This is a genomic window from Pollutibacter soli (genome assembly GCA_029269725.1).
Classification (GTDB): domain Bacteria; phylum Bacteroidota; class Bacteroidia; order Chitinophagales; family Chitinophagaceae; genus Pollutibacter; species Pollutibacter soli.
In genome coordinates this window covers 1-230,686 of record JARJHS010000004.1, presented here as the reverse complement: position 1 = coordinate 230,686, position 230,686 = coordinate 1, and the positions used below count along the sequence as shown (strand labels likewise).

Annotated in this window: 191 protein-coding genes, 1 tRNA gene and 1 riboswitch (1 of these 193 cut by a window edge); of the genes, 85 read left to right on the top strand and 107 right to left on the bottom strand. The window is 41.3% G+C overall.

The window, feature by feature from the left end; translation table 11 throughout:
* Together P2W82_RS11975 and P2W82_RS11970 are read left to right on the top strand one after the other, a co-directional pair.
* Nucleotides 1-10, top strand: the 3' end of a protein-coding gene (locus P2W82_RS11975; RefSeq protein ID WP_336516124.1) for a peptide MFS transporter. The gene continues 1,640 nt to the left of window position 1, outside the view; the window shows 10 of its 1,650 coding nt (coding positions 1,641-1,650); the start codon falls outside the window, past its left edge; it ends in the stop codon at nt 8-10.
* A gap of 219 nt (nt 11-229) precedes the next feature.
* The gene (locus P2W82_RS11970; RefSeq protein WP_336516123.1) at nt 230-2,272 is read left to right on the top strand and encodes an OPT family oligopeptide transporter; all 2,043 of its coding nucleotides are present in this window, start codon (nt 230-232) and stop codon (nt 2,270-2,272) included.
* Here P2W82_RS11970 and P2W82_RS11965 read toward each other — a convergent pair whose 3' ends face one another.
* The 3 genes from P2W82_RS11965 to serS all read right to left on the bottom strand — a co-directional run bounded on the left by P2W82_RS11965 (nt 2,273) and on the right by serS (nt 6,722).
* Nucleotides 2,273-3,466 (bottom strand): DUF1501 domain-containing protein, encoded by a 1,194-nt coding sequence (locus tag P2W82_RS11965; protein ID WP_336516122.1) that lies wholly within the window; start codon nt 3,464-3,466, stop codon nt 2,273-2,275.
* Nucleotides 3,467-3,494: 28 nt separating this feature from the next.
* A complete protein-coding gene (locus P2W82_RS11960) occupies nt 3,495-4,937 on the bottom strand; it encodes a DUF1800 domain-containing protein (protein ID WP_336516121.1) in 1,443 nt (480 codons plus the stop codon).
* A gap of 513 nt (nt 4,938-5,450) precedes the next feature.
* On the bottom strand, nt 5,451-6,722 hold the full coding sequence (gene serS, locus P2W82_RS11955; protein ID WP_336516120.1) for a serine--tRNA ligase: 1,272 nt from the start codon (nt 6,720-6,722) through the stop codon (nt 5,451-5,453).
* An 82-nt stretch (nt 6,723-6,804) separates the two neighbouring features.
* Here serS and P2W82_RS11950 point away from each other — a divergent pair, with 82 nt between their 5' ends.
* From P2W82_RS11950 to P2W82_RS11930, 5 genes are all read left to right on the top strand, one after another.
* Nucleotides 6,805-7,152, top strand: a complete 348-nt coding sequence (locus tag P2W82_RS11950; RefSeq protein WP_336516119.1) for a hypothetical protein — start codon at nt 6,805-6,807, stop codon at nt 7,150-7,152.
* A 3-nt stretch (nt 7,153-7,155) separates the two neighbouring features.
* On the top strand, nt 7,156-7,881 hold the full coding sequence (locus P2W82_RS11945; RefSeq protein ID WP_336516118.1) for a peptidylprolyl isomerase: 726 nt from the start codon (nt 7,156-7,158) through the stop codon (nt 7,879-7,881).
* 81 nt (nt 7,882-7,962) lie between these two features.
* Entirely contained in the window at nt 7,963-8,343 is a 381-nt protein-coding gene (gene gcvH / locus P2W82_RS11940) for a glycine cleavage system protein GcvH (RefSeq protein ID WP_336516117.1), read from the top strand.
* Nucleotides 8,336-8,737 carry a VanZ family protein gene (locus P2W82_RS11935; protein ID WP_336516116.1) on the top strand — a complete coding sequence of 134 codons (402 nt, stop codon included), beginning with the start codon at nt 8,336-8,338 and terminating at the stop codon, nt 8,735-8,737. Before gcvH ends, P2W82_RS11935 begins: the two co-directional genes overlap by 8 nt.
* Before the next feature lie 341 nt (nt 8,738-9,078).
* Nucleotides 9,079-9,738 carry a porin family protein gene (locus tag P2W82_RS11930; protein ID WP_336516115.1) on the top strand — a complete coding sequence of 220 codons (660 nt, stop codon included), beginning with the start codon at nt 9,079-9,081 and terminating at the stop codon, nt 9,736-9,738.
* A 22-nt stretch (nt 9,739-9,760) separates the two neighbouring features.
* On the opposite strand, the gene P2W82_RS11925 is transcribed toward P2W82_RS11930, so the two are convergent.
* The gene (locus P2W82_RS11925) at nt 9,761-10,360 is read right to left on the bottom strand and encodes a hypothetical protein (protein WP_336516114.1); all 600 of its coding nucleotides are present in this window, start codon (nt 10,358-10,360) and stop codon (nt 9,761-9,763) included.
* Between the two features lie 296 nt (nt 10,361-10,656).
* Nucleotides 10,657-11,721, bottom strand: a complete 1,065-nt coding sequence (gene prfA / locus P2W82_RS11920) for a peptide chain release factor 1 (protein WP_336516113.1) — start codon at nt 11,719-11,721, stop codon at nt 10,657-10,659.
* A 76-nt stretch (nt 11,722-11,797) separates the two neighbouring features.
* On the opposite strand from prfA, the gene P2W82_RS11915 reads away from it, so the two are divergent.
* Nucleotides 11,798-12,976, top strand: coding sequence for an amidohydrolase family protein (locus P2W82_RS11915; protein WP_336516112.1), 1,179 nt, complete (start codon nt 11,798-11,800; stop codon nt 12,974-12,976).
* A gap of 116 nt (nt 12,977-13,092) precedes the next feature.
* Here the strand turns inward: P2W82_RS11915 and recO are convergent, their stop codons facing one another.
* A complete protein-coding gene (gene recO, locus P2W82_RS11910; protein WP_336516111.1) occupies nt 13,093-13,830 on the bottom strand; it encodes a DNA repair protein RecO in 738 nt (245 codons plus the stop codon).
* A 169-nt stretch (nt 13,831-13,999) separates the two neighbouring features.
* Here recO and P2W82_RS11905 point away from each other — a divergent pair, with 169 nt between their 5' ends.
* From P2W82_RS11905 to P2W82_RS11890, 4 genes are all read left to right on the top strand, one after another.
* Nucleotides 14,000-16,348 (top strand): efflux RND transporter permease subunit, encoded by a 2,349-nt coding sequence (locus tag P2W82_RS11905; protein WP_336516110.1) that lies wholly within the window; start codon nt 14,000-14,002, stop codon nt 16,346-16,348.
* A 343-nt stretch (nt 16,349-16,691) separates the two neighbouring features.
* The gene (locus tag P2W82_RS11900; RefSeq protein ID WP_336516109.1) at nt 16,692-19,826 is read left to right on the top strand and encodes a SusC/RagA family TonB-linked outer membrane protein; all 3,135 of its coding nucleotides are present in this window, start codon (nt 16,692-16,694) and stop codon (nt 19,824-19,826) included.
* A gap of 21 nt (nt 19,827-19,847) precedes the next feature.
* Entirely contained in the window at nt 19,848-21,290 is a 1,443-nt protein-coding gene (locus tag P2W82_RS11895; RefSeq protein WP_336516108.1) for a RagB/SusD family nutrient uptake outer membrane protein, read from the top strand.
* A gap of 146 nt (nt 21,291-21,436) precedes the next feature.
* Nucleotides 21,437-22,135 (top strand): hypothetical protein, encoded by a 699-nt coding sequence (locus P2W82_RS11890; protein ID WP_336516107.1) that lies wholly within the window; start codon nt 21,437-21,439, stop codon nt 22,133-22,135.
* Nucleotides 22,136-22,493: 358 nt separating this feature from the next.
* On the opposite strand, the gene P2W82_RS11885 is transcribed toward P2W82_RS11890, so the two are convergent.
* The 3 genes from P2W82_RS11885 to P2W82_RS11875 form a co-directional block, all read right to left on the bottom strand.
* Nucleotides 22,494-23,672, bottom strand: coding sequence for a TlpA disulfide reductase family protein (locus P2W82_RS11885; RefSeq protein ID WP_336516106.1), 1,179 nt, complete (start codon nt 23,670-23,672; stop codon nt 22,494-22,496).
* Nucleotides 23,673-23,681: 9 nt separating this feature from the next.
* Nucleotides 23,682-25,136, bottom strand: a complete 1,455-nt coding sequence (gene gatB, locus P2W82_RS11880) for an Asp-tRNA(Asn)/Glu-tRNA(Gln) amidotransferase subunit GatB (protein ID WP_336516105.1) — start codon at nt 25,134-25,136, stop codon at nt 23,682-23,684.
* Between the two features lie 135 nt (nt 25,137-25,271).
* Nucleotides 25,272-26,306, bottom strand: a complete 1,035-nt coding sequence (locus P2W82_RS11875; protein WP_336516104.1) for a PDZ domain-containing protein — start codon at nt 26,304-26,306, stop codon at nt 25,272-25,274.
* A 603-nt stretch (nt 26,307-26,909) separates the two neighbouring features.
* Between P2W82_RS11875 and P2W82_RS24815 the strand changes: the two genes are divergently transcribed.
* The gene (locus P2W82_RS24815; RefSeq protein ID WP_419555717.1) at nt 26,910-27,191 is read left to right on the top strand and encodes a GxxExxY protein; all 282 of its coding nucleotides are present in this window, start codon (nt 26,910-26,912) and stop codon (nt 27,189-27,191) included.
* Nucleotides 27,192-27,262: 71 nt separating this feature from the next.
* Here the strand turns inward: P2W82_RS24815 and alaS are convergent, their stop codons facing one another.
* The gene (gene alaS, locus P2W82_RS11870) at nt 27,263-29,899 is read right to left on the bottom strand and encodes an alanine--tRNA ligase (protein WP_336516103.1); all 2,637 of its coding nucleotides are present in this window, start codon (nt 29,897-29,899) and stop codon (nt 27,263-27,265) included.
* A gap of 129 nt (nt 29,900-30,028) precedes the next feature.
* Between alaS and P2W82_RS11865 the strand changes: the two genes are divergently transcribed.
* On the top strand, nt 30,029-31,000 hold the full coding sequence (locus tag P2W82_RS11865) for a M23 family metallopeptidase (protein ID WP_336516102.1): 972 nt from the start codon (nt 30,029-30,031) through the stop codon (nt 30,998-31,000).
* Between the two features lie 260 nt (nt 31,001-31,260).
* Nucleotides 31,261-32,022, top strand: coding sequence for a MerR family transcriptional regulator (locus P2W82_RS11860; protein ID WP_336516101.1), 762 nt, complete (start codon nt 31,261-31,263; stop codon nt 32,020-32,022).
* 209 nt (nt 32,023-32,231) lie between these two features.
* On the opposite strand, the gene P2W82_RS11855 is transcribed toward P2W82_RS11860, so the two are convergent.
* From P2W82_RS11855 to rsfS, 7 genes are all read right to left on the bottom strand, one after another.
* Nucleotides 32,232-33,317, bottom strand: a complete 1,086-nt coding sequence (locus tag P2W82_RS11855; protein ID WP_336516100.1) for a mechanosensitive ion channel family protein — start codon at nt 33,315-33,317, stop codon at nt 32,232-32,234.
* 30 nt (nt 33,318-33,347) lie between these two features.
* Complete coding sequence (locus tag P2W82_RS11850; RefSeq protein ID WP_336516099.1) at nt 33,348-34,154, bottom strand: hypothetical protein; 807 nt, start codon at nt 34,152-34,154, stop codon at nt 33,348-33,350.
* Nucleotides 34,151-34,909, bottom strand: a complete 759-nt coding sequence (locus tag P2W82_RS11845; protein WP_336516098.1) for a UDP-2,3-diacylglucosamine diphosphatase — start codon at nt 34,907-34,909, stop codon at nt 34,151-34,153. Before P2W82_RS11845 ends, P2W82_RS11850 begins: the two co-directional genes overlap by 4 nt.
* A gap of 61 nt (nt 34,910-34,970) precedes the next feature.
* Entirely contained in the window at nt 34,971-35,432 is a 462-nt protein-coding gene (locus tag P2W82_RS11840; RefSeq protein ID WP_336516097.1) for a pyridoxamine 5'-phosphate oxidase family protein, read from the bottom strand.
* Nucleotides 35,433-35,442: 10 nt separating this feature from the next.
* Complete coding sequence (locus tag P2W82_RS11835; RefSeq protein ID WP_336516096.1) at nt 35,443-36,084, bottom strand: LutC/YkgG family protein; 642 nt, start codon at nt 36,082-36,084, stop codon at nt 35,443-35,445.
* Nucleotides 36,084-38,171, bottom strand: a complete 2,088-nt coding sequence (gene ftsH / locus P2W82_RS11830; RefSeq protein ID WP_336516095.1) for an ATP-dependent zinc metalloprotease FtsH — start codon at nt 38,169-38,171, stop codon at nt 36,084-36,086. Before ftsH ends, P2W82_RS11835 begins: the two co-directional genes overlap by 1 nt.
* Nucleotides 38,172-38,220: 49 nt before the next feature.
* A complete protein-coding gene (rsfS, locus tag P2W82_RS11825; protein ID WP_336516094.1) occupies nt 38,221-38,652 on the bottom strand; it encodes a ribosome silencing factor in 432 nt (143 codons plus the stop codon).
* A gap of 161 nt (nt 38,653-38,813) precedes the next feature.
* Between rsfS and P2W82_RS11820 the strand changes: the two genes are divergently transcribed.
* On the top strand, nt 38,814-39,557 hold the full coding sequence (locus P2W82_RS11820; protein WP_336516093.1) for a biotin--[acetyl-CoA-carboxylase] ligase: 744 nt from the start codon (nt 38,814-38,816) through the stop codon (nt 39,555-39,557).
* Between the two features lie 18 nt (nt 39,558-39,575).
* Nucleotides 39,576-40,094, top strand: coding sequence for a hypothetical protein (locus tag P2W82_RS11815; RefSeq protein ID WP_336516092.1), 519 nt, complete (start codon nt 39,576-39,578; stop codon nt 40,092-40,094).
* An 86-nt stretch (nt 40,095-40,180) separates the two neighbouring features.
* Here the strand turns inward: P2W82_RS11815 and P2W82_RS11810 are convergent, their stop codons facing one another.
* From P2W82_RS11810 to P2W82_RS11795, 4 genes are all read right to left on the bottom strand, one after another.
* Nucleotides 40,181-40,981: a DUF2490 domain-containing protein gene (locus P2W82_RS11810; RefSeq protein ID WP_336516091.1), complete on the bottom strand. Its 801-nt coding sequence runs from the start codon at nt 40,979-40,981 to the stop codon at nt 40,181-40,183.
* Between the two features lie 75 nt (nt 40,982-41,056).
* Entirely contained in the window at nt 41,057-42,253 is a 1,197-nt protein-coding gene (locus P2W82_RS11805) for a BamA/TamA family outer membrane protein (protein WP_336516090.1), read from the bottom strand.
* A gap of 60 nt (nt 42,254-42,313) precedes the next feature.
* Nucleotides 42,314-42,898, bottom strand: coding sequence for a DUF502 domain-containing protein (locus tag P2W82_RS11800; protein ID WP_336516089.1), 585 nt, complete (start codon nt 42,896-42,898; stop codon nt 42,314-42,316).
* A 901-nt stretch (nt 42,899-43,799) separates the two neighbouring features.
* Nucleotides 43,800-44,102: an eCIS core domain-containing protein gene (locus P2W82_RS11795; RefSeq protein ID WP_336516088.1), complete on the bottom strand. Its 303-nt coding sequence runs from the start codon at nt 44,100-44,102 to the stop codon at nt 43,800-43,802.
* A gap of 205 nt (nt 44,103-44,307) precedes the next feature.
* Between P2W82_RS11795 and P2W82_RS11790 the strand changes: the two genes are divergently transcribed.
* Nucleotides 44,308-45,495, top strand: a complete 1,188-nt coding sequence (locus P2W82_RS11790) for a BamA/TamA family outer membrane protein (RefSeq protein WP_336516087.1) — start codon at nt 44,308-44,310, stop codon at nt 45,493-45,495.
* Here the strand turns inward: P2W82_RS11790 and bcp are convergent.
* Complete coding sequence (bcp, locus tag P2W82_RS11785) at nt 45,492-45,968, bottom strand: thioredoxin-dependent thiol peroxidase (RefSeq protein ID WP_336516086.1); 477 nt, start codon at nt 45,966-45,968, stop codon at nt 45,492-45,494. The two genes, P2W82_RS11790 and bcp, sit on opposite strands and share 4 nt — an antisense overlap.
* A gap of 26 nt (nt 45,969-45,994) precedes the next feature.
* On the bottom strand, nt 45,995-47,677 hold the full coding sequence (locus tag P2W82_RS11780; RefSeq protein ID WP_336516085.1) for a M23 family metallopeptidase: 1,683 nt from the start codon (nt 47,675-47,677) through the stop codon (nt 45,995-45,997).
* A gap of 63 nt (nt 47,678-47,740) precedes the next feature.
* On the opposite strand from P2W82_RS11780, the gene P2W82_RS11775 reads away from it, so the two are divergent.
* From P2W82_RS11775 to P2W82_RS11755, 5 genes are all read left to right on the top strand, one after another.
* Entirely contained in the window at nt 47,741-48,037 is a 297-nt protein-coding gene (locus P2W82_RS11775; protein ID WP_336516084.1) for a hypothetical protein, read from the top strand.
* A 221-nt stretch (nt 48,038-48,258) separates the two neighbouring features.
* Nucleotides 48,259-48,429 (top strand): hypothetical protein, encoded by a 171-nt coding sequence (locus P2W82_RS11770; protein WP_336516083.1) that lies wholly within the window; start codon nt 48,259-48,261, stop codon nt 48,427-48,429.
* Between the two features lie 216 nt (nt 48,430-48,645).
* Nucleotides 48,646-51,468 (top strand): carbamoyl-phosphate synthase large subunit, encoded by a 2,823-nt coding sequence (carB, locus tag P2W82_RS11765; protein WP_336516082.1) that lies wholly within the window; start codon nt 48,646-48,648, stop codon nt 51,466-51,468.
* Between the two features lie 135 nt (nt 51,469-51,603).
* Nucleotides 51,604-54,099 (top strand): DUF5686 family protein, encoded by a 2,496-nt coding sequence (locus tag P2W82_RS11760; protein WP_336516081.1) that lies wholly within the window; start codon nt 51,604-51,606, stop codon nt 54,097-54,099.
* An 18-nt stretch (nt 54,100-54,117) separates the two neighbouring features.
* The gene (locus tag P2W82_RS11755; protein ID WP_336516080.1) at nt 54,118-55,131 is read left to right on the top strand and encodes a phosphotriesterase family protein; all 1,014 of its coding nucleotides are present in this window, start codon (nt 54,118-54,120) and stop codon (nt 55,129-55,131) included.
* A 4-nt stretch (nt 55,132-55,135) separates the two neighbouring features.
* Here P2W82_RS11755 and P2W82_RS11750 read toward each other — a convergent pair whose 3' ends face one another.
* A complete protein-coding gene (locus P2W82_RS11750) occupies nt 55,136-56,332 on the bottom strand; it encodes an aspartate aminotransferase family protein (RefSeq protein WP_336516079.1) in 1,197 nt (398 codons plus the stop codon).
* Between the two features lie 478 nt (nt 56,333-56,810).
* Between P2W82_RS11750 and P2W82_RS11745 the strand changes: the two genes are divergently transcribed.
* The 3 genes from P2W82_RS11745 (at nt 56,811) to P2W82_RS11735 (ending at nt 57,936) form a co-directional block, all read left to right on the top strand.
* On the top strand, nt 56,811-57,332 hold the full coding sequence (locus P2W82_RS11745) for a gamma carbonic anhydrase family protein (protein WP_336516078.1): 522 nt from the start codon (nt 56,811-56,813) through the stop codon (nt 57,330-57,332).
* A 123-nt stretch (nt 57,333-57,455) separates the two neighbouring features.
* Nucleotides 57,456-57,614, top strand: a complete 159-nt coding sequence (locus tag P2W82_RS11740) for a hypothetical protein (protein ID WP_336516077.1) — start codon at nt 57,456-57,458, stop codon at nt 57,612-57,614.
* A gap of 19 nt (nt 57,615-57,633) precedes the next feature.
* Nucleotides 57,634-57,936, top strand: coding sequence for a DUF3630 family protein (locus tag P2W82_RS11735; protein WP_336516076.1), 303 nt, complete (start codon nt 57,634-57,636; stop codon nt 57,934-57,936).
* On the opposite strand, the gene rsgA is transcribed toward P2W82_RS11735, so the two are convergent.
* From rsgA to P2W82_RS11705, 6 genes are all read right to left on the bottom strand, one after another.
* On the bottom strand, nt 57,933-58,865 hold the full coding sequence (gene rsgA / locus P2W82_RS11730; RefSeq protein WP_336516075.1) for a ribosome small subunit-dependent GTPase A: 933 nt from the start codon (nt 58,863-58,865) through the stop codon (nt 57,933-57,935). The genes P2W82_RS11735 and rsgA overlap by 4 nt on opposite strands.
* Nucleotides 58,866-58,908: 43 nt before the next feature.
* Nucleotides 58,909-59,916, bottom strand: a complete 1,008-nt coding sequence (locus tag P2W82_RS11725) for a vWA domain-containing protein (RefSeq protein WP_336516074.1) — start codon at nt 59,914-59,916, stop codon at nt 58,909-58,911.
* Nucleotides 59,917-59,919: 3 nt separating this feature from the next.
* Nucleotides 59,920-60,849: a BatD family protein gene (locus P2W82_RS11720; protein ID WP_336516073.1), complete on the bottom strand. Its 930-nt coding sequence runs from the start codon at nt 60,847-60,849 to the stop codon at nt 59,920-59,922.
* 14 nt (nt 60,850-60,863) lie between these two features.
* Nucleotides 60,864-61,733, bottom strand: coding sequence for a DUF58 domain-containing protein (locus P2W82_RS11715; protein WP_336516072.1), 870 nt, complete (start codon nt 61,731-61,733; stop codon nt 60,864-60,866).
* A 35-nt stretch (nt 61,734-61,768) separates the two neighbouring features.
* Nucleotides 61,769-62,770, bottom strand: a complete 1,002-nt coding sequence (locus P2W82_RS11710; protein WP_336516071.1) for an AAA family ATPase — start codon at nt 62,768-62,770, stop codon at nt 61,769-61,771.
* 299 nt (nt 62,771-63,069) lie between these two features.
* A complete protein-coding gene (locus P2W82_RS11705) occupies nt 63,070-64,815 on the bottom strand; it encodes an NAD+ synthase (protein WP_336516070.1) in 1,746 nt (581 codons plus the stop codon).
* 178 nt (nt 64,816-64,993) lie between these two features.
* On the opposite strand from P2W82_RS11705, the gene gldB reads away from it, so the two are divergent.
* Nucleotides 64,994-66,031, top strand: coding sequence for a gliding motility lipoprotein GldB (gene gldB / locus P2W82_RS11700; protein WP_336516069.1), 1,038 nt, complete (start codon nt 64,994-64,996; stop codon nt 66,029-66,031).
* An 8-nt stretch (nt 66,032-66,039) separates the two neighbouring features.
* Here the strand turns inward: gldB and P2W82_RS11695 are convergent, their stop codons facing one another.
* Both P2W82_RS11695 and apaG read right to left on the bottom strand, forming a co-directional pair.
* Entirely contained in the window at nt 66,040-67,131 is a 1,092-nt protein-coding gene (locus tag P2W82_RS11695) for a fatty acid desaturase family protein (RefSeq protein WP_336516068.1), read from the bottom strand.
* A gap of 110 nt (nt 67,132-67,241) precedes the next feature.
* Nucleotides 67,242-67,628 carry a Co2+/Mg2+ efflux protein ApaG gene (gene apaG, locus P2W82_RS11690; protein ID WP_336516067.1) on the bottom strand — a complete coding sequence of 129 codons (387 nt, stop codon included), beginning with the start codon at nt 67,626-67,628 and terminating at the stop codon, nt 67,242-67,244.
* A gap of 175 nt (nt 67,629-67,803) precedes the next feature.
* Between apaG and P2W82_RS11685 the strand changes: the two genes are divergently transcribed.
* A complete protein-coding gene (locus P2W82_RS11685) occupies nt 67,804-69,255 on the top strand; it encodes an isocitrate/isopropylmalate family dehydrogenase (protein ID WP_336516066.1) in 1,452 nt (483 codons plus the stop codon).
* 205 nt (nt 69,256-69,460) lie between these two features.
* Here the strand turns inward: P2W82_RS11685 and P2W82_RS11680 are convergent, their stop codons facing one another.
* The 3 genes from P2W82_RS11680 to P2W82_RS11670 all read right to left on the bottom strand — a co-directional run bounded on the left by P2W82_RS11680 (nt 69,461) and on the right by P2W82_RS11670 (nt 71,216).
* Entirely contained in the window at nt 69,461-69,796 is a 336-nt protein-coding gene (locus P2W82_RS11680; protein ID WP_336516065.1) for a translation initiation factor, read from the bottom strand.
* 76 nt (nt 69,797-69,872) lie between these two features.
* A complete protein-coding gene (nadC, locus tag P2W82_RS11675; protein ID WP_336516064.1) occupies nt 69,873-70,730 on the bottom strand; it encodes a carboxylating nicotinate-nucleotide diphosphorylase in 858 nt (285 codons plus the stop codon).
* 93 nt (nt 70,731-70,823) lie between these two features.
* On the bottom strand, nt 70,824-71,216 hold the full coding sequence (locus P2W82_RS11670; RefSeq protein WP_336516063.1) for a DUF4783 domain-containing protein: 393 nt from the start codon (nt 71,214-71,216) through the stop codon (nt 70,824-70,826).
* A gap of 362 nt (nt 71,217-71,578) precedes the next feature.
* On the opposite strand from P2W82_RS11670, the gene gpmI reads away from it, so the two are divergent.
* The 5 genes from gpmI (at nt 71,579) to uvrC (ending at nt 78,243) form a co-directional block, all read left to right on the top strand.
* Nucleotides 71,579-73,105 carry a 2,3-bisphosphoglycerate-independent phosphoglycerate mutase gene (gpmI, locus tag P2W82_RS11665; protein WP_336516062.1) on the top strand — a complete coding sequence of 509 codons (1,527 nt, stop codon included), beginning with the start codon at nt 71,579-71,581 and terminating at the stop codon, nt 73,103-73,105.
* Between the two features lie 227 nt (nt 73,106-73,332).
* A complete protein-coding gene (locus P2W82_RS11660; RefSeq protein ID WP_336516061.1) occupies nt 73,333-73,914 on the top strand; it encodes an RNA polymerase sigma factor in 582 nt (193 codons plus the stop codon).
* A gap of 41 nt (nt 73,915-73,955) precedes the next feature.
* Nucleotides 73,956-75,371, top strand: coding sequence for a hypothetical protein (locus P2W82_RS11655; protein ID WP_336516060.1), 1,416 nt, complete (start codon nt 73,956-73,958; stop codon nt 75,369-75,371).
* 190 nt (nt 75,372-75,561) lie between these two features.
* Entirely contained in the window at nt 75,562-76,128 is a 567-nt protein-coding gene (locus tag P2W82_RS11650) for a hypothetical protein (protein ID WP_336516059.1), read from the top strand.
* Nucleotides 76,129-76,395: 267 nt separating this feature from the next.
* The gene (gene uvrC / locus P2W82_RS11645; protein WP_336516058.1) at nt 76,396-78,243 is read left to right on the top strand and encodes an excinuclease ABC subunit UvrC; all 1,848 of its coding nucleotides are present in this window, start codon (nt 76,396-76,398) and stop codon (nt 78,241-78,243) included.
* Between the two features lie 274 nt (nt 78,244-78,517).
* On the opposite strand, the gene porN is transcribed toward uvrC, so the two are convergent.
* The 8 genes from porN to P2W82_RS11605 all read right to left on the bottom strand — a co-directional run bounded on the left by porN (nt 78,518) and on the right by P2W82_RS11605 (nt 89,506).
* Nucleotides 78,518-79,564 carry a type IX secretion system ring subunit PorN/GldN gene (porN, locus tag P2W82_RS11640; protein WP_336516057.1) on the bottom strand — a complete coding sequence of 349 codons (1,047 nt, stop codon included), beginning with the start codon at nt 79,562-79,564 and terminating at the stop codon, nt 78,518-78,520.
* A 59-nt stretch (nt 79,565-79,623) separates the two neighbouring features.
* Nucleotides 79,624-81,177, bottom strand: a complete 1,554-nt coding sequence (porM, locus tag P2W82_RS11635) for a type IX secretion system motor protein PorM/GldM (RefSeq protein WP_336516056.1) — start codon at nt 81,175-81,177, stop codon at nt 79,624-79,626.
* A 54-nt stretch (nt 81,178-81,231) separates the two neighbouring features.
* Complete coding sequence (gene porL, locus P2W82_RS11630) at nt 81,232-81,996, bottom strand: type IX secretion system motor protein PorL/GldL (RefSeq protein ID WP_336516055.1); 765 nt, start codon at nt 81,994-81,996, stop codon at nt 81,232-81,234.
* A 122-nt stretch (nt 81,997-82,118) separates the two neighbouring features.
* A complete protein-coding gene (gene porK, locus P2W82_RS11625) occupies nt 82,119-83,420 on the bottom strand; it encodes a T9SS ring complex lipoprotein PorK/GldK (protein WP_336516054.1) in 1,302 nt (433 codons plus the stop codon).
* 157 nt (nt 83,421-83,577) lie between these two features.
* A complete protein-coding gene (locus tag P2W82_RS11620) occupies nt 83,578-85,647 on the bottom strand; it encodes a thioredoxin domain-containing protein (RefSeq protein ID WP_336516053.1) in 2,070 nt (689 codons plus the stop codon).
* An 80-nt stretch (nt 85,648-85,727) separates the two neighbouring features.
* Nucleotides 85,728-86,525 (bottom strand): uroporphyrinogen-III synthase, encoded by a 798-nt coding sequence (locus P2W82_RS11615; protein ID WP_336516052.1) that lies wholly within the window; start codon nt 86,523-86,525, stop codon nt 85,728-85,730.
* A gap of 41 nt (nt 86,526-86,566) precedes the next feature.
* Complete coding sequence (locus tag P2W82_RS11610) at nt 86,567-87,616, bottom strand: DUF4271 domain-containing protein (RefSeq protein ID WP_336516051.1); 1,050 nt, start codon at nt 87,614-87,616, stop codon at nt 86,567-86,569.
* A gap of 42 nt (nt 87,617-87,658) precedes the next feature.
* Entirely contained in the window at nt 87,659-89,506 is a 1,848-nt protein-coding gene (locus P2W82_RS11605; protein WP_336516050.1) for a BamA/TamA family outer membrane protein, read from the bottom strand.
* Here P2W82_RS11605 and hemW point away from each other — a divergent pair.
* On the top strand, nt 89,496-90,623 hold the full coding sequence (gene hemW / locus P2W82_RS11600) for a radical SAM family heme chaperone HemW (protein ID WP_336516049.1): 1,128 nt from the start codon (nt 89,496-89,498) through the stop codon (nt 90,621-90,623). The genes P2W82_RS11605 and hemW overlap by 11 nt on opposite strands.
* On the opposite strand, the gene P2W82_RS11595 is transcribed toward hemW, so the two are convergent.
* The 5 genes from P2W82_RS11595 to P2W82_RS11575 all read right to left on the bottom strand — a co-directional run bounded on the left by P2W82_RS11595 (nt 90,624) and on the right by P2W82_RS11575 (nt 97,275).
* Nucleotides 90,624-91,661: an NAD(P)H-dependent glycerol-3-phosphate dehydrogenase gene (locus tag P2W82_RS11595; protein ID WP_336516048.1), complete on the bottom strand. Its 1,038-nt coding sequence runs from the start codon at nt 91,659-91,661 to the stop codon at nt 90,624-90,626. It abuts the gene before it with no gap.
* A gap of 69 nt (nt 91,662-91,730) precedes the next feature.
* Nucleotides 91,731-93,131 (bottom strand): efflux RND transporter periplasmic adaptor subunit, encoded by a 1,401-nt coding sequence (locus P2W82_RS11590; protein ID WP_336516047.1) that lies wholly within the window; start codon nt 93,129-93,131, stop codon nt 91,731-91,733.
* Between the two features lie 37 nt (nt 93,132-93,168).
* The gene (locus P2W82_RS11585; protein WP_336516046.1) at nt 93,169-94,629 is read right to left on the bottom strand and encodes a TolC family protein; all 1,461 of its coding nucleotides are present in this window, start codon (nt 94,627-94,629) and stop codon (nt 93,169-93,171) included.
* Between the two features lie 112 nt (nt 94,630-94,741).
* Complete coding sequence (locus P2W82_RS11580) at nt 94,742-95,908, bottom strand: trans-sulfuration enzyme family protein (RefSeq protein WP_336516045.1); 1,167 nt, start codon at nt 95,906-95,908, stop codon at nt 94,742-94,744.
* 5 nt (nt 95,909-95,913) lie between these two features.
* On the bottom strand, nt 95,914-97,275 hold the full coding sequence (locus tag P2W82_RS11575) for an APC family permease (protein ID WP_336516044.1): 1,362 nt from the start codon (nt 97,273-97,275) through the stop codon (nt 95,914-95,916).
* A 251-nt stretch (nt 97,276-97,526) separates the two neighbouring features.
* Nucleotides 97,527-97,733, top strand: a riboswitch (cobalamin riboswitch).
* A gap of 105 nt (nt 97,734-97,838) precedes the next feature.
* Between P2W82_RS11575 and P2W82_RS11570 the strand changes: the two genes are divergently transcribed.
* The 4 genes from P2W82_RS11570 (at nt 97,839) to P2W82_RS11555 (ending at nt 101,824) form a co-directional block, all read left to right on the top strand.
* Nucleotides 97,839-99,812 (top strand): TonB-dependent receptor plug domain-containing protein, encoded by a 1,974-nt coding sequence (locus P2W82_RS11570; RefSeq protein ID WP_336516043.1) that lies wholly within the window; start codon nt 97,839-97,841, stop codon nt 99,810-99,812.
* A 198-nt stretch (nt 99,813-100,010) separates the two neighbouring features.
* Nucleotides 100,011-100,589, top strand: coding sequence for a MarC family protein (locus tag P2W82_RS11565; RefSeq protein ID WP_336516042.1), 579 nt, complete (start codon nt 100,011-100,013; stop codon nt 100,587-100,589).
* Nucleotides 100,590-100,738: 149 nt separating this feature from the next.
* Nucleotides 100,739-100,810 (top strand) — tRNA-Arg (locus P2W82_RS11560).
* Between the two features lie 99 nt (nt 100,811-100,909).
* On the top strand, nt 100,910-101,824 hold the full coding sequence (locus P2W82_RS11555) for an RNA-binding domain-containing protein (protein ID WP_336516041.1): 915 nt from the start codon (nt 100,910-100,912) through the stop codon (nt 101,822-101,824).
* Between the two features lie 33 nt (nt 101,825-101,857).
* Here the strand turns inward: P2W82_RS11555 and P2W82_RS11550 are convergent, their stop codons facing one another.
* The 9 genes from P2W82_RS11550 to P2W82_RS11510 form a co-directional block, all read right to left on the bottom strand.
* Nucleotides 101,858-102,757: a hypothetical protein gene (locus P2W82_RS11550; protein WP_336516040.1), complete on the bottom strand. Its 900-nt coding sequence runs from the start codon at nt 102,755-102,757 to the stop codon at nt 101,858-101,860.
* Nucleotides 102,757-102,972 carry a hypothetical protein gene (locus P2W82_RS11545; RefSeq protein WP_336516039.1) on the bottom strand — a complete coding sequence of 72 codons (216 nt, stop codon included), beginning with the start codon at nt 102,970-102,972 and terminating at the stop codon, nt 102,757-102,759. The genes P2W82_RS11550 and P2W82_RS11545 overlap by 1 nt, the downstream gene beginning before the upstream one ends.
* Nucleotides 102,973-103,336: 364 nt before the next feature.
* A complete protein-coding gene (locus P2W82_RS11540; protein WP_336516038.1) occupies nt 103,337-104,524 on the bottom strand; it encodes a terminase large subunit domain-containing protein in 1,188 nt (395 codons plus the stop codon).
* Complete coding sequence (locus tag P2W82_RS11535; RefSeq protein ID WP_336516037.1) at nt 104,521-104,928, bottom strand: terminase small subunit; 408 nt, start codon at nt 104,926-104,928, stop codon at nt 104,521-104,523. The genes P2W82_RS11540 and P2W82_RS11535 overlap by 4 nt, the downstream gene beginning before the upstream one ends.
* A gap of 264 nt (nt 104,929-105,192) precedes the next feature.
* Nucleotides 105,193-105,693, bottom strand: a complete 501-nt coding sequence (locus tag P2W82_RS11530) for a hypothetical protein (RefSeq protein ID WP_336516036.1) — start codon at nt 105,691-105,693, stop codon at nt 105,193-105,195.
* A 220-nt stretch (nt 105,694-105,913) separates the two neighbouring features.
* On the bottom strand, nt 105,914-106,078 hold the full coding sequence (locus tag P2W82_RS11525; protein ID WP_336516035.1) for a hypothetical protein: 165 nt from the start codon (nt 106,076-106,078) through the stop codon (nt 105,914-105,916).
* Nucleotides 106,079-106,546: 468 nt separating this feature from the next.
* Nucleotides 106,547-108,574, bottom strand: a complete 2,028-nt coding sequence (locus tag P2W82_RS11520; RefSeq protein ID WP_336516034.1) for a VapE domain-containing protein — start codon at nt 108,572-108,574, stop codon at nt 106,547-106,549.
* 49 nt (nt 108,575-108,623) lie between these two features.
* The gene (locus tag P2W82_RS11515) at nt 108,624-108,941 is read right to left on the bottom strand and encodes an excisionase family DNA-binding protein (protein ID WP_336516033.1); all 318 of its coding nucleotides are present in this window, start codon (nt 108,939-108,941) and stop codon (nt 108,624-108,626) included.
* A 153-nt stretch (nt 108,942-109,094) separates the two neighbouring features.
* Entirely contained in the window at nt 109,095-110,336 is a 1,242-nt protein-coding gene (locus P2W82_RS11510; RefSeq protein ID WP_336516032.1) for a hypothetical protein, read from the bottom strand.
* 152 nt (nt 110,337-110,488) lie between these two features.
* On the opposite strand from P2W82_RS11510, the gene P2W82_RS11505 reads away from it, so the two are divergent.
* The gene (locus P2W82_RS11505) at nt 110,489-111,667 is read left to right on the top strand and encodes a DUF4062 domain-containing protein (protein ID WP_336516031.1); all 1,179 of its coding nucleotides are present in this window, start codon (nt 110,489-110,491) and stop codon (nt 111,665-111,667) included.
* A gap of 234 nt (nt 111,668-111,901) precedes the next feature.
* On the opposite strand, the gene P2W82_RS11500 is transcribed toward P2W82_RS11505, so the two are convergent.
* Nucleotides 111,902-112,738 (bottom strand): hypothetical protein, encoded by an 837-nt coding sequence (locus P2W82_RS11500; RefSeq protein ID WP_336516030.1) that lies wholly within the window; start codon nt 112,736-112,738, stop codon nt 111,902-111,904.
* Between the two features lie 89 nt (nt 112,739-112,827).
* Between P2W82_RS11500 and P2W82_RS11495 the strand changes: the two genes are divergently transcribed.
* A complete protein-coding gene (locus P2W82_RS11495) occupies nt 112,828-113,022 on the top strand; it encodes a hypothetical protein (protein ID WP_336516029.1) in 195 nt (64 codons plus the stop codon).
* Here the strand turns inward: P2W82_RS11495 and P2W82_RS11490 are convergent.
* The 5 genes from P2W82_RS11490 to P2W82_RS11470 all read right to left on the bottom strand — a co-directional run bounded on the left by P2W82_RS11490 (nt 113,014) and on the right by P2W82_RS11470 (nt 117,241).
* Nucleotides 113,014-113,313: a hypothetical protein gene (locus P2W82_RS11490; RefSeq protein ID WP_336516028.1), complete on the bottom strand. Its 300-nt coding sequence runs from the start codon at nt 113,311-113,313 to the stop codon at nt 113,014-113,016. The genes P2W82_RS11495 and P2W82_RS11490 overlap by 9 nt on opposite strands.
* Complete coding sequence (locus P2W82_RS11485; RefSeq protein ID WP_336516027.1) at nt 113,310-113,807, bottom strand: hypothetical protein; 498 nt, start codon at nt 113,805-113,807, stop codon at nt 113,310-113,312. The genes P2W82_RS11490 and P2W82_RS11485 overlap by 4 nt, the downstream gene beginning before the upstream one ends.
* A 56-nt stretch (nt 113,808-113,863) precedes the next feature.
* Nucleotides 113,864-114,337 (bottom strand): hypothetical protein, encoded by a 474-nt coding sequence (locus tag P2W82_RS11480; protein ID WP_336516026.1) that lies wholly within the window; start codon nt 114,335-114,337, stop codon nt 113,864-113,866.
* Nucleotides 114,334-115,527: a site-specific integrase gene (locus P2W82_RS11475; RefSeq protein WP_336516025.1), complete on the bottom strand. Its 1,194-nt coding sequence runs from the start codon at nt 115,525-115,527 to the stop codon at nt 114,334-114,336. The genes P2W82_RS11480 and P2W82_RS11475 overlap by 4 nt, the downstream gene beginning before the upstream one ends.
* A gap of 385 nt (nt 115,528-115,912) precedes the next feature.
* Complete coding sequence (locus tag P2W82_RS11470; protein ID WP_336516024.1) at nt 115,913-117,241, bottom strand: Xaa-Pro peptidase family protein; 1,329 nt, start codon at nt 117,239-117,241, stop codon at nt 115,913-115,915.
* 129 nt (nt 117,242-117,370) lie between these two features.
* On the opposite strand from P2W82_RS11470, the gene P2W82_RS11465 reads away from it, so the two are divergent.
* From P2W82_RS11465 to P2W82_RS11440, 6 genes are all read left to right on the top strand, one after another.
* Nucleotides 117,371-118,783, top strand: coding sequence for a T9SS type B sorting domain-containing protein (locus P2W82_RS11465; protein ID WP_336516023.1), 1,413 nt, complete (start codon nt 117,371-117,373; stop codon nt 118,781-118,783).
* 97 nt (nt 118,784-118,880) lie between these two features.
* On the top strand, nt 118,881-119,432 hold the full coding sequence (locus P2W82_RS11460) for a PAS domain-containing protein (RefSeq protein ID WP_336516022.1): 552 nt from the start codon (nt 118,881-118,883) through the stop codon (nt 119,430-119,432).
* A gap of 147 nt (nt 119,433-119,579) precedes the next feature.
* On the top strand, nt 119,580-120,125 hold the full coding sequence (locus P2W82_RS11455; RefSeq protein WP_336516021.1) for a hypothetical protein: 546 nt from the start codon (nt 119,580-119,582) through the stop codon (nt 120,123-120,125).
* A 134-nt stretch (nt 120,126-120,259) separates the two neighbouring features.
* Nucleotides 120,260-120,727, top strand: a complete 468-nt coding sequence (locus P2W82_RS11450) for a GNAT family N-acetyltransferase (protein WP_336516427.1) — start codon at nt 120,260-120,262, stop codon at nt 120,725-120,727.
* Between the two features lie 14 nt (nt 120,728-120,741).
* The gene (locus P2W82_RS11445) at nt 120,742-121,371 is read left to right on the top strand and encodes a LysE family translocator (protein WP_336516020.1); all 630 of its coding nucleotides are present in this window, start codon (nt 120,742-120,744) and stop codon (nt 121,369-121,371) included.
* A 244-nt stretch (nt 121,372-121,615) separates the two neighbouring features.
* Nucleotides 121,616-123,970, top strand: a complete 2,355-nt coding sequence (locus P2W82_RS11440) for a S9 family peptidase (RefSeq protein ID WP_336516019.1) — start codon at nt 121,616-121,618, stop codon at nt 123,968-123,970.
* 265 nt (nt 123,971-124,235) lie between these two features.
* Here P2W82_RS11440 and P2W82_RS11435 read toward each other — a convergent pair whose 3' ends face one another.
* The gene (locus P2W82_RS11435; protein ID WP_336516018.1) at nt 124,236-125,858 is read right to left on the bottom strand and encodes a sulfatase family protein; all 1,623 of its coding nucleotides are present in this window, start codon (nt 125,856-125,858) and stop codon (nt 124,236-124,238) included.
* A 7-nt stretch (nt 125,859-125,865) separates the two neighbouring features.
* Entirely contained in the window at nt 125,866-126,294 is a 429-nt protein-coding gene (locus P2W82_RS11430) for a VOC family protein (RefSeq protein ID WP_336516017.1), read from the bottom strand.
* Nucleotides 126,295-126,504: 210 nt separating this feature from the next.
* Here P2W82_RS11430 and P2W82_RS11425 point away from each other — a divergent pair, with 210 nt between their 5' ends.
* From P2W82_RS11425 to P2W82_RS11415, 3 genes are all read left to right on the top strand, one after another.
* Nucleotides 126,505-127,179, top strand: a complete 675-nt coding sequence (locus P2W82_RS11425) for a porin family protein (protein ID WP_336516016.1) — start codon at nt 126,505-126,507, stop codon at nt 127,177-127,179.
* A gap of 43 nt (nt 127,180-127,222) precedes the next feature.
* Nucleotides 127,223-127,846 carry a DUF4142 domain-containing protein gene (locus P2W82_RS11420; protein WP_336516015.1) on the top strand — a complete coding sequence of 208 codons (624 nt, stop codon included), beginning with the start codon at nt 127,223-127,225 and terminating at the stop codon, nt 127,844-127,846.
* Nucleotides 127,847-127,941: 95 nt separating this feature from the next.
* On the top strand, nt 127,942-128,133 hold the full coding sequence (locus P2W82_RS11415) for a hypothetical protein (protein WP_336516014.1): 192 nt from the start codon (nt 127,942-127,944) through the stop codon (nt 128,131-128,133).
* Between the two features lie 193 nt (nt 128,134-128,326).
* Here P2W82_RS11415 and P2W82_RS11410 read toward each other — a convergent pair whose 3' ends face one another.
* The 3 genes from P2W82_RS11410 to P2W82_RS11400 form a co-directional block, all read right to left on the bottom strand.
* Nucleotides 128,327-128,644 (bottom strand): hypothetical protein, encoded by a 318-nt coding sequence (locus P2W82_RS11410; RefSeq protein WP_336516013.1) that lies wholly within the window; start codon nt 128,642-128,644, stop codon nt 128,327-128,329.
* A gap of 105 nt (nt 128,645-128,749) precedes the next feature.
* Nucleotides 128,750-129,145 carry a hypothetical protein gene (locus tag P2W82_RS11405; protein ID WP_336516012.1) on the bottom strand — a complete coding sequence of 132 codons (396 nt, stop codon included), beginning with the start codon at nt 129,143-129,145 and terminating at the stop codon, nt 128,750-128,752.
* A 9-nt stretch (nt 129,146-129,154) separates the two neighbouring features.
* Entirely contained in the window at nt 129,155-129,661 is a 507-nt protein-coding gene (locus tag P2W82_RS11400; RefSeq protein ID WP_336516011.1) for a pyridoxamine 5'-phosphate oxidase family protein, read from the bottom strand.
* A 313-nt stretch (nt 129,662-129,974) separates the two neighbouring features.
* Here P2W82_RS11400 and P2W82_RS11395 point away from each other — a divergent pair, with 313 nt between their 5' ends.
* The 6 genes from P2W82_RS11395 (at nt 129,975) to P2W82_RS11370 (ending at nt 135,691) form a co-directional block, all read left to right on the top strand.
* A complete protein-coding gene (locus P2W82_RS11395; protein ID WP_336516010.1) occupies nt 129,975-130,466 on the top strand; it encodes a low affinity iron permease family protein in 492 nt (163 codons plus the stop codon).
* Between the two features lie 176 nt (nt 130,467-130,642).
* On the top strand, nt 130,643-130,786 hold the full coding sequence (locus P2W82_RS11390; RefSeq protein ID WP_336516009.1) for a hypothetical protein: 144 nt from the start codon (nt 130,643-130,645) through the stop codon (nt 130,784-130,786).
* 244 nt (nt 130,787-131,030) lie between these two features.
* Complete coding sequence (locus P2W82_RS11385; RefSeq protein ID WP_336516008.1) at nt 131,031-131,633, top strand: DUF4142 domain-containing protein; 603 nt, start codon at nt 131,031-131,033, stop codon at nt 131,631-131,633.
* A gap of 20 nt (nt 131,634-131,653) precedes the next feature.
* Nucleotides 131,654-132,721: a YihY/virulence factor BrkB family protein gene (locus tag P2W82_RS11380; RefSeq protein WP_336516007.1), complete on the top strand. Its 1,068-nt coding sequence runs from the start codon at nt 131,654-131,656 to the stop codon at nt 132,719-132,721.
* Nucleotides 132,722-132,850: 129 nt separating this feature from the next.
* A complete protein-coding gene (locus P2W82_RS11375) occupies nt 132,851-134,560 on the top strand; it encodes a hypothetical protein (RefSeq protein ID WP_336516006.1) in 1,710 nt (569 codons plus the stop codon).
* 141 nt (nt 134,561-134,701) lie between these two features.
* Nucleotides 134,702-135,691: a Gfo/Idh/MocA family protein gene (locus P2W82_RS11370; protein ID WP_336516005.1), complete on the top strand. Its 990-nt coding sequence runs from the start codon at nt 134,702-134,704 to the stop codon at nt 135,689-135,691.
* Between the two features lie 103 nt (nt 135,692-135,794).
* Here P2W82_RS11370 and P2W82_RS11365 read toward each other — a convergent pair whose 3' ends face one another.
* Nucleotides 135,795-136,094 carry a hypothetical protein gene (locus P2W82_RS11365; protein WP_336516004.1) on the bottom strand — a complete coding sequence of 100 codons (300 nt, stop codon included), beginning with the start codon at nt 136,092-136,094 and terminating at the stop codon, nt 135,795-135,797.
* A 278-nt stretch (nt 136,095-136,372) separates the two neighbouring features.
* On the opposite strand from P2W82_RS11365, the gene ligD reads away from it, so the two are divergent.
* Nucleotides 136,373-139,060, top strand: a complete 2,688-nt coding sequence (ligD, locus tag P2W82_RS11360; protein WP_336516003.1) for a DNA ligase D — start codon at nt 136,373-136,375, stop codon at nt 139,058-139,060.
* Between the two features lie 157 nt (nt 139,061-139,217).
* On the opposite strand, the gene P2W82_RS11355 is transcribed toward ligD, so the two are convergent.
* Together P2W82_RS11355 and P2W82_RS11350 are read right to left on the bottom strand one after the other, a co-directional pair.
* Nucleotides 139,218-139,604: a hypothetical protein gene (locus tag P2W82_RS11355; protein ID WP_336516002.1), complete on the bottom strand. Its 387-nt coding sequence runs from the start codon at nt 139,602-139,604 to the stop codon at nt 139,218-139,220.
* A 214-nt stretch (nt 139,605-139,818) separates the two neighbouring features.
* Entirely contained in the window at nt 139,819-140,562 is a 744-nt protein-coding gene (locus P2W82_RS11350) for an LOG family protein (protein ID WP_336516001.1), read from the bottom strand.
* A gap of 135 nt (nt 140,563-140,697) precedes the next feature.
* Between P2W82_RS11350 and P2W82_RS11345 the strand changes: the two genes are divergently transcribed.
* Both P2W82_RS11345 and P2W82_RS11340 read left to right on the top strand, forming a co-directional pair.
* The gene (locus P2W82_RS11345; RefSeq protein ID WP_336516000.1) at nt 140,698-141,177 is read left to right on the top strand and encodes a sterol desaturase family protein; all 480 of its coding nucleotides are present in this window, start codon (nt 140,698-140,700) and stop codon (nt 141,175-141,177) included.
* Complete coding sequence (locus P2W82_RS11340; RefSeq protein WP_336516426.1) at nt 141,174-142,379, top strand: lycopene cyclase family protein; 1,206 nt, start codon at nt 141,174-141,176, stop codon at nt 142,377-142,379. The genes P2W82_RS11345 and P2W82_RS11340 overlap by 4 nt, the downstream gene beginning before the upstream one ends.
* A gap of 55 nt (nt 142,380-142,434) precedes the next feature.
* Here the strand turns inward: P2W82_RS11340 and P2W82_RS11335 are convergent, their stop codons facing one another.
* Nucleotides 142,435-142,887, bottom strand: coding sequence for a Crp/Fnr family transcriptional regulator (locus P2W82_RS11335; RefSeq protein WP_336515999.1), 453 nt, complete (start codon nt 142,885-142,887; stop codon nt 142,435-142,437).
* On the bottom strand, nt 142,856-145,639 hold the full coding sequence (locus P2W82_RS11330) for a hypothetical protein (protein ID WP_336515998.1): 2,784 nt from the start codon (nt 145,637-145,639) through the stop codon (nt 142,856-142,858). Before P2W82_RS11330 ends, P2W82_RS11335 begins: the two co-directional genes overlap by 32 nt.
* A gap of 338 nt (nt 145,640-145,977) precedes the next feature.
* Here P2W82_RS11330 and P2W82_RS11325 point away from each other — a divergent pair, with 338 nt between their 5' ends.
* The 3 genes from P2W82_RS11325 to P2W82_RS11315 all read left to right on the top strand — a co-directional run bounded on the left by P2W82_RS11325 (nt 145,978) and on the right by P2W82_RS11315 (nt 154,536).
* Nucleotides 145,978-151,710 (top strand): S8 family serine peptidase, encoded by a 5,733-nt coding sequence (locus P2W82_RS11325; protein WP_336515997.1) that lies wholly within the window; start codon nt 145,978-145,980, stop codon nt 151,708-151,710.
* Between the two features lie 93 nt (nt 151,711-151,803).
* Nucleotides 151,804-153,822, top strand: a complete 2,019-nt coding sequence (locus P2W82_RS11320) for an adenylate/guanylate cyclase domain-containing protein (protein ID WP_336515996.1) — start codon at nt 151,804-151,806, stop codon at nt 153,820-153,822.
* A 165-nt stretch (nt 153,823-153,987) separates the two neighbouring features.
* Entirely contained in the window at nt 153,988-154,536 is a 549-nt protein-coding gene (locus P2W82_RS11315; RefSeq protein ID WP_336515995.1) for an HD domain-containing protein, read from the top strand.
* 325 nt (nt 154,537-154,861) lie between these two features.
* Here the strand turns inward: P2W82_RS11315 and P2W82_RS11310 are convergent, their stop codons facing one another.
* The 3 genes from P2W82_RS11310 to P2W82_RS11300 are packed head-to-tail and all read right to left on the bottom strand — an operon-like array spanning nt 154,862 to nt 157,846.
* Nucleotides 154,862-155,572 carry a carotenoid biosynthesis protein gene (locus P2W82_RS11310; protein WP_336515994.1) on the bottom strand — a complete coding sequence of 237 codons (711 nt, stop codon included), beginning with the start codon at nt 155,570-155,572 and terminating at the stop codon, nt 154,862-154,864.
* A 19-nt stretch (nt 155,573-155,591) separates the two neighbouring features.
* Nucleotides 155,592-156,632: an SO2930 family diheme c-type cytochrome gene (locus P2W82_RS11305; RefSeq protein WP_336515993.1), complete on the bottom strand. Its 1,041-nt coding sequence runs from the start codon at nt 156,630-156,632 to the stop codon at nt 155,592-155,594.
* 8 nt (nt 156,633-156,640) lie between these two features.
* Entirely contained in the window at nt 156,641-157,846 is a 1,206-nt protein-coding gene (locus P2W82_RS11300) for a parallel beta-helix domain-containing protein (protein WP_336515992.1), read from the bottom strand.
* Nucleotides 157,847-158,101: 255 nt separating this feature from the next.
* Here P2W82_RS11300 and P2W82_RS11295 point away from each other — a divergent pair, with 255 nt between their 5' ends.
* Nucleotides 158,102-160,102 (top strand): Ig-like domain-containing protein, encoded by a 2,001-nt coding sequence (locus P2W82_RS11295; RefSeq protein ID WP_336515991.1) that lies wholly within the window; start codon nt 158,102-158,104, stop codon nt 160,100-160,102.
* Between the two features lie 164 nt (nt 160,103-160,266).
* Here P2W82_RS11295 and crtD read toward each other — a convergent pair whose 3' ends face one another.
* From crtD to P2W82_RS11265, 6 genes are all read right to left on the bottom strand, one after another.
* Entirely contained in the window at nt 160,267-161,745 is a 1,479-nt protein-coding gene (crtD, locus tag P2W82_RS11290; RefSeq protein WP_336515990.1) for a 1-hydroxycarotenoid 3,4-desaturase CrtD, read from the bottom strand.
* Between the two features lie 27 nt (nt 161,746-161,772).
* Nucleotides 161,773-162,312, bottom strand: a complete 540-nt coding sequence (gene idi, locus P2W82_RS11285) for an isopentenyl-diphosphate Delta-isomerase (RefSeq protein WP_336515989.1) — start codon at nt 162,310-162,312, stop codon at nt 161,773-161,775.
* A gap of 329 nt (nt 162,313-162,641) precedes the next feature.
* Nucleotides 162,642-163,448, bottom strand: coding sequence for a M57 family metalloprotease (locus P2W82_RS11280; protein ID WP_336515988.1), 807 nt, complete (start codon nt 163,446-163,448; stop codon nt 162,642-162,644).
* 137 nt (nt 163,449-163,585) lie between these two features.
* Nucleotides 163,586-165,985, bottom strand: a complete 2,400-nt coding sequence (locus P2W82_RS11275; RefSeq protein WP_336515987.1) for a S8 family serine peptidase — start codon at nt 165,983-165,985, stop codon at nt 163,586-163,588.
* Nucleotides 165,986-166,228: 243 nt separating this feature from the next.
* Entirely contained in the window at nt 166,229-166,825 is a 597-nt protein-coding gene (locus tag P2W82_RS11270) for a glutathione peroxidase (RefSeq protein WP_336515986.1), read from the bottom strand.
* 56 nt (nt 166,826-166,881) lie between these two features.
* Nucleotides 166,882-168,315: an aldehyde dehydrogenase gene (locus tag P2W82_RS11265; protein ID WP_336515985.1), complete on the bottom strand. Its 1,434-nt coding sequence runs from the start codon at nt 168,313-168,315 to the stop codon at nt 166,882-166,884.
* A 346-nt stretch (nt 168,316-168,661) separates the two neighbouring features.
* On the opposite strand from P2W82_RS11265, the gene P2W82_RS11260 reads away from it, so the two are divergent.
* Both P2W82_RS11260 and P2W82_RS11255 read left to right on the top strand, forming a co-directional pair.
* Nucleotides 168,662-169,822, top strand: a complete 1,161-nt coding sequence (locus P2W82_RS11260; protein ID WP_336515984.1) for a metallophosphoesterase — start codon at nt 168,662-168,664, stop codon at nt 169,820-169,822.
* A 30-nt stretch (nt 169,823-169,852) separates the two neighbouring features.
* Nucleotides 169,853-170,092: a hypothetical protein gene (locus P2W82_RS11255; RefSeq protein WP_336515983.1), complete on the top strand. Its 240-nt coding sequence runs from the start codon at nt 169,853-169,855 to the stop codon at nt 170,090-170,092.
* Between the two features lie 313 nt (nt 170,093-170,405).
* On the opposite strand, the gene P2W82_RS11250 is transcribed toward P2W82_RS11255, so the two are convergent.
* From P2W82_RS11250 to P2W82_RS11235, 4 genes are all read right to left on the bottom strand, one after another.
* Complete coding sequence (locus P2W82_RS11250; RefSeq protein WP_336515982.1) at nt 170,406-171,854, bottom strand: S41 family peptidase; 1,449 nt, start codon at nt 171,852-171,854, stop codon at nt 170,406-170,408.
* Between the two features lie 283 nt (nt 171,855-172,137).
* Entirely contained in the window at nt 172,138-172,797 is a 660-nt protein-coding gene (locus tag P2W82_RS11245; protein ID WP_336515981.1) for a DUF6624 domain-containing protein, read from the bottom strand.
* Entirely contained in the window at nt 172,797-173,429 is a 633-nt protein-coding gene (locus tag P2W82_RS11240; protein ID WP_336515980.1) for an L-2-amino-thiazoline-4-carboxylic acid hydrolase, read from the bottom strand. Before P2W82_RS11240 ends, P2W82_RS11245 begins: the two co-directional genes overlap by 1 nt.
* Before the next feature lie 37 nt (nt 173,430-173,466).
* Nucleotides 173,467-175,269: a TPR end-of-group domain-containing protein gene (locus P2W82_RS11235; RefSeq protein ID WP_336515979.1), complete on the bottom strand. Its 1,803-nt coding sequence runs from the start codon at nt 175,267-175,269 to the stop codon at nt 173,467-173,469.
* A gap of 107 nt (nt 175,270-175,376) precedes the next feature.
* Here P2W82_RS11235 and P2W82_RS11230 point away from each other — a divergent pair, with 107 nt between their 5' ends.
* Nucleotides 175,377-176,288: an RraA family protein gene (locus P2W82_RS11230; protein WP_336515978.1), complete on the top strand. Its 912-nt coding sequence runs from the start codon at nt 175,377-175,379 to the stop codon at nt 176,286-176,288.
* Nucleotides 176,289-176,339: 51 nt separating this feature from the next.
* On the opposite strand, the gene P2W82_RS11225 is transcribed toward P2W82_RS11230, so the two are convergent.
* The 11 genes from P2W82_RS11225 to P2W82_RS11175 form a co-directional block, all read right to left on the bottom strand.
* The gene (locus P2W82_RS11225) at nt 176,340-179,729 is read right to left on the bottom strand and encodes a methylmalonyl-CoA mutase family protein (protein WP_336515977.1); all 3,390 of its coding nucleotides are present in this window, start codon (nt 179,727-179,729) and stop codon (nt 176,340-176,342) included.
* Nucleotides 179,730-180,102: 373 nt separating this feature from the next.
* A complete protein-coding gene (locus P2W82_RS11220; RefSeq protein ID WP_336515976.1) occupies nt 180,103-180,954 on the bottom strand; it encodes a hypothetical protein in 852 nt (283 codons plus the stop codon).
* Between the two features lie 974 nt (nt 180,955-181,928).
* Entirely contained in the window at nt 181,929-183,572 is a 1,644-nt protein-coding gene (gene treA, locus P2W82_RS11215) for an alpha,alpha-trehalase TreA (RefSeq protein WP_336515975.1), read from the bottom strand.
* A 58-nt stretch (nt 183,573-183,630) separates the two neighbouring features.
* Nucleotides 183,631-184,770: a DUF3179 domain-containing (seleno)protein gene (locus P2W82_RS11210; RefSeq protein WP_336515974.1), complete on the bottom strand. Its 1,140-nt coding sequence runs from the start codon at nt 184,768-184,770 to the stop codon at nt 183,631-183,633.
* A gap of 72 nt (nt 184,771-184,842) precedes the next feature.
* Nucleotides 184,843-187,053 (bottom strand): TonB-dependent receptor family protein, encoded by a 2,211-nt coding sequence (locus tag P2W82_RS11205; RefSeq protein WP_336515973.1) that lies wholly within the window; start codon nt 187,051-187,053, stop codon nt 184,843-184,845.
* A 213-nt stretch (nt 187,054-187,266) separates the two neighbouring features.
* Complete coding sequence (locus P2W82_RS11200) at nt 187,267-188,814, bottom strand: vanadium-dependent haloperoxidase (protein WP_336515972.1); 1,548 nt, start codon at nt 188,812-188,814, stop codon at nt 187,267-187,269.
* A gap of 20 nt (nt 188,815-188,834) precedes the next feature.
* Entirely contained in the window at nt 188,835-189,761 is a 927-nt protein-coding gene (locus P2W82_RS11195) for a transporter (RefSeq protein ID WP_336515971.1), read from the bottom strand.
* Nucleotides 189,762-189,797: 36 nt separating this feature from the next.
* Complete coding sequence (locus P2W82_RS11190) at nt 189,798-190,898, bottom strand: transporter (protein ID WP_336515970.1); 1,101 nt, start codon at nt 190,896-190,898, stop codon at nt 189,798-189,800.
* Nucleotides 190,899-190,919: 21 nt separating this feature from the next.
* The gene (locus P2W82_RS11185; protein ID WP_336515969.1) at nt 190,920-192,272 is read right to left on the bottom strand and encodes a vanadium-dependent haloperoxidase; all 1,353 of its coding nucleotides are present in this window, start codon (nt 192,270-192,272) and stop codon (nt 190,920-190,922) included.
* 45 nt (nt 192,273-192,317) lie between these two features.
* A complete protein-coding gene (locus tag P2W82_RS11180; protein WP_336515968.1) occupies nt 192,318-192,848 on the bottom strand; it encodes a hypothetical protein in 531 nt (176 codons plus the stop codon).
* Nucleotides 192,849-193,025: 177 nt separating this feature from the next.
* Nucleotides 193,026-193,406 (bottom strand): RidA family protein, encoded by a 381-nt coding sequence (locus tag P2W82_RS11175; RefSeq protein WP_336515967.1) that lies wholly within the window; start codon nt 193,404-193,406, stop codon nt 193,026-193,028.
* A gap of 65 nt (nt 193,407-193,471) precedes the next feature.
* Between P2W82_RS11175 and P2W82_RS11170 the strand changes: the two genes are divergently transcribed.
* The 4 genes from P2W82_RS11170 (at nt 193,472) to P2W82_RS11155 (ending at nt 196,755) form a co-directional block, all read left to right on the top strand.
* Complete coding sequence (locus P2W82_RS11170; RefSeq protein ID WP_336515966.1) at nt 193,472-194,110, top strand: 3-hydroxyacyl-CoA dehydrogenase family protein; 639 nt, start codon at nt 193,472-193,474, stop codon at nt 194,108-194,110.
* Nucleotides 194,110-194,790 carry a tRNA (adenosine(37)-N6)-threonylcarbamoyltransferase complex dimerization subunit type 1 TsaB gene (gene tsaB, locus P2W82_RS11165; RefSeq protein WP_336515965.1) on the top strand — a complete coding sequence of 227 codons (681 nt, stop codon included), beginning with the start codon at nt 194,110-194,112 and terminating at the stop codon, nt 194,788-194,790. Before P2W82_RS11170 ends, tsaB begins: the two co-directional genes overlap by 1 nt.
* 126 nt (nt 194,791-194,916) lie before the next feature.
* Complete coding sequence (locus P2W82_RS11160) at nt 194,917-195,273, top strand: ArsR/SmtB family transcription factor (protein ID WP_336515964.1); 357 nt, start codon at nt 194,917-194,919, stop codon at nt 195,271-195,273.
* 72 nt (nt 195,274-195,345) lie between these two features.
* A complete protein-coding gene (locus tag P2W82_RS11155) occupies nt 195,346-196,755 on the top strand; it encodes an MBL fold metallo-hydrolase (protein WP_336515963.1) in 1,410 nt (469 codons plus the stop codon).
* A gap of 85 nt (nt 196,756-196,840) precedes the next feature.
* Here the strand turns inward: P2W82_RS11155 and P2W82_RS11150 are convergent, their stop codons facing one another.
* Nucleotides 196,841-197,740 carry a lysophospholipid acyltransferase family protein gene (locus tag P2W82_RS11150; protein ID WP_336515962.1) on the bottom strand — a complete coding sequence of 300 codons (900 nt, stop codon included), beginning with the start codon at nt 197,738-197,740 and terminating at the stop codon, nt 196,841-196,843.
* 21 nt (nt 197,741-197,761) lie between these two features.
* Nucleotides 197,762-199,360, bottom strand: a complete 1,599-nt coding sequence (gene nadB, locus P2W82_RS11145; RefSeq protein WP_336515961.1) for an L-aspartate oxidase — start codon at nt 199,358-199,360, stop codon at nt 197,762-197,764.
* A 95-nt stretch (nt 199,361-199,455) separates the two neighbouring features.
* Between nadB and P2W82_RS11140 the strand changes: the two genes are divergently transcribed.
* Complete coding sequence (locus tag P2W82_RS11140; protein ID WP_336515960.1) at nt 199,456-200,442, top strand: IS1595 family transposase; 987 nt, start codon at nt 199,456-199,458, stop codon at nt 200,440-200,442.
* Here the strand turns inward: P2W82_RS11140 and meaB are convergent.
* Nucleotides 200,407-201,321, bottom strand: coding sequence for a methylmalonyl Co-A mutase-associated GTPase MeaB (gene meaB, locus P2W82_RS11135; protein ID WP_336515959.1), 915 nt, complete (start codon nt 201,319-201,321; stop codon nt 200,407-200,409). The genes P2W82_RS11140 and meaB overlap by 36 nt on opposite strands.
* A 38-nt stretch (nt 201,322-201,359) precedes the next feature.
* The gene (locus P2W82_RS11130; RefSeq protein ID WP_336515958.1) at nt 201,360-202,154 is read right to left on the bottom strand and encodes a glycosyltransferase family 2 protein; all 795 of its coding nucleotides are present in this window, start codon (nt 202,152-202,154) and stop codon (nt 201,360-201,362) included.
* A gap of 35 nt (nt 202,155-202,189) precedes the next feature.
* Between P2W82_RS11130 and P2W82_RS11125 the strand changes: the two genes are divergently transcribed.
* From P2W82_RS11125 to P2W82_RS11090, 8 genes are all read left to right on the top strand, one after another.
* Nucleotides 202,190-202,906, top strand: coding sequence for an LON peptidase substrate-binding domain-containing protein (locus tag P2W82_RS11125; protein WP_336515957.1), 717 nt, complete (start codon nt 202,190-202,192; stop codon nt 202,904-202,906).
* Nucleotides 202,907-202,962: 56 nt separating this feature from the next.
* A complete protein-coding gene (locus P2W82_RS11120) occupies nt 202,963-203,694 on the top strand; it encodes a type III pantothenate kinase (RefSeq protein WP_336515956.1) in 732 nt (243 codons plus the stop codon).
* Nucleotides 203,695-203,728: 34 nt separating this feature from the next.
* The gene (locus P2W82_RS11115; RefSeq protein ID WP_336515955.1) at nt 203,729-204,964 is read left to right on the top strand and encodes a BamG family beta-barrel-assembly machinery protein; all 1,236 of its coding nucleotides are present in this window, start codon (nt 203,729-203,731) and stop codon (nt 204,962-204,964) included.
* The gene (gene lptC / locus P2W82_RS11110; RefSeq protein ID WP_336515954.1) at nt 204,964-205,542 is read left to right on the top strand and encodes an LPS export ABC transporter periplasmic protein LptC; all 579 of its coding nucleotides are present in this window, start codon (nt 204,964-204,966) and stop codon (nt 205,540-205,542) included. Before P2W82_RS11115 ends, lptC begins: the two co-directional genes overlap by 1 nt.
* Nucleotides 205,543-205,860: 318 nt before the next feature.
* Complete coding sequence (locus P2W82_RS11105) at nt 205,861-206,850, top strand: aldo/keto reductase (protein ID WP_336515953.1); 990 nt, start codon at nt 205,861-205,863, stop codon at nt 206,848-206,850.
* A 92-nt stretch (nt 206,851-206,942) separates the two neighbouring features.
* Complete coding sequence (locus tag P2W82_RS11100; protein WP_336515952.1) at nt 206,943-207,803, top strand: hypothetical protein; 861 nt, start codon at nt 206,943-206,945, stop codon at nt 207,801-207,803.
* A 78-nt stretch (nt 207,804-207,881) separates the two neighbouring features.
* The gene (locus P2W82_RS11095) at nt 207,882-208,700 is read left to right on the top strand and encodes an SDR family oxidoreductase (RefSeq protein WP_336515951.1); all 819 of its coding nucleotides are present in this window, start codon (nt 207,882-207,884) and stop codon (nt 208,698-208,700) included.
* 54 nt (nt 208,701-208,754) lie between these two features.
* Nucleotides 208,755-210,206 (top strand): amidohydrolase, encoded by a 1,452-nt coding sequence (locus P2W82_RS11090; RefSeq protein ID WP_336515950.1) that lies wholly within the window; start codon nt 208,755-208,757, stop codon nt 210,204-210,206.
* 214 nt (nt 210,207-210,420) lie between these two features.
* Here the strand turns inward: P2W82_RS11090 and P2W82_RS11085 are convergent, their stop codons facing one another.
* Nucleotides 210,421-212,574 (bottom strand): S9 family peptidase, encoded by a 2,154-nt coding sequence (locus P2W82_RS11085; protein WP_336515949.1) that lies wholly within the window; start codon nt 212,572-212,574, stop codon nt 210,421-210,423.
* A 282-nt stretch (nt 212,575-212,856) separates the two neighbouring features.
* On the opposite strand from P2W82_RS11085, the gene P2W82_RS11080 reads away from it, so the two are divergent.
* Nucleotides 212,857-214,584 carry an AMP-dependent synthetase/ligase gene (locus P2W82_RS11080; RefSeq protein WP_336515948.1) on the top strand — a complete coding sequence of 576 codons (1,728 nt, stop codon included), beginning with the start codon at nt 212,857-212,859 and terminating at the stop codon, nt 214,582-214,584.
* Between the two features lie 78 nt (nt 214,585-214,662).
* Here the strand turns inward: P2W82_RS11080 and P2W82_RS11075 are convergent, their stop codons facing one another.
* The 5 genes from P2W82_RS11075 to P2W82_RS11055 are packed head-to-tail and all read right to left on the bottom strand — an operon-like array spanning nt 214,663 to nt 219,719.
* Nucleotides 214,663-215,679, bottom strand: a complete 1,017-nt coding sequence (locus P2W82_RS11075; protein ID WP_336515947.1) for a tetratricopeptide repeat protein — start codon at nt 215,677-215,679, stop codon at nt 214,663-214,665.
* A 10-nt stretch (nt 215,680-215,689) separates the two neighbouring features.
* Nucleotides 215,690-216,907, bottom strand: coding sequence for a DUF1015 domain-containing protein (locus P2W82_RS11070; RefSeq protein ID WP_336515946.1), 1,218 nt, complete (start codon nt 216,905-216,907; stop codon nt 215,690-215,692).
* Between the two features lie 50 nt (nt 216,908-216,957).
* On the bottom strand, nt 216,958-218,049 hold the full coding sequence (gene serC / locus P2W82_RS11065; protein WP_336515945.1) for a 3-phosphoserine/phosphohydroxythreonine transaminase: 1,092 nt from the start codon (nt 218,047-218,049) through the stop codon (nt 216,958-216,960).
* Between the two features lie 45 nt (nt 218,050-218,094).
* Complete coding sequence (locus P2W82_RS11060; protein ID WP_336515944.1) at nt 218,095-219,063, bottom strand: zinc dependent phospholipase C family protein; 969 nt, start codon at nt 219,061-219,063, stop codon at nt 218,095-218,097.
* A complete protein-coding gene (locus P2W82_RS11055; RefSeq protein ID WP_336515943.1) occupies nt 219,060-219,719 on the bottom strand; it encodes a DUF502 domain-containing protein in 660 nt (219 codons plus the stop codon). Before P2W82_RS11055 ends, P2W82_RS11060 begins: the two co-directional genes overlap by 4 nt.
* 450 nt (nt 219,720-220,169) lie before the next feature.
* Here P2W82_RS11055 and P2W82_RS11050 point away from each other — a divergent pair, with 450 nt between their 5' ends.
* From P2W82_RS11050 to P2W82_RS11025, 6 genes are all read left to right on the top strand, one after another.
* Nucleotides 220,170-220,796: a TetR/AcrR family transcriptional regulator gene (locus tag P2W82_RS11050; RefSeq protein ID WP_336515942.1), complete on the top strand. Its 627-nt coding sequence runs from the start codon at nt 220,170-220,172 to the stop codon at nt 220,794-220,796.
* An 11-nt stretch (nt 220,797-220,807) separates the two neighbouring features.
* Entirely contained in the window at nt 220,808-222,205 is a 1,398-nt protein-coding gene (locus P2W82_RS11045; protein ID WP_336515941.1) for a TolC family protein, read from the top strand.
* A 39-nt stretch (nt 222,206-222,244) separates the two neighbouring features.
* Nucleotides 222,245-223,396, top strand: a complete 1,152-nt coding sequence (locus tag P2W82_RS11040; protein WP_336515940.1) for an efflux RND transporter periplasmic adaptor subunit — start codon at nt 222,245-222,247, stop codon at nt 223,394-223,396.
* Between the two features lie 42 nt (nt 223,397-223,438).
* Complete coding sequence (locus P2W82_RS11035) at nt 223,439-227,038, top strand: efflux RND transporter permease subunit (RefSeq protein ID WP_336515939.1); 3,600 nt, start codon at nt 223,439-223,441, stop codon at nt 227,036-227,038.
* 407 nt (nt 227,039-227,445) lie between these two features.
* The gene (locus tag P2W82_RS11030; RefSeq protein ID WP_336515938.1) at nt 227,446-228,837 is read left to right on the top strand and encodes an FAD-binding oxidoreductase; all 1,392 of its coding nucleotides are present in this window, start codon (nt 227,446-227,448) and stop codon (nt 228,835-228,837) included.
* Between the two features lie 214 nt (nt 228,838-229,051).
* A complete protein-coding gene (locus tag P2W82_RS11025; RefSeq protein WP_336515937.1) occupies nt 229,052-229,858 on the top strand; it encodes a TIGR00266 family protein in 807 nt (268 codons plus the stop codon).
* Nucleotides 229,859-230,686 lie beyond the last annotated feature (828 nt).

Here is a 230,686-nt window from a genome sequence, read left to right as displayed (position 1 = left end):
CATGAGGTGATACAGGCAGGAGTAAAGAGGCAGAAGGCAGGAGGAAACGGCCGGGCAAGAGGTTTTTCTGCAGGGAGAAGGCATACCCTTTTCCTGCAAAGAAAATATAGTTCCGTCATCTGAATTTATGTTGATCATGTGGCTGGGCTTTCGGCGTTTGTCGTTATTCAACTCCTGACTATCAACTACAGACTTTTTCCTATCTTTCTTTTACAACCAAAACAGCGCTATGTCAGACAAAACCTTCAGGCCCTTTGTTGCTCCGGAAGTAAACATGAAAGAATTCACGCTGAAAGCCGTGCTCGTGGGTTCAGCATTTGGAATCATCTTCGGTGCATCTACAGTATATCTTGCTTTGAAAGCGGGTCTTACAGTTTCAGCATCCATACCTATCGCCGTAATCGCCATCGCTTTAAGTAAGCTGTTCTTACGTACTACCATACTCGAAAACAATATTATACAAACGACAGGATCTGCAGGAGAAAGTATTGCAGCGGGAGTTGTGTTTACATTGCCCGGGTTTTTATTTCTCAGCGAAAAAAGCAGTGGTGAATACTTTAATTATGTGACGATACTAACACTTGCTGTATTTGGTGGTGTACTCGGTACATTAATGATGATCCCTTTGCGAAGAGCATTGATAGTGAAAGAACATGAAGCTTTGCCTTATCCCGAAGGAACGGCCTGCGCTTCTGTACTGAAAGCGGGGGAAAAAGGAGGAGATTTTGCGAAGACAGCATTCTTAGGATTGGGATTCGCGTTCATTTATGCATTTCTTCAAAAAATAGTTCATCTCATCGCTGAAACCCCTTTCTATATTACAAAACAAACAAATAAATATTTTCCATCAGCAAAAATCAGCGGTGAAATAACGCCGGAATACCTTGGCGTAGGATATATCATCGGTCCAAAAATAGCAGGTATACTTGTAGCCGGCAGTGTACTGACATGGTTTGTATTTAATCCGTTATTGGCATCTGTTGTTCCCGCAGATACTATCGCACTTCAGTTGATCAAACTCGGTTATCTCAAAGATATTAATACGCCTGGCGGCCAGGGTGGCTGGGATCCCTTAACACATACGTTTAATGATTATTCAGTAGCTATATATCGGGCATATGTCAGGCAGATTGGCGCGGGAGCAGTAGCAGCAGGCGGGTTTATCACATTATTCAAAACAATACCGACGATTATAGCATCTTTCAAAGGAAGTGTAGGTTCATTAAAAGACCGAAACAATACTGTTGCAGTTGAAACCAAAAGAACAGAAAGAGATCTTTCCATAAAAATTGTAGGTATCGGAAGTATCGTGCTGGTTTTATTGATGACAATACTTCCGCAGGTGCCGGGGGATACCATTTTCAGCAAACTTCTGCTCGGTGTACTGGTTGTAATTTTCGGTGCATTCTTCGTTACAGTTTCGTCACGAATAGTCGGTCTGATCGGATCTTCAAATAATCCGATCTCAGGAATGACCATCGCTACGATTATGGGTACATGTCTTGTATTTATTGCGATTGGATGGACTGGTAAAGTTTATGAACCCATGGCGCTGGTTGTTGGTGGAATGATTTGTATTGCTGCTGCAAATGCCGGTACTACATCACAGGATCTGAAAACAGGATTTCTGGTTGGAGCGACACCAAAGTATCAGCAGATGGCATTGTTCATTGGTGCGATCGTATCGTCCATCGCGATAGGGTTTACTGTAAAAATCCTGGACACACCAACTGCTGAAATGCTGAAGCAGGGCATTCAGCATGCCATTGGTACTGACAAATATTCTGCGCCACAGGCAACACTTATGGCAACCTTGATCAAGGGGATATTATCGTTTAACCTTGACTGGCAGTTTGTACTTGTGGGTGTGGCTATCGCGATAACCATGGAGCTTTGTGGTATTAAAGCGTTAAGTTTTGCTATTGGTATTTATCTGCCATTGGCAACAACACTTCCCATATTTGTGGGTGGAGCGATCCGTGGCGTTGTCGATCGCAGATTTAAAAAGATCCATGCCGCTGAAGAGGAAGAAGAAGATCTACGTAAAGGAAATCTTTTCGCTACCGGGCTTGTTGCAGGCGGTGCATTGGCAGGTGTTATTATTGCATTTTTATTTGCAAAAGATTCCGTGAATAAATCTCTGCAAAAAATCAGTGTCGAACACCAATTAACGGAATCGCTGGGAATAAACGGATATTTTGCCCTCGGCACACTTGCATTTGCAATAATGGCATTTACTTTATATCGTGTTGCTTTAAAAAGAAATACCTGATCAGATAAACCGAAGATAATTTGATGAACGATTGAGAATTCCTTTATCGTCTGCACTCAACCATTGTCTTAATACAATTGCATAAACATCACGGAAGTCCACGTTGTATTTCAGATCGCCATCCTGGAGGTTCTGTAAGTCTGGCATTGCATTGATAAAGCCCTTTTGTTTCAATCCGCCTCCAATGAAAAACATATTATTTGCTGTACCATGATCTGTACCATTACTGGCATTTTGTGCAACCCTTCTCCCGAATTCGGAAAAGGTAAATAGCAATACATTATCAAACCTGTTTTGCTTTTTTAAATCGGATGTAAATGCTGCTACAGCATCATTCAAATCTTTAAACAATCTCTGTTGCAAACTTGCCTGTCCGGCATGAGAATCGAAGCTTCCTATTTCTGCGTAATAAACTTTTGTATTGATATCACTGTTGATCAGTCCGGAAATATGTTTAAGACTCTGACCCAGTTTTGTTTGTGGATATGTATGAGATGAAGGTCGGAGTTTGCTTTGTTCAAAAATATATCCTGCGGTTGAAACTGTTGATGCCATCGTCTTGTAGAGATATGCAGCAGCTGATTCCAGTTGAGGAACATTGGCAGTGGTTGCAAGTTCTTCATAAAACCTGTCACGCGCAGTATTGAACAAACGCTTTGGATCCCTCAATGCGATTCCCTTATTCCATTTGCCTTTTAACGCGAGTCCAAGTGTATCATCAAGTTCGAGTATCTGAGAGGGGTGATCACATCCACTACACATCGCATCGAGATAGCGACCCAGCCATCCTGTTGTTAAATACTCATTACTTGCACTCGCACTATGCCATATATCCATACTACGGAAATGCGATCGATCAGGGTTCGGGTATCCGACATTGCTAAGAATAGCAAGGCTGCCTTCGTTGTACAATTCCCTGAATGCGGGTAAAGATGAATGTATGGAAGCTTCGTCATTCAACGACAGAGCATCGGCAGGTTTAATTCCAATACCGGGTCTTGATTTATAATAGATATCATTGCGCACCGGGATCACGGTGTTCAGGCCATCGTTTCCGCCAGATAACTGAATGATCACCAAAACCTTTTGTCCGTCCTTTTCTATTCCTGGTTGTTCCCAGGCTTTCAAAAACCGGGGTACCAGTATAGAGCCGGTAAACAACGCCGATCCTTCTAAAAACTTTCTTCTTTTCATTGCCGTTGCGTTTTTAAATCGTTTGAACTCAACAAAGCTGGTAATCCGGAGTACTCATCAGTTTAATAGTCAGCGAACGAATATATTCTTCGCGTGAACTTCTGTTTACATGCTTTTCAAGTACGGCCTGGTCTAAATGATCTTTGATTAGTATTGATGATCTGACAGCATTCATCAGTTTGTCCCTTGAAATCATTTCGAAGTGCTTCGTGTATGCAACCCAGTCAGCATGAAGAGAGAGTTTATTACTTATGCCATTACTGCCCGATTTTATTTTTTCGACATTAGCAGGTCTTCCCATTTCCAGGTCATCATCGTTTTTAGGATTTCCCAGATCAACAGTATTTCCATTCAACAGAATGGGAAACCGTAAGCGATACATCAAAGTTGAACTATCAATCCAGTTAGTACCTCCCGGCCATCCTGCAACATTGGGAGGGAAAAAGATTACCTGTCCCAAAAGTTTTTGCATGATCAACTGCCAGTCTTTCTGACTTTCATCCAGATTTATCGTCCTGCGTATTCCGATAATCCATTCGACAGGTGACTTAATTTTATTTCCCGAAATCTTTTCTTCATAAAACCAGGTGGAAGTAAAAATGGATGCCAGTAATACCGGTATTGAGTAAGATGATGAATAAAAATCATCACTGATTTTTTGAACTATTTTTTCAGAAGGTATTGAGCCTGCAAAAAAGCCGATTGCCTTTTCTGTAATGAATCTTGCCGTTTGTTTTTGTTTCAAAATAATTGCAATGATATCCTCACCGGAAAAGTTCCCACTTTCACCGAGAAATGTTTTTTGGTCGCCATCATGCAGTGCAGCCCTGAAAACAAATTCACCACCCGGTTTAAAACCCCAGCCCGTAAATGCGCGCGCACTTTCCTTCACATCCTGTTCAGTATAATTTCCGTGACCGAGAGTAAAAAGTTCCATTAATTCACGCGCGAAATTTTCGTTGGGCTTTTTCTTCCTGTTTTGCTGATTATTCAGAAAAGAAAGCATCGCTGCACTTTTGGAAACTTCAATGAGTAGTGTTTTAAAATCCCCTAATGCATGTGTACGAATAATATGAAGTAGTTCCTGTTGGTGAAGAATATTATTCACCCTGCACGCAAAATGCCCATGCCAGAAAAGTGCAACTTTCTCTCTTAATTGTGCCGGACTGTTGGTCATTTCATCCAACCACAGGAGATTTAATTTTTTGAATCCTTCCCGATTCAGTTTTCTCAGTTTTGCTTTTTGTTCATTGGTCAATGTGTTTATTCCAGACCGCATCATTTCGCCCTTTTCAATTCCAAGTGAAGTAGCAGTGACAACAATGAGCTGTTGTAACTCCCCTTGTGATTTTTGAAATAAATCTTTATAAATGTCCTGAGGTGATTTATTACCTGGGTAATGGAGATCTTGGAAAGAGGGGCCAAAGCCTGCGCGCCACAACAGATGCTGCTGATTCTTTTGGGAATTCATTTGACGGAATTGCATTCAGAAGTTTCGACGAATTGCGATGCGTTTGGTTTAATCCGAGCCAGCAACAAACCTGGCAGGTCTAAGACCTGCCAGGTTCTTCGCGACTACAAGAGTTGTAAACGCTTACTTTAAAACCAAACTTATAGGTTCATAGTACTTTATGCCCTTTTTAACACCTCAATCGTAAATTCGGCGAAGTGGGTCATTTAGAAGATTTCACTCCGATTTTTAATCAAACGCTTACCCCAACCTGGGAGGTCTTAGACCTCCCAGGTTGGGTAGATTAAATCCCATATTTCGCTGCGAACAAGGGGCTCTAGTGGCCTGAATGATAGAATCAATTGGAATTATGTTTGAATAAGCTCAGTCATTAAGTTGGAGAAAGAGATGATTTTCAGCACCTTATAGTCAATTTATGTAACCCTCGACACAAATACCTTCAAGTTTAAGACCCGGGAGGTCTTATAAACCTGGGAGGTCTTATAAACCTGGGAGGTCTTAAACCTGCCAGGTTTAGTTGATGATCGTTGTACCGAAATAGTTATACAATACTTCAGGCAACCGTATCCCTTCGGCTGTTTGATTGTTTTCAAGCAGCGCTGCAACAATACGGGGAAGAGCCATGGAACTGCCATTCAGTGAATGGACCAAATGGATTTTACCCTGACCATCGCGGAAACGGATCTTCATCCTGTTTGTTTGAAATGTTTCGAAATTTGAAACCGAACTTACCTCCAGCCATTTTTGTTGTGCCGCGCTGTATACTTCAAAATCATATGTCAGAGCAGAAGTAAATCCCATATCGCCACCACAAAGTTTTAAAATCCGATAGGGTAATTCTAGACTTTGCAAAAGCTTTTCGATATGCTGAACCATTGTTTCCAGCACCTCGTAACTTTTATCAGGATGTACAAGCTCAACAATTTCCACTTTATCAAACTGGTGAAGACGATTTAACCCACGTACATCTTTTCCATAACTGCCGGCCTCGCGACGAAAACATGGAGTATATGCAGTCATCTTTATCGGTAACAAAGATTCGTTCACAATTTCATCACGATAAATATTAGTCAGCGGTACTTCAGCAGTCGGTATCAAATAGAAATTATCAGCTACCGCATGATACATCTGTCCTTCTTTATCGGGCAACTGACCGGTACCGTAAGCAGAATCTTCATTGACCATAAATGGCGGCTCGTATTCAATATATCCTGCAGCCGTATTGTAATCGAGGAAATACTGAATCAACGCGCGCTGAAGTTTTGCTCCTTTATTTTTATAAACAGGAAAACCGCTTCCGGTTATTTTATTTCCAAGTTCAAAATCGATAAGACTGTATTTTGTTGTGAGCTCCCAATGAGGAACAGCATCCGGAGCCAAAATCGGCTTTGATCCACCTTCTTTAATATTGACATTGTCTTCAGGCGTTTTTCCCGCTGGCACTTTATCGGAAGGAAGATTGGGAATTCTTACCAGAAGATTTTGTAATTCAGCGCCGGTTTCGATCAGTTGCTTTTCAGCTTTCTCAATATCAGTCTTCAAATCGGCTACCAGTTTCTTCTTTTCCTCTGCTTCCTCTTTAAGACCTTTTGCCATTGATGCACCAATCTCTTTGGATAAAGAGTTTCTTTTTGCAAGTAATTCGTCAACAGTGGTCTGCAATTTTTTACGTTTATCATCAGCTGATATTACCTGGTCAACCAGGTCGATATCTTTAAAGTTCCGGATACTCAATTTCTGTATAGCCAAATCCCTGTTCTGTCGTAAAAAATTAACCTGCAGCATTTATTCAAGATTTTTGCAAATATAAGCTGTAGGGACGCCATGCATGGCGTCCCTACAGCTTATAATGATTAATTTTGCGCCCATGCAAATACAGGATGATTTACAGGCGCGTTGGTGGAAACTGGAAGAAAAACTCATGGAACGTTTTACCAAAAAGCCGGATATGGAAGCCATTCTTTTCCTGATTGGTATCCAGGAGCTTGGCGGTGATTCAAGAAAATTTACGAAGGAGCAAAAACAGGATCTGATGCACGTCGCCGTATGTACGGTTTTGTCTTCAGGGGGATATTATGAGCTTGAAGGAGTGGATCGCGACGGATGGCCACACTATAAACAATTGAAAGAAATCCCATCGATGCCTTTGTACCAACAGGAAAATTTCATGAAGGACTTTATTTTACTTTATTTCCAGAACAACCAATTTCTTTGAACAATGAGATGTTACCAGTCAAGTAAATCTGCACTTCTTTTTCTCACATTTTTCTTCTGCCTCGGCTTTGTTGTTAATGCACAACAGAATATTAAAGTGAAGAAGAAAGATCGCAAAAAAGATGTGGAAATGGTGACGACAAAAGGCGTTATTATCATAAGGCTTTCTGATAGTACACCACTGCATCGGGATAATTTCATCCGGCTTGTTAAATCTCATTTTTATGACAGTATTATTTTTCATCGGGTGATCCAGAATTTTATGATACAGGCTGGTGATCCTACTACTAAAAGGATGACGCCGGAAACAAAAGCCGGCGAAGGAGATCCTGGCTACACGGTGCCTGCTGAGTTCCGCCTGGGATTATATCATAAAAAAGGCGTCATTGCCGCAGCGCGAACAAGCGATGATGTAAATCCGCTAAAGGCGAGCAGTGGAAGCCAGTTTTATCTCGTACAGGGTAAGGTGTTTACAGATGCAGGACTTGACTCTGTGGAGACTTACAGGTTAAAAGGAAAAAAAATTCCGGAGACGCAAAGGCAGGTATACAAGACTGTTGGCGGAACGCCCCATCTTGACCAGAATTACACCGTTTTCGGGGAAATTATTTCCGGCTATGAAGTGGTGGAAACTATCGCTGCAGTACCTACATCCGGTCCTTCTACTAATTATAAACCGATCGACGATGTTCGGATCGTTACCATAAAACTCGTAAAAAGAAAAAAATAATGTCTTTGCTAAAGCTTTAGCAATAGATTTCGGTTCTCATTCGCGAGAAATTATTATTCTTGCATTCCTAAAATTGATGAAATGAATTTCCCCGCCAATTTGCGTTATACAAAAGATCATGAATGGATTTCCCTCGAAGGAGATATAGCAACAATCGGCATTACTGATTTTGCACAGGGTGAGCTCGGAGATATTGTGTATGTTGATATTGACACTATCGGTCAGCATCTTGCTGCCGAATCAGTATTTGGTACCGTGGAAGCAGTGAAAACGGTGAGCGATCTTTATCTACCATTGACTGGCACCATCACAGAAAAAAATTCTTCACTTGATAATGCGCCTGAAAAAGTAAACCAGGACCCGTATGGGGACGGCTGGATGATAAAAATGAAGGTAGACGACCCGGCAGATTTTGCGAACCTCCTCGATTCTGCTGCTTATCAGTCGCTTACGGGTGCATAATCTGATTGTCATATTCAAAAAACTGAGTCAGTCTGTTTGGATCGCGATAGCGTGGACAATCATCATTTTTATCTTACTGGTGATTCCACAGGAAAGCATTCCGGAAGAGCAGCTTTTTGATATCAGTGATTTCGACAAGATTGTTCACTGCATCCTTTTTGGCTTTTTCTTATGGTTTTGGGCCTGTTGGTATGCTGCCAAAAAAGCACCTGCACGGACAGGATTTCAAACTGTTCTTGTCATTCTTGTCATTACGATAATTTATGGACTGGGGATGGAATATTATCAGAAGTACTTCACCAGCAGGGACTTTGACTTCGGAGACGTCATTGCTGACTCTTTAGGAGCAGTAATCGCAGCCATTGTATTTTGGTTGACCTATAGAAAAAAATAAGCCCCTATGGAAATAGGGGCCGTAACCAAAACTAACTGCTTATGAGAAAAAGTTTATATTCTGTTTTTATATAAAACGCAAATCAGGTGCCAAGGTTCCGGGGTGCTTTGTTAATGAATTGATAAAGGCTCTTCTTCACTTAAAACGTCATCACCCCTCATTTCTTTTATCTCCATCTCCTCTTTTCTTATCACATTCGCGTTACTATCTATAAGTGTATATTGGACGCTTTTCCGTTGTATCAGCTTTCTTAAGGAAATGCTAAAGCCTTTTTCAATAGAAATTGAAATTCTGCGTTATTGGTACTGGCGTCAGCCACATCCAAAAAAAATCCAATAGCTATGAAAAAGAAAGTTTACCTTTTTTTACTTATCCTTTTACCCGTTTTCGCTCTGGCTCAACAGGTTAAGTTCGGCGTTCAGGGTGGTTTCTCACTTGCACGTACCCAGTCCAACAGCAATATCAAATTTATTTCACAGGACTACCGGCTTGGCCCGATCATCGGCGGCATGGCTGGTGTGAACCTGGTTGACAAACTCAGTATTATGGCTGAGCTGAATTACATTGCCAAAGGTTTCAAATTCACAGGCACTGATCAGTCTTCGGCTATCCCTGTGAGTGTTAAGGGTACACATACAACACATTATGTTGAATTGCCTTTAAGTCTGCTATTCTACTTCAATCTCGGCAACGGCCATTTCTTCGTAGGTGGCGGACCATATGCAGCCATGGGTATCAAAGCGAAGAACAAAATCACTTACCAGGTTGACCCAAGTCCTGAAGTTGAAGAAACCATTATTAAATTCGGAAAGGATGTAAATGACATCAAACCGTTTGATTATGGTGTTCAAGCTTCGCTTGGGTATAAACTTGGATATGGCTCTTACCTCAAAGCTTCATATTCTTACGGGCTGGCCAACCTTTCAAACATTCCTGAAACCAAATACAGTAACAAATATTTCGGACTGACCTTTGGGTATTTTTTCAATTCAGGAAGATAAAAGATTGATCAGCTTATCCGATTTATCTAAGTAAACCACCAATCATATCCATGATATTATTGCCAGAGTTTTGCTCTTTTTGAGCAGCTCCTGAAACCGAAGCAATGATATCCTGTAAATCCACATCGCCGTCACCATCAACATCACCGCTTGCTCCTCCTAACCTGGATGCCAGCTGATTGAAATCTGTGCCGCTGACATTTCCACCGGTGAGAGAACCGATAACAGCATTCATGTCAATGGTGGAATCGTTAGGGTCGCTCACACGCTGGGCAAAATTGCTTAGTACCTGGGGTATCAATGAAGCACCCACATTCTGTGCTACTGCAGGGCTGAGATTGTACTGATTGGTCAACTTTCCTGCGAAAGATTGTATGATCTGCTGTACGACAGGATTGTTTAATAAACCACCAATTCCGCCACCGGAGCCTGCACCAGAGCCGCCGAGTAACCTTAGTATTTGTGAAAGGCCGCCATTGGCAAGCATGCCTTGCAGCCCGTTGAAAATCGAACTACCTGCTTCACCGATGATTTCGTTATTGTACTGATTGGGGATTGAAGAGTTCTGAACAATGTCGCTCTGACCCTGACGGGTCACCATTTTTATAAGTTCTTCCAGCATAAAGCAATTGTTGAGGGTCCTGAAAATTAGATCTACAGGAAGATAACAATTAAAGCATTACGAAAAAAGGAAATGCGAGGGATAACGGTAAAATAATAAGGGAGCAAAAGGTTGAATGCTAAAAGTTTAAAGTTGAAAGTTGAAGGGTGATAGGTGTTAAGTTATAAGTTAGCCTCAGCATGTGCCAAGTTCATCTTTGACTGTGTCAGCAGGTTCGTTCATGCTCCGGAAAAAGCGTACTGTTTAACATAAGCCGTGCTGGTTCGGCTTACACTCAGCGAGGCACATTCAAGAAATCAATTCTGCTCCGCGAGCTTACCTGCGTTTTCAGCGAACTGCAATGCTTCGATAAGTTCGCCGACATCTCCATTCAGCACATCATGGATATTGTATAATGTAAGCCCGATGCGATGATCGGTTACCCTACCCTGTGGAAAATTATAGGTCCTGATTTTTGCAGAGCGATCACCAGTGCTTACAAGACTCTTTCTGTGCCTGGAGATTTCATCTTCCTGTTTGCGAACCTGTTCTTCGTAAAGTTTTGTACGAAGCATCTGCATGGCCTTCTCACGATTACCCAGCTGTGTTCTTTCAGTCTGGCAGATGATCACCGTGCCCGTGGGAAGATGGGTCAGCATTACTTTGGTCTCCACTTTATTTACGTTCTGACCACCTGCACCACCGCTTCGCGCTGTTTCCATTTTTACATCGCTTTCCCGTAACTCTACATCCACCTCTTCTGCTTCCGGCATCACAGCCACTGTCGCAGCACTTGTGTGTACACGGCCGCTGGCTTCTGTATCCGGCACACGCTGTACGCGATGCACACCACTTTCAAATTTGAGCGTCCCATACACGTCGTCGCCTGTAACTTCAAGTTGTACTTCCTTATAACCACCAACTGTCCCTTCATTTTCTGAAAGAATTGCTGTTTTCCAACCTTTGCGCTCACAGTACCTCAGGTACATACGCAGAAGATCACCGGCAAATAATGAAGCTTCATCTCCACCGGTACCAGCCCGGATTTCAATGATGGCATTTTTTTCATCCTGCGGATCTTTAGGAATAAGCATATTTCTGATCTGCTTTTCCAGCTCATCCTTTCGCTCCTGGAGTTCCGCTGTTTCCGATTTGGCAAGTTCCCTGAGTTCTTCATCATCACCCATCAGCGCCTCACGGTTAAAGTCAACATCACTCAACAAACGTTTATAATCCTGGTAAGCCTGAACTATTTTTTCAAGGCTACGATACTCCTTACTGGTCTGGGTGAATCGTTTATTATCATTAACGATTTCCGGATTGGTAAGGGCAACTCCCAGGTCGTCAAACTTTGCTTTTATCGCTTCTAATTTATCGAGCATATATCTTTAATAAAAAACAACTGCTTACAATGGCAGTGATGTATTTTCGGCTGGCAAAGTTAAGCAAACTCAAAGAATGTACAGGAAGTTCAGTGCTAACCGGATTTTTGATGGGTTTCAATGGTTAAGGGAAAACCAGGTGCTGATTACTGATAATAATGGAAAAATCGAAGCCCTTACGTCCATTGAAAAAGCTGGCGACGATATTGAATTTCTTGATGGAATAATTCTCCCGGGTCTTGTCAATGCACATGTTCACCTGGAATTGAGTCACATGAAAAATGTGATTTCTCCAAATACGGGGCTTGTGCAATTCCTGATGCAGGTAGTATCAAAACGTGGAAGTTTTTCTAAAGACATCGTCCAGGAAGCCATACGCGAAGCGGACAAAGAAATGTGGGCGCAAGGCATAATGGCCGCGGGCGACATCTGCAATACTGCAGACACACTTGCAATCAAAGAAAAATCCAGTAGGATTATCTGGAGAAATTTTATTGAAGTCATCAGCCTTCGGGATGAAAATCTGAATACAGTTTTTAATAATGCAAATGCATTGCTCAGGCAATTTGAATCAGCTGACTACCAATCAGCCATAACCGCAGGAAATTCAATCGTTCCACATGCGCCTTATAGTGTGAGCAAAAACGGTTTTTTGAGATTGAACCAGTTGACAACCGGGAACACAATCAGCATACACAACCAGGAATGCGAAGCAGAAAATGATCTCTTCGAATACGGCACCGGAGATTTTCTTCATTTATACAAAATGCTTGGATACAACAAGCTGCCTGTTGAAATAACGCACAAAACATCGCTTCAATCTTACCTGCCAGATTTCGATGGAAATCAAAATATTATTCTTGTACACAACACTGCAACCGGTAAAAAGGACGTCGAATTTCTTATTCAATATAGAAAAGAAAAGAACATTACTCCCTGGCTCTGTCTCTGCCCGAATGCAAATCTATATATCGAAAACAAACTGCCGGATATTGCCCTGATGAATTCTTTTTCATTGCCATTTGTTATCGGTACTGACAGCTACGCGAGTAACTATCGCTTAAGCATAGGCGATGAAATTGCAACCTTAGCTAAGCACTTTCCGGAGATCGATTTATCGATTTTTCTTAAAGCGGCCACCAGTAATGGCGCAAATGCCATGGGAGTTGAAGATAGACTTGGCCAATTCAAAGCTGGTTATACTCCAGGAATTGTATTGATGAAAAAAGATTTTTCGACACAGCGTATACTATAACCGGGTCTGTCATTAATGATCATAATTTCATTTTTGTGTGCCTGTTTTCACTGAGGGTGGCTGTTTTACTTTCGACTTTTAACTTTGAACTTTGAACTGTAATCACATTCGCCTGGTCACTCCATTACTGACTGCAAAACCGGTACAGATTTCAGCACTCCAAAATCAGGATAATGAAGAGAATAATAAAGTAAACACGCTTCCAGTAATTTTCGCCGCTGATCCCTGTTCAGATGAATGTTCTCTGTATCTGAAGGATGTTGCGCTTTCAAAAAATAAGAAATCAATTCGCTGAATGGAGCTGCCAGCCAATACTGATGGTCCGGAGCTGAAGAAACAAAATTTCCTTCCTTCAGATCAAGAATATTCTTTTTTTCCGAGTATTCATCTTCCATCCTGAAGCCAAAAAAGTGAGAAAGATGGAGGGTGAAAAACAGTGGGAAATTAGCCGTGGCAGTTACTGATGATTTGTCAAGTGTAATCAATGCATCTTCTGAAAAATAGAAAAGTTCAGGTTGTGGCTCGGGCTGTCTAAGGCATTTCTGCAAAAGTTCAATTATAAATAGAGAAACCGCATTTTTTGCGAGACTGGTAAATATCTCTGTGTATAAAATTGACCATTTGCACTCCTTGATTCTTTGCAGGTTTTTACCCTCCTGTTCATATACTACGAGTTCCAGCAATGCGCCCGGTTGAAACATTGCGGGTTTAAATGCCGATTTCAATTTCGAAGTCCTTACGCCATTAACAATATAGCTTCTCAGACCGAAAAGCTCTGTGAAAACGGTGACAACCAAGCTGCTTTCGCCGTAACGAACAGAGCGTGTAACCAATCCTTTTGTTGAAAATAACATGTGCTATAAGGCGGGATTCTATTTGGGCGTGCGGCAAATGCGACCCAAAATTAAGATAACCATTTCAAGGATGGTATAAATATTGAAACATTGCGCGTTATACGTTGAACGTTTGACGTTATACGTTGAACGGCTGAAATTTCTTTCCTTTGCACCTTAACCAGAAAATATGTGGCATCGCCTCGGTGAATGGGTCCTCAGAAATAGATTGATTTTATTGATCATATTAGGTATTTCAACAATTGTGATGGGGTATTATGCCTCCAGGGTTGAGATGAGTTACGAATTTACCCGTGCAATACCTATCGATAACCCTAAATACCAGGCTTATCTTTCCTTTAAGCAAAAGTTTGGTGAGGATGGTAATCTCATTGCAGTCGGATTTCAGACCGACAGCATGTTTACACCAAAACTTTTTAACGCCCTTTCTGCATTACATGATGACATGAAAACCGTCGATGGCGTTGAAGAAGTTTTGAGTTTGAGTTCAGCGGTTGCCCTGATAAAAAATGACAGCACTGAAAAACTGATTCCTAAACTGATTTTTCCAAAGTCAGTGCAATCACAGGCAGAGATGGACTCCTGTCGGGATGTTTTTCTCAATTTACCTTTTTACAAGGGGCTTTTGTATAACCCTGATACCAAAACGTACCTGATGGGTGTACGTGTGAGTACACGGGTGATCAATTCAAAATTGCGGGAAAAGACTGTTGGTGGTGTAGAAACAAAAGCGCTTGCGTTTGGCACCGCCAATCATCTGGATATCAAATTAAGCGGATTGCCACTGATCCGAAACAATATGGCTACGCGAATTGCCAGGGAAATGAAATGGTTTTTGGCTGGCTCGATAGTTTTTTCGGCAATCATCCTGCTCATATTCTTCCGGTCATTCAGTACGATGATCCTGTCCCTTTCAGTCGTAATCATCGGGGTTATTTTCTCCATGGCCACCATCTATCTCTGCGGTTTTAAGATTTCCCTGTTGAATGCATTGATACCTCCGTTAGTGGTGGTAATTGGAGTTCCGAATTGTATCTACTTCCTGAATAAGTACCATACTTCCTATATTAAGAAAACGGATAAGAGAACTGCACTTGTTGACATGGTAAGCAAAATGGGAATTGTAACACTCTTTTGTAACATCAGTGCCGCGATCGGGTTTGCAGTATTTTCATTTACAAAAAGTGCAGTTCTGAAGGAATTTGGTATCGTGGCAGGTATAAATATCATGGCCTTATTTTTTATTTCCCTGATATTATTACCGGCAGCATTAAGTTATTTACCGCAACCAAAATCCAGGCATTTAAACTACCTCGAAAATAAATGGCTCACTACCGTTCTCACCAGGATCGAGATCTGGGTTTTTAATCATAGAAAAATAGTGTATGCCTTTACGGTAGTCATCATGCTGGTTTCGGTAACCGGTATGCTGAAACTGCGTTCGGAGGGGTATATTGTTGATGATCTGCCGAAGACAGATAAAATCTATGCTGATCTTAAATTTTTTGAATCGAATTTCAAAGGGATCATGCCACTGGAAATCATTGTGGATACCAAACGCAAAAACGGACTTACCGGTATGCGTGCTTTGAATACTTATGCAAAGATTGATTCCTTCAGTCAGTCCATAGCCGGATTTCCGGAATTTGCACGCCCACTGTCTCTGGCAGAAGGACTAAAGTTTGCCAAGCAATCGTTTTATGATGGAGACTCTGCGAATTATCTAATGCCCAACGCTTTTGACGGAGCATTCGTCGGTGATTACCTTAAGGCAAGAAGAGACAGCAGCAACCAGGGTACTGTTTTTCAGAAACTGATTTCTTCTTTTATCGATACTAACCGGCAGACAACCAGGTTAAGCCTGAACATGGCGGATGTTGGAAGTAAAAAACTTCCAATCCTGTTGGACACATTACAAATGCGCGCTTCACAATATTTTGATACCTCAGCCTATAAGGTTGAATTTACTGGTACTACCATCACTTTTCTTGAAGGCAGCCGTTTTATCATCAGCGGTTTAAAAGACAGCATCATCTGGGCGTTTGCGCTGATTTCGCTTTGTATGCTTTATCTTTTTAAATCCTTCAGAATTCTGATATGCTCACTTATTCCTAATATTATTCCTTTGCTTCTGACAGCCGGAATTATGGGTTGGGTCGGAATTGCTTTGAAGCCTTCAACTGTACTTGTATTCAGTGTTGCATTGGGGATTGCAATTGATGTTACGATTCGCTTCCTGGTAAATTACAAACAGGAATTGCCGACATACAATTATGATGTCGAACAAACGGTAATGCATACCATCAGGCAGACAGGTATCAGTATTATTTATACTTCACTGGTTTTGATTGCTGGTTTTATCATTTTTGTTTTCAGCGGATTTGGCGGAACGAAAGCTTTGGGATGGTTGACATCGCTGACACTATTATCTGCGACGCTTACCAATCTGATTTTACTTCCGGTTTTGCTGATCTCGTTCAACAAGAAAAATGTAAGGCCAGATCAGAATAAAAAATAATAGCAAAACATTTCTTCCTGACAGTCACCAACGCCTGAAGGATTAAAACAAAATTAAAATGGGCTGTCTATACATTTTTTTCATAATATCAAATATTTATTTCTAATTCTTCGAAGAATGCTGGTGATTTTTTAGCATTTGTCTACACATATTTTTAATCTGCCGAAAGAATTTCAAAATACTATTCGCATCCTTAGTGCCTGTTAAGTAAGCAAGATTACATATCCATCTATAGATGACTGAAACCAGTCGTGGCCGTTATTTTCCGTGCATCAAAATTTAACAATTTCTTGTCCTACCATATTTTTACCGCCTTGAATTTTTAAACTAAAAAATCAGAAACATGAGAAAACTGTTTTTTTTAGTGCTGGGGCTTGTTCTATTAATGGGACAGGTTTTTGCACAAACCAGAACTGTTACCGGTAGGGTTACAGATGCAAACGGAAGTCCTGTTCCGAATGTGTCAGTAACAGTAAAAGGATCGTCTACCGGAACTACCACTGCATCTGATGGTGCTTTTTCATTATCGCTTCCTGCTGATGCAAAAACACTTGTATTCACAGGAATTGGATTCGCTTCACTTGAAGTAGCGATTAACAACAGAACTTCTTTTGATGTAACTCTTGGTCAGGAAGACCGGAACATGCAGGAAGTTGTAGTTGTAGGTTATGGTACACAACGTAAAAAGGACCTTACCGGAAACGTTGCCAGTGTAAAAGGTTCTGTTATCCGTGACCTTCCCGTACAGAGTTTTGACCAGGCATTAGCTGGTCGTGCAGCGGGTGTTAATGCAACCATGCCGAACGGAGTACTCAACAACCCGCCGGTTATCCGTGTACGTGGTATCAACTCCATCAGCTTGAGTTCTTTCCCATTAATTGTAATTGATGGTGTTCCCACTTTTACAGGAAATTTCGGTGGTACTGCATCCAATAACGTTTTGGGTGATTTAAACCCTAACGATGTGGAAAGTATCGAGATTTTGAAAGATGCAGCAGCATCAGCCATCTACGGTTCAAGAGCTGCAGCAGGTGTTTTGCTTATCACTACAAAAAAAGGCCGCCAGGGCCGTCCACGTGTAAATTACGACGGATGGGTAGGATGGACTTCGGCTTTCAAACTCATCGAAACATTGAATGCACAGGAATATACAGATCTTAAAAACGAAGGTCTTACCAATGCTGGTACTCCGCCAGACGGAACCAGCAGAGGTTTTTATACCATGAACGGACCTGATGGAAAAATGATCGATACACGCTGGTATGATTATATTTATCAGACCGGGATGTCGCAGAATCATTCAGTGAATGTTTCAGGTGCAACAGATCGTACCCAGTATTATATCTCCGGTGGTTTTACAGACCAGGATGGTATGATTGTAAAGAACTCCTTTAAAAGGTTTACAACCAGGCTTACACTTGAGCAGAAAGTAAACAGCTGGTTCACACTTGGTGGATCGTTGAATTACTCTAACTCTAAAAATGCTGCTCCGAACACAGGATCACTACCAGGTCAGGCATTCAGCATTGCAGGTCTTGGTCGTCAGCCATTGGTAATGCCACCAAACGTCAGCCCGTATAATGCCGATGGAAGTTATAATGTTAATGGAAATGCAATAGGTCAGGGTGCTAACAAAACCGCTGTGCCCGGTTATTACAATCCGGTTTACATAATAGACCTGAATAAATTCTCTTCTGAGAATGACAGGATTCTGTCAAACGTTTACGCAAATATCCGTTTCATGCAGGGTCTTAATTTCAGAACGACTTTTGGAATAGATAACCTGAACGTTGTAAACAAGGAGTACCGCAACGCACTGCATGGTGATGGTGTTAGCTTAGGCGGAGCAACTCAGAACACTTACAGTTCCAACAAAAGATGGAACTGGTCCAATGTACTCCAATACGATAAAACATTCGGAACCAATCATAATCTTAATGTTTTGGTAGGTAACGAGCAGCAATACACGTTTGCTGAATCCTGGGGGGCTGATCGTAGAAATCAGTCGGATCCGTTTTACGATGAATACCAGGGTGGTTACCTGACAATTGTTCCTGCTGGTAATGGCTATGGTGAAAACTATCTCGTTTCATTTTTCGGCCGTATAAACTATGACTTTAAGAAAAGGTACTTCCTTTCACTAAATGGTCGTCGTGATGGCTATTCTGCATTTTCACCTGAAAATAAATATGGAAACTTTGGTGGCGCTTCAGTTGGTTGGGGAATTTCTGAAGAAAGTTTCTGGCAGAATTCTTCACTTGCCCGCGTGATCAACAACTTCAAGATCCGTGGAAGTTATGGTGTTGTAGGAAACAACCAGGGAATCGACAACTATGCATTCTACAGTTTCTTCAACAGTGGATTGTATGGCACACAGGGTACACTGTTTTACAGCCAGGCTGGTAACAGAAACCTGAAATGGGAAAGCAGCACTAAACTTGATCTGGGTTTTGAAATGGGATTGTTTAATAACAGGATCAATCTTGATTTTGCTTATTACAACAATGACATCAACAATCTTATTCTTAATAACCCACAGGCTCCTTCTGTTGGTATTCCAGGAAACAGCATCCTTACCAACATCGGCCGCATGGTTAATAGTGGTATCGAGGTTTCTGTTAACGCAAATATTATCAGGACAAAGGATTTCTCATGGAACTCTAACTTCAATATCACAACTGTTAAAAATGAAGTAAAGGCCCTGGCAGAAGGAAACTCAGACATATTTGTTCAGACTTCAGGTTTGGAGACTCCAAGTATTATTCGCGTTGGAGAATCTATCGGAAGTTTCCTGGCTATTATGGATGGTGGTGTTAATCCGGACAACGGACAACGTATTCTTTACTATGGTGATGGAACAGCTGTACAATACAACCATGCACTTACCACCAATCGTTGGACTTATCTGGATGGAACTGCAGCTCCTCGTTCGCCAAATCAGGTTACAGACGGAAAAATTATCGGTCCTGCCCTTCCAAAATTCTTTGGCGGATGGGATAACACTTTTCGTTACAAAGGCATCGATTTTAACATCATGCTCTTCTTCTCTGGTGGCAACTATGTTTACAATGGAACTAAAGCAGGTTTAAGAGATAACCGTAACTGGAATAATGCCAAAGAATCGCTTACGCGCTGGCAGAAACCTGGAGACATCACCAACATTCCGCGTATCGTTTACAACGATAACGTTTCCAATGGTTCTTCAATGCCACTGTCGCAGAACGTCGAAAAAGGTGATTTTATCAAGGGAAGAAATATTGCTCTCGGTTATACTTTACCAAGAAATATTGTAGAAAAAATCAGTCTGTCCAACATCCGTTTTTATGCGGCTGTGCAGAATGCATTTACTATTACAAAATACACTGGTTTCGATCCGGAGACTTCAACAAATGGAAATGCAAATGGCTCACCCAGTGTTGATCGTAACTCGGTTCCTCAGGCAAGAACAATTTTGTTTGGGTTAAACGTTGGATTCTAAAACCAAAAACAAGTTATTATCATGAAACGAATCATATATAGTTTATTCGCGGGGTCGGTTTTGATCAGTTCCTGTAAGAAGGACGAACTGGATCCTATTCCTCAAACACAGTTATCTGATGCAGTTGCATTCAGTACACCTGCACGTGTTTTACAGCAGGTGAATGGAATGTATGCTGCCGTCAAAACGGGTGCATTTTATGCAGGTCGCTACCAGAATTACCAGGACATCAGGGGTGAAGAATTTATTAATCAGACAAACAACGGTGTAACGAACTTCCAGACCTGGAACTTTACTGTAACGCCAACGACGAATGAAGTACAGAACTTCTGGTCAGCAGCTTATGCAGCGATCAACAGGGCAAATGTGGTTATGGAAGGTATAGCGGGTTCGCCAATTGACGACGCTTTAAAAGCAAACTATATTGCTGAAGGTAAATTCTTGAGAGCTTTGTCTTATTACTCCTTGTTACAGTTGTATGCGAAACCATATACAGATGGTAACGGAAATAATCCAGGTGTTCCACTTCGATTGAAAGCTGAAACTTCCAGTGGAAGTAATAACCTGGCTCGTTCATCTGTCGCTGAGATTTATGATCAGATTCTGAAGGATCTGAATGAAGCAGAAACTGCTATCCCTGCTAACTACAGCAGTGCAGACTTAAACACAACCAGAGCACATAAAAATTCTGTGATCGCTCTGAAAACGCGTGTTTACTTATCAATGGGGAGATATGCAGATGTGATCACTGAAGGAAACAAACTGGTACCAAATTCAGCACCGTACAATGCCCCTTCAGGTGTAGCAAATGGACTGAATGCTACTATTGCCAGCGTATTTGCTTCACCCTACAATTCCAAAGAATCCATTTTCTCCTTTCCTTATCAGCCTCTCGACGTTCCGGGAACACAGAATAGCTTAAATAGCTACTACAATCCTGATCCGTTTGGAATTGGCGATTATACATTGAATGAAACAGGGCAGGGAATCGTTGCTTCAACAGAATGGGGAGCTAATGATGACCGCAGGAAGTTCAATATCGTTACCAATGGAAAATTGTACCTGAGAAAATGGCCCAACAATGCAGGTACGAATCCTGACTGGGTTCCGGTAATCAGGTATTCTGAAGTAATGCTGAATCTTGCTGAAGGTCTGGCTCGCCAGGCAGCTGATGTTGATGCACGTGCTCTCGCATTATTAAATGCAGTTCGTCAGCGTTCTGATGCTACCGCTACCATCACAGCAGCTTCTAAACAGGAGTTGATCGATAAAATTCTTCTTGAGAGAAGGATCGAATTGCTTGGTGAAGGTTTCCGTACCAGTGATGTGACCCGTACGGGAGCATCTTTCGGTGCGAAGAGCACCATCAGTGCTGTGCCACCGTCAAATACAATTTATATCTGGCCAATTTCAAATGCTGAGATGGTTACAAATAAAGAAATGGCCCAGAATCCAGGCTACTAATTCTTTTGTTTTTAGAATTTGATTAGGCCGGCGAATATTCGCCGGCTTTTTTTATTTTATTAAGACCGATTTGCGTACGGATAAATGCTGTTTGCTTACAGACAATCAGCATTTATCTGTACATTCATTTTCCATTGAAGAAGAATATGAAAACAATTTCTGCTGCGCTGCTATTTACATGTATTTTGAATCTGAATAGTGTTAATGCACAACAAAAACTGGATGTTAACCAGGCGATCAATGTTACCGGACAGAACATGTACTACTCGGTAAATGGCGAACCTTTTTCTTCTGCAAAATTTTCAAAAGTTGTTGATGGAACACCTTTTTTCAGGGATGAATTTATGAAGGCCTCTGTTATTTTATCCGATGGGAAAACATACAATAACCTATCCGTAAAAGTAAACTTAATGGACGGCACTATAGTTTATCTCAACGACAAAAACGAAGAACTGGAAGCAACCTCCAATAATATCAAAGCGGTTGAAGTCATTGATGTCATGACGAATGCAAAAGCAAAATTTCTTCATTCTAGCATGACTTGTATAAGGACCGGTAATAAATGGTTTAAAGTTCTTGACTCGGGTAAAGTGCAATTGTTACGTTATGAAAAGAAAGTATTGAAAGAAACAAAGCCGTATGCATCAGCAACTGCTGAGCAGCATATTCTTGACGATCCCGAATATTATTTGTTGACTGACACTGACTGCATCAGAATCAAAAATGCATCTGATTTAACAAAGCAACTTGCATTGCTTAATTCTTCTTTCAAAGCGGAAGGCGGATCGAAGAAAAAAGCCGAGCCGCAAATGGTGGAAATGGTGAAAGAATTTAATAGACAATAGACGGCAGACAGGAAGTGAGTTAAAGGTTATCAGTTGTCAGCGGGAGTGCAGTGAGTAGATTAAATTCAACAGTCTTTCTGTTATGTAACCGATCTGATTCTCAGAATGACTTCTTCAGTTTCAGGCAATAAAAGTTAAAGCACAGAATAAACAGCCGATGTAACGGCACACAGAGAAAAGTACAGAGATATTAAATGAAAAAGAATTTCTCAGAGAACAAGATCCGGTTAAACTTTTTTATCTCCTGTTTGCCGTTTTAGAAAAAATATAAATACCGGAATCTGATGCACTCATGTCTTGTGTATTTCATCATCAACAGCCGGCTGTTCTCTCCTGCCTGCTTACTCCTGCCACCTGCCTAGTTCAACACTTGCTGCAAGGTCCTCTGCAACGCCGGTCCCCGTAAGTTGCTGGCAACGATTTTCCCTTCGGGATCAACCAGCACATTGAACGGAATTCCCTCGATATTATACACAGGTACTACTTCGCTGCTCCAGAATTTAAGATCACTAACCTGTGACCAGTTCAAACCATCGTCCTTGATTGCTTTCACCCAATTTGCTTTTTCACGATCCAGAGATACTCCGAAGACAGTGAAGTTTTTGTCTTTGAATTGCTGATATGCTGCAACTACATTTGGGTTTTCATCGCGGCATGGCCTGCACCAGCTGGCCCAGAAATCAACGAGCACATATTTTCCCCGAAGTGAACTTAAGCTGATCATTTTTCCATCCGGATCCGGAAGATTTATTTCCGGTGCTGCTTTTCCGCTTAGGTCACCCTGTTTTGATTTTTGCAGATAGCTGAAAAATTCTGTGGTGATGCTTATTACTTCGGGTACTTCTGCAAAACGACGTGCAAGATTTGTCATCACAGGTTCCATTTTTTCAGCAGGTATCTGACCGCGTCCAAGTCCTAACGCATACAACGCTACTGTATGACTCTTTGCAGTATCAGCATACTTCAAAAGGAAATCTTCAATTCCACTAATAGCATCGTTAAATAATTTTTCTCCAGCGATAAGTGCACTATCACCATCCTTCAATGTCGACTTCATTGTGAGAACTGGCTGACGAAGTGAATCAATTGCTACAATCTTTGCATTGAAAGTATTCAACAGGTTATGAAGGGAATTGGAAGCAGGGGAATTTGTTGTGTAATCGCGCAACTTCAGCATGTCGGCAGAAACCGTCATGTCCCTGATATCATCAACCAGTAAAATGTACTCTTCAGTATTACTGAATTTTAAACGGTAAAGATTTTCAGAAGTGCCGGATAACCCTTTCAAAAAGAATTTCGATACGCCTTTTTCGATTAATGCCGTATCAATTGTCCTTGGTGAGGGCTTATCGGCTTCCACCACTTCGAGTAATACGGATTGAGCAACCGGATTGTTTTTTATTTCACCATCCAGTTTCATGCCCTCGTTATTCTCATTTTTGCAGGAAACAAAAATGAAGATCGCCATCAAAGCAACAGCAAAATAATGTGCATGATAAAATCTTTCAACAATTACTCGAAACACGTTCCTGTTCATAAATAATTTTTATGGTTGATTCAGTTTTTCAAGGAGCAGATCGTTGGTAATTTTCGGATCCGCCTTGCCTTTGGATATTTTTTTTACTTCACCCATGAACATTCCCAACAGACCCTTTTTACCTTTTTTGAATTCTGATACTTTTTCCGGCATCCTGTTTAATACTTCTTCCACCCAGTTCTGTATATCTGATGCATTTGCATCCTGAAAAAGATTCATTGCTTTGGCCAGCTGAACAGGGTCAGCATGATTTTGTTCAATCAATTGTGGAACCAGTTTCTGAGCAGCAAGCGAAAAGCTTAGTTTGCCCGAATCAATAAGTTCCACCAGCTTTGGCCACACTGCGGGATCAACCTGTAATTCCGACCAGTCCTTTGTTGAATCATTCAGCCAGGATTTTACAGGACCCAACAGCAGGTTGGCAACACCTTTATAATATTTAGTACCGCGCACCGCTTTTTCAAAATAGTCACTCAACGTTTTATCATCACTTAGAATACCTGCATCATACTCGGGTAATCCATACTCAGCTGTATATTTCTGAAATAACTCTTCAGGTAAAGCAGGTAGCCCTGCACGTAATTCGTTTATATATTCTTGAGTGAAGCTGAATGGACTTAAATCCGGTTCCGGAAAATACCGATAGTCATCGGCATCTTCTTTTGTTCTTATACTGAATGTGGTATCGTCATCAGCATTAAAACTCCTTGTTTCCTGGTCAACTTTACCATCATTCTTCAGTATATCAATCAATCTTGCAGATTCAAACTCGATCGCTTTCCTGAGATTTCTTATAGAGTTCAGGTTTTTAACTTCAACCTTTGTTCCGAGTTTTGCCTCACCTTTTTTTCGAACAGAAATATTTGCATCGCATCTCAGGCTTCCTTCTTCCATATTTCCGTCGCAGGCACCGATCCATCGTACCAGTTTTCTGATCTCGGTTAAGAACGCAGAAGCTTCTTCCGCTGTATTCATCACGGGTTCAGTGACAATTTCAATTAGCGGTGTACCGGCCCTGTTGTAATCCAGTAATGTCACATCTCCACCTTCATCATGCATACTTTTCCCGGCATCCTCTTCCATGTGTATTCTTGTGAGACTGACTTTTTTCTCTTTGCCAGCTGCCTTTATTTTTACAAAGCCATTGTTGCAGATTGGGGTGGTATGCTGAGAAACCTGGTAACCTTTGGGAAGGTCGGGATAAAAATAGTTTTTGCGGGCGAAATAATTGTAATGCGAGATGTCGCAATGACAAACCAGCCCCATCCGGATGGCATGTTCTACTGCTTTGCTGTTCATCCTCGGCAGAGTTCCCGGATGACCGAGCGTTATCGGACTGATGGCTGTATTAGGTGGTGTACCATAAGACGTGCCATCGCCACAGAATAATTTGCTCCTGGTCTGTAACTGTGCATGTACTTCAAGACCTATTACTACTTCATATCCGGAAGTCTGCTCCAACATATACTGCTCTCCCATTTAGTGAGAGCAAAATTACTAAAGTTCTACGTTGAACGTTTAACGTATCACGTTTAACGTAAAAAGTTCAGGATGAGATCATCCCGAACTAAAACACCATGAGAAAACGAAAATCAGTTATTAGAGATCAGTTTTTTGCAGTGTCTTTGGAATTTTAATATCCAGTGTCACAGGTGAACCACCTCTTTTTACGATCATTGGAAAGTTCTTTTTTTCTCCAGCTTCCATAAGTGCATTTCTCGCCCTATTGGTGTCCTTTATATCCACGCTGTCAATTGAGGTAATTATATCATTTTCTTTGATTCCTGATTTTTCAGCTATTGATCCTTCTTCCACATATAATACCCTTACGCCATCACCTGCTTCTGTGTCTTCGATCCGGATTCCCAGTTTGGGAGTGCCACTATAGAACCTGAAACTTTCACCTCTACGTGGCGAAGCAATCGCAACATCTCCATTGTAAGAGAATGCCTGAGGTGTTCTGAAATAGCTGGAACGGGAAGTGGTAGCTACCTTCGTTTCACCCAATTTAACTTTCTGCTTCATCGTCTTTTTATCGCGCAGGTATTCGATTTCGACTTCAGAGCCTGGTTTCTTCTCAGAAATTTTCTCATACAGATCTTCGGCATCATCCATCTTTTCACCATCCACTTTAGTTATGATATCTCCATCCTTTAAGCCTGATTTGGACGCAGCGCTTTCATCAAGTACTTTGGTAATTTTCAAACCCTTTGCGTCTTCTGTAGTAGTTACACCTAATTGACCACGGCTTTTGCCGGTTCCATAAACATGTACGTCATTGTCCCAACTATAGTTATAATCATAATCCCATTTCGCCGGAGGCATGGGGGGCATAGCTGGCATCGCGACTCTTGGCGCTACATGAACTCTCGGTGTAACATAAACATATGGTTCCACTGCACGCGACTCTTTTCTTCTTCCGATTACGATTCTGTCACCGTCGTACTCTGTTACGGGTTTACCATTAATAGTAATCTTGTCTCCGTCAATAATGATCGTTGTTTTCTGGTCAGCAGCCGGCACTTCGGTACCGGTTGTTTTCTGTTTACTTTTCGTCTTTGTCTGAGCAAATGAATCAGATACAGCAAGCGAGCTGATTAACATGACAAAGGCGGCTCCCATCTTATAGTTCATGGTTAAAAATTTAATTGTACGAAATGTTTAGTAGATCAAATATAGGGAAGTCTTTCGAAATACGAAATGTTTCGCAAATGTTAATTTGAATAAATTGATAAACGGGTTTGATGTAGGATTTTTTGCTTAAAGCGAGTGATAAACGCGCATTAGGTTCAAACCGTCGCCACAAAGGCTCGGAGACTGGAAGGGTGTTCAAAGTGAGTTTCAACTTCGAGCAAACCTTAGAGCCTTTGAGTCTTCGTGGCATCAAATAAGAATTTCTCCGTTTTTGAAAGAAAATCTCACCTTATAATGAGGAAACAAACATTTTCAGAAATGGTGATAGTGAGTGATAAACACAATCAGACTTAATCGTTGTCCGCTAAGACTCGAAGCCGCAAAGAATGAATTCATCTTTGAGCAACCATCCAGTCTTGAGCCTTCCCGGCAACCAAATGAGCGTTTTCCCAATTTTTGCCAGAAAAATCTCTTTTCTGGTTGGGAAAATGCACATTTTCAGAAATGACAGCTTGGGTAGATTGCATCATGTACAATCCAACACAACACGAAGAGTTTTTATGTAAGCAAATTGCAGACTCCGCATAAACGGTTCATAAAAGGCTGGGACCAGGCTTATTAGAAAAAGTCTACGAATCGTGCTTTTGCTATGAGCTTAAGAAAAGAAATATTTCTTTTCGTCGCCAATTGACTATCCCAGTGATTTACGATGAAATGGAGTTGGAAGATGCTCTTCGAATGGATGTTTTCGTTGATAAATTAATCATTTGCGAATTAAAAGCGATGGATCAAATAAATCCCGTATGGCAGGCGCAAGTATTAAGTCATCTTCGCTTATCAAAAAGGCACATCGGTTTCCTGTTGAATTTCAATGCGCCCTTTTAAAGATGGAATTCGAAGATTTAGCATGTAATAATAATCTGAACACCCGAATCGAAAAATCAAAATACCGAGTATTATTTTTCTAAAGTTGCTCGTATCTCTGCAATCACCTCCTGCAACCTGCTGATATCCTGCCCGCCAGCTGTCGCCAGATTCTTCTGACCGCCGCCGCCGCCTTTTATTAAAGGAGCAACGATTTCCTTTATCATTTTACCAGCATCAAGTTGTCTCGCCTGTACAACCGTATCAGCGATACCGATGGCTACCGAAGGTTTGCCTCCGATATTGGTGCACAATACGGCAACGTAATCGTGGAGATTATTTTTAAGATCATTGCAAAGTTTTCTCAACGCTTCTGCATTGGACACATTTACGATATCACCGATAAATGTCACTCCATTGATGATTTCATCTTTCTGCAATAACTCATTCCTGATACCAACAAGCATACGCGCCTCGAGTTGATCGGCATGCTTTTTCAGCCGTTCATTTTCCTCCTGGAGATTCTGCAATGCCTTCAGTACATCAGGCGGATTTTTCAATTTAGATCTGAATTCACTGATCAGATCCTCTTTTTCCTTCAGATAAGATTCAAATGCAAGACCAGAAACTGCTTCTATACGACGCACCCCCGCTGCCGTCGCTGCTTCGGAAGTGATCTTAAAATAACCCAGTTCACCCGTTGCGCCAACATGTGTTCCACCACAAAGCTCAACTGAATAATCAGGATCGATCGTTACCACCCGCACCATATCACCATATTTTTCACCAAATAATGCCATTGCCCCCAGCGCAAGCGCTTCTTCTTTGGGTAATACCCTGACCACAACCGGAATATTCTTTCTTATTTCTGCATTTACCATCGCTTCGACATCTGCAATTTCTTCATCAGTCATTTTTGCGAAATGCGAGAAATCAAAACGCAGGTAACCTGGCCCCACCATGGAACCTTTCTGAGCTACATGCGTACCTAATACTTTTCGCAATGCTGCATGAAGAAGATGGGTCGCGGAATGGTGTACTGCAATTTTTTTTCTTCTGCCTGCATCCACCCAGGCTTTAACATTTTCGGTTACGCTTTCCGGTAATTCTTCAATAATATGGATGATGAGGTCATTTTCTTTTTTTGTATCAGTAACCACAGCATTTACATCTCCGAAACTGATCCAACCTGTGTCTCCTACCTGCCCGCCGCTTTCAGCATAAAAAGGTGTTCTGTCGAGCACGAGCTGCCAGGAAGTTTTACCCTTTGCTTTAACTTTTCTGTACCTGAGTAATGATGCATCAGTTTCAAGGAGATCGTAACCAATAAAACTACAGGGTAGTGATTGATCTTTTGCAAGCCAGATCCAATCTTCAGTATCCAGTTGCGTTGCGGCACGACTACGATCTTTCTGCGCCTGCATTTCTGTATTAAAGCCAGCCTCGTCAACCGTAAAGCCTCTCTCCTGCGCGATCAGTCGCGTAAGGTCTAATGGAAATCCATAGGTATCGTACAGCTCAAAAACTGAAGATCCTTTTAGCGTTCCTCCGGCGGGGGTCGTTTCGAAAAGCTCATCGATTTTTTTAAGGCCTTTTCCTAATGTCCTTAAAAACGCGTCCTCCTCTTCCTTCACGACTTTGCTGATAAAGTCCAGTTGCTGAATGAGCTCAGGAAATACAGTTCTGAACTGTTCCGCAATAACTGGCAACAGTTGATAGATCAGCGGATCTGAATAGTTAAGGTAACTATAATAATACCTTACAGCTCTGCGTAATATTCGTCTTATAACATATCCTGCACCTGTATTCGACGGCAACTGCCCGTCCGCGATAGTAAAAGCGATAGCCCTGATATGATCTGCAATCACGCGGAACGCAACATCTTCTTTCGCATCGGTATTATGATATTTTTTCCTGGTAATTTTTTCAGTTGCTTCAATAGTTCCGGTGAAAATATCGGTATCGTAATTGGATTGTTTTCCCTGGAGTACGCGAACGAGACGTTCAAAACCCATTCCGGTGTCTACATTTGTAGACGCCAATGGAACAAGACTACCATCCTTTAACCGGTTGAACTGGATGAACACATTATTCCATATCTCGATTACCTGCGGATGGTCTTTATTAACGAGAAGATGACCGGGAAGCAAAGCCCTTTCTTCATCAGTCCTGCAATCCACGTGTATTTCAGAGCAAGGCCCGCATGGCCCGGTTTCACCCATCTCCCAGAAATTATCCTTTTTTGAACCGAAAACGATCTGCTCATCGGGCAGATATTCCTTCCATTTTTTAAGCGCTATCACGGAAGCTGGTAATTTTTCAGCCGGGTCACCTTCAAAAACGGTGGCGTATAACCGGTCTTTCGGAATTTTATATCCATCAGTCAGCAGTTCCCAGCTCCAGTCAATCGCTTCTTCTTTGAAATAATCACCAAAACTCCAGTTGCCCAGCATTTCGAACATGGTGTGGTGATAAGTATCTACTCCAACCTCTTCGAGATCGTTATGTTTTCCGCTTACCCTCAGGCATTTCTGTGTATCTGCAATGCGTTTAAAAGGTGCTGGTTTATTTCCTAAAAAATAATCTTTGAATTGATTCATACCCGCGTTGGTGAATAACAACGTAGGATCATTTTTCACAACAATTGGTGCCGAAGGCACGATATGATGACCTTTGGAAGCAAAAAAATCAAGAAACTTCTGTCTGATCTCAGCGGATGTCATTACCATTAATCTTTTAAATTGGGTCAATTTTTGCAGCAATCGGTTATATTTGTCCTCCTTATTCAGTAGGGCGCACAAAAGTACATTATTTGATAACAGCGTTCTACCCATCCGTTTCTTCCTGCTATGGAGCGAATGAAAAAAGTAAAGTATTACTATAATACGAATACTCTCAGGTATGAAAAACTGGTTGTCCCGCTCCGGGTCAAGCTATTACGTATTCTGGGTTTTATTGCTGCAACTATAGTAACGGGTCTGATAATCGTCGCTTTTGCATTCAGATTTCTTGACTCCCCGAAAGAAAAAATGCTGCGTATGCAGTATGAACGCAGCCAGCAGGATCTGTCTACCCTGAGCGTCAAAGTAAAAGAAATTGAAACCAGGATGAAGAACCTGGAGGTGCGCGATAATGAGGTATATCGTACCATTTTTGAAGCCAATCCGATACCAGATAGCGCAAGGGCGAAACAAATCGCCAGGCAGGAAGAAATCAACCTTGTTTCATCTATGGATGAGAATGAGCTCGCGTATTCACTTTCCAGAACACTTTCGATCATTAATAACCGCGTTCAGGCACAGGAGAATTCCTACGTGTCAATCCTGGGGATGATCAAGGATAAAGAAAAAATGCTTGCTTCTACTCCCGCTATTCAGCCTGTTAACAACAAAGACCTTAAACGTGTTGCCTCTGGCTATGGTTATCGTGTTGACCCGGTGTATAAGACAGTTAAATTTCATGCTGGTCTCGACTTTTCTGCGCCTCAGGGCACGCCTATTTATGCTACTGCCGATGGTCGCGTTACAACTGCAGGTAATAAAGGCAATGGTTACGGTAACCACGTTGAAATAAATCACGGCTTTGGTTACGAAACTCTTTACGGACATATGGTGCGGGTAAAAGTAAGAACTGGTCAGACCGTAAAACGTGGTGAAGTTATCGGCTGGGTAGGCAGCACCGGAAAATCAACCGGGCCTCACCTTCATTACGAAGTTCATAAGGGTGCTCGTCCAATCGATCCTGTTTATTTCTTCTATAATGATCTTTCACCTGATCAGTATCAGCAGATACTTAAGCTGGCGGCTTCGGGCAATCAATCGTTTGATTAGGCAGGAGGCAGGAGTGAGCAGGCAGGAGATGCAGAAGCAAGTTTTTCAGTCACAAGCATTCTCCATTTACTGCATCTAAAAATATTTTTTCGATTATAGCATTATTTAATTTCAAATGATGAGTTGAAATTTGAGGCTCGCTGTTATCTACTTTTTAACTAATTCTCCTGCCTCCATTCTCCTGCTTCGCAACTACTTTTTAACTATCTGTGTATAATTTTCTAGCCTGATCTTTGTGGTATCGTACTAAATTCGTGACCATGCTTGAACAACTGGATCTTTTTTCCTCTGTTGTGAGTGAGGAGAAAACAAAACCAACAGACTACAACAAACTGTTGAAAGAACGAAAACTGGTACCGCCTTCAATTATTGAAATTGAAGTTAGTGAACCTACTCCTGAGGCCATACTTCCAAAAGAAAATATTACTGCAGCTATCGTTGAAACAATTGTAGAGATTGAACCTGCTGTCGTGGAAAATAACGAAGTAGTCGAGTCAGTTGCTGATTCTTCTGAAGAAATAAAAGATGAAATTCCGGTTGCAGAAAATCTTCAAGCAATAGATCCGGTTTCCGATTCAACGGACGAAATAGCTGGTGAATCTTCAGAATCTAAAAATGTTGCGATTAAAAAAGCGCAGCGAGGTCGTAAATCGCAGAGAGAAATGAGTCTCGAAGCGGGAAGAATTGATGTGCCGGAAGACAGCGTTTTATATAGCAAGCAATACTATAGTATCGGTGAGGTAGCCATTATGTTTTCAGTGAATGCATCACTGCTTCGTTATTGGGAATCTGAGTTCGATATATTGAAACCGAGAAAAAATAAAAAAGGCGATCGTTTCTTCAGACCCGATGATATTAAAAATCTCCAGCTCATACACCATCTCCTCCGTGAAAGAAAATACACCATCGATGGCGCCCGCGATTTTCTGAAAAAAGGAAAAAAAGCAAATGAATACTTTGAAGCTATTACTAAACTGAAAGCAATAAAGGCGTTTCTGATGGAGATGAAAGCAGCACTTTGAGCAGTCGGGAGTCTGTAGTAAAAAACTTTAAGCCTTTAGTCAGAAGCCAAAACAAAAGTACCTGAATCACTGATTGAAGTTTTACCTGACAAAAAATAACAGTTCCGGAAACTACATTCCCAACAACTGATAGCATTTAAAACCGACTCCATCACAATCTGGGTCAGGCTGTTTCTCCTGCCTTCTTACTCCTGCCTCCCGTCTGTCTATCAGGCTTTCACAATTTTAATCTCCTTACCAGCGCCAGCGATTTCAATTTCGTGCTGATGAAGAAGACGAATAATTTCAAGATTCACTTTTTGTTTCAGCGCATTGAATTCAGCTTGCGCAATGGCCATGGTGAAATATTCGCAGGTTACAAGAAAAGCTTCAGGTAAAATATCTCCGAGAAAAACATTCTTTTGAATAATCAATGGTTGATCCAAAATTTTATCAATACCGATAAGCGCCATCTGCAACTGATCTGGTGGTGTGTTCAATGCGATTTCCAGTTTTAGCTCAACTCGTCGTTGTGTACGTTGACTCTGATTATCCACGACACTATCCACCATCTGTTTATTAGGTACAGTTACAAAAGTTTTATCGGTAGTTCTGATTCGCGTAGACCGAAGACCAATACGCTCGACCGTGCCTGTGATATTATTTACTTTCAAAGTATCTCCGGTAGAAAATGGTTTATCGAAAAAGATGATAAAAGAAGCAATCAGGTTCTCAAGACTTTCACGTGCTGCAAGTGCAACGGCCACACCTACTATACTTAATCCTGCAAGAATCTTCGTGATGTTCTGATCGAATGCAAAGCGGAGCATAAAAAGAAATGACAATATGACCAGCAAGGCCTTCAACAGGTCTTTGAAGAATAGTACCAGTTGATTATCGCTGATGCCCGGAGACAGATCAGCTTTCTTCTCTATCACGTGCGCCAGGTAATCAACCACTCTAAGTAACATTCTGAAAAATGCTATAATGAGTATCACGATACCAATACTCTCAACAATCGATCTGCTGTTTGTCTTCAGAAATTTGAAGTAAAGGACTTCCGGAAAATTCAAGCTGGAGAGGGCCAGAAACGAGATCAGTATAAAAAGAAAAATCTCAATCGGACGAAGAACCAGATCTGTAAATTCTTTCTGATCGATTTTACGACCGAAGCGACGCACCAAGAAAAGGAAAATCCCTGACACATATCGCCCGACATATTTTTTGAAAAGATATGCCAGGAGTATGATTCCCCCGACAATGAAATACTGCCCGACTGTATTGCTGAAAAATACCTGGTCAAAAAATTCCTTCATTTCTATACGGCCTTCTTACGTTTTTGAACCTTATTTCTGAATGTACAAACGCAATTCTCCGGGTGATAGTACATATATACCCAGGGGAGAAATCTGGATCGTATCCGCTGATGAAATGAAGGGAGGCAGATCGGTTTCCTTCAGCTGCAAAGTGCCCGTTTCATATACCAGTAACTTACCATCTTTCATCCCGAAAATAGTGCTGCCGACCACCTGTACATCGGTCCAGTTAAGTAAGGGAAGTTTATTTTTTAACGCGCCGTAGTAGTCAAAAATGAACATTCCTTTTGCAGGATCATAAAGCCACACAAAACGGTTCTGATCGAACATCCGTACGGGTATGATGGCTTCTCCGAATACAAGCCGGAGATCTGCGGTCTCACTGATCAGTTTACCTTCTTCATCAAGTCTTTTTAGCTTACTTTCCTGTTCATCGAAAACCCAGAAATTATTATCGTAAGCAAGGGCAACTGCTCTTACCTGGAAAATGCCCCTCTTTCTCAAGTCAATGATATTCACCACACTCATCAGCCTGTCAAGCGCCAGGATCGTTCTGAAGTCACGATAAAACAAAACGGTTTTCAGCGGGTTGGTGGCATCAATCGAATACAATTTTCCGTATTTCTTTACATCATTAAAAACCCCCATGGAGTCGCCTTTAGGGTTCAGTTTTTTTAGTTGATTCTGTACAGAAATCAAATAAAGATTTCCAAGATTATCGGCAGTAAATGAAACGAAATCGCCAACAACTTTACGGGATACACGAAAAGAAGAATCCTGTTGCGCATTGGCAACTGTAAATAGAAAGCATCCCGCAAATATGAAAATGATTTTCACTCTTTATAATATTTTAGCTCCAACAATTGTCCATCGAAAACTGCGTAACTGTCGTATTGAATCCAATCACCAAGATTGACATATCGACTCTTTTCAGTCACCTGAAAATCAATCGGCAGATGCCTGTGCCCAAAAATGAAATAATCATAGAAATCAGTTTTCAAAACTTCTTTCGAGTACTGAATTAACCATTCATTTTCCTCACCAAGAAAGCGATCATCTTTAACACCTGTCGCTGCACGACTTTTCACACTGGAACTTCTCGCAATACTCATTCCGATCACCGGTGGGAGTATTCCGAATAAAGTCTGACAAACCGGATTTCTGAAAATCTTTTTCAAAAATTTATATCCATGATCACCCGGACCTAGTCCATCGCCATGACCTACGAGAAACTTTTTCGAATTGAATTCATAAGATTGTGGTTCATGGAAGACAGGAATATTCATTTCCTGTTCAAAATATCCATTCATCCACATATCATGATTGCCTACAAAAAAATGAATTGGAATTCCAGCATCTGAAATTTCTGCCATTTTCCCAAGTATGCGTACAAATCCCTTGGGTACAACTTTTCTGTACTCGTACCAGAAATCAAATAGATCACCAACGATAAAGATCATCGCAGCATCAGCACTGGCCATATTGAGGAAGCGAACTATCTTTTTTTCCCGCGCAAGACTGGTCCCATGATCGGGAAGACCAAGGTGAAAATCAGAAAGGAAATAAACTTTTTTCCCTGGCGGAATATGCATAGACAAATATACTCAGTAGTTACTGTTCTAATCTATAGAGAATCAAACGACTATATGAAACTCAAATTGCTTTGATGCCGTATGTTTTATAGGCGGCTTCAATCTGATTTTCTTCTGATGTTGTATCCGGAAAAAGAAAGTAGCTTGGTGCCACAATCCTGTCTGCTTTGTTTACGGTGATTTCAATTATTGCTTTCACCGGAAATTTTTCAGAATAGATATCGGTTAGTTTTTTCAACATCGCAATAAACTCGTCATTGTTTTTCTTAACCAACCTTGCAACACCCATTAACTTGAATCCCTTCTGCACAAACACATCAACGAAGCTCACACAAACTTTCGGATTCTCTCTGATATTCCGAACGGTGTTTGGAGATGCGATGTGCGCGATGATCAGTTTATTTTCATCTAAGTAAGTAAACATTTCTTTTGGAGAGACATTGGGAATTCCCTTGCTGTCACATGTAGCCAGCCAACACAATACGCTTGATTCAATATATTCTTTTACTTCATCGTTGATCATGAAGTTGTGTTTATTGAAGATCTTCAATCAATATACAAAACACTTCTTTCGGACCATGAACGCCGACAACAAGTGTTTTTTCAATATCAGCTGTGCGGCTCGGACCTGTTGCAAAACTGATCAATGATGGCAAATCATTACCATATTTTTTTTGCAAGAACCGGATGGCATCTTTTATATCAAAGACCAGTTGAGAAGTATATGCGATGCAAATATGTACAGGTGAGTAAACACTGGCTGTTCTTCCTTCAGTAAGTGCAGCGCTTAACACCATTGATCCGGTTCTGGCGACCAGTGTTTCACAGGTTGTTATTGACGCATCAGACTCAGCGATCGATTTTTCAGAAAATGAATTGAATCCATTTTTTTCAAATATCGATTTTAAATTTTCTTCAACTGAATACACCTCTTTCCATTCTCTTTGTCTGATCAGTTCAACTATAGATCTCATACCTTCTGCTTCATCGGGGCAGTAGATGAATCTTCCTGTGAGTTTGGTAAACTGTTCTCCAAAGATCACCGCCAGATCATCTTTTGGTGCAGGAAAAGCATGTAACTCTCCGTCTGCTTCCGGAAAAGGCAAAGGCACCGACTGTTGCAGTGCCTTGCGTATTTTCTTTAAAATATTCTCTCTAGATTTCTGCGAATCCACTAGCTGTTATTTGGAACTGCAGGGTTCGGACCACTCAATTCGGAAGGTGTATTTACTTCTCCATTGCCACCCGGTGCAAGATTCAGATCATCATCAGCAAAAATTTTCTTTTCACCGAAAGGACGTTTGCCAATCAGATCTTCAACATCCTGTTGGTGCAATACTTCGCGATCGAGTAAAGCAAGCGCAATCTTCTCTACCTTATCTTTTTTCGAAAGAAGCAATTCCCTGGTTTTGTTGAATGCTTCATCTACCAGTTTTCTTACTTCATTATCGATGAGCTTACCTGTTTCTTCACTGTATGGTTTGGTAAACATGGTTTCCTGCTGAGGATCATAAAAACTCACATTACCCACTTTACTGTTCATACCATAAACAGTAACCATTGCATAAGAAAGTTTCGTTACCTGCTGCAAATCATTCTGTGCGCCGGTAGAAATCTTTCCGAAGAAAATGTCTTCACTTGCACGACCACCAAGCGTCATACACATCTGGTCCATCAACTGCTCTGTATCGTACAGGTATTGTTCTTTGGGAGTATACTGAGCATATCCAAGAGCAGCAACACCACGTGGAACAATAGTTACCTTCAATAACGGATAAGCATGCTCAAGATACCATCCGCATACTGCGTGACCGGCTTCGTGATATGCAATGATTTTTTTCTCTTCAGGTGAAATGATCTTGTTCTTTTTTTCCAAACCTCCGATCACACGATCAATCGCATCCTGGAAATCATCCATCTCCACCATGTTCTTTTCCTTACGGGCCGCGATCAGTGCTGCTTCGTTGCACACATTCGCAATGTCAGCTCCAGCAAAACCCGGAGTCTGTTCCGCAAGCTTATGGATATTCAGTTTATCGGAAGTCTTGATGGCTTTCAGATGTACATAGAATATAGCTTCTCTTCCTTTGAGATCCGGTTTGTCGATACTGATCTGGCGATCGAAACGACCCGGACGAAGAAGCGCGCTGTCTAGAACATCTGGCCGGTTGGTAGCAGCAAGAATGATAATTCCGCTATCACCACCAAAACCATCCATCTCAACGAGAAGCTGGTTCAATGTGTTCTCTCTTTCATCATTACTCACCATCATGTTCTTACCACGGGCACGGCCGATAGCATCAATTTCATCGATGAAAATAATACAAGGTGCTTTTTCGCGTGCTTGTTTGAACAAGTCGCGAACGCGGCTCGCACCCACACCTACGAACAATTCCACGAAATCGGAGCCAGACATAGAGAAAAAAGGTACCTGTGCTTCACCTGCCATTGCTTTAGCAAGGAGAGTTTTACCGGTGCCCGGAGGACCCACAAGCAATGCTCCTTTTGGAATCTTACCTCCAAGAGCAGTATATTTCTTCGGATTTTTCAGGAAATCCACGATTTCCATCACTTCCTGTTTGGCTTCATCGAGTCCGGCAACATCGGCGAAAGTGATATTGACTTTTGTGCCTTTATCAAAAAGCTGAGCTTTGGATTTACCAATATTGAAAATTCCCCCAGGACCGCCGCCGCCACCCGGGCCGCCCACCTTACGCATCATTAAAACAAACAGCAATGCGAACATCAATAGCGGGAAAAGGAAATTGATGATTGGCGAGAAAAATTCCGGATCAGTAATCGGATCAACAGCAACCGGAGTAATATTTGGATTATCCTGGAAGTATTTATTAAGAATCTGCTGATACTCGTCTACTTTAGAATACCTGAACTGGAAGTGCGGACCTTTTGAATTATATACATAATTCCATTTGTCGCCCAACAGGTCACGATACACCGGCTTTTCCAGGGCTTGCTTGTTAATGTATACCCTAACGAGATCCTTATTTTTTACAGGTTCAATTTTGACAACATCGTTCTGGGACAGCATATCCTGCCTGAACTTCAGCTCTGTAATATTTGTGGCATCAGGTGTAACGCCACGCAAAACCTGGTAACCGATCAGAAAAATGGCAACTAATGCATAAATCCAATAGATACTAAATCTTGGCCCTTTCTTTTGATTTTTTTCATCGCCGTTTCCCTGGTTCCGGTTCATTCCCGGGAACCTGGATGGATTCTTTTTATATTCTTCCTGTGACATTCTGATTCACGCTTGATTTACAATGTAATGATTAATTCTGTGTGTTTGTTCAGTGAACTCTTTTTTTAATAGGGGCTGGTTTCTCCTCCAGATCTTCAATTGCAGCATCACTCCACATTTCCTCCAGCTGATAAAATTTCCTTGTCTCAGATTGAAAAACGTGTACTACAACATTAACATAATCTACGAGTACCCACTGCAGCGCATTATGACCTTCATGATGAAATGCCGTCTCGCCGCATTCATTCTTTACCTCCACTTCCACATTATCCGCAATTGCCTTTACCTGTGTTGTAGAACTCGCCTCGCAGATAATAAAAAAATCTGCTACCGCTTCGGGGATTTTTCGAAGATCAAGGGACACGACATGTTCACCTTTTTTATCGAGAATGGCTTTGGTAATGACTTTCAGAATTTTGCTACTCCGGGTAAGGCGGCTACCGCTTTTTGCCCGGGTAGCCAATGCTGGTAATGATGTCAAATGGTTTCTGTTTAAATTTTCGATATTGAAAGTCGTAGTAAAGTTTTTATTTATCGGGTGTAGTAATCTCTTAATAGACGCCTGAATCGTCATTTTGCTTTAATTCAGGAATTATTCTTAATAAATTGCTCAAAAATAAGAATTTATTCCCGTACGGCGGCATGAACATCATTGGCAAACCTTTTATTGAACTACCCAGGGTCGACAGTACCAACATTTATGCCATGCAACAGGCCCATGCCCGATTGGCAACACCAGGAACGGTCTATTTTGCCCATGAGCAGACCTCCGGAAAAGGTCAACGCAATCGGAAATGGACTTCAGAGCCCGGCAAGAATCTGATGATGAGTGCGGTAATCAATGCTCCATTCTCTGATCCGGGTAAACAATTCCTTCTGAGTTGTGCTACCGCTCTGGCTTGTTATGATTTCTTCAAAATTTTTGCTGGTGACGAAACGGCCATCAAATGGCCTAATGATATTTATTGGCGTGACAGAAAGGCAGGGGGTATTTTGATTGAAAATATCATTAGAAACAGCCTTTGGGATATGGCTGTGATCGGTATCGGTATTAACATTAACCAGGCTTCTTTTGATCCGGAATTGCGAAACCCTGTTTCTCTTCTCCAGATCACAGGAAAAATTTTTAATACTGTTGAATTGGCCCATTCCCTATGTAGTGAACTATCAAACCGGGTGAATCAATTGAACATGGGAAATACTGATGAATTGAACGCCGAATACAACCAGATACTTTTTAAAAGGGGTCAACAAATAAAATTCAGAAAAGATGGACTGGTCATTAAAGGAATATTTGACCGGGTGGACAATGCAGGAAACCTCGTGCTCGTTGGCGAACGGGAAGAAATTATCCAGTTTGGAACTGCAGAATGGATTTTGAGTTAGCTAAGCAAAAAATTCAACATGGAAAATGTAAATAAAAGTATGGGCAGGTTACTCTTTTTGATTTGTGCGTTGCTTGGAGGAAATCCGGCCACTGCGCAATGTAATGTAGTGGAAAAAGTACTGCCGGATGGAACCATGTATTATCATGCGGAAACTTTACTATTCTATAAAACAAAGGATTTTCAGCTATCCGGAAATCTTGTAACCGATAAAGAACACTATTTTCTTAGTTTGAAACCCCTTCCATTTCCAGAAAAATCAAAAAATATAAAAATCAAATCTGACCTTGTCATAACCTTAACTAACAACACCGCGTATACGCTGAAGTTATTTGATACATATTATTATGATAAGGATTCTTCATTTGCTGCTGTATACATGTTCGATGCGAAGAATCTTCCGGACTTCAGAACTCACGAAGTAAAAGAAGTTAAACTGGACCTGGGAGAGGGATTTAATAATTACATATTTCGTTTGCATAAAGAAGCACTCCGCGAGCAACTTGATTGCTTTAAGAACACAAAGAATAAATTTTGAATGCAGTTTTACTCAAACGGGTTTACTGGACTTTCTAACAAGCGACTATCAATTATTTTTTCTTTGTTCCCCCGATTTCTCAAAGACTACTCGTGATCCAAAGGTTCATTTCTGTTAAACAATTTCTTTTTTATGTTGGGGAAAAAATTATTAATTGAAACATTTACCTGGAAGGCGTGATACATTTCATCGGTGCCATCGCGGGGCAGGTATTCATTAACGTAAGTAACTTCCAGCTGGATATCATCATTAAATGCATATCCGGCACCCGCCGTCAAGCGGTTGCGGTCGAAAAACTGAGTTCCCGAAATAAATGCGCCGGTTTTGAAATAAAGCTCATCTGATGCGATGGCATAGACGACACCTTTTCTGATTGCCTTGCCGTTGATAGGTTTTACAAATTTTATCTGTGTCCTGAAACGATATAAAGCCTCCCAGATATTTTCTTCGGTACGGAGCTTTCTGTCTTCAATTCTTAACCTGCCAAGGAGGGTATATCCAACTTTATGAAAGTAATATGTTGCCTGGTAAGCCATCCTTAATTCAGGTAAGCGCTTCTGGCTTAATTCCGGAACCGCACGATTATAATAATAGCTGAAAAATGCAGAAAATTTCCATCTTGACGTGGCGTAAAAGTGGATCCAGGAGCGCACATAGAGCTGGGAATTCACATAAAATGGATTGCTATTTTCAGGTGTACTACTCCATGTTTGTCCAAGATCCAGTTCGCCTACCCATTTGCCTTTAAAGGCCCGTGTAAAAGCAAATTCATTCCAGAACTGAGAATATGAATTCGTTTGTGCTGTGCCGTAAATGGACAATATCAGGAAAAAGACAACAATGCCAATTCCTGGGCATAATATCCGGGTTAATCTTTTAAGTCTCATCGAAGATCAGGTAACATATGCAAATTCAGGAATATCGGAAATTCTATTTGCCGAATAAATTCCAGTAATAATAATTTAGAAAAATTCACCAAGACTTAAGTATACTCCCATGTAATCTTTGCTCATTCCAAAATCCACTGCAATATTGGATCGGGAGATTTTATTGAATTTTATGCGAACTCCCGCGCCCCCGGCAGGATGCCAATAGGTGAAATGACCACCATAATATTCAGAAACAGCGTTAAGATTCGCGAACAACACAAATCCCCATAAACCGTTTTTAGTAATATCCCTTCTGTACTCAATTTCCCCATTGACCAGATGCCTGCTCTTATACCTGTTTTGCTGAAACCCGCGGCCGGATTTATTGGATGGATCCCAACCAATACTGGGAAGATCGAGGTATGGAGCATTACCACTTACTACCGACCAGTAATAAGCCCAGAGTGCAAGCAGATTTTGTCGTTTTTTTTCGAAAGGAATATATTTTCTTACATCAATATAAATTGATTGCCAATCTGTAGTACTTCCTAGTGATTTAATATTAAAACGATAATCAGCCTGGAAATAAAACCCATCCGACGGATTGATGGAGTTTTTTCTTGTATCAATCATTATGTTGAATTGCGGACCTGTCGAAACCGATTGCTTTTTGAGTTCATAATCGAAAATAGGGATGTCAGTAATATCGGTTGAGTCTCCGTCCAGTCTGACATTAAAATGATAGTCGACATTATAGCCAGCACCCAGGAAAAAGAAGCGTCCTACTTTCTTAAGAAGGCTGTGATTAAACCGCAGGTAATTATAATTCAATAATGCCTTATTTTCTTTGTCGTTTCTTCCCCCTAAACCCCAGGTGTATTGTGGATACACCATAAAGCGTGTGTCTCCTCTCCAGAATAAAAAATCATTCGGTAACCAGATCATGTTTCGGAATGGAAGCACAAACTTCCCATCAAAAGTGAACCAGGGTGTAAATGTGACTGCAGAAAGTGAAGTGGTACTCTGGTCTCCCAGGAAAAATGCAGCATTGAATGCAGTTACTATCGCCCGGCCACCTCCAGGCGCAGTGGCAGCAGAAGGAACAAATGAAAACTGGACCTTTCTATTCAAGCGGGTGGAATCAAATTTCTTTTTATCCAGGTTGAAGATATTCCTGAGAATATCGATAACGTCCTTCTGAGTTCGGAAGGTGATGCTGTCCCGCTCCTGGGCGTCTGTAGAAAAGGTCTGGACCAGGCATAAAATAAGAATGAAAAGAAGTTTATTCATTGCAGCTCCTTTCCGGATAGGATCATAGTTTATTTTTCATGAGCAGCACATTAGGCAGTCTCAGGATTTCAGCCATTTGGAAGACCCATATCCGTATGCCCTGAGACTTTTCGTTAAATCACTACTCGGAACATCTGGTTTGACGATGGTTTCAGTTTTGACAATTCTTACTTCACCGGAGTCAAACCGTGGGGCCTCAGGTACAAAAATTGTTGACCATCCCTGGGCATCCTCATCTACAAGGAAGGCGATAGTAAATGAATCTTCCTCTTTCACAAACACCGGTTTCATCGATCTTTTTGCATCGGCATGCAATATATCCGCCGCAACAGATTTCAATAAGGAATAGCCTGGAAGATATACCAGTACCTTTTCTTCAAGCTGCGAGACAATTCGTTGAAAAAAAGCCGCCCGGAAAATCAGCCCGGCAATAAAACAAAAAATAATTAAAATGATTACTCCCAGCAATGTCCTGCCCGATAAACCAAAAATAATATTTGCGGGCAATCGGTCATCGAATGGATCTGCTATTTTTCCAAGAAAATCAACAGCTTTTTTGAGAAGCACAATGATTAAAATCAAGGGTAGTAAAAACAGAATTCCACCAGTAAACGTATTTCTTAAAAACTGCAGGAAATATTTCATAAACACAGTTTTAGTTAATAATTTTTTTGTTCCAGGCCTGGAAACTGATTACGGTTTATCAGGTACCCGTTATCGTTATCAGCAATGTATCTGTACAGGAATATGAAAATAAATTGTCCAATTTCGCCGGGCTGCCGTTTTGAATTATTCAAATTATCTCAGCTACTATGGGCAATAATATAATGAAATCATCAGCCGGCTGTCGGTGGACGCCGGTTTAACTGATTTTACGGTGAAATTTTTACCAATAGAATCAGTTCTAAAAGATGATGTGGCGTTATAATAAGAGAAGGAAAATTGAAATAATGGATTTGACTCTATTGGGGCAGAAAAGCAGATCCAACAAATCCGTGAGAAAAGGAAGGTGTTAACACTAAGTAGAGATTACCAAAAAGGAAAAGAGGATCAGGGGGTTTACATGGATAGTGGTTTGGTAAGCCTTCGGTTTTTTAGAATATCAGATGTAACAATGATATTTCCGGTATTGGCTACTATGACATAGAAAGGTAGGATCAGGGGGTTTACATGGATAGTGGTTTGGTAAGCCTTCGGTTTTTTAGAATATCAGATGTAACAAGGTTATTTCAGGTATTGGCTACTATGGGATAGAAAGGTAGGATCAGGGGGTTTAAATGGATAGTGGTTTGGTAAGCGTTGGTTTTTTAAAATATCAGATGTAACAAAGGTTATTTCAGGTATTGGCTACTATGGAATAGAAAGGTAGGATCAGGGGGTTTAAATGGATAGTGGTTTGGTAAGCGTTGGTTTTTAGGAAATTGGATCTACGGGATCAATAGCTATTGGATATCTGAAAATAGGATTGGGAGTTTAAACGGGTATTGGTCGGTAGGTGTAGGTTATTAAAGGAATTGGAACTTAGATTGCAAATCAAAAATCAACGTCAGCAACGGACAAGCTCAGCTTCCCTTGCTTCGACTTCGAACCTGTTATTTTCGTACCCCTTCCGGAGACTCTCCATAACATATAAAAAAATGAACTTGAAATAACCGTATTTGATGAATTGCTCTACATGTTTGAGTTCATGGCGAACCCAGCGCTCATCATTAATCAACACTTCGGCACTGGCCTTATGCAGATGTATGGTAGTACCCAAAGTAAGTGCGACGTTGTCTACACCCAGTTTCCAGGCAGCCAGCTTAGCCAGCCAGGAATTTTCTTTTATGTTTACCTGCAGAGCCTCCATGGCTTTTCTAGGTCACAATGACTATGCCATAAATGAAAAAATTCCTCAAGGTGAGCCGATTTAGCCATAAAATTTACCTTTTTAGCCAAAATTGTAGAGAAACGCCCACAGCTTTTTTCAAAGCCTACCATTTCATCGCTTGCTTCTCTAACTATATGGAGGCCCGGCTTTTATATCTAATTAGAAAATTAGTTTATCATTGTTTATGCATAAATGGTGGATCGCTGTTTTTTTATTTCTGTACCCAGTTTCTAAGATTACAGCTCAGGACAGCACTCCTTCAAAAGATACAGTTGATGTTTTAACGATTCTGCGGCACATTTTCGGAAAACCTGAAAAGAAGAACCCGCCCCGTTTTGCTATTCTTCCCGCAGTGGGCTTTAATCCGACTTTCGGATTCACGGTAGGAGTTAATGTAACCGGCGTTTTTCATGCCATGCGAGATACAAACAATCGAACCAGCAGCGTTTTCTTCAATTCATTTTATTCCACCAAAAAAAATATCAATTTGCAATTGAGGCAGAATATTTTCTTTGGTAAAAACAAATATTACTGGCTTGGCAATACGCAAATTGCCCAATTGATCACGGAAACATTTAAACCCCTCAACGAAGATGATATTTACCCCGTTAAATACGGCGCACTGAAATTCAATCACCGGGTGTACCGCCAGATTGCAGGTCATTTTTATGGCGGCGCTGGTGTAGCTTTTGAACTTTATAGAAAAATTGATGATGAAAAACTCAATGTTCCGGAAAATCAATTAACCCCCCACTATAATTACAGTGTTACAAAAGGATTCGATACTTCGAAATATGCGACCAGTGGGTTCATGTTGGCTTTACTTTATCACACACAGGAGCATCCACTTCGCGCCTACTCCGGGTGGTTCATCGATTTATGGGTGAGGTTTAATACAACCTGGCTCGGCAGCGCAAAGAACCAATCTATGTTCTTTACGGACATCCGGAAATATATCAGTCTTTCGAATAGAAATCCCGAACACGTCCTTGCTTTCTGGAATCTCACTGCTTTAAATATTTCCGGGGACCTGCCTTTCCTGGCTCTCCCGGCAACAGGCCTTGATCTTTATAATCGTAGCGGAAGAGCATATGCTATGGGCCGGTTCAGGGGAAACGACTATTTCTACCTGGAATCTGAATACCGTTTTCCCATTACGAGACGAAAGCTCCTGAGTGGAGTAGCGTTTATCAACATGCAAACTGTAAGCCTTGAAGGTCAATATTCGCTTTTTGATCGCATTTCACCTTCCGCCGGAGCAGGACTTCGTTTACTTATTAATAAAAGGACCCGATCCAACCTCTGCTTTGATTACGGAATAGGACTTGACGGTAAAAGCGGTATATTTTTCGGGCTGAACGAAGTATTCTAATTTTTAACTGCCTGGATTCCGAGCTTTAGAATTTCTTCTGCATGCTGACGAACTTTGGGGCGGAGAAAGATTTTCCTGATGATGCCCTTCTCATCTATTATAAAGGTCCTCCTGTGTACTCCCATGAACTTGTGTCCAAACATCTGCTTTTCGCCCCAAACTCCATATTTTTTCATGATTTTCTTATCCGTATCTGCAATCATCGGAAAAGGAAGATGGAATTTGGATTGAAACTTTTTGTGGCTTTCTGAATCATCAGGACTCACGCCAATGACAATGAAATTGTGATCTTTCAATGTACCAAAATTATCACGCAGATTGCAAGCCTGTTCCGTACAGGTAGGGGTATCATTTTCGGGATAAAAATAGAGGATAACTTTTTTACCTCTGAGCTCTTTCAGATCAATTTCGTTTCCCAGGTGATCTGTTGAAACAAATAAGGGTGCCTTATCTCCGGGCTTTAGTGAAACCATGTTTTTGTAATTGAAAAGGTGCTGAATCACCTGGTAAAATGAATAATTTTTTCAGAAAGATTTCCTGCTTCATCACGCACACTGATTTTAAGTTCATGCGATCCGGACCCGCAATACTCATCAAACTTATAAGTAAATGTATTACCCCGCTGGGAGAACATCAACCATTTGCCATCAAGTTCGGCTCTGAAACTATTGATCATATTGTAGTTATCCTTAACACCCACGACTATTCGTGTCGCTTTAGAAAGATTAGCCCCTTCGACCAAACCTGGTGTGGTGATCAACGGCGGAAGATCATCAGCAACCAATTGAAAATTACCAAAGTCACGGAATTTCGACCTGTACCATCCCAGTTCCCAGAATGCTTTTGCCACAGATTGAGAAGAGCCATATTGTCGAAGGACAATCAATTTATCCCTGAGATGATAGGGTATGCTTTTGTCGGCCTTTAGTCTTAAAGTAAAATATTCCTGGTTGGGTGTCGATGGCTGATGCAATTGCTGAGTTACCGAATAAGCCAGCTGTGCTGTTGAAGGCGAAGTCCCATACCTGAAATAGATAGAATCGTACAAACCTTTTTCCGGAATTACAAGTTGTACCTGGTCATTCTCGAAAATATTCATCTCATTAGCCTTCATTAACTGCCCGGTTTTTGGAAGCACATTTTTTGGAATCGAACTTCTTTTGATCCGGAACATGGCTTCAGAAAGATTTCCATAGGCATCCCTCACCTCTAACCGAAATTGATGTACAAGCGTATCTGTCAACAAAATTTCGTGCTGATCATTATAATATATACCCAATTTATCGCCAGGTAACGGGAAAGTCTGCTGAAGATAAGGTCCGCCCGCAGTTTTTATCCGATAGTCTATATGTGCATTCAGATATCTTGTTTCCTCATATCCAACTTTCTCGATTGCAAAACCACCCCTTTCGACTTCGTTTTCAAAAACCTTTATACTATAAATTCCATTTGCATTGGGAACTCCGCTCATCCGGTCTGTGGCCTGGAGTGCAATAAAGAACCTGTCGGAGGAAACTGTAATTACACCTGAGGGCTGATAAAAGCCTGCAACCTTTTTTAAACTGAATTGCTGTGGATATTGTTCATATATACTCTGATTTCTGTCATACACGGCGAGTAAACGAAGATCCGGAGCTACATTGTCCGGAATATTAAAACCAAACAACAGGGGATTTACACATTTTTCATTATTTGTTTCCCTTATCTCAAAGTGAACATGCGGACCCTGTGACCCGCCGGTGTTACCACTGTATCCGATAAACTGACCTTTTTTGACCGGGAACCTGGTTGAAATAAATGTAGTATCGGTATCCCAGCTTTCCCTCGCGTATTGAATTTGTTTTAAAAATGCCTGTAGCTCAGGCATAAAATCATTCATGTGTGCATATAATGTGGTAAATCCATTGGGATGGTTGATATAAATCGCATTTCCAAAGCCGCCAGGTTCAATTTTTATTCTGGCGATATAACCATCAGCAGCGGAGTAAATCGGAAGATTCTCCCGGCGCTCCGTACTGAGATCAAGCCCCATATGAAAATGATTCGGTCTCATTTCGCCAAAATTGGCGTTGAGCTTTGGAGCAATGTCAAGCGGATAACGGAAATAGCCTTTGGGATAAACTGTCTGGGATCGGGAAACAAAAAATGAAAAAGAAAAAAATAGCAGGGTTGCCAACCTCATCGTATGGTTTTTGTGACTTAACTACAAAACTACCCGCCGAAACGGGTATAAAAAATTCATTTTATGAGCGTAGGAGCAAAACACATCGCAACATTTCTTCTGGGAGCCGCTGCAGCACTTGCCGCACATAAGTATTATACAATGACGGACGAAGAAAAAGAAAAACTGATCGCGGATCTCAAAGCAAAAGCAAAATCATTCAAAGACGAAGCAGAGTCAACTGCCGATAAAGCAAAAGATTATTTCGAAGAATTGAAAACCAAAGGAAGCAAAGCATTCAAAGAAAATTTCGGCGACGTCGAATCAATGTTCAATGACCTTTTCGGAAAAAAATCGCAGGGTGGAGAGAAGACAGTCTGATCGCTCGCGATTAAAAGGCTGGCATAATATATTTTGTGGCCGAGTTTGAAATTTCTATTCAAAAAGCGGAATATTTTCACCCCATTTTTATGGCTTCATTTTTTCTTAACATCCCTTTATAAAATACCCACTTAGTAGTATCAATTATTTTGAAATCTGGTACAACATTTGGCATGTTCTGATTGTCTCAGAAATATGTAGAATGAATAAATCGGAAGGTTATGAAGAAATTGGTGCACAAATTGGCGATTTTATGGATGACACTGCTAAGCGTTACTGGTTTTGCGAAAGCAAAATCTAACAAGGTCGTACCCGATCAGAAAAACAAAGAAGCACGTCAAAGGGTAATATTGCTTGATGAATTTGAAATTTCAGCGTATCACAGCAATTAGACACGACTAAAAATACAGGTCCAACCAGCTGGGTTAACGCCCGGCTTTCGTTGTTTATACAAATATGTCCCCTACCCCATTTTACCGATTCTTCTGACCGTCTCGTTCAAATATATTATGGAGAAATCCGCTTGATCTACTACCTTTGCCCCCCGGGAAAAATCCCGGTTTTTTTATGCCCGGATTTCTCATTTCACCGGTCAATTACAAATAAATATGCCCCAGGACAAATCGATCAAAACGGTACTCATTATTGGATCAGGCCCTATCATTGTCGGACAAGCTTGCGAATTTGACTATTCGGGATCACAAGCAGCAAGAAGTCTCAGGGAAGAGGGTGTTAGCGTAATCCTGATCAATAGCAACCCTGCTACGATCATGACAGATCCTATGATGGCCGACAGGGTTTATCTCCTGCCTCTGACAGTAGAAAGCATTGAGAAAATTCTGGAAGAAAATAATATTGATGCAGTTCTTCCAACAATGGGTGGACAGACAGCCCTCAATCTTGCAAAGGAGGCTGAAGAACTTGGCATTTGGGAGAAATATAATGTGAGGTTGATTGGTGTGGATATTAAAGCAATTGAAAAAGCGGAGGATCGCGAAAAGTTCAGGCAGTGGATGATCCAGATGAATATACCTGTTGCACCGGCTAAAACTGCCAACTCGTTCCTGGAAGGGAAAGAGTTCGCCCAGGATATCGGATTTCCGCTGGTAATCAGGCCTTCGTTTACACTTGGCGGAACCGGCGGTGGCTTTGTACACAGTAAAGATCAGCTGGACGAAGCGCTGAACCGTGGTTTATCTGCTTCACCGATACATGAGGTTCTTGTTGAAAAAGCAGTTTTGGGTTGGAAGGAATTCGAACTTGAACTCCTGCGTGATTCGAATGATAATGTAGCTATCATCTGTACGGTGGAGAATTTTGATCCGATGGGCATTCATACTGGTGATTCAATCACTGTGGCCCCGGCGATGACTTTGAGTGATACCGCCTTCCAGTTGATGCGCAACACTGCGATCAGCATGATGCGTAACCTTGGGAATTTTGCAGGTGGCTGTAATGTACAGTTCGCACTTAATCCGGAAACGGAAGGAATCATCGCGATCGAAATCAATCCACGCGTCAGCCGTTCTTCTGCCCTTGCGTCAAAAGCGACTGGTTACCCTATTGCGAAAATTGCGGCGAAACTCGCTCTCGGATTCACTCTTGATGAATTAAAAAATCAGATCACAAAAACAACATCAGCCTATTTTGAACCTGCACTTGACTATGTTATCGTAAAAATCCCGCGCTGGAACTTTGATAAGTTCAAAGGCGCCAACGATACGCTGGGTTTGCAGATGAAATCAGTTGGTGAAGTGATGGCGATCGGCAGAAGCTTTACCGAAGCAGTTCAGAAAGCATGTCAGAGCCTGGAGAATAATGCAGTAGGGTTGGGTTACTACGGCAAAAGTCTGATGCATGCTGACGAAATCGTTGAATATCTTAAAACACCCAAGTGGGACAGGATATTCAGGATCAAGGATGCGCTGATGATGGGAATCAGTGTTAAGACTATTGTACAGGCTACCCTGATTGACCGCTGGTTTATTTATGAAATAAAGAAGATTGTTGATACCGAAAAAGAAATAGCAAAATACAAACTAGCCACACTTCCTCTTGATCTCCTCCGGAAGGCAAAGACCATGGGATTCAGTGATGAGCAGATCTGTCGCATCATGCAGAATGGTGATGAAGAAGATCTCTATCAGAAAAGAAAAGCAGCAGGAATCAGGCGAGTTTATAAAATGGTGGATACCTGCTCAGCAGAATTTGAAGCAAAGACTCCTTATTTCTACAGCAGCTTTGAATCCAGCGGATACAACGAAAGCAAGGTCAGCGATAAGAAAAAAATCATTGTTCTCGGCTCGGGACCAAACAGGATCGGCCAGGGTATTGAATTCGATTATTGTTGTGTGCATGGATTGCTGGCCATTCGTGAGGAAGGATATGAAGCAATCATGGTAAACTGTAATCCAGAGACCGTTTCAACTGATTTTGATATCGCCGATAAACTATACTTCGAGCCGGTATTCTGGGAACATCTTCGTGAGATCATTGATCTCGAAAAACCGGATGGTATCATTGTTCAGTTGGGTGGTCAGACAGCATTAAAACTTTCAGCAAAAATTCATGAACTGGGTATTCCGATTATCGGAACATCCTACGATAATATGGATATTGCCGAAGACCGCGGACGATTTAGCGATATGCTGAAAGATCTCGGTATACCCTACCCGAAATATGGTACCGCATATAATGTGGACGACGCTGTAGAAGTTGCAAAAGAAGTTCAGTATCCCGTGCTTGTTCGTCCTTCATACGTACTTGGAGGTCAGCGCATGCGCATCGTGATCAATGATGACGAACTGGAAAAAGCCGTAGTGAGTTTGTTAAAGCACCTTCCTGGAAATAAAATCCTGATTGATCACTTCCTGGATCGTTGCCAGGAAGCTGAAATCGATGCCATTTTTGATGGAGAGAATTTCCATGTGATGGGGGTGATGGAACACATTGAACCTGCGGGTATCCATAGTGGCGACAGTAATGCAGTTTTACCTGCTTTCAATCTTACTCCTTTGGAAGTTACGACGATGGAATATTATGCTGAGAAGATCGCACGTTCATTAAATATTCGCGGTCTGATCAATATCCAGTTTGCTGTAAAGAACGGCCAGGTTTTCGTAATCGAAGCGAATCCGCGTGCGTCACGCACAACGCCATTTATTGCGAAGGCATATCAGATACCGTATCTGAATATTGCCACCAAAATAATGATGGGTACGCATAAGATCACCGATTTCACTTTCGAGAAAAAACTTGAGGGGTTTGCGATAAAAGAACCTGTATTCAGTTTTGATAAATTTCCTGGAGTAAGTAAAGAACTCGGACCAGAAATGAAGTCGACAGGAGAAGCCATCAGGTTTATCAAAGACCTGCGGGATCCATATTTCAGAACTCTTTATAAGGAGCGTAGCATGCACCTTAGCAAATAAAGATTAACATATTTTTTGAAAGAGCCCGATACTATTTCACGGTTCTGAGATACAACAGATCAATCATACACCGGAACACCAATTTTATCAAATAGCAGGTGGAAAGGGCTGGATTGATTTGTATTTTTGCAGACTATGCGAAAGGCCATTTCAGCCAGGCTATTTTTATTATTCGTTCTTACGCTCTTCAGCGGCCTTTCATACGGACAAGTCCGCCTGCATGGATTTATAAAGGATACCCATAGCGACGAGGCTATTCCCTTTGCATCAATTCAATTTAAAAATTCAGGGATTGGTAAGCTTAGTGATTCATCTGGAAATTTTCAGTTTGTACTTACACACTGGCCTTCAGATACATTAATCGTTACTTACGCGGGGTTTCAGGACAAGTTGGTTTTCCTGGATACCAGCCAGAAGGAGTTGACTCTTTTGATTGCAATGGAAAGAGGCAAGGCAACGACCGAAGTAATAGTCCGTGGGAAAATTAATCGGGGTCTTTTGCTTTGGAGACGAATTGTAAAAAACAAACCATTTAATGACAGAAGAAGTTTTGACAATTTCTCCTATGAACTTTATAACAAGCTGGAAATTGATCTCAATAAGGTCAAAAAAGAAAAACTACAAAAAGGGATCTTCCCACCCAAATCTTTCAAATTTATTTTGAATAATATCGACTCTGTTTCAGAAGATCATCCGTTTCTTCCCGTATACCTCACAGAATCGATCTCAGATTATTATTTCCAGTCAAATCCGAAAAAAACGCATGAAGACGTTCATGGCACAAAAACAATCGGTGTAAAGAATGAAAGTTTTTCGAGATTACTGGGAGGGATGTACCAGAATGTAAACGTTTACAAAAATTTCATTCCGGTTTTCGATCTCAATTTTGTCAGTCCGATCAGTGACAACGGCGACGCGTACTATACTTACAAAGTTCCCGATACACAGTTTGTTGCAGGCAAAAGATATTTCCATTTTGTGTTCTATCCAAAAAGAAAGGGAGGAAATACATTCCAGGGTGATGCGTGGATTGCGGACTCGACATATGCAGTACAAAAAATGAATCTGCAGGTTTCACCGGGCGCGAATGTCAATTTCATTGAAAAACTCAGTCTTGTTCAGGAATATTCCCTTGTAAATGATTCCATCTGGTTTCTTTCAAAAGATAAGTTCGTAGTGGATCTTGCAGTGAAGGCTTTGCCACCGATGTACTTCATTGGCCGTAAGACAACAACGTACAAGAATATAAAAATCAATGACTCTGCAGTAACCGGGATATTAGCCAATGAAAAGTATCGGGAATCGATAACACTTGCGAAAGATGCGATGGAACGACCGGATAGTTTCTGGTCGGAAAACAGGCATGATACTTTGAGCAAAAATGAAGTTAATTTTTACAAAACAGCGGATACGTTACTAAAAATGCCGGCGTTTGAGCGTTTCCGTGAGACGATTAACTTTATCGCTACCGGCTATAAAAACATTGGCAATTACCAGATAGGTCCGTGGTATAATTGGGTGAGCGGGAACGTTTATGAAGGTACGCGCGTTCGTTTTGATCTCGGCACTAACCGCAACTTTAGCCGCAAATGGTATTTTGCAGGTTACCTGGCTTATGGCTTTAAAGACAAGGTTCTCAAAGGCAAGTTCGAAACTCTTTACATGCTCAACAAAAACCCCAGAAGCCATATTCATTTTCTATATAAAAACGATATGGACTATGGGCAGACTTATTATGATGAAGTAGGTTACGACAACATTTTTGCAGTGACCTTCAGAAAAGGCGAGGTTCCCATCAAGCTTATTAAAATCAAACAACTTCAGCTTGAATATTTCAAAGAATGGAAGAGTGGGTTTTCTGTTACATTAGGTGCAAACAGGAGACTATTTAATCCTGTTCATAATCTTCCTGGGAAGGCCTCATATCCTTCACCCGAAAATGGCGGCGACATCTTTAATAGTTTTGAAGCATCAGTCAAATTCAGGTTTGCATACCTTGAGCAATATCTTGAAAATGCATTTTTCAGAACAAGCCTTGGAAGTGATTTCCCGATTACTGAGATACGGATTGTGCAGGGGATTCCTGGTATATTAAACAGTGGGTACAAATACACGAAGGTAAATATCAATATCAGCGATTATCAAAAACTGCCGCCGTTTGGAAACATTTACTACAATCTCTATGCGGGAAAAGTATATGGAACATTACCATACATGTTACTATCCATCGCACCAGGTAACGAAATTTACTATTACAACAAGTATGCATTCAACCTGATGAACAGGTATGAATATATAATGGACAGATATGCAGGAATAAATGTCGAGCACAATTTTGGTAGTGGTATATTTCGTTTATTTCCTGTAAACAGGTACCTGAAATGGCGACAGTTCTGGAATGCTAAATTGCTCTGGGGCGATCTCAGTGCTGAAAATAAGGCGCTGAATATCCAGAACGGCAATCCTTTCGTTAGTCTTGATGGCAAACCATATCTTGAAATTGGAACAGGTGTAGATAATATCCTTCGTTTCCTGCGACTTGATCTGGTTTGGCGGGTTCTTCCTCAACCTTTGCCCGAGGAAAAATATAAGCGCTTCGGAGTTTTTGGCAGCTTCCGTTTGTCATTCTAGTTAATAAAATTCTGTTGTATGCACAGGCGACAATTCATTTTGCAGGGCTCAATGGCGGCTCTGGCAACTGGCTTGGATCTTTCTGCGGTTGCTCTTAACTCACAAGGAAGAATCTTTACAGTGAATGGTCCGATTGAACCATCGCAAATGGGAATGACGCTGGTTCATGAACATGTTATGGTTGATTTTGCAGGAGCAAATGTAAGTACCGGAAAAGCATACAATCCGGATGAAGTGTTTGATATTGCTCTTCCTTACCTGAATGAAATAAAAAATGCAGGTTGTAAAACTTTCATCGATTGTACACCGTCCTTGCTTGGTCGTGATGTACGAATTCTTCAACGTCTTTCCAATGCAACCGGTTTGAATATTATTACCAATACAGGTTTCTATGGTGCGGCCTCAGAAAAATTTCTTCCGGATAGCATAAAGAAAATGACAGCCAAAGAAGTTGCTGCGGCCTGGATTAAGGAAAGCCAATCCGGAATCGATGGCACGAATATTCGTCCGGGATTTATGAAACTGGGATTGGACGGGTTGCCATTTACTGAGTCCATAGAAAAAATAATCAACGCTGCAGCCTTTACATACAAAGCAACAGGTTTAACGATTGGTATTCATACCGGGAAAGGTGGTGAGCCGGCGTTGAAAGAACTGGAAATACTTGAGAAAAACGGAGTACCTCCAAAAAAGTGGATCTGGATACATGCACAGAATGAAACTGACTTAACATATCATATTCAATTAGCGAAACGTGGAGCATGGATTTCTTTTGACGGGATCAGCAGCAAAAATGTAGATGAATATATAACCAGGTTAAAAAAGATGAAATCTGAAAATCTACTTCATCGTGTACTCGTTTCACAGGATGCAGGCTGGTATAATGTCGGCCAGGAAAAAGGAGGGAAATTCAGAAATTATATGGATTTCTTTACGCATTTTCTGCCCGCATTGAGAAAGGATGGATTTACAGATCTGGATATCAAAACCCTTACAGAAAGAAATCCAGCAGAAGCATTTCGTGTATCCTAAGCAGTTAGTTTAATTCATTCTGAACTTTATCGCAGCAGGTCCTGATAATCTGACACGCGTTTTCAATTTCAGATGATGAAATGGTGAGTGGCGGCGCAATTCGCAAACAGTGAGGAGCGAATAAAAACCAATCGGTCAGCACGCCATGCCTGATACACTCTGATATTACTTCCTGGCAGATTTTTGCTTTTTGAAATTCCGCGGCCATAAGCAGTCCCGCCGTTCTTAATGCAACAATTGATGGATGTTGTAAATACTTTCTGAAGAGTTCTGCCTTCGCTTTCACTGTTGAAATCAGGTCTGATTCTACAAGAACATTAAGACCTGCAAGGCCCGCCGCGCACGACACCGGATGACCACCAAATGTTGTAATATGCCCGAGCACTGGATTTGAAATTAGTGATTGCATCTTCTCGAAAGAACTCACAAAAGCTCCTAACGGCATTCCTGCACCCAGTGCTTTTCCAAGCAGCAATATATCCGGCACTACATCAAATTGTTCAAAAGCCCACAAGGATCCAGTGCGTCCAAACCCAGCCTGTATTTCATCAAATATCAGCAGTGCACCTGTCTCTGAACACCTGGCCCTTAAAGCCTGTAACCATTCTTTATCAGGAATGTTTACGCCCTGCTCCGCCTGGACAGTCTCAGCAATGACACATGCTATGTCTGTATTGATTTCCTCGATCATACCGAAATCATTATAACGGTATCGGCTAATGCCTGGAAGTAATGGCCTGAAAGCATTTCTCCAATACTCATCACCCATTATACTTAAAGCTCCCTGGGTAGATCCGTGATAAGAGTTTTTGAAGGAAATCATCTGGGTTCGACCGGTAACGCGTTTGGCAAGTTTCATCGCGCCTTCTACAGCCTCAGCACCTGAGTTAGTAAAATAAACAGAGCGGAGATTTTCGGGTAATAAATCAGCAATACGTTTTGCATACCTCACCTGCGGCGACTGAATAATCTCACCGTAAACGAGAAGATGAAGATATTTATCTGCCTGCTCTTTTATAGCATTGACAACTTCCGGATGACGATGGCCGATATTACAAACACTGATTCCACCGATGAGATCTATGTATTCTTTTCCGTCGGCATCCCAAAGTGTACAGCCTTCTCCTTTAACTATTTCAATACCGATCGGTGCCGGAGATGTTTGTGCAACATGCTGTAAAAAAATTTGCCTTAGATGCATGAAGTAAAGGTAAGTAAGTAGTAAGAAGTAAGCAGTGAGCAGGAGTTTAAAGTTGAAAGTTGAAGGCTTTAAGTGCCAGGTATTAGTTAGCCTTCGCCTGAGCCAAATTTATCGTTAATTGTAAAAGCAGGTTCTTCATGCTCCGGGTGGAGCATCCTGTTTGTAGCCGCCTGAAAGGGGGTATGCAGAAAAAAAGTTGAAAGTTGAAAGTTAAATGTTGAAAGCTGGTTGCTGCGTGAGCCAGATTCATCTGTGGTTGTTACATCCGGCTCGATTAGTCCAGGTACACTAACAGTCGAATATACACGAACAACTAAATTATTTACGTAATAAACCCTGAAATTCAAACCTGTAAAGGGTTCTTTCGATCAAGCATTCAGATTATTCGATAAAAAATCCAGGCGGGTATATGGTGTCATAATTCTTAACTTTAGCGGGTTTAGCACTACTCAGCATTTAAATACATAAAAACATTTTTATGGCAACTATTTTACCGGTAAAAGGAATACATCCGATCATCGGAGAAAATTGTTTTATTGCGCCAAACTGTACCATCGTTGGCGACGTAGTTATTGGTAATGACTGTAGTATCTGGTTCAACGCGGTGATCCGTGGTGATGTCAACTACATCCGGATAGGAAACAAAGTAAATATCCAGGACAATGCGGTCATTCATTGTACATACGAAAAGACACAGGCCATCGTTGGTAATAATGTGAGCATCGGTCATAACGCAATTGTTCATGGATGTGTAATTGATGATAATGTGCTTATCGGGATGGGATCTATAATTATGGATAATGCGCATATCGGAAGCCATTCGATCATCGCTGCCGGGGCAGTAGTACTGGAAAATACCGTTGTAGAGCCCGGAAGCATCTATGCAGGAGTTCCTGCCAAAAAGGTTAAATCCATTTCTCCGGATCTTATTGAGGGAGAAATCAATCGTATCGCCAATAACTATCTGACGTACAGCAGCTGGTTCAAAGACATACCCTGAAAAACCATTTCTGAATAATGTAATGCAGACAATTGCGTTATTGAAGAGCGGGAATCCGCGCTTAGACGCATCTGTAAGATGCCTTTGTTATATTTAAATCCAAAAGCTGTTAAAATTTTCCTTATGAAAAATCGTAGTATGATTTTGGGAGCACTGGTTGTGCTGATTGCTATTTTCTTCTTAGCCTGTTCGCAGAAAACCGGTTGTCCGGCTGGAGGTGTGGGAGCGGAAAAATACCTTGATGGTAGTAAAACGCCGAAGTCTAAGAAGTTCCGTGCATGAGTATCTAAACACCACGCATATGAATCTTACCCTGAGAAATGATTACGGTTGTACAGAGGCCGTTTTTGCAGAAAATTGTGGCTTCGACAAGTTCTACAAGATTGCAGATCTGTTGACAGACACGCTCAGAATCCGTTTCACCAACAAGATCGATGATTCTGACACTTCCTACTGGGATTTTATTTTCAAAGGGCAAAAGCTCACACTTCATTACAATATTTACGACGGCGTTTCAATCTTTCCGCGCAATTGCCGGGAAGCTGCTAAAAAAGACAACGACGCTGTTATGGAACTGGCTAAGGTGTTGACGGCAACGCACTAAGCCCAGGCCTGATCTTCTTCGATACTGTCAAGAATATTGCAGTAGCTGAAATATCTTTCCGGATGTATGGAGCCTTCTTCGAATGCCTCTTTTACTGCACATCCTGGTTCATTGACGTGCAGGCAATTATTAAACTGGCATTTCTGGATTAGCTTTCGCATCTCGGGAAAATAATGCGACAATTCCTGTTTGCTGATATCAACGATGCCAAATTCACGCATTCCTGGAGTGTCGATAATCTGACCTCCGAAAGGAAGATCATACATTTCAGCAAATGTGGTGGTATGCATTCCCTTGCCGCTCCAACCACTGACCTCCTGGGTTTTCAGTTCCAGGTCTGGCAGAAGCTGATTGATAAGGGTTGATTTTCCCACTCCTGAATGGCCGCTCATCAGGGTTATTTTATTTCTGAGAATGTCACGAAGCCTGTCGATACCCTTACCTTCTTTTGAACTCACAGTGAAAATCGGGTAGCCTATGCCGGTATACATCTCCTCCCACTCCTGGAATTTTTCTGTTTCTTTCTCCCGAAAAAGGTCTGCCTTATTGATAACAATCACGGCCGGAACATGATAGGCTTCTGCTGCGACAAGAAAACGATCAATGAACCCCTGTGAAGTTCTAGGTTCCCGAAGGGTGGCTACCAGTAATGACTGATCAAGATTAGATGCGATGATATGGTGAAGACGCTTATTTGCAGGGGATTTTCTATTTATATAGTTCCTCCTGACATGAATATCAGAGATAATCATATTGGACTCACCTCCCTGCTCTCTTTCAAGACTAACAATATCCCCTACCGCAATAGGGTTAGTGGAAGTGATTTCATCAATTTTGAATTTACCTTTCAATCTTGCCTGGTACACATTTCCTGTATCATCCTTTACAGTGTACCAACTGCCCGTTGATTTATATACCCTGGCTGTCATTGCTGCAAATTAAACAAATGATGATAGTTGCATACAGAATACACTATGGGAATTTCCGGAACACCGTGAAGCGAAATGCAACCTCGAGCAATAGGCAGACAAGCGCGGTGAATGCGAAAGGGTAAAACTTTTCTTTTGATTTTCGGGATGTAACGATCTCAACTTTTGTTTTCTCAAGCTCATCAATCTCGTCGTATACAACTTTAAGACCCTCATTTCCTCTCGCACGAAAATATCTCCCTCCTGTTGCAGATGCAATTTCGCCGAGAAGTTTTTCATCGATATTCACCTTTTCGCGCTGCATAATGATGCTTCCACCAGGTGTTTTGACCGGGGTAGGAGCAAACCCTTCAGACCCGATTCCGATCGTATACACCTTGATGCCAAGGGAGCGTGCCATTTCTTTTGCTGTCTTCGGATCAATGAGGCCACCATTATTTTCTCCATCAGTGAGGAGTATCACCACTTTACTTTTTGATGGACTTGTTTTCAACCGGTCCAGACTACTGGCGAGCCCTGAACCAATCGCAGTTCCATCAACCATAAAGCCTCCGCGAATGGAATATATCTGTGTCACTACAACGTCGTGATCTGAAGTGATCGGGCATTGTGTAAAACTTTCACCGGCAAATATCACGAGCCCGAATCGGTCTGTTGGCCTGCTTTGTACAAACTCCGCAGCCACCTGTTTCGCAGCTTCCAGCCTGTTAGGTGAAAAATCCTGTGCAAGCATACTTCCGCTCACATCTATACACAAAACAATATCGATACCTTCTCCTTCTGCTTTTTTCTGATCGTTGTGAACTTGCGGCCTTGCCATGGCAATGATGATCGCTGAGATTGCAATCAATCTCAGTAACATCGTAATATGACGAAAGGTCCTTTTCCATGAGGCCGTGTTGTGAAAGCTTTTCATAGAAGAGACTTTCATCGATGCAATCTGCCTGTTCAATCGACTAATGTACCATCCACCAAGAATAGGAACAATCAGCAAAAGGAATAACAGTTGCGGATAGGCGAATTCAATACTATCGTAAAAAGATTTCAGCAAAAGCTATACTTTTTGTGGTATTTTCTTAATTATGGTTTCAATTTTATCCGCCATAGTTTTCGACTCCTGCACACTTGATCCATACTTCGCGAATTTTACAGCGTCGGCTACACGCAACGCTTCCGCGAGCGAAGAAACTCCTTCCGCATCCAGTGGTTTACCCTTCAATGCAATAAGCGTTTCATCGGTGGTGTACTGCATGAAACCCGGTCTTACCTGTCTTTCAAAGAATACGCGGGCGATATCATAAAGTCGGGAGTAATATGTCTTTATCTCTCCTTTCTCCATCAAACCTGCCTGGCGTAGTTTTCCAAGATCCTGCAATGCCTGGTCAAGTGGCGATAGTTTTGTATCAAAGCGTGGCAATTCTGGTTTCGGCTTCTTCCGATGCTTCAGATAATACCAGATTCCAGCCGCAACTACCAACACTGTGACGAGAATTCCCAGCCATTTTTTCCAGTCGAACGGCTCAGGGGCAACTTCAATTATCTCCTTAATATCGTGGTATGTATTGGAAGTCATTGGAACCGGAACAACATCGATTCCAATTGTATCTGATGTGATCGATGTTTTTCCGGTTTCCATTACAAAGCGCGGAATTGTCCAGTGACCTGTATCAAAACTTGTAATTGTATTAATTTGTCTGATCGTCACAAAATCACCATTAATAACGGTGTCCGCTTTTTTTCTGCTGATCACTTCAAAATGAGGAAAAGTATCATTTACATATGGGACCGATTTAGGTAATTCAGCAACCGGATAGGAGTAAGTGACCGTGAGGTCAATCTGTTCCCCCAATGCAAAAACAGATCGGTTAACCGAAGAAGTTACTGTTGATCGGTACCCGGATTGCGCATAAAGAATCTGGCAGCCCAAAGACAGGAGCAGAAACAGTAAAATATTTTTGTATGAGAAATTAGCGGCTGGATACATCTGCTACCATTCGTTTATTTTCTTCTCGCGAAAAATTGTTGCAGAACTTTTACATAGTCATCATCTGTTCTTACATATAATAACGCAGCCCCTGCTCTTTTGAAACTTGTACGGCAGGCTTCCTCATTCTGATTAAACTGCAATGCATAGTTGTATTGCACACTCTGGTCATTGGTGTCCAGCCATTGCATTTTGCCGGTCTCTGCATCTTCAACCTGTACAAGACCAATCTTCGGCAATTCCATATCCATCTTATCATACACTTTTATGCCGATTACATCGTGCTTACTACCGGCAACGCGTAGAGGATCATCATATTTATCTACCATGAAATCGCTCAGGATAAATGCAATGCTTTTTTGCTTTACCGCGCCATTGAAAAATCTTACTGCTGTATTCAGATCGGTTCCTCTACCCTTTGGCTCCATCGTCAACAATTCACGAACGATAAATAATACATGTTCGCGTCCTTTTTTAGGTGGGATAAAGTATTCAATTTTATCGCTGAAAAAAATCACTCCTACTTTATCCTGGTTGTTTACTGCTGAAAAAGCAAGTACCGCACATATTTCAGTAATGAGATCTTTTTTTCGCTGATGTATTGTTCCAAAGAGTGAACTGGGGCTGATGTCCACCAGTAGCATCATCGTTAACTCGCGTTCTTCTTCAAAAAGTTTACTGAATGGATGACCGAATCTTGCAGATACATTCCAGTCGATAAACCGGATATCATCGCCGGGTTGATATTCGCGCACCTCCTTAAACCGCATACCCTTCCCTTTGAATGCACTGTGGTATTCTCCTGTAAAGAGATGAGTAGTGAGCTTTTTACTCTTGATCTCCAGCTCTCTTACTTTCTTTAATATCTCCGCTGTTGTAAGCAAATGATTGATATTAGTGGTTTATCCGGCACCTTAGCCTACGGTACATCAACTTTATTGATGATCTGATCAATCACATTCTCCACATTCACATTTTCTGCTTCTGCTTCATATGTGAGCCCGATGCGATGCCTTAACACATCCCTGGAAATACTTCTGACATCATCCGGAATAACATAACCACGTTTATGTATAAACGCATTTGCTTTGGCTGCTAATGCAAGGTTGATGCTCGCCCTTGGTGATCCCCCGTAAGCGATGAGTGGTTTTAATTTATCAAGACGGAACTCTTCCGGTTTTCTCGTTGCAAATACGAGGTCGAGTATATAGTTCTCAATCTTTTCGTCCATATAAATATCGCGCACCATCTGGCGCGCCTGGATGATTTCTGCGATTGAAGCCACCTGGTTTATTTCCGCAGGCTTCTGACCCAGCACATTTTGCCTGATGATTAGGTGTTCTTCATCCCTTGATGGATAGTCGATCACTACTTTAAGCATAAACCTGTCAACCTGGGCTTCCGGCAATTGGTAGGTACCCTCCTGGTCTATCGGGTTTTGTGTTGCCAGAACCAGAAATGGTTCCTCAAGTTTATAAGTGGACTCACCAATGGTCACCTGTCTCTCCTGCATAGCCTCAAGCAAAGCACTCTGTACTTTCGCGGGAGCTCTGTTAATTTCATCAGCCAGGATGAAGTTGGCAAATATAGGGCCCCTTCGTACCACAAATTCATGGGTTTGCTGATTGTAAATCATGGTTCCGATCACATCTGCAGGCATCAGGTCAGGAGTGAACTGAATCCTGCTGAATTTCGCTTTGATTGACTGGGCCAGCGATTTAATCGAAAGTGTCTTTGCAAGTCCGGGAACACCTTCCAGCAGCACGTGACCATTGCTGAGAAGGCCAATCAATAACCTGCTAACCATGTAGGGTTGACCAACAATAACCCTGGCAATTTCTTTCTCAATGCGATCGGTAAGCTGTGCCGCCTGCTGTATTTTTTCATTTAGCTGGCGTATATCTTCTGCGGTTTGAGCCATATTTGGATTTTAAAAGCGATAAAATTACGGATTCACTTATGCAATCTTTCTGCCAAACTCCCATAAAAACGGTAAAAATCAGGCTTTTGTATTTTCCGGATGAGAATTTGTTGACGGAGGTTAATCGTTGCCGTTGGAACAGAAGTAAAGGCAGGAGAACGGAGGCAGGAGTACCAGTGTAAAGCGGGAAGCAACAAGCCCCTGAACAAAACCAGCTCCTTTTCCGCAACAGCTTTTATCCATTGCTTGATACTAATTTCTAAATACCATCTCCCCTGCCTCCGTTCTCCTGCCTCTCTCTAACCGAGGTACTTCCCCACAATCGGTACTCTCCGCCCGACCCCAAAAGCCTTCGAACTCACTCTGATGATCGGACAAAACTGATTGCGTTTGTACTCATTTGAATTTACCAGCTTCAAAACCCTGTTGACCAATTCAGGTTCAATACCCATCGCAATAATTTCCTTAGGCCCCTGCCTTCTTTCTATGTATTGATATAATACCTTATCAAGTACGCGATAATCCGGCAGACTATCGCTATCCTTCTGATTGGGCCGCAATTCTGCTGATGGTGCTTTGTCAATAATATTTGAAGGTATTATTTCACCATTACGATTGAGGTACACTGCGAGCGCGTATACCTGCATTTTATACAGATCGCCAAGCACACTTAATCCACCAGCCATATCACCGTATAATGTACCGTAACCAGTAGCAAGCTCACTTTTATTTGAAGTGTTTAGTAATATATATCCAAACTTATTTGCAATCGCCATGAGCAAATTTCCCCTTGTTCTGCTTTGAATATTTTCCTCGGCTATACTAAATGGTAAGTCTTTGAAAATTGGAGTGAGTGTTCCGAGAAATGATTCGTATATATCTTTTATTGGAACGATATCATATGGATTGCCGAGAGCCTTACTTAGCTGTTCCGCATCGGAAACCGAGTGTGAAGTTGAGTAAGGTGACGGCATCAGGATAGCTCTGACCTGTTCTTTTCCAAGCGCAGTACATGCCAATGCAAGAGTTACCGCGCTGTCAATTCCACCGCTGCTACCAAGAATGGCTTTTTGAAAACCCATTTTCGTGAAGTAGTCGCGTATGCCCATGATCAGTGCATCATGGATCTGACGGATATTATTTGGCGCAGTCAGGTAAGAAATGATTTTCGATGGATCAGCAATTTTGCTCACCCGCATTTCGCGGTCGAGTACATGATCTTCTTTAACCTGGACATTTGATGATTCACTTAAAAATTCCCGTTTGTCATCACTTGTGTTACCATTGAGATTTTCCGTATCAATCAGTTCATAGTCTTCCTCAAAATACCTCATCTCCTTTATCAATCGTCCATGTCCATCATATATGAGACTGCCACCATCAAAAACAATTTCGGTTTGTGAGCCGACGGCGTTGCAATAAAGAAGCGGGATTTTGTATTTCAGGACATTCAATCGCGCAATTTCTTTGCGGTCTTCATCATGATCATAATCGAATGGCGAAGCTGAAATATTGATCATCAGATCCGGGTGCTGTAACATTAATTTATCCATCGGACAAATGCGATACAAGGGATTATTTCCCAGGTTCCAGATATCCTCGCAAATAGTCAATGCAATTTTCTTTCCCTTAAACTCAACAATGTTCCATTCATCTGCAGGTTCAAAATACCTGTATTCATCAAATACGTCGTATGTCGGAAGCAAAGTTTTATGAACAACAGCTTTCACTTCACCTTCATACAGGAACCAGGCGGCATTAAATAAATCCTTTCCTTCCGGCACATTATTCCTGGCTGGTGAACCGACGATAACAGCAATATCTGTTGCATGTTTACTTATTGCCTGAATCGAAGCTTCACATTGCCTGATGAAATCCTCAAATTCAAGAAAATCTCTTGGAGGATATCCACAAACGGAAAGCTCTGTAAACACAACTAGATCTGCTCCTTTTTCTCTACCAAGATCTATTGCTTCGATGATGCGTTTTGAATTCGCAGCAAAATTGCCGATGTGATAGTTTTGCTGTGCCAGCAGTATTTTCATTCTTCAAATTTCAGCTTTTCCTCTCTAAAATAGATACTGTGTTATAACAATCACATCGTTCTTTTCGACTGCCGGCTCATCAGTTTTAGCCTATTTTTACAAAAATCTCTATACGCTTTGCATAGCTTTTACGTTATGCGAGCAATTAAACAACTGCCTGAGACCGGAATCGAATATCATGAAATACAGCCTGCTTCTGATACTGATCATTTCACTTTTTGCATGCAAAACCAAATCAAAGGGACCTGATGTTTCGGGTATCCCTATACAATTAACTGTACAACGTTTTGAAAAAGATTTCTTCAACCTGGACACTGCTGATCTGCCCGGTGGCTTAACGGAGTTAAGTAAGAAATATCCGCGGTTCACCTCAGACTTTCTCGGACAAATTCTTGGAATCAATCCGGCTGAAATGCAGCTTATGGGCTTTACGGCCATCAAACAGTTTCTCCATGATTATAGAACCGTGAAAGACGAAGCTGACAAAGCAGTACCTGATTTTACCAAATATGAAAAGCAGGTAAAATCAGGTTTACAATATCTGAAGTATTATTTCCCTGAATATAAGGCTCCGGACCGCATCATCACTTTTGTTGGTCCTATGGATGCTTATGCAGAAGGCGAAACCGGTGGTTATGGCGATATTATAACGACCGATGCGTTGGGAGTAGGATTGCAATTGCACCTGGGGGCCAATTCAGGTTTTTATACAAGCGAAATTGGACAACGACTTTATCCTTCTTATATATCCCGCCGTTTTGCCCCGGATTATATTCCCGTCAATTGCATGAAAAATATTATTGATGATCTTTATCCCGGCTCTCCCAATGACAGGACTTTGCTGGAGATGATGGTTGACAAAGGCAAGCGTTTATACCTGCTCGATAGATTTCTTCCTGAATCTCCTGATACATTAAAAATTGGTTACGATGCGGCACAACTCTCAGGCGCTATCAATAATGAAGGTCTGATCTGGAATTTCTTTATCCAGAACAATCTACTTTACGAAACAGATGTTCAGAAAATTAAGTCCTATGTAGGTGATGGTCCAAAGACTAATGAACTTGGGGATGGCTCACCGGGATATATAAGCCTCTTTATCGGGAGACAGATTGTTCGCGCATACATGGAACAATTCCCCGAAACAACACTACCACAACTGTTATCAGTGGATGCTAAAAAAATGCTTACCGGTTCGAAATACAAACCGAGATAGGATTTTAATTATTGATGAGCTAAAACAGGCTGCATTGGTCGCTGTCCCATTTCCTTCATAAACCGGAAATGTGATGCGATTGCTGATCGGGTGGTTGGGAAGTAATTGTAACGCAGATCAAACTTTTCACAGGTCTCCTGTACAATTTTGCTGATTGCAGGATAATGAATATGACTGATCCTTGGAAAGAGGTGATGTTCGATCTGGTAGTTCAAACCACCCACCATCCAGGTTACAATTTTATTTCTTGAAGCGAAATTGGCTGTTGTCTTCACCTGGTGAATTGCCCATTCGTTTTCAATTTTCTTTGGTTCGATTCCGGCAGCATCAAATTCCGCATGTTCTACCACATGTGCCAGTTGAAATACCAGTGCTAATGTAAGTCCCAATGAGAACTGTACGATTACAAATCCGATAAACCATTTAAGCCATCCTACCATCAAAATCGGAACTACTATATAAACAGCAATAAAGAACAATTTACCAATCCAGAAAATGATATGTTCTTTACGATCCATTTTATTGATCGGAGTAGTATATACTTTTCTTGAAAAATACTTTACATAATCCATGAAGAACATAAATACAGACGTGAATCCATAAAGGATAAACATGTAGTATGACTGGTATTTATGCATCGGCTTCCATGGTTGTGTGCTGCACTCGCGCATGAAAGGCATATTGTTGATATCATCATCGATACCATCAATATTGGTATAGGTGTGATGAACAATATTGTGCTTCAGTTTCCAGAGAAATGCATTTCCCCCGAGGAAGTTATTTGTAAGTCCGAAAGTTTCGTTTACCCATGAACGTGTTGAGAAACTGCCATGGCATGCATCATGCATCACATTGAAGCCAATCGAGGCCATTGCAACACCAAGAATGGCACAAAGAGTAACAGCAAGCGCCCAATGCATAGGTACGAAAAGCAAAAGGAAATACAACCCTGTTGCCAATGGCAACAGAATGAGGGATTTCAGGTAAAGTTTCCAGTTGCCGGTTTTCCTGATTTTATTATCCTCAAAATACTGATCTACTGACGCTTTTAACGCGTTAAAGAAAACTTTGCTTTTATTGTTGAAAGTGACTTTGTGCATGGCGGATACATATTGGCTTAGTCTGAATTCAGACTAACGATTTTTACTGCCTGAAATTTTAAATTTTCAGGTTGCAAATATAGTATTTTAGCCTGTAGCGTCGATGTTAATTAATTCATTTTGAAGGGGACAACCATGTAAAAAACAGGTATGTTTACCTCAAATAGCTCCTTAGAGAGTTGATTTTCCATCTGGTAGGTACCGAACATTTTCCCCAGCTCGGAGCGGAGGTTGCAGCCGCTGATGTATTGATATCTTTCGTCCGGATTGATCACCGGCTGAATTCCTACTACTCCTTCTCCTTCCACTTCCCTCTGGCTGGCGTTACTATCATGTATAAACCAATGACGACGAAGGAGTTTTACAGGAAAGCTATTGTTATTTTCAATCGTAACCCTGTAAGCGAACATGTATTCACTATTGATTGGATTCGAATAATCGTGCTGGTAGAAGCTTTCTACACTGACTCTCACGCCAGATGTGACCTTTGAAACCATAGGGATAGAGCCATTTTGCTAAAGCTACAACAAAATCGTGTTAGTTGTTTTGAAGTTTTGTTACCAAAATCGACCTCCAATCAGCATTATCAGGTTATTTTTGCCGGCGTTGGGAGAATTGCCGCCGCTCGTTAAAGGTTTTAACATTTTTAAAAAAGATCTAATAAATTAAGATATGAGAATTGCTGTTGCCAAAGGAGATGGAATCGGACCGGAAATCATGGATGCAGTGTTGAAAATCTTTGTGGCCAATAATGTGCCGTTGGAATATGAGATGGTTGAAATGGGTAAATGGGTTTTTGATAAAGGCTATTCGAATGGTATGACTCCCGAAGCCCAGCAAACCATCGAGCAATTGGGAATTTTATTCAAAGGACCGATGGAAACTCCCAAAGGAAAGGGTGTGAAGAGTGTGAACGTTACAGCCAGGAAGACCTGGAACACCTATGCGAACAAACGCGTATTCCAGACGCTTCATGGAGTTGATACTGTATTCAGCAAAGCTGGAATTCCGATAGACATCACTGTTGTCCGCGAGAATATTGAAGATACTTATGGTGGAATCGAGCATATGCTTACGCATGATGTTGCTTTAAGCAGGCGTTTCATTACCCGCCCCGGAAGCATGCAGGTGATCAGGTATGCGTTTGAAATGGCTCGTAAAAAAGAAGCAAGAAGAATTACCTGTGGTCATAAAGCAAACATTATGAAGCTGACCGATGGTTTGTTTCTTGAATGCTTTTATGAGGTTGCAAAAGATTATCCTGAGTTGAAATCAGATGATGTGATAGTTGATGATCTGTGTATGAAACTGGTGACCAGGCCGGATACTTTTGATGTTGTTGTGCTCACAAATTTACAGGGCGACATCGTCTCAGATCTTTGTGCAGGACTTGTTGGTGGTCTCGGATTCGCACCGAGTGCAAATATTGGAGATCATATCTGCATTTTTGAAGCAGTACATGGTACAGCTCCGGACATCATGGGCAGGAATATTGCCAACCCGACGGCACTGCTATTAAGCGGACTTTCCATGCTTCGTCACCTGGGCCTGATGGAGAATGCTGCTACCATAGAAAACGCATTATTGTATACGCTTGAAAGCGGTGTACATACCGGTGACTTTGGAGATAAATCCATAAAGTCGCTCAATACGACAGATTTCGCGGAAGCAATAATTGGAAATTTCGGTCGGCTTCCTAAACATGGAGCAAAGCCATCTTGGCCGAATAAACCCGCAACTGTTACTGATTTCAAGCTGCTCGTGAATCCAATGCTTATTTCGAAAGAAACGGAAGAAGAACAAATTGTAGGTGCTGATTTTTTTATCGAAAGCGGAGAACAGCCTGAAGCCATTGCAAAAAAATGCCAGCGTCATGCCGGTGTGAAATTCAGGCTGGTGAATATTGCCAACCGCGGAACACAGGTATGGCCTACCGGTTCTGTATACACGAACCTGGTGAACCAGTACAATGCAAGGTTTGAGTCGCTGGACGGCGAGCCCTTAAATCAACAGGATATCATTGGACTGTATGTGAGTCTGAGCGGTAATTTCAAAATCTGTTCACTGGAATTGCTGAATATGTGGGGAGGGAAGAAGGCCTACAGTCTTGCGCAGGGACAGTAGAGGTGAAACGTAAAAGGCTGAAAGTTTAACGTTAGCTTATCCGGGGAATGAGCATTCGAAAGGGGAAAGTTCCACGACAATTTTCAGGACAAACTGCTTGTTTACATTGTACTTACACAATTAACAGTCAGCATTTTTATAACCTGGAACTAAACTCAGGTTCTCACATTGAACGTTAAACCTTTCACATTAAACACAGTATGTTTTACCCTTTGAACGAATATTTATTCTTCGCAAGGAATAAGCGTACTTTTTCGCGCTGATCACCCTGTATGAGGATTTCACCGTCTTTAACTGATCCGCCCGTTCCGCAAAATGATTTCAATTTTTTTCCGAGATCTTCCATATCATCTTCTTTGCCTAAAAAGCCCGTTACTATCGTGACAGCTTTACCTCCGCGATGCTTTGTTTCATAACGGATCCTTAGGTTCTGTTTTGAAGGGTCTGGCGTAGCTGTTTCTCCGGCAGATTCTTCGAATTGAAATCCCGGGTCCGTACTGTATACATAACCGTTATCATCTGCTTTTTTCTTCTTGTTCATTTCAATTAGGTTTTTCTAATCGTAAACGGCTGTTTCCCTTCTTCCTACTTACTACTTCCTTCTTACTACTTACTTTTTAAACAATCGCTTTCAAACTCAGGTCAAGGCTTCTTGCCTGGTGTATCAATGCACCGACACTTACGAAGTCAACCCCGGTTTCAGCATACGATTCAATATTTTCCAGGTTAATTCCACCACTCGCTTCTGTTTCAAAAATATGATCGATCAATGGCAACGCCTCTTTGATTTGTTCAGGTGTAAAATTATCGAGCATCACGCGAAAAACTTTTCCTTTTCCTGCTTCTACCACTCTCTTTACTTCATCAATATTTCTAGTTTCGATCTCTATTTTAAGTGAAGGATTCCAGATTTGAGTATAGTTCCAGCTTTTCTCAATAGCAGCCTCGATACCTCCTGCGAAATCGATATGATTATCTTTCAGCATGATCATATCGAACAGTCCGAAACGGTGATTAACACCCCCTCCGATCCGGACAGCTTCTTTTTCCAACAGCCTGAAATTCGGTGTGGTTTTTCGTGTGTCTAAAAGTCGCGTATGGTATCCTTTTAATTTATCGGTATATTTTTTTGTAAGGGTTGCAATACCACTCATTCGCTGCATACAGTTCAATACCAAACGTTCGGCATTAAGGATAGTATGAACGCGTGTTTCCACCCGGAATGCTTTTTCACCAATACACATTTCGTCTCCGTCTTTTTTTTCTGCAATGAAATTGGCAGAAGGATCCAGCAACTGGAAAATCTTTTGCGCAACCTGCATTCCGGCAAGAATTCCATTTTCCTTTATTTTTAATTCTGCTTTGCCTTTTGCATCGATGGGTATACAACTGAGGGTTGAATGATCGCCATCGCCAATATCTTCCGTAAGTGCTTCCCTGACGAGGTGTTCAAATCGCTGATCAAATGATATCATGATCTGAAGATAAATAAACCCTGCCTTTTCAGGCAGGGTTCGGGTGGTTATCAATCAAAAACAAAGTCAGATGATTGAAGTATTCAAATTTTATCAGTTACCGGAGGTTTCGAAACGGAGCTCCTGGAGAAATTTCTTATCTCCGCGGACACGCATGAAAATAGTAGTGCGATATTCACCGCTACCTGTCGCGAGGCTACCCACGCAATATTCAGATTCATTGCTATTGCCGCGATGTACTACTTTAAAATTCTTGACGCCACTGTTGGAGAAAAAGTCCCTTAGAATCATTTCTGCCTGGCTTCTGCTGTAAGAATAACTTCGGTCTTTTAATGTAATGTCCACCATATTGTCAAAATACTTTGACATACGAGAAGCATCTCCAACCTTTATAGCAGAAACAACTTCGTCAATAGTGTAAGTATAACGAAAGGATGCAAGAGTAAAGATTAATGCCAGTGGCAGTATGATATGCCTGATTTTCAAGTTCAGATTAATTGCTATGCCTTAATCCCAAAAATGTGCCAGATTTCTACAAAAAGTTATATTCAAAGAACTCATCCATAAACAAGAATTCGGTAAACAGAAATTTTTAACGGCCTTTTTTTATGGGCCGTTCAGTGTTAATCACCTGCCGGACAATTCTTTAGAAATTACTTTTTCGTTGGTTTTATCATGGTGTCTCCATTTCAGCTATTGATAGATATCATGAAAGAAAATGAGTGTATTTCAAAATAACTTTCGATAGTTAAGCAATTCTTTTCATTATTATCCATCTAATATGGATATTCGGCCCCTCAAATCATTAACCTTAAAAACCCATCAGGTTTAAATAAGTATTTTTGGCTATGGACAAGAAAAGATCAATGCTCGTTATTATGGACGGCTGGGGACTTGGAAAGGTGAAGGGAAGCGATGCTATCCAGGCTGCACATACTCCTTTTGTTTCTTCACTATATGCAAAATACCCAAACACAACGTTAGTGACCTGCGGAGAAGCTGTAGGTCTTCCCGACGGACAAATGGGAAACAGTGAAGTCGGCCATCTTAATCTTGGTGCAGGAAGAATTGTCTACCAGGAATTACAAAGAATAAATGTTGCCATCCGTACTGGTGAGTTTGCAAAGAATGAAGTTCTGTTGAAAGCATTAAGGTTTGCAAAAGACAACAACAAAGCGCTGCATCTGCTGGGATTAGTAAGCGATGGCGGAGTGCATTCCCACATTAACCATATCAAAGCAATTACCGGGGTATGTCAGTATATGGGTTTACAACAGGTGTTTGTACATGCATTCACTGATGGCAGAGATACCGATCCAAAAAGCGGATTAGGTTTTTTAAATGAGCTCGATTCGCACCTGAAAGCCACTGTAGGATCAATTGCAACAATCACAGGGAGGTACTATGCAATGGATCGCGACAAGCGGTGGGAAAGGGTAAAGCTCGCTTATGATGGAATGGTACATGGGATCGGCGTAAAAACTGGTAAACCACTGGAAGCCGTCGCCTTATCCTATGACGAAGGAATTACCGATGAGTTTATTAAACCAATAATTACAACTGATAGTAACGGTTTGCCATTGGCAACAATCAAAGATGGCGATGTAGTTATCTGTTTTAATTTCAGAACGGATCGTTGTCGTGAAATCACTGAAGTGCTTACCCAGATTGATATTCCGGAGCAGAATATGCATAAACTTCAGCTGGATTATACCACAATGACTGAATATGATCAATCTTTTCATGGCATCAATGTCATCTTCACAAATGATAACCTTACCAATACCCTTGGTGAAGTAATGGAACATGCGGGTTACTCCCAGATAAGGATAGCCGAAACTGAGAAATACCCTCATGTTACATTTTTTTTCAGTGGAGGTAGAGAAGTTCCTTTCAGCCGGGAGAAGAGAATAATGATGCCTTCTCCGAAAGTAGCGACTTATGATTTAAAACCGGAAATGAGTGCGATAGAAGTTACTGACGCAATAATTCCTGAAATTCTAAATAAGAACGCCGATTTCATCTGTCTGAATTTTGCAAATGCCGATATGGTTGGTCACACTGGTGTTTTTTCGGCTGCAGTGAAAGCAGTTGAAACAGTCGATCGTTGTGTGGAAAGAGTTGTTACAGCAGCTTTACAAAGTGACTACACTGTTTTTCTTACTGCTGATCATGGTAATGCAGATTACATGATTAATGGTGATGGTACTCCGAATACAGCCCACACATTGAATCTCGTCCCGTTATTTGTGATCAGCAATTCGTGGCATGGCAAACTCAAGCCAGGAAAGCTGGGAGATATAGCGCCAACTTTACTCACACTTGTCGGACTGCCAATTCCGAAAGAAATGACAGGGAATATCCTGTTAGAATAATTGTGGCCGATCAAATTCTTCAATTGTAAAATTATCCAGACAATTGTTGTTTGGATTAGAAATTCTATGCAATAACATGCTTGCTAAGTGAATGAAATTTAATTCAATTCTAATTTCACTGAAAAAAAAGCAGATTCAAAGGCCTAATAAGAGATATTTTTTAAGTTTCATCAAGCAGCTTATTTATTTGGAAATTGTCTAAATTACATGGAATCAATCCAGATTTCATGACAGAAGAAGCAATGCTTCATGGATGTATGCATAATGATGCTACTTCCCAGCAGGAACTGTACCTCCGTTACAGTCCTAAAATGTTGTCTGTATGTTACCGGTATGCGAAAAACCGGGAAGATGCAGAGGATATGTTGCAGGAAGGTTTTATCAAGGTGTTTACCCAGATACGACAATTTCAGAATCGCGGTGCTTTGGAAGGCTGGATAAGGAAAATCATGGTACATACCTGTATCAATATCCTTAAAAAGAATAAAAAGTTTACGGAAAGCGTGGATATCATTTATGCTAACAGCGTGCAGATAAAAGAAGATGTTATTCCGTCGATACTGCAGGCTAAACAGGTAATCGAATGTATCCGTATGCTGCCGATGGGCTATAAGACAGTGCTTAACCTTTACGCAATCGAAGGGTATTCTCACAAGGAGATTGGAAACATGCTTGATATTGAAGAGAGTACCAGCAGATCGCAGTACACAAGGGCGAAAGCAATGCTCGAAGATATCCTGATCCGAAAAAAAATTATACAGCGTCCGAAAGAAAAAGAAGAATGGCTATCAGCTGTAAAGATAAATTGACCGGAAAGAAACACCGTACTAACCTACTTTCATGAACTGCTATGGAGAGAAATTTTTATACGGAAGGGTTTGAAGGTTTTTTGAAAGACAAATCGGATCAGTATAAATTATACCCGTCAGATAAAGTCTGGAAAAATATCAATAAAAAACTGCACCCGAAACGCAGGTGGCCTTACCTGGCTGCTGCCCTGCTTTTAGTAGGATTGGGTGTGGGTGGTAAGTTCTATGTTGAAGAAAACAGCGAGGGGCAAACTCTTTCCGCTCCTGTTACAAATGACGGATCAATCCTTTCTCAAAAGAAAAGCAAGGATCTCCAGCAGAATAACACTTCAGGTAAAGCCGAAAACGCTCATCAGTCAAAACCTGGTTCTGCTTCATTGGTTTCTCCTCTGCGCGTTTCATATCTGAACCCGGCATTTAAAAAACCGGAAGTTGTCGAAGACCAAAACAGTTTGACAGGAGATGAATTCGGCAAAACGGGTAATCCCGCTACTGAAACCGATAACTTAATCACTTACCCTGATCTCGCGATGGGAATTGAAGCAGATCAGAAGATTACGAATTCTCCTGATTTGCTGATGAATCGTCCGATTGAAACCATCGGTGCTCCAAATAAATCTTCGCTTGTTAAAAGATCTATCGTTGTTCAGACAAGGGAAGAAAGTGAAGCGCAACTATCTCTGACACAAAAAGCTATTTATAAATTAAGCAGGGTCACCAAAAAGACTGGTTGGGAATTTCACATCGCACCAAGCGTAAGCTACAGGCGCCTGATCGGAAAAGCAACCGACATTCCTTTTAATTACACCGCAGGAACCATGTACAGTACGAACGCTGTGCAGGGTACCGATGTAAGACTTGCAGTTGATCATGATCCATCTATTGGCATGGAAGTCGGCGGAAGTCTTGTATATCCACTAACCAAAAATCTGCGTGTGCGAGCAGGTTTGCAATTCAATTACAATCGTTATCAGATCAAAGCATATAGCTACAAACCGGAACTTGCCACTTTTGGTGTCGACTATAGCGGCGCAAATGCAAGATCAATAAATACTATTTCTTATTATCGTAATTACAGCGGTAATTCTTTAACACGGTTACACAACGAACGTTTCATGTTTTCTGTACCGTTGGGAGTTGAGTTGACTCTGTTTGGCAATGACAAGGTCACTTTCAATGTAGCATCAACTATACAGCCAACGTATATTTTTGATAACAATTCATTCCTGATTTCGACTAACCTTAAAAACTATGCGCAGGAACCAAAGTTGTACCGGAACTGGAATGTGAATGCCGGACTCGAAGGTTTTCTTAGCATCAAAACGGGAAGTTATAATTGGGTTGTCGGACCTCAGTTCAGGTATCAGATACTTTCCAGCTACAAGGACAATTATCCTATCAGTGAACACCTGGTTGATTATGGGTTCAAGATTGGGGTAATGAAGCCGATCAGATAAGTTCATAGTTCTTAGTTCTTAGTTCATAGTTCATAGAAGTGTAGAGTTATTAGTTTATAGTTCATCCTGTGAATGTGAATTGATTATTGTTAAATACGGTTTTGAAGGACAATTTTTCCCCTGATTATCAGTTATTAGCAAAAATCCTGTTGTCCTTTGTCACTGACTTCAGGTGAAATATTTTTGCTTCATGAAATCTATCTGGGCCGTTTTATTTTCACTGCTCGTCTTTTCCTGTTCTTCGAAGGTCAAAGAACAAAAGTTTACACAAAAGGATGCTGCATTCTATCCCATTGAGGCATTTATAAAGGATGAGCTTAGAAAAGTGGATTCGTTGCCGATAGCTGTTTTTGCTGTCAGATCGCTGAACGGGAAAAATGATACGTCGATCGTTGAGAAATCTGTCTTGCATGCAAAAGCAGTCGATCTCATCACTCCTGATATTTCAAAAGAACCTCTCAAAGAAAAATATACAGAATCTGTTTTCATGGACGCAACCATCAATTCCGTAACCATGAGCTACGCGACGGAAGATGAAAATGCGGAGATCAAAAAAATCGACGTCTTTGTCGACCCCGAAACAGAAAAAGTAAAGTACATCTATGTCGAAAAATTAACCTCCAGCGGCGACACTACAGCACTCCGTAAAATGATCTGGACAGCGGGGAAATATCTGCAGATAAGTACAAGCCTCAGCATTAAAAATGGCGGCGATTCAATTGTACAGGAGAAGTACAGTTGGGATTTTATGAACTGATGGAAGTTCATAGTTCATAATTCACAGTTCCCCGGTTTCCAGCTGTTCACAATTAACAGCCGGATGCCTGAAACATCCATATTTCCCTAACCTATTCTTATTGTCGCTCCGTGGACGAGAAAATTATTTATGCCTCTTAATACATCTTCAGACAGATTTTGCCCTTGGAACTCCGGCCGGGGTCTTCAACCTATGAACTTTGACCCATGAACCTGCCTGCCGGTAGCTGACTATGAACTGTTCAACTGCTAACTTTGCAGATAGCATATGAATCAGGAAGAGTTTCAGTTAGTCCAGTCGTCAATACCTGCAGAGCCGGGTATTTATAAATATTTTGATGAGGAACACACATTGATTTATGTGGGCAAAGCAAAGCACCTTCGTAAAAGGGTCAGCTCATATTTCAACAAAAATCAAAACAGTTATAAGACCAACGAACTCGTCAGGAGAATCCGTTCAATTGAGTTTACCATTGTCAACTCGGAGCAGGATGCTTTTCTTTTAGAGAACTCTCTCATAAAAGAATTTCAACCACGATATAATATCAATCTTAAGGATGATAAATCCTATCCGTATATCGTCATCAAGAAAGAAGATTTTCCCCGAGTTTTTCTTACCAGGCGTGTGATCAGAGACGGTTCAGAATATCTAGGACCATTTACATCTGTTGGCAAGGTGCGGGAACTGATTCATTTTACACGACAACACATTCCACTTCGTACGTGCAAGCTGAATCTTACGCCACAAAATATTGAGAAGAAGAAATTCAAAGTATGTCTCGAATATCATTTGGGAAATTGCAAAGGGCCTTGCGAAGGTTTGCAAACTCCAGCTGATTATGCCGAAAATCTTCAACGCCTCAGAAGCCTCTTGAAAGGGAATCTTTCACCAGTGTTGCAGGTGTATAAAGATCAGATGATGCAGTATGTCGAACAACTATCGTTTGAAAAAGCGGAAATTCTGAAGAAGAAGATTGAACATCTGAGGGCTTACCAGGCGAAGTCAACCATCGTCAATCAGAAAATGGGCGACATCGATGTTTTTGCGATTGCCGTGGTGGAAGATGATGCGTACGTGAATTTCCTGATGGTAAGAAACGGTACTATCGTAGATACACAAACGATAACGCTTAAAAAGAAGCTCGATGAATCAGCTGGTGAGTTGCTTTCATTCGCGGTTAATCATTTCAGAGAAACATTCCGAAGTACCGCCCCTGAAATTGTTGTGCCTTTTCCGGTGGAGTACCCGGATGAACAGGTAAAACAAATTATTCCGAAGAGTGGAGATAAGAAAAACCTGATTGAGCTTTCCATAAAGAATGTCGACTATTTTATCCAGGAGCTGCAGAAGAGAAAACGACTTCATCTGCAGGAAGCAGGTGAAGATAAAATGGAAATTCTTGAACAGCTACAGGATGATCTTTCGCTTATGGAAACACCGGTTCATATCGAATGTTTTGATAACTCTAATTTCCAGGGAAGCTATCCTGTTTCTGCAATGGTTTGTTTCAAGGATGGTGTGCCAAGTAAAAAAGATTACCGGCATTTTAATGTAAAGACTGTGCAGGGCATCAACGACTTTGCAACCATGAAGGAAGTTGTTTTCAGAAGATACAAAAGACTTATGGAAAGCAATGAATCATTGCCTCAGCTGGTAATTATTGATGGAGGAAAAGGACAATTGGGAGCTGCTATGGAAAGTATAGAAGATCTTGGATTGACGGGAAGAATGACCCTGGTTGGACTGGCAAAAAATGAAGAAGAGATTTTTTTCGCAGGCGATAAAGACTCCCTGAAGTTGCCTTTTGACGGGCAGTCTCTCCGGTTGATCAGATATATACGTGATGAAGTGCACCGGTTTGGCATCACTTTTCACCGAAAGAAGCGCAGCGGAGGAACGTTTAAAAATCAGCTGGAGGATATAAAGGGTATCGGCAATTCCACGGCGGATACGCTTTTAAAACATTTCCGGTCTGTGAAGAATGTGACGTTGGCCACAATGGAGGAAATCACAAATGTGGTAGGAAAACAGAAGGCTCAGATAGTATATACATATTTCCATCCTGATGATGAAGGAAATTCAGAAAAGGAGGCGGTAAGCACAAATGACGATTAAAAAAAAGGGGGCGTGGATAGAAATCCAACCCCGTTATTAAAATCCAATATCCTATGAAAAACCGTGTTAAAGATAAGGTTCGGATCATTACCCTGACACGTCACCTATAAATTTATTTTTGAATTTTTAGCTGGACATTTTAAAAAAATACGAAAACGTAAAGTCTCTGAGGGTTTCAGATTTAACAGTATCAAAAATTGCGTACTAATACGCAGTGACATAAAAAAAGCGCCGTGCTTTCGCACGGCGCCTGATATTTTTGCTGAATGTTTAATTAGTAAGACCAGAGATCCTGTTCGAAGTTGAAGATTTTTGTTTTCATGTTATCTCCTTCCAGCAGGCGAAGAATAGGATCCTTAATATAACCACTGATGGTCATGTTATACGGATTCTCGATTGTTGACTTCGTGATATAGCTAGAGAAGAAACGACTCTCAAACAATTCTTCCCAACTCATCCTTGCACCAAAGTTTTTTCCATTATAGGCTTCATACTTAGCGAGGATAGGTCTGAGGTCAGGATAGTAAACCCAGAATAACGGAGTTTCACCAAGGACCTGATCGGTACTAGCATCAACTATTGTTTGCAAAGGTGCTATCCCGATAATCCTTGCATACATCCTGGAAGATTCTTTGTCAAATACCCATTCTTCTTTGATCCTGAATTTTTCAACTTTGTCAGGATTAAAATCTTTTGTTACTACTTTCCAGGTCATTATGCCTTTTGCTCCTGTAGGATCTTTGTCAAGATCAGGAATTTCAACCGAATCTGCCTTACCAACTATCGCAGCGGTAATTTTTGACATTTCCAAAGGAGTAGTGAAGCGATCATCAACTGTTGCGTCAAAAGCGCTAACCTCACCGGATTTGATCGCATTCAGTAGGATCAGAATGAAGCGCTGGTTACCATTATCCTCATCAGCTGAGTAACGGAAAGGCAGATTCATTTTCTCCCTGATATCGATCTCTCTCCACACGCGCTGGCGGTACCATGCATCATCCTCACGGATATGCTCATACGCTAACGGTGTTCTTTCTTTTACCAGGTTGCGTTCAATGGCTGCATCGTTACGCAACGATTTCAGGGGTTTGAAAGCATCCAGTGGATCCTTTGGAGGAGCTGCAACTGTAGGCGTAGTATCTTTGGCTACGGCATTCAGATTGGCATTGGAAACTTTTGTATTCGTTTTCTTAGTGGTCGCTTTTTTGGCGGTAGTGCCTTTGGGGCGTGTTGTCTTCTTACGGGTCTGTGCATCAGCCGTGGTAACTACCAGGCCAAAAGCCGCCGCCAGTAAAACGTATTTTGCCAAATGGAATTTCATGGTCAAAGATTTATACTACAAATTAAACGATTCAGTTTCAGTTCTTATTGTTAAAACTATTACTGCAGATTATAAGACAGACTTGTTGGCAATACCCTCTGAGAACCGGAAGGGTCTTTAACTCTGATATCAGTAATCATTACGATAGATCCAGGTTTAACCTTTCCAATGATATTCGCAGCGCTACCGCTCCAACGATTACCTGTATTTGGCTGTTGCATGAAATCTTCACCCTGATTCATCACACCTACATTATAGCTGATTACTTCGTAAGGAGCTTCAAATTCTGATTCCTCAAGTTTGGCTATAACACCAGGCATTGCCCTGAAGGTTGCAGCTGATACACGACCGGGTTTAAGATTTCCAACATAAGCGGTTGGATTAGGTAATCTTTTTACCCGGAACGTAACTTTGCCGGCAACTTTTCCTTCTACTATAACACTGATTGTTTGCTCACCTGTTGCAGATGCAGAAGGTTTAGCAATGTATTTGCTACCACCTGCTTTTGAAATCGAACCGCCTGTAAATGTTGCATTTACTTTCTCGCTACCAGCACCCGCGGTGATAGTCAGCGGATTGTCAACTCCAATGTACAGTACATTCATTTTATCTGCTGATACTGCAACACCAGAAGCAGCTCCAACTGTGTACTCAATGTCTTTTGAAGTTTCCTTCAGTTCTCCGGTTGATGGATCAACGTATTTTACGCTGACATGCATTTTACGTGAACCAGTACCTCCCACATTAAACTTAGTAGTGGCCACACCAGCTTCATCTACCTGGATTGCTTTACCATCAATTGTAACTGTAGGTTTTACAGAAGCGTTGAAGGCACCGAGACCGGCCTGCACTTCCATTTCTTCTCCAGGCATGAAATAGCTGGAGTTTGTCCCGATCAATGGAACGAATTTGTCATAAATAATCTTTACAGAACCTACCTGGTTTGCGCAGTAAGTTGCCACCTGGCTTTCGGTATTCTTGATATCGTTCTGAAATTTGCTCAGCATTGTCAAAGCAGCAACAGTTGGTGTCATGTGGAAATAACTGTTAGTCCAGTCTTTCACAACATTACCAGTTTGTTTGTTACCTGATTTTGAAACCGGTGTTGCCAGGTTCACAGGAATTTTAGCTCCCAGTGCTTTGGTAATTTCCGGATCAATCGCTAAAATGTCTTTTTTGAAGTTTTCAAGCGTAGAGTACAAAGTTTTACCCTGATCTTTTGTATCAAAAAGACGTGTTGCTGCGTCAATATTATCTTCTTTGAAAGATGAGTCTCCGTTGTTCGCGGGATCGAATCCTGCTTCTTTCTTCAGGTCACCTTTCAGTTTTTCGATAGTATTATATGCCTGATCAGCAAGCTGTTTGGCTTTGTCTGCTTTAGGTTTCCAGATGGCTGCTTTCTCAGCAGTTTTTGGATCTTTCAGCAGCTCATTAAAGTTGGAATAAATAGAAGCTGTTGTTGTGTTCAACACTGTGTTAGACTGCAAAAGACTATTATCAACCACTTTGAAGGCGTTAATAATTTCTGCAGATACGTTCAGCGCAAGCAATGCGGTCAACACGAGGTACATCATGTTGATCATCTTTTGCCTGGGCTCTTTAGGTAGTGCCATGAGTTTTCTGGATTTAAATGTTTAGAGTTAGGTTTTTCACTACTATGGCGTCGATTAACGACCCTGCATGGCAGCTAACATATTTCCGTAAACATTGTTCAGGTTACCGAGGTTTTTAGCCAACAGTGCGATCTGCTCCTGAGTTTTCTTGGCGTCATCTGCGCTGGTCTGGAGAGTGCTTGAAGCATTTACCAGGCTACCGTAGAAATTGTTCATTGCTTTCAGATGGTTGTTTGCATCCTGCAATTCGATTTCATAAATGGTATTCAGTGATCCAAGATTTTTTGTCAGGGTCTGTACCTGCTCATGGAAAGCTTTTGTGCTGTCAGCAGCCTGATTGAAATGCTGTACTGTGCTTGCAGCACTTACATAAGCATCTTTCATTGTACCGAGAGCAGTTGCAGCTTCTTTTGTCTTTTTAGTATAGTCAGCAGTTGCAGAACTGATATCAGCGATATCGCTCATTTTTTCAACTGTAGTTCCAAATTTTGAAAAGTTATCGCTCAGTCTTTTCAGATTAGCAGGATTGATTTCTGCTTCCTGGAGCATTTTGTCCATGTGAGCGAGTGCAGGATTTCCGCCTGGTTTTGTTATTGCACCAGCAAGGCTATCTGCAATTTTTGTCATTTCCTGACCGGGAGGTGGTAAGAATGCATAGAAGATGAAGATACCAGCTTCTGTCAACAGACCTACGGTCAGCATAAAGTCTGCATACGGTTTGTGTAATATTTTAGCCCAAGCTCCAAAGATTACGACTGCTGCGCCTACGCATACAATGATATTCGCGAGCTTGTCAACTGATTTGTTTGTACCTGCCATGATTGATGTTTTTAGAATTGATTTAAATTGTTTTTCAGGGAATAAGATGCTATGTAAAGTTTTCACACTCTACATAGCATTTTGGATTTAGTAAAAAGTTTATTAGAAATGAACTATAGATCTTATTTATTTTTCTTACCAGCAGTTGGGGGAAGATCAATTACACAGCGGAAACCAATGTATGATTTAGCAGTATCCATGTATTCATAATTACGCGCGCTGGTCTGGAGGAAGTATCCTACGTCTTTCCAGCTACCACCACGGATTACTTTACGTTTCATACGTGGAGGATCGCTTTCTTTTGCATTCCAGCGGATGTCCGGGTTCATGTCGTGCTGGAAGTTGTAAGCACCTTCATAATACAGTGAAGAAGTCCATTCGGCAACATTACCTGCCATGTTATACAGACCGAAATCATTAGGCCAGTATGCATCAGCACGAACGGTATAGAATCCACCATCTTCAGGATAGTTACCACGACCAGGTTTAAAGTTAGCCAGCAGACATCCTTTTTTGTTTCTCAGGTAATATCCACCCCATGGGTATGGAGCCTGTGAGCGACCACCGCGGGCTGCATATTCCCATTCTGCTTCCGTGGGTAAACGAAAATCAGATTCGGTTACACGCTTTTTGCTTTCAAGGAATGAGTTGAGGTAGTTTGTTCTCCATTCGCAGAACGCAGTTGCCTGTTTCCAGTTTACACCAACTACAGGATAGTTGCCGAATGCAGGATGTGAGAAATATCTTTTTGACATTGGCTCATTATAAGAGTAAGAGAAATCACGGATCCAAACCAGTGTGTCAGGATAGATCTTGATGTCCTTCTTTACAATGAACTGTGAGCGAGGTTTTGTAGAGTTTTCCCTTTTTGCAGCTTCTTTATAATCGAAGATCTCGGAACGATACACGAGCTTTTCTGCATCAATTTCTTTTTTACCAAATACCCTGTTGTCAGGAGTAACGATCATCGCGTTCAACTGCTCAAGAGTCTTTGGATCACTCCATTTGATTGTTGTTGCCTTTTTCCAGTCGATGATTTCGTTACCATCACCACCAGCTTTCTTGTAGTTCAGAATAGTTGCCGCGATTGAGTCGCGCACCCATTGCATAAACTGACGATACTCATTGTTTGTGATTTCGGTTGCATCCATCCAGAATCCGTTAATGGAGATTTGTTTGTTACGCGCAGTGAACGAGTAACTGATATCTTCATCGCTCGGACCCATGTGAAATGTTCCCTGGGGTACGTATACCATGCCTGGAGGCTTGGGGAGGTTGTACTTTCCGCCGGGTGCGACACCATGTAATTGCCCATCCGTGATTGCACCCTTGGACTTAGACTTGCCAAGTTTGCCACAACTCGACACCACGAATGTGATCAGAGTCAGTGTTAACAGGTTGAGCAGGAGGCTTTTCATTTTCATAAAAAAAATTAAAGGGTATGTGGACAAATATAAACTAAAAAATTCAATAGATTTTTTATGCTAAGTGACCTAATTTTTATTTTTAACAAGGCGAAAACACAGGGTTTCAGCCTATAAATAAACGTTAGCGGAAAACAGTTATTGTGCCTCATATTTTTTAAGTTAGCTTCTCCTTTTCAACTAATTGAAGAAATTCTTCAGGATCTGTTACCGGTTTTAAACAGGAATAATCCCGGCATAAATACAAATACGTTTCTTTTGCTGTCGGCTTTCCATCATGTAGCGGATTACCCATTTCCGGAGCATTGCTGAATTGAAATATGCGATTTGGTATAAAAGTTTTCAACAACCGTTCCGATGCCACTTTTGACTGCTCACCCAGAATCAAAATCTCCATTGTCCCCGCAAAATGCTCAAGTAATAATCCCGCCCAGAATCCAAACGAAGACGGATAGCGCAGTATCATTTCGTGTAAAGAGATCAGCATTTGTTCTGATTTCTCTACCCATTCCTGCCTGTCCATAAGTTTTCCCAGCCGTAAAAAATTATCCGACATGATCGCATTGCCAGAAGGGACGGATCCATCATACCAGTCTTTCTTTCTTAGCACAACATCACTTTGATTTCTGCCTGTATAATAGAACAAGGGTGATTCACTATCTGCAAAATCTTCAAAAACCTTCGAAGTGAGTTCCTCCGCATCTTTAAGCAATTCTGTATTGCCATTGACTTCGCTTAGGCGGATCATAGCATATATGAGATAAGCCAGATCGTCTAAAAATGCCGGATATTTTGCCTGCCCTTTTTTGAACGTGTGATACCATTCGCCGGTTGCCTGGTTTCTGAATCGTTCAAAAATGAAAGCCATATTCTTCTCAGCAGTATCCAGCCATTTTCTGTTTCCCGTCGCTGCGAATGCATTTGTTAGCGCCACATTCATTAATGCATTCCATCCGAGTAAACACTTGTCATCAAGTCCGGGAACAACTCTTTTTTGTCTTTCTGTTAACAATCGGGCGCGGGCTGTCGCGACTTTCTGTTTTAATTCTTCTTTTGAAATTGCATGCTTCGAGGCGAATGCATCATCTGCCTGTTTTTTAAAGGGGATATTTTCATTCTCCCAGTTGCCTGCTTCGGTAATATCAAAATATTTCGCCAGGAGCGCACTGTCCTCTCCTACCACTGAATCAAATTCTGCCCTTGTCCACACATAATATTTTCCTTCTACGCCTTCGCTATCTGCATCAAGTGCTGCATAAAATCCAAATTCCTCGCTCATCATTTCGCTGGTCATAAAATGCAAAGTCTCGTCAAGCACATCTGCAAAATCCTGCTCACCGGTAACTTTATACGCATCTGCAATTGCTATTGAGATCAGAGCGTTGTCGTAAGTCATCTTTTCAAAATGGGGAACCAGCCATTCTGTATCCGTAGAATATCTTGCAAACCCTCCGCCGATATGATCATAGATTCCTCCCCGCATCATTTTCTTCAATGTGAGTATTGCATGATTCAAACCTTCTTTGTCTCCAAACAGAAAATCATATATCATTAAAAACCGGACCATGAAAGTCTGCGGAAATTTTGGAGCGTAACCAAACCCTCCCCAGGTTTTATCTGCAGTTTGCATTAAAGCATCGCGCATTTCCCTCAGCTGCGATTTTTCAACCAGCTTTTTTCCCTTCAGATTTTTCAACAGATCAGCGCCGATCCCAATATGATTAGCGTTTTCAAGATGATCGATCATCTGAATCGCTTGTGCTTCAACTTCGGCTCTGCGTTCCCGATAGGCCTGCGATACACCCTTCAAAACATCTTTCCAGGACGGCCGGTTATGTACCGGTCGCGGTGGAAAATAAGTGCCTCCGTAAAAAGGTTTTCTATCGGGCGTAAGAAAAATATTCAATGGCCACCCACCACTTCCTGTCATCGCCTGCAAGGCATCCATGTAGATATGATCTAAATCGGGCCGTTCCTCACGATCAATTTTAATATTGACAAAATCCCTGTTCATGATTTCAGCTACACCAGCATCTTCAAAACTCTCACGCTCCATTACATGGCACCAATGGCAAGCAGAGTAACCGATACTAACCAGGATAGGTTTGTCTTCGGCAACCGCTTTGTCAAGTGCTTCCCTGTTCCAGGGATACCAGTCGACCGGGTTGTGCGCATGCTGCAGCAGGTACGGACTGGTTTCTTTTATCAAATGATTTGCTTCTGCCATTATAAAAAAATAAAGACAACCCGAGCCCGGGTTGTCCTTGTATATCACTAAATGCGTTAAAGTTTAATCGAAATTTTTTATTATTTGGATTTGAGATTTTCAGCAAGGAATCTCTCAAGCGCAGCAACCATCGACGGAACCTGAGGTTCCGGCGCTTTTATATGCAACTCAAGACCTGCATCAACAATTGCTCTTGAAGTGTTGTTTCCAAAGGCACCAATGACTGTTCCGTTCTGATTATAGGCAGGAAAATTTTCCAAAAGACTTTTCACACCACTTGGAGTGAAAAAGCAAATTACGTCAAATTCAGTCCTGGTCATCTCCTCCTTCACATTATTGCTGATGGTACGATACATGAAAGGAGTAGCAAACTCACATTTATTTTGTTTGAGCCAGTTTACAATTTCATTATCCTGCTGATTTTCGGAACAAGGATAAAGGAAGTTCTCGTGCTCTTTATGTTTGTTTATTACGTCAAACAGACCTTTGTTGGTACCGTCTGCGCTGTAAAACACCTTTCTTTTTCTATATAATATGAATTTCTGGAGATAAAGAGCCACCGCTTCTGAAATACAGAAATATTTCGTGTCCTGGGACACATTGACTTTCAGCTCTTCACAAATCCTGAAAAAATGGTCAATAGCATTTCGGCTGGTAAAAATTACCGCGCTGTATTGCGCAATTTCAATCTTCTGTTTCCGGAACTCCTTGGCGGGAATGGCTTCCACACGAATAAAAGGCAGAAATTCCATCTGCACCTGAAATTTGCGGGCAAGCTCAAAATAAGGCGATTTGTCGGATTCAGGCCTTGGCTGCGTTATGAGTATTTTTCTGATAGTTTTTGCGGCTCCCGCCACATGCTTACCGTTCTTTACCATATTCAGATTACGCCTCGTTGGTTGTGCAAATTTAAAACTTTCTAACTAAATAGATTGAATAAAACCTTGTATAATACCAATATAGGAATGATCTCAAAAGAAATGATGAAGATGAGGAATTGTAATTGATTAATTTTTAAACCTTTATGTGCAAGCTGGAAGGACCTGGCCCACCGATATAAAAGCAAACCAGCAAGAATCAAATAACAAAAAAACAGCACCGTTTTGGACCACATGTGTTCCGAAACCGCCAGCAACAAGCCCGCCGGGAGTAAAATAAATCCTGCAAATTTGTTCACCAGGGACACCACGAAATTATAGGTCTCTGCTTCCTCATTGCGACCAAGTATCCAACCCATAAATCGGATAAAAATGTACTTAACCATATAAACGAGAGCGAGCACCAACACACAAAAACCAAAAGCAACCCATTGATTATCAATCTTTTTTACCAACCCATAATAGTTCAGTAGAAAATATCCGAACAATCCGCCGCTTAAAACGAAGAATATATTCAATAATAATGAAGGCAACACCTCCTGTATCAGCTGTTCCCTGATTTGCTTCTGCCTGAGCGCAGAGTTGAAAAAAACCCGGGAAATATCCCCGAAATATTTCGGGAAAATAAGTTTGAGAAACGCCAGGTAAAAAAGAAGGCCTGCAAAAACATAAAAAACCCAGTCGGTTTTAGGAGCTGTCCTTTCCAACGCAACCATTAAAATTCCTTTTTTGGTGGCGTGATAAGTTGGATGCGCAGCCATATAACCTCCGGAAGCGATTCCGTATATTGACTGAAGAGAGTCGGGACGAAATCTGGCGAGTGGATCTTTTAATCCCGCGTCTGCGGGCCTTTTGGAAACCGGATAGGTTGTTGTGTCGGCGAGAGTAGTGTCTAACCCAGTCTGTGATTTTATAGCGTCTGAAATTACTGGTTTAGGAGTGGCTGGCCGTTTAATCTTCGCCGTGTCTTTAACCTGTTGAATTGGCGGGCTGTCTTTTTTTACAATGGCATTATCCTGTCCAAAAGAAGAAAAGGACCAGAGTATAAGGAAGCAGATCAGAGGAAACAATGCACGCGGCGGAAACTTCATTGTTGCAAAAATATTGGTTGCCGTTCAGATCCGAAAAATCGATTAAAACAAACTCACAAACCCGAAATGTATTTTGGACTGACGAAAATTTAATGCTAAATCATCCCTTTTTCCGACTGCATAGGTGAGGTTAAACAGTCCGGCCCGGGTTTCGAAAGTCATTCCCATTCCAAAACCCAGGTACCCATGTTTCATTTTTTCTGTATAACTATTATTATTTGCCCACGCCAAATCTGTAAAACCGAAAAGAAATGAGTTCAAACCGATACGGTACCGGTATTCCAAGGTTCCCACGGTGTAAAAGGTGGCATAAATACTTTGTTCGTCGAAACCGCGCAGTATCCTGTAACCACCGATCTGGAAAATTTCATTTTTGAAAGGATTTTCAGTTTGGATCCAACCAGCCTGCACAGCCGTTTTAAACGTTGATTGTTTACCCATCCGGAAATACTGGGCAGCATTTAGCTTGCTGTTTAAAATATAGGTTTTCAACTTCAGGGTATCATACAGTGACGCATAATCGAATAAGTCGCCTGTACTTTTTCCAAGGTCAGTTATGTTCTGGTTTTTCCGGATATTTCTCAAACCTCCGCTCAGCATTATATTGATTTCGGTTCCCCGCGTGGGGTTGAAACGGTAATCCGTTGTAATCCGCTGATATTCCACTCCCAGGTTAGAAGTATTGACATCCAGGTACTGTGGCAAACTATGCGTTTGCTTTATATAGTTTGTATCCACCGTGAGAAGATTTGTGGTCAGATTTCGATAAAATATTCGTCCGGTTTCCCTGGCAGAAACGATATACTGAAGCCCTACTGAAAAATCGATATTGATAAATGATGAGTCTTTCTTAAAAAGATCGAAACTGAAGTCAAGTCCGAAATTGGTTCTGAAAATATAGGGATGCTGATATGCAAGTTTTAACCTTGGAGATTTTATCTGCACCTGCTGCCAGTTTGCAATGATGGTTTCTCCCGCACCTAATGCATTCTGCAAATGAACATCAGCTTCACCAGTGAGCAACATTTTTCCGTTTAACTGAGTATTGTCCGGTAAAAAACCTACGAGAACGTTGATCTGACTGCTTTTCTTAGGGTCGAGATAAAGATTCAGGGTTGAACCAGTCCCCAGCATAGTCATGTCCCATTTTTTCGATTCCTTGAGATACGGCAGTTCAAGAATTTTTCTGCTGATCTGATCCAGGCTCGATTTATCATAAAGACTTCCAGCTGGTATATCGAGGTATTTCTGCAGGAAATGGTTTTTAATTTTAGCTTTTCCAATAACAGAAATGCTGTCGATCTTATAAAGGGGTCCTCGGGAAACTACAAGGTCGGCATAAATGGTATCAGTATTCCATTCTTTGTAATTTACCTGCACAGATGCGAATGGATATCCATTATTTTCCAGCCAGACAAGCTGCCTTTCTTTTAGAAGTTCCACCTGGTTTGGGTTCCACCTGTTTACTTTTTTCTTGCCAAAATCCCAACCCGCTTCCTTTAAAAGTTCATGATCAGCTTCAGCTACCTTCAATTTGAAAACCTGGTTCGATTCACCGATATAAATCCATGCTTTTGCAGACGCACTATCCACTGCAAGGCTATCAAGTGATGCATTGTAAAACCCTTTTTTGCGAAGCATTTGCTGTAAACCCGAAGTGTAAACAACACATTCTTCCCTGTTTCGAAAGCTGGTGGTTATACCCAGACGCTCTGGCCGGATGGTCGTATCTTTGTCGACAAATTCGATTGTCAGCGGATAGTTCTCCTGCGCGGCCAGGCTGCCCTGAAGCAGGAAAATCAGTAGAAAAAGGTAAGCGATCTTTATTGCCGCGGGCATGGGTGCAAAACTACATTGGTTATTATAAACAGCAGGGTATTTGGCGGGCATTTACATTCATATTCCGTTTTGCAGGAAAGCCTGCCACTATTGTAACTTCTTTTTTTCCACGACTTTACAATTAAAGAACGAAGTTGTCGATGCAATATTGAGGGAAATTGAACTTACTACCGGAAGGAAGACAGAACCGATCGAAACGATCTATTTTGGAGGTGGAACCCCATCCCTCCTGACAACTGAGCAATTAAAAAAGATCCTCGGCAAACTGCATGTAGAATTCATGGTCAGCGAATCCGCAGAAATCACCCTCGAAGCCAATCCGGATGACATTAATGCTTTTTTGGCTGAAGACTGGCGAAGAATGGGTATCAACCGGCTCAGTATCGGCATCCAGTCATTTTACGATAACGACCTGGAATGGATGAACAGAGCACACAATGCTTCGCAGGGATTGAATTCAATAGAACTCATCCGAGGTGCAGGTTTTGAAAATTTCAGCATCGACCTGATTTTTGGTGCACCTGTTACATCAATGGACCAATGGAAAGATAATGTGTCTAAAGCTGTCCAATTGAACATTCCGCATATCAGCAGCTATGCGTTAACGGTAGAACCCGACACTGCTCTCGATAAAATGATTCGCCAGAAAAAAAAAATGAACACTGATCCGGATGAACAGGCGAAACAGTATGAATACCTCATGGATGCCATGACTGCAGCTGGATATGAACACTATGAAATTTCCAGTTTTTCCCTACCGGGAATGCATAGCCGTCACAATTCATCTTACTGGAAAGGTGTTCCGTATTTTGGTTTCGGACCTGGCGCTCATTCATTTGATGGCCAACAACGCAAGTGGAACATTTCATCCAATCCAGCTTATATAAAGTCAATCAATGAAGGAAAAATACCATCAGCATCAGAATTGATTACTCCCATTAAAAGGATGAATGAGTATATCATGACTTCTCTGAGAACTGCACCAGGAATCGATCTCCAGTTTTTTACTGAAAGTTTTGGGGAAGAGAATCTGAAGCAGTTGCAGACCGGCTTTAAAACTGCAATCACCAATGGACACGCGATCCTAAATAACGATCAATTTTTTCTAACGAAAGAAGGTAAATTATTTGCAGATGGAATTGCAGCGGATCTTTTTTTCCCTGAATAATCAGATCAATGTTTCTTCAATCAGTTTGAATCCTTCCTCAGCAGGCAGTTTCTCCCAGAGTATCCGGTAAATTGTTTCAGCGATCGGCATTTCCGATTTCATTTCACGGTTGATCTGAAAAATGCATTTTGAGGCGTTATACCCTTCTGCATACATATTCATCTCGAGCCGCGCGGCGTGCACAGAATACCCCTTCCCGATCATATTCCCAAAAGTCCGATTTCGCGAAAACAACGAGTAGCAGGTCACGAGCAAATCACCCATATAAACGGATGCCGCATAGTTTGGCGATTTTCCCGGATGCATTTCATCTTTCAATGCATGTACACCAACCTCAATATTTCTTGCACCCGCCAACCTTAAAAACCCAGCCATTTCATCAGCGCAATTGGCGATAAACACACTCAGAAAATTATCGCCATACTCCAGCCCGTGCGCGATACCAGAACCTAAAGCATAGATATTTTTTAGTACAGCTGCATACTGTACACCATAGACATCAGTATTTACAACCGTATTGATATAGGGCGTTTTGAAACAATTTGCTATCGCTGCAGTTTCATCTTCGTTTATCCCCGAAAAAGTGAGGTAGGAAAGCTTCTCTGCTGCCACCTCTTCTGCGTGACAGGGTCCCATTATCGTAAAATACCTTTCCAGCGAAACATTGTAAGCGGATTGAAGAAAGTCATTCAGCAGCTGATTATTGTCCGGAAGAATACCTTTTACTGCAGAAAGTATTTTTTTCCCCTTCAAAGTATCTTCAGTTATGCCTTCCAATGAGTCTTTCAGATAAGCAGAAGGTATTGCAATCAAAACATGATCAGCCTGTTCAAAAACAGAGGCAGGTGAGGTCGTCAGACTAAGCAGAGACGTATCAAAATAAACGGAACTCAGGTAATTCGGATTGTGATGCCTTTTTTCGAGGTGCTGCACCATCTTCTCATTTCTCACACACCAGCAAATCTTATGACCATTATCAGTGAGAATTTTTACCAATGCAGTACCCCAGCTCCCGCTGCCAATCATTCCGAATATCATGCAGATCGTTTTAAAAAAAAAAGCGCTCCGCAACCGCGGAACGCTGTAAATATAGTCAGTAATATTCTTCTATTGTTTTACCTCAAAAAGCTGTTCTCGTGGTACTATTTTCACCTTCATTCCATCCCTTAACAATTTGCTCACCGTTGTATAGGGGCCTGTTACGACTTCTTCTCCTTCCTTGAGGCCGTCGACAATTTCAATCTGATTTATATCCTGGATATCTGTGCGGACTTTAACACGTCTTACGGTTCCGTCTTTTTGAACTACAAAAACCACTTCCTGCAGATCATCTGCGTTTGTACTTGTTGCAGAGGGTGCATCTGGAGAATTCCCCTGGCTTGATTCTTTCTTTGCCACCAGTGAACCCTGGGCGCCTTTACCGGCCTTTGCTGTATCATTCTTATCTCTTGTAGTCACTGCATTAATCGGTACTGTGAGTACATTAACGTGCGTGTTTGTCTGGATGTCTGCACTCGCACTCATACCCGGTCTGAACGGAAAATTTCTTGGCTGCTTTGGATCAAGAAGATCGGCATATGACTCCTGCAATAACCTGATGCGAACTTCATAGTTGGTTACATCTGTTGAAGAAGAACTCGTTGTTGCTGTAGCCGCTCCCTTATTGGTACTTGCAATCTGTGTAACAATTCCCTTGAATTTCCTATTCGTATAAGCATCTACCTCGACAATCGCAGTATCACCGTAACTCACTTTTGGAATATCATTCTCTCCAACTTCAACCCGTACTTCGATGATTCTCATGTCCGCAATACGCATCATTTCTGTACCGGCCATCATTGAGTTACCGACCACGCGCTCGCCTTTTTTTACATTAAGCAGGGATACTACACCCGACATCGGAGAAACAACGCTTGTACGACTTAAATCTTTATTTGCACGCTCCAGGCTCGCCCTGGCACTTTGTACTCCAGCTTTTCCACTGTTGATCTGCTGAACACCTGCGTTATAATCGGCCTTTGAAGTCAGGTAGGCATTTTCTGCCTGTTCAAATTCCAATTTTGAAATTACTTTTTCATCAAACAATTGCTTTTGGCGTTGGTACTGACGCTCGGCCTGCTCCATCCTTGCTTTAAAGGCTGCTAAAGCTGCTGTAGTATTATCCACCTGCGCCTGCTGCTGATTTACACCGGCGGCCGCCTGGTCACGTTGTGTTGCAAGAATGTCAGCGTACACACGTGCCAGCAACTGTCCTTTCTTTACACTATCCCCTTCAACCACTGTAAGCTCAACGATCTCACCGGAAACGTCAGGACTGATTTTCACTTCGATCTCCGGATATACCTTACCGCTGGCAGTAACTACCTCAGTAATATTCTTACGCGTTACTTTTTCTACGGAAACTTTTGTTCCCTCATCCTTTCCAAAGATGCCGGCTTTTTTCAAACCCAGTAATGCAACGATCAACACTACCAACCCCACCAGGATCCAAATCATTTTCTTGCTCATGATCCAAATAAATTATGCTTGGTTAAATGTATTCTTTTTATAATCTAATACCCTGACCTTTATAGAATTCCAGAACTTTCATGCTAAAGATGTAATTATACTGAGCAATCACCCTGTCAACCCTGGCACGTGACAGGTTATTCTGAATCGTCAACCATTCAATTGTTTGTAAAACACCATACTCATATCGTTTGGAAGCGAGTTCAAAGGATCTCTCTGCAGTTTTTACCGCTTTTTCCCGTGCAATAAAAGTCTGATAGTTACCTGATGCATTTTGATACGCAGTATAAATGTCTTGTTTCAGTTTAAGGGTTTCCTGTTCGATGGCCAGTTCTTTGCTGCTGATATCCAGCTTTGCGCGGGCAATCGATGACTTAACCCTCCATCCGTTAAAAATGGGCACATTCAAAGACAGTCCAATCGCCTGACCGAAATTATCATTCAGCGTACTTCCGTAGCCGTTCCAGAGCTGTCCAAAACTATTGTTTTGAGTGCCTTCTACAATGTCTGGTGTGTATAATGGAAGCTGATTTCCTGTGTTGTCGATTACATAACCATTATTCGATGGTTTAAATCCATTGTTTACAGGGAATCGGGAGACGAATGGGGCAAAAAACCGGGTATTCACCTGTGCAAATGCAGCGATGGAAGGATATAAAGAACTTTTTGCGGCCCGGTAGAATTGTTCAGATGCCTTCAGACGCAGATTATTCATCCTGATCTGTGGCTGGGTTCTCATCGCCATTTCATAGATATTCGATGGAGACGTTTCGAGAATATTATCAACAGGAATCGACTCAATAGGTGGAGTGGCTATTCTGAACGGAGTATCTGCCGGCACTGTCATTAATGCCTTCAGCATCAACAAATTTATTTCGTATTGCGACTGGGTTGCTGCCATAGCAGCACTGTCCCTCGCCATTTGCGCTTCGAGTTCTACAGCATTTAATTCAGGTACCGAACCTGCATCAACCAGTTTACGTGTATTCAGGTATTGGGCTTTTGTCTGGTTGAACTGAACCTCCAGAATATTAGCTTGCTCAAGTTGTAGCAAAGTGGCTAAATATTGATTGGCTATATTTAATCCAATATCATTTCTAGCCTTTTCTATCGCAGCAAGATCGGCCTGGTATGTGAAGTCATTTCCAGAGATTGTATTTCTTTGAAACCCCCAGTTGTAAAGGAGAGCCTGTGAAGTAAGGCCCCAATTTTGGTTCATTGACGAGTTATCCGAAATAATGTTCGTTGTGGGGTTTACGTTTCGGCCGAAATTGAAGGAGTGGCTTCCCTGGAGATTAAGGCTCGGGATCTGTTGTAACTTAACTTCTTTAAGGTTAACCTCAGAGATTCTTGCCTGGATGTCAGCCTGTCTTACTGAAATATTACGGCTCATGCCATAATCAATACAGCGACGTAAGTCCCACACATCTCCGTTCTGGGCATATGTACTTGTGCTTAATCCTGTCAATAGCAGAATTCCAAAAACCGTTATTCTCATGTAGCTAATATTGATTTTCATACACACTGACCCCCCTGGCATTTTTTTAAAGGTCACAAAGATTCAACCAAAAAACCTATTATCAAAATCGCTTGTCAAGAACCCATACCGTTTACCCATTCTCCCCGGTCAGGGCTTGTCTAAGGTCAGTAATCAGGTATTCGGGATCTTCAAGCCCTACATAAAGCCTAAGCATTCGATGCGTTCTGTCATCCGGATTAAAATTTTCTCTGGATACTGATGAGCATCGCGGAATAATCAATGATTCATGACCACCCCAACTAACCGCCATGCGGATATGTTTAAGCCTGTTGCAAAAACCTTCTATCTCCTCTACCCTGTTCATATTTATATAAAAAGAAATCAGACCTGCTGCTCCTTTCATCTGTTTGCTCGCAAGTTCATATTGAGCAAAACCTGGATCCAGCGGGAAAATGGTTTCTTCGATCTTCGGTTCCGACTTCAGCCAATCCAGGACCTTTCCTGTACTTGCCGAAATCTGATTCAACCTGGCTGGCAGGGTCCGTAATCCCCTGAGTAGCATCCAGGCATTAAAAGGTTGTATTCCACTTCCGACACAAAGAAATTCACTATCGAAAATTTTCCTGATCATTTCTCCACTTCCGCTCAATACTCCGCCTAAAGTATCGCTGTGTCCACCAATAAATTTGGTTGCCGTTTGCATGGCAAGATCTATCCCCATTTTTATGGGTTGCTGATATAGGGGTGTACAATAACTGTTATCAATAAACGTAACAATACCTTCCGACCTGGCCAGTTCTGCTACAGCACTGAGATCCTGTAAATCAAAAAACCATGAATTCGGTGATTCCAGATAAATCAGTCTGGTATTTGGAAGGATGGCCCTTTCAAAATTTTCAATAGACGTTCCATCGATATAGGTTGTACTGATTCCAAATCTTGGTAAGACCTTATCAAAAAGATGGGCAGCCCATGAATATGGGTGTTGCACCGAAACAATATGATCGCCCGTTTTTACATGGGCAAAAACACCTGCAAAAATAGCGGCTGCACCGTTATTGAAAACGAGGCAATCTTCAGCACCATCCAATGCAGCAAGCTTTTCCCTCAATATGTCAACTGTTGGGTTTATTCCGCGACTATAAATATATCCAGCCATCTCATCCCGGAAAGCATTACGCAGGTCGTCAACCGTATCAAAAGCAAAATTGGAGGTCTGGATAATGGGTGGTGCTATTGCATTAAAATACTGATGACGCTCTTCACCCAGTTCGTTTATTATATAAGACAGATCCATAGTAATTAATTATCTGAGACGGTGCCGGCCTTGTTATGGTTACGTTTCGCAAATAAATAAATCAGAAAAAACCCGAATAGAAGGCCAAGACCTAAAAGTCCGGCTCCGGGATCCTTGATGACTATACTGACTGAAACAAAAAGATAGGCAGCAATATAAACCAGCGGCATAAACGGATACCATTTCATCTTATAAATTCTGGCTCCGGACTCGTCGAGATACCGGGTTTTTTTTCTGAGAATAAATATTGAACCGACAGCAGTTGCAAGACCGATACTATCAAGAAAAATTACGCGGTCAAGAATTTTCTCGAACTCATTGGCAAATATGAGCGTAAGAACGGCAAAAGCAGCAAAGATTGGCAGCGATACCGTTAACACCTGGCGCTGATTCGTTTTCATTAATGCTTTTGGCAAAACTTTTTCTTCTGCCATGGCATACATTGCGCGCGGATTACTCATCAATCCTATGTTTACATATCCCAGTACACTAAAAAAAAGCAGAAAACTCATAATGTTGTAAGCGTGCGGACCGAACATATGCTGAGCATGCCTTGCTGCAAGGTCTGTCTTTGACAGTTGAATCCCGTCGAGACCAAGCACCCTGAAATAAGAAAAATTAGTAAGAAGGTATAACCCCACTATAATGGCAATACCCATAAAAATAGCACGGGGAATTATTTTCTGTGGATTGTTTACTTCCCCTCCAAAGTTGATGGTTTGCTGATAACCACCGTAAGAAAATGAAACTGCAATCAGTGCTACACCAAAGGCTCGCACATACTCTATCGATGAAGTGGTGACAGATTCGGCTACTGTTACCGGTGAGTCCTGGGTGCCGGGCATAAAAATCCCCAGGCAAACAAATAACAGGATCGCAATTTTTGTGAGCATCAGAATATTCTGGGTCCGCACACTCATTTTAAAACCGAGATAATTAACAAAAAAGAAAAGAATGACAGCGCCTAATGCGACGCCCTGGCGGAAATACTCATGATGATATTGCTCCGGCACAAGACCTTGCAGATACCCGGCACCCACAAGTGCAACTGCACTTACAGAAGCGGCATTACTGATGAGTATTATACAATTGATCATGAACGCAATTGCAGGATGGTAGCAGTAGGAGAAAATCTTATAAAAACCGCCTGTTACAGGATAACGGCTTCCAATCTCTGCAAAAGTCAAAGCGCCGAAGAGGGCTATGATCCCACCAAAAATCCATACAGCAAAAAATATCCAGGAATTGCCGGCGGCTTTCGCCACATCATAGGGAGTCCGGAAGATGCCCATGCCAATCACCAGGCTCACAACGATCATTGTGAGATCGAAGAGACCGAGCATCGGGCGTGAAGATTTGTTGATCATGTGAGGGAAGATAGATAAAATAGTGAGGAGTAAGGAGAGGGGAGGCAGGAGAGTTAGATTTTAGTATTAAGTCATATGCTCTAATTTTAAAACAGATTTGAAATGACAAAACTTTCAATAGTTTCTACCAGCGGAAATCTCAAAAAAAACATACTTGTTACTTTAGTCTGCTACTGAATCCCCTGCCTCCCTGCTCCTGCCTTCTGCCTTTCCTATTTCCAATATAATTTCCGATTCTCCCTCCCATTCCCCATCTTTGCCGCTCATTTGGTTGACAGACCGTGAATGGTTTTTGTCATTAAAAGGGAAGTCCGGTGTAAATCCGGCGCTATCCCCGTAGCTGTAAGTTCTGATAGAGATTGTTTATTCTACAGCCACTGTGCCGGTATAATATCCGGGATGGGAAGGCGATAAACAATAGAACGAGCCAGAAGACCTGCCAGGTGAAAAATTTATCATCGGGCTTTCGGGTGAAAAGCTGGAGATGTGAAATAATTCATTTTACATTTTCCGTTCTGTTTTACACGCAAGTCTCAATTGTTTCCATTTAAAATAAAAGAACATTGAGCAGGCATTTATTATTTTTGACTACCGCATTTTTTATTACACAGTTACTTCATGCACAGCAGGACTCCAGTTCGAAAGCACTGGATGAAGTAGTAGTTACCGCCAACAGGTTTCCCCAAAAACAAAATTCAACAGGAAAAGTTCTTACCGTCATCGGCAGAACAGAAATTGAACGTAACAGTGGTCGCACACTCAGCGAATTATTGATTCAACAAAGTGGTGTTACTATTGTCGGTGCAAATAACGCATTAGGTACCAACCAGGACATATACATGCGAGGCGCCGCAACAGGGAACACACTGATTTTAATTGATGGAGTTCCGTGTTACGATCCTTCCAATATTGCATCAACTTTCGACATTAATCATATTCCTCTACAAACTATAGAGCGAATAGAAATTCTGAAAGGTGCACAGTCGACTGTGTACGGATCGGACGCTGTTGCGGGTGTTATCAATATCATCACCAAAAAAAACAACAGTAAACCGGTTTCCGTCTTCGGAAATTTGACAGCAGGATCCTATGATACCTATCGCTTTGGTGCAGGTCTGCATGGCAGTTCTGGTAAAAACAGCTATCAGGCGCAGTACGAACATCTGCGCTCAGCAGGTTTTTCTGCCGCTTATGATAGTACTGATAAAGCGGATTGGGATAATGACGGGTTTCAACAAAACGTGGCATCAGCCGCCTACCAGTTAAGAATAACCGATAAACTGGAATGGCGCATTAACGGAAAATACAGTCACTATAACTACGACCTGGACGCTTCTGCATTTGTTGACGAGAAAGATTATACAGGTAAAAATGAAAATATACAGGCTGGCACCGGTTTCACATGGAAATATAATAAAGGTTCAATCGTTGCGAATTATAATTTCAACAACAGCAAGAGGAATTATATAGATGATTCATTATTTGTTTCTGGTTTTACCACATTCAGTACGCAATACTACCTTGGTAAAACCCAGTTTGCAGAACTTTATGCCAATCATCAATTGAATGATCAGCATTCACTTCTTGCGGGTATTGATTATCGCCGGCAGCAAACCGACCAGGATTATTATTCGCTCAGTGGTTTCGGACCATATGAAACGCATTTGTCAGGCGATTCAGCAAAGGCTTCCATATTCAGTGGCTATGCTTCCTATTTCCTGAAAGACTTTCATCATTTTTTCCTGGAAGCCGGGCTGAGGTATAATCATCATTCACGCTTTGGAAATAATCTCACATTCAGCATCAACCCATCTTATGCATTGGAAAACTTGAAATTTTTTGCCAATGTCTCGAGTGCATTCAAAGCTCCTTCACTCTATCAACTTTATGATGCAGCTTCAGGAAATCAATCGCTGAAACCTGAAAAATCTACAACTTATGAAGCAGGGATACAAAATTTCTCTTTCAAAAGAAAATGGGATACACGTATTGTTTTCTTTCATAGAAACATCAGGGACGGAATTGAGTATAGCTATGCAGACTATAAATATTTTAACAATAATCAACAGAAAGATTATGGAATTGAAGTTGAAAGCCGTTTTCGTGCAGACAACTGGAATGCGGGAGTTAATTATACCTATCTCACCGGCGAAGTAAATACACTGAAATATGCATATGATCCGGCTACTTTTAGTTATGTAGTGACAGGAGACACTATTTACAATAATTTATTCCGCAGACCGAAACACCAGTTTAATGTTCATGGTGGTGTTAATGTCACTAAAGCGTTGTATCTGGCTCTCAATGCCAGGTTTACAGGCAAGCGATACGAGCCTCGATTCATGGAAAGTCCGCTCGAAATGGAAGCGTATAAAACATTTGATCTTCATGCAGAATATCGAATACTGAAGCAGTTGGTATTGTTTGGTGATCTGAACAATATGTTCAATGAGAAATATGCGGATATACGAGGTTACCAGGCGAGGGAAAGGAATTTTAATGTTGGGTTGAGATTCGCCGTTGATGCAGGTCGTTGAATCAATAGGTTAAACGTATAACGTTGAACGTTAAACGTAAGCTGTTCAGATTGTACAATGCCGTGCTAATGTGATAAGACAAACATTGGGTTGTCGATCAAAATCCGGAGAAAAATTCCAGCCGCATTCGATTACGTTCTACGTTCAACGTTTCACGTTAAACGTAGAACGTTTACTTACCTTTGAAAAAACGTCAATATGGGTTTCACCCTCGATGAACTAATCACAGTGACCTTTACCCTGTTTGCTGTTATCGATATCATCGGATCGATTCCGCTTTTTATCAGCTACCGCGAGAAAATGGGTGAGCTGAATGCTGCTAAAGCAACCATCATTTCCGGTGCGCTGATGATCATCTTTCTCTTTCTCGGAGAAAATTTCCTTTCGATACTTGGCCTGGACGTCCGTTCATTTGCTGTGGGGGGATCGATTGTAATTTTTATTGTTGGGCTTGAGATGGTATTGGGAGTTGAATTTTTCAAAACAGAAGCCGATCCGCGTTCTGGAATACTGGTGCCTATTGCGTTTCCCTTAATCGCTGGTTCCGGGACGCTGACAACGATTATGTCTCTGCGCGCAAACTATCCGATCACTCCGGTTCTCCTCGGCATTGTATTGAACCTGGTCGTCATATTTATCGTACTCAGATCTTTGAATCCAATAGAAAAGCTTCTCGGACCCGGAGGATTATTAGCGGTGCGAAAGTTTTTTGGTGTAATTTTGCTCGCCATTGCCGTGAAGATATTTACGACGAATGTGGGAGGATTGATAAAGTGAGGGCTGGTTCATTCTTCATAGTTCATAGTTCCCGGCAGTCAAGTTCTTTTATAAATTAAGCTGGAAAACAGACGAGATGTTTGATCTGAAGCTGTCTGATATTTATTAGCAGTTCCTATTTCTCATCCCTTAGTTCTTACTTAATTAACGGTCTCGTAGTACAATGGATAGTATAGGGGTCTCCGAAGCCCTTGGTTCCGGTTCGATTCCGGACGAGACCACTAGTAAAATATGGAACCCGCCACAGACGCGGGTTTTTTAGTTTTTAATGCATGCTATTAGTCGTTTAATTAGTCAGATGTCGATGCGCTTTTATCTTTATGACACACGATGAAATTGAAAAAATTGTTGGACAACACATTGCCTTAGCACGTCAAGGAGGTGATGAAGAGTATAGAAAAGTGGAATTCAAATTGCAATGGTACAATTTGAAAGATCCAAAGGAAATAATGGAGTTCCTAAAGGACCTGACAGCTATTGCCAATTCTTTCGGCCCCGATGGATTTATTATTATTGGTTTTCATGCAGAAAGAGGATTTCAAAAGGCTACCCTAAAAGATTCAAATTTAAAAGATGAATCGGATTTGGTGGATTTAGTAAATAAGGAAGTAGACAGAATATTCCATTTCAGCATTTATGAGGTAGTATTTGAAGGTAATTTATTAAGTGTTATCCACATCCCACCGTCAATAGACAAACCGCATATAATTAGAAAATTTAGAAAGTGGGATAAAAAAGAAAATGAGACTATCGAAGAACATAAAATTTATGTGCGATATGGAAAAACATGCAGAATTGCTACAAGAAGCGATATTGAGTTGATGTATTATGATAGAAAAAACATAATACCAGAATACAAACTTTCAATTACAGTAGCAAAATACAACTTGCATTTCTCTGGTGCTCTTTTCTGCATGGTGCCTTTTACATTTGAAAATATTGGATCGAGGGCATTAGCGATCGAAGATATTTTTTTCACTTTAAAATTTGGTGACAGAATTGATGACTATTACACCCTGGATTTTCAGTATTCTGGTGTTCTCGTTGTTTCTCCTGGTGAAATCAAATTTGAACATTTAAAAATCCACTTTACCCATGCTGCAATAAATTCTGAACTTAAACACAAAGACATATTACACTTCAACGGAAACAGAAGATTAGCAACGTTGAAAAATTTTATCGTTCAAAACACTAGAAAAGAATCCATTCCGATAGAATTAAATTTAATTGATTAATAAACCCAATTCGGCAGGTCCAAGTAACTCGTGTTATATTGTTGGGATACTTGAATTTAATCGTTGGACTGGATCAAGAAAAATGTAGATTATATTTAGATTTTTAATCTCGCTATAAGGCAAAATAAGGTTGTTGCCTGGAATATTATAATACCTTTTATCGATTAACAATTCCATTAAAGCCGCTGAATCGCTTTCTGAAACATCTTCCATATTAATAGGACTATCAAGTAATTTATCTAGTTCACCAAATTCCTCCAACTTTTCTCTTTCTGATTTTACATCGGGCTTTTCATCAGAAAATTTCCGTCTTTTTACATCTGTTAAATACAATCGATCAATCCCATCTTCCTTGGACAAAACAAATCTTTCTAATCTTCCACGATACAAGAACGCCTCCTTATTAATTTCAACAAGCGCATCTATTAATATTCTATCTGGCCTTACAAATTGTCTTCTAAATCTTCTTAAAAATATTCGCTGAAAAATTGTTGAACGTAAAGGAGGTTGTAAATACTGTCCTGCAAGAGTATAATACCATTCATTTCTTATTCTGAATATCGGTATATTAATTTGCCAATTTTGCCCGACGCTTAAGAGTCTAAAAAAATATCCCGTGACAATTGCAACGAAAAAACTTGTAAGACAATAAAGTAAAAAAAATAAAATCTCCCAGATATCTAAATAATCAGTGCCGTCACGATGATTAATGAGAATTAAATAAAAGCCATCCAGAGAAAAATCTGTCCGATTTAGAATAAATAAAAGTAGACATGAGTGAATTAAAACGTTAGGCACCAACGAGAATAACAATTCCTCAACTAGGGAAGATTTGAAAGTTCTGCCATGCTCTACATTTAGGTAAACAGATCGAAAAAGAAATCCAGGGAATAAAAGGAGAATAATTATTATTGTTCCAAGTAGAAAATTCATTATTTCTCAGAAGTTACAATTCTACTTGTAATATATTCTGGAGGATCTTTCTCACTTATAACGAAATTGTTGGAAGAATGAATTTTATATGTTTGGCCACCGACGATAACAGAAGCAATTTTTCCTCTTTTTTCAGCGGCAATAATAATAGCATCAAGCATTTTTGCCTGCTTTTCGTTTAAATTTGCTACCACTTTGCTTGCTTCGTTCTCCATAATTTTAATAAAATTAGGTTAAGTCCTAAGAAGTTAGTTCAAATAGTTTATTAAAACGATATTCCTTTTATCTTATTTCATAAAACGATACAAAAGTTAAATAAAACACTCGTTTATTGAAAAATATTCAAAGATAAGTTTGGTGGAATTAGTTATCCACTGGAATGCAAATCTCGAACTTTCAACCTTTGGTGTTTGTCATACCACATATTGAGGACTATCTATTACCGCATCTTAATGATGGGCATTTTACATCTAGCAATCAATAAACTCCAGTCGCTACCCACACCGTTCCATTACCGACAAGGTCAGTCGAAGTACCATCAGTGATCGTTGTAATCGATAAACCGTCTGCTGGTACGGATTATATAATTGAATACCTCCCATAAGTCACAGGCTTTGCCAGTCCCATACATTTCACAGCTAAAGCAAGAGCCATAACACAGTCATCGTGAAATCCTGATGGTGCCGAATACTTAGTAATTGAATTATGAAAGACGTACTCGAATATGTGTAGTTCGTTCGTAATCGGTCCAGCCGGGAAAGTGATTTCTCTTTTTTGAATTGCCTTTACAAGCCCTTCCATTAATTGTTGTTTGGATGAACTCGAAAACTTGAAGCCCTCAACTAATTTCAAATTGGTTTGAAGTTCTTCAACAATTGCGTCTCCTACACCTGTACTGTCAACCAGGCATCTTGTCTTTACAATTGCAGGCAGTTGAAGTATTTCTTTAATAGTGTGCCGCCAGTCTCTTTGGAATCGGTCGAAATAGCAAACAGATCCGTATTTATCAAGGCCAATTATAACCGTGAAATCTTCGGACTTTGCAAGATCAATTCCGTAACAAACTACAGGATGATTACTAATAGGTTCAATACACCTGTTTATATACTCCGTTCCGAATGGATTAGCTGCGTTTTCTGCTGGATTAGCCATATACTCCTGTTCGAATACTGCCGCCGGTAATGAGTCTTTAATTAAGTCAAGCTCGTTTTTATCCAGGTAGGGATTATCGTAAGAGGTGAACTTGAAGCTGGTCCAGTCTGGTTCTCCGTTAATTCCTTTTAGGTATAAGGAATAAAAAAAGTTCTTACCTCTAGGTGTACTTAAGAAGTACGCTTTCCCTTTATAATCGGTTAGGGTTGCCCGTATAGCATTATTCCAACCATTTTCCAGATCAGGAATAAATGAAGATTCGTCAATTATGACAACATGAAATTTTAAACTTCGAAAGTTATCCAGTCGCTCGCCTGTAAAAAATTGGATCTCACCTCCGGAAAGTAGTTTCCCTTCAAGGTCTGTTTTATTGAACTCTCCAATCAATGCAGGTAATGTATTGAGAAGTGCATCAAAAAACTTCTTAGCTAGTTTATAATTTGGTGTCACATAAGCAACACGATTTCCCGCCAGAGCATTTGTTATAAGTATATTCAGAGCAAGTTCACTTTTACCGAACCGCCTCCCGCACATAACGACAATAAACCTGGATTTACATTTAAGTATTTCTCTTTGGTTAAAATGAGGCTCCGCAAGTTCTACTTCGACAATCACAAAGTTGTTTTTCCTTTCTTGTAAGTGACTTTTATTTCAAGCTTTCCATTGGTTTCAACTGCTGACGTTTCCTTCCAGCCGTAGTTATAAGAAAGTGCAAGCTTCAATCCGCTGACATTACCCTCATTATTTACGAGTGCCCTTTCTAATCTTGCCTGGATTGCTTCCATAACCTGATTACACTCGTTTCTATATGCGGGTTTAGTCCGATAGCTTTTCCATGTCGGATGACTAACACCGAGATAATCCAAGAAACTCCCAAGTGTCGGAATGAGCGGCTCTCTAATGGTTACTACCTTACCCGCACTTGCGTGCTGTTTCCTCTTACCTGCTTCACAAGTTTTCTTATACAGCAACCACTTTGCCCAGATATCGCCACCGTTAGTATATTTCTTTGCACTCATACTTTAAATTTTAAAAAGAGCCAACTATAGACATTGGTCGGCCGTACCATGAAAGCTTCCCACATTAGAAAGAAGATTCGTTCAATATTCTTAGTCCGTTCCTACTGATCTTGATATTTAAATTTTCAAACCGTCTACGGAAGATTTTTCTCTCCTCTGAGTCTTCGCCTTCTTCCGGAATAGTGCTCCATTCCTCACACAGCCTGAGAAGTTTTTTGAACTCCTTCAGTAGTTCCTGATATCCGGGGATATTACTTGGCGTCCTCATTGCTGAAATATGAATTCTCGCATCATTGCCGCGTTAACTGCTTCTGGATTGCTGGGATATTCGGCCTGTAGTTCTTTTAATCTTTTACTTGCTTTCTCCCTAAAATCCTGTTCTTTTTTTGCCTTGTTAGCAAGAAAAACAGTCATACCTACTGCAGATTTTTCAAGTGCACGGTCATGCTTTTTTCGTTCGAGTTCTACTGGCCAAGGTTCTACAGGCTTTGGTTTTTCCACCTGGAACTTTGCTGACATCTGCTGTTTCATTTGCTCCTGTGTTTGTGATACTGTGTCAAGCTTCTGTACAAGCTTTAAAACTGCTTGAGTAAGCAGGTCCAGTCTTCCCAGGATCTCTGTTGAACTAGGTTGCTCAGTTGGTTTCACTTCCGGCTTTACTTCTGGTTTCGCTCCGGGTGCGGGTTCATCGAACTTCATTATTTGCCTGATTGCTGATAATCCTTCTTCAGGAGTCAATTTCTTTTTAGTATTAAATATGCCCATACGATTTATTTAAAAATTGTTTCGTTCTTTAACTAACGGTGTACGGTACTGGCTATCCTTAAACCCTACACAGATGACAGATAGGTCGTAATGCCTCTCTAAGTCGCTTCTGAGGGCGTTTAATTCTTCTCTGGTTATTCGCTTGCCTTCGTGAATAACGTGGTCAGAATCGCCTGGAATCGTGAAATACGTGAAGTTTCTATGCTTCATAGTACGCTGATTATTTTTCGAGTGCTTCCATAACCACTTTCCGGACAAACAAGGATTTGTTGCCATACTTGCTTATCTCGCTGTCCTGGTATTTCTTTTCCAGGATAGCATTAAACTTTTCATTCAATCTGAAGCTGATCGGTTTAGATTGCTTCGCTTTCTTTTGTTCGCTCATACTGAAATCCGTTTTGAACTGTCTACAATAAATGCGGGAGATGCTGTTGTATTAAATTTAAAACAGGATTATTTTCAGTTTGACTAACACACCGGCTAATTATAGGACCTCCTAAATATTAATTAGCTCATTATCAATACCGTAATTTATTCCCGTTTAGAATCGAACCCAATAGAATAGCCTGTTTACGCGGTTAATCTTCTCTCTAATGTCCTGTGTGGTGAAAGGTGGGTGTGGTGGTGTACCAAATCAAAAGAAATGTAGTCAGCGTAGTCAGCGTAGTCAGCTACTTTCTATAAGTTGGAAAAAACAGTGTACGTGCTGCGTCTATTCACCTTCTCTTTATTTTATATCTAATATTTATTATTGTTGTCTACCTGTCTACAATTCTATTATAACCCACACTGCCATTACGTTTGACGTGTAGACAGCACCCTGTAAAATGCCGTCTACATGCCGTCTACCTGTCTACGGGTTTTTGTCAATTAGCCTGTAAACCTTTACCACCGCACCATTCCGCCGAACACTAAAACGTTCCCCGCCTAGCTTTTTAATTTCTATTCCAAGTTTGGTAGAATTCAACTTCTGACTAAACCTTGTTTCAAGCTTTGATTTTACCTCACTCGATGTGAACTCTATAACATTTGTATTATCTGCTCCAGGTATCTCAAACATCTTTGTGAATAAATCAAATTCAGGATTAGTAACCTCGAATTCCTTAGTATTTTCTTTGAGATGCTTAATATCATCGCTAGTCAACCTCCAGTTAAAACCAGATTGATAAAGATGCCAAGCTTCCATTAACAGGTCCGTTTTATCGATACTATTGTAAGTCTCCTGATCAATACTTTCAACATCTATTGGAATAATTCGCCTGTTGCCTGTAGGGTCGTGTAATAGTTCTGAATCATTAGACGTACCACACAAAACAGCTAAACGTTTTATGGTAACATTATGCCTCCCATAAGGTTCTCGTAGGGTAAATTCATCCTTACTTAATACTTCTTTTAGTCTGGTAACATCCCTTTTACTTTTACCCCCCATCTCATCATCCATGACAAGCCATTTCTGAGTCATCAGGATCTCATCATCTTTTTCTCTATCCAACTTACTTTCCGCATAGTACTGCTTAAGTTCGGCCGGTAGTAATCGACGGAACCATTCTGTTTTTCCGGTCCCTTGAACCATCCCTGACAATACTAATAACAACGGGCTGTGATGACCATACGCAGATGCTATTAATCCTACAAACCATTTCTTACCGAAGTGTTCTGCGTACTGAGGAAAGAATTCTCTACCTTCAAAGCCCATCCCGTTTTTAATTGTACCAAAGAGTTTATCAATAAGTCCTGTGGGGGTTCTGGATTTATTTGCTTCAAAGAATTCAAGTAACGGATTGTAGTCAGGAGTAAAATGGCTGTGAATAAGACGTTCGAAAATTTCATAGCCCAACTTATTTATCTCTTTCACTCCAGCCAGATAGACAGTGTTTAATTCTTTTACTTCCGCTGGAATCCCGTTGATCTCAATTTTCCTGGTGATAACATTACGGCGAAGTTTATACCGCTGTGTAAGAAAGTATTCAAGCTGCTCAACCTTCGTTTGCTTTTCTACACCATTAGTGGGCCAGGGATTCGCACCATGCTGATGACGGTATTGTGTATAGACTTTGTCTACCTCTTCAGCGACATTGTAGCTGGTAAAATCCTGGATCATATCCCCACAATGTTTTTCAATCATTCTTATTGTGAATTCCCGACTCATCTTCTTTTGATTGCAGGAACCGGCAACAGAAGTTATATGATGATTTCTTTCTCCTGCTATCCAATACTTTGATCCCGTCTTATGATTGTGTGTGTCCAGGATTTTTAAGAAGTGTCTTTCGTTATCTGGAGATAGAATAACTACACTAGGTATTTGAATATCGACGGCGTATGAGTTAAAATACAAATCAGGATCATAACTTAAATACCGTAACCGGTTGGGATTCTGCTGCCCTTCTGGCAACCTTATGCCATGCTGTGCCAGCTGATCTACAGCTGTAATATAAGAATCATGGTATCGATCTCTGTCGCATTTGCCAATTGCAAACAGGTCTTTACCTCCTGCCGAAATACATACCATCACAATCCACGGAAATTCTCTAAGAATTGATTTTATTTTTTCGTTATCCTGTCCAGGATGATCTAAGTCTAGCGGGAATAAACCGGTGAGGTCATCAGGATTAGTAAACTGGTCCTTGTCTAGTGCAGTAGGTTTGTACTTTACACCTGGGCTGAATGCAGGTAAAAGACTGAGTTTTAAATTTTGATACTCCTTCTTTTCAACAACGCTTTTTTTACTTCGAACCTCATCGATAACATTTTTGAATTTTCCGGTTTTGATTTGTTCGCAAATTTCAGAAAGAGATTTTATTACGCCCCGATGCCTGGTTGCAAGTTCAAAAAATGAACATTCGATTTCTCCTACTGGGAGAATATTTGTATCTTTATTCACTCTTAAAATATTTATTTGCCCCGCGATTTCTATCCTGGGGCATTTGTTTTTAAAGGATGGATTTCGCTTTGATGTAAGGCTTCAGATCCGAATAGTTATATCTGAAACTTGCATTGCCGACGGGTACCCGGGGGATGATTTTTTCGCGGGTTAACTTTTCAAATGTTACGCGGCTGATGTTAAGAAGTTCACATGCTTCGCCTGTTGTTACAAGTCTGTTTTCTTCTCCTTCTTTTTTGATTGATGATAACTCGGAGCGGAGATGTTTTCTAATTCCTTCTTCAATTAACTGTTCAATCATCTGACTAAACTCTGTGGTAGAAACGATGGCAATTCCATCAACTACCTGCGTGATCTTTTTGAGCATTGTACGTATTTTCAGTAAATGCGACGACATGGAGTTTATTAAAGAAAATTGGCAAAGAAATTATTCATATTTTTTATACGCATGTATTTATTGCTGATAAACAATTAATTAATGCCTCAAAAAACTATGAAATTTCTTTAAAATCAGACTCCATCAATTAGTCAGTTCTGAAAGTATACTGCCGCCCATTAATTCAATCGCTCTCTGATAAAGCAGGGGTGAACTAATCCGCAATTGATCAAGTGCGTCGAGTTGTTTATTCATCTTTAGCGGAGGTAATCCGAGACGTTCCCTGATCTCCCTGTTAGTCAGATTTTCCACCTGTGTTTTTTCAGAGTAGCTAAATCCAATCGGAGAAAGAGGTACTATTTTAAGTTTTTCCGGAGTCATGCAGTGTTGCATTATTACATTGAACACCGATAAAATATCATTCTGTCTTCCCTTCACGTAAGTGTTATTGAAAATCTCAAAAGCATCACGCATTTCTTTACTTACTCCTAGTTGTCCAGGTGTCATAATTCCCATTAATACAGGACTGGTAACCTGGTGGCAGGTTAGGATATTTTGCGAGATCATTTTATATACCGCAGTGAAATCTTCTTCAGTCATATCACTGGGACCGAGATCAACAATAGTTGGTGCGGTGTCCTTACTCGCGTTGAATGATAATAGGAATTTTATTCCTTCAGACCCTGTGAACTTATTCTTGAAGCTTCGTTCAATAGTTTTCTTTTCGTCTTCGTTCTCTGGCTCACCATTATTGAGGTTAATAAGCTTTGAAGGTGTAAAACCAGACTTAGCATTGTTCAAGGTATGTTTTGAAACTTCGATATCAGCATTGATGTAATTCAATCCCTGCTGATACTCAGGTTCAGTGTACGTGCCTTGATCTGCGTTGTAGTCTTTATAGTAAAGAATTTGTTTTGTGGCTTTCTTGTAAGGATTAAAAGCAGGTATTCGAACTATGTCGCCTATCCTCCTTTGCCAATCTTTCCTGTAATAAAACATTGTATTGTCTTCATTACTTCTCATCCTGGCATTTTCCATATGCCTGACTTCGACAATCTTTCCACCATGCCCATAAATCACTTCCATGAAAAAACCTCCGTGAACAAGCAAACTATGAATTGATTTATCTTTTACTGAATCCAGGCTTTCACCGGAAGTGTTACAACGCTTTACAAAAGAATTATCTTTAGGCGCAAATCCTTTCCCGGAGATGTAGGTATTTTTTGTTTTAATTATTGCTCCATGCGTAGGCGACTTCAAAGCAAGCTCTGACAGATATTTCGGGTAGTCGTTAACAAATTCAACTATTCCTGTGTCCCGGCTTACTGTAGTTACTGGTAGCTCTGGTTCTGCGTCAAAGTATAAAAAGAATAAGTTGTCTTTCATACATATAAATGCGGTGACCCATAATTTATTTATGAGACCCATATGCAAAAAGGAAGTACTTTAATTTTTTGGTGCATATCTTTCTAGCTTTAATTGCCGAACTTTTGGCAAATAAAAGTATCATCTATAATTTAACACTATAGAAAAACACCATGAACAAGCTCAATATTTTTATTAGTTCGACCTGTTACGATTTGTCTCACCTAAGGGCTACTTTAAATGAAACTATTGTTAATCTTGGTCACAATCCAATCCTTTCTGAATTTCCCACATTCCCAATAGATCCAACCACCACTACCGTTGACAATTGTATTAATGTAGTCAGGGGATCTGCTGATATTCTAATTTTAATAGTCGGAAGTCGTTATGGCTCACCTACAGATTCCGGGAAATCTGTTACGAATCTTGAATATAAAGCTGCTATTGACAAGGGTATTCCTGTCTATGTATTTGTCGATAAGAAAACTTTAAACGCAATTCAATTTTGGAAGGATAATCCGAAAGGCATTTTCACTAGCTACGTTGATTCAGTTAAAATTTTTGAATTTATCGAGGATATTAGAACAAAAAACATGCGATGGACGTTTGGCTTCGACTCCCCGCAAGATATCACTCAAATACTTTCTATTCAATTTTCATATTTATTCCGGGAAGCATTAACAATCAAAATTAAGTATGATAGCCAAATTCCAAATTATTCCAACCTCAATATTTCAAATGCAGCTTTAAAACTTCTTTTAGATAAACCTATCGGATATGAGTATTTATTTTTTGTACAAGTCCTTCAGGATGAAATGGCAAAAGTAAAAGATGTTGAAAACGATTTGAAGTATCAGATTTATTTTGAACCTAAAAACTTCGTTAAACGAGCACAAGATCTCTCAAGTCTGCTTATGAATAGAAATGACATATTATACAGATTAACAAATACTTTAGGAAATCTGGTAAACAAGGCACTACCCATCTTTTTAAATGAGCCTGGACAGCCGTCGGATTTAAAAGGGTTGGTTTATGCCGCGAAAGCTTATGCTAGGCTGTATAAATCCCTGGTTCTTTGGTCAATTGAAACACATAATATTCAAGCACCGGAAGGTTGTGAGGAATTAATCGAGAAAATGTCAAAAATTCCCGGGCAAATGATTAAGGATGTTTTTGACTACCAATATAAGATTGAGTTCGATATAAAACAGTTATTGGCGGAATCAAGTACGAAAAAATCAGTCAGGTCTTCTTTAGTTGTTGGTTTAGACCAGGTTGCGATAGCTGAATTTAAAGTTGCATTCGAAAATTTCAAAGATCGGCTGTTAAAAAAACAGAATAACCCCAAATGATAATTCCGTGAAAAATCCCGTTTAAAAACGTTTTTTCCCCCTTGCCAGTAATCCCGACCGTTCTATCTTAACTTAATGCAATACATAGAAATTACCTCCGGCGGTCAGCAATTCCGTTTCTTGACATTTTGGGAAGTAAAAGTGCAAGACTCCTGGGAGCTTGTAACTAATCAATCAACAATAAGCTTCTTGGATTACTTAAGACTTAGTATAGTTAAATAAGACAGAATTGTCTTATCTCGATCGTAGCAATTCCTGCTCAGCGCCTGGCCAAGTATATGTGACTTGTAATTTCCCAGATTTGATCCTCGGCATTATTTCGTTTGGTGGAATGTTATTCTTTGTAAAGTCGTTTTGAAGCCAAATAAATTTGTTTGTCGGTGTAACTTTAAGGACTGAAAACGGCCCACCAATATGCCAATCTAATTTATTCTTCTTTATATATAATCTCATGAAGTTTTGCAAAAGATTTGAAGCCTTTTGACAAGTATATTGCGATCGATTAAGCGAATCAAAAACTACTTTGTTTTCTAATTCAACAAATCGTTTAAAATCTTGGCTTGTACCGTAGAACCCTGCTAAGAACGTAAAAGTAGATCGATTATCTGTTAGAATCAGCTCTGTCTTGCCTGAAAAAGCACTCATGAAGAAGGTGAAATTGTTTCGAAAAGTGTTGAACGAATTACTTGCTTTATTCAACGCTATTAGACAATTGACAACAGTATCCAGGTCACCATAGCTTTGACACGTTTTATAATTACTAATAACCAACGCTGCATAATCTATCTCTCCTGTAGATCTTGTTCCTCTTGTGCCAAATGCAATTTTTTTCTCAATGTAGATTTTTGGCATTTTGTCAAAGTATGCAGCAGGTGAATCAGGGCTGTGGTTACTTAGAACCACCGACACTCGGCTGTCTGCTATTAAAATTGCGCCATCAGAACATTTTGCCCCTACTACTAATGTCCCGCTAGTTTCAAAATACTGTTGCCCATTTATTTTGTTTTGAAAAAAGAATGTTACAGAAAAAAAACAAACCAGCTTAAATCCAAAAGATTTATAGAATTTCATTATTACCTTCCAAATGATTGATAAAAATATCTATAAATATATTGAAGTAGATTTATTAATGCATAAGCGAAACGATCTATTTTCGTTCCATGCCCGCGTACCTGGTTATAGTGAAACCGAATGATGAACCGGTTAGAAGAGAGCTTATTGATCTTATCAGCGTCGATATTGAATATGTTTTCGACTGGCAAAAAAAATTGCACCATCGCAAACACCGAAATAAAATTGAATACTTCGATATCAGGATGGTGCATGAGAAATACCCGGATGGTATTTTATGCTGACACTGGGATCTTACTTTGTCGTTGCTGCTCGTTAAACTCAACTACTTTCTTCAAATAGCTTCGATACTCTTCAGCTGATGGAAGTACACTATTTAGCAATGATTTGAGCTCCCGAATGAAAGCAAAGTTTTGACTTACGTCCATTAGTTCGCCATCTAAAGCGCATTGAAAGATTGTATCCAATGACTCGCTCGTATCCAGATGTTCAAAAGTCCCTTTGAAATCGTAAAGCTTGTTTAGTATGTCAGATGTTTTTTCTATAGTAACCTGTGGTAATTGCCGTGTATTCATGGCCTAGGTTTTTTAGGGTTATAAACTTGAAATCTTTCTGCAAACTTTGTCTCGCCGTTTAGCTCATTAATTGGATAGTATTGAATTCCATCCTCAGTTACCAGCCCTGGCGAAGTATAACGTGCTAAAAATTCCAAACCTTCACCAATACCGGAAGCTAATTCGCCGGTAGAATCTACTATCGAAATTGGATTTACATTTGTACAAATCAGATGATAAGTTCTGTTTTTATTAGTGGGTTGTTTCTTTTCTGTAGGCTTTATAGTCTGATCACTGCCTTTGATACCTAATGATTTCTCGACTTGCTTTCTAAGAAATTCAATTTCTGAATTTTGGCTTTCGATTGTTTTCGATGCCCAAAACAACTGCCGCTGTACATCAATCAATTCTTCACGAACCCTTATTAATTCCATTCCTTGCCCGATATAATCGGCAACTGTCGGACTTTTGCACTGCTCGTTGTTCTCAACTTTCTTTTTACCTTTACGTTCCATGTTATTTGCTTTTTATAAGTGAATAATACCCCGGTAGTTCGCGCTATCGGGTTTTTTTATTTTTGAACTATTGTTCCTTTTTTGATCCCTGTAAAAATGTTTGAAACTGCTTGCCGGTGTAAGTTGTCCACAACCTTTTTTGCTGCTGACTTTTCCGGATGATTTATTAGGAAATCACCATTGAACTTAGTCTTAAGCTGTCCTTCCTCTTTCCTAGTTACAATAACGTTCAGGGTATTTTGTTCGGGACTTCTCCACATAGTTTCATTTCCCCACCCACGCCCATCTTTAAACTCATAGTCTTCGCGAGTATTAAATCCAAATTTTTTATTGTCCTTTTCTTCTTGAGTTATTTTCAGACCAAGTACTAAGCCTCCTACGCCTCCAAGAAAGGCGCAAACCATAATGGCAGGTCCACCAAAATAATTGCGCTCGGTGTTGTTCATCTTTTGTGCTTCACCTGAACCCAGCATTAACCCAGCAAATGCACCAATAACAATTCCTAATAAGGTTAGCCCAACTGCTTTCATACTGCTTTTAATTTGTTCACCGGCTCCCATGCTTCGAGTAATGATTCTGCTGCATCGAGGGAAGTGAACTTGATATATCTTAAAAATGATTTCTCTGTCTTGTGTCCAGTGATACGCATTATCGTGTAAGAAGAAACACCTTTTAGATAGGTATTTGTAGCAAAGCTCCGACGTGCGGTGTGTGAAGACACTTTCTCCCACAGTTCAATCTCCGGAGAATTTTCAACCCTTCCCTTATCAGTCAATCCAGCTAACCTACACGCCTCTTTGATGTAGTCGTTAAACTTTTGGTTTGATACAGACTTAGGCAAACGGTTCGGATTGCGCTCGTACTTCTTAAATATTTCAAGTACAATTTTATGACAGGGCACCGTAACAAGTTCGCCGGTCTTTTGGGTTCTAACCTGGAGGAAATCTCTGCCTTTATGCTTAAATACATTTTCCTTCTTGATTTCAGAGAAGTCGGAAAACCTCATACCGACATAACACCCAAATACAAACAAGTCGCGAACTTGCTCAAGTCTTTTATTATTTGAAAAATCGAACTTGTATAGTTTTTCAATATCGCTTTCGGTAAGATAAATTGAATCCGCTGGTTCGTTGAATACGTGAAAGTCTTCTTTCTTGTGTTCCTGGTTCTTCGTTAAACCGAGATTGAAAGACTTATTCATGAAAGTCTTTACGTTCTTTATGTTCTTGCCAATACTGTTTTTATTCAAACCCTGGCCTTCCAAATACTTTGTGAACTTGTGATAAAAGTCCAAGTTGATCGATTCAAAGTTGATTGGATACTTTTTTGCAGCCGCGAAAGCCTTTAGGTGTCCCAGCGTTGTTTTATACGTTCTAACGGTGTTTACAGACCTATCCTGCCCTTTCATCTTTATGTCCTGGCTAATCAGTCTTTCAATAACTGAGTACAGCGTATCAGCCTCTGGCTTTTTCTCCTTCTCTTTTTGACTGTTTCCGGAGAAGTTTTGCCGAATCCTTTCTTTAATTGATGTCAGGTTAACGGGCAAGCCTTTAAATTGAGCAGTATTGAATTCTTCGGTAACTATCCGATCGATTCCACCACGTTTAATACAAAATGCATTGAACTCGTTGTTCCGTCTTGTTTCCCCGTTATTCTTAACATATGATTTTTTAGAATCCCAGTTCTCGGGTTTCACCGACATACCTAATGTCGTAATCATCTTTTGTCCTTTGTAACGTATTTGGCAACTGATTAAACTTTTACCGGTATTCGGGTTAACTGTCTGGAGAAAGTAAGTAGGACTAATCATGGAAGTCTGGTTCAGACTCTAAGATAATCACATTAGTCGATTAATTAGTCATTTTTTATAAAATCTTATAAAAATATTTTAAAACCCGGTTCCTCACCGATCAGCTGTCACAGCTGCTTTCTCTTGTATTTATCTATTTTTAGCAACTTATTTTAAAGTTTCAGGGCGCTAGGTTCGATTCCGGACGAGACCACTTTTAAAAGCCGAAAGGACGAAGTGAAAGTGGCTTATCAATAGAAATTAGTTTTCCTGCAATCAGGAACCTATTCAATTGAAATCAGAAGCAGTTTTTCGTTTACTTCTCCCCAACCCCTTTTTCTTTAATTAGTTTATAAATTGCGGCCGCATCAACAGGACTTTGAGGCGTCAGATTTTCCGCACCAGTCGCAGTGATTACTATCGTATCCTCGATACGGAAATGAATTTTCTTCTCCTTGTCTTCGAGTATAGGCTCGACGTTAAATACAACACCGGCGACAAAAGGTTTATCATAAGGGCCAACATCATGAACAGCCATTCCTACGAAATGCCCGATATAATTCGGCCAGTTTTTTTCGTAACCATTTCGTGCATACACTGCTTTACCAATCTTTTCCAGATCTTCAACCGTAACACCCGGCTTCATAGCAGCAATAACTTCATCACGCGCCTGCTTTACGCAATTGTACATTTTCAACTGATCATCCGTAAACTGTCCGGACACGGGCCATGTCCTGGTGATATCGGTGGTGTAGTAATTCAATTCCGGAGCGTAATCCAGTAATATCACCGTACCCACTTCCATCGGATGATTGTTCGCATTGTAATGCCAGCTAAGTCCGCGTGGACCAGAAGCAGCTATAGGAAAATAGGCTGGTGTTGTATTGCTGTTGGCGTAAATAAAATCACAGGCTGCCACCACCTGGTATTCATAAATTCCCGGCTTTGTTACCCGCATAGCTTCATCAAAACCAAGACACCCGATCCTTCCACACTCACGCATAACCGCAATTTCTTTTGCATCTTTCACCCAACGCATTTCATCCAGAACAGGACTTAAATTTTTTATTGAAACCACTGGAAAGCGTTCTTTAATCTTATTAATGAAATTGTTTTCTTTTGATATACGCCCATCCCAGGGATCATTCATACGCGTCTGCCTCTCCATTTCGCAACGATCGCGACTCATTTCAGCAGTTTCTTCGGGTGTAGTGATTACCCATACATGATCTGCTGCTGATGTATAATAACTCAGGTAACCTGATAAATGCGTTTTGGGTGCTACGCGATCGAACATGTATTTTTTTGCAGACTCTGTTCCTGCTTTTATCAAAGCTTCTTCTTTGATATCTCCCGATATATTATCAGGTACAAACAGGTATGCCTTTTTCGATTTACCATCCAGTAACATGGTGGCATCCGGAATTTCCACTCCGCTCAGATAGTAAAAATTATTGTCCTGGCGGAATGAAACAAAGGCTTCTGGTAGCCCGGCTCCCTGCAAAATGGCAATGCCATCGCCGATTTTATCCATCACTTTTGCTCTCCTGGCTGCAAAATCAGCGGGGGTAAAATACTTCCATATATCCTGTGCAAATGAATTGATAGAAATGATTGAGAATATTGCAATAATAGCTGATTTCATCCGCTGCATGGTTATTGAATTGTGAGTGGAAAATGCAAATGAAAATAATGAAATTCATCAGAACGCAGTTGCTGCCGATATATTAAGCCATTTTTCAATTAAATTAGTACTCACTTATTCCGGAAACGATTGCTTTCAAAACTGCTTTTACTGATCATTGCGCTGCTACCGGCTGCAGGCATCCTTGCGCAATGTAATCCGAGGACAGGCACGCCACCGGAAGCTGGATTTTTTCAATCTGCACGAAATGGATTCGGATATGACCTGCCAAAAGGATCTGAGGACCTGAACTGGAAAGTATCAATGGATTCGATTAAAGGTCCGTATAAACCTGCCGTGGTAATGGGCGAGCTTGCTTCGGTTTATTATCGTAGTAAATATCCTGATTGTTATTGGATCTCTGTCAGTGAAACAGGTGAGCATGGTGGAAGTCACTACTTCTATTTTAAATTTGATTTTGTACTCCCCTGTTTCAATAACTGCGGAATCAGTTACAACACAGCAAACACCTTTTGTCTCAACCTGGAATTGTATACTGATAATTCAGTTTCCGAAGTATACGTGAATGGAAAACCGCAAAGTACGAGGCTTGGCAATATGCCTCTTCCGAATCCATTCAGTCCCGGCATCAATCATACACAAAGTACGGTGCAACAGGTACAACTCTGTAGTGACTGGGTAGCCGGAGAAAATTCATTAATCATTGAAGTAGCATCTTCTGCAACGGTTGTGGGTTTACTCGTTCAAAAAGCAGTTACACCAAAACCACCGCCGAGCAGTGATACGATACCGGCTGCTATCTGCAGCGGAGAAACTTATCTCTTCGCCGGTCAGACGCTTACACAATCCGGATACTATTACAACAACTTCACAACGCCCGGTGGATGCGATTCGAGTGTTATACTCGATCTTTTTGTCCGTCCCCGTGCAGGTTCACGGATCGATACATCCATCTGTTTCGGACAGTCGGTTTATGGATATGCACAAACAGGTTTGTACACAGACACATTTGATGTTGCCGGCAATTGCGATAGCATTCGCATACTCAATCTTGTGGTAAATGGTCCGCCTCAACCTGATCTTGGTCCTGATATACTGATATGTGAAGGGGATTCAATCCTGATATCTCCCGGCATATTTGATAATTATCTGTGGCAAAACGGTAGCAGCTCTCCGGCAATCTATGTTTCGAGACCAGGCACTTATTCCGTTACCGTCACCAATGCATGTACTTCGGCATCAGATCAGATAACTGTAAGAGCAGGTGTCTGCGATCTTGAATTTCCGAATGCATTCACGCCAAACGACGATGGTCTGAATGATTTTTTTGGAATACTCACTTCAAAGCAATTGACAGAATATCATTTGCAGGTGTACAATCGCCTGGGCGAGAAAGTTTTTGAAAGCTATTCTGTAAATGAAAAATGGAACGGAACTTTCAAAAATAAAAATCAAGCCGCCGGAAACTATAGCTGGTATTTTACCTATCGTGAAAATGGAAAGCTGATGGGAAAGAAGGGAGTAGTGATGTTGATCAGATAGAGAGGAGGCAGGAGAATTAGTTGATAGTTTTTTAGCACACCCCTTTGATATCAAGAGCCAAAATATAAAATCAAATCACCAATTTAAAAACACCAATATGTCAACAGCAGCACATCATGAAGTAAATAAGATCTGGCAGCAGCTACTAAATACAGACGCCTATCAATCGATATCAGCGGATATTGATGATTACCGAAAACAGGTAAATGTATTTGTGCCGGGTGATTCCTACTATTACATCTTTGCATTGCCCAAAGGAAATTTCGAGATGGTGAGTGATGAAATCGAAAAAGTATTGGGTTATCATCCTTCAGAAGTAGATGTACCTTTTATCATCGACAAAATGCATCCTGAAGATCAGCCGTGGTTCATCAAGTTTGAAAATTATGTAGTGCAATTCTTCAGTAAACTCAGCATAGACCAGGTTCCGAATTATAAAGTTCGTTACGACTATCGCATCAGGAAAAAGAACGGCGAATATATCCGCATTCTGCAACAGGTGATCACTGTAGAGTTCAGTAAAGAGAACCCTGTTGTGAAAACATTTGGTGTCCATTCAGATATCAGCTATCTGAAAATGGAAGGGAAACCTGTTTTATCAATCATAGGCTATAATGGTGAGCCATCTTATACAGACATCACTGTTTAAGCAGGTATCTACGTTATACGTTTTACGTTAAACGTTAAACGTATAACGTTCTGCAATTCAATTCCCGTTTGTGTCATTTCATACATCCTTTCCTTTCCTTACGCTTTTTCAGCTATTAGTTTTGGGTCATGATTAAAAACACAAACAATGAAAAAGCTAACAATTGCAGTCCTGGCATTACTTCTGACAGGCTTTATGTCTTGTAAAAAAGACGATGTTGTTGATTCAAACGCTCCATGTAATCTGGCAAGTACAAATGTGCCTGATGAATTGGTTGGCAGCTGGGTGAATGGTTACACCTCATTCACAAATATCATCGACGCCTATGATGGTCGTATACTGGGCACCACCTGGAAAAGCGGCAGGTATCTTCACATGGAAACTAATGGAAAAAATGCTGTACTATATGTAATGGGCGGAAGCCAGTTCTCTGAATTTGCAACAAAGGCTGAAGGCACAGTTTCAATCAATGAAGCTGCAGGCACACTCAGTTTTAATGTTTGCCGCGCGCATTACCGCGCATGGAGCAACGGTGCTAAAACCGTGGATCGGGATGCTTCAACCAATGAAGTTGAAGACCTCACAGAAAAGCTCCGGTTCTTTTACAGTTTTGAATTCAGTGGAGGAACAAACTGGTTTCAGTTGAGGTTTGATCCCAACGGCTCTCCTACCAGTTTCAGAAAAGTTGATTGATCGAGTGATAGAATGATAACGGATAATATCCTACGGGGTATTATCCGTTTTTTTATTTGGATTCATGTGAACTTTCAGCATTCGGGTCTCACGCTATATTTTTAATTTAGCTTCAACTATTAAGTAAGGTGAAAATGACAATTATAGAAGAAGAATTTGAAGACTTTCTTATTTCAACAGATAGAGCAAAACTGGATATCACTGCTATTCACGACTTCCTATCAAAACATTCAGGTTGGAGCGATAACATTCCTTTTGATATTGTAAAAACCTCGATTGAGAACTCTTTGAATTTCGGACTCTTTTATAAAAACAAACAAATCGGGTTTGCAAGAGTAATTTCTGATTTTTCAACCATTGCTTATTTGGGCGATATTTACGTACTGGATGAATACCGCGGCAAAGGGCTTTCCAAAAAATTAATGGACGTTGTAGTCAATCATCCGAATTTGCAGGGGTTAAAGAGATGGATATTGTTGACGTCAACAGCCGATTGGCTTTATGAAAAATACGGTTTTGTAAAAGTTCCAAATCCGGAAATGTATATGGAACGATATAATCCCCAGGTTTACAAAGCCGAAATAAAAAACCAGATTGTTTAAATCGTTCAGTGTTTATGATCATTCATTTCGAAACTTTTCTGATCGCAGGAATTTTGCTCAACCTGACACCGGGGAATGACACCATCTTCATACTTTCAAAGAGTATCGGACAAGGCAGGAAGGCAGGGATAGTTTCGGCGCTTGGGATCGCTGCCGGAACTGTAGTTCATACTTTGATGGCAGCTTTGGGATTGAGTATCATTATCGCAAAATCACTGCTTCTGTTTAATATTATCAAATATGCGGGTGCCGCCTACCTTCTGTACATTGGCTATAAAATGATCACAGATCGCGGAGGCCTGCAGTTCAGGGATATTGAAAAAAAATCCGAAGTGAATTACCGGGTCATTTTCAGAGATGCTGTTATTACTAATGTTCTGAACCCAAAGGTTGGACTTTTCTTTATTTCATTTCTACCACAATTTATCAACCCTGCTTCCGCCAGTCCGGTTACCGGTTTTCTCTTGCTGGGTCTGACTTTCATTTGCACAGGCCTGACCTGGTGTGCTATTCTCGCATTATTTTCTTCTGCAATTTTCAATGGCCTGAAACAGCATTCAAAATTTTCCTCATGGGTCAATCGCATGTGCGGAGCAACAATCATTTCCCTTGGAATCAAAGTGGCTTTCACAGATAGAAAATAGTCTCCATCTATTGGCTAAGCTCATTAAAGCTGTTGGAAAGAAATCCCCTTCATTTCATTTTACCGATTAAAAAAATTCGGGGTTCATGCTGCATGTTCCTGCGATCAAACGGCATCTCAGGTGAAACAGAATACAGAAACAGCAAACAGAAACAATAGTAGTAAAATCAGGGACGATATTTTCGGATCAAATCGATTAAATTGTCATTTTCATTTATTCCAGGTTCAAAATTCACGACACAGACATGAGAAAACTAATTCCGGTTGCCCTGGGATTGCTGGTACAATGCAGCATCCAGGCGCAAGAGAAATCTGCACTTACAGAAAAAGACTATCAACAGGCGGAAAAAATGCTATTGGCTTCTACGCAACAATATGTAGACAGGGCAAATATTTTCGCGAACTGGTTACCAGGAAATAAATTCTGGTACCGTGTACTTACTCCACAGGGAAGCGAATTCGTAATTGTTGATGCAAAAAAAGGATCAAAGTCTGCAGCGTTCGACCAGTCTAAACTGGCAGCAGCACTGTCTTCTGCGACTGGAAAAACGTACAGCGCGGAAAAACTTCCATTTCAGTATATCAGCTTTACTCCTGATGGTTCTTCAGTTAAATTCTCTTCTGATCGCAAACAATGGTCGTACAACCTTAAAACCAGTACCCTTAGTGAAGACTCATCTGTTCCGGAAGCTGGCACAATTGATCGCGGTATGAGCGGTGGTTTTCGTGGTCGTGGTACAGAAGTTATTTCGCCGGATGGTACGAAATCAGTTTTTATCAAAGACTATAATCTCTGGGTAAAAAATCTGAAAACAGGTGAACAGAAACAACTGACTACTGATGGTATAAAGAATTATGGATATGCAACTGACAATGCGGGTTGGAAAAGCAGCGAAAGACCTGTAGTACGCTGGTCGCCAGACTCAAAAAAACTTGCAACATTCAGACAAGACGAACGAAATGTCGGGGACATGTACCTGGTCACAACCAATGTTGGCCACCCTACGTTGAAAGCGTGGAAGTATCCGTTGCCTGGTGATAAAGATATTGCGACTATTCAGCGTTTAGTCGTTGACGTGGAGACTGCAAAAACTGTTGTGTTTAATATTCCTCCGGATCCGCACAGGGCTACGTTGAGTGATGATATCTCCAGCAGTGGAACTTTCGATGATGTTGACTGGAGTGCTGACGGTTCCGAGCTGGCCTTTCTCTCAACGTCACGCGATCACAAGCAGGAAAAAATGCGCATCGCCAACACTGCAACCGGAGATGTTCGCGAAGTATTCCAGGAAACTGTAGCAACGCAATATGAGTCTGGCCAGGGCGCGATTAACTGGAGATATCTGCCTGCATCAAAAGAATTCATCTGGTATTCTGAACGTGACGACTGGGGGCATCTCTATTTGTATGATGCAGTAACGGGAACATTGAAAAATCAAATTACCAAAGGTGATTGGGTTGTACTCCGTGTAGTACTGGTTGATGAGAAGAAACGACAAATCTATTTTGTTGCGAATGGCCTGCAGCAGGAAAACCCATATTATAGCCAGCTTTGCCGGATTGGTTTTGATGGGAAGAATATGACGGTGCTTACTCCGGAACCAGGTACACATCAATCGTATTTTTCACCAGACAATGCCTACATCGTTGATACCTATTCCAAACCTGATGTACCCGGCATAACGGTTTTGCGTGATATCAATGGAAAGAAAATTGCCGACCTGGAAAAGACAGATGTGTCCAGATTAACAGCAACAGGATGGAAAGCGCCGACTGTTTTCTCTGTAAAAGCGCACGATGGCAAGACAGACATTTATGGATTGTTGTTTACACCAACTCATCTTGATCCTGCAAAAAAATATCCTGTGGTCGATTATATCTATCCTGGTCCGCAAGGTGGAAGTGTTGGCAGCTGGGCTTTTTCCGCATCGAGAGGAGATCACCAGGCACTTGCTGAACTTGGGTTTGTTGTTGTACTCATTGAAGGAACGAGCAATCCTGATCGTTCCAAAAGTTTTCATGATATGTACTATCCCAACATGAGCGAAAACACTTTGCCTGATCAGATCACAGGAATTCGTCAGCTTGCTCAAAAATATGCTTACATCGATACATCGCGTGTAGGTATCTGGGGACATTCGGGTGGAGGATTTGCAACGGGTGCAGCAATGTTCCGTTACCCTGATTTCTTTAAAGTAGGCATCTCTGAATCAGGAAATCATGACAACAGGAACTATGAAGACGACTGGGGCGAAAGATATATCGGCCTTCTTACAAAAAACCCTGACGGAACAGATAACTATACCGCACAGGCAAACCAGGTTTATGCAAAAAATCTGAAAGGAAAATTGTTACTCGCTCATGGTTTAATGGATAATAACGTTCCTCCGTACAATACATTTCTTGTTATCGAAGCGTTGGCAAAAGCAAACAAAGATTATGACCTGATTTTATTTCCAGCTGCAGCGCATGGATTTGGCGTTTACTCTCCTTATATGATGCGCAGGCGTTGGGACTATTTCTCCAAACATCTTGCCGGTAAAGAACCACCAAAGGAATTTGAGATAACTACGAAAGGAGATCCAAGGAATGGTCAGTAGTTGGGAACTTAAAGCCTACTTAATCATAAATTGAAAATAGTAAACCATAAGAAGAGCTACGAGTTGTCGTGGCTCTTCTTATTATTAATCTGTTGCTGTATCCGGACGTTTTCACCAGAGGAGTTAATAGCATTTGTATTTGATTCAAAGTAACATCAAAAGAGATAGTGGTTTTCAATTGAAAGGATCGCCATTTTCATCGTTAAAATCGTAGAGACGCCCTGCATGGCGTCTCTACGATTTTAAACTTTTCAAAATTCACTCTCTATTCAAAAACCGTTTCATTGCTTTTTTTATATCCAATGCGCTGTGCCACCGCTTTAATCTTCTGCCCGCTGCTCAGTACTAACGGTGTCGTATACACTTTCCAGCTCGTCGGCTCCGGTACATTTGCCTGCATAATTTTGTAACCGATCGATGCGCCTTCTGTAGTACTGACCAGGCTTACCTTTCTACCATCCCGCTGAAAACTTACGTCTGTTGTTACCGGGATCGAGTCCTGCCCGTTCCACATTTTTTTAATCATTTCCTTTTCCGGAATTTCTGCCTGGTCCTTTGCCAAATTCAGCCAGTCGTCCATTGCTTTTCGCATGCGAGCAAGTACCGGATAGCCTGAAGTTTTTGAAGCCAGGTTATCAAGCTCCCAGGGATCAACAGACAAATCATATAATTCCTCTTTCGGTTTCGTTTGTACAAACCATTTGATCTGAATGGAATCCAGTGTTCCCTTTTCTTTCATTGCCAATAATTCCTTCATGGTTTCCTGTTGTAACCGGTATGCGACATTCTGATACAAAGGCAATTCAGGATGATAGTTGCGAATGTATTTATATCTCCCATCGCGAACAGCACGGCTCCGTTCAGGTTCACTATCCATACGATCACGCGCTGCATAAATGTATTGATGTTCCCTTCCGACATACTTCCCCAGGAATGCTGAGCCCTGCATATATTTTTTGGGTTGAATACCCGCGAGTGATAACACAGTTGGAGCAAAATCAATTGAACTGATCAAACGGTTATTTCTCGAGCCTGCATTTCGTTTATCCGGAAACCGAATGATTAACGGAATTTTTATTCCCCGGTCATAAATTTCTCTCTTGAAAAAAGGCAGGCCATCACCATGATCACTCCAGAAAAAAATGATCGTACTGTCAAGCAGGTTGTCTTTTTCCAGTTTTGAAACTAACTCACCGATCAAACTATCCAGATCAGCAATATTGCTGTAAAATCTTGCTACATCAGTTCGAATTGTTTTTGTATCCGGGTAAAAGGGCGGCAATGGCACTTTCTCCGGATCGACATGCTGCGGATGGTTCTTTCTTTCCCAAACCTGCGATTCATGCGTAACCATAAAATTGTACACCGCAAAAAAGGGTTGGCCTGGTTTTCTTTTCTGCCATCCTGCGGAACTGCTGCTTTCATCCCATACCGTAGGCGGTTCAACAAACTGATAATCCGTTTTTGAATTGTTGGTACAAAAATATCCTGAAGCACGCAGGTATTCTGGAAATGCCTTGATTTCAGGCGGCGGTACAATGGCATAGGCTTTCGGAAGTCCGGCGTGTTCGGACATTGTGTTGTACAAGGTGCGCATATTCTGTCCGCCAGCTGTTATTTGATTAACACCACTGATAATGGAACAACGACTGGGTGCGCAAACACCGGCAGTGGTAAATACCCTGTCATATACAATTCCTTCTTTCGCAAGCCGGTCAATATTGGGAGTCCTCACGGTACTGTCTCCATAAGCTGCCAGCCTGGGGCTCATGTCTTCGCAACTTATCCAAAGAATATTCGGACGTTGTGCACGTAAAGGAATACCCGAAAAAAGAAAAAACTGGAGGCAAAAAAATGAAATACAAAAAATCCTGTATTTGCTTTTCATAAAATCTTTATTGCGGTAGATCGAGATTATCGTTTTCATCAAAAGCCCAGAAGGGATTGTAGGCCACTTCAATTAAATGCCCATCAGGATCACTGAAGTATCCACTATACCCACCCCAAAAAACCTTCTGCGCAGGTTTAACAATCGTTGCTCCTAAGTTTTCAACTTCTTTGAAAATGGAATCCACTTCAGCCTCCGATTTTGCATTAAAGGAAAGTGTAATTCCGCGAAAGCCGGATCCTTCTTCCGGAACTTCCGCATCTTCGGCCAGTGCTGACCGGGAGTATAATCCGAGGGCAATTCCACCCAGCGGAAAAACAACCATATCATCTGTTCCGGCTGTAGATCTTTTCCATTGTAACCCTTTCTCATAAAAGTCAAGCGACTTTTCCAAATCTGAAACACCGAGGGTGATGAGGTTTAACTTCTGACGCATACACGAATTTTAATTGTTTCATTGGTTTACAATCCTATAGAAAGGTAATTGCTTTTTGGTAAACAGATTCAGGTACTAATAATGTTGAAAACACCATCAGTTTCTGTGGAATTCCATCTACGCCGGCGGAAACTATTAAGCAGAAAACGATAGCGGCATAAAAATTTCACAATGTCTCTTATATAATTAACCTTATTAAAACAAAATGTAATGAAAACAACTGTCACGACCCGGCGTTCATTGAAAACTATTTTTTTATCACTTGCTACCCTATTATCACTTAGTGTTTTTGCACAGGAACAGCAAACTGCTGCAGAGAAAACGCTCACACCCAAATTTGGTATTAAAGCCGGACCGAGTTTCACCAATCTTTACATCGATGATATAAATGATGAAAGGATGAAGATTGGTATTAACGCTGGTTTTTATGCTAAAATTCCGATTTCAAAGGGTGTATCATTTCAACCGGAGTTGCTGTATGCTAACAAAGGGACAAGAGCGAATTATGACAACTTCATTCTGGGTAGTGGTGAATACAGATTCAATCTTCACTACCTGGAATTGCCTTTGCTCTTTTCCTTTAACGTAGCGAAGAATTTCAATATCCACGCTGGTGGCTATGCGGCCTATCTGTTAGGCGCAGATATCAAAGACGTTAATAAGGATGGAACAATCCAGGAAATTACCACCCTTAACGCAGACAATTTCAATCGCTTTGATGCTGGTCTTGTTGGTGGATTGGGATTTGATATTCAGAATGTAACCATTGGAGCAAGATATAATTATGGCCTGGTTAAAATAGGTGAATCAGGCAGCATCAGTGGTGAGCTGGCTAAGAATGCGAAGAACAGTGCGATAGCATTATATGTTGGTTTCGCATTCTAGAAAACCACCAGTGAATTTTATTATTCACGAAAAAAAGATAGTCATGATAGCAACAGGTGCAAATAATGTTAAACTGTTATTCGGGACATTATTTATTACAGCGTTTTCGTTGACAGCATCAAAAATCAGTCGCAGTAATGATTTGGAAGCAACCCCAGGTAAATCACATTTTATAAGTGCAGCCAGGTCAGTTGCCGAGGATACCAGTTTCCTGGTGAAGGCAATAAAATTTCACCAACAACAGGTAATGCTGGCTGATATCGCAGACAAAAAATTAACCGATACTTCTTTGAAAAGAATTGCTTCACAAATCAGGGTTGATCACCAGACAGCGCTGGGTGAATTATTCAAACTCTATAAATCAACAGGGTCAACTTCCGGAAGCGACCTGGAAAAGAGATGGAATGATTCATTGATTGCTGATCGAACCAATGATCTTTCTAAAGAAGAAAAAAAGGTGAGTGATATGGCAGGCGTACAATTTACCAATCGGTGGATAGGGATTGTGTTGCGCGAGTATGATCATATCATTCCTGAATTTCAGTCTGCACTGCATACCAGCATGAACGAAAAGCTGAGAAACGCCACCTCCGTTGCACTAACAAATATTAAAGAAAACAGAAAGGAATTAAACAATTGGAGATCGGGAAATCAAGCTGCCCGCTAGTCATACAAAGTACCAGGTAGCGAAAGAGGTTTACATTATTTGTAAACCTCTTTTTTAGTAAGTAGTAAGTCGTAAGCTGGGTTTAAAATTAAATATTGAAAGTAGAAAGTATTGGCGGCGTTTCTCGTTCATCATTGTTCGTTGCTATTGTTCGTAGAACCGCTGTCTTTAGCAATGCAAAAAACAAGGATGCGAAGTTTACACCGAAAACCAAAGTCTGGCAGGTACAAGGCATTGGCTTTGACTCTTACATACGCCCGGAAGCTGACATCAAAATTTCTTTGTAACCAATACAGATGGGATATGTTTATTAAACAGCAGATTCTTTTTAGAAGTTAAGTCAGGTGGTGAAAGTAAACTCTCATATAAGTACTGTGCGCCAGGTAATGTACAGCTTTACCGCCCACCCCAAGCTCTCAATGAGAATAAAAAGTTACATTGCTGCTGCCCCTGTTACTACTTACTTTTACTACTTACTGTCTATTCCGCTTTCTTTTCACTTACGGGGTGAAATTTATTAAAGTATGCATAGCCCAGAACTTTTACATTACTTGTGGAAGCGTAGCTTACTTCTTTCCAGAAAAGGCGGTCTTTAATAAGTATCTGATCAATACGCACATCAGATCCACCACGGGATTCCTCCTGGTTGAGGGGATTGTTGTAGCCCGGTACATTCTGGTTGATCGATGTAATCATTTCTTTAGCTTTCTCCACACAGTATGCATTACCGGGTTTGGTGAAAATAGCAATAGCTAATAGGATAATGATAACAACTAACAATACCCAGGATAATTTCATATGTCAGGTTTTTATGCTGAAAAAAATCTATACCAGTTTTACGACCTGTTCTAAAACTATACCATCACCATTCGTTGGGTACTGTAGATATTATTTTAAGAGGAGCTAAGCCGCAAAGAATTCAACTTCACCAGAATTTTTATCAAACCAGGCTACCTGGTGAATTTCCACCTGGATTACAGAAGATGGCGAACTCTCCTGAGTATCATCAGCACTGGCTGATGTGATACCATTCACTGTTGCCTTGCCCTGAATTTTAATAAAATTTCCTTTTTCCCGATTGATAAATTTCAACACAACCGGGAGATTACTAACATCAGCAGACGGCAGTGGGAGTTCCTCACAGGAACACCAGATAGACTTTTCGCCTTCAGCCCGATCGGCCGTCACTACCACCGGCTCTATTCTTGGAGTTTCCTGCATACATACTTCGAACAATGCATATTTGGATTGCTCCATAATTTCTTTCAATACTTTGTTACGTAGGGTCGACTTTTTCATACTTACGATTTAATTGAATTGATATTCAAGTTCGCGTTCAAATGGAATCAATGAGCTATCCAGCCATTGCATAAAGCGGTGATATAATTTTTTAAACCATGTTTCAGGCTGTACTCCACGCCATTCAACATAGGTCGCTTTTAGTATCTGCATTTTCACGAGAAGAATTTCGTTTGTATCCAGGCCTGATTCCAATGGAGAAAGCCCAACAATTTCGTTAATGACCTGAGGTTGGTGAATGATGTCGGCTTTCCCACAAACAGAAAGTTTAAATGGAAATCCTTTGCGGTAAAAAGACAACTGCGCAGCAAATTTCTGATCGGCACCGAGATACTGATTCTTGCTTTTATTCATCAAAAACCAAACAGTGCCATTGTTATCAACCCGCAACGCTGATACAATGCAGGTAGGATATGTCACTTCGTCGATATCAGAATATGTAAAAAGCGCGCTGCGTATATCGTTTATCTTGGATTTGATAAACTCAAAATTTTTTTCTGCGGTATGCTCCTTCATGATATTACCTTGGGTATTTGGTTAGGTATATTTCAGATATGTTAAAACTTATACCATGGCCGGTGAGATGCAGGATTTATCTGACAGGATTCCCAGACTAATGCGATTATCAATCATTTATGCAAAAAATATTTTCAAACTAACACCAGGTCAACTTGAATAGTGTGGAATTATATCAACAGGGAACGAATATTCAGCAAATTTTTTCTCTCTTTTTTGATTGTTATTTCTTTAAGAACTGGTTTAACAAATGGTCCGTGATTTTTATTGACTGTTTCGCAGCATTCACCGAAAAATATGGCTGCATCATTTTATGAAAGCAACGAAAAATAAACCCGGAAAAAATTCATTATTCAATCGCATTTTCAACAGGGTGTCTGCTGTTATTACGAAGGCAGCAGGAAGTCCTGCAGCAATTATCTGCGCAGTTGTCCTGGTGGCCGGTTGGGCGATAGGAGGAACTATATTTGGATTTACTGATACCTGGCAACTCGTAATCAATACAACGACGACCATCATTACCTTCCTGATGGTTTTTGTAATACAGCAATCACAAAACAAAGACACTATGGCGATCCAGCTGAAACTGAATGAACTGATTGCATGTAACGATAAGGCAAGTAACCGATTGGTGGACATCGAAGATCTTACAGACAAGGAAATTGAAACGATTAAAAAATTTTATCAAAAATTATCTGATCTGTCGGAATCGGAAGATGATATTCACAGTTCTCATTCCATTGATGAGGCCGAGGACATACATCAGAAAAAGGCCGGAAGAATGAAGACGCAACTCAAAAAATAAAGTCCCTTCTGAAGAAGAGACTCTATTTTATCTGTCAGTTTTTTACTTTCATCTTTTCCAGAAAAAGAATTTCCTGGTTGTTAATGCAAGCGCAACCAACAGTTAATGAATAATCGGTGCTACACTTAATTATTCTAAAATAATGCCGTCGGGTTTTGACCTGAAAATCAAAATCGATGGGGAATTTAGTACCCGCGAACATTGCCGGAATGAGCAAAAAAGCACGCAATCAAAAGAGAATGAAACAGCATACGGAATACAGAATACAGGAAGAAATGGCCATTCGTCTCCACAGCAGCATGAGCGAAAAGGAAAACTGAATCGGAAAACCGGAAACTTAGAATATCAAATTGTCAGTTGTTCTCAATGGCTCTACCTGATCTTTACAGCCTCCTGCCTTGCAACTTATGGAACAGACAGGGCGTTTTAAATCCTGATGTGTATGTACATCTACATCAATATTTTCTCTCACCGCTGAAATCCTGAATGGTATAGTTTTTTGTCCTTTTTAAACGAAGACAAGCGTGCTTACTAACTCGTATTTCAAAATCTAAATCTGTTAACATGAAACAAATGCTCTCAGTAATCACAGGTTCCGCACTGTTACTTGGCGTCCTGTCATCCTGTGGTGATGGTAACGGTTCTGACCGCGATGTCGATTCAACAAAATTTGGAACTACACAGAGTGACCGGACCTACACCACGAATGCAGACAGCAGTGTAGCAACATTGCCCGCTGCTGCCGAATCAAAATTTGTTAGCAACACAGTAGAAGCAAATTATGCTGAGCTAAGTATGGCGAAACTGGCACTTCAGACTTCTAATAACAATGATGTAAAGCATATCGCCAAAATGCTTGAAGAAGATCATAATGTGGCCTTAAACGGTTTGCAACAAATTGCCATAGCGAAATCAATATCAGTTCCAGCGTCTGAAACAGACGATGCCAGGAAAGAAGTAAATAAACTTTCTGAAAAGAAAGGATCAGACTTTGATAAAGCCTGGTGTAAAGAAATGATCGATAAACATGAAAAATCAATAAAAAACCTGGAGGAAATGGAAAAGGAAACAACAGATCCCCAGGTGAAAACCTGGATTTCTGAAACGCTTCCAAAAATCAGAACTCACAGGGACAAACTTGTGGAATGTCATGACAAAATGAAATAACAGCCGGAATTGAATTTTGCATGATGATCCAAAAAGAGAGGTTGGCTTTGGCCGGCCTCTCTTCATTTAGTGGAACAGTTATTTATGGGTACAGAGTAATGAGTAAGTTTAAAAAATACTGGCAGGCTGTAAGAAACAGCGCTCTTATGTTCATCCAGGATGGCGGGATGAAACTGTCTGCCTCTTTATCATATTATACCTTGTTTTCTATCGGGCCCGCACTGCTCATTGTTGTTTCCATTTTAGGTATTGCATTTGGTCGTGAAGCGGTTCAGGGGCAGATATTTGACCAGATTGCATTATTGCTGGGCGCAGAGCCTGCCAAGCAGATTCAGGATCTTATTAAAAATATTGAACTGAGCCAGGATAAAATAATAGGTCTTATAACAGGAGGTGTTGTTTTATTTATCGGTGCTACCGGTGTATTTGTAGAGATGCAGGATTCTATAAACCACATCTGGGCGGTGAAGTCAAAACCCAAAAAAGGAATTATAAAATTCATCTTTAACCGCATTTTATCATTTTCTCTCTTGCTAAGTTTCGGTTTTATTCTTCTTGTTTCACTCGTATTGAATTCTGCCCTTGAGGCATTGAGTCACCGGTTACTCAGGCTGTTTCCGGATGCGCTGGTGGCTATTGCCTGGATATTGAATCTCATAATCACTTTTGGTGTTATCAGTCTTTTCTTCGCGTTCATATTTAAACTGCTTCCTGACGCCAAATTGAAATGGGCTGATGTGTGGCATGGTGCATTCATTACTGCATTTTTATTTATGATAGGGAAGTTTTTAATCAGTGTTTATATCAGTAAAGCCAAAATTGTATCCGCCTATGGAACTGCAACTTCGGTGATCATCCTTTTGTCGTGGGTGTATTATTCAGCAGCGATATTATATTTTGGTGCAGCTTATACGCGTAATCGGGCTATTATATTCGGCAGGGGAATCAAGTTAAAAGAGAACGCTGTTTTCATTGTACAGACTGAAACAAAAGAGTGGCACGATAACGACAATTCATTCGCAAATCGCGAAAAAAAAAATCTCCTCGACCCTGAAAAATCAGACCATCACAAAGTAAAATCATCCTGATTTATCTACAGGATTTGTAGAAGGTGATACGCATTCTATTGATGCTCCCAACGCTCTCACGCTTAGCACATTCAGGCAACATTCTTGAAGTTTTAAAAATTATTTGAAACGATATAAAACGAGATTGCCATGAAAAAAACAAGAACAAGACAGAACCCGTCTTCCCAGCATTCAAGCCATATGCGTGGGAGAGGACAGAACAGAAATCGACAAAATGAAGGAGGACGTTTTGAAAGTTATGATGAAGATTATGACGATTCATCGTCATGGGATGAAGATGACTCGGATGATCAATTCCAGCAGTCAGGGCGCATGAATATGTCAGATTCAAATCGTAACTATGGCCGTAATGAAGGAAGAAACCAGGGTGGCATGGGTCGCTCCGACCAGCAATGGCGCGATCGACCATTTTCAGGTTTTGGTGCTTCCCACGGAAATGACCAGTGGCGTAGCGATCAGGATTGGCATAACGAAAACAACAATTATGGTCGCGGCCAATACAACCCTTATGGAATGCAGGGCGGCCAGATGAGAAATCAGGACGGCTATAATCAACAGGGTGGATGGAATCAGAATCGTGACAGAGATTACGGGCAGGGAGGATATGGACAACAAAACCGTGGAGGATATGACCAACAAAGCAGCTGGGGCAACCAGGGCCATGGAAACTCCTATGACAATAACTATGGTCGGGGAAGCTATGGCAATAGTTCTGGCATGGGACAGGGAATTCATAGAAGCGAGTTCAATCACTATTCCAACAATGATATGAGTCGTGGTGGATCATATGGTGGAAACCAGGGTGGTCAGGACTGGGGACGTAACCAGCACAATCAATCTGGTTATGGCGGTCAGCAGAACGATTATGGACAGAACTGGGGAGGTAACCAGGGTGGCCAGGATTGGGGACGCAACCAGGAGCAAAACCGGCAGTCAGGTTACGGACCCGGTCAGCAGGATTATGGTTTCCAGGGTGGCCAGGGTGGCTACGGCCGTTCATACGACCAGCAGAACCGTTCCGGAAATGAAAATCAAAACAGTGGAATGGGCAACTTCGGTTCATATATGGGCAGTCGCAATCCATACTCCAATGAACAATCTTTCGGCAGCCAGGGATCTTCAGGCAATTTTGGATCTCCAGGAAACCAGGGTGGCTATGGCAATGATTTCGGCCAGGGCAGCTACGGTAACCAGGGCTATGGCGGCAGTTTCGGAGGTCAGCATTGGGGAAGTTCCGGTGGTTACGGACAGGGCGCCAGCAGACAGGAATCACGCGATCAGGGCTATGATAGCCGGGGTTCCGGATTTCAGGACAATGGAAGCAGATCTGATGATCAGAACCGGGGAAGCCAGGGATACAGCAATCAAGGTTACGGACGCAGTTCTGACAGCCAGGATTATGGCAACGGATCTGGTCAGCACTGGGGCAATCAAGGGCGCGGAAACCAGGATCACCCGAATCAATCTGGACAGGGATATGGAAGCCATGTAAGTGGTTCAGAAAGCCAGAACCGGGGAGGCAGCAGCTCTGACGATCAGCGTTCCGGCGAGCAGGGATATGGAAGCCAGGGGTCGTTTGGAAACAGTCAAAGCGGTCAGTCAGGACAAAAATCCTCCTCCGAACAGGATCAAAGTGATCCATGGAGTAAAACAGATGACAGCCGCAGAACTGAAAGTGCAGAAGGGAAGGATAAATCTTCAACTACACCTTCGATGAGCTCTGACAAAGGCTCGGCTGCAGATCGCAAAGAAGATAAAACAAGTAAAGACTCTGGATCAGGCAGTTCCTCATCTTTTAGTGATGAAAGCGCAGACCAGAAAAATAAAAGCAAGAAATAGCTTCTCTGATTTCTGGAAAAGTGGCTTCTGATCGAAGCCACTTTTTTTATACGTATACCTTAATCTTCCAACGTGAGTTCATAATGTGATCCGGTGGTGCAATACTTGCATTTGTATCTGAAATCGTTTAAAAACTGGCGTATGAAAAATTTTAATTGGGGAATTATCGGACCTGGTCAGATTGCTGATGACTTTGCTGAAGACTTGAAACTGGTTGAAAAAACGAATCACCAGGTAACAGCAGTGATATCCTATAAAATTGAAAAAGCAGAACGTTTTGCAGAATTAAAATCCGCTCCGCAATATTTTGACAGCATACATGAATTTGTAAAACATGGCAATGTTGATGCTGTGTACATTTCGACGCCGCATCCAATGCACCATAAAGAGACATTGATCTGTTTAAAAAACAGTATCCCTGTGTTGTGTGAAAAACCGATGGCGATGAATTATGAGCAAGTGAAAGAAATGACAGAAACCGCTGCAAAGAATAACACATTTCTCATGGAAGGTATGTGGATCAGGTTTCTGCCCAGCATAAAAAAAGTATTGGAACTGATAGAAAAAGGGGAAATAGGAGATGTTAAGCAAATCGAATCGTCGATGAGTTTTGTGGCACCAAGAGATAAAGAAGGCCGGTTTTTTAATCCTGACCGCGGAGGTGGATCATTACTGGATCTTGGAATATATCCATTATATCTCGCGCAATTATTGCTGGGTCATCCAAAAAAAATACAGGCAAGTGCGGAGCTCAGTAAGGAAAAAATTGATCACGAATGTGTTGTTGTGAGCACTTATAAAGATGGTAAAAAAGCAATTTCGAACTCTTCGCTGATGCGCGAACTCCCTAATACAGCTGTTATCCAGGGCACACTTGGAACAATTACAATCTCAAAACAATGGAACGAGAAACCACCCGAAATCCAACTTGAATACCACGATGGCAAAACAGAAGTACATGAATTGTCGTGGGAAGGAAGGGGATTCCAATATGAAATCAGTGAAGTTGAAGAATGTATTCAGAACGGCGAGATCATGAGTCCCAAAATGTCCCACGGTATGAGCCAGGAACTTGCAGCGACAATGGATGAAGTTCGCAGACAATGCGGTATCTTATATCCCTTTGATTAAAACAAAAAAGAGTGCTACATTACTGTAACACTCTTTTTGTATTTCCGGAATTCATGGACAAGCTCCGGAATTGTTTTTAATCGATACCCTCTAATAAAAGAGATTAAAATCTGGGAATCTTTTCTTCCGTTGTATCTGGTGTATAAACGGGCGTGTTGATTTCCGGACTTCCATCATCGCGCTGGGTGGAAGAGGGAGAGGGAATCGCATTCTCCTCAACATCTTCCTCACGATTCTGTTTTTGATTATTTGTAATTCTGTTGTCTCTGTTTGTAGGATTCTGTTTCGTGCCCTGGTCTTTTTGATTGCCTACATTATCCTGAGCACCCTTCTGAAATCCCTGCTGCTGTTTGTTGTCAGGATGCTGATTCTGTGATCCGCCTCCCTGTGTTTGCTTATTCATAAACACGCAATTTTTCCGTTGAATTAATTTTGTTTACACAAATACTAATTAAAATACCATTCCAGAATTTATTTGCAGTTTGAATTTGTAGACTTGTTTACCCATTGAAATCTTTTCTTAACATATGTATACCTGAATAAAGCTTGCTTTAACCGCAAATGTTAATGACCGAAGCACCTGATGTTTCAACATTTTATTTTCTGAGCGACGCGGCAATCTTTTTGTGTGTATAAAACGCAATAAACTGGGGACGATTTTCATAACTACAATATGCCATTATGGGACTGGCTACATACAAAAAGAAACGATCATTTAACAAAACTCCTGAACCAACCGGAGGGGTCTCTGACGATAACAAACAATTACATTTTGTTATTCAGAAACATGATGCTTCACATCTGCATTATGATTTTCGATTAGAATTGAGGGGCGTGCTGAAAAGCTGGGCTGTTCCGAAAGGACCATCGATGGATCCATCAGTAAAAAGGCTCGCGATGGAAGTGGAAGACCATCCGTATGATTACCGGAAGTTTGAAGGCATCATTCCCAAAGGTGAATATGGCGGAGGTACTGTGATTGTGTGGGATGAAGGAATTTATGTTCCGGCAGATGAAGAATTCGATAGCAAGGAGGCCATGGAAAAACATCTCTATTCTGAGTGGAAAAAAGGAAAGATCATGGTGGTGTTACTGGGTCAGAAACTCAAAGGGAAATTTGTACTCGTAAAATCAAAAGGAGGTGGTGCAGATAATGCATGGTTGCTGATGAAGTATAAAGATGAATATGCGAGGAAAACGGATATTTTAAAAAAAGCATCCTCAGTTATTTCGGGAAAAACCATTCAACAGATGGAAAAAGATCCTGTTGGTGTTTGGGGGTCAAATAAAAAATCATTAGTCAAAAAAAAACTACAGGAAAAACCTCAACGCGTAAACGGCCGGTTGAAAAAAGCACAAGCAAAAAAACAGTCAGAAAAAAATACGCCAACAAAAGCGATAGCAGGAAAACGCGCAAAATTTCCTGAAAAAATTCCGCCGATGTTAGCGACGCTTGTCGACCAACCATTCGACGAACCGGGATGGATGTATGAAATCAAGTGGGATGGATATCGCGCGATAGCGCATTGTAACGGAACGCAGGTGCATCTGAAATCAAGAAATGATAAATCTTTCGATGAAAAATTTTATCCTGTGGTTGACGCATTGAAAAAACTGAATTTCAAGGCAGTGCTGGATGGAGAGATTGTTGTATTAAAAGAAAACGGAACAGCAGATTTCGGAAGCCTTCAAAACTGGCGCAGCGAAGCGGATGGTATCCTGAAATACTATGTCTTTGATGTATTATGGCTGGATGGAAAATCCTTGCTGCAACTTCCTTTAAGTGAAAGAAGGGCAGCCCTCGAATCATTGATACCGGAAGATGAAACAGTCATTATTTCCAAAGCATTTCATAGCGACGGGATCATGTTCTATGAAGCTGCAGGTAAAATGCAGCTGGAAGGTATCATGGCGAAACGTGAGTCTTCCGAATATGTTCCAGGCGAACGTTCAAAAGACTGGCTGAAAATAAAAGTGGCCTTGCGCCATGAAGTGGTGATTGGGGGATATACAAAAAATGATGGTACAAGTAAAGCATTCAGCGCTCTTTTAGCTGGTGTGTATAAAAGCGGCAAACTTCATTACACCGGTAAAATCGGTACAGGTTTCTCTGATAAGATGCAGGCAGAAATGATGAAAAAGTTCAAGCCGCTGGAGAGAAAAACAAATCCGTTCGAGGAAGAACCCGATATAAATAAACCGTCCAGGTTCAGGCCAAATCCGCCTCACGCCACTGTCACCTGGCTTAAACCTGAACTTGTCGGGGAAGTTTCATACACTGAACTTACCAGTGATGGTATCATGCGCCACCCGTCTTTTGAAGGGTTGCGTGATGATAAGAAAGCAAAAGAAGTGTTACCGGAAAAAGCAAAAAAATTAACTACCATGGTTAAAAGATCTGTCATCAGTGAAAAAAATCTGGTTACTCCACCGAAAAAGGGAGAACGCAAATCACTCCTTAATCCAACGGAAAAGCAACAGGTAAAAAAAATCAACGGGCACGAACTCACATTTACCAACCTCGATAAAATATACTGGCCAAAGGAAAAGATCACCAAACGGGATATGATCAACTATTACTACCAGGTTGCTCCATACATATTGCCGCATCTGAAAGACCGGCCGCAATCCCTGAACAGGTTTCCGAACGGAATAACGGGTGAGAGTTTTTACCAGAAAGATGTTACAGACAAAGTACCGGACTGGGTTGATCGTTTTCCATATACTTCCGAAGGAAAGAAGAAAAACTTTCTCGTCTGTAATGATGAATCAGAACTTTTACTGATGGCCTCTTTAGGTTGTATAGAAATAAACCCATGGAACAGTACCATCCATACTCCTGACAACCCCGATTGGTGTGTTATAGATCTTGATCCTTCGAAAGACAATTTCAACCAGGTAATCGAGGCTGCTCTTGTAACGAAGGAAGTTTTTGAAAGAGCGGGAATAACGAGTTATTGCAAAACATCCGGATCAACGGGCCTGCATATCTATGTGCCATTGAAAGCAAAATACACTTATGAAGAATCAAAAGAATTCGGCCGGCTGATTGCAACTTTAGTTCAGGCTGAGCTTCCCAACACCACGAGTATTGAACGGACTGTGAATAAGCGAAAGGGTAAAATTTATATTGATTTTCTGCAAAACCGCCCGCAGGCTACTATTGCTTCTGTATATTCCTTACGGCCAAAACCCGGGGCTTCTGTATCAATGCCCCTGCATTGGGAAGAAGTAAAAACAGGTTTAAAAATCAAGGATTTCACCATTAAAAATGCCATGGAAAGAATCAGTTCGGAAGGAGATATCTTCAAACCGGTATTGGGGAAAGGAATTGATATGCTGAAGGCGATAAAGAAGTTAAACGTGTAACGTTTTACGTTAAACGTTCCACGTTAAATGTAAAAAAAAGCAGACACAAATTCACCATCTGAACTGTGTCTGCCTTCAATTGAAACCAACCGAAATTTCTTAATCTACATCTTTTTTGAAGAGTAATAATGAATCAACTTTTTCTCTTTGGATAACTTTAAAGAATGGTCGCCATATAATTCAGAAAATTACATTTCAACTCGATAAAAGTTTTCTCAACGTTCCTGATTCTCTCCCTCAACACATTCTGGCTGGACACCGTCAGGATGGCGTGCGGGTCTGAGTATTCCTTTCTCTCTCTGACCAGGTAGCTCTGTTGTCTCGCAAGTTCTACTTTTAACTCGCCCATGAATTTCTCCTGCGTCTGCATTTCCTGTTTCAGGTACGAAACATTGGCCAGTGTATCTTCTCCAATAGTTGTCTTTTGTTGAATGACCTGGCTAAGCATTTTTTCTAAAGTGGGAATTTCTTTGGTCTGACGGGTGATCATGTCATCCCACGCGTCGTTTTCCTTGATGAAAAGATCAACAATTCGGTTATCCATGGTAAGAGGTTTGTGGTGTCGTACACCAGTTTTTAAATTGGATGTCAATAAAAGGAATTCAAAGGGGCGGCGTGGTTAGTAAGTAGGGGGAACGAAAAACGGATTAGAGGTTCCGGTTTAACGACAACCGGGATGCTAAATTGTGCATTTTATAAAAAACCTGATATATTTTTTTTAACTCTCTCTAAAAGATTGAAAGCTAAATCGTTTATTTCTAATCGAGCTTTAATCCGCGCTCCAGTAAAACCCGCCATGGATGGGGTTTAGCAACCTGGAGGCCATATTTTTTTATGGTCAATTCAATATGGGCGACAGCCTCTTCAATGGAATCGGTAACGAGAAAAAGATTGAGATCCTCAGGAGAAATAGTTTTGGCATCCATCATAAATTTGATGTATTCCAGTAGATCTTTATGATATTCCTTCCCAAAAATAACCACCGGGAAGTCTTTAATTTTTTTAGTCTGGATCAGAGTCATCGCCTCGAACAGCTCGTCGAGTGTCCCGAAGCCACCGGGCATAATGACAAAAGCATATGAGTATTTGATCAACAGGGTTTTACGAACAAAAAAGTATTTGAAATCAACCCATTTGTCGAGGTAGTCATTGTGTTTCTGCTCATGAGGGAGAACAATATTGCATCCAACGGAACGGCCGCCAACATCCTTCGCACCCCTGTTTGCCGCTTCCATAATTCCAGGACCGCCCCCGGTCATTATAGTATAACCCAGCTTTGCAATTTCCCCCGAAAGCCTTCGCGCCATCTGGTAGTGCTTACTTTCCTCCCCGAACCTCGCCGATCCGAAAACCGTAACGCAAGGTCCGACAAAATGCAGGTTCCTGAATCCCCGTATAAATTCAAAACATACTTCAACTACAAACCTGAAATCAGACCAACGGGATCTCGGACCTTCCAGGAACGCTATCTCCTCTTTTACTGTCGTTTCTTTCTTAGTCATTATTTGTTTCGCATTCATCGTTCAACATTCTTTCAAACTTACCTGTTTTTTAATAATCAGATTTTCACTCAACTCTTTAGTGGCTTTGCTGTTATTGCCATTGCATTGAGTATTTTTGAAATGCAGTTAATCCATATGCAGACATTATTTTTTATCGGTATCATGCTTATCAGCTTTATGCTCATGGAAGGAATTACATGGGTCGCGCACAAATGGATAATGCATGGATTTCTCTGGTCATTGCATCGGGATCACCATGAAGAAGAACCCCATTTTTTTGAAAAGAATGATCTATTCTTTCTCATTTTCGCAACGCCAAGTTGTCTATCAATTTTATTCGGGGGTATTTATCATTTATGGTGGTTGCAAGCCATCGGTTTTGGAATTATGCTTTATGGGTTTGCCTATTTTATTGTTCATGATGTAATCATTCATCAACGGTTTCGCTGGTTTAGCCGTAGTAATAATTCCTACATCAAAGCCATACGATGGGCACACAAAATGCATCACCGGCATAAAGGCAAAACGGATGGAGAAAGTTTTGGTTTACTCTATGTTCAAAAAAAATACAGGGAGAAAATCCGCCGTGATAAAATTAATGCCCGGCAACGATAGAAAACACCGCTAACCGGATTCTAATTTTAGTTCAACTATACTCGACAATTAATACTAAATCTTCATACGATTTTATCATCGCTGGCGCAGGATGCGCAGGATTAAGTCTCGCAGTGCATATGGCGAGAGCTGGTATACTTGATAATAAACGTTTGCTCATCATCGATAAAGCAAGAAAAACAGTCAACGACAGAACATGGTGTTTTTGGGAAAAAACCAAAGGTCCGTTTGAAGAAATTGTTTTCAAGTCGTGGAACCGGGCGTGGGTTCGCAACGAAAAATCAGAACGATGCCTTGATCTTGCACCTTATGCCTATAAGATGATCAGGGGAATCGACTTCTATTCTCTTTGCAATAAAATTTTAAGTGAATACAGTAGTATAGATCGATTGTACGTCCCTGTCAGGGATATTAGCTTTGACAATTCCGGGATCATTGTGTCGGCCGGTGAGCACCAGTACACTGCGGATTATGTTTTTAATAGTATAGCCCGTGATGAAAAACAAGGTCACCTGAATCCAGAACTATTGCAGCATTTTAAGGGATGGTTTTTAGAAACAACCGAGGATATATTCAATCCCGAAGAAGCGACATTAATGGATTTTCGTGTTCCTCAGCAGAACGGAACTGCCTTCGTCTACACTATGCCGTTTTCTTCACGCAAAGCATTGATCGAATACACCATTATCTCTCCTGAATTATTGAGGAGCGAGGCTTATGATGATGCACTGACAAAATATGTACATGACTTAGGTATAATAAATTACAACGTGGCAGAATCTGAATTTGGAATTATCCCGATGACAAAAAAGAAATTTCCGCTTAGAGAGAAAAACATGATGTACATCGGTACTGCTGGCGGGCAAACAAAAGCATCTTCCGGATATACATTTCAATTTATACAAAAACAATCTGCGACTATTGTACAATCGCTGCTGCAAACCGGCCAGCCATTCTCAAAATTATCAAAAGGGCTTGCGCGGCGATTCCGGTGGTACGATAATGTGCTGTTGCATATACTGAAAAACAACAATCCGGCGGGTAAAGAAGTGTTTGATATTCTTTTCGCAAAAAATAAACCTTCACAGGTGTTGCAATTTCTCGATAATGAGACTAATCTTTTCCAGGAGTTGAAAATCATGAGATCGGTACCGCAGATACCTTTTCTTAAAGCGGGATTCAAAGAATTCTTCAACTATTGAGCGGCGTCTTTCATCAACGGTTTTACGTTTAACGTATAACGTTAAACGTAACACGTCACCCATTCCTCACAGTCATCCTGTTCTTCATCTCAATTGTAATCCGATCCTGCTCACGGAGGCGCTTGCATAATGTGCGCATAATTCCTTTAAGAATATCAGAATTTGTAGAGACCAGATCATAAAAAGGTTCCTGTTCAATTTTTAAGAGAATACATTCCGATGCAGTTGTTGCACTGGCAGAACGGGACTCGCTGTCCAGCAATGACAGCTCACCGAAAATTTCATTTTCAGCAAGAACAGCCAGCACATGTTCTTCATCATGTATTGTCACTTTTCCTGTATGGATAAAATACATACAATGACCCGGCTCACCTTTGGTGAAAATTAATACATCCTGGTCCAGCCTTATTTCCTGGCAAATAGATGCGATGTCCAGCAAATCAGCTTCCCTGCAGTTGCGGAATATTTCAGAATTTCTAAGAAGTAATATTTTTTCGATGATCAGCATGCGATTCTCTTTCCAATTCTTTCAATACAAATTGACTTGTCTCTCCAATGATGAAATGTTCGTCATTCAGATTCTGCTTTTTCAACAGTTGCAGAAAGCCTGTTTCATGGTCCTTCCATGAAGTATAGATGCAATATGCTCTTGTCAATGGGCGGAAGATACTTCCTTCTTCAATTACAATTTTATTAAAAAACTGACCAACAGCCATACTGCCACCCTGCCGGCGAGCCAGTGATGGGTCAAAAAGATAATTGAATAACAGGTTGAGATCGCGTGATACCTTTTTTGGAAGAATCAGGTCGAGCATTTCGACAGCATTGTACAAGCGTAAATTCTCACCGTGTTGTATAAGCTCAAGTATCCTGTTGAGCTCATCATTGTTATGAAGTATCGAACAGATTTTTAACGATGTCGTCAGATCATTCCTTATTTCTGTCACGATCACATCTTTCATCTGATCGCCATGTTTGAAAACAGGCACCTGTACATAATCAGCAATCTTTTGTTTTCCAGCCTGGAGATAGTCCTGTAAAATTTGTTGCAAAAGTTCCACCTCTTTTATGTCTTCAGCGGTATAATCCTTTGTCCATAAACTATGGATGATATGCTCTGAGAACTTCGGTTTGGATTTGAGCATATTTAACAGGTAATGCGTGGAATGATTTCCTTTAATCTTTCCCGCAAGCTTTATCGCTTCATATGCAAATGAATGCTGAGTTTGCTGTGGCAATTGATGAAGATGCTGGAACAGATCATCACCAAATTGCAACAAGCCATTCAAAGCAGCATATTTTTCATCGGTATTTTGCAGCTTGTCGATAATCACCGGCAAAAGCTGTTTTATTTTCAGCCGACATGCTGCAAATATTGCACTTCGCTTTACTGAAGCATCAGCATCATGAATCAACTGCTCAATGGCTCCGGTAAAACGAACATTCTTCAGTTCTACAATGATCTGAACCGCCAGGTCTCTTTCCTGCGCATCAGAAGAATGGATTAATGCATCCAGGTAATTTCCGCCCTGGTGCATGAAATCAAATTCTTTCTGGTTCAGAAGTGAGGTGATGATCACTTTTTGTACAGGATAACTCTGCTGTTGCAGATTTCCTGCGGCTTCTTTCAAAAACGCATGATCCTTACGCGTCAGAATTGAATACAATCTTTGCACAATTGCCGGGTGTTTCTCTTCCTTCAGAATTTCATGCAACAATTCCAGTGGTGGATTCGATCTTGATCCGAGATTTTCAATTACATAGTACCTCACTTCCATTGATTCATGCCTCGTGAGTTTTTCCATCAGCTTTTTCAACTCGGCATATTCTGCATCTTCAAGCAACTTAAGAGCGTAAATGACTTCTGTGGGCTTACCATTATTAATCTTCTCCAATAAAATTCCTATCGAACCCGGATCCTGGATATGTGCATTGTTTTCTGCAGCAAACACACCTTTCTTGATGGAATCCCTCAGTGTTTTGAGATAGGCGTTGCGGAGAAAAAAGATGATCACACCCCAGAGCAGGAGGTTAACTAACAGAAGTTTAATGATCAACATGATCGATATATCTGTGCCCTTGTTTCTGTTCATGATGAACAACAATGATGATCCTACGATCAACAGGGATGGCGCAAGCATATATCCCTTCGAGATCAGATGCCCTTTTAATCTGAATTTTTCTTTCAGCGGTTGAAAAAGAATAAAGAATACCGGCTCCTGCATGGTCGACCTGAGCACCTCCGTGAGGATCGTCATGAAACCAAAAATGTATAATGTGAATTCAGTATTCTTTTCATCTACAAAAAGAAAAAGCAGGGAAAAGAACAGCAGGGTTACCGGTGTGATAAAAAGGCAAGTGATCACACCCAGTCTTTCAATCATCCTGCTGGAGAAAATCAATTTAAGAAGCAGCGCTATAATCCGCCCTGATGCCAGCAAGGCCACGACAAAGGTTCCGAGACTGGCGAAATCGTTATAATGCGCTTTTATCTGGGAAACGAATGTAAAATCAACAAGGTTAAAAACATTATAGCTGATCAGTGAAAGCAAAGAGATGGCAAAAATCAATTCTTTTTTAAAAACCGTAGAAATCAGGTCTTTCGATGTATTGGTAACCACCGTTTCAGTTTGATGATGGTGACTTTTTACGATAAAATGTTGCCAGCGGAGCGACTTTGTCTTCTTCGAAAACCAGAGGGCTCCGATGACCAGTGAGAAGATGGCCACGAGCATCAGGTTGTCACCCACCAACCCATAAATTGGTTTCGCAATCAGGTAACCCACCAGTTTGGACATGATATCTGCAGAACCGAGGATGGTAAAAATCCTTTTGCTTTCACGGATATTGTATTGCTGAGAAGCCATCCCCCAGAATGCATAACTGGAAATCATGTATATCAGTACAGTCCACACAAGTAATACAAAAGAGACCGCATGCTCTTCTATGCTGAAAAATCCGAGCCAGATAAAAAAAAGTACTGCTGCATTGAACAACATGATGATTTTCAGCAGCTGGGTTGCTGAAAGATGGTGTTCCAGTTTTTCATAAACAACATTAATGATCAAAAGAGCGAATGCAATCACCAGGTAAACAGCCGGGATTTCACCAACAGTTTGCTTATCGATAAAATGCGTAATACCCAGGAAATTAATCAGTGAAGATGCAATGCCTATGAAAAACTGAACAATAAGCAGATCAAGAACATGCGCAGATTCGGACTTTTTTAAATTCAGTAGCCGTAGTATTCGATCTTTCATCCGAATAAATATACAAAAACAGGTTCATTCGAAATTATCAGCGGATTTTCTCAGCATAAACATCTGTTTATATCGAATTCGTCAATGTTTTAGAATCTTCTGGAATCCGCGCCGGGTGCACGCTCCGGAAAAAGAAATGCACCAATATTATGAGGTAAGAAAAATAAAATTTAACTTGGCGCATGGATTTTAAATCCATCTACCTTACCCTCCCCGATCCCGCATTCAGACCTCGAACCCGTTATCCTACGAATGTATTCCTTTAGCCTATACAGCAATTGCTGTTAGCCATGTCCGCTGTTATCGCAATGTTCTCAAACCTGGAATAAATTAATCTTATGTTTAAGAAATCAGCAGTAAACACAATTAATATTTTAATTGCAGCACTGCTTACCGCTTTTTCGGTTACCCCAAACCGTACACATGCGCAATCAACTAATCCTGATATTTCCAAATTCGTGATATTCGGAGCCAACGGTGTTCAGATTAGTTCTTCGGTTACTGTACCCGGTGGTGGTGCGACAGGTAGCCGCGTATTGGTTAAAACGACGGGCGGTGTTCAGTTTGGTGGTAGCATATTCAGTTCGGCTAAAATCGAGCTTTCGAATAACAACCTTATTAATGGTGGAGTAAGTGCAGGTGTTACCGGTCTTACAGGGTTAAATCTCAATACGGGTTCAGGCACCAATATCACCGGCAACGTAAATGTGGCAGGCAATGCAAAAATCGGCTCCGGTTCCATTTCCGGAAATATCATTACCAGTGGGTCGTACACGGGGCCGAACCCATCCGGAACACTAACACAAAACGGTAATCCCTCACTAACTATACTACCAGCAAATCCTGCCGGCGAAAGTTTTTCTACCAATGGAGCTACTAACGACCCTAAAAACACGGTTACCCTTACACCTGTAAACGGTATTTACCGAGCAAGGGATCTGACTGCAAACGGTGGTAAAACCATTACGCTGGATGGTCCCGGTACTTACATTTTCCGCAATATTAAACTAACTGGTAACAATACATTTTCACTTGATTTCAAAGGAAGCGCCAGTGGAAAATTCTACATTCTTGTTGAAGGTGTAATGGAACTGTCCAAAGTAGGGTTAACCTACAAAGGAACCACCGGCAACCCTAGTGCGACGTCAATTGCATCCAGAATATACAGCCAGGCGAACGGCACCGGAAATTCAGCAGGCAACAGTTTTGAAATTGCTAATGGTTCTTCCTCACAATATACCCGTTGGCTCGGTACCGTTTGGGTGCCCAATGGAAATATCAATATCGGATCAGGAACAGGAGCTACCAATTTCATTGGCGCCCTGTGGAGTGGTAAACAGATTTTTCTGAATAGCGGTGTAGAGGTTGCTTATGCTCCTCTCGCTGCTCCTGTCGATTGTTCAACGGCCAGTGTAACCATTACCCAGGTAAATGGCACCAACGTAACAGTAACCGGCAATATCCGTTCAGGAGCGATCCCTTGCGATAAGACCCAGGTGACTATTTCAACAACTACCAATATCAGTAATCCTGTATACACCTGGACTGCTACTTCAGGCTTTATTGTTTCCGGAGAAAATACAGCTTCCCCTTCCATATCGAGCGCAGGTGTTTATAAAGTAGTGGTTACAAACAGCGACGGGTGTTCGGCCACAGCAGAAGTGACTGTTACTGACTGTCTGAATCGTTCGGGTGATGACATTCCGGATAAATTTGAAGACATCGTGGTGGATCCTGTTCTTTCGGCATTTGCAATTGACCCAAATACTTTCAAAAAAGATCCGGGTGAAAAAGACATTATTGTTGTGGTTGGTAATCGGGTATTGATAGAAGTTATACTTAACAAAACACAAATCTCAACAGCCCTGTCTACGCTCAGAGGACTGACAGCAAAAGGGTATGAGGAAATAAGCTACGTACAAACCGAAGGCGAGCAGATTGTTACCTGCCTGTTTAATATTGCTGATATCCCTTCGTTTGATCAGACACCTGGATACAGTACCTTATTCGACTATGTCCGCCCGGCATACCTGCCAGCAGGAATGCAGGGTACTATTACCAGTTCAGGTGATGAAGCCATACAGGCCAATATAGCAAGAAGTGCGTATAAGCTGAGTGGAACAAATGTGAAGATTGGTGTAATGTCAGACAGTTATAACATGCTGTCTGGTGAACTCACTGATATCCTCAGCGATAATCTGCCGGGTAGAAATCCAGATAACAGCATTGATAATACAAAACGCGTACAGGTCGTAAAAGAATACCCCGCAGTATTGGGAATAAAATCCGACGAGGGAAGGGCCATGCTGCAATTGGTGCACGATGTGGCACCAGGCGCATCTCTCTTTTTCAGGACCGGATTTATTTCTGAGTCGGACATGGCATCCGGTATAAAAGAACTTGCAGCTCCGGTAACACTAGGTGGAAAAGGTGTTGATGTAATAGTTGATGATATCAGTTTCCTTACCTCTCCTTTTTTCGAGGATGGCCTGGTAGCTAAGGCAGTCAATTCTGTGACAGCGACAGGTACAAAATATGTTACTTCCGCTGGTAATTTCGGAGGGCGGTCATACGAAGGAATTTTCAATGGTGTTGGACCAACCGGTGGAAGAAAAGCACATAATTTTTCTTCTTCCGGAACTGACAGCCTGCAACAAGTAAGCTTCACCAGGAAAGGAAGTTACCTGGTGGTTTTGCAGTGGGAGGATTCTTTCTATTCACTAACGGGAACAGGTACGGATGTTGATCTCGATATTTACGTTACCGATGCATTTGGTCACATACTAAATGGGTATAACCGGGATAACCGCGGCTCTGATCCATTTGAAGTTTTACCTATCTATGTTGAGGGAGCAACCAATCTTAATTTGATGGTTGTACGCGCTAACGGAACACGTGATGTACGGTTCAAATTTGTAATATTCAGGGGCAATGCCAATATCACTGAGTATGCAAATGCCAATCCTTCGACTGTTGTTGGTCACGCAAATTCAGCCGGAGCTATTAGTGTCGGCGCTGTTGAATCTGCACTGATCAATAATAATTCTCCACTGGAAATCAGAAGTTATTCTTCCTACGGTGGAACAAGGGTTACCAATGAATCAACACCAAGACCGAAACCCGATGTGGTTGGTCCTGATGGAGTATTTACCAGCATCATATTTGGTGGAACAACAGATATTTTCAATGGTACTTCTGCTGCTGCTCCTCACATTGCAGCTGTAGCTGGTCTTTTAGTGGAAGCAAATCGGAAATTTACTCCACAGCCAGGAGTTGTAGGTCAGGAAGCGATCAGATCAATTCTGAAAAATACTGCGCAAAGTTTCGGTCAGTTCTCAGGAGCGTACAACTATAAGAGCGGCTCCGGATTGGTTCAGGCAGCAAACGCGCTTGCATCACTATATAATCCTACCCCTGCTGTCACTGAATGGGTGAATAACTCTCCTGGTGTTCCGGGGCAGGCGTCAATACAGATTACCATTAAGGGTAGTTCTTTTATAAGCAGCTCAAAAGTTTACCTGCGTAAAGGGATGCCAAATCAGGTCGTCCTGACACCAAGTTCAATCACTCCAACGGAGATCCAGTTGACGGTACCTACATTTACAGGCAACCCTGACGTGACCGTGTACAACCCGCCAAAAACCCAGGGTAACCTTGATGGTGGGTTTTCGGATCCTATATTCCTGCTTTCCATCACCAAAAAAACAATCACTGTTTACGCAAATGACAAAAGCAAACAGTATGGTGAGAGATTACCTGAATTCGATGCAACAATCCTGGAAAATGGTGTGGAACTTCAGAGGGGAGCTGATGGTAAATATTTACCTGCAGAACTTTCCAGCCGTGGTTTGTCCACTATCCAATTCACAGCATTACAGATCGATGAACAAACAGGAGAAGTCTCCGATGTTACCAAACTAACTTCACCGGGTAGCTATCCTATTCGTTTGACTGAACCGGTGATTGAAAGTGATCTGCTGGAATTGTATGATTTTGAATTCAATTCATTAAACGGGTCACCCAAAGCGGGAACACTTTCTATTACACAGCTTCCGCTTACCATTAAACCTTTAAATCAGACATTCGGATACACCAATAAAATAAGCATGCCTATTGAATATGACTACATATTCAATGGAAACTTCACTTCAGCTGAAAAGCAGGAGCTTAAACAGGAGATTGATTTCCAGTATAAAGCTATCATGGAGACACAGAAACTCGCCCTGGTAGAAATGGAATGGACCAATACCAATGGAATCCCACTGGCAAATGGAGTTCCCGTAACCAACCTGGCAATGCTGATTACTAACAAAGCATTGAATGGAATTCCACAGGCAAATGGATTACCATCTGTAAATGGTATCCCGCTCGCCAACCTGGCTCCTGAAATTATCACTGCATACTTCAACAGTGTATTGAATGGAGTTCCGCTGGCAAATGGCATACCGGTAGCGAATGGTGTTCCGCTCGCGAATGGCCTCGCGATGGCAAATGGTTATGCCTTGCTTAATGGTCTCGTCTCCGTCAATATGGTAAATGGAGTGCCGCTGGCAAATGGTATTCCTTTGGCCAATGGTGTTCCTTTGGCTAACGGCGTTCCGCTTGCAAACGGCGTTGCTGTAGCTAACGGCCTCGCTCAAGCTAACGGCATTCCTGTGGCCAATGTGACCGGAGTCGAAACCAATGCATTTGCATCTGTAAATGGCATCCCTGTGGCCAACGGAATACCGGTTGCCAACAGTGAAATAGCTGTAATCATAGATGAGAACGATATTGTAACCAATGCTGACGGACTTGCAGTAGTAACGGGAGAGTATCGCTCTATCAATATGATCACAGGTGTAAAGGTTGGACATCACAAGATTATCCCAGCCGCATTTGTTACTAAGAACTTCAAGGTAACTGCAGACCTGGGCGATCTGGTGATTGAACCAAAAGCGGCATCGGTTACACCAGCAGCTGCTACCAAGGTTTATGGAACTCAGGATCCTTCACCACTTACCACCGGAACGTTGACAGGTTTCGATCCAGGTGATAATATTACTGCAACGTATAGCCGTATCACCGGGGAAACTGTTGGTAATTATACCATTAATGCGACATTGTCGCCATCTGGTAAACTGAGCAATTACAATATCACCTATAATACCGCAATATTCAGCATCACTGCAGCCGGAGTTACGATTAAAGTAAACGATACAGGGGTGAACGAAGGAACTGTGCCGACATTCACTTATACTGTTACACCAGCTTTAAAACCAGGTGATGTTATCACAGTGACGTATGTTGTGAAAGATCAGAATGGAAATATCCAGCAGAACCTTTCAACTTTAGCTCCGGGCACATACCTGGTTTATCCAACAGTACAGAATCCAAACTATACGTTTACTGCATTGCCGGGAACATTGATAGTGAATATTACAGGTAATAAAGCCCGATCAATTAAACCAATCCTGGAGTGTATTACCGTTGCAGATCCGGCGACCAACGGCGGATTTGGGTTTATAGCTAATTACGCTTATGAAAATCTGAACTCCACAGATGTATGGATACAAGCGGGTTCGGCAAACAATAATATTACTCCGACAGGTAGCAATGCTGATGTGTCGAAACTTCCAAGTAGATTCAAAGCAGGTGGCGGCAGATTTAAAGTTCCATTCGACGGTAATAAGATCGTCTGGTATCTGTCCAGCTTTGAACGCAACAAGTCATCAGCTACAACCAGCCAGGCAAGTTCAACTTCTTCAAGATGTCCAAGTGACTTCGTGCCTGCACCAGCAGGTACGAATACAAGGGTTGCTGCAACTGCCCCTGCTGTTGTTGAGCTGACCGGAAAAGCATATCCGAACCCGGTTGAACGGAAAACCATTATCGAAACAGGCTTCAGTCAGGATGCCAGTGTAAGCATCCGGGTGCTGGATAGATTGGGAAGAGAGTATAACAGCTTTACTACTAGAAAGCTTTCCGGTGCTAAGATTGAAGTTGATATGAGCAGATTAAGTGCAGGACAGTATTTTATAAGAGTGACTGGTATAAAAGAGACGAGAGTATTCAAGATAATCAAGCTCTGATACGCCGTCAGATTGATATTACTAAAAGAGGGAATGAAATATTCCCTCTTTTATTTGGTAGGGCCTGAATATTTTTTAAATTTTATAAACGAAATGAATATCGGGATGGGTTTTTTCAGGCTTGGGGCGCTCCTGTTGATGACAATTTCCAGTATATGTGTAACTGGACAGAACACCAGCGATAGTCTTCGGACAAGGCTAAAGCTGCAATCAAACGACAGCAACAAAGTGCTGACCATGATCGAGCTTGCAAAATTCTATCGTGGTGCATCCCCTGACACTTCGTTGAAATACAGCCACGCGGCTTTTGAGCTTGCAGAACAGCTTAATTTTCGCAAAGGAGTTGCTTTGGGTAACAAATGGATCGGACTTCATTATTTTGACAGGAGCGAATATTTACAAGCTGAAGAATACTGGACAAATGCTCTGCAAACTTACAGGGAGATAAATGACCAGGATGGCATCTCCAATATTTTAAACAATATTGGTTCCATCTACTATTACCTCGGCAACTATGCGAGGGCTCTCGAGTATTTTCTACCCTCGCTTGATGCCGCAGAAAAAATAGGCGATAAACTTCGCATCGCAACCACAACACAAAATATTGGTCTGATTTATATGAGCCGACCCGTAACCTACGACCAGGCCCTGATCTATTTGAAGAAAGCTTTAAAGATTGCTGAAGAATTAAATGACCTTGACAATATAGGTTCCTGCAACACCAATATTGGAGAAATCTATATGAATATGAACGAGGATTCACTTGCCATGATTCATTTCCTGACTGCAAAAAAAGCCTCGGAAACAAACAACAGTACAAACCTTCCTTATGTCTTAAATGATATCGGAAAATTATTCAAACGAAAGGGTGATAGTACTGAAGCTTTAAACTGGTTTAACCAGGCATATAATAAAGCGAGTGAGCAGGACAGCAAGTTATTTAAAGTTGAATCTGCACTGGAAATGGGTGAGATTTACAGGCTCCAGGGAAATCGCCGTGGCGCAATGCAATATCTTAATGAATCCGTTTCATTGGCTACTGAAATAAAGGCAGCAAGTCACCTTAAACAAGTTTACCTGAGTCTTGCAAATCTTTATCGGGATGCAAAAGACTATGATAATGCATTTCGTTATCAACAGAAATATTCATTACTTGCTGATACTTTATTTAATTTAAGTGCGGATAGTATTCAATCCCGGTTTGAAGTCGGATTGAAAGAAAAAGAAATTGACTTACTGAAAAAAGATAAAGAGTTCCAGAAACTTGAATTAAATCGCCAGCGCTTTGCAAAGAATGCGCTGATCGTAGGAATGATCCTGGTGTCGTTAATTATCTTCATTTTATATCGGGACTACAGGAATAAAACAAGAATCAACAATATCCTGGATAGCCAGAAAGCGGAAATTGAAAGTTTGCTTTCAAACATTCTTCCCGAGGAGGTTGCAAAAGAATTGAGGAGAGATGGTGTGGCGACTCCAAGATTTTATGAAAGTGTCGCGGTATTGTTTACAGATTTCAAAAATTTCACAACATTGGCCGATCACATGTCTTCTCAGGAGGTCGTTGCCGAGCTAAATGCCTGTTTTATTGCATTCGATGATATAGTTGAAAAATACAGACTGGAGAAAATCAAAACTATTGGAGATGCGTATATGTGCGCCAGTGGTATTCCCACTCCTTATGATGAGTATCTCCTGAATATGATGAAGGCGGCGCTTGAAATCAGGCAGGTAATGAAGCAACGCAATAGCGAGAGAATCAAGGATGGTTTCATGCCCTGGGAACTTCGCATAGGTATCCATGTTGGACCGCTGGTTGCCGGGGTGGTAGGTAAGAAAAAATACGCTTACGACATCTGGGGTAGTACAGTAAATATTGCCAGCCGGATGGAAAGCAATGGCGAACCGGGTGAAATCAATATTTCGGAAACATTGTATATGCTGATAAAAGATCATTATCACTGCCATTACAGGGGTAAGATCTATGCTAAAAATGTGGGCGAAATAGACATGTATTTCCTTGGTGAAGCTATCCGTAAACTCGAGACCGTACTGGCTGGGAAAGAGGAAATAAAAGAGAGTACAGGTTTTTTCCCGGAAAATTCAATTTAAATTTTCTTTGAGTATATTTAATGTATCTGAGAAATATGAACAAGGATTTTTAGTCCCGCGTCTTCATGCATTTTCAGTGCATTTACTTTGAGAGAACTTTATGATTCAGTATTTTGATTATTATTCATGACTGCAGAATCGTATAGAAGGATCAGATCTTCGGTTATGTCGCGGCTGAAAGATTTGAGCCCGCACCTGACTTATCATTGCCTCAATCACACAGTTGATGTGGAAGAGCAATGTTTACGTATTGCAAAAGCAGAAGGAATAAAAGATCCCCATCAATTGTTTTTATTGAAGATAGCAGCGATCTATCATGACACCGGTTTCCTGGTAAAATACCGTGAACATGAGGCTGCTGGCTGTAAGCTTTTCGATGAAGACGCTGAAGATTTTGGTATACCAGATGACGATCAGGAGATCATTCGTGAACTCATTATGGCGACAAAACTTCCACAAAAGCCAAAAAACCTTCTGGAAAAAGTTATCTGCGATGCAGATCTCGATTATTTAGGTCGTGAAGACTTTTTTGAAATTGCAGAGACTCTGCACCAGGAATTTCTTTTTTATGGCATTGTGCCAGATGATGCTGCCTGGGAAAATCTGCAGAATAATTTTCTTCTTTCCCACTCCTATCACACAGAATCATCCCGCAGACTTCGCGAACCTGTTAAACAGGAACATATAAAGAAACTTACCGGACACAAAGTGTAGTCTTTAGCCGAAAGCTGATCCGGAATTACTGCTTAGATGAGAACTGCCTGCATTTATTATTTCATCGCTGTTCGCTGAAACGTTACGCTTTGCAGAAATGCATAATAGAAGCCTGCGAAATTTAAACCGAGAACCGAATTCAAACAGGTGCTAAAATCCGCCCGCACGCCGACAGCTAAATTGCTTTGTAATTGAATATCGAATGGGATTCGCACATTAAACAGCAGCCCCTAATTCAAATTGTAAAGCCAAAACCACAAGACTAACAACTATAAATTTCTGCAGTCTGCTGTCTAACATGTACTGTATAAATACATGGCCCCGATTACCCCGCTATCCTGATCAGAAGGAAAAAACAAAGTTGTATTAAAAAAAGGTACACAGCAAACCTGTTGTTAGCTGTAATTGGCATTTTACGGAAAATAAACAAAAGCAGAAAACTCAGCAGAAACCAACAGGCATAATTGAATACCGGGATCGAACCGTCTCCTGTCCATATCCAGAAACCCAGCTCAATAGCAGCAGGCTCCATCACCCAGTCAAAAAAAGTTGCGAGCAATGCACCAATAAAACAAAACAGAAAGAATCTTTTTCGATTATACGCTAACGTGAGTGACCTTTTTTTCCTTTTAAAATCCAGCAGGAAATGGGTAACACATGCAGAGCTATAAACAATAATAAACCAATTGACACCGATCAACAGAGGAACGCCCGCAAAGCCTGGTCCCAGCCACTTCCCATACCTGTAATCACCAAAAAGCAATCCTGTATTTACTCCGGTAATTTCTGCGGCCATTCCGGCAAGCCAACAGACGGCAAAAAATATATGAAGCCAGTAATTTTTATCAAATCTTGTTTGAAGCAGAAGACCTGCCATGATCAGCAGGTTTATCGGAGTCAGAACAATAAACCGATACCTGTTGACAAAAAGGATCCCCAGTAAACCCACAAGGTGTATTACGAGTGCAATCCATATTGCACGATGCGATTTTTTATTATCTGCTTTTTTTGCTCCTATGATGAATAAACCCGGCATGGTTACTCACAAGTCATTTTTATTTCATCCCTGCAATCCATTCTTTGATCAGGGCAATTCCTTCCTGGTGTTTAACTGAACGGCCAAGCTCTGGCATCATTATTCCCGGATCGTCTGACTCCATCCGGAAAATCAATATTGATTCCACGGGCTTACCAGGTACGATATCAAATCTTCTGTCACCGGAACCACGCCCTGCAGCAACTGGAGTTTTATTTATACCGATCCTTAACGGATCCGATTCCTGCATATGCAAATGTAAACCTGAACTCGCTGCCGGCCCCTGTGGCTGATGACAAAATCCGCAATTGATATCAAGCCACAATCTCGCGCGTTGATCAAGTGTACCCGTTGCAGGATCGTTCCAGACTATACCAACATTTTTTGCGTCAGAAGGTTTGAATCCACTGAGTTTATCATTTTGTTCCCAGTAAAGTAACTGATTCTGTTTACCGGAACTGTACATCATATCGTGATTCATCTGCCTTGCCGAAGGACCAAGCGGAACCAATACTTCGTTCTGGTTATGACATCCCTTGCATTGATTCTGGTTCGGAATAAAATAATTGTGCTCTTTCTTTTTACCATTCAGATCAACATACTTCACCGCCTTTACTTCTCCCGCCGGATCGTAAACAGCATCTTTCTGATCTTCATTCCAGATGTAGGGATATGCGATCCACCGGCTTCCTTCATGAATCAGCAAACGTGTTTCCATCAATCTTCTTCCTTTTGAAGGGTTACGGAAATCGACAGGAAAATAAAATGTTTTTATCAGGACTGTTCCTTCCGGAAAATTAAAAACGGAACTATCATTGAATTTCGCAGATAAGCCTACAGGAATAAAAACGAATCGAAGCTTTTCCGCATAATCAGAAAATAACGGAGTAGATAGTGAATATGGCATAATACCATCAGCAGGTTGCTGATCTTTCAGAACCCCCTTAAAAAAACCGTATTGCGAAAGCAATTCTTTCGGTGGATGCGGACGATCAACTGCTGCACCCACACACAGCGAAGTCAGTATTACGGAAAAAAATATCAGCAGACGGCTTTTCATAATAACTTTTATTGAACAGATGCCGTGGTGGAAGGATTACAATCCATGGGAGCAGAATCCCTCGAAATATTTTTAAACCCATTTGCAGCATCCAGATTGGCGTAACTGGCTCCCTTATTATTTCTGATACAGATTCTTTTATTATCGCTGTAGTTAAATTTTCCATTGGGTACCTTATCATCCAGGATTCCGTCATAAACAATATCAGGAACATCTTTGCCGAACTTCAATTTAAACCTGTACATCTTACCCATACGCCCACGCATAGTCGCTTTTTTGCGTGGCTTGCTGTACACGTTATCATGAATATAGACAGATGTGGGATAAGGATAATAGGTGCTGTCCTTGATCGGATTTTCAGTCATGTAGTAACTGATGATACCGGTAGGTGTTGTACGATTATTCAGGATCTGGTTTTCATAGATTTCTACATTGGTGCATGCAAGCAATAAAATGCCTGTACCCAGCGGCACCTTACCCACGATATTTCCTTTTGGAGCGAAATTCGGTAGATTGTTATCGCGGATGGTGTTCCGGTACAATTTGCAATGGCCACCGCGCTTCAGTTTGAGATCGGGCAAATCAAAAACAAGAAGTCCACCGGTGTTATTGTAAGTTTCATTATCATACACTTCCGCATTCAGAGAATTCTCAATTTCTATCCCCGCCACATTTTCATACGCTTTGTTGTTTCTCACAATAATATCCTTCGATTGGCCTACATAAATACCGGCGTCAGAAGCACCTCGGGCAATACAATTTTCAATCAACACATTTTCACAGAGGACAGGATATAGTGCATAAGAACCATTATTTTTATCCGGCTTCCCTGTCCACATTGCGCGAATATTCCTGAATGTAATGCCATTTACATTCATCGTCTTCACACCGTCACCTTTTGCATCTTCCACAGAAAAATCTTCCAGGGTGATGTTGGTGCAATTAGAGACACGCAATCCTTCCGCACCGGATTTTTGTCCCTTAAATGAAATGATTGTTTTATCAATTCCTTTGCCTTTGATCGTAATATTTTTCTTTCCCTCCATCGACAACGTTGCGTCCATCACAAAAGTTCCTTCATCAAGGTTTATTGTTTCGCCATCTGCAACGGTGATCAGCCTGGTTTGCCATTGTTTTCGAATATCGGGTTGGGCAAAAAGAACTGTTGTAAACAGAGACAAGGTTGAAAGACAAAGAATTCTGAAAATTCTCATACAAGTATCATTGAATAGAAAAAGAAAAGTTACATCATTTTAAAGTGGGTACGTTTACCAAAACAGGATGGAAAAACGATGCAGCCGGTGATCATACAAAAATTAATCATCAGGAATAATTTTTCTAAAAAAGTATAAACCTCTTTATTTCTAAGAAATAATAATTTTTCTTAATTTGAACATCCCGCCCTTCCCCATCCTATCAAAGTCACCGTTTATCCGATCCTCTGATTTCCTTTTCAACCCGCTCACTATATGGTTAACCTATCAAAAAAATCAAGCCTCATTTTTTTTCTGTTTTTGATTGCGAATGCCTGCAGCAAAGATCCCGGCAAAGATCCGGACCCGCGGCCTGCGCAAAGGGTTGTTTCGACTGTCCGTATTGAACCGGTCAACCCCACGATCGAAATTGGGGATAGTATTCAATTGAAAGCAATCGTACTCGATCAGAATAATAAGGAGATGGTTGGTCAAAGTATACAATGGATAAGTTCAGATGCTGCAGTCGTACGGATAAGCGATCCCGGTCTGGCTATTGGATTGAAAGAAGGAAACGCCACAATTTCAGCATCTTCTTCAGGCAAAACCGGCACCACTGTAGTGCAGGCAAAACTTAATACTGTAGCAGTAGTTACCATTGAGCCTGATTCACTGAATATTTTAACAGGAGAGGCTGCGGAATTAAAGGTTAAATTATTCAGCAAGTACAACACATTGCTTACAGGCAGAGCCGTCACGTTCATCAGTTCCGATTCGGGCAGGCTTACTGTTGATGCCAAAGGAAACATAAAAGCAATAGCGGCCGGTGACATAACGGTCACGGCCACCGCAGAAGGGAAATCCGCCAAATGCAATGTAAAAGTGCGTGATATCCCTGTAGACAAAATCGATCTTAACGGGCTCAGTGCACAATTGTACGTGGGGTCTAGTCTTCAGCTTACTCCCACATTGAAAGATGCACAGAATAATATCCTTACCGGCAGAATAATTGCCTGGTCAAGCAGTGATACATCCGTTATCGGCGTGAATCAAACCGGCCTCGTTACGGCTATCAAAGAAGGACAGGCAGAAATTACTGCTAACGCTGAAGGCAAGACGAAGACAGCCAAAATAACATCAGTTAAAGTTCCGGTAGGCACCATCACTGTCAGCCCTGCGATCGTCAAAATTCAGACAGGTGCAACAATTCAATTGCAGGTCATCGTCAAAGACATCAACAATAAAATCATCACCGATAGGTCTGTTTCATTTTCCAGCGCCGACAACTCCAAAGCGACCGTTAATGCGTCTGGCCTTGTCACAGCCAAGGCTACGGGAAATATTGCTGTAACTGTGACATGCGAGAGTAAACAGGCGAACGCTCAGTTTGAAATCATTCAATTGCCATCACGCGTCAATTACACAACTTTCCAGGGAGCTGTGCTTAATCTGCAGCCCTGGTTTGGCAATCATATCGTCCTTTTAACACAGAAGTCCGATCTCAACCTTGAAGTGATGGAAGCGATAGTAAAAAGTCTTGATGACGGATATCTTCAATATAAAGCCCTCACAGGAAAAGAACCGCAAAAATTCGCGCCGACAGTGATCAACGGTCGGTCTACCATAGCTTCAGTCAATTCCACCTGTGGCGGCGCCTGCGGATACCTGGGTTTTACAGGAATTGAAATGATTAATCCATGGGTTGATGAATTATATAACGATGTGTTGAAAACTGGAAAATACCATACCACTTTCTTTTATGAACTCGGAAGAAATTTCTGGTTTTACAGTGATCAGCTTCATTTTGGAAATGGTTACCTGGTCGACGTAGCAACGGGATATTCTGAAGCGATGAAAAATATCGTGACAGATCTGATATCATTACCGATCCGGAACACCGAAACACCTGTCAGAAATTCACTGGAAGGTTATGCGGGGCTTTATAAGTCCGACACCACCACCAATTGGAAGAAGATTTATGAATCCGGCATTGCGAATCTGAATGGCACTCCGGTATCGTCACACCTGATTTTTGCATCTATTATACTTCACTTTTATAAAAATTCCGGGCGTGGTAGTTTTGTGTCAGCCTTTTTTAAAGAAACTGCCAGCCGCAAAAAGACGCTTTCGGCCCAGGATGCCGTTGATAATTTCGCCATTGCTCTTTCTGCTGGTACAGGAAAAAATCTTGCAAGGATATTGATGGAAGAGTATCGATTCGAGCTTTCAGGGCCTGCACGGATCGAACTTTTTCAGCGATTCGGCGACCCTCTTTAGCTCAAACCTGGCAGGTTTTAAAACCTGCCAGGTTGGGGATAGAAAAATACAGTCAAATACAACGTTTCACAGGTTCTTTCAGAAAAATCGTTTGAAGAAATTCCTTTGAAAATCAAACATCTAAAAAATGGTTGTAGTTCTATTACTACAAACACCTGCCAGGTCTAAGACCTGGCAGGTCTGGTAGCGAGATCCACTGCGATAGAAGCGCTTCGGAAACACAAAGGAATGCCGCCCCCTGGATGCACTGTGCCGCCAGCGAAGAAAAGTCCGCGATACTTTCTGCTGAAATTGGGATGACGACGAAAAGCTGAAAACATATTGTTTGAACTGGCCCCATACAACGCGCCTTCAAATGCGTTTGTATTTGCCGTGATATCCGCTGGAGTCATCATTGATTCAAAGACGATATGATCTTCAAGCCTTGTTTTGAGCATGCGATTGAGTTTCCAGAGAACAGACTTTCTTATTTCGTTTAAATCATTTTCGCTAAACACGGTACCTGACGGCGCATTGATCATGACAAACCAATTTTGCATACCCGCAGGCGCCATTCCGGCTTCCATTGTTGAAGTGATGTTGATGTAAATTGTAGGATCATGGTAGAATCGTTTTAGCTGAAACAACGAGCTGAATTCTTCTTCCTGATGTTTTGTAAAAAAGATATTGTGCAGGTACAATTCTGGGAACACCTTATTTATTCCCCAGTAAAACACCAGTGCGCTGCTGCTCCTCTCCTGACCTGCCGTTGAGTTTGCCGCTCCTTTATCATTCAACAAATTCTGGTATGTGAAATGAACATCAGCATTACTCAGTACAATTTCCGATGGATAAAAAACATCGTTCGCAATTATTCCCTGAACGATTCCATCTTTGACCTCGATTTTATTTACAGCAGAGTTAAAATGAAAGCAGACGCCCTTTTTAACCGCAAGAGCATAAAGTGCATTGATGATGCTGATCATCCCACCCTTTGGATAATACACACCTTCATTGTGCTCCAGATGCGGTATTATACTCAACATCGCAGGTGCCTGGAAAGGATTACTTCCGTTATAGGTAGAAAAGCGATTAAAAATTCTAACAGCTTCAGGTGTTTTTAGCCGGGATTTATTAAATGAATTCAACGATTTAAAAAGAAGTTGCGGAGACGTTTTTTTTAATGCTGAAATGGTATCGGAATTCGTCCATGTCCTGATTTCATGCAGATTTTCATTCAGGAAAATTTTTGCGAGAGAATGATAGCGTTCTTCACTTTTTTGCAGATAGCTGACAACATTTTCAACTGCTTCACCCGTTTTGTTGAAAAGTTCTTCTCCGAATTTTTCTTTACTGGTGTATCCGTTGACTATGATACCATTTTCAAAAAAATAGCGACATGCATTATCCAGTCGTTTGTATTGAAAATAACTGCTCAGCGGTTCGCCGGCAAGAGAGAAAATAGTTTCGAGGTGTTCCGGTTGTGTGAAAAGTGAGGGGCCGGTATCAAATACAAATCCATCGTTTTTCAACAAAGCGAGCTTTCCGCCTGCTGATTCATTTTTTTCAAATAAATCAACAACATATCCTTTATCTATCAGGCGAATAGCAGACGCAAGGCCGGCGATGCCTGACCCTATAACAACCGCTTTCTTGTGAGACATGAATAATTTGTATCAGTCGGCGGGAGATTACCCGGCCATTCCAAGAGGCACTTTTTGAAGATGAAATTCAAGTTTTGCAAATGCAATCTTGAACCACTCTGTATACTTATGAGGATGTGATGAAAGACTCCAACGGATTTCATCCATGTTCTTATAACAATAGTCTCCAACTTCATCTTTATCAGGATGCAATAAGCCATCGTAGTGTCCTATAAAAACATGATCGAATTCATATTCGGTGAGACCGTTTTCGAATGCAGCACGATAAACAAACTGGAATGCGTGGGTCAATGGTGTACTGAAACCAAGTTCTTCACGAAGTCTGCGAACTGCAGCTGCTTCAATTGGTTCACCCGGGCGTGGATGACTGCAACATGCATTCGTCCACAATCCGCCGCTATGGTATTTTTTTAATGCGCGACGCTGCAATAACATCTCACCTCTCCCATTGAAAATAAAAACACTGAAAGCACGATGTAATAATGCTTTGCGATGGGCTTCCATTTTCTCCATCACGCCTATTTCTTCGTCCTTCTCATTTACTAAAATCACATTCTGTTCGCGCATAAGTTTAGCGTTAAATATTTGTTCGTTATGGTTAAAGGATTGGCCTTAACCGGTTCGGGTAGGAGGTAAGCTTTTATTAAGGAGAAAAGCAGAATAATTGGGGTAAAACGCAAATACAAAATATATAAATTCTTGAATTTATTCTACAAGAGATATCCACACTCAATAATAATAGGAAAGCTCTAATAATGCGACCAAAACAATGTTAATAATCGAAATTTTCGAGTGCGTGCAGCATTCTTAACAAATACGAAAGCCGATCTAAGCGACCGGCTTTCACCTGCAAAAGCTTACGGGCTTAAGTCAAGTATCTTAAAGATAGTACTTTTTTAATACAAATAGTTCAAAGCAGTTTTATCATTGTTATTGAATGGCCTGTTTACTCCTGAGCCGATGCAGGACAACATCCAGGAATTAGCATCAGGACCGGAAGGCGTACCCGGAATCAGAATTGCACCAACACTGCTGGCACCTTCATTGTAGGGTGATCCACCACAGCTGTAGCTACGATCCATATAATCTGTGTGACGAAAACCAATGCAATGCCCAACCTCGTGAGCAAGGATAGTTGCCAGATAGCTGGTACCCGGATTATTTCCCAGATAGCCGCTATTGACTTTTACGCTTCCATAAGGTGTACCGTTGGAGGTGGGAAATCCCGCAGATGCGAGATAGCCTGCTCCGCGTGGTGCTTTCGAAAACTCTATATTACCTCCGGAACTCACCCGCTGAAATTTAATTGTGAGATTTAAATCATTGTACCTGTTAACAACTTCATCTACAGCAGCAACATAAGATGATGGGAGCCCGGATTTAAGACTAAGTGTGATCGTACGGGTACCATTAACCGAAACAAGATTCGTTGTTCTGTATTGCTCAACATTTGCAATTTCAAGTGTGCCCCAGTTCGCAGGAGCTGTGAGCTCATTATCAGAAAGAAAGATATCGCCTTCAACAATATAACCACCTTCGGCGCGGGTTACATTTTCGTCACTGAACCCTTGTTTTTTTACCATAGCAAGTACATCGGCTCCTACTACATCACTGGTTTGTGGTTCAGCAGTTTTGTCTTTGGTGCAGGAAGCAACTAATAGCATCATTGAGATGCCTGTGATGGAATAAATCAGTTTTCTCATACTTGTACCTTTTAAGTTTAATATAAGATAACAGAATAAAAACAAATTGGTGTGGATTATCATCAACAATTTTTTGTACTCGAATAAATTACCACAAAACGGGTACTGGTAAATGGTTACATATCCTGGTTTAGTAGTTAAAATACGACGAACTTATACCTGTGAATATTTTTCTGCTCATCAACTATCAACAGGTAATACCATCCCAGGCCTAAGGAAGCAGTAGAGATGCTGCTTACCTTTTCAGTAAATAAGAATTTCTTTATAAACCGACCTGTTGCATCATATAGTTGTGCTTCAATATCTTCCGTATCCCTCTGTAAAAGCTGAATCGTTTGACCCCGACGGACAGGATTTGGATATATGATGTAAGGCTCGCTTTCATTAAAGTACACTTCCACCGGACCCGAGGAAATTTGCTTTCCATCGGTCAGTTCGAGTTCAAGCAAATACCTGTTTATTCCTTTGTGCAAGTTCTCATCAATGTACTCAATCGAAGTAGAAACAACCAGGTTGGTTTCATATAAAATGAACGATGGGTTATCCAGCTTCCTGATGGAAATCTTTTTAATCCCGAATAAAGTACCTAACTGTATTCGAATAAGCGCCTTATTATCGTTGACAAGATCCGCTACAAAACTGTTTACAAAACAACCCGTACCCTGCTGAAAAATATTGATCGTATTACTGCTTAGTCCAGGGCCAGCTCCAACCAATGGTGCAACAGAAAAATACTCCGGGCCGCTCAATGATAAAATCGCAAAACTATCAGGAGTCTGTCTGATCAACTGCATTGTATCACCGTTGTAGCGATATAATAACCATTCTCCCGTATATCCTTTTTTATTCCAGTATATTAATGCAGAATCGCAGATCCAGCCAGTATTCATTGCAGCCTGCGCATTGATTGCGTGCGGACCGGTAACCAGTGTATCCGCATTATGCACAATGCGGAAATATGCAGGAGTAAAAATCGCAGGTGTTTTCCAGGTGAATTCCTGTTTGTTTAATGATACTTCATCCTCAATAATATTCCAGTTATTATTGTCGGCACTCCATGCAATTTCTCCCGGAGAATTATCAGCAATATTAGTTTGCCACCTGAGCCGGAGGTTTTTGTCTGCCTCTATTTTCTCATCCTTTACTGGAAAAATCCATTCAATTTTATCAACTGTATCAACCTGCCATACAACAGAAAATGTTTGACGCCCGCCGGAGAGAAACCGACTGCTGACGTGTAACTCATATTCTCCCGGGGTGAGAACATCAATAGAGACCTGCTCGATATTGTTCAATGTATCTCTCCCGCGTATTGCATTTTTAAATAATAGCGCTGTATCAGCTGCAATGCTTAATATCCATGGTTCCCATATTTCATTGGTAGATTTTTTCTTTATAAAAAAATCAAGATCATTAATTAATGCTTTTTCAGACATAGTAACTGCAACCGGATCCGTCCACACCAGTGTTGCCTTCAGATTGGATAAGCCAGTGCCGAGGGTCAGTGGAAATATTTTTTCAGATAAAGGCAGAATAGTATCCTCGAAAATGCGGTTATCCCTCACTGTTGCCAGTGCGCGATTCAGATTCATATTTCCAAAACCTGAACGGTAATCAGGGCCAACGTGATGCACATCATCTGCAGAATTGATCAAAATGGCTTTAACTGATTGTGCGGTGGAATTGCGCTGATATTTTTCAAGCCAGGCTTGCTGGATCAATGCAGCTGAACCGGAAACAAGTGCTGCGGAACCCGATGAACCATCTTCAGCGAAAGCAACCAGTTCGGGCTTTATTCTTCCGTCGTAAGCCGGTCCGCCTGAACTTGCAGCAGGTATATTCAATGCAGAATCGATTGCACCCACAACCAGGACATTCTTTGCAAATTTCATATTCCCCGTAAGGTTTGAAACTCCGGAAATGCCCGCATATTTGCCATTCTGCGGTGCCAGCGTTCCTGAATTGCCTGATGAAAAAACATGCAGCAATTCGGGGTTATCAATAGCAGAGATATCAAACGCGCGGGCATTATTTCCATAAAAAGATTGAACCGCTATTCCGTAACTGTGATTCTGTATACGGATTTGATTATCTCTATAGATTGAATTCTGATCAGGAAGTACTGTGGAAAAATCGGAAGAAGTGTACCGCGAACGGAATGCAACACCGAGACCTTTGAAGGATGTATTTCCTAAACCCGCAATCAATGTTGTCATTATTGTTGCATGTGTGCTTCCCGTAGATGATGCAGTACCAACATCAGCATACCTTCCCGCAATATCGATGTCCTGCGTATCCATCCTGTTTTCCTTCACGGAAACTGTTTCGCCGGTTCCATTAATCGAAGGAAAATAATCATGTGCCGCACTTATCGCATTGACTGTTTGATCGTAACTGATTACACCTCCCTCTTCCGATGGAGAAACATGTTCAGTTGCGGAATTGATCAAACCCTGCATCAGCAATTGTTTCAGAATTGCAGGACTACACTCCACTACAGCAATTAAACTTCTTTCATGATTTAAAAAAAATTTCACCGAAGAGTATTTTTTCACTTGCTGATATTCTGCTGAATCACGAAACCCGACAACAAATTTTTTCCTGATTACACTATCAGAATGATTGATCAACCTGAAAACCTGTGGTGAAACTCTGGTAGAAAATAAATTTGAATCGGCATTTTGCTGACTATGTAAAAAAGGAGGAAACAGCAGCAAAATAAATATACAGGTATGGATGTATTTCCGCAGCATGAAGCTGATAAAGTTAAGTGCCTTTTGCTATCCTTCAATAGCCTGTAGCATCTCTTTACTTATCGGACTAACCGATGGATCGAAACAGGCCAGTAATCGTCCATCTTCTGATATGAGATATTTTGAAAAATTCCAGGGCGGCTGGAAATTGTTCCACCCGTTTCTTTCTTTTTGAGTCAGCCATTGAAAAACGGGGTTTTGTCCGGGTCCGTGTTTTACCGAACTTTTCGAAGCCAAGGGAAAAGTCACCCCATAATTTTTTCTACAAAAGCTTGCAATTTCATCGTCTGTCCCTTTCTCCTGTTCTTTAAAATCATTCGCAGGAAATGCTATAACCTCCAATCTGCCTTCGAACATCTCTTTTAATTCCTGTAACTCTTCATATTGTGGTGTATATCCGCAGTTGCTGGCGGTATTGACTATCAATATCTTTTTACCTTTCCAGTTATCCAGTGAAAAACGTGTACCATTATTGAGGTCAACAATCATTTCATATATATTACTGGGAGGAATAGCCGCATTTTTTTCACGACGTATAGAGGTCCCTCTCCCTGTGAGATAGTTGAACACGGAAAAGATTGGATATAACGTTTTAAGTACTTTCTGTCTGCCTGTCATTCCCATACGCAGCGGTTATCTTTAATAATAAGAAATTATGGCAAACCAGCAAAACGTTGTTTTCAGATGCGGAACATCCGGCGTAGCCATTTCAATTTACCGGCATAAGGCGGATACCAAAGCGGGACATCAAACCAGGTCGGAGATTTTATAATACTCTTTGGTCGTGTAAAAGTAAGAAATCCGGCATACCCATGATACTGCCCGATACCGCTATATCCTGTTCCACCAAAGGGAAGATCGGGGTTGCCCAGATGAATAACTCCGTTGTTAACACATCCGCCGCCGAAACGAACCTGATCAATATAAAATTTTTCGTTTGCGCGGGACCGTGTGTAAATATACAACGCCAGCGGATAAGGATGTTTTGCAATCATATCCAGTACTTCACTTCTATCTGTAAAAGTAAATACAGGTAGCACCGGACCGAATATTTCTTCCTGCATCACCGGGTCATCTGTGTCTACGTCTTCAATAATAGTCGGCGCAATAAAGAGATCGTTTTCGTCTGCCTGTCCACCGTATACAATCCGTCCGTTTTCAAGATACGCAGACAAAACATCGAATCTTTTTTTGTTAATGATCCTTGGGTAATCGGGACTGTTTTGAGCATTTTCGCCAAACATTTTCGTGAGTTCCGATTTTATTTTTTCAAGAAATTTTTCTTTAACAGCAGCGTGAACAAAAAGATAATCAGGAGCAACACAGGTCTGGCCGGCGTTGATGGTTTTACTCCAGGCGATCTTTTTTGCAGCAAAACCCAGATCGGCGTCAGCTTCTACAACACAGGGACTTTTGCCACCGAGCTCGAGTGTAACCGGGCTCAGTTTTGAAGCAGCCGACTCCATGATGATCTTACCAACGCGTGTACTACCCGTAAAAAAAATATGATCGAAATGGTATTTGTCAATGATCAGTTTTGTCACCATAGGTCCGGGTACCTGTATCACCGCTAAAAACTCTTCAGCAAAATTTTCGGAAATAATTTTTTCGATCACATCAGCAGTATGTACCGCTTCGTCGGATGGTTTCAGAATAACCGTATTCCCTCCGGCAATTGCATTCACAACAGAGGTAATGATCAGCAGAAAAGGATAATTCCATGGTCCGATCGTCAAAACCGTACCCAACGGATCACGGATAATATAACTTGAAGATGGAAAAAAAATCATGGGTGTGGATACATGCTCTTTTCGCATCCAATCCCGCAGATGTTTGCAGGCGTGCCGAATTTCGGCGAGTGTCGGCCCTATTTCAGTTCCATACGTTTCATAGGCTGATTTCCGAAGGTCCTTGTATAGTGCATCATTGAGTAAGGCTTCATTTTTCTCAATTGCTTTCAGCAGGATGTTCAATTGCTTCAGTCGGAAGCTGATGGAACGGGTAGCCCCGGATGCGAAAAATTTCTGCTGAGCCGTATATATCCGGTCGACCTGCTGCCCGATGCCTTGTAATTCCATTTCGGAAATTCTGTTGTCCATGGTAGCAGCGTCCATACTGTTCAGGTTTAGTACTAAATTACCAAGTTTAAAACAAAAAGTTGAAGGTGGAAATCAGGCAGCAGGCCCCCACAGCATTGTGGAGGCAGCAGATCGGACGCGAAATTCTTCAGAAATACCCGTCAATTTTATATCAATTAAAAGAAAAGATCAAACAGATTTCCAGAACGAGGACTGGACGACTTTTGCGACAATTTACTCGATTGAATTTGAATAATCAGATAACTCTGTAATTTCTTAAACCAACATTTCGGCAACCCTCCCACAAACCCGGGCACCAACTTTCAATATTAAACATTCAACGCTCAACTTTTCACTTTTAACTTTTAACTTCCCTGAACCGATGCCATTATTCACTTCAATTAAATATGGGTTTAAGAATGTTTGCATTTTCCTGCTAAAAAAGCCTGTACTCTGGATTGCAAACAGGTTCACTTCGTTTCCTAAACAGCAAAAAGTTAATGAATCGCTCAGCGAATTATATCGCAGCATTATTACTGAACCCGGTAAAAAAGGATTACTGATTGATTTCAAACCGGATCAGCACCCGGTGGTGATTTTTTCGGATCATCATAAGGGCGCCAGAAATGGGTCCGACGATTTTGCCCCCGCGGAGAAAAACTATCTCGCTGCGCTTGATTATTACAACCGAAAAAACTTCTATTATATCAATCTTGGTGACAGTGAGGAATTATGGGAGAATACCATATTGCAGGTGTTAAAACACAATAAGGAAACATTCGAAAGTGAAAAGCTTTTTGTGGATCGTAATGCTTTTGCGAAAATTGTTGGCAATCACGATCTCTATTGGGGAAATGATCCTTTCGCGTCTGTCAGTTTAAAGCTCATGTTCGGCCAGGCAATAAAGATCTATTCCGGAATTGTTCTGCGAGCTGAACTGCCCAATGGGTATATTGATTTTTTCTGCACCCATGGTCACCAGGGTGATGCGCAAAGTGACGGGAACAAAATCAGCAAATGGTTTGTCAGTACGATCTGGGGACCATTGCAATCCTTCCTGGAAATCAATACCAATAGTCCGTCCACCAACGATGACAGCAAGACACTCCACAATCAGTTTATGTATGAATGGAGTGCAAAACAGAATGACCTTGTACTGATTACCGGGCATACACACCAACCCGTGTTCAAATCATTGACGCATCTTGAAAGACTTTACCTGGATATGGAACATGCGATCAGAACAAATGATCAACCGGCAATTGAAAAACTGAATAAAGAAATACCAAAAAGAAAGCAGGAATACGATTACGTAAACAGCTCATTTCATACCATGAAACCGGGATATTTTAATACAGGATGCTGTTGTTTCGATGGTGGCACAATTACGGGCCTGGAAATTGCTGAAGGTCATATCCGACTGGTGCGATGGAAAACTGAAAACGGTATTTCCGCGAGAAAGGTAGCTGAGGAAATGGTATTGACTGACTTGATTTCAGCGCTAAATCCGCCGGGAGAAAATAAAAAATCAGTTCCTGTTTAAACCTATACAACATGCACCTGTCTTAAATGCATGAATAAGTTATTTCTCAGTATAGGCGTAGTTCTTTCCGGAGTGGTTTTTTGCCAGGCTCAGAAAAACAACGATTCGATGAAAGCCGCAAAAAAAATGATCAGTGAAAAACAATCGCAAGGCGATCGTATACTGGAACTGAAAATTAAAAAGCAAAACCTTGTACTGAAATCGTTTTGCATTTCTGAAGCAGACTCAGGTAAAAATTCTCAGAAAGAAAAATCAGGGAGGAAGAACTAATCAGAGCTTGCTGATTACGTGAGGGCAGGCGGCGTTGTTCGTTCATCGTTGTTCGTTGAAAAGGTGTGATTTGCGGAAACGTGTAATAAAGAATTCGAAGTATAAATCTTATATGGAGGCCAACGAGATGTAATGGTTTTCACGCTTCTATTTTTATATCCATGGAGAACTGGCATCAAAAAAAATTCGTTTGCAGTTCAATACCCAGCAGAATTTGCACAATAAACAGCAGCCCCCAATTATAAATATCCTACCCTAAACAACAAAAAAAGCTGTCGGTTGACAGCTTTTTTTGTAAGTATGATTTTACAGTTTATTTTTTTGTGTCGTAATACATTCCCAGGAACTTCTTACTATTGATATGTTCGTTCAACGGTTGCAGCATTTTCTGTCTTTCAAAACTCCTCCGGTCTTCCTCTGTCGTCATCATCCTGCCAAAACTGCCTGTAGTGATATATTTCAACGCAGCAGCGAGTGACGGATCTTTTGGATCACCCCAGTTGGTGTTCACGCCATCTCCAGCGAGTTTATCAGGAGCAAATCCATCATAATACTCTGCATCGCCCACTGAGTTGATTGTTTTAAATGAAATCGGGTAAATCGCATAATTGAATATAGAAATCGGGAAGAATCCAACAGGCTTGCCATAAGTTGTATCACCGATCAGCTTCACATCCATGTACGGACGAAGATTATTGATCAGCAATTCGCTTGCAGATGCGCTTCCTCCTGTAACTATAAAGAATACACGTGGAATTTCAAGCGCTCCTTCCTTAGAAAACAGTGTGGTGTTTGCTGAAGAAGAAAAATTTATATTACCCATTTTCTTTTTTAGTAAAGAATACTTACCTGCCTTCAGTGAATCATTAAAGTCATAAGTGTACATCACTTTATTGTTGGCTGAAGCCGGTGCAATCAGATTGGCAAAAACATTCTGGGTTGCTGTAGACCCCCCTGGATTGTAACGTAAGTCAACCACCAGCTCATTAATACCTTTTGAATTGAAATCATTGAAGGCCGTTCTCAGCTCTGCTTGTGCCCCAGCTCCGAAAAACTGATTAAATACGATGTATCCAATCTTTTTAGCTCCGTCAGTAATTACACTATTATGTAAAACTGCATTTGCTGTGAAACTTCCTTTCGAAAGATTGACAGTCTTTATATCACCATTTGGTTTTGTGAATTCAAATTCCGCGGAATTGCCGCTGCCGAAGAAAGTGTTATTCAGGGTAGTGATACTCGCGTTATCATAACCAAGGGATGTACCATTGATCTTGCTGATGTACCATCCTCTCTCAACACCTGCTAAGCCTGAAGGTGAAGTTTTGTAAACGTATTCGACATACCATCTCACAGAATCCACTGGCTGAACTTTTTCAAATGTGGCCGCCTTAATAAAGAATCCATAGTCTTTATCTTCTCCTGTCTGGATGCCATCAGATTCTTCCTGAGTGGTCACAAAACTGTATCCATGCTTTTTATCCTGCGGTTGCAGGTTGCGGATCGCAGCCATCACGTTTTGTGCAGCTTCGAGTTCTGTTGAACCGGAATATTTTCTTGGATTGAAGGTGTTGTAATCTGGTATCACCTCGCGCCAGAAATACACTTCCTTCGTGTAGAGATAAACTGAATCTTTTAACAGATCAATTTTTGATGCGGTTGGGATGGTGTCGTTATTTCCCGGAGCCGGTGAGTCGGTTTTTTTACAGGATGGAGCTGCTAAAAAAGCGATCGGAATTGCAAGCCAGAGTAATTTTTTCATAAGGGAGTAAAATTAGGATATTCATAAAAATAGTGATTCGTGGCCAGTGTTAAAATTTAGCTTCTTTAACAGAGTTGATAATGTGATGACAAACTGTGGAATTCGCGGTGTAAAGCCTGAGGCAGAACTGTTTAAGTATCTTGTGTTTGATTTATAAAAGTGCGTTTTCGAATTTAACAGGTAATTCTATAACGGAGTTCGTCAAATCAACACTGTTCCAACCAGACTTCAATAGCCATATTGATTTCGGATTTTTGAAAAAATTCTGGAAATCAACGGATTTTTACTGCCCGTTGAATCGTTTCATGATCTGCGGCAAATCCTTTTTGTATTGTTCTACATCCCATTTCATGTTCCAGTACCTGACATACTCCGCCATCGGTGGCAATCCCATTGATGCACGACGCTCATCAACATGATCAGGATCTTCAAGCGGCTGGACGTAATAATCATTTCTGATCATATCCCATCCGATCTGGCTTCCGTACAATTGTTTTTTCCCTTTTCTTAAGGCCACCCTGTCTTCGAGAAGCGCAAGCTGCGATGGTTTTGCTTTCTTATTTTGTACTGCAGTCTTCATCATCGGGAGATATTTCTCCTGGATCGGTAAATCAGCGTGCTGGATAACGAGAAATAAAGTTGAATTGGCATCTTCTCCGATTTCACGGGGACCAAGCCATCCTTCGGTATCCAGGATTTTCATTACAGCAACCTGGTTCATTGAGTCCTGGATATGAATCTGTTTCCAAAGCTGCTCCAATTCCTGTCTGAGTTTTGCAGTATCATTTTTATAATGCAATTGAATGGATTCGGATTTTTCACGTCCACCCTGATCAAGACGATTAATAGAATCAAGAGCCCTGGTAATCTCAGCATACTCCGGTTGTTGCGCCGTCGCCTTCATCATAAAACATAAAACAAAAAAAGTCGCCAGGATTTTCATCACATGTATTTTTCAGATTTTTTATACCGAAAGTCACACTTGTGCGCACCATTGGCAATGGTTCCTGTTCTTATAAGCTTTAAACCGGCCTGGGCGGAAGTGATCTCATCAACTTCACAAAGTATAGATGCATAGCGGCGAGAATTGTGTTTATTAAAGAGTTTGCAGATGCCACATTCTAAAATATCGATTCCAAATCCCATACCGTAAGTTTCGTCTTTATCAGTGATGACTTTTGCAATAAATCCTTCCGAAGATTTGTTTACAGAAATTCTTTTTTCGAACTGCTGATAAAACCAGCTTGCGAATTTTGTGTTCATGATTTTTGATGGCCACTTCTTAAACCATCTTTGCAATGCTGATTTCGGCTTTACATACTCCGTAGTGATGTTCAGGCAGACCATCCGGATCTTTTCAAAGTCCTCACCTTCTTTTTCGAGCACCTGAATCAGCGCAAGGAAATATGCACTGAAATCAAGTCGTTTGTCGATAGGGTTTCCGGAATAGCTGATAAAGCTGATATCGGGTAATAAAGTTGTGTACTGATCATCTGTCGCCTGGATAATTGCCGAAGCCATTCCGGGATACACTTTGTTTATTTCATCATAAAAATAAGGTCTGTAATCGTGCATGGTGCACACTATTTTATCAGGTGATGTTCTGAGCTTACTATTTCAGTTTTTTCAATAACGCTCGAAATCGCGGTTCATCGCGCAGTGAATCGTAATCCGGATCATTTTCAATCCAGTCTCTTTTCCCAAATCCCTTTCCAAATACTTTTTCCAGCAGTTCTAGTGATCTTTCTTTATTTCCATCCCGTGCAAACATACAGGCGGTATTTACCAAGACTCCGGTATCATCCGGATCAAGTTCAAGTGCCTTATTTGCCCAGGCTATTGCTTCTTCCCGATTTCCTATTTCGAGGAGATTAATACAGGTCAGCGATAAAGCCCTTTTATCATTAGGACTAAGCTCCAGAAATTTCCTTGCGCGTTCAATGCCCTCTGCTACCGCTTCGCTGTGTCGTTTATCTCCAAGTTTATTTAAAGATTGCGCGTAAAGAAGCATACTCTGAAAATCTTCCCGACGTACTTCGGATGCTCTAAGAAACATGTCGGCGGAGATAGCTATATCTCCTTTTGCAAAAGACGTCCGGCCAAAAAAGTAATAAGCGTCAAAATTCTTTGGATTGAGCTCAATGGCTTTTTGAAATGCCTTTGTAGCTTCTTCATACCGGCCGGCCAATGAAAATACAAACCCTCGTGCGGAATGACTTTCAGAAAGGTTAGGCGCAAATGTCAGCGCCTTCTGACTATTGAGTTCTGCTGCAATAAGATCTTCGTTGCGGCCACCTTCCCATTCGTACATCCATGCATGTAAGGATGCAAGCCCTGCGTAAGCAGGAGCATATCCGGGATCGGATGCCACCGCTTTTTCAAAGTGAACTTTCGATTCGGAAAACTGAAGTCCGTGTAATAACTGGCGCCCTTTTAGAAAATGCTCATAGGCTTCAATATTTGTTTCAGGCCTTCGCAATGCGTCCTTTTCCTGGCTGGAAAGATAATTCAGTAGCGCCTTGCCAACATTTTCTGCGATATCTTCCTGGATTGCAAAAACATCGTTGAGTTCACGATCGTATTTGTCGGACCAGAGATGAGCACCATCCTTTGCCCGTACCAATTGCGTTGTGATCCTTAAACGATTTCCAGACTTTCTCACGCTGCCCTCCAGCAAGGTAGCGACGTTGAGCATGTGTCCGATTTCTCTCACATCCAGTTGTTTTCCCTTGAATGCAAAAACAGAAGTACGTGCTACCACGCGAAGTTTGTTTAACTGCGCAAGTGTATTGATGATTTCTTCTGTAACACCATCACAGAAATACTCCTGTTCAGGATCAACACTCATATTTACGAATGGCAAAACCGCAATGCTCTTCTGATCATCAAGATTGGATGCAATCAGAGTTGTTTTAGCAGGTTTGTCTGCAACCAACTGATAAATCTTCACAGGATCCTTTACATTCTTTAGCATTTCTTCTTTTACAAACTCTGTCTGGAATTCTTTTTTGTTGGAGATGTTCTGATAGACAGTTTCTGATAAATAAGTAGCGCCAGCCGTTGCGGCAGACTGGATTCTTGAAGCGATATTAACACCGTCTCCAAAAACATCATCATTATCAAAAACCACTTCGCCCATGTGAATTCCGATCCGTAGCTGGAATTGATTCCCGGTCCTGCTTTGTTCCTGTATCATCGTCGCAGCGGACACAGCGTCTGTGACGGAATGGAAACTTGCAAGTACTCCGTCGCCCAGTTCTTTTATCCAACGGCCATTGAATTTTTCAATCAGTGGCTTTTGGAGTTTCCGGTTTATGTCGAGTAATTTAAAAGCTTTATTCTCATCATTTCCCATCAATGCCGTATAGCCGACAATATCGGTGAACATGATAACAGCCAATTGACGGGTTGCCATGTAAAAGATTGAACTGCAAAATTACACTGTCCTGATTTAATACTTCACCGGATGATTTTTTAAATACCCACTCTTCTATAAATAATTAAATTGTAAAAAATCGGCTTATGAAATTTTTGTCCATGATACCAATGCTTTTGATTTCATTCACTGCTGCCAGCCAGACTTTGCCAAAAGAAGAGCTTATTTTCCTTACGTCGGAATGGAAGGGCGAGCGTTTTGCTGATGGTCGGCCAAAGATCCCTGATCAACTTATTGAGCGGGCTAAAAAGATTATGATCGATGATGCGTGGACGGCGCTGAAAAATGAAGGTTATCTCAACCAGTTCGAAGGCAATTGGAAAACAGTAAACAGCGAACCAATTGTTGGCCGCGCGTTAACTGCAGTGTATATGCCCAGCAGACCCGATGTTGAGAAAAAGATAAAAGAACGTGGCGCAGCTCAGGGACGAAAGGGAAACACGAATTCATGGCCGATTGACATTCTGCACAAAGGCGATGTATATGTGGCAGATGCTTTCGGAAAAATAAGCGGCGGTCCGATCATGGGTTCAACACTTGCAAATTCCATTTATAGCAAATCCGGAAACGGAGTTGTATTCAATGGCGCAGCCAGGGATCTGATCGAAATTCAAAACATCAAAGGATTCAATGCTTTCGTGCGCGACTGGCATCCTTCCTTCACAGAAGAAATGGTTCTGACCGGATTGAATTCACCTACGCGTATCGGTAATGTGATGGTGATGCCTGGCGACCTCGTGATAGCCAATGCGGAAGGTGTATTATTCATACCTGCACATCTTGCTGAGCAGGTTGTCAGCGTAGGAGAGTTCGTGGTAAGAAAAGATAAATTCGGTTTTGAAATGGTAAAAAGCGGTCGGTATGCTACCGGTGATATCGATAGTCAATGGACCGATGAGATCAAAACTGCATTCCTGAAATGGCTGGATGGTCATCCGGAACTGGGGAAGATGACGAGAGAGGAATTGGATAAGATGATGAGCAGAAGAACCTGGTGACGTTGAACGTTAAACGTATAACGTTAAACGTAACTCGAATTTCGGTCTTTATTACATATTCCGCCGATACTGCCCGCCCACCTCATACAATGCATGGGTAATCTGCCCGAGTGAACAGTATTTCACCGTTTCCATCAGCTCCGCAAATATATTTTCGTTGGTTGTTGCGACTTCTTTCAGTCGTGTCAATGCTTTTTCGGAGCGATTTGCATTGCGTTTCTGAAAGGCTTCCAGGTTTTTGATCTGCTGATTTTTTTCCTCTGTTGTACTGCGGATTACTTCACCGGGAATCGTTGTCGGACTGCCTTTTTTATTAAGGAAACTGTTTACGCCAATGATAGGTAATTCACCGGAATGTTTCAGACTTTCATAATACAGACTTTCTTCCTGTATTTTATTTCGCTGGTACATTCTTTCCATTGCACCTAATACTCCTCCGCGTTCTGAAATACGATTGAACTCATTCATCACCGCTTCCTCAACGAGATCAGTCAGCTCTTCAATTAAAAATGAACCTTGTATCGGGTTTTCATTTTTTGCCGTTCCCAATTCCCGATTGATGATTAATTGAATAGCCATCGCACGGCGAACACTTTCTTCGGTAGGTGTTGTAATCGCTTCATCGTAAGCGTTTGTGTGCAGTGAATTACAATTATCGTAAATCGCATATAAAGCCTGGAGCGTTGTTCTGATATCATTGAAATCGATCTCCTGTGCATGTAAACTCCTTCCTGAAGTCTGAATGTGATATTTCAGCATCTGGCTCCGCTTATTCGCTTTGTACTTCTGCTTCATCGCCTTTGCCCAGATGCGGCGGGCAACGCGACCGATCACACTGTATTCCGGGTCCATACCATTGCTGAAGAAGAAAGAAAGATTCGGTGCGAAATCATCGATATTCATTCCGCGGCTCAGATAGTACTCTACATAAGTAAAGCCATTCGATAGTGTGAAAGCCAGCTGCGTTATCGGGTTTGCTCCTGCTTCGGCAATATGATAACCGCTAATAGAAACGCTATAGAAATTGCGGATCTCTTTTTCAATAAAATATTCCTGTACATCACCCATTAACCGCAATGCAAACTCCGTACTGAAAATACAGGTGTTCTGCGCCTGGTCTTCTTTTAAGATATCTGCCTGCACGGTACCCCGTACTGCAGACATGGCTTTTGCTTTCAGTTCCTGATAAATTTCATCCGGTAACACATCATCACCGGTCATTCCCAGCAAACCCAAACCTAATCCGTTGTTTCCTTCAGGTAACCCGGAATTGTCTGACGGATTATAGTAAACAGGTTTCTGCAATGCAGAATACCTGGATGAAATTTTTGATTCAGCATCATTCCATCCTTTATTATCTGTAAGCCATCTTTCACACAACTGATCAATCGCTGCATTCATAAAAAATGCGAGAATGATCGGCGCCGGTCCGTTGATGGTCATGCTCACCGAAGTATTCGGACTGCACAAATCAAATCCGCTATACAATTTTTTTGCATCGTCAACTGTGGCAATACTCACCCCACTGTTACCAACTTTTCCATAAATGTCAGGACGAATAGCAGGATCTTCACCATACAGTGTAACCGAATCAAACGCAGTACTCAATCTTTTTGCCGGTTGATCGAGAGAAACATAGTGAAATCTCCTGTTGGTTCTTTCCGGGCAACCTTCACCTGCAAACATGCGCGTAGGATCTTCGCCTTCCCTTTTCAGGGGAAATACGCCAGCAGTAAATGGAAAATGACCGGGTACGTTTTCCTGGCATTGCCACTTTAACAGGTCTCCCCAGTCTTTATATTTCGGTAGCAAAACTTTTCGAATAATTGTACCTGAAAGACTCGTGGTCGTCATTGGCTGACGAATCGTTTTCTCGCGTACTTTATATTCAAAAAAGTCTTCCTGGTAAGCTTTCAGTTTTTCGGGCCAATGAGAAACAAGGGCTTTACTTACCGGGTTCAATTGTTCTGTGAGCAGATCAATTTGTTTTTGAACTGCATCGCGTACAACCCCATCTGCATCCTTCAATGAATCAAGCGCACCGTTGAGCTGATACAGCTTTGAAGCAATATGTGCCTGTTCATTAACCTGCGTATTATACTCGTTGATTGTTTCAGCTATCTCAGCGAGATACCTGACTCTTGATGAGGAGATTATCGCCGATTTTGATGTTGTTGATGGTTTCGCAGAACCTTCTGAGGCAGTAGCATCATTGGCAGCAAAAGAAGAACCGGTTTTCGTATTAATAACAGCAATCAGTTTATCAAATAACTGATTTACTCCTGCATCATTGAACTGAGATGCTATCGTTGCTATTACAGGCAATTCGTTCTCTTTCGCAGTCCACAACGCGTGATTTCGTTTATACTGTTTACGCACATCGCTCAACGCATCGAGCGCTCCTGCTTTATCAGATTTATTTATGGCGATGACATCAGCATAATCCAGCATATTGATTTTTTCAAGCTGGGTAGGTGCCCCATATTCAGGTGTCATTACATATAAACTCACATTGCAATGATCAAGGATACTCGCATCACTCTGGCCAACTCCTGCTGATTCAAGAATGATCAGATCGTATCCTGCGTTTTTACAAACATCGATTGCTTCATCCACATATGCACTCAACGCTTTATCACTCTCACGTGTTGCCAGACTGCGCATATATGCACGCGGATGATGTATGGCATTCATGCGAATACGATCACCCAAAAGCGCACCGCCCGTTTTTTTCTTCGAAGGATCAACAGAAATGACTGCAATGGTTTTGTCATCAAAACGATTCAGAAAACGACGAACAATTTCATCTGTCACCGAAGATTTACCAGCACCACCTGTACCTGTGATTCCTAAGACGGGGGGCTGTTGGCTGTTTCCTATTGCCTGCTGCCTTTTGCCTGTTGCCTGTTCGGCCTGCCCTGCTTCCGCATTCGTAATCGCTCTCGCAATCTTTCTAACATCCTTCCATTCTCCCAATGTCATTCCGTTTGCAAACTGTTTGGGATCGCCATTTAAAGGGAATCTGCATTTACTTAACAGATCTTCAATCATGCCTTCAAGACCCATATGCCGGCCGTCGTCAGGAGAATATATTCTTGTGATACCATATCGATGCAGCTCTTCAATTTCTTCAGGCAAAATTGTACCGCCACCACCCCCGAATATTCTGATGTGACCACAGCCATTTTCTACTAGAAGATCTTTCATGTATTTGAAAAACTCCACGTGACCTCCCTGGTATGAAGTAATGGCAATACCCTGCACATCCTCTTCAATAGCACATTCAACTATTTCCGCTACCGAACGATTGTGACCAAGATGAATGATTTCAGCACCCTTGCTTTGCAGAATACGACGCATGATATTGATAGCCGCGTCATGCCCATCAAATAAACTTGCAGCAGTAACAATGCGAATTTTCTGATCGCTGTTTTTTTCCATGGCAATTGAAAAATATCAGCGCTAAAGATAGATAAAATAGGCAGGAGTAAGGAGCGGGGAGGCAGGAGCAAAACAGCCGTCCTATCACATTCTGAGGAGTTTTAGAATATAAATAAGGTTTGAATAAACTTCTTGCATGATTGCAATCATATTATCGAAGAACTTAGACAGATCTCATTTTTTAATGGGTCGCATACATGTGATACCAATGGAAAAATTGAATTTTTCAGTGTCGTAATTCTCAACATAACTGCTGAATCCGGTTTGAATGTGCGGAGCAATCCGTCTAGCTCACGGTACTCGGAATTTCAGATTAAGGCATGTTTCACACATTATTATCGCTGGTCTGTTCGGATCAGGTGAATTGTCCTTTTTACCTGGATTTTCGCGGATTCAAAAAAGCGAGTCCTATTGAAAAATTAAACTTCCGTGTATCGTAGTTGCTCAGATATGTGCTGAATCCCATTTGCATATGAGGCGAAATCCATTCTGCTTCAGGAATTCTGAATTTCAAATCAATGCAAGGTTCAAACATGGTGAAAGTTTTACCCTCCAATGCAAGAAGCCTGTAGTTCTCCTGTTCAAGTAAACTATAGTCAGTTCTCACATTTGAATAGTGCACATTCGTCATTTTCCCGGCGACAGCCATAGAAAAATAATCATTGAAATGAAAATGTACGGCAGGGTGCAGATAAAAACGGAATACATCTGCATCATGAAAACGCGTCAGCGCAAGACCGCCAGAAGGATTGTTGGGATCTACTCTGTTCAGGTCGTCCATCGAATATCTTCCACCCCCTACACCTCCAAAAATCTGGAAGTATATTTTGTTTTTAGGATGGATCGAAGCAAAATATCCTGTACCTGCTTCCCAGTTCATGCGATAATAATCGACTTTAGCAGCGGTGAGATTGCCGGATCCTGAGTAGTAATCGTCATAAATTGACCTTTCCCAGCGATAACCGAGAGACCCGGTAACAGCCCAGTGATTGGTTATTGCAACTGCGGCATTACCATCAAAACCTTTTGAGTATCCATTGCTTTCAATATCATCGGTATAAGCCTCAGGGCCGTTTGTACTGTAAAACGCATCGATCTCAAAATCACCCTGCTTTTTTAAAGCAGGCAGGTTCTGTGGGGTTACGCCATAAATATAACGAGGTGAGTTACAGGAGCTCAGGATACATATAGCAACAACTACAATTATCGTGGAAACAAATTTCATACTTAGATAGTGCTTTATTATGTTCAAAATGCTGCGTGATATGCAAACTGATTCATTGATTTCAATTCAAAGCGGTTTGTTGCATTGCGCTTTATTTTGACTTTCTTTTTCCGGTGTAAGAACGGTAATACCTATTGAAAAATTTTCTGTTATTCCGAAATGCAATGTGGCCGAAATAAAATATGAAAACTATTGACTGATGTTATTTCGTTCCATAAGTTCTGTTTCTCTCATATACAAACTCCACGATTCTAAAATTGAGGACGACACCCGCAAATAACTGGTGCCTTATTCCTGTTTTGGGTACCATCATTTTTAAATCTCCAACTCCTACTTCCCAGTTCCTTCAGTAATAGTTGGTGCTGGTTCTATTAGAAGATACACGGAACAACTACACCCCAAAAACTACCCTTAAAGGAACCAGATACACTCTTACCGCTGTTCAGGTTAACTCCTTCACTTCTTCCGCCTGTACCGTAAAACATATTTGTGCGTATATCCTTTTTTCCTTTAAGCGGGAGGTTTTGAGGTGATACTAGAGAAATATATCCGAGTGTTCCATAGGATGTAAAAGCGATCACGGCAATCATCAGCTATAAAGGACGATTACCTATCAATCGAATGATGATACAGGATAACAATGTGTGAATAATCTTTCTCAAGGGGAGTCATATTGGTTAGATTAAACTGGTGTTCCGGTACAACGGCTGTCAATTCAAAAATATCAGGCGGTCACGCCATTTTCAACCGAAGAATTGCAGCCTTGTTTAAAACAGTAGCAGATTTTGCCAATAAGGGATTGATTTAACGGAAACAAAAGTAAAAACTGCAAAAAACCGGAACCGGCATTCCGGAAGTAGTAATTTTTGCAAAAATAAATTGAATAGTTCTGGGATTTTGCCAAATAAAGTAAGCACGAAAGAAACTGAAAACTGAAATTAAAAACCGGAACACTGAAGTGAATGACCGGTACGTCAGAGATTATATTTTGCAATCAGCGCAAGTAATACGCCATTAGTCCAGCCAAAACCATCCTGCGAAGGATATTCACCTCCACCGGCATCGAGTTTGGTGTCGACCACATTGTACTTTTCCATCAGTTTCCCGGTGCGCGCATAAACGGCTTTATTGAGCACAACCCATCTTTCTGCAAGAGTGTATCCTTCAGGCAAAAATCCATAGTTATCGCAACCTTTGATAGCTACCCATTGCAACGGCGCCCAACCATTGGGTGCATCCCATTGCTGGCCGGTAGTATTTCCTGTTGTGAGAAGCCCGCCGTCTCTCAGCAATTTTTCCATCACAATATTTTTTTCTTTGCCGGCATGATCAGCAGAAGCAACTTTCAGAAACAGAGGAAACATTCCTGCTAACGTCAGCTGATCATTTATTTTTTTCTGAACGAAATCATAGTCAGCATAAAACCCTTCTTTCTCATTCCAGCAATATTTTTCTATTGCGGCTTTTCTCGCTGCTGCTTTACGGCCATACTCACCTGCTTTTGAAACATATCCGGCCTGAGTTTGTGGGGAAGCAGCCCGCATTTTGGAATAAGCAGTTTGCAAAGTCATTTCCATCTGGTACATCAGGCTGTTCAGATCAACAGGAACAAAGTCTGTAGTGTGGATCGTTGTTATGTTCTGGTGATCGGAAAACCAACGGCTGCTGAAGTCCCATCCACTCGCAGCACCTGCACGCAAATGACGATTAAGGTTTTTCTGAAAAGGTTCGAGTGCGCGATTTTTTTCACGATCATTTTTAAATGTGCTGCTGGCAATAAATAATTCCGATGCTTTTCCAACTGTCTCCACATCAACTTTATAACTTTCCTGTCGTGGAATATCGAGTTCGTCCCAATACCTGTTCAACACTGAACCATCATCAAGTTTAACAACCCTGTTAACTGCCTGGCCAGTCTGTAGTTTTTCCGCTCCCGCCATCCAGTATTGATATTCTTTTTCAAGTGCTGAAAGATAGTCCGTGTATGCATCTGCACCTTTTATGTCTGCAAGTAGTTCAATCATCAGGCAGTAAAACGGAGGTTGCGAGCGGCTCAGATAGTAGCTGCGGTTTCCATTGGGAATATGCCCATACTGATTGATCATAAAAGAAAAATTCTTTATGATGTTCTCAATCAGTTTCGTTTCACCGCTTTCTTTTAAGCCAAGCATTGTGAAATAGGAATCCCAGTAATATACCTCCCTGAATCTTCCGCCTGGCACGATGTATTGATTAGGTAATGGCAGCAAGGAACTTCCATTAATGGCTTGATCAGGATCTCTTTTTAATACTGACCAGAGATTCCGGATATGCTGAACAACATCTTTTTCCTGTTGTACATAATTCAGCTGCGGCGTTTTTGGAAGATCAAAATTCTCCTGAATAAAAAGTTCGAGCGAGAATTTAATAGCAGGATTTGCTTTTATCTCTTTGTATTTCTTAACAATTTCAGAAGGATCTTTTTTAGGAATGGCATCGACAAATGTTTTTCCATCCGGGAAAATCCCGGAAAGCTGAACATCTTTAAACAGGTCGCCATAAATTTTATCGGGTGTCTGCGGTTGTGCAAATACAGATAAAGTTACCGTGCACAAATAAAAACTGATTAACCACCTCATATGGAATAATTAGACCCTAAGTTATGCAACAGGAGCCTGATCTGATCCGATCGGCTTTTTATTCGTAGATTTTAGTTTCCGGATAAAATGTTTTCCAGCTATGCCAGAACTCCTGGGAAGCCAGTACACGTTGAAGCTGAGCTGTTGTGTCAATGCCTTTCCCGTCTAGTCGGAAATTTTTTCCGTTGATCTTAAGAGTATCGTTTAAAAATTCAACGCTTGCTCCCATCGGCTTTCTGAAAACAAAAAAACTTCTGTCGTCATTTGCAAGCAACAACAGCAGCGAATCCTGACCGACTATGTCCTGTATCAATCGTTTTTCCTTAAGCATATTCCAGTCATAGGCCTTTGCATTCGCACCGTTCTTTACACCGACAACCCAGGACTTGTCTTTCCAGGATAAACTATCCGTTCCCGTGAGCGAACTTTTACTTTTTCCGCTTTCATATTTAAATGTGGAATCATAACCGGCAACAAAATCAGGATCGGGTTGCATGATGTAAGAATCAGGATAAAGACTGAGCCATGTTTTGAGAGATGTTTGCGTATGTAGTACTGTTGGCAGGAAAGTCCCTTTCATTTTACCAGCAATTGCTTCTCCGTTTACCTGCCGCCACCAGCTTCCTGTAGATTTATCTTCAAACATAGCATTGAAATGATCCATACCAACCAACCGAAAAGTTTCCGGCTGACCATTCACCAGAGGTTCGTACACACGACCCGTTCGGCAGACTGTACAATAGGTTATAATCAACGGCTTACCGCCAACCGTATCCATTACCTGGTGATGATAGCCGATATATTGTACCGGGTAAGCTTTTGCCTCACCATTATTTGTAACCCCGATGATTACTCTTGCAGTATCGGTTTTGTTTTCTGCGGAAGTCTTCATGATCAGGTGAGAAGGCTGATAGAACATATGATCCGCCGACATCACAAAATTGAACATATAGGCGATCCCCAGTAAAGGAAGCAACGCAACTGCAGGAACCCACTTTCTTTTCCAGTTTGCCCTAAGCAGACCCACAATAATCATAACAGCAAAGAGCACACGAAATGCCCATCGCCAGCGATAGAGGAAGTAGGCAAGATCGATACTGTTCATGCGCTGACTGCCTGGCATCGGCATGATAAAAAATACATTGGCGATCTCGAACAATATGAGACCAAGAATACCGAAGAAGAATAATTTTTTCATTCCTTGATGCTATTGTTTGCCTGGAAGCCGATGCACAGTCTCCGGACAGGATTTACAATTGAAGGTTATAAATTATAGCGCTACTCCAACCGACAATATCACGGACCTGCCATCGGAAGGATAAATTCCTCCGGGACCAGGGAAAAACCAGGGCCTCTCAGTGAAATAGTGCTTATCAAAAATGTTATTCATTAAAAGGTTCAGGGTAACGTACTTACGAAAAACATAAGTAAAATTCCAATCGAAAATTCCATAGGAAGGTACTAAACCAACAGTACCGGGAGCATTTGGTTCGCGGGTATTCAACGCATCAGCATATGCATCGCCGGTATAAGTAAATTGAAATGTTGTAGAGAATCCCTTGTATCCTGCAGTAATACCATTTTTTGTAATCCATTCCGGTGAAACCTGGACGCGGTTTCCTGAAATATCCTTGTTTACACCGCCGGACACACTGGAACCACTGAGATAACGAGCATGAATATATGCTGTTGAAGTAAATACGGAAAGCTTGTATTTGGACTTCTGACGGATCAACCATCTTATTGGCTGAAATTCTGCATACAATTCGAAACCGGTAGCTCTTGAATTTCCTGTATTTGTCTTGTAAGTGTAAGTACCGGTATTGTCTGTCAACACAACTGATCCAACCCTGTTGTTGTAACGGACATTAAACAGTGTCAGGTTAAAATCGAAAAAGTTACCTGACTTTCCACGGATTCCAAGTTCACTTGTATGGCCATGAGCATCTTTGATATTTGGATCGATCCGTATCAGCGAACTCGCAGGAATGATATCAGCAAATACTACAGGTCTGTAAGATTGAGTCCAGTTTGCAAATGCATTCCATCCGTTTTTCAACCGATATTCTCCACCAAAACCGAGCAACACAAATTTGTGACTGATATCAACAGGAATTTTCTCCGGATCATAATTGTAGATATAGCCAGTCATCTTTGTATCACCAAACTCGCCCCGTGCACCTGCAGTAAGGGTTAACGCTGGTGTGATGCGAAAAAGGTTTTCCGCAAATACGGAAAGATTCTGTGTTTTGAAATGCATGTCGCGACCCCAGTTGGGATCAGTCAAACTTAGGTCATAATCAGCACCGGTTGTTCCTTTCCCGAGTTGTTTTCGATTGAGATCATTGTTGATATAACGAAGTCCGGTGACGAGGGTATGTTGTAAACCCCGGAGATTATAATTTTTCCTGAGCCTGACTTCATTACTGTAACTGTGGTAAAAATCACGATCAACCTGGCGTGGGTTGTATTCTCCGGTTGCAGCATTAATTGTATCCGCAACAGTTGATAAGGCAATAAACTGTACACTGTTTCTTGATCCGAGTACTGCAGAGCTGATAAAATTAACCTGGGTACTTGGATTGATATCATAATCCAGTCTGATCATCGGAACATGAATAGTAGGGCTGTAATAATTTCTATTGCGTGTACTCTGTTGAGGATTGACTGCGAACTGCGCATCAGTCAAGCCGCCGTTTACATGGTTCACATAATCCATATAATTGTACTCAACGCGCAACCTCAGGCGATTGCTGATCTGGTAATTCAGATGCACATGTCCTGCAAAATAATTGTATCCGCTGTTATCTCTCCATCCATCAGATCTGCGATAATTCGCATAGGCGTAATACTGAACTTTCCCCTTCGTTCCGCCAACTGCATTGAATGTGCTGAACAGGCCATTGGTTCCTGCGGCATTTTTTGTTTCGAAACTAAACGGACGAGTGCTGTCGCCTTCTTTAGTGACATAGTTCATCATCCCACCAAACTGTGCGCCGTATTGCAATGCGCCGCTACCACGAACAATTTCAATTCTCTCAACAGATTCCATCGGTGCATTAAAATGCGCGGCGGGATATCCATACAGATCTGAATTAATCATCGCATCGTTATGCCTTACATTTAATTCCCATGAACGGTGCGGATCAAGTGCCCTGGATGAAATATTCACCTGGTTACCGGAACCATCATTTTCATACACAAATACTCCGGGTACTTTTCCAAAAATCTGGCGGGGATTGTTATTAACCCTGTTCACATCCAACCTGCTGAGATTGATCACTTCGGTTTTTTTCCCGGCATACAGATATGTGCCTTTTACGTCAGGTAAAGTTTGAAGCAAAGGCGTTCGTAATATTGAAGTGATACGGATACTGTCCAGATCTTTTACCCTGATACTATCCACCTGCGCAAGGAGTTTAGTGGAAAAAAATAACATCCCTGCTACAAACGCAGCCTTGTACTGATGTTTTATTTGCATATAAAACCAGATCAAAAAAATGACGAAATGACGCAGGCAGATACCTGCTTTAACCGGTAAAAATTAATCTTCACCAACAATTGGAGAACCAGGAGAGGTACAGACGCCGGTTATGAGTATACGAAAAGCAAAATGTAAAGTTAAATTGCCGATAAAGCGACAGGCAAGGTCCATCACTGGTTTACCGGTCGCCTTATCAGCACTATCGAAATTTTATTCTGCGCCGTCAATCTTAGCGCGGTCAACAGCTTTTGCTCCAATGTTTATTCCCACTTCAAGCCCCTTCTCACAATCAGAACGGTAATGAATTCCACCGTACATTCTTGAGAGTGAAGCTTCCGTAGCCATCGCATCATAAGCGTTTGCCCGTGACGGTAAGATATGTCCGAGAATTGTAGCTGCAGCACCGCTGAATGTAGAATGGCCCGAAATATAGGCAGGGAAATTGGGGACACCAGTTGCTGTTTTGATATTCTTATCCATCTGACTAGGCCTGGGATTGAAATAAAAGTATTTTGTATCCCAGCAAACGATGGCGGCATCCATCATTGCAATATTGAGCAGAGCCATATTGCGTGCCCAACGGGGTTCGCTGTATTTTTCCTTGATCCAGTCTTCAGCTGCAATTTCATTCCAGTGACCCGGAGGAGTAGAGGTCCCTACTCCATCAGCCCAATGATGTACGATAGCAATTTGCTCGCGTGTGGGTTTGGTGACGATATCATAAATTTCCTTTATCTCTTTCCCCATCAATTCACTATTGGTAGAAGGTGGTGGGCCAGGTCGTAAAGAGATCAGTGTCATTGAATCTAACAGGAGAGACTTCACTTTACCAAAGGCAGGAAGCATTGGAGGACGTTTCGGCGTCTCGAGACTATACCACGGTGTTTCCCCACGAGCAATACAGTCGTCTTCAAGTTGTTTCCACATCGCTGCATTTCCACCGGCGGCACCTGCACGATCTGTCCTTCCGCGGGCAATGAATTTCTGAGCCACAGCACGACCCAGTGCAAGGCCAGCATCGATATCACTTCTCACATTCACCCCTGCCATCATTCTTGCATGAACATGTTCTTCCATTTTTTTATTGATGTAATCCTGTGAACCCGGAAACAACAGTTTCATCATTTCAGATGCTGCTCCTGCCACTACTGCATCTTCAGAAGGATAAGATGAAAGATCAGAACGTGGTACCAGTGTTTTCACACTCGAATCAACTGCGTAAGGGGCTTTCCTGTTGTACAGTTTTTTATAATGAAACGCAGCGATCAATGCGTCATACTGCGCAGCACTCACATAGGCGTAAGCTCTGGCGGCATATGGTGGATTTGCAAAAGGGAAATACGGATATGCCAATGGGTTAGCTGCATTCGGAACCGGGTAAGTACCATCGGGGTTCTGATAAGGCGGCAAATTGAATTTTGCAACCAGCTCACGAAGAATTTCATTCCAGCGAAGAACAGCACCGGCACTCCAGTATTTTACGGACTGCTGATCTGCTTTCGACATGTTTTGCTGCCATGACTTCATCTCATTAATCTGTGCAATATAGTCCGGTGTACCTGTTGCACCTGGTGCAGGCACAGCAAATTCATCCGGCGCTGTCAGCAAAACTGGTTTCCAGTTGCCTGCATTTTCATCATTTTTTGATGGCTGTAAAGCAGGCGCATTCTGTGTGCGGTATTCAACATTTTTCGAGCACGAGTATCCGAAGGCGAAGACTGCCGCTATCGCTGATAAATAGAAAAATAACTTTTTCATAAACCAATATTTTTAATGGATCAGGAATTTGGAGTTTGTCTTTTGCCGAAATAGAAGAAGTAAAAAATACCTCCGCTGATCGACAGTGTTTGTCCTACATTTCTTCCGTCCACTGTATAACCAACACCGCCTGTGAGAGCAAGATTGGGATGAAACGGCATGTGGTATTTGAACTGTCCGCCGATAATACTTGCATTCATCCTGTTGTTCAATGAAGGCATATTATTCTTGGTGATATCGTTTCCACCCATAGTTACCATACGAGTAAAAACTGCTTCTGCGAGCAGATATTTTCCACGATATCCTGCCCTTATATGATACTGCATCTGATCAGGCATTTTAACTTCGTTGGTAAGGCGAAGCTGCGTGTCATAGTAAGAAGATCTGTCAATGTCAACATTACTGCGCCAGATATAAGCGGCAGATGCTGTAACAGTAATTTTCTTCCACTGATAATCTGCCATCAGTTTACCGGTAACATTTGTTGTGCCCATACCTATGGAAAGTGGCAGGAAATCTGCAACATAATCTGTCAGCGGTGCGGAAACGCCACCCAATGCAAAAACAGAAACCTTGTGATTTCCTTTTTTGAAGGGTATGTAACGATATTTCACAAATGCAGAAATATCCTGAATGCCTTCCATTCCTCTGAGTGTACCGGCGGAAGCTTTGGTCCATACATAAGGAGCCATTACCATTACGTTGAGGTTATCGGTAATACCGTAGTTAGCGCCGAGCAAAAAAGATTGAGTGCTTACCTTACCGAGGTTCTGGTTGTTTCTTTTATATTTTCCTTCCCAGTAGTGATCCCATGACGAATAGGTATACATGGGCCCGATGCACATCTGTTTTTTATTCATCATGATGGCATCCATTTCAGTCTGACCTGAAGCGTTGTAACAGCATGACAATGCCAGGACAAAAAATGGTATATATTTTTTTATCACTTTTGATTCTTTTAAATAGTTAATACTTGACAATTCTTAAAAGCGGAAAGCAACGCCTGCATTAACAGAATAATCAGCAAATGCTGCATCACCTATTACGTAGACTCCGGTATTCTCAGACCTGATTTTATCCGGTACACTCTGTGTCCGGTTTCTTTCCAGTGCAACAGGCACGAGAACATAGGCGGAGAATTTTTTTGTCTGGTAAGTAATTCCAGGTTCAATTGCGAGTACATATCCCGGCCGGCGAAATCCATTGCTTCCCCCGATGAGATCATAAACAGGAATACATTCATAACGAACACCTGCAGACGCGATGAAATTATTCACACCAAAATTGACACCACCACGCAACATGTATTGATCCGGCACACTCATTACATCGCTACCATTGGCTATTGCAGCCGCTGATGTTGCTGAACCTCTTGCTGTAGAAACGCCGTTCTGTTCTCTCGGATTAGCCAGATAGTATGCGTTGGCATAAATGGTGATGTGGCGATCAATAGAATAAAATGTATTCATTTCAGCAGTTATGCCTGTGCCTCCATCACCGAGTTGAATGGACTGATCAACAGGGCCTAGAATCTTTGTGCTGTCATTTTTAATGAAATAATCCTGATAGCGATAGTCACCTGTAGGGAGTTTGACACCTAAGCCCAGCTGCATATTCCAGCGTTTCATTTTTGAAGGCTCAATTATCCATGCATATGCGGCCACACGGATATCACCCAATCCAAATGAATGCGTTGAATGTCGTGCATCAGGTCCTGCATTATTTCCGCCGTGTTCATATAAAGAAGAGCGGGCATTGTTGATCATGGGAATATTCATGGCAATCGCCCAGCGCTTACCAAAATTCTTCATTACAAACAGGTCGAGGCTATAGGTATGATTGATGACTTCAGTTCCATTTTCCACGCGTTCAGTTTCCTCATGCTTGCCGCGAAAATGTTTATAAGATTTGAAATAACGGTTGTTCACATTAATCAACCAACTGCCGGAATCAGGATTTTGCGAGGGACGCAGGGAGCTGATACCCCCGGTGCTTCTGATGGCTACACAACCCTGGCTTCGAACTTTGGCATGAACCAATAAAAGCAAGTTTGCTGAAAAAAATATTTTGATAAGGAATCTCATAATTACAGTTAATAGCGTTAATTAATTCTTGCCGAGTTTTTTCATCGTATCTTCTTTCCGCATCCTGATTTTATCAGTGACGAGAATTCCTACTTTTTTACCGGCTTCCATTCCTGCATCCAGATCAAATCTGTAATGAATTCCACCATAAAGGCGCGACATTCCTGCTTCAGCAGCAGCAGATCTAAATGAAACAATTTCCCTGGAAGGAATTCCGAATTCAAGCAAAGAGGTATCCGTAAACGTTAGTTTGTCACCAAAAAACTCAGTCATTACTTCTGCAGCAGCTGCAGATATCGTACTATGCCCACTGGTATAGGTCGGAAATGGTGGTGTTTGAATGTATGGCCGCCAATCTGCATCGACATTTGTATTAATTGCTGTTTCCGGGCGAATGTAATTGCTTCTGTACTTTTCGTCCCAGCAACTGATAAAGCCGTCAAATAATGCAATGGCGGTTTTTGCATAGGCAGCAACGGTGGTATTAAAATCAGCACCTGCCTTTCCGCAGGCAATTCCTGTTATGTTCATCCAATGCCCGGCTGGTGAAAATCTCTTTGTTGCAAACATCACATGACCGGCAACATTCATTTTAAAAGGATTATCATCCCAGAAATCTGCAATATGCTTCTGCTCGTCAGTCAATGAATCTCCTGTATTTTTTACTTCCATCATCGCTCTGAAAAACACACTGTTTTTGTCTTTTATTTCAAAAACAGGCGGCCTTTGAGGTTTGAACTGACTTGCTGAATCCATCACCATTGCACGGATCTCCATCCAGTGCGGTTCCATACCAGATGCATACATCGGGGGTGTTGGAACCCAGCGACCAGGAGAATCGAGTACAGTATACCGTGAGGCTCCCCGAGTCTGGCTATAGTGATCACCTTTGCTCCAATCGAGAATTGTTCTTGCGATTGTGTCAGAGAAAGTTTTGGTACCAGCGATTAATGCCTCAGGCATACCAGCACTGTCTGCCTGGTGCAGAAGCTCATCGTAATAATCCATCATACTGCCTTCAGGAAAAGTCACAGCATTGCCAACTTTTACAAACGCCAGCATGGCTGCCAATGGAAAGTCGACATTGCTTTTGTCGACGTTTGGCATATCCGGCAGGTGTTTTATCTGGCCGGCCAATGATGTATAACTACTATCCCCGGCTGCGACACATTCGAAAGCCGCAATGGAAGCGTAGACATAGTTCCTCGAAGCGATCATCGGCGGAAAATTGTTTTCCAATACGATATCATTCAACCTTTTTACCGTTGTATTAAACAAATGAGGTTGATGGGTAAACGATTTGTAGTCATGCTGCTGGTTCTTGCATGAGACCAGGCAGCTGATGATGGCAATACCTGCCAGCAGTCTGCTCATAATTTCAATTCAGTAAATAAAAAAATGGAATAAAATACAGGAAGATCAGGCTACAGCGTCCGGAGGTTGAACACTGCCTTCGATAAAACCTGAGCAAAGCTGCCCGGGATTGGTCTGTGATGCATAAGAGATTTTATTCTTAACTGTAAGCGAGGTAAATTGATTCTCAATTGAATCAAAATCGGATACAGAGAATTTAATGCTTTTAGCTGGAACTGATGGAATCGACTTGCCATCAGAAGCCCTGTTCATTTCATTGACTAAGGAGAAAAATGTTTCGCGAGCTGTGCTGATATTTGATTTGTCGTTGTTCGGCAGACATAACAAAATCAAAGTATCGTTCTGCATTTTGCGCTTCACATAATTATAATGCATTCCATCAACCTCAATCTCCCCAACGAATTGTTCAAAACCTGCAGAATTTGCCTGGTACGGAATGTTTACCGGGAGTTTTATTTCGATCAGTTCATGGTCACTGTAGTCACTTTTCTCCAGGCGACTGGCCATCTTCAATTCCGATTCTTTTTCCAATTGGTTAAAAACCAAATGGTAACCACCCAGATAAAACAGGTGCATCAGAATAAATATTATGGCAAATCCTCTTTTCAATTGCTAATCAGGAAGCGTTAAAGATATTCTAAAATTTGGATTTTTCGTTGAACAAAATCCCGATCGTATATTCAGACAAACGCAGATGGCAATCTGCTGCTGGTTCGGCTTAAAATAAAGCAGCGTATCGGGTTACTGATTCATTTACACCAAAGCAATCATACTGATTTCCACTCTAACATTCTTTGGAAGTCCTTTCACCGCAACAGTTTCACGTGCAGGAAAATTGGCAGTGAAATATCCTGAATAAACTGTGTTCACAGTTCCGAAATCATTCATATCAGAGAGAAATATTGTTGTTTTCACCACATGAGCGAAGGAAAGATTTGCCTTTTCCAGGATTGCCTTCAGATTTTTCATCACCTGTTCTGCTTCGCCGGCAACATCAGCAGCTTCTACATTCCCGGAGGCCGGATTAATAGCCACCTGGCCAGATATGAACAGAAATCCACCTGCCTGAACAGCCTGGCTATAGGGTCCGATAGGCGCTGGAGCATCGCTCGTATTTACTATTGAGATTGACATTTTTCTGAATTTCAGGGGTCTAAAATAGCGTCGTTTTTTGGAATCATCCAACCTAATTTTGCCACATGGCAGATCAGAAAATCATATTATATGCGGATGATCAACGCAAGGAAGATTTTTTAAGCAGAATACTGCCGGAAAGGTTCCAGGTGCTTGCTGAGAATTCCTTAAAATCATTAAATACAGATTGTACAGCATATTTTTTTCTGATGGACATTACTCCTGATTTTTTTTCTGCTATTAAATTAAACACCGACACGCCTGTTTTTATTGATGCAATCAATTTTACGCTCGGCGACTTTCCGAAGGCAAATCCCATCGCAATCCTTAATGGATGGCCCGGGTTTTTAAAAAACGATTTGCTGGAGATTAGCTATTCGGACGTGGATCAACCTCAAATAGAAAACTTTCTTAATAAGGTTAGATGGAAGTTTACAAGGATAGCTGATCAGGCAGGGCTCGCTGTTCCACGGGTAGTTTCAATGATGATAAATGAAGCTTGTTTTGCGGTTGCTGAAAATGTGAGTACGCCGGAGGAAATAGACGTATCAATGAAAATCGGCACCAACTATCCATATGGTCCCTTTGAATGGAGCAGGATTATCGGACCAAACAGAATCATTTCTCTCCTGCAGGTGTTGCAAAAAGAAAATCCCCGATACCAGCCGGCATTTGGAATAGATAAAATCCTACAGGAGGCTTAATGAATACCATTCTTCACATCAACACGGCTTTAGAAACTGCTTATGTAGCTGTTTCAGACAATGATCAGGTATTGGACGAGATCATTAATCCGGATCAAAAAACTCATGCTGCATTTTTGCACCCGGCGATAAAGGAAGTTCTTGGCAGAACGGGAATACCAATAGCTCAATTAAAGGCGGTATCGGTAATCATCGGTCCCGGTTCGTATACCGGATTGAGGGTTGGGCTTGCAGCAGCCAAAGGAATCTGTTTTGCCATGAATATCCCGCTACTTACGGTGAATAGTTTGGAATGGATGGCCTATTCGCAAAGAGGTAACGATTTCGATTTTTTATGCCCGATGATTGATGCTCGCCGAAATGAGGTTTTTACCGCCGTTTTTAACAAGAATTGGGTAGAATTGAGGCCTCCACACGCGTTGATTCTTGAAAACGGACAATTTGATAAAGAGCTTGAAACCGGAAAAACGTTGTTTTTTGGAAACGGAGCAGAAAAAGCAAAGAGTTTTTTCTGTCATAGAAATAGTCGGTTTCTTGTAAGCAATTCTGCGACAAGCAATGATCAGTACCATATCAGTATGACAAGGTATTTGGCAGGCAATTTCGCAGAGCTGGCATATTCAGAGCCACTTTACACAAAGGAGTTTTATACCAGTGCGGGCAAAAAGCCGCATAACTGATTAGGACTTTTCTATATCCAATAAAACTATTATGTGTTTGTATTGTAAATGGGTATAATAAATTTGCGTTTTATAAAAAATGCATGTTTAATTTATTTACTTTTAATAAAGCTTAACGTTAAACGCATGAATAGTAGCAATCCTAATCTGTTTTACGCAGATCCAACGCCCACATCCACCCATATGGGAAATCCTGTAAGAATCGATTACCTGAATGTCAAGAAAGCGTCTCTGGTATTACGTGCCCTGAATCACAAACTCCGTCAGCAAATGATTCGTTTGCTGGATGAAAACAAGAAAATGACTGTTACTGACCTGTATGTTCAGCTTCGCCTGGAGCAATCAGTAGCCTCTCAGCATCTTGCCATTTTAAGGAGAGTCGGAATTGTGAAGACCACCAGGGATGGAAAATTCATTTACTACTTTGTGAACTATGACCGTCTCGATCAGATTAACAAAATCGTAGATGATCTCCTGAAGTAAACGGAATTAAGTCCTATATGACCATGAAGTCCTGCTCGGCAGGACTTCTTTTTTTGAGCTAAATTTGCAGTTATGTTTATTCAGCAATTATATACCACCTGTCTCAGTGAAGCAGCCTATTATATTGAAAGTGAAGGAGAAGCAGCATTAATCGACCCACTTCGTGATACCGAAAGCTATCTCGAACTCGCTGCGGCAAGAAATGCGGAGATCAAATTCATTTTCGAAACTCATTTTCATGCGGATTTTGTGAGTGGACATCTTGATCTTCATGAAAAGACCGGTGCGCCAATTGTTTACGGGCCAGAAACGAGGACATCTTTCCCTGTGAGAATTGCAAAAGACGGCGAGATTTTTAAGATTGGGAAAATATCGCTTGAAGTTTTGCATACGCCCGGGCATACCGTGGAATCTTCCTGTTATCTTCTTCGCGACGAAAATGGTAAACCTCAGGCTGTGTTTACTGGTGATACTTTGTTTGTGGGTGATGTAGGCCGTCCGGATCTGAGCAGCGGAGAGAAAACAAGTGAGGAACTGGCTGTCATGCTGTATCATTCACTTGAGAACAAAATCAAAAATTTACCAGATGATGTAATCGTGTATCCGGCACACGGCGCTGGAAGTTCCTGTGGTAAAAATATCGGATCCGAAAAAGCGACTACTATAGGAGTTGAGAAGCAATCAAACTATGCTTTACTGGCTACCGATGAAGCGTCATTCGTAAAAGCTGTAACGGAAGGATTGCAGGCTCCGCCTGATTATTTCTTTATCAATGCAAGAATCAATAAAGAAGGGTACGACTCCCTCGAAAAAATTCTACATAAAAGTCTTGTTGCTATCAGTGCCGGGGAATTGAAAAAGAGGATAGAGCTTGACGAGACAACAGTCATTCTGGATACCCGGAATCAACAGGAATTCAGTGATGGTTTTGTTCCAGGGTCAATCTTTATCGGACTAAATGGCCGTTTCGCTGAGTGGGCCGGTAGCATTCTTCCCTTTGACCAGGAAATTATCCTTGTCACTGATCCTGGTAAAGAAAAGGAAACGATCGTGCGTCTGGCAAGAGTAGGGTTTGATCGCGTGGCTGGCTACCTTGATGGTGGCTATGAAGCGTGGAAAAAGGCGGGGTTTGATAGCGATCTGCTGATCAATGTAGAGGCAGACGAACTCGCAATGGATCTTCCATTTGATGATCATCTCGTTTTAGTTGATGTGAGGAAAGAAGCAGAATTTGATGATGGCCATGTGAAAGATGCGCTTAATATGCCGCTGGATACTTTAAAAGATCCGGGTACGATCGCCGAATTGAATGAAACTGATAATCTGTATTTGTACTGCGGAAGTGGATTCCGTAGTGTAGTAGCAGCATCCTTATTAAAACGGCAGGGATATCATAGTCTCAGAAATGTTCTGGGTGGATGGAACGCTATCCGGGAGGAAAAAGCGATTCCTCAGGCAAAAGAATCGCAAGCATTGAATTAGTTGAAATTTGAAGTTGGATCCCGGACTCAGCTGCAAGAAATTCTGCATCCACAACGCTCAGGGAATTAGCCATTGACGGGAAGGTCTAATCTTCTTCCAGGAGTTCAAGCGCATTGTTTGTATATGCAGCTTTATACTGATGTTTCCATCGGCGGTGACTCCAGAGATAATTATCAGGAGCGCGCCTTATCGCTTCTTCACAGAATCGTACATATCGCCAGGTGATTTCACCTTTGGGATAACCATCCGCATTTTCTGTCAACACCTCGTAGGAAGCAGAATATACTCCTCGCTTTATCCTGATCATCTCAGCAAACACTACGGCAGTTTTATTAAATAGAGCACTTTTTTCTGGCCCGGTTACAAAAGGTGTCGGCTTTCCAAAAAAATTGAGCCAGTACGCATGCTTTGCGGAACCGGGGCTTTGATCTGCAACAAGAGCAAGCACATAGCCTTCGTTTTGATATTTTTGAAAATCCCTTCTGAAATGATGTGCACTGATCAGTTTAGTTCCAAATCTTGTCCGCAGTTTGATAAAAAGCCTTTCGACCACTTTATTTACTATCGGCATATACACGACAAGAAAATCTCTTCTTAAACGTGGGGCTGCAGCAAGATTCAATACCTCCCAGTTGAACTGATGCAGTGTGTGTAATTGAATTTTTGAAACATGGCCGGCGAGTTCGTTCAGGATGTTTAGATTTCCCTGGAACATTTTTTCAAGGCGCCTCTCGCTTGCGCTCAAAAAAATTATCGTTTCCATAAACGACTCCACCAGGTTCCTGTAAAATTTACGGGCAATTGCTTTTTTTTCGGAAAGGGATTTTTCAGGAAAAGCAATAGCGAGATTTTCCATCACAACTTCTTTCCTGTAGGTAAAAACATGATAGAGAAGAAATGCTACAAAATCACCTATGCCATAAAGAATAAAATTGGGCAACAATGAAAAAATGAAAAGCAGGCCGTATACCAGGTAATACATCATCTCAAAATTTGTATCCCGTCATCATAACACAATATTCTGTACCAGCTCCAATTTATAAGGATAATCCGTATTAAAATGCAGCCCGCGACTTTCCTTCCTGAACTGGGCGCCTTTAACCACCAGGTAGGAAACGGTAATCATATTCCGCAGCTGACAGAGTTGCGGTGAAACTTCTGTTTCCTGGTACAACTGTTCTGTCTCTTCATGAAGAAGATCGAGCCTTCTGCTGGCACGTTCCAGACGCGTATTGGTTCTCACTATACCCACGTAGTCGGTCATTAATAATTGAAGTTCTTTCAGACTTTGTGTGATAAGGATCATTTCCCTCGGTGCCGTCGTGCCTTCTGCATTCCAGTCGGGAATTCGATCATTTACTTTTAAATCTGCAGCATGTTCAACCACATCAAGGTAACAGCGATGCGCAAACACCATCGCTTCAAGCAACGAATTACTCGCCAGGCGATTTGCACCATGCAGACCTGTTGACGAACATTCTCCTGCAGCATAAAGATTTCTTATGGTAGTGCGACCCATTTCATCGGTCTTTATTCCACCACAACTATAATGGGCTGCCGGTGCAACCGGTATCATTTGCTTCATCACATCAATTCCAATCGATTTGCATTTTTCATAAATGTTGGGGAAATGATGAATGAATTTTTCTTTATCCATATGTGTACAGTCAAGCCACACATGCTCTGTACCATTAATTTTCATTTCACTGTCTATCGCCCTTGCAACAATATCGCGTGGAGCAAGATCCTTTCGCTCATCATATTTATCCATAAAGGCTTCTCCTTTATTATTACGAAGAATACCGCCGTCACCACGCACCGCCTCAGTTATCAGGAACGAATACCCTTTGACGTTAGGCTCGTACAATGCTGTCGGATGGAACTGAATAAACTCCATATTCTCGATACGTCCTTTTGCGCGGTATACCATAGCAACTCCATCGCCGGTCGCAATTATTGGGTTAGTAGTGGTACGGTATATCTGGCCGTTACCACCTGTCGCCAGCAAAGTTTTAGCAGCTATAATCTTTTCCATCTGCATAGTATGCAGGTTTAATGCATATACACCGTAACATTCTACATCGGGAGTGGACTTCATAACCAGGTAGCCAAGGTGGTGTTGTGTAATCAAATCCACAACGAACCAATGACTAAGCACTTCGATATTCGGTTTTTTCCTGACAGCTTCCACCAGCGCGCGTTCCATTTCTTTGCCTGTCACATCTTTATAATGTAATATCCTGAATTCACTATGTCCCCCTTCTTTGCCGAGCGCGTATTCACCATCAGGATCTTTATCAAAGCGAGCGCCCCACTCGATAATTTCACGTACACGTTCAGGTCCCTCCTTAACAACAATCTCAACAATTTTCGGATTGCAAAGACCGTCGCCCGCGATAAGTGTATCTTCAATATGTTTATCAAAGTGGTCCACTTCATCATCCCAGACGGCTGCTATACCGCCTTGCGCGTATTTGGTATTTGTTTCGTCAGCAGTAGTTTTTGTAAGCACCGTAATTTTTTTATCGGGGAAGTCCTGCGCAACTTTTAACGCGAAGGTGAGGCCGGCTATTCCGGAGCCGATAACGAGGAAGTCTGTAGTCATAAAATGAAATAGAGTGCAAGATAGGAAGGAAATGGCGGATGAGCCAGTGTCCTCATCCGGACTATCCATTTAGGCCCCGCAGGAGAAAAAAACAGATGGTTTATGAGGTTTACAACATTTTTAATCCCGGCGAACAGGCGAGATTTATCGCAAATAACAGGAGTATGTTTCGTGGGTTATCAATTAATCAATTCAACAAGAAATTTGCAACAGATGAGGATTGCAGAAAATATTTATTTCAAATCAAATGGGGTATCGGATATCAATGCAGGAAGTGTAATCATACACGGTATTATAAAGGAGAGACTGTTTTTCATTTGCGATGCAGATTATGCGACTACGATGAATCTGTAACAGCGGGCACACTTTTTCACAAGATAAAATTTCCATTGGTGAAAGCCTTTGGAATTGCCTTTACTGTCTGTGTCAGGAAAAAAGGTATGTCGACTCTTGAACTGGGTAAAAAATTTGGGATCCGGCAAACGACTGCCTGGTTGTTTAAAAGAAAATTACAGGAAGCTATGAAAGATCCGAAGTCACACGCCTATCTACCCAATGAATTTGAAGTTCATGATGTCATTATTTCAGGAACAAAAAAGGATGGCGCTTCGAAGGAATACACTTCTTTTCAGAATGTGAAGATTGTATTCTACTCTGATAATGACAGGCGAATTTTGGGAAACGCAACAGTTATAAATAATTCCGATAAATCTACATCGGACTTAAATTCACTCGCATGCTTGCATAATATCAGGAAAAGAAAATTGAAAAATCATGATACTCTAATCGATAATTTATCGCAGCGGCAAAAGAAATCGGGAAAATATTATCGTGTAAAAAATTTCGGAGATATTATAATTATGAATTTGCACAATTGGTTGAATGGCATTCATCATCATTGTTCGGAGCGATTCCTGATGGGATATTTAAATGAATTTTTCTTTCGGTTTAATCATCGCGAGCGATTAAGCCAGGTTATGCACATTATCCTCGAGCGGATTATGTTTGAGCAGCCTTATTTTCACAAGCCTTCGCGGCCTAAATGGTTAATCCCTTCCCGGAGCAAAGCTATCCACCCATGAATAAAACCTCCACCCCCCTCCCTTCATTCTCTCCCTTACATCCTCCACCAACTTCCCATACGACAAATCCCTCATCCTCCTCTTCTGTATTAACTGCCATGCCCTCGATGCGTACAGCTCTGCTTTCTTCTGATGATCCACCGGCTTTTCCAATATCACTTCAATCTCTTTGACCAATTCGGCTATCCCTTCCTGTTGCGATGCTATCGTTTTCACCACCGCCACCCTCTCTTCTTTCCGGCTAAACACCGGCGCACTCATCTCCATCAGGTTTTTCATTAACAGATCAGCCCCGGGCCGATCACTCTTATTTATTACAAATATATCCGCAATCTCCATCAGCCCCGCTTTCATGGTCTGAATCTCATCACCACCCTCCGGCACCAGCACCACTACCGTTACATCTGCCAGTTTTGCAATATCGACCTCGCTCTGACCAACACCCACCGTTTCTATTATAACCAGGTCAAAGGGACACGCATTCAGTAATAATAATATCTCCAGTACGGCCGCATTCAATCCCCCCAGTGAACCACGTGTTGCCAGGGACCTGATATAAACATTTTCGTTATCGAACCAATTACTCATCCTGATCCTGTCACCAAGCAAAGCCCCCTGATGAAAAGCCGATGAAGGATCTACACAGATCACTGCAACTTTTTTCTTTTTGTCAACCCATTGTTTAATCATCCCATCCACTAAAGTGCTCTTCCCTGCACCTGGTGGACCAGTAACACCAATAACATGTTGCTCTTTTAATTCAGGTAAAGCATGTAAAAGTTCTTCATAACCCTCGGATTCATTTTCAATCAAACTGATGCACCTGGCAATACTTTTTCGATCACCGGTAATCGCCTTTTCAAGCAACAATTCATGCATTGGCGATCAATTTAAACTTCATGCAAGTAAAATCTATTTCAATGTGTAAGTCTGACTTCAGCTTTCTGAGCACCACTGTTTTTTTTCTGTATCTGGAGTAATTTAGCATACTTTAAAAAAGTAAGATTGGCAGTTTGCCTGGCAATCACGTATCCGTTAAAGCCGTCCTTGAATCCACCGTTGATAATATAACTCTTCATAAATGCCACAGCAGGATTAATGATTAAATTCATCAGGCTTGCTCTTCGCCCTTTTTCAAACATTGATTTGGCCGAGATGCTGCTGAACTTATTCAGCTGACTCACATAATCATCCATTGTGTTAAAAGTGTAATGTAAAATATCACCCTTGAGGTGCTGCACTTTTTTACCTTTTAACGGAATAAGTTTGTCGTGTGGATTAGTACCTCCCCAGCTTGCACAACCTTTTCTTATCAACCTGAGTTTTGTATCCGGATACCAGGTACCATGTACAATCCACTGATCAATAAACCAGTTTCTGCGGTTCATTTCATAAGCGTCCGCTGAAAAGCCGGCTTGTTTTTCTTGCCTGATGGAATCTTCAAGTTCCGGGCTCAACACTTCATCTCCATCCAGCGATAAGATATACTCGCCATCTGCCGCTGATAAAGCAATGTTTTTCTGTTCGATATACCCCTGGAACGGTTGATTAATTACGCGGGCACCATATTTTAATGCAATAGGAATTGTTTGATCACTTGAACCTGAATCGACCAAAACAATCTCATCCGCGATGTTTTGCACACTGGCTAAACATCGCGCTATATTTTTTTCTTCATTCAGGGTGATCAACACTACCGACAGCCTTTGCATAGATCGCGCTTGACGATTCCGAAGATAGGAAAACTATGATTTTTGAGCTGACGAATCAGCAGACAACGATTTCGCAAAAAATAGCTAACATTACAATAATGACCAATTTCATTCCCATCTTTCCATTGGCAATTGTGGTGTATCCTGGAGAAGATCTCAACCTGCACATTTTTGAACCAAGATATAAACAGCTGATTGCTGAATGCAACGCAGCAAAAAAACCATTTGGAATTCCAACCGTTATCAACAACAAAATTTCGGAATTGGGAACACTTGTTGAACTCAGCGAGATTGTAAAGACATATGATAATGGTGAATTGGATATCCGTACACGTGGCATTCATGTATTCAGAATTCTTGAAACGATTCCGGAGATACCCGATAAACTATATAGTGGCGCAATTGTCAACTATCCTGATAACGATACACGTGGCAACCGCGACCTGATGCGAAAAGTGGTCGATGCCGTACGCGAACTACATAAAATGCTGAATGTTTCCAAATCGTTTTCTAAAAGTGATGATGAATTAGGAGCCTACGACATTGCTCATCATGCTGGTCTGTCCATTGATGAAGAATATGAATTGCTTGGCCTTTTGAAAGAGTTGCACCGGCAGGAATATCTCCGCCGCCATTTGCAAAAAGTTCTTCCGGTAGTTGCTCAAATGGAATCATTGAAAGAAAAAGTAAAACTGAATGGCCATTTCAGGAACCTCAGCAGCTTTGAATTCGATTTCGGTGACGAAAAATAATTTGACTTCTCTCCTGTTTACGGATATTTTGCATCGCAATTTGAAAATCCCGGATTTTGATTAAAACGATTTGTCTCGATTTTGGCAATACCCGTCAGAAATGCGGGGTGTTTGAAGGTGATACATTACAGGAAGTGGTGGTGCTGGAAAACGACCCAATAGAAGCAATCAGGCTTGTCCTTGAAAAATATAAACCTGAAAAATCAATTCTTTCGTCAGTCATCAAACATGAAGATGAGCTGGAATCGATACTGATGTCAACGACACAGTTTCACAAACTTTCCCATCTGACAAAGTTGCCATTTACGGTACCTGTTGGGAAACCCGAGACTGTCGGTGCGGACAGACTTGCGCTTGGCGCAGCAGCTGTTCATTACTATCCTAAGAAAAATAACCTGATCGTCGGACTGGGTACTGCCATCACTTACAATTTCATAAATCAATATGATCAGTTCCTTGGTGGCGGAATTTCACCCGGCACTGAAATGCGTTTCCGGTCATTGCATGAATACACGGCCTTATTACCATTGGTTAAAAAAGACTGGAACTTTCCACTCGTCGGATATGATACCCGCACAAACATATTGAGCGGCGTGATTCTTGGAATGGCTAAGGAAATAGACGGAATGATAGATAGTTACAAGGAGAGATATGGGAACTTTAACGTGGTGTTAACCGGGGGTGATGGAGCCTTTTTTGCCCGTCACCTTAAAAATAAGATATTTGCAGACCCTGATTTTTTATTTAAAGGCCTGTATGCGATCAGTGAGACGAATAACCACTTGTAGTACAATACTTTCTGCTTTAGTTTTTTCAATTATATTGACTAAAAATGTACAGGCACAGGAGAATTCTCCCTATTCCCGGTACGGTTTGGGTGACGTATTGCCATCCTACAACATCGTTGCGCGGGGCATGGGAGGCTTAGCGAGTCCTTATCGCGATCTTCAGTCGGTAAACTTTATAAATCCGGCATCGTACGCTTCTTTAAAGGTAGTGACACTGGATATCGGTCTTGATTATACTTCACGTACACTTCGTACATCTGAGCCACCACAAAAATTTAAATCTCAATACCTTATTCCTTCCTATGTTCAAATCGGTGTGCCACTGACTAAAAAAGGACATTGGGGAATGAATATCGGTCTTCGTCCAATGTCCAGGATCAACTATAATCTGGGCACACGGACCCGCTTGCAGGGGATCGATAGCGTGTTTTATAATTATGTGGGAAACGGTGGTTCTTACCAGGCTTACCTGGGTACAGGTTTTGGATGGAAAAACTTCACTGTTGGGCTTAACGCCGGTTACCTGTTCGGAAATAAAGAGTACACCACGAGAGTTCAGTTTATAAATGATACAATTCCCTATAAAAAAACAAACTCTTCTGACACCACCAGGTTCGGAGGATTATTTGCAACTGCGGGTCTTCAATGGACAATCCCGGTGGGTAAAAGTATGTTCGTTCGCCTGGGCCTCAACGGCAGTCTTCAACATAAGCTGAATGCGACAAGAGATATTACCAGGCAGACGTATGAAAACGGAGTGAACGGACCGGTGGTCATTGATAGTATTTACCGCGCGAGTGATGTAAAGGGGGAAATAATATACCCGGCGTCATATGGCGGAGGTATCATCCTCGAAAAAGAAGACAACTGGCAGATTGGTGTTGAATACAATACCATGAAATGGTCTGACTATCGTTACTATGGACAGGAAGATAAATTGAAAAATTCCTGGACACTCCGCATTGGTGCTCAGCTCACTCCCGACCTTCTTAGCAAAAGTTACTGGTCCAGAGTGGCCTATCGCGTCGGATTTTCTTACGGACCAAGTTATGTGGATGTCGGAACGCAATTCGATCAGTACATGTTTTCATTTGGTGCCGGATTTCCCCTCAAAAGAAACTACTACAATAATCAGTATACCACGATCCAAACCGCTTTTGAATACGGTGTACGTGGAAATAAGGACCAGCCGCTACGCGAAAACCTCATGCGTATTACCATTGGATTTAACCTGAGTGATATCTGGTTTAATAAACGTAAATATGATTAATGACCTCCAGGTCCTCCACATATAAGTTTATCAGGACTTTACTATCATTATTCCTCTTACTCACCTTTTTCGGTTCATGTGTGAACGACAAAACAGAAGTTGATAAAATTCTGAGCAAAAAAACAGGCGTTGACGAAGCAAAAAATATTGAAAGCTATTTAAGCCAGGGCGGAAAAATGAAGGGGAAACTTACTGCCCCGTTGATGTACCGTTACCAGGATACATTACCAAGAGTCGAACTTCCAAATACATTACATGTCGATTTCTTTGACGATTCATTGGCTATCGAAAGCCAGCTTGATGCTCACTTCGCTCGCTATTTTGAAACGCAGAATAAGGTATTTTTAAAAGATAGTGTAACTGTATTTAACACAAAAGGTGATACACTCCATTGCCAGGAATTGTGGTGGGACCAGGGCGGTCAGAAATTTTACACTGATAAACCAGTACGTATTCACCGGCCGGATATGATCCTCATCGGAGTAGGTTTGAGTGCACCCCAGGATTTCAAAACTTTTGAAATGTATAAGATCACCAACAGCATCATAAGGATGTCTTCTCAGGATTTTCCCGGGTGAGAACAGAAACAGAAAACAGAAAACTGGAAATACTGCCTGCAACAGTTCTGACAACTCACAACAAAAAGAGAAAACGGAATACAGGAAGAACTGTAACATAACCTGATACTTCCCACCAACCACTAAATCTCCTCCATCCGATCTCCTGCCTCCCGTCTTTAAGAGAAACTGAAAACTGAAACAGTGAGGAGTCCAGATGCCTGATGTTTAACAGACGCACCGCAACAGTTCTGACAACTCACAACCGACAACTCACCATGCACAACTTTCTAAAAACTTTTCTTTTAACTTTAAACACTTAACTCCAAACTTTTCGCGATGCAATACCGTAATATGGGAAAAACAGGCCTCCAACTGAGCGTGCTCTCCTTCGGAAGCTGGGTTACTTTTCATAAACAGATCGAAGACAATACTGCTGATGAACTGATGGGTATTGCGTACGAACAGGGAATAAACTTTTTCGATAACGCAGAGGTATATGCGTTAGGAGAAAGTGAAAAGATGATGGGTCGTGTGTTGAAGAAAAAAAACTGGGATCGCAGTTCCTACGTGCTTTCTTCAAAAGCCTTTTTCGGTTGGCGTGGAAATGCCAATAAACCTAACCAGACCGGCTTGAGTAGAAAGCATCTGTTTGAAGCCTGTCACGAAGCATTGAATCGTTTGCAATCTGAATATCTGGATCTTTTCTTTTGTCATCGTCCTGATGAATCAGTTCCTATCGAAGAAGTAGTTTGGACGATGCATAACCTGGTTCAGCAGGGCAAAATTCTATACTGGGGCACCAGCCAGTGGAGCGGTGCGGAAATTATGGAGGCTCACCGGGTAGCACAGCAATACCACCTGATGGGTCCCGCGATGGAACAGCCACAATACAATATGTTTGAAAGACACAAGATGGAATTGGACTACCTGCCTGTTTTTAAAAATGTCGGGCTGGGAACGACCATCTGGAGTCCGCTGGCGGCAGGCTTTCTTACAGGTAAATATCTCGATGGGATACCGGAAGGTTCACGTCTTGCAATTAAGGGATTTGACTGGTTGAAAGAACGTTGGCTGAAAGAAGATAAGATCAGCAAACTGAAAAAATTACAATCGCTGGCTAAAGAATTAAATGTATCGTTGGCATCACTTGCAATTGCATGGACAATACACAACCCGAACGTTACTACAGCTATCCTCGGCGCTACTAAAAAAGAACAGCTCGATGAAAATCTCAAAGCGTTGGCCACAGAAAAGCTTTTAACAGAAGAAGTACTTAAGAAAATTGAAGATATACTTCAGAATAAACCATTTCTCGACCTGGCCTGATGGAGTACAGCCTTCAGTTAAAAACTGGACCGGCGGCAGGATTCGTTCATATTCAGAAACAACTGTCGGGCATTTAATATTATTTTTAGTGGATGCAGAAATTCCTACGCATACTTTTTTTGCTCACTCTTCCGCTTTCAATTTTTTGTCAGAGCAAAAATGTTGCGGGCAGTTGGACGGGATATCTCTACCAGGATCATAAAAGCCAGTCCTATACCATCTCAATGGAGCTCACGCAAACTGCAAATACACTCTCCGGAACGATTAAAGGTGTATTACCTACCGGAAAATATTATTTATTTAAAGTAGATGGCAGTATTTCGGGAGATTCTCTTTATTTAAGCGATGCTTCGGTTGTTGATGAAAATGTGAGCTATGGAACTGAACGCCTTTGCATAAAAAGATATGCAGGAAAATTAAATGTCGCCGGTAATAAAACAGTCGTTGAAGGTAAATGGGTGAATATAGGAAACCGTTCCTATGGTAATGGAAGATATTATGACGGAAACTTCACGTGTTTTCCTGGAGTATTCATCATTGAGAAAACCGAAGCTGCACTACCGGATCCGTCTGTTTCCGTTGCACAAACATCACCTGTCGGAAGTTTTCAAAACAGGAAAATCGAGGTGCAGAAAAGCCTGGAGATTTTCTCCGATTCATTGAAGCTGGTGTTTTATGATAATGGGATTGTTGATGATGATACCATCAGCGTTTTCCTGAATAAAGAACCCATCATAAGTAAGCAACGTCTGACAGCAAATCCGCTGGCAGTTTCTATCAGATTAAAACCGGGAATTGATAATGAGATCATCATGTTTGCTGAAAACATGGGAAGTATTCCACCAAATACAGCTTTGCTGATATTCACTGATAATGGCCAACGCTATGAAGTGACAATCGATTCGGATAAGGGAAAAAATGGAACGATAATTCTACGACGAAAAACATTTTAGCTATTTCGTTATCCGAAGAGAGCATTTAAAATATTTGGTTAACTTGAATTTGCGGAATTAATCCAATCAAATACGAATATGATTTTCAAAGGAAAAACGGCTTTTATAACCGGCGCCAGTCGCGGAATTGGTCGTACGGTTGCGTTGACACTGGCCAGGGAAGGTGCAAATGTGGTGATTGTTGCAAAATCAACTGAGGAACATCCGAAACTGGGAGGTTCTGTTTTTTCAGTTGCAAAAGAAGTAAAAGATGCTGGCGGGCAGGCACTCGCCATTGGTTGTGATATTCGTTTTGAAGATCAGGTACAGGAAGCTGTTGATAAGGCTGTTGAAGTATTCGGCGGGATTGATATACTTATCAACAATGCTTCAGCAATTAATTTAACCAACGTCGAAGCAACAGAACCAAAACGATTTGATCTGATGTTTGATATCAATGTACGTGGAACTTATTTTGTGAGCAGAGCTTGTATACCATTTTTGAAAAAAGCTTCAAATCCACATATTTTAAATTTCTCTCCACCAATCAATCTGGATCACAAATGGTTTACTAACCATTCCGCTTACACGATGAGTAAGTATAATATGTCAATGATTGCTATTGGACTTGCTGGTGAGTTAAAGAAATATGGAGTTGCGGCCAACACTTTATGGCCACGTACCATTATTGCAACTGCAGCTATCCAAAATTTGCCCGGTGGTGAAATGTTGATGAAAATGAGCAGAAAGCCAGAGATTATGGCGGATGCGGCTTTCTTCATTTTAAAAAAACCCGCTGCTGAATGCACGGGAAACTCATTTATCGATGAAAATGTGCTTGCAGAACAGGGCATCACTGATCTTAGTGCATATTCAGTAATACCTGGTTCGCAATTGTATACAGACCTCTTTTTATAGTCTCATTTTTTATTGCCTGTCATAATGCATTTATATTTTTAAAATCTGAATTAAATGAAATCGTTCAGGCTCTGTCTTCTTTTAATTTGTAGTTTCTCTACAGTAAATATTTATGCACAGGTAAAAATTAATGTTGCTTCTTTAAAAGCACAGGCTTTCAATGATCTCAACGCAGAAAAAGATCATTACAAAAAGATCGCATTGCAAATCTGGGATTATTCGGAATTAGGATACAAAGAAGTTAAGAGCTCTTCCCTCTTACAGGAAGAATTGAAGGCACAGGGATTCAATGTAGAACCAGGTGTTGCCGGCATTCCGACTGCTTTTGTTGCAACGTACGGACAGGGCAGTCCTGTGATTGGGATTCTTGCAGAATATGATGCGCTTCCCGGGCTCTCACAGCAAGCCGTACCCGAGAAAAAACCTGCTGATGGAAGAAATTCCGGTCATGGTTGTGGTCATCATTTATTTGGTACAGCATCGGTGGCTGCTGGTATCGAATTAAAAAAGCTGATGATTAAAAATGGAATTAAAGGCACGATCAAAATATTCGGATGCCCTGCAGAAGAAGGTGGCTCAGGAAAAGTGTACATGGTTAGGGATGGTTTGTTTAAAGATGTCGACATTGCGCTTCACTGGCATCCGGCAAGTGAAAACAGGGCAGATAGTGATGGTGCCCTTGCAAATAAATCTGCAAAGTTTCGATTCTATGGTGTTTCAGCACATGCTTCCGCTTCTCCGGAAAAAGGCAGATCAGCTCTTGATGCAGTCGAAGCAATGAACTACATGACCAATATGATGCGCGAACATATTCCCTCTTCTGCACGCATGCATTATGTAATCACCAATGGAGGCAAAGCACCAAACATTGTTCCTGACTATGCCGAAGTCTATTACTATGTGAGGCATCCTGATAAAGAGGAAGTGGTTCGCTTATTTGATAGAATAGAAAAAGCAGCGGAAGGTGCAGCAACCGGAACCGGTACCACAATGAAATATGAAATCATCGGCGGAACACATGACCTGCTGCTGAACAAAACGCTTACCGCGGAGGTAAACAATAATCTTCAAAAAATTGGTGGAGTGGATTATACTGATGAAGAAAAAGCCTTTGGAGAAAAAATAAGAGAGAGTTTCGGATATCCTTCCCCAAAGGTCGAAGAAGCACGTTTAATAAAATCAGTTACAGCGGAACAGAATTCAAGTCCGGGTTCAACAGATGTGGGAGACGTAAGCTACAATGTACCAACAGCAGGTTTTAATACCGCCACCTGGGTACCCGGAACCTCTGCACACAGCTGGCAGGCGGTTGCTTCCGGTGGAACAGATATCGGCATTAAAGGAATGATGGTAGCAGCAAAAACTTTGACTGCAACAGCAATTGATTTGCTCACCAATCCTGCATTAATTGCGAAGGCAAAAAAAGAATTCCTGGAAGCAAAAGGAAACTATCAGTATAAGGCACTTCTCGGGGACCGGGCCCCGGCGTTAAACTATCGTGACTAAGAAGGTTGAACGTATAACGTTGAACGTTAAACGTAAGTGCACAAAGGTGCACAAAACCTGCTTCACTTGCCTGAAGTTAACTCAAAAAAGAGATCCTATTGAGCTGAACTTCTAATGATCAGCTTAATAGGATTCTTTCTTCTAAAATATTTTTTGCGTTCACTTTTGCTTTTCCAATAGCGAAAGCATACGTTCTACGTTCAACGTTCAGCGTCTACCTCATCATCTTCACCGGCATTTCCTTTTTCAACAAATTCTCGTAAATGAAAAGATTATTCTCATTGGAAGAATGTGACTGCTGATTTCCGCCCCAGCCATGACGACCACCGGGATAAAGCATGAACTCGAAATGCTTTTTCTCGTCCTGCAATTTTTTAATGAGCTGAAGACTGTTCTGCATATGCACATTGTCATCCATAGTACCATGATAGATCCTGATCAATCCCTGGTATTTAGATGTATGGGTAAGTACAGATGAACTCTTGTATCCTTCCGGATTCTCTTTTGGAGTATCCATGAATCTTTCAGTGTAATGTGTATCATACAAACTCCAGTCAACAACGCTTCCGCCGGCAAGTCCATGTGTGAAATAGCCTGCACCATAAGTAAGTGCATAACAGGTCGCGTAGCCACCATAACTGAAACCACCAATACCAACGCGTGTTGAATCTGCTCCTTTTGTTCTGAGCCATTTGACAATCTCGATCCAGTCGGTCATTTCCCAATAGCCAAGATTGCGATGCATATAGTTGATTCCTTCTTTACCGAAATGTCCGCTTGCCCGATGATCCATTGTCACCTGTATCAGCCCTTCTTTTGCGTACCATTGTTGTTGGGGGTTAAACTGCCAGCCATCTCTTACAGTGCCTGCATTCGGACCACCGTAAATATTAATCATTACAGGATATTTAATAGCTGGATTATAGTTTGACGGCCAGATAATTCTTACTGGTAATTCAAAAAGTCCATCAGCAGATTTTACCCGAACGATTTCTGTTTTTGCAAGATCGTACATTGTATAAGCTGAACCTTTACTATCGCCGAGTTCTTTTATCAGCTTACCCTTTGTATCAAGCAGTGCATAACGGTCAGGAGTAGATACATTGGAATAAACAGTTGTGAAATAACTTCCTCCAGGAGAAAGACTGATCCTGTGAGTAAAATCTCCAAAACTCAGGCGCGTTTGCCCTTTGCCATCGAAATTAACTTTATAAAAATCAGTGCGGGCGGAGTTCTCAAGTCTTGCTGTAAAATAAATTACCTTTTTGACTTCATCCACCTTCAATACATTTGTCTCCCACAATCTGCCGCTGGTAATTTTATTTTTGAGCGTGCCATCGTTTGAATACAAATACAGGTTGTCCCAACCTTCTCTGTCGCTTTTAAGAATGAACGACGATGATTTTGTCAGAAAATTAATTCTGCTTGACTCATCCAGGTCAACCCAGGTTTTTTGCTTTTCATCATACACCTCCTTTTTGACACCACTCGCAGGATCTACAGCATAAATTTTGAGGTTGTCCTGACCACGATTCATCCACTGAACAAAAAGAGATGTCGCATCACTTTTCCAAACAGGCATCCCAAAATACTGATCATCCTTTTCATTAAAGTCACTCCAGACGATATTACCTCCATCAGCATTTGCAAATCCAATTTTTACTTCCGGATTTGGATCGCCAGGTTTCGGATACCTTGTGTTTTCAAGATGGCCATGCTGCGAAGTCTCTGCATATAAAGGAAACACCGGAACCGCGCTCTGATCCATTCGCATAAACGCTATCTTCTTACTATCAGGACTCCACCAGAAGGATTTATACCTGGTTGCTCTGCCGAGTATTTCTTCAAAATAGATCCAGCTGGCGTAACCATTCAGAATTACATCACTACCGTCGTGGGTTAAACGGGTTTCCTTTTTCGTATTCAGATTGATCGTATATAAGTCATTGTCACGCGTGAATGCGATATAATTATTATCAGGCGAAAGTGTAGGATTAGCTTCCTTTTCTTTTGTTGAAGTCAATCTTAACTCTTCTTTGTCCCCATCTTTTAAATAGATATCATCATACTTAGCACTTACTACTTTTAAAGGAGCAGCAGGTTTTTTGATCATGTCAGCATTGCCCGGTGACTCTTTTCCGGTTTTACAATCCAGCACCACAATTTTTGATGCTGAATCCGGATGCGATTTCTTACTGATCAATAAATGAGTATCGTCGATCCAGCCAAGGGATTGAGGAAGTGGCTGAGTGATATTGGTTCTTGCACCTTTCAGTAACTGATCTTCTGATAACTCCCGCTTCTGTGCTGTTGCTGCTATAGCTAAAAATTGCAGGGCCACGACTACGAACAATGGAAATTTTCTCATGTGTCTTATTATAATATGTATTCCGGGTATGAAAAGGGCGGAAGTTACGGCTTTTTGAAAGATGGAAATCGCTGCAATCCTTGTGTGGCTTGAAAAATTGATGATAATGCAATTCCGGATTAGTATCGGATTAAGACTTCAGAAGCCTCTTTATTGGGTTTTTTTTTACCAATATTTTGAGTAATTTTCTTTGATCATTTCATTCCCTAACGATTGCGTATGGTTCCCAGGCGTCTGTTTGATTGTATCCCTTATCAGCTCGAAAATTTTCCCAGGGAAGATATGTTCGCAGCGAAAACACCAGATGGTATCTGGAGGAAGTATTCTACGAAAGAAGTAGAGGATACAGTAAATAAGTTGAGTGCAGGATTGCTTCATCTTGGCATCGGCCCTGGTGATATGAGTATTGAAGGGAGGGATAAAATAGCAATCCTTAGCAATAACCGACCTGAATGGATGATATTGGATCTTGCTGTTCAGCAATGCGGCGCGGTTCTTACTCCCATTTATCCTACTATCAATCCCAATGAGCTTGAATTTGTATTGAATGATGCAGCTGTAAAACTGGTATTTGTCAGTGACGATGCATTGTTTGAAAAAGTGCAATCCGTTCGTTCGAAAACTCCTTCAGTAAAAGCAATTTATAGTTTTAACACAGTTGCAGGAGCGTTGAATTGGTCGGACATTCTGAATAAAGGCCGTGATGAAGATTATTCGACTTTACATTCAATTCGTGATAAAATCGGATACGAAGATCTTTGCACGATTTTATATACATCCGGCACCACCGGTTTTCCAAAGGGGGTTATGCTGAGTCATAAAAATATTCTCAGCAACGTTCTCAATTGTTTTGAATGTTTCGAAGCTATCGGAATAAAGAATGAAAAAGCCTTGAGCTTTCTTCCACTCAATCACATTTTTGAAAGAATGGTAACCTATATATATCTGTTTACAGGCTGTTCCATTTATTATGCAGAGAGCCTGGATAAAATAGGTGACAATCTGAGGGAAGTTAAGCCTGCAGTATTTACTACGGTTCCGCGACTACTTGAAAAAGTTTACGAGCGTATCATTGGGAAAGGACAAGAGCTGACAGGCATGAAGAAAAAATTATTCTTCTGGGCAGTTGACGTTGCTTCAAAATTTGAGATCAACAAAAACATGGGCGCATGGTACAATTTCAGATTAGGCATGGCCAACAAACTGATATTCAGTAAGTGGCGGGAAGGTTTGGGTGGGAATGTGAGAGCAATTGTTACCGGAGCCGCTGCATGCCAGGTAAAACTTTTGCGCATTTTCACTGCTGCGAAAATTGTAATCATGGAAGGTTATGGACTTACCGAAACCTCACCGGTGATCTCTGTGAACAGGTACAACGAACCCGACAGAAAATTCGGAACAGTGGGTCCGCTGATTAAAAATGTTGAAGTGAAACTGGCCGAAGATGGAGAGATCTGTTGTCGTGGTGACAATGTAATGATGGGATATTACAAGAGAAAGGATCTTACTGATGATTGTATCGATAAAGATGGATGGTTTCACTCAGGCGATATTGGTGTTTGGCAGGATAATCGTTTTTTGAAAATTACTGATCGTAAAAAAGAAATCTTCAAAACCAGCGGAGGTAAATATGTTGCGCCGCAGCCAATCGAAAATAAAATGAAGGAATCACCATTCATTGAACAGATGATGGTGGTGGGAGCAGATAAAAAATTTGCCGGCGCTTTGATTGTGCCGTCATACAGTCACCTAAAATCCTGGTGCGAGAGAAATGGGATTCAACCGGCTAGTCTAAATGAGTTGATCCGTAATCCCCGGATTATCGAGCTTTATAAAAACATTGTTGAAGAGTACAATCAGCAGTTCAATCATGTGGAACAAATCAAAAAATTCGAACTGCTGGATCGCGAGTGGAATATAGATAGCGGAGAACTCACACCAAAGCTGTCATTGAAAAGAAAAGTGATCATGGAAAAATACCATGACGCGATTGACAGAATTTATAGTTAAAAAAGATCAAACCTGACAGGTCTTTAATAACGCTTATGTTCTGGGTAAACTTCCCAGACCTGTCACGTGTATTACTCCTTACTTCTGATTTCCGTAGTACTGACCTGCCGGCATCTTAAAAACCCTGTTGCGCTGGTAATAAGTGAAATCAGCAACAGCTTTATCGTTGGCCTTTACCCAAAGCTGGTATTCCGGCAGGTTTGCCGCAGGGCCGAATATCCATTGATTATAGGCATCAAACATTCCTTCTCTGACGAGATATTGCCATTGATCAAACAAACGCAGCGGGTATTGTTTACCGTAAGTCTGGAACCAGTCAGTAACAAACCTGGTGCGAATTGCAGTTAAAGAAGATGGAGTAATTCCGCCAGCGGCTTCTGAATCATATTTTTTCAGTGTCGAAATCACAGCATTTTCGAAACCGGATTTCTTAGCAGCTTCATAATCTTTAAACACATCAGCTGTGGTATAAAATTTTTTATAGGATTCAAGTAAAAGTAGTTTCGTTTCACCGCTGCGCTCAGAATAACTCTCCATATTAATGAAAATCTCGCCATAAATAAGACTCCAGACTTTATCAGCGCGCGCATAATAATATTTCGCAGCGTGATAATAATTGGATGGCCAGGTAGGGTCTGTGCTGATACCTTTTTCCCAGTTGGCAATAGCATTTGCACCTTCTTTTCTTGCCCACAACAATTCTCCGTACTCACTGTACAATGCGCCGCTGGTCGGATATTTTTTCAGCGCTTTCACATACATCTTATCGCAGGCTTTTACTTCTTCTAATGCCTTATAGATATTTCCTCCGATCTGATACGTTTTCACATCAGCATCCTCCCGATCCAGCAAAGGACTTATATATTTTAACGCGTTTGCATAATCTCTCTGAAGATAATAGGTGTACGCAAGGTCGCGGTTCAATATAAGATCATCTGGTGATTTCTGCAGACCCCGATTCAGCACCATGACCGCATTTGAATAATCACCTTTCTGCAGAAATTTCAATGCAGCTTCACTTACCTGTTCACTGGTTTGTGCTTCGGCCTGCGATGAAACAACAATCAAATAAAAAATTAAAAAAAATCGACGCATATATGACCTTTTATCCGATAAGGTTAGTCAGCAAACCATCCCTGAGCTTTGGTTCAAACCAGGTACTCTTGGGTGGCATTACATTTCCACTATCGGCAATCGCAAACAATTGTTCAATACTCACAGGATAAAAGCTGAAAGCCAGTTTCATCTCACCGGAATTCACACGCTTTTCCAGTTCACCTAAACCCCTGATACCACCGACAAAATCAATTCTCTTATCTGTACGCTGATCTTTTATTCCCAGCAGTTTATCCAGTACATTGGCAGATAAAATGCTTACATCAAGGACGCCTACGGGATCAGTGGCAAATGTTCCTGGTCTCGCTTTCAATCGATACCATTTGCCTTCAAGATACAGACCAAATTCGTGAAGCTCTGCAGGTTTAACAGGTTCTATGGAACTGCTGACATCAAAATCCTTTTTCAGCGATTCTAAAAATGTTTCTGCAGTTAATCCGTTCAGGTCACGAACGACACGATTATAGTCGAGGATTTTAAGTTCACTTGCTGGAAAAACAGTTGTCAGAAAAAAATCGCTTCCTTCCAGATCCTTTGAAAAGACTTTTGATGCACTGGCTGCACGATGATGTCCATCAGCGATATAAGTTACAGGAACTTTTGTACCAAAAAGGTTTGTGATTTTTTCGACTGTCTCTTGATCATCTACCACCCAGATCGTATGTGAGATTCCATCATCGGCCACAAAATCATACACAGGTTCTTTCGCAGCTTTCCAGTCGTTGATCAGTTTATCCAGTTCAGCAACATTGTTATATGCGAGAAATACATTTCCTGTCTGTGCCTTGATCGTTTTCATGTGATCGATCCTGTCCTGTTCTTTTTCAGGACGCGTGAACTCATGTTTTTTGATCAGGTCTTTATTATAATCATCAACAGAAGAAACACAAACAAGACCTGTCTGGCTGCGGCCATCCATGATCAATCTGTAGATATAATAATGAGGCTTATCATCTCTCACCAGCACTCCATCTTTTTCCAGCTGTTTTAAATTTTCTGCGGCTTTCTCGTACACCAGTTTGGAATAGACATGTACATCACCCGGAAGATCAATTTCAGATTTTGTAACATGAAGAAAACTATTCGGATTTCCGGCTGCTTCCTGTCTCGCCTCTTCACTATTAAGTACATCATACGGACGTGAAGCAACCTGGGAAGCTAAAGCCGGCACCGGCCTCAATGCCCTGAACGGAGCAATCAATGACATGCAGTAAGTTTTATTTTAAGTTGAAAATTGAATTGTTTGAAAGCCGGAAACTAACCATGCTTTTGCGCAAAATGTTTCATCAGACTTACGAGCGCTTCTACGCTTTCCATTTCAAGTGCGTTATACAACGATACCCGTAAACCACCCACGCTGCGATGTCCCTTCACCCCTACCATTCCCTCCTGCTTACATAAATCAAGAAATGGTTTTTCAAGCTCAGGGTTTTGCATTATAAATACAACATTCATTTTGCTACGGTCTTCTCTCGCCACTGTTGGTTTGAATACCGGTAAGCTATCTAACGTGTCGTACAGCAATTTTGCTTTCCGATCATTCACTTTTTCAATTGCAGAAATGCCACCTCTTTTTTTCAGCCAACGCAGTGTAAGCAGACAAACATATATTGCAAAAACAGGTGGCGTATTCAACATGGAATGATGCTCAATATGCTGACGGTAATCCATCATTCCCGGCAATTTCCTGTTCACCTTTCCAAGCATATCTTTTTCAAGAATCACCAGGTTTACACCAGCAGCTCCAATATTTTTTTGCGCGCCTGCATATATCAGGGCGAAGCGATTAAAATCCATATTGTAGCTGAGAATATCACTACTCATATCTGCAACCAACGGAACTTTTGTTTCCGGAATGGCGTGCATCTGTGTTCCTTCTATTGTATTGTTTGAAGTGTAATGAAAATAAACAGCATCCTCAGGAATGGTATATCCCTTCGGAATGTAGGTGTAGTTTTTATCTTTTGAACTCGCCACCATTTCCACATTTCCAAAAAGTTTCGCTTCCTTAATCGCTTTGGTGCCCCAGGTTCCACAGTCAAGATAAGCAGCTTTCGCCTGCTCATCCAGCAGATTCATCGGAACCTGGAAAAACTGCGTTGTTGCACCACCATGCAAAAACAACACCTCTTTATCACTGTCCAGATGCATCAGCTCTTTCACCAGTGATACGGCTTCTTCGAGGACATTTTCAAATAACGGTGTACGATGACCGATTTCCAGAATCGACAGACCAGTATTATTAAAATTCAGTATTGATGCAGATGCTTCCTCAAAAACTTCTTTGGGCAATACACTTGGACCTGAATTAAAATTGTGTTTCCTGATCATCTGTTCTGTAGTATTCATAAAATAAATTTCAAAAGATCTTCAATTCCGGAGGCGCAAAGTTAGTCAATTTGAGCAAGTGCGTTCGGACTTAGGGCCGTTTTGCCACTGCCTGTTCAACTCTTCCCATTCAATCAGTTCGGATATTGAAAATTCTTCGTCGCTGATTTTTGACAGATCCGGTTGGCCAGCATCGACCCAGGCGGTATACCAGAAACTCGCAACGGCAAAAATGGATTGCCTCATCCTTCTTTCAACCATCCCTTGTAATCTTTGCTGATATTGGGCAGAATAGCTGGTAGAATACTGCCTGACCAGTAATCCGTTTCTTTCCTCATAGGCATATTTGCCAAAAACAGGAAATTCCGCATTGAGAGAACTTTCTGTTTTGAGAACGGTATCAGCCGCAGCAGCACTTTCAAGTACCCGCTCCCAGATGAATTTTTCCGGATGGGCAAGGTATACCGCTTTGCCGATTACAAAATCATACTCCTTTGTAGCAAACAATTCCGGTACCCGGCTCTCCCAGAATCCATGGATACCTGTTTGATTGGTGTACTGGCCATTATGGTTACTGCTGGCATGAAGGGGTACATGGGCATCAGCAATATAATGCCCGATATCTGCGGATATTTTCAGGATTGCAGTACGGTTTTTCTCTTTAAAAGCCTTAGTCAATCTCCATTTCATTCTTAATATCCACCATGGCACAACGCCGTGTTTCTGCAAACTGTCTGCACTAAAAACCTGCACTGCTGAATCCCAGTTTCGTGGCAGGTTTTTATAAGGGTATTCACCATACTGATCAAGATCGATGTAGTGCCGCGGGCCCTCGGCTGCTACCAGGTATCGGCGCTTGTCAGGGTCGACAGCATGCTCAATAAGAAAATCAATATTCTTCTTGTAGAAAATAATCATTTGCGGCGGCAGCATAAACACCGCATAATTGTTGATCTTTCTGTGTCCGAAAAACCCCCAGCAATAACAGGACTGGCAAATCAATAATGCCAGTACAAAAGAAATCCCAAATCTCACTCAGTCTTTGTTTTCCTTGGAGCTGAGAGTGTAGCGTGATCGTCATCAATTTCTGCTACTCCTCCTGAAATGGCGAACTTCATCGCGTCTGCCGCTCCGATATCCGTTAATATTTTTACCCTGTCCTTTTTTACAAAATAGAGATGCCCCGCAAACGCATATGACTGAGGAATATAAACCGCCACATGCTCATGAAGTCCGAATTCGGAAAGAGCCTCGTGCGTAATAAATCCGACCTGGTACACATCATCTGAAATAATACTGACAAGAACGGCCCTGTCAAACTTCCGTTTGTTTCCTGCAAAAGCTTCAAAGAAATCTTTTACAGTCGTATAGATGATCCTTATACCTGGTGTTTTTTCCAACAGGTGATCAAACAGATCCACCAGCTTTCCCACAACAAATGAAGAAGAAATATAACCCACCAGCAAAACGACAACGATTACCATCAGAAACCCCAGGCCTGGTATCCTTTGGGGATATCCATACTGATCGAGTTTGATAAAACTGGGAAAGAGCATTTGTACCAGGTTGGGGAGTATCCGGTCGATCCAATTGAAAAGAGAAAGAACTGCCCACCCCGTTATAAATATCGGAGCCAGGATGATCAGACCCTGGAAAAAATAAGGGATTATGTTTTTGAATTTGAATCTCATTGGTTGAAGTTTCAGGACAAAAATAGTCATAAGACAGCGGGTGAAGGATGGCTTATAACCCGGATTTCACGGGAAAATTCTGTTGGCAGAAAGAACATTATCCCCGATTAAAGGAATTTGATCCACTTCTCCGTCTATCAACCAACAGGTTTACCGTTCAGACGATACCTCTGACCGGTTATTCACTGGTATTTTACCTTTTTAATCTTTTAAGCTGAAGTCTGGCAGATTAGTTTAGCGGAGTATTTAAAGAATTTTTTACCCCTTTCCGGCTCAGGCGAGGAATCTGGCAGCAATAAAGGAAAAACTAAAGAAAAAACAGGCGATTAGCCCGGTCCACTGAGTCTGAAAGGGGTATTTTTTAAGAAAAGGATGAATGGTAAAATTTTTCTATGGAAACTTTTGTTACATAATAAGTTTCCATAGTTTTGTCGTCCAATTTTCTTGTCGATGGTTGAAACAAAAGAAAGAATACAGGCCCGCGCGATGGATTTGTTCATGCAGTACGGCATCAGATCAGTTTCGATGGATGATATCGCAACACAATTGGGGATATCGAAAAAGACCATCTATCAATATTTTGCCGACAAGAATGACCTGGTGATGGCGGTCGTTGACGAAGACATCAAAGATCTGCAGGACAAATGCATGGACTGTGGAAGTAGCGCGGTAAATGCGGTGGATGAAATTTTCCTTACTATGACGATGATCCAGGAGTTTTTGAGGAACATGAATCCGATGGTACTGTATGATCTTCAGAAATTTCACTTCGAGGCTTACAAAAAATGGGTCGAGCACAAGAATAATTTCCTCCTCTCCTCAATCGACCGTAACATTCGTTGGGGCATTGAAGAAGGACTCTACCGACCCGATCTGAACATAACGGTACTTGCCAAATTCCGGCTGGAATCCATGCTGATTCCTTTCAATATCGAAGTTTATCCCCCTACGAAGTACAACCTGGTTGAGGTAACACTGGAGTTACTTGAAAATTTTTTATTTGGCCTGGTAACGGAAAAAGGATACCAGCTGATTGTTAAGTATAAACAGGAAAGACCAATACATACAAAGAAATAAAACGAATGGGTATGAGAAAAATAACACTAATAGTCGGTCTGTTGCTCATTTCATTTTTGGAATTGAAAGCGCAGAAGAAGTATGAATTCACCGTGACTGAAGCAGTACAGTTTGCATTGCAGAATGTAAATGATATAAAAAACCTCAGGGTCGATCGCAAGATCCAGGACGCAAAAAATAAAGAGCTTACCGGCCAGGCACTTCCTCAATTGAATGGTACGCTGAGTGCACAGTATTATTTCAATATTCCCGTGATGATGTTTCCGGACTTCGTTACACCACAGGTATATGGAGTATTGCAGGATGAAGGTGTAAAGAACGGATCGGGTTCGCCGATTATAAAACCGGATGAGCCAATGAAATATTTTCCAGCTCAGTTTGGTGTACCCTGGCAGGCTTCTGCAGGATTTGCGTTTCAGCAGTTACTATTTCAACCCGATGTGTTTGTTGGTCTCCAGGCAAGAAGTACGGCTTTGAAATTTGCGGACATGAATATCCAGGTGATGGAAGATAGTGTGAAAAGCAATGTCTACCGCTCTTATTATGCCGTATTGATCGCAGAAAAAAGAAAAGTGTTTTTGGTGGAGAGCATTCAGCGCCTAGAGAAATTGTTATCAGATCAGAACAAGTTATACCAGAACGGATTTGCTGAAAAATTGGATATCGATAAAACAACTGTGAGCCTGAACAATCTCCGCACCAGCAATACCCAGACTGACAATTTTATTTACGTCGGTTATGCTTCATTGAAATATGCATTAGGGTTAGGCCAGCGAGACACTTTGATGTTGAGAGATACCTTGAATGTTGATTTTGTAAAACGTGATGTACTCGATGCGGCCAATTTCCGGTATGAAGACAGAAGCGAGATCAGGATGCTTACAACATTAAAAGAATTGCAAACAATGGATGTTCGCAGATACAAATTGTCATACCTGCCGACGGTTGCTGCTTTCTGGAATTACAGTGCCAATGCAATGCGTCAGAAATTAACCTTTTTCAATCCGGACGAACCGTGGTTTAAATCTTCATATGTTGGCTTGAATATCAATGTTCCCATTTTCGACGGAATGCAAAAGCATTATCGTATAAGGCAGGCACAATATAACCTGGAGAAAACAGCCAACAATCTTGAAAATATGGCAAAAGTGATCGACCTGCAAAGAGAAGCTGCGTTGAATATTTTCAAAAATTCTCTCTCTACGCTGGACATGCAGGAAAGAAATATGCAACTCGCCGAACGGGTATATTTCACTACGAAGAAAAAATATGAATCAGGTCTGGGATCCAGCTTCGAGGTGTTACAGGCTGATACAGATTTCCAGACTGCACAAAGTAATTTTTTCCAGGCACTATATGATGCCGCAACTGCCAAGATCGGTTACTACAGATCACTTGGTAAACTTTAAAATCAAACTAACATGACATTTTTTATAAAAGCATCCACAATGAAAAAGATCTCCCTGATTACTGCCTTATTTTTCCTAATGGCCTGCGGAGCAAGCACAGCGGATAAAAATAAAGGAGGTATCAATGAAAAGAAAGCTTCGCTGGAATCCTTCAAAAAACAGAAAGAAGAACTAGATAAAAAAATCCTCGCGCTCGAAGCAGAAATTGCGAAACTCGATCCCTCCACAGTTGAGGAAAAAGCAAAACTGGTATCCATATCTGAAATTCAACCCCAGGACTTCCAGCACTTCATCGACCTGCAGGGAAAGATAACAACCGAAAATACTTATAATGTGTCTCCACGTGGACAAGGCGGGCAGGTTAAAGCAATCTATGTTAAACTTGGTGACCGTGTAAAGAAAGGACAACTGTTACTTAAACTCGACGATGCAGTAGTACGGCAGAATATTGCACAACTGGAAACTCAGGTCAGTTTTGCAAAATCAATTTTTGAGCGTCAGAAGAATCTTTGGAACGAAGGCATCGGCACTGAAGTACAATACCTAACTGCGAAAAATAATGTGGAGAATCTCGAAAAACAGATGGCCGTTGTTAAAGAGCAGTTGAATCTTTCAAATGTATATGCAGAAGTTTCCGGTGTTGCAGAATCAGTAAATATCCGGGTCGGTGAATTTTTCTCTGGTGCTCCCATGGCAGGCATAACAATAGTAAATCCGTCAGCATTAAAAGCAGTAGTTGATGTTCCTGAGAACTATGTTGCGAAAATCAAAAAAGGAATGCCGGTAATTGTAGAAGTTCCGGATCTCAACAAAAAATATAAAACCAGTATCAACCTGGTCAGTGAAACCATCAACAACATTTCCAGGAGTTTTGTTGCTGAAGCTAAAGTTCCTGCTGACAATATATTGAAACCAAACCAGGTTGCAGTAGTAAAAATTCTTGATCATCAGGCAAAAAATGCAGTGGTGATTCCGGTAGAAATTGTACAGACGGATGAAAACGGAAAGTATATCTATGTTGTTGGTGAAGAAAAAGGAAAGAAGGTCGCGAAAAAGAAACCGGTTACCATCGGTGAATTTTATTCCGACCTGATCGAAGTTAAAAGTGGTATTGCAGCAGGAGATAAAATTATCACAAGAGGATTTCAGGGACTTTACGAAAACCAGGTACTGGAGCTGGCGGCGAATTGATATAACAGATTGGATTTATTCGAAGAACTCAAAACTTAACTGATGGCAAACAATGATAAACCAGGTGAGGTACATCACCTGATCAAAAATGCAAAAACCTTTTTTGCAACCAACTGGGCAGTTGGCAGCAAAACTGCAGTATATCTGATCACTTTCATCATCACTCTTTGGGGTATCAATCTCTTTGTTACTACACCCAAAGAACAATTTCCGGATGTAGTTCTTCCTACTGTATATGTACAGACAGTTTATATCGGAAACTCACCAAAGGATATTGAAAACCTCGTAACAAGGCCGATTGAAAAAGAACTGAAAGGAATTACCGGTGTTAAGATTAACAAAATTACCAGTACTTCTTTGCAGGATTTTTCTGCGATTATTGTTGAGTTCGCTACTTCAGTGAAAGTGGATGAAGCTTTGCAGAAAATGCGCGACGCTGTTGATAAAGCAAAAAAAGATCTCCCAAACGATCTTACTCAGGAACCAACGATCCAGGAGATCAGTCTTTCCGAAATTCCGGTGATGGCGGTTAACGTAAGTGGTAACTATGATGGCGCCAAACTTGCGGATTTTGCAGAGCAATTGAAAGACAAACTGGAAGAGCTTTCGGAAATTTCCCGTATTGATGAAATCGGAGCGCCGGAGAGAGAAATCCAGGTGAATGTCGATAAATACAAAATGGAAGTTGCCAAAATAAGTTTCACTGATATCGAACAGGCGGTGCAGAGAGAAAATGCGGACATCTCCGGTGGTTTGCTGGAAGTCGGTGAACAGAAGCGAACGCTACGTGTGAACGGTCAGTTTAAATCTGCGGCAGATATCAATGCTGTAGTAGTAAAAAACATCAATGGTGCGCCTATATATCTCCGTGAGATAGCTGAAATCAGGGACACTATAAAAGAAAGAGAAAGCTATGCTCGCCTGGAAGGAAAAAATGTTGTTACACTAAGTATCATCAAAAGAACTGGTGAAAATCTGATTGAAACATCAGCAAAAGTCAACCGTGTTGTTGATGATATGAAAAAGTCGGTGTTCCCGAAAGATCTGAAAGTTGCCATCACAGGTGATTTGAGTATTAAGGCTGGTGCATCATTTAATGAATTGGTAAACTCAATTGTAATTGGGTTTATTCTTGTGATGCTGGTACTGATGTTTTTCATGGGTGTCACAAATTCATTTTTTGTGGCACTCTCTGTACCATTGAGTATGTTTCTTGCCTTCATATTTCTACCAACCGCAGATGTATTTATTGGTTCAAATGTGACGCTTAACTTCATTGTATTGTTTGCATTGCTATTCGGATTGGGTATTGTTGTAGATGATGCGATTGTGGTAATTGAAAATACGCACCGGATATTTGTGCAGGGGAAAGGTGCAATCAGTTCTGTCGATGCGGCAAAGTATGCTGCCGGGGAAGTATTTGTACCTGTGCTCGCAGGTACACTTACCACACTTGCTCCATTTATTCCACTACTATTCTGGCCTGGAATCATCGGGAAATTTATGATCTATCTCCCGACGATGTTGATATTTACACTCACCGCGTCGCTGATTGTTGCTTACATTATCAACCCGGTGTTTGCCGTAGATTTCATGTCGCATTCAGATCATGAGAATGCTGAGCCCAAATCTAAAATTTTTAAAAAGCCGTTATTCTGGGTGACCATTGGCATCGCTACACTCGCAAATTTAATCGGGTATGGTCAGGATTCAGCGGGATATCGTTTTGTTGGAAACCTGTTATTCTTTTTCGTTGGACTTTCTCTTCTAAACAGGTTCATCTTGAATGATGCCATACATGGTTTTCAACACAAGTTCCTGCCGGGATTGATGAACAGGTATGAGAAGTTGCTTCGCTGGTCACTATTTGGTCGTCGTCCTGTATGGCTGCTGATCAGCACTTTTGGATTATTGTTTTTTTCATTCTGGTTTTTTGGTGTCAGAAAAGTTCCTGTGCTGTTGTTCCCATCCGGTGATCCGAATAACATTTTCGTATATATGAAATTGCCGGCAGGAACCGATGTGAAGTACACAGATTCAGTCACGAAAGTGCTTGAATCAAAGGTGTTCCAGGTGCTTGAAATGGATAATAACAAAAAGAATGAGTTGGTCGAATCAGTAATTGCGAACGTTGCTGTCGGAGCAAGTGATCCTAACAGTGGCGACAGAAGTACAAGACCAGAACTCGGAAGGATACAGGTCTCATTTGTTCCCTTTGAAGAAAGAAAAGGTAAATCTACAAAACCTTATCTCGATTCCATCCGTGCGATGATCAAAGGAATTCCCGGCGCAGAGATTTCTGTTGCACAGGAAAGCAATGGTCCACCCACGCAGCCTCCGGTGAACATTGAAGTATCAGGAGATAATTTTGAAACGCTGACATCAACTGCGGTGAAACTTAAAAACTATCTTGATAAAATAAATGTCGCTGGCGTTGAGGATCTGAAAATGGACGTGGATCTTACCAACCCGGAGATCAGTATACAAGTAGATAGAGAGCGTGCGTTGACACAGGGCATATCGACAGGGCAGGTAGGAATGGAAATAAGAACGGCATTATTCGGTAAGGAAATTTCCAAATTGAAAATCGGCGAAGATGAATACAAGATCCAGCTGAGGAATAATGAGGTCCAACGCAAAAATCTTTCTGATCTGCTGAATATGCGCATCACCTACCGCGATTTCAGCACGGGCCAGATCAAACAGGTACCTATCAGCAGTGTCGTGAAGATCGATCTGACAAGTACTTACGGAAGCATCAAACGCAAAAATCAGAAACGTGTAATCACGCTCTATTCGAATGTGTTGCTTTCACAAGGGTATACTCCTGCTGCCGTGAATGAACAAATTAAAGCTGCGATTGATAATTTCAAAGAGAAGCCGGATGATGTGAGTATCACTCAAACAGGTGAAGGGGAACAGATGGCTGAAACATTCAGCTTCCTGCAATCAGCCTTGTTTATTGCGATTGGATTAATCCTTTTGATTCTTGTACTCCAATTCAATTCTCTAAGTAAAACTGTGATCGTTCTTTCTGAGATCATCTTTAGTTTGATAGGAGTATTGCTGGGATATGCGATCACTCGCGACACAGCTTCAGTGGTGATGACAGGTATCGGTATAATCGGTCTTGCAGGTATAGTGGTGAAAAACGGAATACTGGTGATTGAGTTTGCTGATGAATTACGAAGTCGCGGTATGCGTACCCGGGAGGCTGTAATCGAAGCTGGAAAAACAAGGATCATTCCCGTACTGTTAACCGCACTCGCAGCAATACTTGCGCTTATTCCATTGGCTGTTGGTTTAAATATCAATTTCATTACATTGTTTACGGATTGGAGACCACATATCTTCTTTGGTGGTGACAACGCAGTATTCTGGAAACCGCTGGCATTGACAATCATATGGGGCCTCATCTTCGCCTTCTTTATGACTTTGCTCATGGTACCCAGTATGTACCTCATTGCAGAAAGATTGAAGCGGCCGATGAGTAAATTTTATGGTGGACGATGGATATCTGTTTTTGGATTGCTCGGTCCATTCTTCTTCATCTTTACAGGTGCTACTTATATTGTGAGAGCCCTGCAGGGAAAACCGGTCTGGAACGGTCTTCCGAAGAAGAAAAATTTACCTTCTGTTTAAAACGAAGTTTAAATCTAAAAAACCCTGGCAGTTGCCGGGGTTTTTTGTTAAATCATCTTAGAGAAAAGTATTATGAATTTTGAAAGATCGCTACCCTACGCAAAAAAATCGTTCATCTGTCATGAACTTTTGCAGGGCATCACGGAAAATCAAATGCACCAAAAGCAGTTTTACCTGCCTGATTTTTTTCTTTCATACCAGGATGTCTGTTAAAGGTTTAAGAAGTGAAAATTCCCACAGATAAAAAATTCGAGCCCCGTCAATAAAATTTCTTAACTTAATACAGTACTGCATATCACCTTACTGTCCCATTGCTCCTCCTTTCGTCAGTAATCGTACTCCACCGAAAATGCCGCACCGCTGTTTCAAGTTTCAGACAACTCGTTAACGGTCTTAACTATTTCAAAATGATCACCGAACCATCTTCCGGCAAAATTGCCGATGCCATTACGTTCAATGATGATGTATCAGACTTAAAGAAAAATATTTCCGGGAATGTTCTTATACCCGGAGATGAACACTACGATATTACCCGTGCCGTCTGGAATGGGATGATAGATAAAAAACCTGCGATCATTATTCAGTGCCGAAACAATGAGGATGTTGTCTACGCTATTTTATATGCACGAAAACATAATTTGAATGTGTCTGTCAGGGGTGGTGGACATAACGTAGCAGGCAACGCCGTCTGCGACGCAGGAGTGATGGTCGATCTTTCTTTAATGAAAGAAATAAAAGTCGATCCTGCACAACAAATGGTGACTGCCGAAGCTGGAGTCATCTGGAGCGAGCTGGATGAGGCGACCCAGCATTTTGGACTTGCTACTACTGGTGGAACTGTATCCGAAACTGGTATTGCCGGTCTCACTCTTGGTGGTGGCATTGGCTGGTTGATGAGTATGTTTGGAACTGCGAGCGACAACCTTTTATCCGCTGAAGTAGTAACTGCTGAGGGAGTAGTCGTCCACACTGATAAACATAACTCCCGGGATCTTTTCTGGGCAATACGGGGAGGTGGTGGAAATTTTGGAGTGGTCACTAAGTTCACGTTTAAGCTTCATAAAATTGGTCCGATGGTTACAGGTGGAATGCTTCTTTATCCCATGGAAATGGCCAAAGAGGTGATGAAGTTTTACAGGAAATTTGTTCCTGCAACACCGGACGAACTCGTGATGTTTGCGGGCTTCATTTGCACACCGGATGGCATCCCGGTGACAGCATTATTGACGGCCTGGTTTGGTCCGCAGGAACAAGCTGAAAAAATGCTGGCACCGATTAGAGCATTCGCTACTCCTATAGCAGATATGGTAGGACCAATACCATATACGCAATTACAAAAATCACTCGATGCTGCAGCACCGAAAGGGATTCGTCGTTACTGGAAATCTGGATTCTTTTCTCAACTTAGTGATGAACTGATCGATATCCAGTTACATCATCTGCAGACCAGGCCAAATCCGATGACACCTGTTTTATTGTTTTATCTTAAAGGGGAAGTAACACGTATCAATCCGGCAGAGACCGCTTTTTATAATCGCAAACAACGATGGGATCTGGATATTGTCACTCAATGGATAGATAAAACAGAAGATGAAAAAAATATTGCGTGGACCCGAAATTTCTGGAAAGCAATTGAACCATTCTCAGAAGGTGTTTATGTTAATCATCTGGACCGTGATGATTCTGAAAGAATGAGAAGTGCATATGGTGAAAACTATAACCAGCTGAAAAAAATTAAAACGATATTCGATCCGCAGAATTTTTTCTGCATGAATAACAACATTCCTCCTGAAGAATAATTAGAATCAATTTCCCGGACAGATATTTTTTGCAAAGAGTTAAACTGGAAAACAGAATTAACATACCGGAAGCAGTTGGCTTCCTTTTTTTATAAGAAAACAATCGATCATTTAAAACGGTACTGAATTTTTTAAATGTAGTTAACCCTCCTGTACAACTATTCATGTTTTGAATTCGTCAAAGTGATTCTACCTTCACAAAAAATCATTACAAATGAGCTATTCTTCAAGGACCAATCACGACATCGATTACAAGATTGTTGGCGAACAGATGCAGTATGTAGAAATCGAACTGGATCCCTCTGAAACAGCAATCGCGGAATCCGGCAGCTTTATGATGATGGATGATGGCATCCAGATGCAAACCATTTTCGGTGATGGTTCCAGGCAACAGGATTCCGGCATCCTCGGAAAATTATTTTCTGCAGGCAAAAGAATACTTACTGGTGAAAGTCTGTTCATGACTGCCTTTACCAATGTTGGTTATGGTAAAAAGCGGGTGAGTTTTGCATCACCATATCCCGGAAAAATTATTCCGATGGATTTGCTGGAACTGGATGGTATGCTCATTTGCCAGAAGGACGCATTCCTTTGCGCAGCGAAAGGTGTGAGTGTGGGCATTTCTTTTCAAAGGAGATTAGGAACTGGTCTTTTTGGTGGTGAAGGATTTATCATGCAGAAACTCGAAGGCGATGGAATGGCTTTTGTTCATGCAGGCGGACATGTTTTTGAAAAACAATTAATGCCTGGCGAAACACTTCGAATTGATACGGGATGTCTTGTAGCCTACACCCGGCAGATAAATTTTGATGTGCAATTTGTAGGAGGCATCCGTAATACCATTTTCGGAGGCGAAGGTTTGTTCTTCGCCACATTAACAGGACCTGGAAAAGTTTGGATTCAAACACTTCCGATCAGTCGCCTTGCCGGTCGCATCCTTGCATACGGCACATATAACCGAAAAGAAGAAGGAAGTTTATTAGGTGGTCTTGGAAATTTGCTTGATGGGGACGGGCGCTAGCGTTTAACGTTGAACGTTATACCCATAACGTAAAAAAGCCGGCAGTCTCCTGCCGGCATATCCTAAAACCATCCGTGTTAATATCTTATTTGATTTGTGATCGCTTTGTATCAACCGTATTTTCTGCTTTTCTGCTTTTCCGTATTCTTACGTTTGATGATGTAAAAATAATAGTGATTTTACGGTTTTAAAAATCAGCCGCCGAATCTTTTCTTCCAATCATCGAATTAAGTTAACACCTGTTAGTTTAAATTCAGACGCGTAAAATATGCCCGACGGAGCATTCCTGGAAGGGTGTTTTCACCTATTAAATTTGAAGTAGAAAATCATTGTAACCTGTTTAATAAACCATATTGTTTGACAGGATTTTGTTTTTCTGGAAGTACATTTTCATAGCAGCCTTTCATAACTGAGTTTGGAATTTCTGCTATCAGAATCATGATATTATAAGTATGCTGAGGTATCGTGATTAAAATCAAATGCTAATATTAAATGAAGAAAAAGTAACACCTGATATTTGATGTTCTGAAATCTAAAAAAGAAAAAATCATTTCTTATTTCCTGTCACGCCCACCTTACTTCAATGGACCAACCTTTCAACAGCAAGTGAAATTCTTAATCCAGGCCATAACACATATTCTCCTTGCCAGCCTTAAAGCGTCCCCGATCACCTTGACTAACCTTCAACTTTTAGCCCTGAACTCTGAACCTCCTTACTACTCACTACTTACTAAAAGAGGCTGTCTCAAAAGTAAAATGAGGCAGCTTTTTTTATTTTCAGTTTTGGATATAGGTTTATACACAATTGAGCTGTATAAAAAGGAGGTT

Coding starts and splice junctions, on each gene's coding strand:
- P2W82_RS11495 (WP_336516029.1), top strand. CDS start 112,828: ATGCCCGCGTACCTGGTTATAGTGAAACCGAATGATGAACCGGTTAGA.
- P2W82_RS11160 (WP_336515964.1), top strand. CDS start 194,917: ATGAATAGTAGCAATCCTAATCTGTTTTACGCAGATCCAACGCCCACA.
- P2W82_RS11330 (WP_336515998.1), bottom strand. CDS start 145,639: ATGAAAGATCGAATACTACGGCTACTGAATTTAAAAAAGTCCGAATCT.
- P2W82_RS11370 (WP_336516005.1), top strand. CDS start 134,702: ATGAAAAATTTTAATTGGGGAATTATCGGACCTGGTCAGATTGCTGAT.
- P2W82_RS11585 (WP_336516046.1), bottom strand. CDS start 94,629: ATGAGAATAACGGTTTTTGGAATTCTGCTATTGACAGGATTAAGCACA.
- nadC (WP_336516064.1), bottom strand. CDS start 70,730: ATGATATCATTTGATCAGCGATTTGAACACCTCGTCAGGGAAGCACTT.
- serS (WP_336516120.1), bottom strand. CDS start 6,722: ATGCTGCAGGTTAATTTTTTACGACAGAACAGGGATTTGGCTATACAG.
- P2W82_RS11580 (WP_336516045.1), bottom strand. CDS start 95,908: ATGGATCTGTCTTATATAATAAACGAACTGGGTGAAGAGCGTCATCAG.
- P2W82_RS11750 (WP_336516079.1), bottom strand. CDS start 56,332: ATGCATCTAAGGCAAATTTTTTTACAGCATGTTGCACAAACATCTCCG.
- gatB (WP_336516105.1), bottom strand. CDS start 25,136: ATGTTGGAGCAGACTTCCGGATATGAAGTAGTAATAGGTCTTGAAGTA.
- P2W82_RS11265 (WP_336515985.1), bottom strand. CDS start 168,315: ATGGACGCTGCTACCATGGACAACAGAATTTCCGAAATGGAATTACAA.
- P2W82_RS11085 (WP_336515949.1), bottom strand. CDS start 212,574: ATGAGAAAATTTCCATTGTTCGTAGTCGTGGCCCTGCAATTTTTAGCT.
- P2W82_RS11650 (WP_336516059.1), top strand. CDS start 75,562: ATGAAATCTATCTGGGCCGTTTTATTTTCACTGCTCGTCTTTTCCTGT.
- P2W82_RS11820 (WP_336516093.1), top strand. CDS start 38,814: ATGAACATCATTGGCAAACCTTTTATTGAACTACCCAGGGTCGACAGT.
- P2W82_RS11080 (WP_336515948.1), top strand. CDS start 212,857: ATGTTCGCAGCGAAAACACCAGATGGTATCTGGAGGAAGTATTCTACG.
- P2W82_RS11530 (WP_336516036.1), bottom strand. CDS start 105,693: ATGGGCATATTTAATACTAAAAAGAAATTGACTCCTGAAGAAGGATTA.
- porN (WP_336516057.1), bottom strand. CDS start 79,564: ATGAAATTCCATTTGGCAAAATACGTTTTACTGGCGGCGGCTTTTGGC.
- gpmI (WP_336516062.1), top strand. CDS start 71,579: ATGGACAAGAAAAGATCAATGCTCGTTATTATGGACGGCTGGGGACTT.
- P2W82_RS11180 (WP_336515968.1), bottom strand. CDS start 192,848: ATGCACCTGTTTTATCTGGGTGGTTACCATTTGGTTTTTAACCAATTG.
- P2W82_RS11450 (WP_336516427.1), top strand. CDS start 120,260: ATGACAATTATAGAAGAAGAATTTGAAGACTTTCTTATTTCAACAGAT.
- P2W82_RS11310 (WP_336515994.1), bottom strand. CDS start 155,572: ATGCCGGGTTTATTCATCATAGGAGCAAAAAAAGCAGATAATAAAAAA.
- P2W82_RS11705 (WP_336516070.1), bottom strand. CDS start 64,815: ATGAAAATACTGCTGGCACAGCAAAACTATCACATCGGCAATTTTGCT.
- P2W82_RS11480 (WP_336516026.1), bottom strand. CDS start 114,337: ATGAAAGCAGTTGGGCTAACCTTATTAGGAATTGTTATTGGTGCATTT.
- P2W82_RS11965 (WP_336516122.1), bottom strand. CDS start 3,466: ATGAAAAGAAGAAAGTTTTTAGAAGGATCGGCGTTGTTTACCGGCTCT.
- P2W82_RS11075 (WP_336515947.1), bottom strand. CDS start 215,679: ATGCGTCGATTTTTTTTAATTTTTTATTTGATTGTTGTTTCATCGCAG.
- P2W82_RS11320 (WP_336515996.1), top strand. CDS start 151,804: ATGAATATCGGGATGGGTTTTTTCAGGCTTGGGGCGCTCCTGTTGATG.
- P2W82_RS11680 (WP_336516065.1), bottom strand. CDS start 69,796: ATGAACAAGAAGAAAAAAGCAGATGATAACGGTTATGTATACAGTACG.
- rsgA (WP_336516075.1), bottom strand. CDS start 58,865: ATGACAGCCAGGGTATATAAATCAACGGGCAGTTGGTACACTGTAAAG.
- P2W82_RS11745 (WP_336516078.1), top strand. CDS start 56,811: ATGGCAACTATTTTACCGGTAAAAGGAATACATCCGATCATCGGAGAA.
- P2W82_RS11250 (WP_336515982.1), bottom strand. CDS start 171,854: ATGAAAAAATTACTCTGGCTTGCAATTCCGATCGCTTTTTTAGCAGCT.
- P2W82_RS11395 (WP_336516010.1), top strand. CDS start 129,975: ATGAAAGCAACGAAAAATAAACCCGGAAAAAATTCATTATTCAATCGC.
- P2W82_RS11550 (WP_336516040.1), bottom strand. CDS start 102,757: ATGAATTTTCTACTTGGAACAATAATAATTATTCTCCTTTTATTCCCT.
- P2W82_RS11565 (WP_336516042.1), top strand. CDS start 100,011: ATGGGTTTCACCCTCGATGAACTAATCACAGTGACCTTTACCCTGTTT.
- P2W82_RS11100 (WP_336515952.1), top strand. CDS start 206,943: ATGCAGAAATTCCTACGCATACTTTTTTTGCTCACTCTTCCGCTTTCA.
- treA (WP_336515975.1), bottom strand. CDS start 183,572: ATGAGGTGGTTAATCAGTTTTTATTTGTGCACGGTAACTTTATCTGTA.
- P2W82_RS11720 (WP_336516073.1), bottom strand. CDS start 60,849: ATGTATCCAGCCGCTAATTTCTCATACAAAAATATTTTACTGTTTCTG.
- P2W82_RS11800 (WP_336516089.1), bottom strand. CDS start 42,898: ATGAAATATTTCCTGCAGTTTTTAAGAAATACGTTTACTGGTGGAATT.
- P2W82_RS11140 (WP_336515960.1), top strand. CDS start 199,456: ATGGTTTATGAGGTTTACAACATTTTTAATCCCGGCGAACAGGCGAGA.
- P2W82_RS11605 (WP_336516050.1), bottom strand. CDS start 89,506: ATGCCCGCCAAATACCCTGCTGTTTATAATAACCAATGTAGTTTTGCA.
- nadB (WP_336515961.1), bottom strand. CDS start 199,360: ATGACTACAGACTTCCTCGTTATCGGCTCCGGAATAGCCGGCCTCACC.
- P2W82_RS11170 (WP_336515966.1), top strand. CDS start 193,472: ATGGCAGATCAGAAAATCATATTATATGCGGATGATCAACGCAAGGAA.
- P2W82_RS11410 (WP_336516013.1), bottom strand. CDS start 128,644: ATGAAATTATCCTGGGTATTGTTAGTTGTTATCATTATCCTATTAGCT.
- prfA (WP_336516113.1), bottom strand. CDS start 11,721: ATGCTCGATAAATTAGAAGCGATAAAAGCAAAGTTTGACGACCTGGGA.
- P2W82_RS11400 (WP_336516011.1), bottom strand. CDS start 129,661: ATGAAGGAGCATACCGCAGAAAAAAATTTTGAGTTTATCAAATCCAAG.
- bcp (WP_336516086.1), bottom strand. CDS start 45,968: ATGGTTTCACTAAAGCCCGGAGATAAGGCACCCTTATTTGTTTCAACA.
- P2W82_RS11890 (WP_336516107.1), top strand. CDS start 21,437: ATGAAAACAATTTCTGCTGCGCTGCTATTTACATGTATTTTGAATCTG.
- apaG (WP_336516067.1), bottom strand. CDS start 67,628: ATGGTTTCAAAGGTCACATCTGGCGTGAGAGTCAGTGTAGAAAGCTTC.
- P2W82_RS11300 (WP_336515992.1), bottom strand. CDS start 157,846: ATGAGAATTTTCAGAATTCTTTGTCTTTCAACCTTGTCTCTGTTTACA.
- P2W82_RS11900 (WP_336516109.1), top strand. CDS start 16,692: ATGAGAAAACTGTTTTTTTTAGTGCTGGGGCTTGTTCTATTAATGGGA.
- P2W82_RS11805 (WP_336516090.1), bottom strand. CDS start 42,253: ATGAATAAACTTCTTTTCATTCTTATTTTATGCCTGGTCCAGACCTTT.
- P2W82_RS11470 (WP_336516024.1), bottom strand. CDS start 117,241: ATGAAATCAGCTATTATTGCAATATTCTCAATCATTTCTATCAATTCA.
- P2W82_RS11260 (WP_336515984.1), top strand. CDS start 168,662: ATGCCATTATTCACTTCAATTAAATATGGGTTTAAGAATGTTTGCATT.
- P2W82_RS11970 (WP_336516123.1), top strand. CDS start 230: ATGTCAGACAAAACCTTCAGGCCCTTTGTTGCTCCGGAAGTAAACATG.
- P2W82_RS11420 (WP_336516015.1), top strand. CDS start 127,223: ATGATAGCAACAGGTGCAAATAATGTTAAACTGTTATTCGGGACATTA.
- P2W82_RS11245 (WP_336515981.1), bottom strand. CDS start 172,797: ATGAAAATCCTGGCGACTTTTTTTGTTTTATGTTTTATGATGAAGGCG.
- recO (WP_336516111.1), bottom strand. CDS start 13,830: ATGTTATTTTCAACAAAAGGATTGGTTACACGCTCTGTTCGTTACGGC.
- P2W82_RS11815 (WP_336516092.1), top strand. CDS start 39,576: ATGGAAAATGTAAATAAAAGTATGGGCAGGTTACTCTTTTTGATTTGT.
- P2W82_RS11105 (WP_336515953.1), top strand. CDS start 205,861: ATGCAATACCGTAATATGGGAAAAACAGGCCTCCAACTGAGCGTGCTC.
- P2W82_RS11930 (WP_336516115.1), top strand. CDS start 9,079: ATGAAAAAGAAAGTTTACCTTTTTTTACTTATCCTTTTACCCGTTTTC.
- P2W82_RS11860 (WP_336516101.1), top strand. CDS start 31,261: ATGCTTGAACAACTGGATCTTTTTTCCTCTGTTGTGAGTGAGGAGAAA.
- P2W82_RS11515 (WP_336516033.1), bottom strand. CDS start 108,941: ATGCTCAAAAAGATCACGCAGGTAGTTGATGGAATTGCCATCGTTTCT.
- P2W82_RS11055 (WP_336515943.1), bottom strand. CDS start 219,719: ATGAGATTCAAATTCAAAAACATAATCCCTTATTTTTTCCAGGGTCTG.
- P2W82_RS11485 (WP_336516027.1), bottom strand. CDS start 113,807: ATGGAACGTAAAGGTAAAAAGAAAGTTGAGAACAACGAGCAGTGCAAA.
- P2W82_RS11840 (WP_336516097.1), bottom strand. CDS start 35,432: ATGATCAACGATGAAGTAAAAGAATATATTGAATCAAGCGTATTGTGT.
- P2W82_RS11615 (WP_336516052.1), bottom strand. CDS start 86,525: ATGGTAAAGAACGGTAAGCATGTGGCGGGAGCCGCAAAAACTATCAGA.
- carB (WP_336516082.1), top strand. CDS start 48,646: ATGCCCCAGGACAAATCGATCAAAACGGTACTCATTATTGGATCAGGC.
- P2W82_RS11810 (WP_336516091.1), bottom strand. CDS start 40,981: ATGAGACTTAAAAGATTAACCCGGATATTATGCCCAGGAATTGGCATT.
- P2W82_RS11535 (WP_336516037.1), bottom strand. CDS start 104,928: ATGAGTGCAAAGAAATATACTAACGGTGGCGATATCTGGGCAAAGTGG.
- P2W82_RS11575 (WP_336516044.1), bottom strand. CDS start 97,275: ATGATCAACAAATCTTCACGCCCGATGCTCGGTCTCTTCGATCTCACA.
- P2W82_RS11490 (WP_336516028.1), bottom strand. CDS start 113,313: ATGAATACACGGCAATTACCACAGGTTACTATAGAAAAAACATCTGAC.
- P2W82_RS11240 (WP_336515980.1), bottom strand. CDS start 173,429: ATGCACGATTACAGACCTTATTTTTATGATGAAATAAACAAAGTGTAT.
- P2W82_RS11455 (WP_336516021.1), top strand. CDS start 119,580: ATGAAAAAGCTAACAATTGCAGTCCTGGCATTACTTCTGACAGGCTTT.
- P2W82_RS11695 (WP_336516068.1), bottom strand. CDS start 67,131: ATGCACAAAGTCACTTTCAACAATAAAAGCAAAGTTTTCTTTAACGCG.
- P2W82_RS11280 (WP_336515988.1), bottom strand. CDS start 163,448: ATGAGAAAACTGATTTATTCCATCACAGGCATCTCAATGATGCTATTA.
- P2W82_RS11190 (WP_336515970.1), bottom strand. CDS start 190,898: ATGAGATTCCTTATCAAAATATTTTTTTCAGCAAACTTGCTTTTATTG.
- porL (WP_336516055.1), bottom strand. CDS start 81,996: ATGGCAGGTACAAACAAATCAGTTGACAAGCTCGCGAATATCATTGTA.
- P2W82_RS11185 (WP_336515969.1), bottom strand. CDS start 192,272: ATGAGCAGACTGCTGGCAGGTATTGCCATCATCAGCTGCCTGGTCTCA.
- idi (WP_336515989.1), bottom strand. CDS start 162,312: ATGCGCGAACAGAATGTGATTTTAGTAAATGAGAAGGACGAAGAAATA.
- P2W82_RS11610 (WP_336516051.1), bottom strand. CDS start 87,616: ATGAAGTTTCCGCCGCGTGCATTGTTTCCTCTGATCTGCTTCCTTATA.
- P2W82_RS11230 (WP_336515978.1), top strand. CDS start 175,377: ATGAAATTTTTGTCCATGATACCAATGCTTTTGATTTCATTCACTGCT.
- P2W82_RS11760 (WP_336516081.1), top strand. CDS start 51,604: ATGCGAAAGGCCATTTCAGCCAGGCTATTTTTATTATTCGTTCTTACG.
- tsaB (WP_336515965.1), top strand. CDS start 194,110: ATGAATACCATTCTTCACATCAACACGGCTTTAGAAACTGCTTATGTA.
- P2W82_RS11950 (WP_336516119.1), top strand. CDS start 6,805: ATGCAAATACAGGATGATTTACAGGCGCGTTGGTGGAAACTGGAAGAA.
- gldB (WP_336516069.1), top strand. CDS start 64,994: ATGAAATACAGCCTGCTTCTGATACTGATCATTTCACTTTTTGCATGC.
- P2W82_RS11350 (WP_336516001.1), bottom strand. CDS start 140,562: ATGACTAAGAAAGAAACGACAGTAAAAGAGGAGATAGCGTTCCTGGAA.
- P2W82_RS11200 (WP_336515972.1), bottom strand. CDS start 188,814: ATGAAAAAGTTATTTTTCTATTTATCAGCGATAGCGGCAGTCTTCGCC.
- crtD (WP_336515990.1), bottom strand. CDS start 161,745: ATGTCTCACAAGAAAGCGGTTGTTATAGGGTCAGGCATCGCCGGCCTT.
- P2W82_RS11945 (WP_336516118.1), top strand. CDS start 7,156: ATGAGATGTTACCAGTCAAGTAAATCTGCACTTCTTTTTCTCACATTT.
- P2W82_RS11255 (WP_336515983.1), top strand. CDS start 169,853: ATGAATAAGTTATTTCTCAGTATAGGCGTAGTTCTTTCCGGAGTGGTT.
- gcvH (WP_336516117.1), top strand. CDS start 7,963: ATGAATTTCCCCGCCAATTTGCGTTATACAAAAGATCATGAATGGATT.
- P2W82_RS11385 (WP_336516008.1), top strand. CDS start 131,031: ATGAAACAAATGCTCTCAGTAATCACAGGTTCCGCACTGTTACTTGGC.
- P2W82_RS11895 (WP_336516108.1), top strand. CDS start 19,848: ATGAAACGAATCATATATAGTTTATTCGCGGGGTCGGTTTTGATCAGT.
- P2W82_RS11500 (WP_336516030.1), bottom strand. CDS start 112,738: ATGAAATTCTATAAATCTTTTGGATTTAAGCTGGTTTGTTTTTTTTCT.
- P2W82_RS11210 (WP_336515974.1), bottom strand. CDS start 184,770: ATGAAAAAATTATTCTTCTTCGGTATTCTTGGTCTCATATTGTTCGAG.
- P2W82_RS11220 (WP_336515976.1), bottom strand. CDS start 180,954: ATGAAATTTGTTTCCACGATAATTGTAGTTGTTGCTATATGTATCCTG.
- P2W82_RS11755 (WP_336516080.1), top strand. CDS start 54,118: ATGCACAGGCGACAATTCATTTTGCAGGGCTCAATGGCGGCTCTGGCA.
- P2W82_RS11960 (WP_336516121.1), bottom strand. CDS start 4,937: ATGAATTCCCAAAAGAATCAGCAGCATCTGTTGTGGCGCGCAGGCTTT.
- P2W82_RS11775 (WP_336516084.1), top strand. CDS start 47,741: ATGAGCGTAGGAGCAAAACACATCGCAACATTTCTTCTGGGAGCCGCT.
- P2W82_RS11335 (WP_336515999.1), bottom strand. CDS start 142,887: ATGCTGATCATCGAAAAAATATTACTTCTTAGAAATTCTGAAATATTC.
- P2W82_RS11390 (WP_336516009.1), top strand. CDS start 130,643: ATGGGGAATTTAGTACCCGCGAACATTGCCGGAATGAGCAAAAAAGCA.
- P2W82_RS11205 (WP_336515973.1), bottom strand. CDS start 187,053: ATGCAAATAAAACATCAGTACAAGGCTGCGTTTGTAGCAGGGATGTTA.
- P2W82_RS11325 (WP_336515997.1), top strand. CDS start 145,978: ATGTTTAAGAAATCAGCAGTAAACACAATTAATATTTTAATTGCAGCA.
- P2W82_RS11345 (WP_336516000.1), top strand. CDS start 140,698: ATGCAGACATTATTTTTTATCGGTATCATGCTTATCAGCTTTATGCTC.
- P2W82_RS11595 (WP_336516048.1), bottom strand. CDS start 91,661: ATGATATTCGGAATGATTGGCAGCGGGAGCTGGGGTACTGCATTGGTA.
- porK (WP_336516054.1), bottom strand. CDS start 83,420: ATGAAAATGAAAAGCCTCCTGCTCAACCTGTTAACACTGACTCTGATC.
- porM (WP_336516056.1), bottom strand. CDS start 81,177: ATGGCACTACCTAAAGAGCCCAGGCAAAAGATGATCAACATGATGTAC.
- P2W82_RS11445 (WP_336516020.1), top strand. CDS start 120,742: ATGATCATTCATTTCGAAACTTTTCTGATCGCAGGAATTTTGCTCAAC.
- uvrC (WP_336516058.1), top strand. CDS start 76,396: ATGAATCAGGAAGAGTTTCAGTTAGTCCAGTCGTCAATACCTGCAGAG.
- P2W82_RS11045 (WP_336515941.1), top strand. CDS start 220,808: ATGAGAAAAATAACACTAATAGTCGGTCTGTTGCTCATTTCATTTTTG.
- P2W82_RS11770 (WP_336516083.1), top strand. CDS start 48,259: ATGAAGAAATTGGTGCACAAATTGGCGATTTTATGGATGACACTGCTA.
- P2W82_RS11375 (WP_336516006.1), top strand. CDS start 132,851: ATGAAAAAAACAAGAACAAGACAGAACCCGTCTTCCCAGCATTCAAGC.
- P2W82_RS11125 (WP_336515957.1), top strand. CDS start 202,190: ATGATTTTTGAGCTGACGAATCAGCAGACAACGATTTCGCAAAAAATA.
- P2W82_RS11150 (WP_336515962.1), bottom strand. CDS start 197,740: ATGATGTATTACCTGGTATACGGCCTGCTTTTCATTTTTTCATTGTTG.
- P2W82_RS11620 (WP_336516053.1), bottom strand. CDS start 85,647: ATGGCAGAAGCAAATCATTTGATAAAAGAAACCAGTCCGTACCTGCTG.
- P2W82_RS11735 (WP_336516076.1), top strand. CDS start 57,634: ATGAATCTTACCCTGAGAAATGATTACGGTTGTACAGAGGCCGTTTTT.
- P2W82_RS11915 (WP_336516112.1), top strand. CDS start 11,798: ATGTACAGGAAGTTCAGTGCTAACCGGATTTTTGATGGGTTTCAATGG.
- P2W82_RS11405 (WP_336516012.1), bottom strand. CDS start 129,145: ATGAAAAAGTCGACCCTACGTAACAAAGTATTGAAAGAAATTATGGAG.
- P2W82_RS11505 (WP_336516031.1), top strand. CDS start 110,489: ATGAACAAGCTCAATATTTTTATTAGTTCGACCTGTTACGATTTGTCT.
- P2W82_RS11175 (WP_336515967.1), bottom strand. CDS start 193,406: ATGTCAATCTCAATAGTAAATACGAGCGATGCTCCAGCGCCTATCGGA.
- P2W82_RS11130 (WP_336515958.1), bottom strand. CDS start 202,154: ATGCAAAGGCTGTCGGTAGTGTTGATCACCCTGAATGAAGAAAAAAAT.
- P2W82_RS11865 (WP_336516102.1), top strand. CDS start 30,029: ATGAAAAAAGTAAAGTATTACTATAATACGAATACTCTCAGGTATGAA.
- P2W82_RS11780 (WP_336516085.1), bottom strand. CDS start 47,677: ATGAGGTTGGCAACCCTGCTATTTTTTTCTTTTTCATTTTTTGTTTCC.
- P2W82_RS11295 (WP_336515991.1), top strand. CDS start 158,102: ATGGTTAACCTATCAAAAAAATCAAGCCTCATTTTTTTTCTGTTTTTG.
- P2W82_RS11095 (WP_336515951.1), top strand. CDS start 207,882: ATGATTTTCAAAGGAAAAACGGCTTTTATAACCGGCGCCAGTCGCGGA.
- P2W82_RS11475 (WP_336516025.1), bottom strand. CDS start 115,527: ATGATTACGACATTAGGTATGTCGGTGAAACCCGAGAACTGGGATTCT.
- P2W82_RS11435 (WP_336516018.1), bottom strand. CDS start 125,858: ATGAAAAGCAAATACAGGATTTTTTGTATTTCATTTTTTTGCCTCCAG.
- alaS (WP_336516103.1), bottom strand. CDS start 29,899: ATGGTAATGACATCCGCTGAGATCAGACAGAAGTTTCTTGATTTTTTT.
- P2W82_RS11545 (WP_336516039.1), bottom strand. CDS start 102,972: ATGGAGAACGAAGCAAGCAAAGTGGTAGCAAATTTAAACGAAAAGCAG.
- P2W82_RS11225 (WP_336515977.1), bottom strand. CDS start 179,729: ATGGAAAAAAACAGCGATCAGAAAATTCGCATTGTTACTGCTGCAAGT.
- P2W82_RS11235 (WP_336515979.1), bottom strand. CDS start 175,269: ATGGCAACCCGTCAATTGGCTGTTATCATGTTCACCGATATTGTCGGC.
- P2W82_RS11270 (WP_336515986.1), bottom strand. CDS start 166,825: ATGGGAATGACAGGCAGACAGAAAGTACTTAAAACGTTATATCCAATC.
- P2W82_RS11380 (WP_336516007.1), top strand. CDS start 131,654: ATGATGATCCAAAAAGAGAGGTTGGCTTTGGCCGGCCTCTCTTCATTT.
- P2W82_RS11440 (WP_336516019.1), top strand. CDS start 121,616: ATGAGAAAACTAATTCCGGTTGCCCTGGGATTGCTGGTACAATGCAGC.
- P2W82_RS11050 (WP_336515942.1), top strand. CDS start 220,170: ATGGTTGAAACAAAAGAAAGAATACAGGCCCGCGCGATGGATTTGTTC.
- lptC (WP_336515954.1), top strand. CDS start 204,964: ATGACCTCCAGGTCCTCCACATATAAGTTTATCAGGACTTTACTATCA.
- P2W82_RS11660 (WP_336516061.1), top strand. CDS start 73,333: ATGACAGAAGAAGCAATGCTTCATGGATGTATGCATAATGATGCTACT.
- meaB (WP_336515959.1), bottom strand. CDS start 201,321: ATGCATGAATTGTTGCTTGAAAAGGCGATTACCGGTGATCGAAAAAGT.
- P2W82_RS11685 (WP_336516066.1), top strand. CDS start 67,804: ATGAGAATTGCTGTTGCCAAAGGAGATGGAATCGGACCGGAAATCATG.
- P2W82_RS11555 (WP_336516041.1), top strand. CDS start 100,910: ATGACACACGATGAAATTGAAAAAATTGTTGGACAACACATTGCCTTA.
- P2W82_RS11590 (WP_336516047.1), bottom strand. CDS start 93,131: ATGAGCAAGAAAATGATTTGGATCCTGGTGGGGTTGGTAGTGTTGATC.
- P2W82_RS11875 (WP_336516104.1), bottom strand. CDS start 26,306: ATGAACTATAAGATGGGAGCCGCCTTTGTCATGTTAATCAGCTCGCTT.
- P2W82_RS11655 (WP_336516060.1), top strand. CDS start 73,956: ATGGAGAGAAATTTTTATACGGAAGGGTTTGAAGGTTTTTTGAAAGAC.
- P2W82_RS11030 (WP_336515938.1), top strand. CDS start 227,446: ATGATCACCGAACCATCTTCCGGCAAAATTGCCGATGCCATTACGTTC.
- P2W82_RS11035 (WP_336515939.1), top strand. CDS start 223,439: ATGGCAAACAATGATAAACCAGGTGAGGTACATCACCTGATCAAAAAT.
- ftsH (WP_336516095.1), bottom strand. CDS start 38,171: ATGTCACAGGAAGAATATAAAAAGAATCCATCCAGGTTCCCGGGAATG.
- P2W82_RS11025 (WP_336515937.1), top strand. CDS start 229,052: ATGAGCTATTCTTCAAGGACCAATCACGACATCGATTACAAGATTGTT.
- P2W82_RS11795 (WP_336516088.1), bottom strand. CDS start 44,102: ATGGAGGCTCTGCAGGTAAACATAAAAGAAAATTCCTGGCTGGCTAAG.
- P2W82_RS11365 (WP_336516004.1), bottom strand. CDS start 136,094: ATGAATAAGCAAACACAGGGAGGCGGATCACAGAATCAGCATCCTGAC.
- P2W82_RS11460 (WP_336516022.1), top strand. CDS start 118,881: ATGTCAACAGCAGCACATCATGAAGTAAATAAGATCTGGCAGCAGCTA.
- P2W82_RS11090 (WP_336515950.1), top strand. CDS start 208,755: ATGAAATCGTTCAGGCTCTGTCTTCTTTTAATTTGTAGTTTCTCTACA.
- P2W82_RS11845 (WP_336516098.1), bottom strand. CDS start 34,909: ATGCATATTCCGCCAGGGAAAAAAGTTTATTTCCTTTCTGATTTTCAC.
- P2W82_RS11525 (WP_336516035.1), bottom strand. CDS start 106,078: ATGAGCGAACAAAAGAAAGCGAAGCAATCTAAACCGATCAGCTTCAGA.
- ligD (WP_336516003.1), top strand. CDS start 136,373: ATGGGACTGGCTACATACAAAAAGAAACGATCATTTAACAAAACTCCT.
- P2W82_RS11040 (WP_336515940.1), top strand. CDS start 222,245: ATGAAAAAGATCTCCCTGATTACTGCCTTATTTTTCCTAATGGCCTGC.
- P2W82_RS11925 (WP_336516114.1), bottom strand. CDS start 10,360: ATGCTGGAAGAACTTATAAAAATGGTGACCCGTCAGGGTCAGAGCGAC.
- P2W82_RS11790 (WP_336516087.1), top strand. CDS start 44,308: ATGCATAAATGGTGGATCGCTGTTTTTTTATTTCTGTACCCAGTTTCT.
- P2W82_RS11855 (WP_336516100.1), bottom strand. CDS start 33,317: ATGAAGGAATTTTTTGACCAGGTATTTTTCAGCAATACAGTCGGGCAG.
- serC (WP_336515945.1), bottom strand. CDS start 218,049: ATGAATACTACAGAACAGATGATCAGGAAACACAATTTTAATTCAGGT.
- P2W82_RS11510 (WP_336516032.1), bottom strand. CDS start 110,336: ATGAAAGACAACTTATTCTTTTTATACTTTGACGCAGAACCAGAGCTA.
- P2W82_RS11155 (WP_336515963.1), top strand. CDS start 195,346: ATGTTTATTCAGCAATTATATACCACCTGTCTCAGTGAAGCAGCCTAT.
- P2W82_RS11740 (WP_336516077.1), top strand. CDS start 57,456: ATGAAAAATCGTAGTATGATTTTGGGAGCACTGGTTGTGCTGATTGCT.
- P2W82_RS11710 (WP_336516071.1), bottom strand. CDS start 62,770: ATGGCTCAAACCGCAGAAGATATACGCCAGCTAAATGAAAAAATACAG.
- P2W82_RS11885 (WP_336516106.1), bottom strand. CDS start 23,672: ATGAACAGGAACGTGTTTCGAGTAATTGTTGAAAGATTTTATCATGCA.
- P2W82_RS11070 (WP_336515946.1), bottom strand. CDS start 216,907: ATGTCATTGATTGCTCCGTTCAGGGCATTGAGGCCGGTGCCGGCTTTA.
- P2W82_RS11305 (WP_336515993.1), bottom strand. CDS start 156,632: ATGAAAAGCCGTCTGCTGATATTTTTTTCCGTAATACTGACTTCGCTG.
- P2W82_RS11315 (WP_336515995.1), top strand. CDS start 153,988: ATGTCGCGGCTGAAAGATTTGAGCCCGCACCTGACTTATCATTGCCTC.
- P2W82_RS11425 (WP_336516016.1), top strand. CDS start 126,505: ATGAAAACAACTGTCACGACCCGGCGTTCATTGAAAACTATTTTTTTA.
- P2W82_RS11355 (WP_336516002.1), bottom strand. CDS start 139,604: ATGGATAACCGAATTGTTGATCTTTTCATCAAGGAAAACGACGCGTGG.
- P2W82_RS11905 (WP_336516110.1), top strand. CDS start 14,000: ATGTGGCATCGCCTCGGTGAATGGGTCCTCAGAAATAGATTGATTTTA.
- P2W82_RS11430 (WP_336516017.1), bottom strand. CDS start 126,294: ATGCGTCAGAAGTTAAACCTCATCACCCTCGGTGTTTCAGATTTGGAA.